This is a genomic window from Haloterrigena alkaliphila (assembly GCF_017352155.2).
GTDB lineage: Archaea > Halobacteriota > Halobacteria > Halobacteriales > Natrialbaceae > Haloterrigena > Haloterrigena alkaliphila.
This window is the reverse complement of record NZ_CP084319.1, coordinates 115,344-285,490: the sequence shown is the minus strand read 5'-3', so window position 1 is coordinate 285,490 and position 170,147 is coordinate 115,344. Positions and strand designations below refer to the sequence as shown.

The following is a 170,147-nucleotide window of genomic DNA, read 5'->3' as shown; positions in this document are numbered from 1 at the left end:
CCGAGGGAAAACTGGGATGGGATGAGAGTCGGACGAGACCCCCACACCCCGTGTGCGAAATGAATTCGCAGAGAGTGGAATAGGGTTCGCCAATCGGAAGAAAGATTGATTCTGGCTGGAGACGGCTGAGAGGGGGAAGATTAGGCGGAGAAGCCTATTCAACTGCCAATATCCGATCAAAACTCATGAAGGATAGCTAACTATCCTTCTATAGCAATCAAGGTCCAGTACGGTTCCGTTTTCTAGCCTAACCAAATAAACCTTTCCTAGTCTAGAGCTAAACGCTTGCATAGGCTCTAGAGGTTCTCCTTCAACTCAAATCCCAGTATGAGACAAAACAAGGCCTGACACGCTTCTCCCCCTCCCTCTCCTCGAGACCAATTTCATCTTGCACACGGGGGGAGGGGGTTGGTGGCAATCCAGTACTTTACTCTCTCACCGTTTACCCGTCTTCCTTGTGCTATCACTCCTATATCCAGTTTCACCACATCTCTTCTCTATCCACATTGGTCATTCGCATTCGTCCCTAGCTTCGATCGCGAAAAGACAAGATGGAGATTACATATCGCACACGGGGTGTCTTACAGTCTTTTGACTTTGCCCACGGTAGTGGCATATTCCTTTTCACCCCGCCGCTGAATCTCTGTATCTCCATTATTCGGATAATTTGACCTCGCACACGGTACCCCATATTTATTTATAGAGTGGGCTCAACACCCGTATTATGGCTGATGGCAACGACCAACAGTCTCTCTCACAGTCTATCAAAGGTCGTCTCCAGGAGGGGGCACAAAACTCGGTCTTTCGCGATAAAGCGCTGCTCGACCCCGATACCGTTATCGACGAGGACAGAATCGTCGGTCGGGATCAACAGTTAGACGACATCATCACGTATCTACGGCCGATACTGCAAGGGAATCGTCCGCCCAATATGCTTCTGTACGGCCCCTCGGGAACTGGCAAGTCGTTGATCATCAATGCGGTCTGCGAACAGGTCTCAGATCTCGCGACAGCTCAGGATATCCGATTCGGAGTCATCCAGATCAATTGCCAAACGATCAAATCACACGACCGCGCCGTCTACCGACTCGTCGAAAACGCAGCCGCCGAGGCCGGCGTCGTTGCTGGAATTCCCGAGAGCGGGATCTCTACGGACCAGAAGCTGCGCCGTTTCTACGAACTCTTGAGCGAGTACTTCGATTCGGTCATCATCATCCTTGACGAAGTCGATCTCCTCGCCGGCCGACAGCGAGATCCGAACGACGAACCGGCCTATTCGAAGCTTCTCTACCAACTCTCTCGAGCTTCTCAACTCGGTCGGATCGAGGGCGATATCTCGGTCGCTGCGCTGACGAACGATCCCCGATTCATGGAGAACCTCGACGGCCGGGCGGAGAGTTCGTTTAACCCCCAAGACGTCGTGTTCCCGGACTACGATGCGAATCAGTTGCAATCGATTCTAGATCGGCGTCGTGATGCGTATCGAGATAACGTCCTCGTAGACGGGATCATTCCGCTCAGTTCCGCGTTCGCTGCACAGGATCACGGGGACGCACGGAAAGCGATCGATCTCTTCCGGAAGGCGGGCGAACTTGCGGACCGCGAGGGTGAGGAGACGGTTCGGGAGGAACACGTTCGCGACGCCCAGAAGGAGGCCGAACGTGACCGTACGCTCACACAGATGCAGGGTCTTTCGACGCAAAAGAAGCTCTCACTCTACGCGACTGCCATCGTTCCCGTTTACTCACATCAGAATCTGAGTGCGGTACCCAGTACTGTGGCGTTTCGGGTCTACCAGTATATCGCAGATCTCTTGGACGCGGATCAGAAATCGCGCGATTCGTACCTCCGGTACATGACCGAAGCGGAGACGTACAACTTCGTCACCTCCGATAAACGAGGTCGAGGGTACGGCAGCGGCGTCCACAAGGAGTACTCCTTCGTCGACGACCCGGAAGTCGTCGCCGAAACGCTACGAGAAGATATTCGGCTCGGAGAAATCGAGGACAATCACGACCTGATTGAGTCTGTCGTTAACGCACAAATTGACGACTTCTTCGAGGGGAAGTAGACGCTGGCACCGTACCATTGGATACAGAGTCGTCAACTAATTTCATTTCGCACACGGGGTCTATCCATCTCATAGGGCCAACAATCAACTTATCGAGACTGTCTTTTGCTCTTCCGTGGAAATTCATTTCGCACACGGGGTGTGCGGTCGGTCTCTCCGGAAATTCATCTTGCACACGGGGTCCGTGCTCGTAACGGGGCCGCAATTTCATTTCGCACACGGGGTATCGACCTTATCGAACTCACACGATTCACTTTGCACACGGGGTGTCCCCGAGGTTTACCTATAATCTTCATTCGTAATCACGAGACGCGAAGCGTCTCAAACTACCGAACCCCAAAGCGATCCACCTATCGGTCGCGGAGAGGGTGTGAGTTCCGACTCGAGACTCATTGCCAGTGAATACTGTCGATACTACGGCGGTAGACGTACTTTTCCGATCACTCTCACAAGATGAACTCTGGATCGAGATCGTACGGTGGTTGTTCTCCTTGGTCTCGCATGTGGGATGTACTCGGACGGGTAGTCGAGAGCAACTGAAGTGCAGCTCTGCATGGGACGTAGCAGGAGCGAAGAATCATTGTGTTTCCTGAATCGAGTAACCGGTTGCGTGAAGCCGGACTGCGAACACACTGACGAGCGTTGCCGTCCATCCACGCTCTCATCATTCATCAAATTCTGCCGCGTAGCACTCGCTGAGCAGGTCTGCGTACATCATTCCAAACTATCTTCACGACCTACTCACTTCTCAAACCGCACTAACTAGACCAGGCCGCAGATTTGGTAATGTTACCCATGATTTACGGTAGTGGAGGCCATTTTAGCGATCAATGAGTTCGCTTGAAGTCGATCCCCTAAACCCACAAGTTCTCGAGCGCAACTACGATTATGCGCAAAAGAACATACGACTGCTCGCAATGTGGTACGAGTGTGATATCGAGCGAATGCTCAAGTTACTAGCTAAACACGATATCGAGCTATCGCGGAACGACAAACTACAGTTCGGGGAGAAGTATACAGTAACACGGCAGAATCTACACGGTTGAATCGAATCCTCTTCTAGCGACGGCTTCTCGAGTATGATATAAATATAATAATATTGATGGGTTTTGCCTAGTCGAGATCAACGTACTGGTTCTCCCAGTCACGGCGCGCTTCGATTTCTCGAGTACCACGGCGAGTGACCGAGTAGACGTTCGTTCGGCGATCTTTTTCACCTTTCTCGACGAGGCCTTTGTCGACGAGCGTATCCAGATTCGGATAGAGCCGTCCGTGATGAATCTCCTTTTCGTAGTAGTTCTCGAGTTCTTCTTTAATTGCAAGTCCGTGGGGTTCGTCTTGTCCGGCGATCACGTACAATAGGTCGCGTTGAAACCCCGTGAGATCGTACATACCTACGAATTCGATGAATAGACATACAAAATTCCCTCCATATTCACAAGGTCATCTTTGAGCTTGCAGACGGATAGTTCAATCAGCTACATCCAAACAAACTATGGATGAACCGAGTACCTCGAACGATGAACTCGCTGGCAATGAGCACCCGCTTACTGTCACGCCACTCGGTGGTGCCAGAGAAGTCGGTCGATCGTGCTATCACGTTCAGACGCCAGAGGTAGACCTTCTCATCGACTGTGGTCTGAATCAGGGCTCTGGAGGACAGTTCCCACAACTCAGAGAACTCGAGAAGAGACAGATCGACGCGGTATTTCTCACCCACGCTCACATCGACCATTCGGGTGGGCTTCCGGTCTTAGAACATCGAAAACTCCTCGCAGAGGATGCTCCGCTCATCACGACCCGTCCGACAACGGCACTGACTCATACGCTGTTACACGATTCGGTCAATATCCACGAAGAGGAGGCTCGCAAACAGGGTCGTGAACAAAAGTTCACCCGTGACGATGTCCACGATGTTCTCGAACGCTTCTCCCCACATGGATACGGTACACACAAACTCTCACGCCACTGTCTAGTTCTGTACCTCCTCTATCGGCGTCTTTCCATCGAGAGCCTGATGCGGTCTCTGATAGTTGTAGTAGTGCATAAACTGTTCAAGCCACTCGCGGACGCTCGACCGACTGCCCACCCACGAGTTATGGAAGCGGTCGATACGCATCTTGAGGGTGTGAAACCACTTTTCGATGAGGTTTCGGTCGGTATAGTTGACCCGACCGCTCAATCCTAATCGAGAGAGGGCAGTCCGGTAGCCGAATTGGTCAACGAGAAACTCAGCATCCGAGAGATCGTGTTTCTCGGTGAGTCGATGGAGAAACGCAGCCGCCGGATCGGTGCCATGCCGCCCAAATAACGCAACGTCGAGAATCAGCTTTGTCTCGATATCTATTGCAGCGTACAACCAAGACCATTCGCCGTTAATCTTGACAGCGGTTTCGTCAACGGCGACCCGCTTCGGCTGCGCCTCAGCCGGGTCGCGTCCGCTGTCAGCTAGCCGATGAACCCAGTTCCAAACCGCTCCGTGAGAGCGTTGAACGCCTAATTCCGCTAAGATCGTTGTTGTCTCCCGAAGTGAACAACCAGTCTGATGGAGGCGGACGGCGAACGCCCTGACGGGCGTCGCCGTCCGCTCATTCTCCCAAGATTCTTCAAAATCCGGTTCATAGCTCTCACTGAGCAGGTCTGCGAGCATCTAACCAATTCACTCAACGACCTGCTCACTTCTCAAATTGACTCAACTAGACAGTGCGCCTCTTCTATACCCATATCTGTTCTTCAGAGTGATATCCTATCAAATCTGTGTCCTCAACGGTGTAGTCGCACAGATTGCGACCATACTGCTGAGGGTAATCGGGATGGGAAGCAATTCGAGTGCGGAATCCCGACTGCGGAAGAACGCCACCCCACTGCTGACCTCGATGGTGCGGTACGAGTGTTCCTCGAACCGCGGTCACAGATTGAGGACAAGATAGTCGACGGACGGCCCGTCGTTCCGATTCAGGAGACGGTGGCGTTCGCAAACGAGCACTACGCGCATTTCCAGTCGGCACTCGACATGCTTGGCTGTATGTACGACAGTATTGATATTGACGCGACCTACCACATCGACTGACGGAACATTCGGGCATGGCTGTCGAAGCTTTAGTGGGTGAAGGATCGAATAATTGACTCCGCGTATTAGGGGCCGAAATATTATAGCCCAGGCTATTATAGTCTGGTTCCTAACTCCGGAGCACATATGTATCTCCAACAACGACTGGAGGTATGGACCAGTTCGTTAATCGTATCGATGAACTCGATCGGTTGCAGACCCTCTATGAGAGTGACGCTGCAGAACTCGCAATTATCTATGGACGCCGCCAGATCGGCAAGAGCGAACTCGTCCGCCAATCGATTGCCGACCGCGACGATGCCGTGTACTATCAGGCAGTCCAAGGAACAGCGACGACACAGCTCCGGCGGTTCGTCGAGGCCGCAGCGACAACCTATCCAGACATCACGGCCGTCAAAGAGGAGTGGGAGCCACTCTTAGCGTACCTCGCCGACAGAGACGCCATCATCGTCATCGACGAATTCCCGTACCTGATCGAATCGAACGAGGGGCTCCCGTCGGTCATTCAACACCTGTGGGATACAGCTGTCGACGAGAGCCAGGCAACGCTCGTACTCACAGGCTCTGCAATCGGCATGATTCATACCCACGTCCTCGATGGCGGTGCGCCACTCTACGGCCGGGTGTCCCAGACACCGAATGGCCGCCTCGAACTCACCCAGCTGCCGTTTCGTTCTATCCAAGAGTTTGTGCCGACATACGATCCCGAAGAACGGGTGTTCGTCTATGGCGTCTTCGGCGGCACCCCCCGATATCTCACCCCTCTCGATCCATCACAGAGCCACGGAGAGAACATCACGCGGCTGCTGTGCGATCCGGATGGCCCACTCCACGACGAGCCCGAAACCGTCCTCCAGATGGAACTCAACGAGGTGAACACGTATTTTTCGGTTCTCGAGTCGATGGCCAGCGGGAACCGCAGTCGAAACGAGATCGCCCAAGGAGCCGGTATCGAGAGCACCAACACGTCGTACTACTTCGACCGACTGGAAACGCTCCAGATCATCGAGAAACACCATCCGGCACTCGCTGACCCGGCGCGCAGCAAGCGGACTCGGTACCAGATTCGAGATCCCGTATTCCGGTTTTACTTCCGCTATCTCTACGGCCGCGAGGGCCAGTACGAACTCTACGGCGAGAACGCCTACGCGGATCTCATCGAACCGGAATTGCCCGACTTCGTCAGCGAAACGTTCGAATCGCTCTGTCACCAGGCGGTGCCGGCACTCTATGCAGACTACCAGCTCACACAGGTGCCAAGCCAGTGGTGGTACAAGGGCCGGGAGGTGGATGTCGTTGCACCAACTGACGAGTCGACGCTGATCGCTGGCGAAGCGAAATTTACCAACACTCCCCTCGGCTATGACGTGCTCGCGGATCTCGAAGACGACGTCCCCCACATCGACTGGACACCCACTGGAGGTGGTGAGCCGACGTATGAATTCGCCTTGTTCAGCCGCTCTGGGTTCAAACGCTCCGTCGAGGAAGCTGCAGACGAGCGTGATGACCTCCGCCTATTCGATCTCTCCGATATCGTTGCCGTTCTCGAGAGTGGAACCGCCCAGTAACGCTGGAGAGCTACCAGCTTGGGCGGTTTTTCGACCCCCGAATGGGTTTCCGCCAAGTGCAATCAATCCAATCGCCTCCCCGGGCCGAATGAGTTGTCTCCGTACCATCTACCGAAATGGAAATAGGAGTCATCAGCCGTGTCGGCGGTTGGGGAAGGCGGACTCCATCGCCCGGGTGTTTCACTACTGTCTCTGGTGAACGAAAATTCAACCGTAGGGTTTAGTTGCTTATGAAAGGACAATAGTCGAGGGTCGTAGAAGCGAATCCTGAGCTCTTCTTACGACAGTTCGATGGTGCCATCCGAAGAGATTGTTACGTCATATCCTCGGTACCGGAACGAAACGTGTCCGCCTCGGACCGAGGCGTTAGTAGCGGTCGGCTCAAACAATCGGTCCAGCGCAGCAGGATCCACAACGTCGTTGAGCGGCGGCTCGAGGGCAGTCGGGGAGACACCTTCCGCGCCGGCAATCGCTTCGAGAACGCGCAGGCTCGGCTTTGAGCGCGTGGACTCGGTGTCGGTCATGGCTCAGACGAGGAGCTGGATGTCGGATTCAGCCATGTGCTGCAACGCGGTGGCCGCGCCGACGCCGGTGGTGACGCCGTCGTAGAAGTCGTCCTCGTCGTAGTCCATCAGCTCGATCGTCATCTGACAGGCCTGCAGATCGACGCCGCTCTCGAGCGAGAGGTCGATCAACTCCTCGATGGTGGCGGTCCCGTTGTCGTCGATCTTCTTCTGCATCATTTTCGTGGCCATCGTGTCCATGCCGGGGAGTGCGGCGACGGCGTTCGGGACGGGCATGTTGGGATTGCCGACGGCGCTCAATTTGAGATCCTTCGACTTCTCCTCGTGGAGAATGTCGAGCCCCCAGAACGTGTGGAAGACGACGACCTCCCAGCCGAACGCGGCCGCGGTGCTCGCGAGGATCAGCGGCGGATACGCCATGTCGAAGCTGCCCTGCGTCGCCACGATCGTCATCTTCTTCTGGTCGTCGCCCAGGTCCGCCTCTGCGAGCGACTCCTCTAACTCCTCGACGCGCTCGCGTAGAGCCTGCAACTCGGCGGCGTCGATCTCGGCGTTGGATTCGGATTCGACGTCCGCCTCGCCGTCTTCGATCGGTGTCGTTTGATTGTCCGTGCTCATTATTCCGTCTTCTTCACGTAGTGGGTGTAGATGTCGTTCCCTTCGACTTGCTCGAGGAGTTCGACGCCGTCGGTGCCGTCGGCCCACCCCTGAATGTCGCTCATGCTGCCCGAGTCAGTCGCGACGACCTCCAGGACGTCGCCGGCCTCGAGGTCGTCGATCGCTTGCTTGGTCTTCACGATGGGCATCGGGCAGGACTGTCCTTTCACGTCAAGCGTCTCCGTGGTCTGGTATTCCGAACTCATGATTTCGTTCTATGCTCCGTATTGGAGCTATTGCACAATATTGGGTGCACCCATATAAGGCCTCCGGTTATTGTGCAATACACGAATACCCCTGGTCCAGAGGAAGGCAGTAACTAGTTAGTATCGCCCGTATACAGGCATTTGATCTAAATGAGCGTGTATCTGGCTAGACTGTATTGTAGATAATAGGAAATACTATACAAACCCTTAAGTGCCAGTAGCCGATACTGGAAACTGTACAACATGGACGATATGGATCTTCCAATGCCGGACGTCGAGATCGAATCGGTCAGTCCAGACGAATTAAAGGACCAAATCGACGCGGACGAGGACGTCACGCTCCTCGATACCCGCATGGAATCGGAGTACAACGAGTGGAAGATCGACGGAGAGACCGTCGAATCGATCAACATCCCGTACTTCGAGTTCCTGGACGACGAAATTGACGACGATGTCCTTGCACAGATTCCCGATGACCGCGAAATTACGGTTCTCTGTGCGAAGGGGGGCTCGAGCGAGTACGTCGCCGCGACGCTGAAAGAGCGCGGCTACGACGTCGATCACCTCGAGGACGGGATGAACGGCTGGGCGCGCATCTACGAGCGCGTGGAAGTCGAACGCTACGACGGTGCGGGGACGCTCTACCAGTACCAGCGTCCCTCGAGCGGCTGTCTCGGCTACCTCGTCGTCGACGGCGACGAGGCGGCCGTGATCGATCCGCTGCGCGCGTTCACGGATCGGTACCTCGAGGACGTCGACGACCTCGGCGCCGACCTGCAGTACGCGATCGACACGCACATCCACGCGGACCACATCTCGGGCGTCCGTAATCTCGACGCAGAAGGCGTCGAGGGCGTCATCCCCGAGGCGGCGGTCGACCGCGGTGTCACCTACGCCGACGAGATGACTCTCGCGGCGGACGGCGACGAGTTCGAAGTCGGTGAGGCCACCATCGAGACCGTCTACACGCCCGGACACACCTCCGGGATGACCTCGTATCTGATCGACGACTCGCTGCTTGCGACCGGCGACGGTCTGTTCGTCGAGAGTGTCGCCCGCCCCGATTTAGAGGAGGGCGACGAGGGCGCAGAAGACGCCGCGCGACAGCTCTACGAGACGCTGCAAGAGCGCGTGCTGACCCTGCCCGACGACACGCTGATCGGCGGCGCGCACTTCAGCGACTCCGCCGAACCCGCCGACGATGGCACCTACACGGCACCGATCGGCCAACTCGAGGTGGAGATGGACGCCTTGACGATGGACGAGGACGAATTCGTCGAGCTGATCCTCTCGGACATGCCGCCCCGGCCGGCCAACTACGAGGATATCATCCCCACGAACCTCGGCCAGCAGGAGGCCGACGACGAGGAAGCGTTCGAACTCGAGCTCGGCCCGAACAACTGCGCGGCCAGTCAGGAATCGCTAGCGGGTGACTAACGCCCAATGGTAACTGACCCAGTCCCACTCCAACTGGCCGCCGAGCTGTTTCCCAACGGGATCAGCCGCTACGCCGTCGGCGGGTTGCTCGTCGGTTTCGGCGCGGTCGTGATCTACGTCGGGACCGGCATCCCGGCCGGGGCGAGCACGTTCCTCGAGTCGACGCTGTCGTACGTCTCCGGGCAGTCGCGGTTCCAGCAGTACGTTTCGTCCCGAGATTGGCGCGTCGTGTTCACGCTCGGCATCATCCTGGGTGGGCTGGCGTTCGCGGCGACGGTCCAGTCCGGGGTGATCACGACTTCGCTCTACGAGGCCGGAACGACCGGCGAACTGTACGAGGTCGGCGGCGTGACGCTCTGGTCGACCTCCGTCCAGCCGTGGCGGCTGTTCCTGGGCGGCCTCCTGGTCGGGATCGGCACCCGAATCGGCAAGGGATGTACGTCCGGCCACGGCGTCTGCGGCGTCGGTTCGGCGTCGAAGACGTCGATCGTCGGCGTGGCGACGTTCCTGACCGTCGCCATCGGGACCGCGCAGATCGTCGCCGCGATGGGGGTGTCGCCATGAGCGAGGATCGCCACCCGCTGTTCATGCCGCTGATCTTCGTCGGCGGCCTGATCTTCGGGTTCGGGCTCGGGTTCAGCCAGATGGCGCGTCCGGAGGTCGTGCTGAACTTCCTGCAGTTCGAGGACTTCGGACTGCTGTTCGTCATGTTCGGCGCGGCGATCGTCTCCGGGATCGCCTTCTCCGTGATGCCCCGGATCCGAGACAGCGCGCCGCTGACGGGCGATCGGTACGAACGCCGGCTGAAGCCGTTCGACCGGAACGTCCTGGTCGGCGGCGCGATCTTCGGCGTCGGTTGGGGCCTCTCGGGCATCTGTCCCGGCGCCGCCTACGCCAGCCTCGGGGTCGGCAACATCACCATCCTGTGGGCGCTCGCTGGCATGTTCGCCGGCGCCTACCTGCAGGGAGTCTGGCGAAGCAAGCGCGCCGCGGCCGACGCCGCCCCGGCGGGTGCCGACTAACGTCGGTCAAATTTCGATAACTAAATCGCAGCTTTCTATACACTGATGGAACCCGCAACGATACTGCTGTTCGCCACCGCGGCCGTCGCGAGCCTGTTCATGGCCTGGGTAATTGGCGCCGGCTCGAGCGGGGCGACCCCGTTCGCACCGGCCGTCGGTGCGAACGCTATTTCCACAATGCGTGCGGCGTTTTTCGTCGGTATCCTCGGCTTCGCTGGTGCAGTAATCCAGGGTGGAAGTGTCTCCAAAGCCGTCGGGAAGGGGCTCGTCGAGGGGGTCAGCCTCCCGGTCAGCGGTGTCATCGTCGTCTTGCTGATCGGCGCCGGACTGATGGCGATCGGTATCTATACCGGCTATCCGATCGCGACCGCATTTACCGTGACCGGGTCGGTCATCGGCGTCGGCTTCGCGCTCGGCGGCGATCCGGCCTGGGGGAAGTACGCCGAAATCGGCGCGGTGTGGGTCCTCACGCCGTTCGTCGGCGGGGGCATCGCCTACGGTCTCGCCAGTATCCTCCCGCGACCCGACGTCCCCGAGGACGTCAGCGTCCCGATCCTTGCCGGGATCGTCGGCGTCGTGGTCGCGAATCTCGAGTTCTCGTTTTGCTCGTCGGTCGGGGGAACGCTCGCCGCCGCCGGAAGTACGCTCATTCCCGCCGACGGCGCCGCCGCCACGGTCGCGATCTCGCTCGGCATTGGCGCCGCCGCCACAGCCGTCGTTCGCTGGGACGTCGGCCGCGATCAGGCCGGCGGCCTGCGCCGATTCCTGCTCTCGCTCGGCGCACTCGTGGCGTTCTCGGCGGGCGCGAGTCAGGTCGGGTTGGCCGTCGGCCCGCTGTTCCCGCTGCTCGAGGACTTGTCGATGGTATCACCGATCGTCGTGTTGCTCGGCGGCGGCGTCGGGATCCTCGTCGGCTCCTGGACGAGCGCACCGCGGATGATCAAGTCGATCTCACAGGAGTACGCGTCGCTGGGGCCGCGCCGATCGATTTCGACGCTCGTCCCCTCGTTTCTCATCGCACAGACCGCGGTCCTGTTGGGTGTTCCGGTCTCGTTCAACGAGATCATCGTGAGCGCCATCGTCGGCAGCGGGCTCGCGGTCGCCGGCGGGGACGGTGTCAGTCCCCGAAAGCTGGGACTCACCGTCGCCGCCTGGATCGGGTCGTTCGCGCTCGCGTTCGGACTCGGCTACGGATCGATGCTTCTTCTGGAACTCTGAGGCAGCAGGTGACGCGTTCGGCTCTCTCGAGCCGCGTCAGTTTCGATCGGATCCCTTCGGAGTAGCGGTTGCCCACGCGTTCTCGAGGAGCTACGGAAGTAGCTGGCCGATCAACGGTCGGTTCGACGCGACGACGCGGTATACGAACTCGCGGACGGGTGCATATCCCGGAACGCGACGAAACAGCGGAAAAAACTGTGACGGCAAAAGACCAGTCTGATCATAGGCGCGTTCCATCGCTGCGCCATAGGAGTCGGTCGTCTCGCCGATAACGAAGTACGCACACCTCTCGTAGTCAGGCGGCAAGCGCGCTCGCAGATCGTCTGTGAGTTCCGAAAAGCCAGCGATGTCGAGCGTCGCGCGGTGGTCTATCAACCCGCTGTGCGCGCACAGACGCCCCAGTAGACGAGCGTCGGTGGTACCATTCTCGAACTGAAGGCGTGGATACTGATGAGGCCCTCGAACCACTCAACCCCAACGACTACCCGTCCACTTCCCGTTTGGGTTTCCATGTCATCGGAGTCGGACGACGTTCGCGTGTGGCTCGTCGAGCGCGATTACGACAATCGCGACCTCATCATCCTCACCTATGCGACTCCCGACGGAACGCGAACCTTCCGAAAGGAACTCGCAGCGCAGGCGGTCGACTTGGATACGGTCACTGCCGCGAAGGACGTCTCTCCCAGCGATCTCGCGACCGTCGACGACCCAGGCGTCCGCGACCGGTACGCCGATGAAGCAGCACGGATGTCGGACAAGCACGATCCGGCGGAGACGATATAACTCGAGGGACGAACCGTCCGTCTCGTGCTAGCCGCGGGGAGCTCAGTGGTACGCCTTTTCGCCGGCCTCGATCGGCACCTCGAGCCAGTTTGCCGTCGGCGGGAGCGGGCACTCGTACCGGTCAGAGTACGCGCACGTCGGGTTGTACGCCTCGTTAAAGTCGAGGATCCAGTTTCCGTCGTCCGCTCGGTGGTCGTCGTTCTCGAGGTCGAGGTACCGGCCGGCGCCGTAGGTCTCGTCGCCGCTAGTCGCATCCCGGAACGGGACCCAGAGCCGTTTATCGTCCGGATCCGCCTTGTAGGCCTGCAGCGCGACGTCCTCCCCGTCGACGGTGAACCGGAACTCGCCCCAGCGCAGGTACTCCCGCTCGCCGTCGGTACTCGTTCCGACGGTGACAGGTTCGGGGTCGTCGTACTCGTGCAGCGGTAGTTCGAACCGGTAGTCCTCGTCGATCGGGTAGTACTCGAGGCCGTCGAACGACTCGCGCTCGTCCGGCGGAATCGGCGAATGCGGATCGCCGTCGAAGTACCGGTCTTTCTCCTCGCGTTGCGTTTCGATCGCGCGTCTCCAGTCAGTGGACATAATTGAATTGAAAGCGGTCGCGGTGTGGTCACGGCACGGTCGTGCCGTCGATCCGTCGCGGAGCGACCGGTCGCGGACGAGTCCCCGCCGCTCGGCGTAAGTACGGAACTCGAGGCGTTACGCGTGTTGCTCGATCAGGCTCTGCAGCGTCCCGCGGTCCTGGGCGCCGACCGCGCGTTCGACCGGCTGGCCGTCGGCGTAGAGGACGACCGTGGGGACGCCGCGGGCGCCCAGTTGCTGGGCGATCCGCTGGTGAGCGTCGACGTCGACCTTCGCGACTGCGGCGTCGGTCTCCGCGGCCAGCGCTTCGATCGTCGGTTCCATCATCTGACAGGGACCACACCAGTCGGCGTAGCAGTCCACGAGGACGAGGTCGTGCTCCGCGACGACCTCATCGAGGTGACTCTGGCCCGTGATCGCGATCGGTTCGTCGGGCGCATCGCTCGCCTCGGCGGCGTCGGCCGCGTCGAGGCTCCCGCCGTTCTCGAGGCGTTCCTGCAACTCTCGTTTCTTCCGCTCGCGGATCCGTTCTCGTTCGTCGTCGATGGACTCGCTCATCGATCGACGATACGGTCTCCACAATCATAATGATTTTGTGTCTTAAGAGCAATATTGGGTCGGCGGAACGGCCGAGATTCTCCCGCCGCGGGCGACGTGACCGACCGATCGCTGCTCGCAGCGGTCGTACCGGGTAGCCCCGAACGGAAGGAGATACTATTCCTCCCAACGCGGCTGTTGTTGGGGATGAGGTGCCCTATTCTATCGGTCGGTGAGGATCCATTACGGGTCGATTTGGAGTGCGGTAAACCTCCCGAGAGCGATCGTCGCCTATAACTCTATCGCCGATTCCTGAATAGGAGAGGTTCCCGGTAGTAGCATTACTATACAATACTATTCTTCGAGTGTGATCGAACGATGACAGACCCACACGAAACGATCGGACGGTATGCGAGCCGAGCGACGGCCTTCGCCGCCGTCCTCCTCGTCGCCGCGACCGCGACGGCGTCCGCGCAGCCCCACGGCGGCGGTGCCGGCGGAGGGATGGGCGGCTGGGGAGCGTTCGGCGGCTGGATGTTCCTCTGGCCGATCGTCCTGCTCGGCCTGCTGGCCCTACTGATCGTCTGGGCCGGTAGTCGGCGCCGGGGTGACCGAATCGATCGTACCGACCGCGCTGACCGACCCGACCGCGCGCTCGAGGAACTCCGCGAGCGCTACGCACGCGGTGAGATCTCGGAAGACGAGTTCGAACGACGACGACGCAATCTGCAACCCTATACCAATGACTGACGCACGCAATCCGGACGTGACGATCGACTCGCGAGACGCATCGTGTCCAGGCCCGCTGATGGACCTGATCGGGAAAGTAAAAGGCCTCGACGCCGGCACCGTGGTCGAGCTTCAGACCACCGAACGGAACTCGACGACCGACGTTCCGGAGTGGCTCGAGGAAGCCGGCCACGACCTGGTCGACATCGAGGAGCGCGACGAGTACTGGAGCATCTACCTGGAGGTCAACTGAGATGCATCGAATCGCCATCGTCGGCGGCGGAACGGGCGGGACGGTCCTCGCGAATCGGCTCGCGAGCGAACTACGGACCGAGATCGAGGCCGGCGAGGTCGAGGTCCGGCTGATCACGGCCGGTCCGTACCACGTCTACAGGCTGAGCAGGCCGAGTGCCTCGGGGCTTGACCCCGAGGCGGTTCACAAGCCGACGTTCCTGTACGTGCCCTTCGGGAAGAAGACGGTCGACGACGCGAAACGGCCGATCGAGGAACTGATCGACCGTCGCGTCACCCTGACGATCGAGGAGGTAACTGGCGTCGATACGGAGCGGAATCGCCTGTCCTTCGCCGATCGGACGACCTCGCTGCACTACGATCAACTCGTGCTGGCGACCGGGGCGAACCTCGAGCCCGAGGCCGTACCCGGACTCGCCGAGGGCGGCCACCACTTCTACGGCCCCGACGGCGCCGAGCGGCTCCGGGACGAACTCGCCGACTTCACCGAGGGCCACCTCGTCCTGAGCGTCGTCGGCGTCCCGCACATGTGTCCGGCGGCGCCCGTCGAGTTCCCGTTGATGGTCGACGACTGGCTCCGCGAGCGGGGCCGGCGCGAGGACGTCGAGATCACCTACACGTACCCGATCAACCGCGCCCACGGCCTCGAGTCGGTCGCCGATTGGGCGACCGATCTGTTCGATGAGCGCGACGTCAGCCTCGAGACGTTCTTCAACGTCGGCGAGGTCGACCCGGATGCGGAACTCATCGAGACCGTCGAAGGCAACGAACTCGAGTACGACCTGCTCGTGGCGACCCCGCCCCACCGGGGCAGCGACCTCGTGACCGACGCGGGGCTGGGCGAGGACGGCTGGGCCGACGTCGACAGGCACACGCTCGAGGCGACGGCGGCCGAGGACGTCTACGCGATCGGTGACGTCGCGGACGTCCCGACGAGCAAGGCCGGCAGCGTCGCCCACTACGAGGCCGGCGTCGTCGCCGATCGGATCGCCAGCCGTGCCCGCGGGGAGACGCCGACGGCGACCTACGACGGGAAGACCGCCTGCTTCCTCGAGGCCGGGATGGACGAGGCCACGTTCATCGAGTTCACCTACGGCGAGGAGCCCTACGTCCGCGAGCCGTCGAAACCGCTCCACTGGGCGAAGCTCGGGTACAACGAGTCCTACTGGCTCACTGCACGGGGGGTGCTCTAGATGTCCGAAACGGAAACCACAGCAGAACCGACCGAGGACGCGGCGGCGCTCGAGGACCTCGTCGCCGACAACCCCGACGATGTCGCTCGATTCCTCGAGCGCCTCGGGGCCGTCAACGAACTGCTCGATACGGCGGACCTCGCGACCGTCGCGATGGACGACCGGATGATCGAGGATGTGGCCGGGACGGCGACGAACCTCGGCGCTGCAGCCGACGGACTGGCGACACCCCAGGTAGCGCGGCTCGGCGAGGCGACCGGCGAGAACGCCGACGACCTGGCCGACGCGATCGAGACGCTCGCCCGCCTGCAGCGGTCGGGCACGCTCGACGACCTGCTGGCGATGGCGGACCTGCTCGCGCTCGCGTCGAATGCGATGGACGTCGAGATGGTGATCGACCTCGCGGCGATCGGGACGCGCCTTGGCGAGGTCGCCGACACCGCGACCGACGACGACGTGGCCCGGACGCTCGAGGGCCTGCTCGAGGCGGTCGGCGAGGCCGGTTCCGAGCCGGCGGAACCCGCCGGTCCGATCGATGTCGCGAAAGCGCTGCGCGATCCGGACGTCAAGGCAGGACTGGGCTTTCTTCTGTCGCTCGCGAAGGCGATGGGACGGACGACGCGATAACCGGCCGGTCGTTCGTGAATTCCCAGGCCGGGGGTTCACTGAACGACACGATCATACTGGCCGCGAACTGGATACGCCCGATTCCGCGTTTCGTTCGAAATCAGTCATTTGAGTCAGGAGCTGACCGTTTATCATCCGTCGGCTCAGGCTGTAACTGGCGGACGAGGTTCAAATGCATCAAGTGAAGATGCATTCCGATTCCGTACAGGATGGTACCCAGTCCGACAAACGTGAGCGGCATCAGTATCGACTCGATTGCCTGTGCTGGACTACCGATATTTGCGGGAAGGACGACAACAACGGCTAACAGAAACGCAGTTAGTATGATGAACAATCCGATATGGACTACGCGGGAGTACCTACCGACCTGTTGAATGCGTTCTTCGATCTCCTCTCGGGTGGGTGGCGCTGTCTCACGAGCCATGGCGTATGATTTCTAGCATCGGACAGGGGTATCTAAAGATGATGCCGACAATACGCTAGTAGCGAAAACGGAAGGGGTTGTGGACGGACAGGATTGGTCGCAGGTTCTACAGGCTGAGCAGGCCGAGGGCCTCGGGGCTTGACCCCGAGGCGGTTCACGCCGATACCATCTCCCGACAGGACTCGGCACACTCCCGAAGCACGTTAGCACAGACCTGACAGTGTTCCTCGTCATGTTGTTCGCACTCCTCCGCACACTCTTCGCATGCACCGGCACAGGCTTCCGCAAGTTGCGGACTGTAGTTCGAGTTCCGCGCCATGAAGCGTGCGTGCATCGTCGTGAGGTCGGCGACATCCCGACAGAGACGAAGACACTTGGCCATCCCTTCGCCTTCACCAGCACATTCATCAGCACACCATTCACACGCTTGAGCGGCTTCGAAACAGTTGTCGATGCACTCTGCCATCTGGTCGTTCTCGCCGACGTGGTCGATTCGAGTTAACGCCATCACTCATTGTTCCAGTAACCTACGGCGTAAAGCACGGGCTGGAATTGGCAACCGTTCCCTGAGCACCCTGTACTGACCGGTAGCTCCGGTCGAACCGGAAGGCACAGGAAGAAGAAGAAGATACCTCGAGCGCGAGTAGCCGTGATCCACGGGCAACGAGTATTTTGACATCCTCTAGGCAGTCGAGGTAACAATGAGTACTCGAGCGGGCGCTGCCGACGGACTATTCTGGGGGGACGTCGACGACGACGTTGCCTTGCGCCGATATCGGACGCTCGTCAATACCATCGACGACGTGATCGTCGAGACGACGGGTATTCTCGTGATGAACTCGGCGGCGAACACATCTCACTCGTTCTCGCCGACGACGATATCCACGCCGTGACCCGCCACTATCGCTCTCGACGCAAGCGTTCGCGGCGCTCCTCGAACTCCTCGTCCGTTAGGTCACCGCGGGCATAGGCGGTCCTCAACTCCTCGATAGCGGGATCCGTCCGTCGGCTACTAGACCGCCGAATCGCGCTGTACAGGAGGTATCCGAGGCCGAGAACTACCAGCAACGGAATAATCGACATGAGCAGCCACAGCCACACGGGGCCGGCGCCGCCCCACATCCCGCCGTCCCACATGTGGCCGCCGCCCCAGACGCCCATCATGGGCATCGCGAGCGCCATCATGAGCACCGGAAGGAGCAGGATCGCGGCGATGACGATTAACAGCGTCCGAATCAGTGACTCGTCGGTTGCCATACGTTGGTATTCGATCGCCGGAGTATTGAACGATATGGTGGATACCGATTACCGGGAACGATCCACCAATCCGTCCGCGTCAGGAGACTCTGTCGATTCTCCGAGACGGTCGTCCTCGAGCCTCGGATTCGACGAGTCCGGACCGCGGATCGATAGATCGAGGTCTTCCACATCGCTCTCGAGGCGAGGTACTACGACGGTCCCCGCGAGGCGACGTTTCGAGTCGTCGATCAGGCCGTTCTGTCCGGCGGGATCAGCATGACGTTCCCGTCCGCCCGTGCGACGACGTCTTCGGAGACGCTCCCGAGCAACAGTCGGCGGAGTCGGCTGTGCCCGCGCGAGCCGACGAGGATCGTCGTCGGTTCGTACTCGTCTTCCGCGGCGAGGATCTCGTCCGCCGGATCGCCCTGCCGAACTGCTGTTTGCGTCTCGATCTCCCAGTCCTCGAACTTGGTCGCCAACTCCGCCAGTCGCGCTTCGGGGTCGGGGCCCTCTGGAAGTGCCGGATCCTTCGGCGTTTCAACGTGGACCAGCGTCGCCTCCTGCGTCGCGTGACGGAGGTACGAGAACGCCTCGAAGGCTCGTTCAGCGTTCTCCGAGAAGTCCGTCGCGAACAGCATCCGCCGAAACAGGTGTTCGCGGACGACGGCCGGCTCGTCCGCCCCGCGTTCGATCCGGTTGACCAGCAGTGGGACGACCGTCGTCCGCGCGAGGTTGCGTGCAGTCGATCCGATAACGCGGTTCTCGAGCGGACTCTTCCCACGCGAGCCGACGACCGTGAGGCTGGCACCGACCGCCTCGGCGACGCCGTTGATTCGTCGGTGGGGCGTGCCGCGGACGACGTGCGCCTCGACGACGAAGCCCGCGTCTTCGATGACGCGGCGGTAGCGCCCGAGCGCCCGCTCGCGTCGTCCCTCGAAGTCTATCCCGGGCATGCCCGCGTGGACGTTCGACGGAATCACGGTCACGAGGTGGATCTCCTCGACGCCGATTCGTCCGAGACACTCGAGGCAGGTCTCGCTCTCGATCGTCGCCTCGCTGGCGGCGGATAGGTCAGTCGCACAGATCGCTTTCATACTACTCGTAGGGCCGACGGTATGATATTGTTTCCGGCTATCAATATCGGTGTCGACCGATCGGTCGCTGACGAGGCGGTCGGCGACCCCGTTCTCGGCGTCCGTCAGCCAGTATGACGTCACAGATGTGATCGATCGAACTGCACGACGCCGTCGCTTCGACCGCGCGCGAACTGTGAAGGCGGCTCGCCGCCCAAACCGTATATCCTCATAAGTTATCCGAATATCTCCGTAGGATAGCCGTGAGATAGACTACAGTAATATTGTGCAAAAATCCCAAAAGCGTTATAGCTGTCCTCCGGGTAGACGGTACTGAGTAGAAACCCATGAGATGCACACGACCGAACGGTGGTGGTCGATCCCGATGATCGACCTCGCCGCGTCTTCGTCAGCGGTACAGTCAGGCGCCCTCGTCGGCGCCGTCCTCCTCGAGGCGTTCGTCCTCTACGTCGGGTACGGCGCACTCGAGCGAGTCGCAACGCCAATCGTCGAGAAGATCAAACACGCATAATGGAACCGTTTGGAATCGCATTGACAACGCTCGCACTGTTCGTGAGCTTCGGCTTCATGGTCGGCGTGTTGTTCGGCTTCTTCGGTATGGGCGGCTCGTTCCTCGTCACGCCGGCGTTACTCGTGATGGGGTATCCCGCCAGAGTCGCCGTCGGGAGCGGCATGGCCTTCGTGTTCGGGACGGCCACGATCGCGACGTTGAAACACCGCGACCTCGGCCAGGTCGACTACAAACTCGGCGGGTTGATGATCGTCGGGACGACGAGCGGCATCGAGGTGGGTAGTCGAGTAGTGTACTACCTCGAAGAACTGGGACTCGCCAGCGGTGCCATCGGCGTCACGTACGTCGTCCTGTTGGGTGCGGTCGGGCTGTTCGTCACCCGAAATGCGCTCGTAAACGACGGCGGAGACGATTCGGGTGGCAGCCACCACGAGTCCGACGAGGAAATCGATCCGGACGCGATTCCGGACATCGCGAAGCGGATTCAGTCCTATCGTCTCCCGCCGATGATGACGGTTGCCGGCGGGATTCAGGTCTCGCTCTGGTTGATTCTGGCCGTCGCGTTCGCCACGGGCCTGCTGTCGGGCTTCTTGGGTGTCGGCGGCGGTTTCATCAAGATGCCCGCGATGGTCTACCTCATCGGCGTCCCGGTTCCCGTCGCGGTCGGGACCGACCTCTTCGAGATCGTCTTCTCGGGCGGATTCGGCGCGTTCACCTACGGGCTCAACGGCGGCGTCGACCTCTCGATCGTCGCGCCGCTGCTCGCGGGGAGTGCACTGGGCGCCCGGATCGGCTCGGCCGCGACCGGCATCGTCGACGAGGACGACATCAAGATTTACTTCGGGCTGATGCTGGTCGGCGGGTCGATCGCCGTCGCGTTCCGCCAGGCCGGCGACTACCTCGGGATGGAGGTCCTGAGTACGGTCAGTTTCGCACTGATCCTGCTCTCGGCGTTCATGGTCAGCGGGGCCGTGATCGTCAGCACAATCACGACGATGCGCGCGCAGGCGAACGCGTCCGCACCGTCAGCGGACTGAGACCGCCCCCACGCCGCCCGCTGAGCCTCCGTAGCGGCTCATCGAGATTGCACAATATTCGCACAACCCTTATATCCTCGCGGTTCCTACCACGTGATAGTAAAATGGCTAACTCAATGGCAGAGCAATTACAGCAGGACATGGAGTGCGAAGGGCTGCTGGAGTGTATCCACGGGCTCAAGCAACTCGACAAGGACTGTTTCCGCGTGATGGTCGAGAGCGAGGAAGCGCTGACGATCGACGAGGTCGCCGACCAGGTCGACCGCGAGCGCTCGACCGCGTACCGATCGATCCAGCGACTGCTCCAGAGCGGCTTCATCCAGAAAGAGCAGATCAACTACGAGCAGGGCGGCTACTACCACGTCTACTACCCGACGGATCCGACCCAGATCGCGAACGATATGCAGCGGATGCTCAACGACTGGTACGCGAAGATGGGCCAACTCATCCAGGAGTTCGAGGACAAGTACGAACACGCCGACGCCGGCACCGAAGTCCCCGCCCAGTAACGGGATCGGTTGTCGGAACCCTCGAGCGACTCTCGAGTCTCCGCTACGGGGTGCCGTTCGACGGCGCTCCCGCCTCATCGTTTCTTCTTTCGTCCAGCCCTCAGTTCCGACGGAGACATCGACCGACGCACAGCCCGGCAACGGACTTAAGGGTCAGTATCGTGTATGATTGGGTGAGATGGGCAATACTAACTTCGATCCGGCGGAGGTCGCACGACGCATCGACGAGGACGGGGAGGACCTCTTCATCCTCGACGTCAGGAACGAAGACGACTACGACGAGTGGCGGATCGACGGGAGCACGAACGTCCCGATCTACGACGAACTGCTGGAGTACGACTACTCCACGCTCGAGGATCACCTCGACGAACTCCCGAAAGACGCGGAAATCGCGGTCGTCTGCGTCGCCGGCATCACGTCGGCACGGGCCGCGGAGTTCCTCCGCGAACACGGATTCGACGCGAGATCCATCGACGGCGGCATGAACGGCTGGGGTCGCGTCCACCGCCAGTACGATCTCGAGGACGCAGACGGCGTCGAGGGGGTCGTACAGGTCGTCCGACCCGGCACGGGTTGCGTCTCGTACCTCGTCCACGACGGCGACGAGGCCGTCGTCGTCGACCCGAGTCAGTACGTCGATCGCTACCTGAACGCGGCCGACGAGCGCGGTCTCGAGATCGTCGGCGTCGCGGACAGCCACGCCCACGCGGATCACGTCTCGGGCGCCCGCCGACTCGCCGGCGAACTCGACGTCCCCTACTACCTCCACGGGGACGACGCCGGCGAGCTCGAGAATATCACGGAACTCGCAGACGGCGAGACGATTCCCGTCGGCGACCGGGACCTCGAGGTGCGCCACACGCCCGGACACACCCCCGGCAGCGTCTCGTTCCGGTTCGGCGACGCGCTCCTCTCCGGCGATACGTTGTTCCTCCGCAGCGTCGGCCGCCCCGACCTCGAGGACGGCTCGGAGGAGGCCGTTCGGACCGCTGCGAGCCAGCTGTTCGACAGCCTCGAGCGGCTGACTGAACTCGAGAGCGATACCGTCGTGCTGCCCGGTCACTTCAGCGACGAATCGATTCGCCCGCTCGCGACCGAACTCGGCGACCTCCGGGCGGAGACGACCAACGAACTCCTGAGTTACGTCGAGGACGACGACGAGGAGGCGTTCGTCGAGACGATCGTCGAGAGCCTCGCGGACGAACCGGCCAACTACAACGAGATCAAGCAGATCAACTGGGGGAAAGAGCAGCCCGGCGGCGACGTCGAGGCGCTCGAACTCGGGCCGAACAACTGCGCCGCGAACTAACGTCGGCAGTCGTCGAAACGGTCATGACGCCGCCAAGGCTCTGGACGGCCGTCGTGACAGAAAAGCTCGGGTCAGCTAACGGGAACTGGAAGACGAACGCGCGGCCCATTGGTTCCAGCCCCGACTGAACAGTTTTCCTGTTTACGAACCGGTATCCAGTTCGATCTGCTATCCCTATTTCTGCTGTCGTAGAAGCTTCGACGGGAAACGCGAATACGCCTCGAGCGATACGTCGCCGAACGACTCGCCGACGGCGACCTCGTCGGCTGGTTTCAGGGGCGCATGGAGATGGGGCCGCGGGCGCTCGGAGCCAGGAGCATCCTCGCCGATCCCCGGACTGCCGCGTCCCGCGACCGGGTCAACCGGTTCGTTAAACACCGCGAGGAGTGGCGCCCGTTCGCGCCCTCGATGCTCGAGTCGGCAGCCGAGGAGTACCTGATAGACGGCGGCCCGGCGCCGTTCATGATCGAAGCCTACGACGTCGACCCCGCGAAGACCGACGACCTCGAGGCCGTCCTGCACCCGGCCGACGACTCGACGCGGCCCCAGACGGTCCGCGAGGACCAGCACCCGCGCTACCACCGACTCGTCTCCGAGTTCGCCGACCTCACCGGCGTTCCCGTCGTGCTGAACACCTCGTTCAACGATCACGCCGAACCGATCGTCCGGACGCCGACGCAGGCGATCAAGGACTTCTACGGGATGGGACTCGACGTGCTCGTCCTCGAGGACCTCGTGCTCGAAAAGGGAGCGACGAAGACCGATCGCGATTCGGAACTGGCGTTCGAAGAGCGCGACGTAGCGATTTCGGGACCGGAATAGCACGGGGTCCACTACGGGTCGGATCGCGAGACGCGAACTCAGCGCGCCGCGTGCGTCTCGAGCGCGTCCACGAGCGTTTCGGCGGACTGGAAGCCGTCATCGAAGCGGGCGACCTCCTCGCCGTCTCTTAGGACGACGTGTGTCGGGACGCTCCGGACGTCGAACTCGGCGGCGAGGTCAGGGACGAGACCGGCGTTCACCGTCGCCACGGCGCCGGGCGCGCTGCGCGCGACGCCGCCGAGTACCGGCTCCATCGACCCGCAGATGCCACAGCCGGACGTGACGAACTCGAGCAGGACGAGATCGTGTGTCGCGAGCAGTTCGTCGTAGTCGGCACTGTCGTTCAACTGAACGGGTTTTTGGGTCGTATGGCCGTCGTCGGTCGGCTCCGAGGGTGTCGTTTCGGTCATCACTGTCGGTAGGGTCTGAAGGCATTTCATTGTTTTGCATAATCCACACAATACCACACCCACTCTCGGTAGATCGATCCACAGCTGGAGGGCGATCAACGGTTACGTACCGCCGATTTGTGGAGGTAGCAGTAAATATCACTTCTATCTATGACGTGGGAGTTTTTCCGAAAGAACCCCGCGAACGCTCCTGAGCAGGCTCGATGCGCTACGTTACTGGGCTACCGTCAACTCGAACCGCGATAAATCTCGCCGTATCGAACAGTAGAATACGTTCGGCCCGACGATCTCCTGAAAACGACGGCTTCGTGCCGTCTCTATCTGCCTTCGAACTACCATGAGTGCCCCCGAATCCAGAGTCGACGTCGAACAGTTCCTCACCAACCTCCTCGAGTTCCGATACCGAGAAGTGACGATGGTCGGCGCGACGGTGGCCGTCCTCGCCGCCTCGATCGTCTTCTTCCCCGGGTTCGAGAACGTCGGGGACGGCGTCCAGTCCGATCTCTCGGGCGGGTTGCTCGCCGGAATCGTCCTGATCGCGGTCGTCGCCGGCGCCGTCAAGGGAATGACCGGCTTCGGCTACTCGCTCATCATGACGCCGATCGTCGCGTCGGTGATCGATCCGACCGTCGCCGTCGTCGTCCTGGCGATCCCGCCGTGGATGCTCAACATGTTCCAGATCGCCGAAACCGGGACGGGACGGGCGTTCGTTCGCGAGGAGTGGTCGCTCCTGTTGCTCGCCGTCGTCGGGACCGTCATCGGCGTCGCCGCGCTGGCGTCGTTCAGCGCCGGCCCGATCGTCGCGTTCGTGATCGGCCTCGTCCTCCTCGGCTACGTGGCCTTCCAGACCGTACAGAACTTCGTCACGGTCGAGGAAGCACACCACCCGTTCGCCCTCGGCGCCGCCGGGTTATCCCAGGGCTTCCTGCTCGCCTTCGCGAACCTCGGGCCGCTGCTCCCGGCATACTTCCACACCTTCGAACGGGACACCGAGCGATACATCGGCGGCCTGTCGATGGTTCTCGGGACGATCTTCACGGTTCGAATCGTGCAGATGGCGCTGTTCACCGACCTGCTGACGACCTACCGACTCTGGCTCGGCTCGGTCATCGCGGTGGTCACGATCGTCGGCCTGCTGCTGGGCACGTACCTCCGACGTCTCGAGTTCGACGAGCGGACGTTCAACTGGTTCGTCGTCGGACTCCTGTTCGTCATCTCGCTCAACATCTTCCGGAACACCGTCCCGGCGCTGTTCTTCTAGCCGCTTCAGGTGCCCGCTACCACCGTTTCGAAGTCTTCGACCAGCCGCGCCGTCGCGACGGTCGCTCCGTCGGGGTAGACGCGTTCGACTAGCCCGCGCTCGTTGACGAGGAAGATGTAGCCGTAATGGGGAAACACGTACTCGAGGTCCTCGTGCTCGTTGGCGTCGCGTTTCTTGAGGGGCAGTCCGAACTGCTCGGTGACGATCTCCTCGGCCGTCTCGTATCGCTCCGGTCGCAGGAAGTGCCAGTTTCCAGCGTCGTGATCGACGCCCCGTTCGCCGGCGTACGTTCGCAACGCGTCCTCGGTGTCTCGCTCGGGATCGAACGTCATCGCGAGGAACGCGGCGTCGTCGCCGTACCCTCCTTCGGCCGCGACCGCCTGCACTCGTCGCAACCGCAGCAACAGCGCGGGGCAGACGCCGTCGGGACACGACGTGTAGAAGAAGGTCATCAGAACGGTCCGCTCACCTTCGAACTGGTCGGTCGAGACGGTCTCGCCGTTCAGCGGATCGGGAAGTTCGACCGCCGGGAAGTCGTCGCCGTAACTCGGATGGGACGCCTCGCTCAGATCCCGTTTCGGCGGCTCGAGGACCGCGCCGTCGGCGCGGTCCCGTTCGGTACCGCTGCCTCGATCCGTCCGGTGATCGTTCCCGCTCGATAGCGAATTCAGACATCCCGCGGCGGCGACGACGCTCGACGCGGCGATCGATCGGAGATAGAGACGCCGATTCATAGGTCGACCTTTCGGTGGGGATCGTAAACCCTGTACGGCGATTCCCCGAGTCGGAAAAAGTGATAGTGGCGAGGGAGAACGTCGACTGTGGTGACTACCGCGAGCGCGCTGGGATCACTTCGTCAGCGAAATGAGGACGAGCACCATTCCGCTCGAGACGATGGCCGCCTGCACGAGCGCGGCGGACGCGATGGTCGTTCCGAACACGTGGTAGATGAGTCCCTCGCAGATCGCGCCGGCGCCGATGAAGACGAACCCGCCCGAGACGTACAGCATCGGCGTCTGTCCGCTCCGTCGATAGCCGTGGTACGCCAGATACGCGACGACGAGACTCAGAACGAGCGTGATCAGTTTGGCGAGCAGGAAGGACACTTCCATCACTCGTCACCCCGGAGCCCGCTCCAGAGCGCCGTGAAGTTGTCCGCGAGTTCGTCGCGGGTCTCCATCGTCAGCGAGAGTTGTCCGTCGGTGACGTCGACGTGAAGCTCCTCGAGCGCCGTCTGGAACTCGCTCCGGTGGGAGCCGTCCGAGTCGACGGTTCGGCGTTCCTCGATGAGACCGTGTTCCTGCAGCGTCGAAACGCGGCGATAGATCGTCGTGAGCGAGGCGTCACACTCCTCGCTGAGGGTTTTCGCGGTCTTTGGCCCGTCTCGATCCGCGGCGAGAAGGATCTTCCGCGCGTACTCGTCGGCGAGGATCTGGAAGATTTCCGCCGAGTTCGAGGAGCCTCCGTGTTGCACACAATGAACCCCGTCGTTGGGCGACAAATAGGCCACGATTTGCCAGTCTAGCAAACCACCGTTACTGTCTTGTCCCCCTCTCGTGGGCCATCCATATTAGTGGCGTTCGCCGTTCCGTTCGTCTCTCGGCGGTAGCCAGACGACGTCGAACCAGAATTCCCCGAGCGTGCGGACGACGTCGACGAACCCGTCCCGGTCGGCCGGCTTCCGAACGTACGCGTTCGCGTGATTCGCGTACGATTGGGCGATGGATTTCCGCTGGTCTACTGCAGTGAAGACGACGACGGGGACGCCCGTCCACTCGGGGTCGGCATCGAACGTCTCGAGAAGCGTTCGCCAGTCCATCTTCGGGAGGTCGATATCGAGCACCACGAGGTTCGGACGGGACCGGTCGGGATCCGAGGTACGCTGCCGAACGATCTCGAGGGCTTCGGCGCCGCTGGAAGCGGTCGAAACGGCGTTTGCGCTCGTCACGTCCTCGAGCGTCTCGAGAAAAAGCTGAACGTCCTCGCCGTTCGGATCGATGACGAGCACTTCGATAGGTGGTCGGTTGATCATTGGCTTGCTACGGTGGATCGCAAGAGTATTGTGGTGATATGGATAAACCCCGCAATAGATTTATCGTTTCGATAGGAACCTAAAGTGGGACCCGTCATGGTGCGCACGTCGGGCACGAGCGGCTATGGCGAACGTAGATCAGTCCCGCCAGAATCAGCACGGAGAGCGCACCGAGGGCCGGTCGTAACGGATCGAAGTACGTCATGAGCGCGGACGAGCCGAACAGTGCGAGCAGGGCGACGTTACAGACCGGGCAGCCGACCGCCAGGAATCCGCCGACGAGACCGCCGATCATCCAGCGGTCCTCGCCCCCCGAGACGTCGATACCGCTCCCGTCGGCGTCTTCGAAGTCGGAATCGACTACTTCGGTCGCCAGCCGCTGGGCGACGTAGACGCCCGCCAGCAGCGCGGTCAGCGCCAGGAACAGGTAGTCGACGGGAGTCCGCGGGACCATCCGGACGTAGAGCGGGTTCGGGACGAGCCCGGTGACGAGTCCGAACAGCAGGAACACGCCGCTTCCGGCGGCCGCTCCCAACAGCATCGCTCGGCGGTCCGAACGGATCGACCGGACGAAGCCGTGATCCGTCATTTCGTCACCCCCGACGTGACTGCACACCGTTCGGGGTGGCCCGCCCGTCCGAGGAAGAACAGCAACAGCAGGAGACCGCCGACGCGAAGCGACGCGCCGTCGTACGGAAGCGCCGCGAGCCCGCCGGCGAATCCCAGGAAGCCGAGGAGACCGGCACCGCAGCTCGCACAGCCCGACGCGAGGAGACCGGGAACGACGCCGGAGAGGTCGGTGAGACTCGAGAGGCCAACGAGTCGTAGCTGCGCGGCGACGTTGACGACGGCGATACCGGAGAGGAAAGCGTAGAGGACGACGACCGCGAGTCCGGTCCAGCCGTCGGTGCGGTACACCGTCTCCGTGAGCGAGACGACGACGTACTCGAACCAGTGGAGCCCGTCTCCGAGCATCTGGAGCGAGAACTCCGGCATCGTACTCAGGATCATGAGGACGTAGGTGGCGAACGCCACGAGGACCAGTGCGATCGTCCCCCGCCACGTCTCGAACGGATACGATACCGCCGCGGAGAGATTCGCGAGGTGGGCCCCGACCGCGTCGCGTCGAGTCATTTACGCGATCGGACGGCGGACGGACGGAAAGCTCCGACTCCGATTTGCTGGGTCAGCAAATCGGCGATTCCGTTACGGACGCGGGTCGGAAACGTTCGAAGAGACACCCGATGTCGATCGATCAGTCATCCCGTCGCGCCTTCCTCGCCGGCTCAGTCGTAACGGTCGGCGCCGGCGGCGCGTACCTTCTCACGCGATCCGACGAGACCGCACACGACATCTCCCCCTCGCTTCACTCGAGCGACGAGACGACCGCGTTCGGCGTCGACCTCGCCGGAAAGCCGATCGTGGGTTCGCCCGAAGCGCCGCTCGAGATCTACTACTGGACGGACTTCCAGTGCCCGTTCTGCGAGCGGTTCGAACGGGAGACGTTCCCCGATCTGGTCCGAAACTACGTCGAACCGGGCGACGTTCGCGTCGTATTGATCACGCTGCCGTACTTCGGCGCGGACTCGATGACCGCCGCGGTGGCGAGCAAGTGCGTCTGGGAGCAGGTCCGCGACGACGACTCGTCCGCCTACTGGGACTGGCACACCGCGGTGTTCGACGAACAGGGCGAGAAGAATTCGGGCTGGGCGTCGGCCGAGAACCTCCTCGAGTACACCCGTTCGGTCGACGCCGTCGACGCGGACGCCCTCGAGTCGTGTCTCGAGGACCGACGGCCGGAACTCGAGGATGCGGTCGAGACCGACGCGGACCGGGCGACCGAGAACGGCGTGTCGGGCACGCCGACGTTCGTCGTCTTCAATCGGGACTCCGAGGCCGCCGGATCGCTCGTCGGCGCACAGCCGATCGAGCGGTTCGACGAGGCGATCGACCGGATCGAGGACGCGTGATCGGGTGACTGTGTTACCGAGCGCGGTGGTGCCGCCGCTCAGTCGTACTCGAACACGCGAGCCATCCCCCGCTCGAGGTGATAGACGTTGTGACAGTGGAACAGCCAGTCGCCGGGGTTGTCCGCGCGGAAGTCGAACGTCACCTGATCGCCGTGAGGCGCGACGAGGACGGTGTCCTTGACCGCGTCGCCGACCTGAAAGAAGTGGCCGTGGAGGTGCATCGGATGGATCGCCGGACTGCGGTTCACCATCCGCACGCGGACGTGGTCGCCCTCGCTGATCTCGAACGGGTCGGCGTCCGGGTACACCTCGCCGTCGATGGTCCACGCGTCAGCGTCGGCGCCGCCCATCATCCCGCCCGACAGGGTGAGGTCGAACGTCCGGTCCGGCTCCCCGTCGAGTTCCAGCGGCTCGAGCGCCTCGAGGTCGCCGTACTCGAGTTCCCGCCCGTCGAACCCCGGCCCTTCAGCGGATCCGTTCTCGGACGCGTCACCGTACCGGAGTCTCGCCTCCGCGGGGTCCTCCTCGCCGACGACGGGTTCGGCGACGACGGCCCACTCGCCGGGCGAGTCGGCCTCGAGGATCGCGTCGTAGCGCTCGCCCATACTCATCACGAACGAGTCCACTTCGACGGGTTCGACCGGTCGGCCGTCGGCGTGCGTGACGGTCAACGAGTGGCCGCCGACGCCGACGCGATAGGTCGTTGCGCTGCTCGGATTAATAAATCGCAGTCGGACGCGCTCGCCTTCTTCGACCTCAAAGACAGGCGGATCCGAGGGGAGGCGACCGTTAACGAGCAGTCCCTCGTACGGCGGTCGCTGACCCATCATCTGACTACCCGGGCCCATGCCGTCGCCGTCTCCGCCAGGTCCGCCATCGGGTCCCATTCCATTGCCGTCTCCGCCAGGTCCGCCACCGGGACCCATGCCGTCGCCATCTCTCTCCGGTCCGCCGCCAGGCCCCATTCCGTCACCGCCGCCCGGCGGGGCTTCGATCGAGTCCAGCGCCGGCGCCTCCGCGAGGTAATCGTCGAACTGTAGCGTGTACTCGCGGTCGTACTCGACGTGCGGTGACTCCTCCTCGACGATCAACGGCCCGTAGAGGCCCCTGTCGAGTTGCAGCCCGACGTGGCTGTGGTAGACGTACGTGCCCGCCGGTGACGCCTCGTACTCGTACTCGAACGTCCCGTCCGACGAGACGGGGTCCTGCGTGACGTCCGGAACGCCGTCCATCGGGTTCGGAACGGGAACGCCATGCCAGTGAATCGTCGTCCCCTCGGGCAATCCGTTCTCGAGCGAAACGCGGAGCGTCTCTCCCTCGCTCACGCGGAGTTCCGGTCCGGGAAACTGCTCCTCGTACAGCCACGTCTCGGTGCTCTCGTCCGCTCCGACGTCGACTTCTCCGCTCGAGGCGACCAGCGTTTCTTCGAGTCCGCCGCCGTCGTCTCTGGCCTCGTCGTCCTCGTTTTCCTGTGCGGTCCGCTCGAGTGCGGCCGATCCAATTCCGCTCGTGAGTCCCGCGGTCCCGAACAGCGTCACGCCGCCGATACGCAACGCCTGCCGTCGTGGAACGGTTCGATCGTTGTCGTCCATCACAGAACCGTCCACGACCGCGATGAAAAATGAGGGGCATGCCAGCGCATATCGGTCTCGGTCCGCGTCTGCCAAACGTGACCTCGGGACCGTCCGGGAGCCGCTCCCAAGCGGATCGCTTGCGTTCTCACTCGAGCGTCGCGATCAGCAGAAAGGTCTCCGGGCGGACCGCCTCGTGTTCGATCGCGAACCCGGCGTCGCGGAGGGCATCCGCCGCCTCGTCAGCGCCGTATCGCTCGTCGACCGGCGGACCGTTCTCGCCGGTTCCGGTGGCCGCCCAGTCGACGATCACGAGCCGGCCGTCCGGAGCGAGGACCCGCCGGATCTCGGCGATCGCCTCGTCGCTCGCGAACTCGTGGTAGGTCATCGTCGAGAACGCGGCGTCGACGTCGCCGTCGTCGAACGGCAGGTCACTCACGTCGCTGGTCACGAGGTCGACGTTCTCCGGGACGCCCTTCTTCCGGTAGTACTCGTGCATCTCCTCCTGCACGTCGACTGCGTATACCTCGCCGGCGTGGGGCGCGACGTCGTCGGTGAAGAAGCCGGTCCCGCTACCGAGGTCGGCGACGGTGTCGTCCGGTGAGGGTGACAATCCCCACAGCAGCTCCTCGGCCGAGACGAACCGGTATCGCCACTCGGCCTCCTCTAACTTGTCCGCTCGCTCGGCGTCGAACGTGTGGTATCCCATGTTACAGCTCCTCGAAGGCGGTATCGACGAGTTCGCCCGTCTCGGCGACGATCTCCGCCATCTCGTCGTCGTCGGGTGCCATTCCGACGAGTCGCGCGATGCGCATGATCGAAACGTGGTAGACACGCTGCTGGCCGGGTTCCTCCTCCCAGATGACGACGTTGCACGGGAACAGCGCGCCGAGTTTCCCGTCGCTAACCTCGAGCGCGCGGTCGGCCACCGCGGGGTTACACGCCCCGAGGACGTAGTAGGGATCGCGGTCGGCGTCGACCTTCTCGTTGAGCAGTTCCGACGGCGAGAATTCGACGGGGACGCCGAACCCCGCGTCGGTGAACACCTCGCGGACGTGCTCGATCGCCTCTTCGTGGTCCATCTCGAGGGTCGTCTGTTTCGCACCGATCTCGTCGGGATCGATCTGGGCGGGGTCGATAGGTAGCGACATCGTGTATAGTATTGGGCCCACCACGAAAAGTGCTTCCGGATTTTGGTGCCGACACCTCGCGGTGGTGGGGCACGGGTCATTGACGAGTCGCAGCGATGGATCGCTCGAAACCGGCCGGACGCGCGGGAGCCGCTCGACAGGAGGAATCGTCGTTCTGGTGTGTGCGACCGGTCTCCGAAGCACCGATCGCTCCGCTCGATACCAGTGCGCCCGTTTCCGTAAGATATTGTTTTTCACTCACAATTATAAGCACAACTGTGATGACAAAGATCGCTTCGCAGGCAACCGAAAGCGAACCGCGGTGGCCGAATACGACCGAGATTCGAAGCCGAAACCGACGCTCGACAGAGAGCTTCCGAAAGCGCCCGTGAGCCGCTCGTGAACGTCGACTGGAAACGGGGTTGAGCGGGGCGACCGGCCGTTCTGTCACGGTCGGTCGCCGGCGGCCGAGTCGCCGAACGGATTGCGGCCGTTCAGCGCAGGAACCCGAACAGTTCGTAGTCGTGATCGGGTTTGTACCGGCGGAACAGCAGGCTGTTCGACAGCACGGAGACGCTCGAGAACGCCATCGCCGCGGCGGCCAACACCGGTTGGAGCAGCCCGAGCGAGGCCAGCGGGATGAGCGTCGTGTTGTAGCCGAGCGCCCAGACGAGGTTCTGCTTGATCTTCTGGAGCGTGGCGTCGGAGATGCGGATCGCCTTCACGACGTCGACCGGGTCGTCGCGCATCAGCGTCACGTCGGCCGCCTCGATGGCGACGTCGGTTCCGCTGCCGATCGCCGTGCCGACGTGCGCGACGGCCAGCGCGGGCGCGTCGTTGACGCCGTCGCCGACCATCATCGCCTCGCGACCCTCGGCCTGAATCGCCTCGACTGCCGCTGACTTATCCTCGGGGAGGACCTCGGCGCGAACGTTTTCCGGATCGATGCCGACTCGTTCGGCGACGGCGCGGGCCGTCCGCTCGTTGTCGCCGGTGATCATCATCACGTCGAGGTCCCGCTCGCGGAGCGCGGTGATCGCCTCCTCGGCGCTCTCCTTGATGGTGTCGGCGTCCGCGATGACGCCGAGGAGGTCGCCGTCGTCCGTGCCGGCGGGCACGCGAGCGACGAGCATCGCCGTCTTCCCCTCGTTCTCGAGGCGCTCCATCGTCTCCGCGGCGGGCGCGGGGTCGATTCCGTTGTCCCGCAGCAGTTTGCGGTTCCCGACGAGCACCTCGTCGCCGTCGACGGTGGCGCGGACCCCGTGTCCCGGCACGTTCTCGAAGTCGTCCGGATCGTCGACGTCGAGGCCGCGTTCCTCGGCGCCCTCGACGACGGCTCGAGCGAGCGGGTGTTCGCTACCGCTCTCTGCCGCTGCAGCGAGTCGGAGCACGTCGTCCTCGGTGAGCCGGTCGCGTGTGGCGGGGGAGTCGCTGTCGGCCGCTGCCGCTCCGCCGTCGGGGACCGGCCGGTCGTCCGCGTCGACGGCGACGACGTCGGTCAGCTCCATCTCGCCCTCGGTGAGCGTCCCGGTCTTGTCGAAGACGACCGTGTCGACGTCCTTCGCGCGCTCTAGGACGTCACCGCCCTTGAACAAGACGCCGTTCTGCGCTCCGATGGCCGTTCCGACCATCGTCGCCGCGGGCGTCGCCAGTCCGAGCGCGCAGGGACAGGCGATCAGCACCGCCGACGCGAACACGACGATCGCGAACTCGAAGACCGAGACGGAGCCGCCTGCCGGAGCCGGCCCGCCGGCGACCTGTCCCCACAACGGGAGCCAGTCGACGAAGCCGGCCAGCGCCTCGGGGAAGAGGAACCAGACGGTGCCCCAGAACAGGGCGTTGGCGATGACCGCGGGGACGAAGTACGCCGAGATCCGGTCGGCGAGGTTCTGAATCTCCGGCTGACGGGACTGGGCCTCCTTGACCGTCTGGACGATCTGCTGAAGCGCCGTGTTCGAGCCGACCTTCGTCGCCTCGACGGTCAACACGCCGTTCTCGTTGATCGTCGAGCCGACCACCTCGTCACCGGACTCCTTCTCGACGGGGACGGACTCGCCGGTGACCATCGACTCGTCGACGGCCGACTGGCCGTCCACGACGACCGCGTCGGTCGGGATCTTCTCGCCGGGTCGAACCTTCATCCGGTCGCCGACGTCGACGTCCTCGAGCGGGACCTCCCGTTCGGTCCCGTCCTCGTCGACGACGGTAGCCGTCTCGGCCTCCATCTCGAGGAGCTTTCGGAGGGCGTCGCCGGCCTGCCCCTTCGACCGGGCCTCGAGGTAGTTCCCGAGCGTGATGAACACGAGGATCAGCGCCGCGGTGTCGAAGTACGTCTGTCCGGCGACCAGCCCGAGCAGGACGGCGAGGCTGTAGACGTACGCCGTCGACGAGCCCAGTGCGATGAGCACGTCCATGTTCGCCCGGCCGTTCTTCGCGATCGCCTTGTAGGAGTTCTCGTAGAACGGTTTGCCGAGGACGAGCTGGACCGGCGTCGCGAGCAGGAAGCCGACCCACTCGAACTCGAGGCCGAAGACGGTATCGGGAAAGACGGTCCCCCCCAGCAGGAACCGATCGGCCAGGAAGAACAGGAACGGTGCCGACAGCGCCGCTCCGAAGAGGGTCAGGCGGAGCTGTTTGCCGATCTCCTCCTGGCGGGCTGCGTCGCGCCGTTCCTGGTCCGACTCCGCGGCGCCGTCATCGTCGCGGATCGGCGTGTAGCCGGCCTCCTCGACCGTGTCGTAGAGTTCCGACCGCGAGACGTCAGCGGGGTTGAACTCGACCTGGGCCTCGTCGGTCGCGTAGTTCGCCTCCGCGTCGATGACGCCTGGCACCAGCTCGAGGGCCTCCTCGTTGGTGTCGGCGCAGTTCGCACACGTCATGTCCGCGATGCCGATCGACGCGGTGGCGGACTCGGCGTGGTAGCCGGCCTCGTCGATCGCGTCGTATATCTCCCGGAGTGATACTTCCCCCGGATCGTACTCGACGGAGCCCTCGTCGGTGGCGAAGTTGACGTTGGCCTCCGAGACCCCGTCGAGCGCCTCCAGGGCGTCGGTGATCGACTGCGAACAGTTCGCGCAGCTCATCCCCTGGATCTCGAGGCGAGTGGTTCGCTGACTCATTATCGTTTCATAGGGGATCGTCCTTTACCACGGTTTTCAGTAGATATTCAAGGTGAGCCACCTCTCCACCTTTGGAAAGATAAGTGGGTTCGACGTCCAGTTCTGTAGCGATCGATATACCCCTCGAACTTCGACCGGTTCGACGGCGAAGCGGAGGACCGCCCGCTCAGTTCCGGACGGTCGCGTAGAGACGCCGGAGACGCCGTCGGTGGTAGAGGATCGAAATCGCGACGAGGAACAGAACCGTCGCGATTTCGTATCCCCACCGTCCCGCTACCAAGACCACCGAGGAACTGCTGGCGCCGCCCGCGAGCAGCGGGGCGAACATCGGTCCGACACAGGCGGGACACGCGGCGAGCCCGATGACGCCCCCGATCGCCGACCGCGCAAGTTCGAGGAGCGCATCGTAGACGAGATAGGCTAACGCGACCAGCCCGAGCGTCTGGTACGGAACGAGCGTCAACGCGATCCAGTCACCGGCGTACACCAGCACTGGGCTCCATCCCAGCGATCGCCCCCACGTAACGCCGATCGCGTTCGAGCTGATCAACTGCCCGATGAGCGGGGAACTCGACTGGAGTAAGCCCGAGAGATAGAACAGCGCCAGCAGATACGCCACAGCGACGGCAGCAGCGAGAATCCGGACGCGAGGCCGCGGCGAATCGGGCCGGGTGTGCCAGACGACCCAGACGGAGGCGGTACTCCAGATAAACGGGATGAGAAAGTGAGTAATCCGTTGTCCCGCCTCACCGGTAGCGTACGCGAACGCGAGTCCGGCGATCACCTGAATCGCGAACAGCAGGTTCAACTGCGTGCTCGCCGCCACGAACCACTCGAGATCGTCGCTATCGATCGTCGATTTCGCCGCGGATTTCGGCTCTGTCGATCGCACGATTGCGTGTGAGACACAGAACCGCAAAAAGAAACCGATCCGAACGCCGCCCGCGGGGGTGCCGGTATTCCGGCCGACGAACTATGTGCCCTCCTCGAGGCGGTCGTAGCGGTCCTCGAATCGGGTCCGACACGACGGACAGCAGAAGTGATACAGCTGGGCGTCGATGTTCGTCGACTCTCCCTCGGTATCGACGGTGTTGCCGCATTCGGCGCAGATGAGCGCGAACTCGGTTCCGTCGAGCGAGGGTCGCCACTCGACGTCGTCGATCAACGTCACCGAGTAGTCGACCCCGTCGACGCCCGCGAACAGTCCGTCGAGCCACCGACGAACGTTCCGGACCCGTGCGCGGGCGGAAAACCAGATCTCGCCGTCCGCGGTCACGAACACGTGTTCGACCGCCTCGGCGTCGCCGATCCGGTCACTGAGATCGTCGACGGCGTCGATCACTCCCCATACCTGAACGAACACCGGAACGCCGGCCCGGAGTTGCGAGCGATCCACGTCGACGGTAAAGCGATCGATGACGCCCGCCTCCTGCAATCGCTCGACGCGGTCCGAGACGGCCGGCCCGGAGAGACCGACCTGCTCGGCGATGTCGCTGAACGGTCGTCTGGCGTCCTCACCCAGCAGTCGCAAGATCTCCATATCGGTCTCGTCGAGGTCTCGCATGGGTGGCGTACGTTTTGACTCGGGATAGATCTCCGGTTTCGGTTTAGAATCCAAAGTGAGATCGGAGAATAGCTACTAGTGGATAGTGGCACGGAACTGAGTCAGGCGATTCGACACCTATAGATGCGAACCGAACTTTTGCGCTGCGGGCGCGCCGGAGGCGCGCCCTCGGCAAAACTTCGATGAAAAGCACTCCTCCCTCCCCTACGGGTCGGTCGTCGGCCCGCTCGCTCACTCCGTTCGCTCGCGGTGAGCGCACACTTCTCCGCCTGTACTGATCGTGACTTTCACCCTCGTTGTCGAATAATGCCCGTTCCGAAAGCGAGGTTCGCCGGACTACCGCGACCGGTCCCGTTTCGTCGCGTCGAGTTCCGGCGTGTCGGTCGCGAGGACGAACGCTCGAGGGTGTCTCGAGACCAATCGCTGACCCGGAAAATCGTCCGAATACATATCCGTCTCGCTGTCGGACTGTCGGCCATGAGTTCGGACGACCCCTCTCGCCGATCGTTGCTCGGGCTGGCAGGGCTCGCGAGCCTCTGTTGTATCGGCCCCGGGACCGCCGCCGTGACCGGCGGAACGACCGTCGGGCTGACGGCCGGGATCGCACAGGGCGTAGTGATTTTCGCGGTGCTCGGCGTCGTCGGACTCCTGTTCCGGCTTCGGTCGGATTGTTCGTGTTCCTCCCCCGATGCGAATCGGGAGACGCGGCGGTCTCCGAACGCGGACCTCGAGTGACCCGTCGACTCGACGAAGGACGACGCGCCGAACCACCTGCCCAGAAATTGTATAGTATTGGGGGTTCCTAAGAATACTTTAGTCGTCGCCGTTCCAATCCTCTCGTATGACCGAGACGTTCGTCGTCGGCGGCGGTGACGCAGCGGGGATGAGCGCCGGGAGCAAGGCGAAACGCGACGATCTCGAACGAGAGGTAATCGTCTTCGAGAAGGGCGAGTGGGTATCGTATGCCGCCTGCGGGGTGCCCTACTACGTGAAGGGAGAGATCGACGAACTGGACGACCTCGGGGCCGCCCGGACAGGGATCGTCGACGAAGATCAGGCCCGCGAGGCTGGATCCGATCCCGTTTCCGTGACGATTGCGGCGTCGACCCGCGCTCACTACTCCCCCGACGGCGCGGAACTCACCGTCACGCTGGTCGCCGACCGCGAGAGCGGCAGGCTGCTCGGCGGCACCGTCGTCGGCCGCGAGGGTGCGAAGCGCATCGACACGGTCGCGACGGCGCTGACGAGCGGAATGGCCCTCTCCGAACTGCAGAACGCGGACCTGGCGTACGCGCCGCCCTTCAGCCCCGTCTGGGATCCGATCCTCACGGCGGCGAAGGTTCTCAACGGGAAACTCGAGTGACGAGCCGATGACGACGATGACCGACGACTCCGGCGAGTTCGAAGCCTACGTCGCCGACCACCGCGCGGACTTGATCGACCTCGCGCTCGATCTGCTGGCAGTCGACACGACGAATCCGCCCGGCGACACGCGCGAGATCATCTCGCTGCTCGAGGAGTACCTGTCGCCGCTGCCGGTCGACGTCGAGCGGTTCGCGGTCGATCCGGCGAAGCCGAACCTGCTCGTGACGCTGCCGGGCACGAGCAATCGAACGCTACTGTACAACGGTCACCTCGATACGGTACCCTTCGACGCCGACGCATGGTCGTACGATCCGCTCGGCGAGCGCGTCGACGACCGAGTCTACGGGCGCGGCGCGACAGACATGAAAGGTGCGATCGCCGCGATGCTGTTCGCAATCCGCGCGTTCGCCGAGACCGACACCGAACCGCCCGTCGACCTCGCGTTCGCGTTCGTCAGCGACGAGGAGGTCGGCGGCGACGCAGGGCTCCCCGCGTTGCTCGAGGCCGACCAGCTCGACGCCGACGCCTGCGTCATCGGCGAGCCGACCTGCGAGAGCGACCGCCACTCCGTAACGGTCGCCGATCGGGGCAGCATCTGGCTGACGCTCGAGGCGACCGGCGAGGGTGCACACGGCTCGCGGCCGGTACTGGGCGAAAACGCGATCGACCGGCTCTACGACGCGGTCGCGACGCTACGGGAACGGTTCGGTACGCGGCGGCTCGAACTCGAACCGACACTCGAGCCGATCGTCGACGAATCGATCGCGTTCTACGAGCCGATGATGGGCGCCGAGACCGCCCGCGAACTGTTCGAGACGCCGACGATCAACCTCGGCATCCTCGAGGGCGGGGACGCGATCAATAGCGTTCCGCGGGCGGCCCGCGCGGAGATCGACATCCGACTGACCGCGGGCGTGCGGACACCTGATCTCCTCTCGGAGATTCGGGAGTGCGTCGCCGACTGCGAGGGAATCACGGTCGCCGACGTCTCCTGGAGTGTCGGTACCGCCGAACCGATCGACAGTCCGCTCGTCGAGACCGTCGTCTCGAGCGCCGAAGCAATAACCGGCGAGCGTGTGTACCGCCGGAGCGCGACCGGCGGTGGCGACGCCAAGAGACTTCGCAACGCCGGCGTTCCGACGGTGGAGTTCGCGCTCGGGACGGATACCGTCCACGCGGTCGACGAGTACACGACCGTCGACGCGCTCGTCGGGAACGCGACGGTGTACGCGCGCCTACCCGAAGTGTGGGCGTCCGCAGTCGACGGGACGGACCCGTCCGATCCCCGCGACTCAACGTGGGATTCGGGAAACGCTTAACTCACGGTCGTTCTTATTTGTGGGTATGAAGCACAATATTGGGTGGACAGATCGGATCGTCCGCGCGGTCGGTGGTGCGGGACTGGCTGCCGTCGGCATCGCAGCGCTCAGCGACGCGCTCGAGTTCGAGACGACGGCGAGTACCGCCGCGCTGTTGATCGGGGGCATCCTCCTCGGGACGGCGCTGACTCGAACCTGCCTCCTGTACCGAATTCTGGGAGTCGATACTGCCGCATAACCAACATGGATGCAGAACGATTCCAGAACACGGGACAACCCGATTGGGACTGGTGGGGAAGACTGTGGCCGACACCGGCGGCGACGCTCCGCCGCCTGGGGGTCACCCCCGGTCGGACGGTCGCGGAGGTCGCCTGCGGGAACGGCTACTTCGCGCTCCCCGCGGCCCGGATCACGGATCCCAACCCGGTCTACGCGCTCGACCTCGAGGAATCCCTACTCGAGGAGTGTACGCGCCTCGCCGAGCGACAAGAGATCGAGAACGTCGTCCCCATTCACGGCGACGCGCGACGGCTGTCTCAATTGCTCCCGGAACGAGTCGACGTCGTCTTGGTCGCGAATACGTTCCACGGCGTCGATGACAAACGGGCGTTCGTCGAGGAGGCAGCAGAATCACTCCGACCGGGCGGGCGGTTCGTCGTCGTTAACTGGCACGATCGGCCGCGCGAGACGACCACCGTCGCGGGCGAGCCGCGGGGGCCGCCGACCGACCTGCGGTTGTCGCCCGACGACGCAGCGGCCGCCGTGCTAGAGTGCGAGACGTTTTCCCTCGAGGAGCGGATCGAACTTCCGCCCTATCATTACGGGCTGCTGTTCGAACGGACGACGAGTGAATCGACGGCCGGCGACCGGTGACTGTTATCCGTCGCCCGAGGGAGAAATGCGAGTTCGGGCGTTCGGTCAGTATTTCATAGTACACCCAAGATTATTACCGTCTGGTTCCGTAGGGAGAGGTATGCAGCCGAGCACGACGATGACGCCAACCGAACTCAGGGCGGATATCCCCGCCCTGCAGGAGGGAACCTATCTCAACTTCGGCGCTCACGGTCCAAGTCCGAAATACGTCGTCGATGCCGCCGACGAGTTCGTCCGCGAGCACGAGTACGAGTCGCCGGTCGGCGACCACCCCTACGAGACGGCGTTTCGAGCCTTCGACCGCACTCGAGAGCGAGTCGCGTCGTTCGTCGGCTCCGACACGGACGAGATAGCGCTCACCGAAAGCACGACGGCCGGGATCAACGCCGTCGCCAACGCGATCGACTGGCAGCCCGGCGACGTCGTGGTCCGGACGGACATCGAGCACCCCGCCGGAATCCTCCCGTGGCAACGCCTCGAGCGAGAAGGTGTCGAGGTCCGAGTCGTCGAGACCGAAGCTGGTCGCGTCGATCTCGAGCGCTTCGCCGAGGCCGTCGCGGATGCCAGAGTCGCCTGCTTCAGCGCGGTCACGTGGACCCACGGGACGCGGCTGCCGGTGGCGGAACTGGTCGATATCGCCCACGACGCCGGCGCGCTCGCGCTCGTCGACGCCGTCCAGGTCCCTGGACAGCTGCCGATGGACGTCCGGGAGTGGAGCGCCGACGCGGTCGCCGCCGCGGGGCACAAGTGGCTGCTGGGGTTATGGGGCGGCGGCTTTCTCTACGTCGACCGCGACGTCGCCGAAGGCCTCGAGCCGCGGACGGTCGGCTATCGAAGCGTCGAGACGCCGTCCGCCGATCCCTACGAGTACGCGGCCGGCGCACGTCGGTTCGAAGTCGGGTCAGCGAACCCGGCACCCCACGTTGCGCTTCGGGAAGCAATCGACGTGATCGACGAAGTTGGGATCGACCGGATCGAAGACCGTGTCCACCGTCTCGCTGGCCGGCTGGCCGACGGCGTCCCCGACGACCGGCTACTCAGTCCGTCGCCACCGGAATCGGGACTCGTGACGATCGACGTCGACGATCCGGAGGCGACGGTCGAACGGCTGACCGCCGACGGGATCGTCGTCCGGGCCCTGCCGTCGCCGAACGCGATTCGGGCGTCCGTCCACGCGGTCAACACTCCCGGGGACGTCGACCGACTGCTCGGGGGACTGGAGCGCGAGTGGTAGCACGAAAGCGGCCGAGCGGAACTCACTCGATTCGAACGTCGAATCGCGTCGGACATTCCCCGATACGGTTCGTATCCGGTGAGTACTCGATAACGCCGAGTGCGTCGATCATCGGGCGGTGGACGTGGTGAAGCGAACACGCCACGCACGCGACGGTCTCGTCGTCGACTGCGTCCGCGCCGTTTTCGCGGGCAACGATTCCGGCCGCCAGCTCGGCAGTTCGATCGGCGACGCCTGTCCCGCGAGGACGTCGAGAGTCATTCGACGCCGGTCGCTCCCGAGCAGTCACTGTGACGGTGACGACCAGAATGGTCGCGAGACGGGCGGCGACGAGACGACCGGTCACTCCGAAATTCATGTGTATCACTACGACAGACGTGTCGCTACGGGACATACTCGAGTCCTCGTTCTTCCCGACTGAGAATCGGGATCCGCGCGAGCGGAACCCGTACTCGACCCGAAAACCGCGCAGCCGACGGATCGCCAGACGACCAGTTTGTGGCGGAAGGAAGACCGCGAGCGGATGGGAACGGTCAGTTGGACCGAACCACGCGGCGGAATTCGCCTCGTTTTTCGTCGTCGCTCGAGAACAATCGACAACGATGGACAGAGAGTCGACGAAAGACGTCGATCCGAACGACGCAGAACACCGCGAGATAGGCGCGGGCCTCCTGGACGAAGATATGGGACCGAGTTCTGCCATGGCCCACCTCTACCGCGGCGAGATTCACCGGATGAAGTTCTGGCGAGAACGGCTCGACCAGACGACGTACTGGGCGATCGTCGTGATGAGCGCAATCCTCACGTGGTCGTTCTCGAGTCGGAACAATCCCCACTACGTCGTGTTGTTGGGTGCAGCGGCGGTGACCGCGTTCCTGATCATCGAGGCCCGTCGTTACCGCGGGTACGACATCTGGCGCGGGCGCGTCCGAACGCTCCAGAAGAACGTCTTCGCATACGGGCTCGACCCCTCCGCCGGCCTCGAAGACCCGTCGTGGCGCGAGAAATTGAGCCAGGACTACCGACGGCCCGCGATCAAGATTTCCGCCGGAGAGGCGATCGCCCATCGCCTGCGGCGGATCTACCTGCTCCTGTATACGATAATTCTGGGCGCGTGGGTCGTCCGCATCACGGCGTTCGCCAGCCAATCCTGGCCCGAAAGCGCCGCCATCGGCGAGATTCCGGGTCTCCTCGTCTCTGCGACGGTCGCCGCGTGCTACCTCCTCGCGGTGTTCGTCACGGTTCGACCGCGAACGTGGAAAGCCGAGGACGAACTCCACGAGGCGGAAATCGGCCGACATCGTTGAAACGGTGTCGACGACGAAGGAGCCGGAGTTCGTTCGGGGCGACGGCACGGCCAGCCCACCGGGGAGTGGTCATTCCGCACCCACTGCCGTCGGAACTGGTCTTGCGTTCGTATTCTGGACCTCGCTCGTTGCTACTCTCGCTCACCGCGATCTCGATCATGTCGACTATCGACTCGGCGTTCTGTTGATCGTTGGGACGACGATCGGTATTGAACTCGGTAAACGAACACTACTCGTACTCGCTGATTTCGGACTTGCGAATCTCGGTGTGAGCAGACTCCCTGTCGTCCTTGCTGTCGAAGCTCAGTACAGTCGAACAGGGAGAGACAGTCGGGAACGGAGCGCTCGCGACCGTGCGCTGGTACGATGGCGAGCCGGTCGGCGACGGCCACCTGCAGGGACAGTTCACGGCCCTCAAAGACGTCGTCGGCGACATGATCGACAAAGGCGTATTCACGCTATCGACGGCGAGGCAGTATCTGAAACGAAAGCTGGCCGAGCGGATCGGAGACCGACAGGAGCTACTTATCCCAACTGGCGAATCACCCCTCGAGAAAGCGAGCCTGAACCACTCCTAGGTCGGTCTGCTTCGTGGCAACTGCTGTTTTTTCAGGGGCAGGAATGGGTGAGCCCCTACGTGGGCTCGTGATTCCATGACCGAGCAACCAGCCGACGATCCGTTCCACGACTGCGAGTTGAGCCCCGAGGCAATCTTGGGAACGCACACCTTCGAAGACGTCCTATTCACCGACGAAACGGAGACACCGGTGAACGTGCTGACGGGCCAAACGCCAGCGCACTCGCAAGCGACCGTCGACGAAGCACGTGAGTTCGCAGCCAGTATTGACACCGACACACCACAGATCGCACTCCCAGCCTCGGTGGAGACCCAGATCGAGACCGCCAGCAAGCCCTACACCGCAGCCGCATTCTTCCATTTCAAGGCAATCGGCTCGCTCGAACTGCATCGAACCTACCACGCGGCGTACGAGTCGGATGGGTTCTCGGTCGCATTCGAGGCCAACTACGAATCTGGGGATCTGACCATCACCGTCGAGCGTGCGGACGACCCCTGAGAGAGGAAAGTGCCGAGAGTGGTTTTTCTGCGCCGGCGATGGGTGCCGGCGCAGTACGGGGTGAGCGAACGACGGGTCCCGGTGCGTCGGCGCTTCGAGGTGTTCGAGATGCATATGGTAATTTACGCGCTGGTAGAGGCATCGACAGAAAACGAAGCGCTATCCACCGGAAAGGCGGTGTTCGAGCGATTGGTCGGCGCCAATCCACACGCCTGCGCTGTGTTTGACTACTTCGTCACCTTCGACGACGAGGACACAACCGTTGCAGGCAAAGCGCGGTGGGGCGACCTCCCGATTGCGGCGGTCGTCGATTCCGAGAAAGGGCAAGAACTGCTCGAGCGTGGATGGGAAGCAACGAAAGCGGAGTTCGAGCGTAATCTCGACCAAGTGAGAGAGGCACTTGACGAGCTCTCCAGCGAGGATATCATGCGCGATGAGAGCCTTGCTCGGCACGCGTTCCACCAGGTCGGCGCGTACGACGGACCGACGATCTTCCTCTACAACGAATACGCGAACGGCATCCGGCATCGCGAGCAGTTGGATCGATTCCTTGAGGAAAGTGAGGATCTCTGGATTGTGCCCGCGGACGTCCACTTCTGATCGACTATGCCCCGAATCACTAACTGGCGACGGGAGAGCCGGACGACCACACTCAAGTACCGGAACGCTGAGACCGGAGCGATAGCGGTTCTACAGGCTGAGCAGGCCGAGTGCCTCGGGGCTTGACCCCGAGGCGGTTCACTGGAGAGACGTCAGTGGATGCTGCTAATACTGATACAGATACTACTTTGACTCCCGAGGGAGCTATTGCAGAACCGGGCTCTGAAGGGATTGATCGAGTATATCTCGAGGAAAAGAACGATCTTCTCGAGGCCCGTATCGACGAGTTGGAGCAGATCATTGCTAACCAACGTGACCAGATCGAACAACTCACAGCAGAGCGCCAGCAGTTGCGATCGATCGTTGAACAGCAAGAGAGCGACCTCAAGGATACCACTGAGCCACCCTCCGAGAAAGATAAAGGGTCGTCATCACTGCGAACACGGATGCAGCGATTGTGGCGGCGAAGATGATCTTCCAGATAGTTACCCCACAAGTGAAATCACCTGTCGATGCGTGGGGTAACTCCCGAGGAGAACAATTACTCGAGCAATTTCGCTGCTTACCAGGACGTTTTCTCATCCCCGAAGGGGTGAGGGGAATCATAGACTCCCCTCACTGACTATGAGTTCTGAACCACCAACACCGAAACCGGGAGTCGGCTACAAGACGCCTCGAGAGATAACGGCCACGTCACGGGAGACTCGTCGACACCTCTCTGTTCCAAACGACCGTAGCAGAGTCTCGATCGTCTCGTACGTGGAGTGGGTTCTGATCGAACTCACACATGAAGGCCTCGCTGCCGAGTACCGGTCGTCACATCTCTGGGGCACCAAACGCACACAGTATACCGCAGAGAATCCTCGAGGAGAGGTCTTCTTAAAGTATCACTACGATGCTCGAGTTGGTTGGCATACCGAGACACTCGGTCGGGAGGAACTTCGAACAGAGTTCGTGAACAGGTTGGCACGATCTCGGCCAGAGACATCAGATCCGGATTTCGATGCAACGTGTCGACGTGACTGTTTCGTGCTCAAACCGATCAGACAACTTCCTTAGCGAGAGATACGAAATAATTCGGAAGCATGCCAAACTATTAGTCCAAGGCAACTCTACAGGGACCAATGAGCGATCAATCACGTGCATGGCCAGCGGAGATGGACGCTGCTGACCGCGTCAGGCATGTTGCGTTGACTCGAACGACGCCACAAAATGCTGGCTGGATTGCCGAAGAGGCGGATGTCTCGAGGGATACGGCTGCCAAATATCTCGATCGCATGGCCGATCAGGGCGACCTCGAGGTCGTCGAAACAGCTGACGGTATGTGCTACAAGCCAGACGACATCACGCAATTCCTGCGCGAAGTCCGCACCCTCGCTGAAGAACAGTCTGTAGACGAACTCACCAATGAATTGCGTGCAATCGGTGACGAAATCGACTCGTGGAAAGCAGCGTACGACGTCGAGTCACTCGAAGAACTTCGCCGGAGTATTGGACGTGAGGATCTGTCGTCCAGCGATCGACGTGAGCGCCTCGAGACTATCGAGGAATGGGAGTACAACATCCAGGTACGGGAAGCGCTTCAGCTTGCCATCAGCCTGCAGAGTTCACTGACGAAGCTTGACGCAGATCCGCGTATCGGGGAGATTGGCACAGGGACGCTCCCGCAAGAAGGCTAACAAACAGATGGTACTGTTTCTTGCTGGCGGCCGAGGATTCACTCGGCGCGAAGGACTTCGTCGGATCAAAGAACGCCTCGAGAAAGAACCTGGTTTTTCCAACGTCCAGTATCGACCATCACGACTCCGTCCTCGATCTGTTGTTGCCGACGTTGATACTGAGATGTTCTTAGGGAAAGAATTTCCACGAAAACAGACTACTTTTGAGGTTGCCTGGCGTCCCCGTGCTGGTACTGATGTCCAGCGTGTGCAGTGGGCCGACGATGCAGTCAGTCTGGGATGGCACAAAGATGACGACCACGAAGACCTTGGGACAACTCACTTCCAGATCGAGACTGATGAGGAACTAATCCACGAACCTGGACACCTCGAGGCGGAAGCGCCCCTGAGTTTTCTGGAAACCTGCCTGCAGCGACTCCCTGCAAGGGTTGAGGGAACAATTACGGACTGAATTTGTTACTCTCGATCCGATAACCTCGTCGAGAGACGATCGAGGTGCTCCTGTGCAGACTCCTTGCGAGACTGTGTGACTTCAGGAAGGTATTCGGCTTCGCAGAGTTCGCTTGCTTCGACAGAAATCTTGAGAACTGCCCCTTCGTGCTGAGCCTCCGGTGGCAACGTCGTTACGGCGACGTCGAGTTGGTCGACGGTCTCGTCGTCCTCTTCGAGCAAGAGCACCGCTGTCTGTCCGTCGACGATCCGATCGAGCGTCGCGGTGTACGTCTCACTCATTAGCCGACTAGTGGTGCTGTAGGCACGTCAATCGGGTGGGTGAGCGAGGCCTGTGTGTCGTCATCATCTGGTTTCGCCTCGGGGAGAGCTGCAGCATCAGTCGAGAACTCGTGTTCCGTCTCGAGTTCGACATCGCTCCCGTCAGTCGTGAGGACGACGTCGCCGTGAACGGCGGTCCAGTACGTTTCGATTCCTTGATCAGCGAAGTCCTCGAGAACCTCATCGTGTGGATGGCCGTACTGGGAGTCATACGCACTCGAGATGATCGCCACGTCCGGTGTCACCTGGTCCATGAACGGTGTTGTCGAGGACGTCGTCGAACCGTGGTGGCCCGCCTGATACGCGTCTGCCTCGAGTTGGTCTCCATGTTCGTCAACCATTCGTTGCTCCGCAGCGGTTTCCGCATCGCCGGTGGTGAGATAAGAGAACTCACCGAACTCGATGGAGAGTGCTACACTATTATCGTGAAGGTCGGAACCCGAGTCTCCTTCGGGCGGGTTGAGCACGTCGACGTTCGCGTTGCCGAACTCGAAGTGATTGCCGTCTTCGACGACCAGAAGTTCGATGTCGTGGTCTTCGATGGTGTCGAGATATCGCTCGTAGGTCTGGCTCGTGTGTGCAACGCCAGAGTCGTAGGCTGTGCCGATGCCATCACGTTCGGTTTCGTAGTGTTCGATGATCGCATCGTGGCCGCCGATGTGGTCGGCATGCCCGTGTGTTGCGACGAGCTGGTCTCCCTGACCCGAATGGATATTGAAGGGTTCAAAGTCATTGATGAGTTGGACGTTTCCATTCCTGACCGGGCCACCATCATTCACGGACGAAACTCGAAAGGGAAGAGCAGCTTCATTGAGGCCACCCGGTTCAACCTATTCGGCAGAGACAATGACGATCCATTGATCACGAGACCGATCAACCGGAACTACAAGAAGCTAAAAACCGACGGGTACTGGCGGAAGGGCCGCCGCAACTACCTAGTCCACCGGGAGATGGAGCGGAATCAGAGCTATGAAGGCTACAATAAGCCCAACGTCATCGAAAATCCGGAGGACAGTGAACACAGCGAGGCGGAGCAGCGCACCCAGTCAGAAGTCGACGACTTAATCGGCATCACACCGCTGTATGAGCAGGGTTTCGACCGGTTCAACCTATTCTCCTTGTTCAGCATTATCTCCGGTGACCTCCGCAGCTTCTATGGTTGGGACGAGGCCACAGATCTGATCGATCTCCTGTTCGGTATCAAGCTCACCAAGGTGGATAGGGCGATACGCAGTGAACTTGAGGAGTGCAAGTTGGAGGACGAAGAACAGGAAGCGAAGACTCGGTTGCTGGAGTACAAGCAGCGGGCTAAACGGATCAATGACGAAATCCAGGAGCTGCGGCAGGAGCAGGAACAGGTAGAGGACCAGCTTTCTGAGAAGGTAGAAAGACGGGAGGAACTTGACCGGCTTCTCGATAAGAGCGAGACAGACTCAGCTCTCTCCGAGAAAATCGATTTGAAGGATGAGATATCGGATACTCAGTCTCGTCTCCAAGAGAAGGAGGACCAGCTTTCTGAGAAGGTAGAAAGACGGGAGGAACTTGACCGGCTTCTCGATAAGAGCGAGACAGACTCAGCTCTCTCCGAGAAAATCGATTTGAAGGATGAGATATCGGATACTCAGTCTCGTCTCCAAGAGAAGGAGGACGAGTTCCGGAGTGTGAAGCAGGAAATCTCTAAGTTGAAGGATGAAACTGCAACCGACGAGATTGCACCCGCTTTACAGGAAATCCAACAGCTGATCTCACTGCCGAACCGGTGTCCGGTCTGCACCCGCGATGTTGACCCGGAGCAGCAGCAACGTTTCAACGACCACGGCGACTGTCCACTCTGCGGGAAGGATGCTCCGGATGACCGTTACGAAACGGTGTCTGAGGTTGACGAGGAAGGCGAGGTAGTTGAGCGGGAGAAAAGGCAGGAAGAACTGGAAGAATTGGAGAGCCGGCAGAGGACACTGGAGGGCGAGATCGAGTTCTTGGAAGAGGAGCTGGAGGAGAAGAGAGACCAGCTTGAAACCCTAAAATTGCGGGAGGAGCAGTCTGGCTTTGCAGAGTACAAGCGTGAGAAGGAGAAGGTAGAGCAGGAAATCGAAAATTTGCGGGACAAGAACACTTCTCTTGAGCTCAGTATTGACGCAAAGAAGGGCACGTTGCATGGTGTTGCCCGGCAGGTATGGGAGTGGAGCCAAATTGACGAGGAAGGACAGAGGAAGGAGCAGCGGATGGATGCGTTGGAGTCCTATCAAAGCATTATATCCGAGGAGCGGAAGAAAGCCCGTCGACGGTTGAAGAACAGACTGGAAGAACGGATGGAATCCCTCTTGGACGTCTTCACACGCGGCACCTTTGCCAATGCCACCGGTGTCCGCTTCGACAGAGGCGATTCGTACAGCTACACGATCCACCGGACAGACAACACACAGAGATCGCCAGGACTGTTGGGACAGACTGATGCAGAGCTCCTTCTGCATATGCTGCTTTTCCACACTACGGTTTTGGCAGAGTTAGAGGAGGAGCGCGAGACGGTTCCGCTCAAACTGCTGCTGATTGACTCGCCGTACGGGAATGGTCCGGACGATGAGAACGCAGCAGACGTTACGGACTTCTTGTTGGAGCTTCCTGAAATCCTGGAAAGCTACCAACTGATTGTGGCGATGGCGGATTCAAACCTGACCGGCCGGGACAAGCTGGAGGAGTTCTACGCCTTGGAGCCGGTTGAGCAACATATCTGAAAAGTTGATTCCCGTATGGGCATGCATAGGAGAAACGGCCTCGGCGCTCATAGTGCCCTTCATTACGTTTTCGAGGACTACGACACCGTAATTCAATCCCGCCAAATCCCTCAGTAGATTCGGCAGTCCTGCACAGAGTTTTTCGTCCCCTCAATGGGTGAGGGGCTCACCGTACTGGTGGGTTCCCCGAAACACGATGAGAACAATGGCAACCAGAGACATCTACGAAACGGGCTTCGACGAGGACGTCCAGACAAACTCCAGCACGAACCTATGTCCGGAGTGCGATGGCCAGGTCACTACCAACTCGGTCGAAACCATCTGTGAGGACTGTGGACTCGTTATTGACGAACAACGAATCGACCAGGGTCCTGAATGGAGAACTCACGATCAGGACCAGCGAAAGCGGACGGGTGCTCCACTTACAGCGGCACGTCATGACCGAGGACTTTCAACCGAGATCGGTCGCTGGAAAGATGCGAACGGGAACAAACTCTCCGGGAGAAAGCGCCAGCAGCTATCCCGGATGCGGCGTGAACAGACTCGTGGTCGCTTCCAGTCGAAAGCCGAGCGAAACCTCGCACACGGCTTGGGTGAAGTTCGAAGAATCGCGAGCGTCCTCGAGCTCTCAGGTTCGGTTCGGGATCAGGCGTGTCAACTGTTCCGGAGCGCTCAAAGCGAAGACCTGCTTCGAGGCCGATCAATCGAGGCGATAGCTGCAGCAAGCGTCTATGGAGTCTGTCGCTGTAACGGCCACTCGCGGTTACTCGACGACGTCGTCGACGCAGCACGCGTTGAACAATCGAGAGTCACGAATGCGTACAAGACACTGAATACAGAACTCGGGCTGCCGACCCAGCCTGTTCGCCCTAGCGAATTCATCCCCCGACTTGCGTCAGAACTCGATGTTCCAGCGTACATCCGACAGCGAGCCCGAAGGTTGGCTGAACAGTCTGAATCGACAGGAGTGGCGTCGGGTGTCAAACCATCAGGATTCGCAGCCGCCTGTCTGTATAAGGTGGGTCGTGAAGAGGGACGATGGCTGACGCAGGCGGAAGTCGTTGCGGCGGCGAGCGTCACTGCAACGACCATCCGGTCGCATCAAGACACGTTAGAAGAGCAGATGACATCCTCTCCGGCGTGAACGCCGGGGTTTCCTCACGCTGGGGGTATCGCTTACCGGCCCACGGAGGCAACTTTCGGGTTCGTGCGCTCCTCGTTGGAACAAGAGTGTGGTGACTCTGACCATTCGTGGTCGTTCCACTTGAGGCGCACAGGCCGTGCCATCGGCCGTGTTACCGTCGTCTGCCGTCTCAGGAACGTCTCGCTTGCCGTAAGGTCCGCGTGCCCCTCAAAGCCGCACGGACACGTCAGCGTGTCGCGGTGGCGCGTCGTCCGCTCGGTTGAACCGCACTGTGGGCACTCTTGGCTTGTCCACGCTTCCGACCGAGTTTCGACCGTCATACCATACTCCTCGGCAGTACACGCGAGTCGGTCGATGAACTGCCGGAACGCCCAGAAGTTGTGCGTCTTGGCGTTCGCTTCGACCGACCAATGCGTATCGAGTACGTCCGTTAACGCGCCGACATACACCGTGGAGACACCTTCACTGTGCAACCGTTCGATGAGGTGGCGTACGAGCGCGTCTTGGGCATGGTCGCGTCGTCGTGTCCGCCGTCGGTATAGCGACCGTATCCGGTGGCTGCTGTACCGGCCGTCGTCCAAGAGCGACTGCAACCGCGCGATTTCTCGCGTCGTCTCGCGAAACCGCTCGAACAAGTCGTGCCCTTCGTACAGCAGTTGCGTGCCGGTCGTGGTCGTACAGGCGACGAGATTGTTCGCACCAATGTCCAGAGCGGCGGTTTCGCCCGCCAGTGGTTGTGCCAGCCGAGAAGTGCCGATTGTGACTGGCTGAAAGGCCCTGAATGTTTGTGCGTTCTCGTCCCAGAACAACTCCAACCGGCCCTGCTTGTCGTACTCTTCCCAGTTGGGGTTGCCCCGGACTTCGAGCCGGAGACGTTCGCGGTGTCCCAGACCGTACTCGTCTTTCAGGTCTTGGCCGACGAGAATTTCGAGTCGGGAGTATTCGCCCCACTCGACGGAGTACGACGTGTTGCGGATGTACGTTCGGAGTTCGCGTCCTTCGCGTTCGTTGCCCCAGTATCCGGGCTTCCCGTTGGCTTCGCCCTTCTTCTTGAGCGCGAAGAACGACCGCCACGCTTCGCGGTTCTTCCGTTCGATTTGCTGAACGGTCGAAGCTCCGAGCGTGTCTCCGTACCGCCCGCGATACTCGCTTATGTCCCATACGTCGGCGTTTGGGTCGGCGTAGTGTTCGCGGCGCTCGTAGTTGATTTCGTTCCAGAGAGCGGCAGAAGCGTCCAACAGGCGTTGAAGCAACTCCTCGTCCTTCTCGGACTGAGGAATCACATCGAACGTGTTGGTCCGCTTCATTAACTTCTCCTTGTACCCGAAGGCTAATGTATGTTTAGTTTTTGTATGTTTGTATGGTGAAAAACATCCACGTGGTGGTTGACGACGACGTGCATGAGCGGTTAGACCGAATTAAGAAGGAACACGGCCTAACGTGGGAAGGAATGTTGCTCCACGCGGCGAAAGACTTGGATACTCTAGACTGAGCAGTGTCGGCGGCAGTTCGACAGTTGTCAAATTCACGCCCGCCGTGAACAGCAGGACTCTCTCCTTGAATCAGGTAGCCTGACGATGCTCCTATACAAGCACCGTCGAAAGGAATAATTTTCTTAGGAAATTATTTGTTCATAGAGTGCGTAGCACCCAGTATGACCGAGACGTGGGATGACATCAACGAACAGGTCAAAGCGGACTGGAAAGAGGATACCACGCCATTCGAGCGGGTGTACGAAATCGTTGAGCAAACCCACGGTGGGCAGTCGGCAGCCGAGATCGCTGACCGCGCCCTCGTGAGCGAACCGACGGCACGTCGACACTGCAAGGCGCTCGTGAACACGGGCTTCGCCGAGACGGAGCAGGACGGCCAAACAACGCTGTACAAGCGAAACAGCGACCGGGTGTTGATGTCGCGGATCCGCGAGCTTCGTGAGGAAGTCAATCGGCCGGAGTTGCTCGACAGCATCAAGGAAATGAAGGCCGAGATCCGACGCTATGAGGACCGCTACGACGTGGTGTCACCCGAAGAGCTCAGCCAGCAACTCGACGCCGACGAGACGGAGGGCTGGGACGACCTCACCGCGTGGCGAACGACGCGGCAGAATCTCGCCGTCGCCCAAGCAGCACTTGCCTACGACGAGGCCAGCCACCAGCTTGCTGTATGAGCGAGGACGACCGAGCCGGCGAGTTCGGACCGATCTATCTCCCGGCGCTTCAGCAGATTCGTGACCTCTGGCTCGAGCTTGAGCCGTTAGTCGACGCAACCTCGTACGATGACGTCGTCGCACCCACGGAACTGCAGATCAGTCTCAGCGACGGCCTTGGAGACGCCGACGCTGCGCGACTCGATATCCAGTGGAGCGAACTGGGGATGTATTCGTTTCATTACGTCGATAGCGAAGACATTAACTGGCGATTCGATCGGCACCCGAATACACACTCACCCGAAATCCATTTCCATCCTCCTCCCGAGGCCACCACGACGGCAGCCGAACCGTCCTGTATCGACGTGACCGAGGTGTCACTCGTCACTCGTGCAGTCCATACGATGTGGCGAGCAGCGTACGAGCACGATGACCTGGATCGGCTGAATAGTGCGTCAAATCCACCGTAAGGATGACTACCGCGAAAGTCTAGAAGGGATCTCACCATTGAGACACGGCCGTAGCGGTATCCCGTCGCGCCCGTAGTGGTGTTGATGCGGCACTGCAACAGTATCGCGACTTCTCTCAGAGTGAGAACGTTCCGATCTGGAGCGAAAGCGAGATCGACGTATCGGTTTTTCCCGCTCGCGCTGGAACACCGTCCACGCACATGGACGTAACCGAAAACATGGTTCGGGATGTCTGCACGGACGCGGTCTTCGAGCGCGGCGAACGATACCTTGCTGAGGGCCGTGTCCATGAAATTCACCGCGTCGACGCCACCGTAACCGCCGTCGTGAGCGGCAGCCGTCAGTATGATGTCCGTGTTGACCTCGCCGCCGACGGGTTTGCCCCGTGGTGCGACTGTCCGTACGACGGGCCGGGAACGTGCAAGCACGTCGTCGCCGTGTTGCTTCGGTGTGTTGACGACCGCCCCCCAGACGAAGGCGATCGACTCGACGCTGCACTCAACGGTGCCGACGCCGACGAGCTCCGCGCGTTCCTGCGTGAAGAACTCGTGACCGATGCGGACCTCCGCGATCGGTTTCACGCCCATGCCGGTGGGTCAACGAGGCGGTCGGTCAACGAACTTCGCACCTCGATCGATCGGCGGTTTGAGGAGACGAACCCTGAGTACGACATCGTTTTCGAGCCGATCGACTTCACGCAGTGGTTCGATCTCGCGAACGAGTACCGCAAGCAGGGGCAGTACAGATCAGCGATGATCGTCTACCGGGGACTTATCGAGTCGCTTGACGACAACATGGAGCGCGTCGACGGCGCATACGACCACTTCTCGAGTGCGTTCAGACGGGCACTCGACGGGTACGTCGACTGTGTCGTGGCCACGGAACGCGACGCCGACACGGTCACAGACGCCGTCGCATTCCTCGATGAGCGAGCGACGTCGGGAACGCCATTCCTCGCGGAGCACTTCGAGCGGGCAGCGGCCGAGCTCCGAGAAAAGGTAGGCGAACAGTCCTGCGAGTAGCTCACGCGGCGTCGACGACGTTCGGAGCGCGTCATGACTGGTCCGCGACGAGCGATACTTGGACTCGCCGATATTGAGGGGCACCGCGTCAGTGAGGGCGGCGACATCAATGGTCGTAGCGCATCATACACCTAGTGATGTATTGGAGAGCGTTACGAGGTGTCTTCGCGTAATTCAAGAAGAAGTCGCGAGCACGGTCACCCTGACGTTGAAATACCATCCCGGCAGAACCTACGAGCCAATCGATGTACAACCGAGATTCTGACTTTGAGGAGCTGCGGCCGACCGGCGAGGCGACCCACATGCCAGACGATAAGCTGAGCGGATGTGGGGATTGGGAGGCCCGCCGGCAGCGTGTTGCATCAACCAGTACAGGATATCCTGACCAGCAGACCGAGTCTGAAAACAAGTGTCGATCCTGTGGGGCATCGATTCCGACCTCTCAGACGAAGTGCCGGTTCTGCCTCACGAACCATCTTGATGGAACCAGCGACGAGAGTCCCACACCAGATACTGAGTGGATACTACTCCATATCGTCCATCTGCTCGTCGAGGCGTCGACGTTCTATACCGCCGTCGCGAAGGGTGCTGCTGCGGCCACGCTACTCACGAAGGCTGACAGGGACCCAGCGGTCGACAACTGCCAACTGATCTACGACCTCGATGTGAACCGCCTCGGGGTCAAGCCCCGAGGCTTCCCGTGGTTTAGTCGGACACTCCCACGATACCATCGGTCTGATAACCTCGAACGGTGTCGTGGGTCACGGTCGGGGCGTCCACGGCCCCCGATGCCTGCCGTCGCACCTTCCGAACAACGGGAAGTCTGTTGAGAGCAGGCACATTCCAGACCTGATGCTTCTTGATGCCTTTCACGGCGATATTGACGCTTGCACCACGGTCGCTGTGGTCTTGGTGGGAACACGACCGACACTTGAACCGCTTCTTGTTGCGGTTCGCTCGCTCGGCATGCCCGTACATCGGACACCGTTGACTCGTCTTGTACGGGTCAATCCATCCAGTCGGAATCCCCTCGAACGCCGCCTTGTACGACGTATAGAACTGTAGGGCGCGGAAGGGGAGGTGGTGCAAGCGTCGGTTCATCCGCGTGCCGTAGTCGATACTGTCGCGCATCTCTTTGAGGTCTTCAAAGACGATGCACGGCCTCTCGAACTGCTGGCTCCACTCTACGATGTGCCGAGACACGTTGTGGAGTCGGTCACGGACAAACCGTTCCTCACGCCCTTCGAGCGTGTCGTGTATGCTGTCTTTTCCCGCGTTCTGGACGCGCTTCCGCATCGTGAAATAGCGGTGGCGCTCGAACTTGATTTCGGGGAAGTCGATGACCAACGAGTCCTCAACGTCATCCTCAGAGAGTGCGGTGAGGGCCACGTTGTCCTCGTTCACGTCCACGCCGACAACCGTCCGTGAGTGCTGCTTGTCTCGAACAGATTGCTCGGTGTTGGTGACGTTGACGTGCAACTCGGCGTTCTCGTCGTGGAACAGGGCTTCCGCCGTCCCAATCTTCCACTCGTCGCTCGTGAGCGCAGTCTTGAGAATGTCGAGGTGGGCGTCACTCCCGTCGAGGACGCCCTTGGCGTGCTTGTAGGGTTTCGCGCTGATACGGAACGCCACGTTACCGTCGTCGGTGAGCGACAGGTTGTAGCCCTCCTCGTAGTTGGCTCGGAGCGGGTACGCACCGTCCTTGGTGTGACTCGGCTGACCAAAGTCGTCGTACTCGTAGTAGTTCTCCATCGCGCCGAGAGCCTTGGCGACGACGCGCTGAGTCGTGTTCTTCACGAGGTTGGCGTCGTCGGCCACGCGGTCGGGAATCGCGTCCCAGTCCACGCCTTGCTTGGCGAGTCGAATGGTTTCGTTGTACACCGAGCGGGCTTCGAGCGTGGCGTCGTACAGTAGGCTCTCGTTGTCACTCTGGATGTCGAGTTGGAAGTCCAGCGTCTTGACGAGAGCCTGTGCGTCGGTCATTCTTCGTCTTGTTCGGTGGGTTCTGAGGTTCGGACGACCTTCACGTCCGCACCACGCCAGCGTTTGGGGACGGTAACGTGGGCACTGTTCCCGAACGGTTTGACCTCACCGTCGAGAACTTCCTCGCCGTCGATTTCAAAGCGATTCACCATACCTGTGTATATCCTTCGGATATACTTAACTGTGTTGGTGGAGTGGGTTCGATATGGGCGAGAAGCGGTCGAACCACACGGTGTACAACGTCAACTACCACTTCGTGTGGTGTCCGAAGTACCGCCACGCCATCCTCGAACCAATCAAGACTCGCTAGAAGCGAGTTTCCGCGATGTATGCAACGAGTACGGCTACGAGATACTGTCGCTCCACATTTCGCCCGACCACGTACACCTGTTCCTATCAGCCCACCCGAAGTACGCGCCGAGCGAGATTGTGCGGACAGTCAAGAGTATCACAGCGCGGGAGATGTGGGAACAGCATGAACCGTTCTTGGAGGAGTATCTGTGGGGTGGTGGATTCTGGGAGGAATCGTACTACGTTGGGACGGCAGGCGACGTTTCGACAGACACGATTGAGCAGTATATCGAGCGCACGGAACACGTTTAGCGGAGCGTACGGCCTTCACCCTCGGGGTCAAGCCCCGAGGCACTCGGCCTGCTCAGCCTGTAGAGCCCGCTGCACAGCTGGCCGACAAGTGGCCCTCGCTGCCCGAAGCAGTTCGAGCTACCTCCGAAAGCGGTGAACAGCTACTCACCGCCGCTCGTGAGCGGACGGGACAGACAGATTCGACGCATTTGCGGAATGAAGGGGCGCACACGACGTTCCTCTACGACGAGGGTGGGTACGACATTTGCGTCGAAGGTCGGCTTACAGCCCTACTGGAGAGCGCGGAGAACGACGTCTGGTTGGTGCCAGCAATTGCACTTCAGCGATCCGTCGATGACGAGCACTTAGAGGATCGTCAACCCAGTGCTCCCTCGAAAACACGTCTTGAATGTCGCAAGTGTGGTCGAATGACTGAGCATCAGTTCCAAGAGCTCGAGACTGTCCCAAATGACGAGTGGTCGGGCCAGCCGATGTGGAATTGCCAAGTATGTCAGTCTCCTTGTCACGGACCAGATCCCGAGTAGGATAATCGGCTGAGTAGTATCTTAACCAACGCAGAATGTAAATTCCCAAGACTGTTGGTTAAGACTTGTCGCGTACGAACGTACCGGTGGCTAGTACACGCTCCACTACATTCACTGGGGCGTAGCGAACCTGAAGCTCAAACACCACATCACAGCTGAAACGCCGTTCGATGGCGAAGGCACCGACTCCAAGTGGGCGAAACAGCTGCTGGCGGAACTGGCCGATGGCCTCGAGGCAGATGCCGTCGAGCCGAAACCCCGCGCCACCGGCCTCACGCTCGACGAGATCGTCGCTGACCACCTCGACTATCTCCATCACGAGGCGTTTTTCGTGGTGTCGACGACGTTCGAGGTGACCGCGTATCGGACGCTGTGGTTCGGCCTGCAGTACGACTCGGAGACGTGGCTGCACGAGACGGACGACCCCCTACCCGATGGACCGATCGTCCCGTGCCCGTCCTCTCTGGACGCCACTCGAGCCCGTTCTCGAACAGAAGCGGCCGTTAGCCGGCAATGATATTGTGTTGTATTGGAATTCAGGTACGGTCCTTATTTCGCTCAACCGTGTTAGGTTCCCCAGTGCCAGTATCCAGTTTCACCGAGTTCGACAGGAACCATCGCTCGCAACACGTCGATATCCGTTCGCTCGGAATCACCTCGAACGCGCGCATCGTCAATCGAGTTACGCTTTCGGGAGGGAGTGGGCCGTGATCGTGATATCGCCCGCAATAATGTCCGCTCTCTCGATAGCGGTCAACCTGTTCCCCCGGGGAATCGATCACTACCTAATCGGTGGTCTGTTCGTCGGCCTCGGCATTAGCGTCATCTACCTAGGGACGGGGATTCTCGCCGGGAACAGCACGTTTCTCGAGACGACGCTGTCGTACGCCTCCGACCTCCCGCGGTTCCAGCGCGAGAAGTACGTCACGTCACGCGACTGGCGGGTCGTCTTCGCGGTCAGTATCGTCGCCGGCGCGGCCGTCTACGAGTTCGCGTTCACCGCCGGCGCCTTCGTCACCGACGTGCAGTGGTGGCGGTTGCTCGGCGGGGGGATCCTCGTCGGGATCGGCACCCGAATCGGGAAGGGCTGTACGTCCGGCCACGGTGTCTCCGGCATCGCGTCGCTGTCCCGAACGTCGATCGTGAACGTGGCGCTGTTCATCGGCGTCGCCGTCGCGACGGCACTCGTCGTCGCCTCGCTAGGGGTGACTCCCTGATGAGTGACGACGACCACGGGCCGCTATTCATGGCCCTCGTCGTCGCCGGCGGACTCTCGCACGGGTTCGGGTTGGCGTACAGTCGGATGGCCCGCCCCGACATCGTGCTGGACTTCCTCCAGCTCGAGGACTTCGGACTGCTCTTCGTGATGGGCGGTGCGGCCCTCGTCACGGGCCTCGCGATCCAGTTGGGAACGCGAGTCCTCGAGACGGCGCCGCTGACGGGGACGCGCTACGCCGGCCGTGAGAAGGGGTTCGATAGGAACGTCGTCGTCGGTGGCGTCGTCTTCGGTGCTGGTTGGGGGCTTTCGGGCGTCTGTCCCGGTACTGGCTACGCGAGTCTGGGAATCGGCAATTACCCGATCCTCTGGGCCGTCGTCGGGATGTTCGTCGGTGCCTATGTCCAGGGGCTCTGGCGTGCACACCGACAGTCGGCGAGTCGCGAGACGGCGACTACTGGGGATTGAAGACGGTCCCGGGGTAAGATGCACCTCCTCAGTAGAAAACCATCGTCGGGTTATAACGAGGCCGTCGGTACCGCCCCGAACAGGGTCAGCCGAAGCCGTTTCCGGACTTCCTCCTTGCTGGTGTCATCACTCGACGACCGACGACGAGGAGACGGAACTCGTCCGAACTCCGATGACGGCAGGGGAGTACTGCGAATCGCAGCTAACTCCAACCGAAACCGTCTGCCCTCAGATTGCTCGGTACTCGTATCGGGGGTCGTAGGCGCTTATGCAGGGACGAGAACTATCCGTGGCCTCGCGCCAGATAGTATTGTAGGGTGAATTCAATGGTAAACCAGATTTCCCCTGAGCGACTCGCGGAGATGATCGATTCGAACGAGGCGTTCACGCTCGTTGATACACGGCCCGAGGACAGTTACGAGGGATGGCGGATTCACGGCGCCGAAAACGTTCCGTTCGGCCCAGATGACGAGATCACAGACGCAGACCTCGAGCATGTCGAAGAGGCGAAAGACGGCGATTCGATCGTCGCGATCTGTGGAAAGGGACTCACCTCGACGCCGTTCAGTTTCGCACTCGAGCAACACGACTACGACGACGTGTCCGTGGTAAAGGGCGGCATGGAGGACTGGAGCAAGGTCTACGAGGTCGTCCCCGTCGAGACCGAAAACGGCGACCTCGTTATCATCCAACTGCAGCGGCGGGCGAAGGGCTGTCTCGGCTATATTGTCGGCTCGAAATCCGCCGAATCGGCAGTCGTCGTCGATGCGACCCGTCAGACGGACCAGTTCAAGATCGTCGCCGAGGAGGCCGGGCTGACGATCGAGCGCGTCCTCGATACCCACGTCCACGCCGACCACATCTCGGGTGGACCGAAGCTCGCGGACGAACTCGACGTACCGTACCACCTCGGAGAACACGCGAGCGAGCGGGGCGTCGAGTACGACTACGAACCCCTCGCCGACGGTGAGACGATCGAACTCGGCGAGATCGAGATCGAAGTGCTCCACACGCCGGGGCACACGTCCGAGATGGTCAACTACCTGATCGACGGCGAGGCGTTGCTGACTGGCGACACGCTGTTCGTCGAGTCGGTGGGGCGAACGGAACTGCAGTTCGGTGACGAAGATGCGGCACGAGGAGCCGAACTGCTCTACGAGTCGCTCCACGAGACCATCCTCGAGTTACCGGATGAGACGCGGATCCTTCCGGGCCACGTTTCGGTCACGGAGGACAACCGATACGAGGTCGGCTCGCCCGGCGAACTGATCGGCGCTCGACTGGGTGACCTCCGCGACAGCCTCGGCCTGCTGGGACTGGACGAGGACGAGTTCGTGGACCGATTGGTCGACAACGCGCCCGACAAGCCACCGAACTACGAGCGCGTAATCGAGATCAACACGGGTTCGGAGCCACCCGAGGACGAGTCCGAGGCGACGGAACTCGAGTTAGGGCCGAACAACTGCGCGGCCTAGTTCGCGCAGCGAGCTCGAATTGATCCCCTGCAGTCGATTATCGATTCCGTGGCTCGTCTTCTGTATTGGAATCCTTCCAGCCGCCTCCTGCCCCGTTCTCTTTGCGAAAGTCTCCCTTCGCTCGGCGCTCTCGCGGCCACAGTGCGATCGCGAGCGGGTTCTCCTGAAGAATCCGAACGCGCGACCGAAAGCCATCGTAGTCGCGGTACCGTCGCGCCTCGATGCCGAGGAAGACCGTGACGATCACGATGCCGATCAGCAGGATGTAGTGGGGATTGTCGGGACTCGAGAACGCCCACGTCAGGATCGCCGCCATCACGGTTACCGCCCACGTCGTCTGGTCGAGGCGCTGTCGCTACATGTCTACCCGGCCGAGTTCGCCCCGGTACGCGTGGGCCATCACGGAGCCGAGGCCCGTACTCTCGTTGACCATTTCGCGGCCGATCTCCCGCTGTTCGGGCGCCGTCGGGTCGAACTCGTCGTCGTTCGAATCTACCATGCACGACGGACACCTCCCCGTCCCATAAGCGAACGCGGCGTCGGGATGAACCGTAGACGGGACGAGACCGACCCTCGAACGGCCGCTCTTGGACCCGACTACAGCGACTCGAGAACCCGTTCGAAGCGCTCGGACGCGTCGTCGCCGATCGGGTCGAGGTCCTCGTTCTCGGCGACGGCGATCAGACGCTGCGGATCGACCGCGCTGACGACGACGCCGTCGTCATCGTCGTAGACGACGACGTTGCACGGGAGCAACGTCCCGAGTTCGAGATCGTCCTCGAGTCCCTGATGGGCCAACTGCGGATTGCACGCCCCCAGGATTCTGTACTGTCGGAAGTCCTCGTCGAGTTTCTTTTTCAGCGTTTCCCGGACGTCGATATCGCAGAGCACGCCGAACCCCTCGTCCTCGAGGGCGTCGATCGTTTTCTCGACGACGTCGTCGAACTCGCCGTCGGCCCGCGTGCGAAGCGTGTAGGACATACTGCACGATCGAGTTCGAGGAGGGTCGTGGTTGGGGTAGCAACGGCAAGCCCGCTACGCCCGCGTCGGTTCGGGGAAGACTGTAGTCCGTCCGCAGCGAAGGTATCCCCATGGTTTCTCGTCGGACGTCGCGAGCGATCGCCGCCCTGCTCGGATTCGCGCTGCTCGCCGGACTCGGATACGCCCTCCGGTGGCGATCGAACCCGTCGCCGTGCCCGTACGCTCAGCGCCACGCGATCGACCTCCCGCGTCCGGTCATTACTCGCTCCCAGCTGCGCGACGTGCTCGAGCCCCGGCCCGGTGAACGTCTTCTCGAGGTCGGACCGGGAACCGGCTACTACACCGGGATGGTCGCACGGGCGATCGAACCGTCGGGGACACTGCACGCCGCGGACGTCCAATCGGAGATGGTCGAACACCTCCGAATCCGAATGCGACAGGAGGGAACCCAGAACGTCGAACCGATCCGCGGTGACGCACGGTCGCTTCCGTACCCGGACGACACGTTCGACGCCGCGTATCTGGTCTTAGTCCTCGGCGAGATTCCCGACCAGGAGCGAGCGCTCGACGAACTCGATCGGGTTCTGAAACCCGACGGCCGACTCGTCGTCGGCGAGTCGCTCCCCGACCCGCACTTCGTCGGATTCGAAGGGTTGCGACACCGTATCGAACGGCGGGGTCTGGCGTTCGACGCGCGCGTCGGAACGCGAGTCGGGTATTTCGCCCGCTTCGACGCGGGTGTCTCGGCACGGTCGGGCGACTCTGTCGAATGATCGGTTGTTAGGTATACGTGCAAAACTAAGTAGCTGATTCGTTCGGAGGAGGATCCGCTCCGCCTCTCCCGCAGTCTCAAACCAGTGTATTCGCCTTCCCCGAACACATTCGTTTCCGGAGTATGCTCGTCCCAGAATCGGTCTTGGAATTGAGAATTACTGTATTGTGCAATACACACAAAACCTTTAAACGGCGTCGGTTCGTACGTAGTGGTGATGGCAACAGATGCACGCGACGACGTTTCGGCGCAATCGCTCGACGAACCGATCTACATCGACGGAAGAAGTCACCTCGAGGACGTCACGACGGCACACGACGTCGTCCTCGTGGACTTCTACGCCGACTGGTGTGGCCCCTGTCAGATGCTCGAGCCCGTCCTCGAACAGTTGGCGGGCACGACCGAGGCCGTGATCGCGAAGGTCGACGTCGACGAACACCAGCAACTCGCGGGTTCGTTCGGCGTTCGCGGCGTCCCGACGCTCGTTCTCTTCGCGGACGGCGAGCAGGTCGAACAGCAGTCCGGCGCGCTGCCGGAAGACCGACTCCGCGACTTGATCGAGGGATACACCGAATGAACGAGGAAACGGACACGACCGCGGACGTTCGCGACGTGGTGATCGTCGGTTCCGGCGTCGCCGGCCTCTCCGCGGCCGTCTACGCCGCGCGAGCCGACCTCGAGCCGCTGGTACTCGAGGGGCCCGAACCGGGCGGCCAGCTGACGCTGACGACCGACGTCGAGAACTACCTCGGCTTCCCCGAGGGCGTCGGCGGGATGGAGCTGATCCAAAACGGCAAGAGCCAGGCGGAGCGCTTCGGCGCTGAATTCACTCACGGCACCGTCGAAAACGCGACGCTCGAGGAGCGGCTGTTCGAGCTCGAACTCTCGAACGGCGATACCCTGCGAACGCGTGCGCTGGTCGTCGCGAGCGGCGCGAGCGCTCGCTGGGTCGGCGCCGAGAACGAAGACGAACTGATGGGCTACGGGCTCTCGACGTGTGCGACCTGCGACGGCGCGTTTCACCGCGGGGACGACGTCCTCGTGATCGGCGGCGGCGATTCGGCGATGGAAGAAGCGCTCTTCCTCGCGAAGTTCGCCGACAGCGTGACGGTCGTCCACCGCCGCGAGGAACTACGCGCCTCCGAGATCATGGCCGACCGCGCTCGCGACAACGAGACCATCAAGTTCCGATGGAATACGGAACTCGAGGCGCTCCACGGCTCGCAGGAGGAGGGCGTCACCGGCGCGACGCTCGTCTCCCATCCCGACGGCTACCCCAGCGAGAAAGCCACAAACGGCGTGGACGTGGACCGGGAGACCGTCGACGTCGGCGGCGTGTTCTACGCCATCGGCCACACGCCGAACACCGAGTTCCTCGAGGGGACCGCCGTCGGTCGCGACGAAAGTGGCTACCTCTACACTCGAACCGACGACGCCGGCCGCGCGACGACCGAGACGGCGGTCGAGGGCGTCTTCGCCGCCGGCGACGTCGCCGATCCGCACTATCAACAGGCGATCACTGCCGCTGGAACCGGTAGCATGGCAGCGCTCGACGCCGAAGCGTACCTCGAAACGCTCGAGCGGATGAAAGAAACTGCGCTCGAGGTTTCTCCGTAGTCGCACCCATCGCTGGGCGCTGTTTCGGTAAGCGTGAAAAGTGAGGCGGTACGATTTTGTGGTGCTCTATGCCAAAAATCCACTGCTTCAGTGGGTGTAACGATTGGATCGATTTGAGTTTTGTGGAGCGAGAGCGGACACCGCGTCAGCTGATGGAGCTTGGTATTCGACTCCATCTTGCTGGTCTATCGCTTTCGAATACAGTTCGAGAATTAGAGAAGTTCGGTGTCAAACGCAGTCGTAAAGCAGTCCACGATTGGGTTCACAAGTGCGATCTACAGCCGGCAGTTGATGAGAGTCCGAATCACGTTGCGCTCGACGAGACGGTGATTCAACTTGACGAACATCGTTATTGGCTGTACACTGCCGTCGATCCGGATACAAACAATATCCTCCATACACGGCTGTATTCGACGACTACGACCGCATTGACAGAACGGTTTCTCCACGAACTTACTGAGAAATATGACCTCGACGATGCCGTGTTTCTCGTCGATGGAGCAAAACATCTCCAGGCTGCACTCCGTCGATCTGGGCTCCGATTTCGATACGAAAAACATGGAAATCGGAACGCTGCAGAACGTGTCTTTCGCGAGATAAAACGTCGCACCTCTTCGTTCTCAAACTGCTTTAGCCACGCAAAACCGTCGACAGCCGAATCGTGGCTCCAAGCCTTCGCCGTCTGGCACAATGCTACAAACTAAACACGACCAGTTAAACTCACCCAACTCTTAACCCTGTACCCTAGTTAAGGCACTTTATGGATGGGCCAAAAGACATTGGAAATGTGCTTTTAGTGGAGGACAATCCCGGCGATATCCGCCTCACAGAAGAGTTATTCAACGAGGCAGGCGGCCACAGCACCATCCATGCCGTGACCGATGGCGGTGAGGCACTGGATTTTATCCAACAGCGAAATGGGCATGAGGATGCGCCCCATCCCGATCTGATTCTTATCGACTGGCATCTTCCCAAGATGAGTGGGGGAGAGATCTTGGACGAGGCGCGGGAAGCTGCTGACCTATCAGATGTTCCCTTGGTTGTATTAACCGGCTCCGGTGCAGGGGTTGAAAGAATCAGAAAAGAGGTGGAGGCAGCAGATAAGGTTCTTACAAAACCAATTGACCCTGACGAGTTTCCCAGTACTATTGAGTCTCTGTAGCCGGCAGTACTACTCCCCTGAACTCCCACACTCAGCCAGCGAACCTATCTCAACAACAGGCTCCCGAGAAGGACCCCAGTGACTACAATCAAGATATTATATAATTCCAAACATATTGTGGGTTCGTACGATCGATTGTACACCGCCGTTCAATCGCTGCTGTAGCATTCCTCGCCCTCCGCTCGCTACATCGGTCTAATTCATTCCGTGATAACAGGCCCTCTTTGACAGGTTTCGAGAAGTACCGGGGTTTATATACATAACAGACGTTTTTTTAGGGACTAATGGCGGACCCAAAGGACTCCATCAACATCGAAAACGTGGTGGCGTCGACCAGTATCGGGCAGGAACTCGACCTTCAGAGCGTCGCGATGGACCTCGAGGGGGCCGACTACGATCCCGAGCAGTTCCCTGGGCTCGTCTACCGCACCAAGAATCCCAAGTCTGCCGCGTTGATCTTCCGGTCGGGGAAGATCGTCTGTACCGGCGCCAAGAGCATTGACGCCGTCCACGAGAGCCTGGAGATCGTCTTCGACAAACTCCGTAACCTCCAGATTCAGGTCGAGGACGATCCAGAAATCGTCGTCCAGAACATCGTCAGCAGCGCCGACCTGGGGCGGAACCTCAACCTGAACGCGATTGCGATCGGTCTCGGTCTCGAGAACATCGAGTACGAACCCGAGCAGTTTCCCGGGCTCGTTTACCGCCTCGATGACCCCGAGGTCGTCGCCCTTCTCTTTGGCTCCGGGAAGCTGGTCGTGACCGGCGGAAAGCAGGTCGAAGACGCCGAGGAAGCCGTCGACGTAATCGTTGACCGCCTCGAGGATCTCGGGTTGCTCGAGTAACTCGAGCCTTGCTCTATCGTTATACTGCGTCGCTGACTCTGCTAGATCCCAGACTGCTCAGAATAGAATCGCCAACGCTCTTGTGTAGCACTTTGTTGATTTCACAGCGTAGCTTTGACAGCATGTTTGAGGGCTTCTCTCCCTGGTTTCCGCAGTAGCTTGCGTCGAAGTTGAAACGCTCGGAGATACTGTGTAAGCTTATCTTTTGAGATGCCTCGATGAGGCGAGAGCCACGGTCGCAGCAGCGATCCGTGGCTCTCGCAGGTGTTGACGTGTACGTTTTCGTCAGCGTATTCGCCGTCGCCGTGGACGACGTATTCGCGGTCGAATGCGTCGTCCTCGGCAAGTGGATCGTAGGCGCGAAATCCGTCAGTGTAGACGGTCAGTGGCTCCTTCTCGCGGTTTGCGAGAAGGAGCCGAATCGTCGATTCATCGGCTGATTTCGCTGGGATCACGTATCGATCGCCGGTGCCACGATCGACGATCGTGAACACCGGCGGTTTGTCCTGATCGTACGATCCTCGTCCACGTGTGGACAGGCCACGCGAGCGCGACTCTTGGTCGCGCTCGCGGCCTTTTAGCCCTGCAGAAACGTAGACTTCGTCGATTTCGACCGGACCAACGAGGTCGAGCGAAGGCGCGTCGAGCGCCTTCGTAAAGCGCTCGACGCGCTGGTAGATCGTTTTGTACTGGACGTCGATCTCTAGCTGAAGTTGGCGAAGACTCGTGTTAAACCGAAGAAACGCATAAATCGAGAACAGCCACTTTCTGAGTGCGACTTTCGAGTGGGCGAAGATTGTGCCGGTCTTATCGTTGAACGTGCGGTCGCAATTCTTACAGAGATAGCGCTGAAAGTGCCCATAGCTGCCGTTCTTGACCGCCAGGTCAGAACGGCAGCGAGGGCAAGTAACACCGTTACGCCAGCGAACCTGCGCCAACAGGTCCGCTGCGACCGATTCCGACCCAAACACATCTAGCGGAATCATGCTTAACGGACACCGCTGACGCGGTGTCCTTGCTCTCTTCGATTCCACAGCGATAGCTGAGCAGTATCAACAATCTCCTACAGAAGAGCGATCGCCAAATGGTATCCCTGGCGACGGGCAGAGATTCTCTATCTGCGAAACCGGAATTTCACACAATAACGAGTGACTGGGTCCTTTTCGGATCACTTGCGCGTGGCGTTTACGAACGCTCCACTCGACGACAGTGCGTTCATTCCGGAACCGGATGAATTCCGGTTCGACTTGTCGTAGTCGGCCGGTTCTCTCGAGAAACGAATACAGATCCTCGTAGAGTTCTAGTCGATGAGGAGAGTCTCACACAACTCGACGTCAACGTTCCCGGCCCAGCGGGACCGGAAGGGTATTCGCCACACTCGCTCCTGGACGACAGCATCTTCGAGGATGTTTCGGGTGGAAGAGGGAGGGATTTGGCTCACAGGTTCACGTGACCGACGATATCGTCGAGATCATCGACCTCAAAACGGATCTCAGTCAGCATGCTGAATCCGAGTATCGAATCCAGCTCAGCGTCTACTACCACGTCCTCGAAGAATGGGTCAGTGATCGTACCGTCACTACATCGATCTTCTATACGGCTGAGGACACTCGAGTAGAGATCGATCCGGTGTCGAAAGCAGAACTCGTAGCCATAGCTGAAAAACAGTCGTAACAGACCCGCTGGATCTTACTACTAACAATTCGGCCATACCCCGTCTTTCCGTCGTAAACGTAGGGTGGGTGTCTTTCCATCTCTCACTTGTCAACTGGTCCTCTGTAGTCCCAGTTGAGTTTCTCTCCCTTCCGCCGAACGATGTATTTGTACGGACCATGCAACTGTCCGCGTTGACACTTACAGTTCTCTTTCCCGCAACTCACCTTCTTGATCACGACCGTGCCATCACTTGACTCTTCAACAGTTTCAATCGATTCGTTACCTTCTACTGTGATTTCTTCAGCAGCAACGCCCTGCCGATACGCAAGTAGCTCGTCAATCCAGTCCCGAAGCGCATGGAGAGTCGCGTCGTTTTGCTTTGGGGTTCCTTCCGCGATATATTTCGGAAGTTCGGTTGGTGGCTTTGGTGGCGATGCCATTTGTCTTACCAAACAAGCTAGCGTACAGGAACATAGCTGTTTGGTAAGAACTCCTGCCCTCCGAGGAGTCCTCGAAGATCACGGGTCCGATCGCTCTCGGTCGTCCCGTGACTCACTGAACTCGATGAGCGTCTAATAGTACCTTCACCGCCACCTAGACCCCAGGCTCCAGACAGTGGACACAGGGACATAACCCCCATTCGAGGGCCGCCTCGATGTACCTCCTCTCTTCCTTATTCAGCACCTCATCGAAGGACTTCGCTCGAGCAGTTTAGGAATAATCTTCAACACCAGTGATCTCGAATCGTGTCCTACCGGTCCGCCCTTCTGTCACCTGAATAGTCCAGTCATGCGCATCAACAATATTCTTAACAATACTCAAACCGAACCCGGTTCCATCGGTCGACGTCGAGTATCCGGACTGAAATACCGTGTCACGTTTGTCTGGTGGAATACCTGATCCATCATCTTCAACGTAGAACCCATCTTCATGAGTCAGCTCACCGATCGTCAGAGTCACATCCTCTCCGCCGTGTTCAACTGCGTTTCTGATGAGATTTTCGAGCAACTGCTGGACACGGCTGGCATCAGCATAGATCGTTCTATCTGTGTCAATACTGAGGGCGGCGTCTCTCGTCTCAACGTTCTTCCAACTCGTTCTCGCTATCTCTGCTAAATTCACTGACCACATCTCTTCCAGTGTCTGACCTTCCTGTGCTAGTGTGAGGAGGTCATCAATTAGGAGTTGCATGCGATCAAGCGCCGCTGCGATTTCGTCAAGTGCCCCACTCTCATACTCGTCCCGTACGAGTGCAAGGTTCCCATGAGCGACGTTCAACGGGTTTCGCAGGTCGTGGGAGACAACGCTGGCAAATTCGTTCAATCGCTCGTTTTGCTGCTGGAGTTGCTGTTCACGCTGTTTCCGCTCAGCAATGTTTCGTCCAACACCAACGAGACCGACCAACTCCCCCTCTCGATCAGTAAGTCGAGCGCCAGTGAACTCGTGCGGAATCTCTTCCCCATCTGCAGTGCGGATGGTTCCTTCAACGATTTGCTCCCCCTCACTGAACGTCGCTTCAATCGCATCAACAATACGATCACGCTCATCTTCCGGGAAGAACTGCTCTGCAGTCATCGTAGCGACTTCCTCATCAGCGTATCCGGTCACCTCTGTCAGGCGATTATTCCACTGAATAAATTTTCCGTCTGTGTCGATGACGTAGAAGAGATCGTCAAGGGTGTTGATGGCCTGTTCAATGAACACTCGTTCATTACGGAGGGCATTTCCGCGCTCAAGACGGTCGAGTGCGATCTGAGTATGAGCGGCAAGTGTCTGTGCCAGCGACAGATCCCCGTCGTCGAACGCGTTAACCGTCGTTGAACCGATCGTTAGTACGCCATGGTCTCCAAGAGGGAGGATGATTTCACTTCGGATGGCGGTATCCTGGTTGAGGCGACCAGCCACTGTTGAAACGTCGTTGTAGTGGCGAGCCTCACCGCTCTCGAACGCCTCCCATGCAAGTCCGTCACCGAGAGAAATCGACGAGTGATCACCGATGAGCTCGGTTGCCTGTTCAGTCCACGTGACTGGTCGCAAGATCTCGCCTTCCTCATCAGCGAACCACACCCCGCTGAGTGGCATATCGAGGATATCACGTAACGCTTCGGTCGTGATGTCTGCGACGTCCTCAGCGGTGTCTGCCTGGAGAATCTTCTGACTCCCATTGTGGAGTTCGTGTATTGCTCGCTCCCGCTCTTTTTGCTCGTCAATATCTCGAACCGTACAGACAAGCTCTCCTGATTTAGTCGTCGAGAGAATATGATCTTCAGTAAATGTCGTCCCGTCAGCGCGAAGCCCAGTCGTTGTTCCGTGCCAGTACCCGTACTCGTCCACGGTTGCCATCACTTCTTCCTCAATTGCTGGGATGTCGTCGTCCGGATAGAGTGTTTCCCAGTGTTCACCAATCAGTTCGGCAGGTGCGTACTGATAGAAATCCGCATAGGCTTGATTTACGTAGATATACTTTCCATCCGCATCGAGAATACTGATACCTTCTTGTGCTGTTTCGATTGCGTCGAGCTGCCGTTGTTGTTTCCTTTCTGCATGACGCCGCTCAACAGCGTTAAGGATACGATTTGCGAGAATCGTGTACTGCTCGTTTCCTCTACTCTTCTGCAGGTAGTCCGTGACTCCTACCGAAATCGCCTCGCTAGCGACGTCTTCCGATCCCTTTCCCGTGAAGAGGATAAATGGGAGGTCAGAATACTCTTCACGGACGGCTCTCAGGAATTCGATCCCGCTTTGTCCGGGCATCTCATAGTCAGAAATGACACAGTCAACGGCAGTTTCGGCGAGATAGTCCAACCCTTCAGTGACAGTCGTTGCCGTCTCAACGCTAAATCGGTTATCCTCCCGCTCCAGGAAGCGTGCGGTCATATCCGCAAACCCTGGTTCATCATCAACATGGAGGATGTGAACGGTACTGGTCATTACCTCCTAGCGGTCTTATTCCGGGATAACCCTTCTGGCGCTTCTACATAGACAACAGGCAGAGTGCCCCGAGCCATCGCGCCCGCGGTACTTCCACAGGTCCTTGGACTTGGATATCACCGAGAGACTGGTCCGTCTAGAATCCCGCATAGCGGGTAGGATTCGCCTTGCTCCGCTGCAATTCTTGTGTCAGACTGAACGTGGGGAACAGCGATCAAAGTGAACTACCCCAGCCTACTCGCTCACCGCTGACGCGGTTCGCTCCTTGAGGGTGGGGCTTCCTGTTTCCACGACGCGCTTTGCAGACACAACGGTGTCTACAGGGAGCGCAGTCTCCACAGGCGTTGATTCGGAGTGACCCACTCCTACATCTTCAAGACCGCGAGAAAGAATATTCCACGCCGCATTCGCATCCCTATCCACCTCGAACCCACACGAGGGACACGCGTGTTCACGAACCCACAGCGGTTTGTCCGTCTTGACACCACAGGACGCGCACTCCTTCGTCGTATCTTTCGGATCAACCGAGACGAAGTGCGTTCCCTCACGCTCGCACTTGTATTCGAGCATCCGAAGGAATGTCCCCCACGCCGCGCCTGCTCGATTCCGTGAGTTACCGGGGAGTTCGACCAGCCCCTTCGCATCCAAGTCCTCAACAGCCACCAAGTCGTACTCGGTGGCGTAGTAGTTCGACAACTTGTGGAGGAAGTCTCGTCGCTTTCGCTTGAGATTGGCGTGTCGTTCGGCCACGACCTGCCGTTGTTTCTCCCAATTCGCAGAGCCGTGTTCCTTCCGCGAGAGGTCGCGTTGTGCGCGTTCGAGTCGTTCGCGCTCGTCACTGAAGTCGGGACTTTCGATGGCGTACCCATCGGTGTCGTGGGCGTACTTGAGAATCCCCACGTCGATACCAACGATCTTCTCGGGCGTCTCTGGTTTTTCAGGTGTGGCTTCCTCCACGTCGATCCCAAACGTGGCGTACCATTCACCCGTGGGTTCTCGTTTGACCGCGACCTGTTTGATGGTCGCATTCTCGGGAATGTCTCGGTGGAGGTGAATCGGTATCTCACCGATTTTGCTCAACCACAAGACAGGCCGACCACTCGTATTCTTGAGTTCGAAGCCGGACTGGTTGTAGGTGAGCGACCGATACTCCCGAGGCGGTTTCCACTTGAGCATTCCCACGGCGCGTCCGTTCTCCTTCTGTGCTTTGAGCGTGGAGAGGTTGTCGTAGACACGCTTGACGACCATCTGGAGGACTTTCGAGTGTACGTCGGTCAGGTCGTCCCACCATGTTTTGAGGTCGGGGAGTCGTCCCTGCACCTCGTAGCGGGCGGGAATGTCGTCTGTCTCGCTGAGCAGGTAGAGGACGTGATTGTACAGTTGCCTACAAGTATCGACGTGGTGCAGAAGCGTTTTAGTGAGGGCTTTTGGCGGGTTGAGTCGATACTTGTAGTTGTACTGCATAGTCTACTCGTGTGAATCGGGTTCGGAGACGCGGACGACTTTCACGTCGGATCCGCGCCAGCGTTTGGGAACGATGACGTGGGCACTATTCCCCGAAGGTTTTGCCGTTCCATCGAGGACTTCCTCACCTTCGATTTCAAATCTATCCATCACCGATGTATAGACTTTGGATAGACATGAAGGTAGCGGTGGCCTATGGGCCGAGTGTCGCGGGTGTATGAGAACCGTGCGGCGCTGTATCCCCTCCCTACTGCGCTACTCGGTCGCTTCGCTCCCTGCGTTGCTTCTTGAGGAAGGGGACTTAGCGCCTAATTCCAGTTAAACCCATGTCAACTGGCCATCTGTTCATTCCACTATTATTTATAGTGAGGGATGTGAACATATGGTGCATGCCAATCGACTACAGTAATCGTGAGAAGTCGTTCGAACTGTATCGGAAGGGGAAGCGAGAAGGGACGTGGGATCCCGACGACTACGATTTCACGGCGGATAAAGAAGATTGGGAGCAGTTCACCGAAGCAGAGCAAAACCGGTTCCTCATGACGTGTGCGGGGTTTTACGACGGCGAAGAGGACGTAACACGGACGCTCGCGCCGTATATGATGGCCCTCGACGCCTTGGACAACGAGGAGATGCCGTTCGACACGGTCCAAGAGGAGATGTATCTGGCCCAGCAGGTCTACGAGGAAGCCAAACACACCGACCTCTTCAGTCGGTACTTCGAGGAGGTGTTCGAGACCCAGGATACCGAACCGTATCGCGAAGGTGGATATCAAGAACAGGGGTACAGTACGGACAATCTGTACGACACGGCAGATGAGTTGCTCGCGGCGATCAACGCAGGCGAGCAGCGCGAATTAGTGTACGCACTCGGTGAGGCCTACTTGAACTACATGGGACTCATCGAGGCCCAGCTCGCCCGTAGCGGCTACCTCTCGTTCGACCAGATGATCGAACTGAAAGCCGAGGAGATGGGGCGAGATATCGTCCTCGAGTCGTTCCAGAACGCCATTGGAAACGTTCGTCAGGACGAAACTCGCCACATTGAGAACGGCCGTTGGGTGATGAAACAACTGGCCGAAGCCGAACCTGGTATCGTTCAAGACGTCTACGAACCCCGGATCGAGGAATACATCGAGAATCGCCTGTTGACAGACACCCAGATGGAAATGCCGTTTGAGGGGTACGATCAAAAGAAGATCGGCAGACAGACGATGCAGTACTTGCAGGACACGATCGACTACATCGGTGCCGATCGGTTCGACGAATACAGTAACGTGAAGCAAGTCGTCCGTAGTCAGCGCGCTGCTGACTGACAGTCGTCATTTACTCTCATCCTCGTCGATGACTTCCCCTGTTCTCTGGCCATAACCTGCGTGAATACCAGAGTCGATCACCAGTCGGCTGAGCGCTGTTGTTGGTGTCAAACTCCCAAAGATATTTTACCCATAGTATGGTGGGTCATGACATGGCAATCGGACAGTATCGAGACGATCCGGCGGAGATGGACGACCTCGAACGTGAGGTCGCCGCGGCGCAATACCCGGAGGGTGGACTGGTGGTCGGCCTTGGTTTAGGAATCGTCCTCCCGCTGCTGACGAGTCCGGCACTGCTTGTTATCGGACCCGTCCTCGGTGGCGTCGTCGGGTTCGGCCTCGGCCGACGGATTCGCGACGCCGCGATCCGACGCCGTCGGGCCGATCGTTCGACGGCAGAATGAGCGAGGCTCCCGATAGCGATACGGAGACGCTCTCTTCGAGTATTGGCATCGTCGGCGTTCTGGCGTTGCTGGTCGGGAACGCGATTTCGGTGCCGATATTCGTTCTGCCAGGGCCGCTGGCGGGGACCGCGGGACCGGCGCTCATTCTGGCCATCATATTGGCGGCCGTACCAGCGTCGTTTGTCGTCCTCTATAACGCCGTGCTCGGCTCGGCGATGCCCGTCGCAGGCGGGTTGTACGTCTATATCTCTCGACTCACGGCCCCCTACTGGGGGTTCTTGGTTCCCTTTACGATTCCGCTGGTCGCGTGGGCATCCCTGTTGATTACGGCGACTGGCTTCGCCGAGTACACCCAAATCTTCTTCGACGCGCCGTCGACGCTGCTCGTCTACATCCTGCTCACGTTCGTACTGATCGTCAATCTGATCGGACTCAGATTGGTCGCCCAGGTACAGCTGGTCTTCTTCGCCGGGCTCGTAATCGCGCTCCTGACGTTCATTGTTCCCGGCGCGAGCGCAGTCGACACCGCCAATTACGCGCCGTTCTTTCCGGACTACGGCGCGTTCGGCCTTGCGGTGGTCGCCCTGTTTTATCCGTTTCTGGGGTTCGGGTTACTGGTCGAACTCGGCGAGGAGATCGACAACCCTGGGCGAACGATTCCACTGGTCCTGGGTCTCGGGATCGGTATCGTTGCGCTGTTTTATGTGGCGCTAATCGCCGTTCTGGTCGGTGTCGTCCCGTATACACAACTCGGGAGCGAGGCCGATCTCGCGCTGGCCGCCTCGCGGTTCCTCCCCTGGTGGGGCGAGTACATTGTCGCAGCTGGTGCCGTCTTCGCGGTCGTTACGACGGTGAATACGACGCTGCTCGTCTTCTCACGAACGCTCATGCGCGCAAGCCGTGATGGCATCCTCCCAGCATCGCTATCACGTATCCACCCACGATTCGATACCCCCTATTACGCCGTGGCAGTACTCGGCGTCCCGCCGTTTCTGCTCGTCCCGATCGCGGGCGAAATCGTCGGCCTTTCGGTGTTCATCGGATTGGCCAGCCTCACTGCGTATTTCTTCTGTGCGATCGGTCTCTGGAACCTGCCCCGCGAATTCCCCAACCACTACGCCAACGCGCCATTTCGACTCCGACGATACCGCGGTCTCCTCGCTGCCGTCGTCGGCGGAGCGTTCGCGACTGGCACGTTCTGGATCGTCACACTCCTTCAGCAGCCTATCGTCGGCGTCGTCCTCATCGGTTGGTTCGTCGTCGCGTACGGCTACTACCGCTATCGGCTCAGTAAGACGGATCTAGTCGAAACCTATCGGACGATGACCACCCTCGACCGACACGAGCAAGTCGACGAGGACGCAAGTGAGAGCGACGATTGACCGCACAGACCACCGACACTATCTATCGAGAGCATCGCTATGGCTCTGTAGAAGTGCACGATAAGATAGAGTAGTTTGCCCGCGCTACTGCCGCGTCATGTATCGTTGTGTCACGTGCTGATTTAGCTGAAGCTTCCGTATTCGACCGGAGAGACGTATCCTCAACCGTATTTTAGATACGCGAGGGTGGGGGTGAAAGCAGAGAGAATCCACCTGAACAATAATCACCCAATGCTATTACCGAATGGGAAACATTGACTAACACTGGTGCGCCTATTACATACGACAGGGGCCGTGGAGTCCCTGTCAGATGGGTCGTGAAGACACAGCCGCCGGGGAGCGTTCCCATGACTCTCGAACACTCCCGGCGGACCCCAACTCCAATGCATCTTGTGGGGCACCAGTTCTGCGCACCCGTCCGCAGAACCACTTTTTGGCTCCGTGGCTTGCAGACGGTTCGGTTCTTGACTATCTCACCAAACACGGGAGATAGACCACGGGCGATTGTTTGATAAGAGTCGGCCGGATCGAGAGAACCGCGTTCCTCGAGATCATCCAAATTTAGATGGAGGAGGACTTATCTCTGTCACACGTTCACACCCAACTGGCCTGTCCCCCTGTGAGGCAGGTCATGCGAAGAACCGCGCCACTGTCCCACCAGAGAGACATGAGCTAACCACCCGACTCCCCCACACCCACAAAGGCTGTAGTTGGCCGAGAATACCCTTTTGGCGCGTTCAAGCAGATAGACTCGAGTTCCTCAAGTGCTGTAGTATCAGCTAGGAGGGTTGAGTTATTATTTGTACCCGTAGTCATACACATCACTGAATAGGACAAAATTTCGAATAGATCCTCATTATATTTATTGGTCAGAGTGTGTTCGGAATCGAGGCAGTATGAACAGATCAACGACTTAGTCATCTTTCTAGGCTTTTGAAACTGGTTAGATGCCTAGAGACACAGCCCACCCAACCATATTTGGCCGCAATTTCATCTAGCTGATTGTGTTAGGTCTACTCACACTCGCGGGAAGGCATCAGAATGGGATGAGCTCCTGTGACGACCCGCGAGTGTTTTCTCACCCCCACTCCTCAAAAATCCCACCACAGTCTCCACTACCGGACCTACTTTGCTGATGCCGGCGGAATCCAGAACCATCACGATCCGATGATGACCCACCTCGTTTCGATCCTGCTCGCCCAGGAGTGCCGGATCGCCGACCTTGAAGAACGACTGGGATCTGACGGCCAGTAGGCTTAATCGCCGGTACTCGAATAGTCTACTCGGCGGGGAGAGGAACGTCGTTGTCAACGGGTTCCGTTCGAACTGAGACATTCGTAAACGCCCCGCTCCCGATCGAGATCGTTCCAACGTCGATAGCTACCGATTGATCTCCGATCGGCTAATCCGATTGACACACCTTTCGGATGGGGAGCTCTGACGTCGGTTCACCACCGACGTCTTCTCAACAGGAACGATACGAACAGCTGTTACTCAACGGTGATCAGTAGAAAAGCTCTGTTGGAACCCTCAGTAGCTGATATCTAGTGCTTGCTGAATACAGAGGATGGATTCAGTACCACGACATCGATTATTTCGCGGCACCACCGGTGAACCAACTGCTCACTACGTCTGCGAACTGAGCAGACTGGCAGTCAAAACAGAATAAGGTGTAATTGATGCTCCTGATGAGAGTGAGTTGACTTAGTCGTCATCGTCATCATCGCCGGTATCATCGATCTCGTCATCATCGGTGGTGATTTCTTTTGGACACGGGTCAAAATCTTCATACGTCAACCCGAACGAGAGCCCCTTCACATCCACACCGCACTCCTCATACAGTCGGCGGATCGAAATTCCAATAAAATCGAAATACCAGTCATCAGCTCTACATCGGTGTCCTCATCGTCGATTTGAGTTTCCACTGCTACAATTATTCCCTATCTGTTTCATCAAGCAAGATCAGCGTCTTCTCATTGCCCTCTTCGATACAATATGCAATTCCGTCTCCGTTATCCTTGCGCGAAACGTCTTGTAACTCCGCATTCATGATCCGCACTGGCATATCGAGCTGCTCACCAGTGGCAGTATACACCGTAGTACATTCCCCAATATCACCCCCCAACTTACCAGACATACAGAATCAGCCATCAGATCCTCCGTTAAAGATAATCCCAAACTACAACGATTGAGTATTTCGTGAGCAGTCTTCCACCTCTATTGAGCGGGTCTTATTAAGAGATCAAAGGCTGCTGGGGACTCAAAGCAACTTTGCTCACCAGAGACGCGAACAGAGGGCGATCACGATATCCGAGGACGATATTGAACGCTGTTTGCATACAACAACAAAATCAGTGGGATGCTATCCGATAAGCCAGCGGCGAGGCTAAAGAAGGTAGCACAGGCGGCAGCGAGACACGAACGGCGGTTCATAGTAATCTGTTTCCAAACGCCCGCGGCGAACACGAGTGCATCTGCCGGGACCCGCTTGGTCCATTGGGTCGTCGGTTCGTTCCCTCTTGAGACAACGACATGCTTGCCGCCCTCTCGGTTAACATGATCCAACTCATTAATCGGATTCAGTTATCTGTATTATGAGATGACCTTCTTCGATGCTCAAGCGGGTTATATCGGTGAGTTCGATTTCTTCTCGAGTACAGGGACTATCCATCCACCATTGATATCGGGGCAGATTTTCCGTGATTACGACGTGGTTATCTGCATCGGGACGATGCAGCCGAGAGTTAACGAGATCCGTCATAATCCCGAACTGGTCGGAATAGGACGCTACAGGGTCAGAGTGCGTGATATTGTAGACTCGATAAGAAACCGGAGACAAAGCTGATTCCTCTTTTAATCGGCTTAGTCCATAGATGGATGCTGATCGCAGTTCGGACACCACTCAGAACCATCCTCCCGTGAAAACTTTCTCTCGCCGCATTCAGGGCATCTCCCGTCAGGGTTCCGAACCATATCTAATTGATAGGATAGTTGTATTATAGGACTTAGGGCAATTCGTCAGAAGCTAGAGTGGATTTCGCGTCTTGCAGATTGACAAGAGCTTAAGATGTCCCGCATAGCCATAACCAACAGAGGGGAGCAGGGTTTGGACAGGACTGAATCCGAAGACGACCAGCGGGATGTCGATATCGTTTTTGAGTGGCTGAAAATGTGCCACGCGTGCGGAAAGTGGAAGCGGTTCGATCGACTGATCTGCGACGACTGTCGCGAACGTCACAACGTGTAGGACTGTTTAACAGGGCCGAATGGCCCTGTGGGAATCGGGCTCAGTGACTTTGGCCCTTATCGCATCGCATAGCCGCTTTTACAAGTGGCTGTGTGACTAGTCAACACGCCTCGTAATTAACGTGTCGCCTAGAGGGGATGCCAACAGAAAGGATGGCGCGAGGTGGCTCGATCAGCAGACAGTGCCGTTTTGAAGAACCCTCTGACCGGCGAATTCTGGTGCGTGATAGATAGACTTGAAGTGGGGAGTCAGTCTTGTAAATTTACAAATATCCAACAAAATTGAAGTGGCGATACATGGTAGCAGTCACATGATTCTACTCGCTACAAAGTTAGCAGAGCCAGTGAACAAACCAATTATTGACGGACTTCAGGTAGTGGAGACGAGATAATACCATGGTTCCGTTCGAGAATACGCTCTCAGATCCCATACTAACGGATGAACATCGGATGCTCCGAGACGAGACCCAGGAGTTCGTCACAAACGAGGTTCTCCCCGAAGCGCGGGAACGCGATCCGAAAAGCGAACGAATGTCAGATGATCTCATCCAAAAGATGGCCGAAATGGGCTTCTTCGGGATTCTTATCGACGAAGAATATGACGGCCTCGGTCTGGATCTGAAAACGTACGCGATCATCGCTGAGGAACTCTCTCGAGGATGGCTCAGCGTCGGTAGCATCATTGCTCGAGGGCAGAGTCTCGCCGGAGCGACCGAGGAACAGAAAGAGTACTATCTTCCAAAGATGGCTCGCGGTGAACTGTTGAAGAGTATCGCTATCTCCGAGGCCGAGGCCGGGTCTGACGTGGCGAACATGCAGACTCGTGCCGAAAAGGAAGGTGACGAATACGTCTTAAACGGACAGAAGATGTGGACGACATTTGCGAAAGGGTCTGACTTCATCCTCACGTATGCGGTTACTGATCCTGACGCCGAGCCCGCACATAACGGGATTTCGGGATTCATCGTCGAGAAACCCGCCGGCACCTTCGACCGCGACGGACTGAGCGGACAGCCGGTAAATAAGATCGGCTACCACGGCTGGGATACATGGATGGTACAGTTCGACGACGTGCGAGTGAGCGAGGACAAGCTCGTCGGCCACGAAGAGGGCCAAGGCTTCTATCAGATAATGGAGTTCTTCGAGGAGGGACGAGTTCACACCGCAGCAAGAGCCGTTGGCCTCTCTCGAGCCGCTCTCGAAGACTCCCTCGAATACGTTCGAGACCGCGAGCAGTTCGACCAACCCCTCGCTGAGTTCCAGGCGATTCGATTCAAACTCGCGGACATGGCGACGAAGATCGAGGCCGCTCGAGCATTGACACTCCTCGTCGCAGAAGCTGTCGACGAAGGTGATCGGGCTGATGCGCAAGCTGCGATGGCAAAGCTGTTCGCCACCGAAATCGCCGAAGACGTAACCAGTGAAGGAATACAGATTCACGGCGGCTACGGGTATACGACCGAATTCGACGTTGAACGCCACTGGCGAGATGCACGACTCACGAGGATTTTCGAGGGAACGAACGAAATTCAGAAGCGCATCATCGCTGATCGATTGCTTTGAGGATCAGGCTGACTGACGGACTCCGTGCCGAAATCGTAACCAGCCAAGCGACTCACCAGCCACTCTCGGGATACCGTCGTTAATAACACATCCAGGGAGTACCCCGTGAAGATGGGTTTGAGAATGGCGACGCGATCCAACCCCGTCACCCCATCATCTTCACGGCGAGGACAGCGTCAACCCCACTGGTAGTCTCTACGCTGCATCCTCGTTCGCCGAGTACTCGTTCTGGATGGCCTTCCATCACATCATCACTCTCAGTCCCAGTGTCGGTAACAGCAACTCCCCACACTTCATCCGGGTCGCCAAGATTCAGTTCTTCGGCAGTCGTGCCCGCCGATCGTCCCTGTTCGAACTTCTCGAGGGGGAAATCGTACGCCTGCGTGCGGTACTGGTTATACCACGTCGTCCGGCGGGCAATCCCCAACGCGTCCATTACGGTTTCTCGGTCACAGCCACGCGCCAAGGCCCGGCGGACACGCTCATCGTACGCTCGTTGCACCACCTTTCGCGAATCATCCGGGATTCGGCCACATTTCGAGTTCCCGATCTGATCGAACAGCCCCATTCACCGGTGATAGCATCCTGATCGGCCAGTGGAAGGTCACGTAACGCCACCTCGTAGTCGAACCCCATCAACCGGTAGACTGTCCTCCAATCATAACTGATATTCTATCTATTTCACAGTTGGGCTGGCAAGTCGAGTGTTGATGAGGATAGAGTGCAGAAATAGTCCTATGCGAACTGGTACCTGTGATTTCTGCTTGGAGACGGTGCCACTCACTAGATATTGTGTAGAATGCGGGGGTACTATTCAGGAATTTGAGGTCCCGTCATATGAAATGTCCGATAACACCGATTGGAAAGCGGATCTTGAAGCCAAATGTGAGAACGCCAGCCACCCCAGTGTTTCACGCGCTGTGCTGAACTCTACTCATGGGAAATATAGCCAGTGGCTGAGTACGTATTTATTCCCTGATGAGCAACCAGTAGCGATTTTTGATTCTGGTGCAACCTTGATTACTGCGCCAAATACCGATTCGTGGGAGATCGATCCCGGATTCAGAAAAACTGGCCATCTCATACTAACCGACCGACGGATCCTCACTGTCACATCAACGAACTCCCGGGATCAGCTCGTCTCCATCGACCACGAAGAGATCGCCACTATTGATGGTGAATCAAAGTGGCGAAAAGATGCAATCACGCTCCGAACCGTGGACGGAGGCACGTATCGGATCGAACTAGTGAACGCGGACTTTTCGAATGTTGTCGACTTAATCCACGAGTCGATGGGGTCACCTGGTTCTGCAGAACCGCAGGCTACTGAATTCAAACAGGAGATTGATGATGTGGTCGCTGAGGCCGAGGATGCCGAGACGGTGTTGCAGGAACTCTCGGACTTGATTGTCGACTCCGATCACCGGACAGGATTTGACCGTGCTGTCAGTGATGCCAGCTCACTGGATGAATTAGTCGCCCTGATTTCGGTCGATCAAGAACATAGCCCATCTGATGCCAGCCACCCTGTTCTTGGTGGCAAGAAAAGCCAATTACCAATACAGCGATCGCAGATATCTGACTTCCGAGAAAAAGTAGCGTATACGGCGAAGAATGCGGACCCTGCGGAAGTCGGGAAGTATACTCTCGGTGCAGGGCTTGCTCTCGGGACGGCCGCTGTTTCAGCGCCATTCTCTACTGCGCTTGGTCTCGGAGCGATCGCCGCCAGTGGAGCAGCCACAGGTGCCTATGCGAGTGCCCACCCTGACTCGCTCGCAGCACGTATTGATCCGATCGAGCTCAGTCTCAATGCGAAGTCGAGAGGCCGTGCCTGGCAGTCGAGTTCTGCGCCGGGCGGTTCTGGTGTCGGTGCTACGTTAGGTGCGGTCGAGTATCTCGGCGATGAAGCGGTCCCGCCTGCATATTCTCATTGGTTCACAATGGCCGATATTGAGATGATCAGAAAAGGTGCAGCACTAGGTGCTCAAAAAGGAGCGACCTCTCCTGGTATCGGTAACTCACGACAAGCAGCTGCCATCGGTGGTGGATTAGGTCTCGCGTATGGATATGCCAAACGCGGCGATCAGATGGATGATCTTGAGTCACTCCTTGACGGTGATCTCTATGCGGAACTCACCGACGTAGACAGCGGCGAAAATACCGACGATGAGATCGATGTTTAGGAAACGTTTCTAACAGTAGTTCGTAGCGCGATTTCTTTATTCACAAACGAGATTAGAAATGCGTCAGCGATTTCGGAAACTGCGTATGCGAACTGACCGTAGAGTCTCCTCTTCGCTGCAGGTAATCTCTGTTATGCTTCTTCGTCGTCAAGCCGGAACGTAGCACGAACCGATTCTGGGAGGGGTGGTCGGGGGGCCGTTTCATGCCGCTCAATCTTCTCGGGCTTTCGCGTTTTCTGGTGAACCGCTCGCGCCATTGGGACGCCCTTGAGGTAGTTGAAGTCCCCGAGGATACCGACTCCATACTCGGTGAAGCCGTAGAATTTCCACGGCAAGCCGCGCTTTTTCTTGTTTGGGGGATACTCGTAGATCTCAAGGATTCCCGCTTCGACGAGTACATCGAGTTGCTCTTCGACGGTCTTTTTCGATTTACTCGGGATGGCGTGGTTAATTTCAGCCGCTGACGCGAGGTGGTCTGGATGTCCCAGAAGCGTCTGAATGATACTGTGGCGGGTTTCCTGTGACAGCAACTCCATCAACTCTCGCTGTCGCTCTAAGGGGTTTTCCTCGCGGTCAGTTTTGGAGTGCGCGGAGATGTCGGCCATGTTACCTGGACATACGATGTCGGATTACATAAGCACGCGGGATTGACTTCCCTAAGTTATACCAGTATGGTTATTAGCCAATGTATCCACATTGGTTAGTATGGAGAAGATACCGGAGAATACGGAAGAACTCACGGACTTCATCTTAGACGATATCCTCTACGGGGTAGAACTCGATCCAGTCGATAGCGAACGACTGCTTTCGTATATGCGAGCGCGACACGAACATCTCTTTGGCCCGCATTCGACGTATTTCGTGCTGGGAAGCTATGAGTCACCGTTCAAGTATCGTCTCGATGAGGCGCTCGATGTGCTGAATCATCGGCACGATGCCTATGCATACTTGCTTGCCACGCAACCCGACCTCGATGTGTCGGATGACGTCCCGGACCTCAAAGTGAAGTTCTTTCTCCATGCCCTCTACGCGGATGCGATCCCGCTGATTCTTGAACACGACACTGGCGGGGCAGTCGCTGAGTTTGGACGCATTGAACGCCCAACGCTGCTTGATCGCACGTATCTCTTCCCTCGAGCACAGGAGGTGCACTACGATGACGAGTCTCTACTCACAACAGAAGACACGGTATTTGCTCGGGCCATTGAACTGGCATATCATGCTGATGACCTCGACGATGAACTTGCTGCGCTCGCTGAACACGCGCGTGACCATGGACTAGACATCTCGACGCAAGATCTCGAATCGTATCTGGAAACCGAACTCGGCGGTCGCACGCCGTCGTATAGCGGCGTGATCACCGATTCCCTCGTCCACCTCGAATCACTGGACCAGTGCTTTTCGTGGACGACGACTGAAGACCTCGAAGAACAACTGTCGAACGTCCCTTGATTCACAGCCAGGTGCCAGAGCACGCGTACACGCTCGTCGTATGCTTGCCGCAGTACTATCCATGGGTCGTCTAGGATTCAGCCGCGCTCCAAGGTGATCTGATCGAACAGCCCCACTTGCGAAGGAGGCTCTCCTCCCTGCGACGATCCTCAGAGAGCCTCGTCAACGGCCTGTACGGCCTCAATCGCCTGCTCGAGATTGGCTTTCAGTGCTGGCCTCGTCGACTTGTTGTTCGGACTCTCACTCGCATCGGCCACGCTCTTATCCGACGATACAGTAATCGCCGACCATTCCCGCGAGCCCGTGATCGAGGACGTCCAATAACAGTTCTTCGACTGGATCGAAGGAAAACTGGACGGCTACGACGAGTGTACACAGACAGTCCGTCCAGGGAATCGGCCGTCAAGAGGATGCCGAGGATGACGGTACGACCCGACTACGTCGCCGCCATCATTTCTGCATCACAGTCAGCATCGGCCCCTACTTCTACACCTACGCCGGATCCCTGGTACAGATAGCTCGTCACGGATCACTGCCACCACATCGTCATACTCTGCCCCACTGTCGTGGGCAGCAGTTCCCCATACTTATCCGGTTCGCTGAGCGTCAGGTCCTCACCAGTTGTCTCCGCCGATCGTCCACACTCGAACTTCTCACGTGAGAAATTTATTTGGCCCATATCGAACCGTATTGGACGCGAGGCTGTCCATCTGGAGACGATTATCCTCGGCACGACAATCCGGTCTCGGCTCCGCCTACGAGGTCACCCGTATATTCCGTGCTCGCGGCCCACGGTCGGCCGACGTCACGTCAAACTCGACACGGGATCCCTCTTCGACCGGGCCGTGTTCAACGTCAGCACGGTGGAGGAACACGTCTTGCCCGTAGCCATCGCGCTCGATAAAGCCGTAGGTCTCCCGATCGCTGAGGAATCGCACGCGTCCACGAGCCATTACGACGGTCATGTGCGCCGGCCGTCTTGAAGCTATTCCTGCCGGATTCAATGATACCTTTTTGTAATAGTTCCTGTGGGGGAGCAGAATGGGAGGCAGATGTACGTTCTTCGAGTCGGAAACCTGGGACGAACGGCTCGAAACCTACGTTGGACGGGTCTGGGATCTCGAGACCACGCTCCGGAAGGTGGGAGACAGCGATCCGCAGCATCGCATCGAGGAGATCGCTACGATGCTGGATGCCGATCCAGCGTCGATTGCTGTGACCTCGATCGGCGACGTGCTGGCAATGGACGAAGCTACCGTTCTCGACGTGTCGCTGTCTGGAGCGGCCACCGTCTGGCGCGACGACCAGCCGTGGCTTCCCCAGGAGTGCCCGCATGAGCCGATCGAGGGGACGGATCGATGCGTGTTTCATCTCGCGCCAACTCGCTACGATGAGGTCGGAGTGACGCACTCCGAGGTGTCCGAGCAACTTCTCCACGCACTCGATCCAGCCGGTGGACAGCAGACGTGCTTCGTCGGTGCTCATCTCAAGATACTCGACCTTTCTGGGGTGCATATTGCCCGGACTGACAGTAACCCGATTGATTTTCGTCTGGCGACGATCGACTCGACTGTCGACTGCAGTGACGCTGTCTTTGGGCCGCCGCTAACCATGGTCGGGGCTGACCTCTGTCGAGACGGGCAGTCGGAGGAGACGACGACTGGGACGGCTGCGAACCGATACATCAGCGTCAACGGTGACATTGATTTCTCGGGGGTCGCCTTCAGAGCGAGTGCTGACTTCAAGCACGCCCGATTTCGAGCGGCCGCGACGTTCAACGGTGCCACGTTCGATGATGTAGCGATGTTCAACTACGCTTTCTTTGCGGACCAGGTCGAACTGTGGGCAACCGTCTCCGGAAAGGCAGATTTCAGCAAGGCAACTATCAGGGGCGGTGCGCAGCTTCGGGGCACCTTCGAGACGGCGGTGATCTTCAACTACACCACGTTCGAGGGTGATGTCGTCCTCTGGAACAGCACGATCGACGGGAAGGCCGAGTTTCTTGCGACAGAGTTCGAAGGGGCAGTCGACTGTGGCCACGTGGCGTTCAAAGGATTAACCCGATTCTGCGAGACGACGTTTCGGGATGCTGTCAATCTGCAGAACGCGCAGTTCACTGATACAGTGCGATTACGGCGCGTTCGTGCGCCAAACGCGGTGATCGATCTGCAGAACGCGGAGTTGGCCGCTGGACGTCTTGAACTCGGCGACGATGCTCACTTTGACCTCGCCGGTGCGACGCTTGGTCGCGTGTCGATTGACGTGACGGAGGGTGTGTCACTCCCGGCCGACCCGGTCGCCTATCTCCGAATTCAACGGACAGATTTCAATAGCTTTGATTTCAGCGCCCACGCTAGCTCGTTCAAACCGGACTGGCGGCTCGATGCGCTGGCGCCTAGTTGGCCGGTATCGTATCGAGAGTCCGACGAGGATGCGTTAGCACAGTATGAGATGCTTGAGGATACCTATTTACGGGCGAAAAGCGGAGCGACCGAGGCAGGGCACAATAAGGCTGCCTCGGAGTTCTTTGTCCACGAGATGCGCTATCGCCGCAAGCAGCACGCAACGCTGGCCCGTCGGCGAGTGCGTCAGTCATTACGCGATAGCCCCTCATCGGTCCCGCAGTATGCCGCGGCACCAGTTATTGGTCTTGGCCGGTCACTAACGGATCTCACGAGAGCTCTCGTCCCGGGGATCGATCGTGGGGCGACGAAGCGTGCAGATACACCCGGGTGGCTAGCGGGCTATCGATGGCTGAGTAACGGGACACTCGGGCTCATCGCAGGGTATGGCGAACGGCCGCAACGCCCGATCATGGCATCTCTGGCCACGATTTGGGTGTTTGCCGTGGCCTATTGGCTCTTGGAGGTGGTACCACCTTCGGATGCGCCGTTCGGGCTTGGATATCTGTTGCTGAGCCTTCAGTCGTTTATTACATTTATACTCGGTTCTAGCCCCGTCAGTGCCGGATTCGGGCCGCAGGTGCTCAGCGCAATCGAGGGGTTCATCGGCGCGTTTCTGATCGCAGTGTTCGTCTTCTCGTTGACGCGATCGATCCATCGATAAGGTCTGGTGCTGAGTGGAATACACCGCGGACGCTTTCAAAGACAGTAATCAGGGGCCTTCTGACTTCTTCAGTTTCAGAGAGCAGATCAGAACGTTCGACCAGTTCATTTCTCTTCGCAGCCGGCGACGGCCAGGTCTCGTCGGATTCACGACGACGCCATCCAGCTGACGGATGCTGTCACCAATCGCGTCATACTGTGCGTCTCGCAGAACATCCTGAATAAATCAGTACTCCCATCCATGAGTATGCAGCCGCCCAGGGAAGAGCGGTTAATCACCTGGCTGCAGGTAGTTCTGTGAGTCAGACTGTGTCTTGTAGACATCACCTTGGATGCAGACTTCATCACGTTCAAGCACTCGGTCACTTCCGGCTATGGTTCGAGTAGACTGGACAAGCTGCCAGAGCGGCCGGATATTGCAAAGCACGAATCCGACAACGATGAGCGCGAATCCGGTGACGGTCGCTATGGTAATTTGCTCACCAAGAAGGACTGCACCGAAAACCGTCGCCACAACGGGTGATGCGTAGTTGATGAGGCTGATATTCGTTGCACCGATTCTGTTCAGCAAAGTGAAATACAGGAGGAACCCGCCAGCTGTTGCGAAAATCCCAAGATATGCGAGCGCGACGGCCGCTGACGGCGTCCACGTTACATTTCGGAACGTTGCTCCTGAATAGGCGTACGCTGTCGCGTGAAGGAATACCGCCCCGGTAACCATCGACCACGCGTAGAGTGCCATCGTCGGGAGGCCCGCTGACCAGCGTTCTGTCAGTACGGAGCCGAGCGCGAAGACGACTGCGGACGCCAAGAGAAGCCCAATGCCGAGGAATTGTCCGTCGAAGGATCCGCCAGCAATTGCAATAGCGATCACGCCAGCGAGCCCAGTACCTAGTCCAATGATATCCGTGATGTAGATCCGTTCTGTTGAGAGGACACGGATAGCGATGACCGGCGTAATGATCGGCGTGAAACTGAGGATGACCGCAGCGACACCACTCGTGACGTAACTCTGGCCGATGAACGAGAACGCAAAGTGCGCTCCAATGACGAGGATGCCGTTCGAGAGGATGAGAGCGAGGTCTGCTTTCGTCTGGGGGAGCCACCGGAGCCGGCTGAGTAGCACCGCTCCGATAAAAATGACCGCGGCAATATCTAACCGAGCCGCTGCGAAGAGGAGCGGTGGCAGTGTTTCTAGCCCGATTTCGATCGCTGTAAAGGCTGTTCCCCAGACAAGTGCGAGCGCACCAAACAACAACACGTCTTCTATATTTGTCATGTTATCATTGCGTAGTATGTGATTGCTTCAAAGTCGATGTAGTCCCTATAAGCGGCTCAACTAAACGATTTGCGGGGACCATGATAACACAACTCAACGTCTATAGGGCTGTGTTAGTCATTCACCAGACAGGCTTCTTTGCTCATGACGGTGACGGTCGTTCCGTCATCTGCGTCACCCATACGGACTGGGGTGTGGTCAGTACTATCCTCTTGCAACGCAGCTCAACGCCCCTATTTATCACGTTCACAAAACTGAATCAAGAGATCGGTCTCCTACCGTTTGTTCCCACCACACTCAGAAATCACGACACAGCCACGTCTAGGGAACCGTCCGTCAGGATGGGTCCAAGGCTGAGGGCGCGATCCGATTACGTCGCCATCAGGGAGACTGCAAACCGTACTATCCCAGTGCTCGGGATTCCTCGGCCTGAAGGCGGAGGATGATGTCAACTTGCGGAACAGAGATCGAAGCAGGTGTCAATTACGTTTTTGCTGTCATCTGTCGGTGCTGAACAGTAGTTCCGTCATGACCGTGCAAGAGGTGCTCGCTCGAGTGGGCCCCCAGTGGGCTTAGTCCGCGTCGATCCGGACGAGCTGTTTCCCAATGTTCGTCCCGTCGAACAGCCCCAGGAACGCATCGGCAGCGTTCTCGATGTCGTCGGTGACCGTCTCTCGATACTGAAGCCGGTCCTCCTCGACCCACCGCCGGAGCCGCGCATTGATGTGGTCGAACCGATCGGCGTGATCGCTGACGATAAACCCCTCAACGCGAGTGCGGGTCCGCTGGTGGAGGCGCCGCGGACCACGTAGTCGGTCGTCGCCTTCTTCCGCGTTGTAGAGAGCAATCTTCCCGCAGACGGCCACGCGAGAGTGGTCGACGAGGTGGTCCATGACGGCGTCGGTCACCTCCCCACCAACGTTCTCGAAGTAGAGGTCGACGCCGCGCGGGCAAGCGTCGGCGACCGCCGCCGAGAGGTCGTCGGTCGTGCGGTAATTGATCGCCGCGTCGAAGCCGAGGTCGTTGGTGAGCCAGTCGGCCTTCTCGTCCCGGCCCGTGATCCCGACCACGCGGCAGCCGGCAATCCGAGCAATCTGGCCGGCGACGGAACCGACCGCGCCGGCCGCGGCGGAGACGACGACCGTATCGCCTGGTTCGACCTCGCCAACATCGACGGTGCCGACGTAGGCGGTCCGGCCGGGCATCCCGAGGACGTGTAGTGCCGTCGAGACCGGTGCCGTCCCCGTATTGACTGTCTCGAGGGCGGTGCCGTCGACGACCGCGTACTCGGCCCAGTACAGATTGCCCAAGACGGTGTCACCGGCCTCGAACGCGGCGTGGTTCGATTCGACGACCGTGCCGACGGCCCGTGCTCGCATCGGTTCGCCGACGGGCCACGGGTCAGCGTAGGACTCGCTGTCGCGCATCCGCCCGCGCATGTACGGATCGACGGAGAGGTACTCGGACCGGACGAGCACCTCCTTTGGGCCCGGCTCTGGGATCGGGTCCTCAGTCAGTTCGAAATTGTCGGCCGTCGGTTCGCCGGTCGGTAGCTCTGCGAGCCGCCATTGTCGATTGTGCGCTGCTCCCATGGCTCTCGGCTACTTCGGCGGCCTCGGTCATGACGGTGTGGATAGGAGCAACTGGGGATGTAACGCCACGACGTTCGTCCAGACAGAGCGGGAGGCAGGCTCGGTGTGCAGGAACTAGCACTTGGTGAGAGTGGCAATATCCCGGTGGGCATACTCTTCGTTTGGGACTGCGGAATCAGCCGCCGGTCATGGACCCGCACCCGTCATCATTGCGTTTGAGGTGCCGACGGCCGATCACGATCGGACTTAGAACTACTTCCCGAGCATCACACGCCTTCCCTCGAGAAGACGAGATGACCTTATTTGCTGCCTGAAAGGGACATATCGATTCGTTCGGGTTTTTCTCGAGTTCTGGGACTATCCCTTTTCGCAGACTATTCGGACTGATTCCGGGGACTGCGACGACCTCATCTTCATTTGTCCTCTGCTCTCTCGAATCACGATCTCGACATGATCTCGTACTACTTGTCAGAACCCGTTACAGGACCAGAGCGTATGATATCCTCTGCTCGATACAATATGCAATTCTAGAGTCGATGTTCGAGTACGGGACGGGATGACCGACAGGTTCGATTGTCCTTATCGTTTCCTGTATCCTACAATCGTGGTGTGTTGCTAGCGGGAGTCGAAGCCGCCTCCGTGACGGTTTCGATCGGGCAACTCCGGAGAGCGTGGACTCGACGAGTCACAGATGCGACGGCCTCACGGGCTTCCGATCGGGAGTCCGTAGCCAGTGAGGTATCCCAAGCATCTGCCGACCCGACCAATCCCTGTTGGCACCGGATGCAAGTGATTCGCGGCCGTCGTAGCACCTGTCGCGTTGCCCACGGACGCGACACTCCTCGACCTCACCCTAGTACACCGCGAGTGAGCGTTTTCTCTCCCCCCGCGTCGCTCGCGGCGTTTCCACATCGTGTTTCCAGCGAACGAGTCACATGGCTACGAAGTACTTCTCCCGTAATCGCGTAGTAGACGTTGTCGCGCTAGCTACACGTGACGATCACAATCACCAGCTGGCGTCAGCCGTTGTCACTGACTCCTTTGGGTTAGAATGGGGTTCCTGAACGGCCTGTGGATCGTTGATCGTCGACTCGCTCGACATGGGTTTCGACACACGACAGTACTACCGTATTGTGCTCGCGTGTCGTGATCTTCGGGATGCGATGCGTGATGAACTCCCGGACGCGTCGATGCTCGACGTCCACACGTTGATCCGCCTGTATCAAGACTTCCAGAACGATTGAGGATTGTTGGGGAAAGTCGCTACGGCACTTCGTTTACTAGTCGCATTCGATAGGACGCTCGTAGATCGAGTCGCGGTTGAGTTCGAAGCTTCGCAGGTCGAGTTGAACTTCGCGCTCGCGGCGTTCGCAACGGTATCTGGTCAGTTTTTGGAATGGTCGTGTGATCTCTAAGACTACTTTTCATCGGCGGGAAATATCGGAACTTCCACTGCACAAAAAAGTGTTACGCGGTTAGCGAGAGTTCGGGTTCATCTTCGAGCGCCCAATTATCGAGTGCGAATTCGACGATTTCGCACTCACGTGTCTCAAGTGTTGCCCCGGTGAACTCGTCGTAATCCGCGAGCGCCTGCTGAGCCCGAAGATTTGAGTTTCCGTACGCGACTTCGCGGTGTGAATCGGCCTCTTTTTTCGCCTCGAACGGCAAGTTTCCATACTCGGTGTTCCAGTACTGATTGGCTATCGTTAGGTTCCCGAGTCGATTCACATACTCGGTGAAGTCGTCGATGTCTTTCGGTATTGCGTCGTCTGGTAATTTCCGCGAGAGTATGTGCTCTACATGGAAATTCTGCCCGAGAATTTCTTCTAGTGGTGGCTGTGTCTCTTCTGAGCGATCCACTTCGAGGTGCTGACCATAGTGGTACAAGAGATATCGGATATCTCGGCTGGGGACGTTTTTGTAGAACACCCGGTTCGTCAGTGCTTGCTCGAATCGCTCGTCGTCTGCGTACGTTCGCGTGATCTCGGCGAGTCGGTCCAAAGTATCGTCGAGTCCATGTGACGGGTCGGAGTGAATCGCATTTGCAAGGTCGATGAGCTTGCTCCGGCCGGTGTTTGATCGTCGTCGGTCGATCGAATACACTCGGAAGACGAGCGTCTCACACTGATCGATGATCGCCCGCATTTGCTGGGGCCGGTCGTCACCGTACCTGAGGAACGCAGCCATGAGGATAGGAACGACGTTCGTGAGGCGACCCAGTTCTAGCAATTTGAACAGTGGTTCCCGTATCGTAGGCGAGTGGTGTTCCGGTCGAAAAAGTGTCTCGAACGCGCCAGCGGCTTCACGGAGTCGAAGCGAGTATCGTTCGATCTCCTCACAAACGCCTTCGTAGTCTTCGCTTCGGTACCGTTGATACAGACGGCGTTTGAGCGTCTCGAAGCTATTGAAGAATTCGTTGGACTCGTACCCGTCGTACGTCCCCCAATGAAACCGCTGAAACGCGTCCTCATCGAAGTCACGAGATCGATGATGGCCATCCGAAAGCACGAACAGTTTCCGATAGATTTCGCCGAACCGCCTGTCGATGTTCTCGTTGAATTCCCCATCTCGGTTCGCCCGCCCGTCCATGCTGACGAGCAAACTCTTGGTCTTCTCGAGCGACGACAATGGCTTCCCCCGGTCGTTGAGCCCTTCGAAAATGAACGCGGCTTCCGATTCACCCTCGGTTTCGACGATGTTGATCTTGAAGTTGTGGCGGAGGCGATCGGCCATCTCCCGTACTGGAATCCCGTCTTCGTCCGCTATCCGTGTGAGCTCCTCGTGAAAGTATTGATATGTCTGTTGCAATCGTTCCTGAGACGGCGTCTCGGGCGCGTAGTTTGCGTCGCCGAGGAGGTTGTCTTCGAAGAACTGCCGATCTTGGTCCTGAGGGAGTAGGCGCGGTCGATCTTCTGGGATGAACAGCGAGTTCGATAATTCAAGTTGCTCACGCACTTGTTCGTCAAGTTCGGACGCCACACGGAGAAACAGGATGACTGTCGTCAGACGCTGCTGGCCGTCAACAACGTCGTAGGCTTTTGTTCGGATTCCTGATTCGGACACGTACAGGTCGGGTTGTTCGTCGAGAATGATATTGCCGAAAAAGTGGTTGTTCTCTACTGGGAGATAGCGGATGTCTTGGAGGAATTCCCGTCGTTGCTCCTCCCCCCACGAGAAACTGCGTTGGTAAGCCGGGATGTCGAACACCCCCTCCTTGAGGGCATCCTCCATCGTCTTGGTATGTGCTTTCATGGCACGACTTGGTCACCTCCCACGGCGCTGTATTTGAAACCTAGGGGTATGGCGATCCGCCCGAGACTACTGAACACGATCCCGAATCGTGCGACGAAGAGTTCAAGATGCAACTAGATCCGAGTCAGGTGGCCAGGATCCAAAGAATATCCGGTACAGCGGCCCAGGAAGGATTTTCGCAAGTAATCCGGTCGGTTTGCTTTCCAGCAGGTCTTCGAGAGCATCATATGTCTCGCAGTTAGAGTCGATATCGGTAGACATCAGCTATCGGATATTATATTCGACTGGTAATCTTTGTTCTGTCAAATTTCTGTTAATCTGACCCACCCCATTTGCTAGCGTGGAGGGCTATATAGCGGAGGTCATCTACAATGATTGATATACAAACTTATTGTTTGGTGAACCAACATGGTATGCATCGTGTCACTCAAGCAGTCGAAATCGATCGATCGACTGTATCACGAGGTCGCCGACTACGACCTCGTGATCGTTCCCGACTCACCGCTCGCGGACGCCCTCAACCGGCGCCTCGAACGCCCTCATTTCGGTCCCTTTGCGATCACACCCCGACGGCTCGCAACACGCCGCCGAGAGACTGCAGAGGACCGGACCGCGTTCCTCGAGGTGATCGACGAGACTGATCTGGGCTGGAAGGAAATTGCCTACACCGTCGGGAACGTCCTCCAGTGCTGGGAGTACCGGGGACGTGCCGACTCAATTCTCGAATAAGAGGCGTTCGACACGCCGGCGACGAGAACCGTCGTCGATATCGTCAGCTCGTTGCAGACGTCCTCACGACTGCTCGCAGACTACGAGATCGATGTCAGCACAGACGAGTCGGTCGCGGTCGTCGGTGAGTCCCAATTGACGAACCTCGAGCGGTCGATTCTTCCCGACGAGTACGATTCGATCGATCGGTTTACCGAAGACTCATTCGAGCTCCCAGCGTTTCGAATCTTCGAGTCACCGGCAGCGATCGTAGACGCAATTCTCAACACCGTTACTCGCGACAACGCGGACGAGATCGGCATCGTCCTCGACGCGAGCAGCGAATATTCGCCGCTCATCGAATCGGCGCTCGAGACAGCCGATATTCCATACTACGGCGGCCCTGGCTTCATGGACGACCGGGACCACCGCGCGTTCGTGCAGTTGCTGCGCTGTTCGACGGCTGGCTCCGATACCCGCGTTCGCTCCGTGAAGCCACTGCTTTCGTGTCTCAATGCGACAGTACCAGTCGAGCACGACGAAAAGCGACTCGTCGACGTCGATGACCCCGAGATCGAGTGGCTTCGTGAGTTCACCGATCGATCGGACGCGCTCACCTTCGAAGCGGCGCTGGACGCGTACGAGGAGCGGACAGGACGCTCGCTTGAGGCGTTCCGCGATGAACTCGAGCGACTCAGCTTACTCGCGGAACCGATCACGACGAGCGCAATCGATCGGCTCGCCTTCTACCTCGAGACCTACGAGGTGCCGATCGATCGGGACAACGAGGGAGTCCTGCTGGCAGATGCGAAGTCGGCCTCGTTCGTCGACCGGACGGTCATCTTCTATTTGGGACTCGACGAGGACTGGACCCACGACTCGCCAAACCGGCCGTGGGTCGACCGCGACGAGGAGTACGAGCGAAACATCGACGGCTTCCAGTCGCTCCTCCAGAGCGGTGTCAAACAGCACTATCTCGTCCAGGATGCGGCCGGTGGCTCGCCCGTCACGCCGTGTCTGTACTTCGACGAGTTGCTCGAGACCGAATTCGAACGGTTCAGCGATCTCGAGTCGATTCGTCACGCTCGAACGAACCGAACGACCAGTGACGGCTTCGCCCGGGAGCCGCTGGCAACAGACGTCGAACCTGAACATGTTGAGACGGTCAGCCAGTCGAGTCTGAACACCTACGCGAACTCGCCGCGAGACTACTGCTTCGGCCGGCTCACGGAGACGCCAGACAGGCACTACTTCGTCGAAGGGAACCGCTTTCACGACTTCGCCGAGTTCGTCGTCAACCATCCCGGGTTCATCGACGATGCGCGTCTCGAGGATGTCGTCGACGTTATGATCGAGGAAACGCGTGCCTTTCATCGGACGATAGACCGCGAGATACAGCGGACGCGATATCGGATCGGCCTCGAGACGATTTGCGACTACCTCGAGGAATACGCGCCGGACAGCACGGCATTCCTGACGCCGGCGAGCGGCAGGGATACGAACGTCTTCGCAGACTACTTCGATCGACCCGTTGATTCACCGGTAACCGAACGGTGGTTCGAAGACGAGGCGCTTCGGCTGAAGGGGAAGATCGACCTCGTCCAGTCGCCGACGCAGCTGGTCGATTTCAAGAGCGGGAACCGAAAGTCCGCGTCAGAGGTTACGAAACACGCTTCGATCGACGAGCCGAGTGACAAGCCGAACTTCCAGGCGCTGTGCTACCTCACGTACTGGCGACGACAACGGCCCGACGAACACCTCGAGTTCACGTTCTGCCACTTCCTCGAAACGCTCGACGACATCGTCACCGGCGGCGGCTCTCTCGAGGATTGCATGACGACGGTGACGTACCATCCGGTCACGTTCGACGAGTTCGTCCAGTCCCGAACGGTCTTCGACGAACTCCGAGACGATGCCGCGAACAAGTGCAATAAAACGTTCTCGAAAACCGACTACGAGACGTATCTGTCCGTCTTCGATACCCACGACGTTCCGAGAACGCGAGACGCGGACGAGATGGCTGACTCCCCCTTCGGCGAGGCGCTTCTCGAACGCCTGATCGACGACGTCGGAGACTACAAGTACGTCAGGACGGGCTGTATGCAAGCGTTCAGACATCTCTGCAGCTATCGGAAAGAGGGGTACTTCGTCGAAGATCTCGACGCGTTCGAGCGCTTCGTCGACGCACAACTCGAGGAATTGAACCGCTATCGCCGCGGCGAGGACCGCTTTCCAGTCGACGGCCGCGCCGGCGAACCGAACTACCGCTACGTAGACAACCGCGATATGCTGCTTACCGAACCCCGATCCGCTCGACCCGACGCACGGAATCCGGCTGCGACCGACAATCAGGACGCGGAGGTGCGGCGATGACGACGCCGACAGAAGAGCGGTCAGCAGACGAGCCGCCGTCGCCGAACGATCGGCAGCGGGAACTCATCGAGAGCACGGACGGACTGTATCTCGTCGATGCCGGCGCCGGGACCGGCAAGACGTTCACAGTGACCCGGCGCTACGCGAATATCGTCGCCCAGCCCGACGTCGAGCCCGACGATATCCTCCTGATCACGTTCACGCGCAACGCGGCGACGGAGATGAAAGACCGAATCGTCGCGGAGTGTGACTACGATATGCGGGCGCTCAACGACGCGCCGATTCAGACGTTCCACAGTCTGTGTAACGACATCCTCGATCAGCACGGCTTCCACGCGCCGTCCTATCTCGGGATCGACGACGCGATCACCGGCTCGACGCGGATCCTCGAGAACGAGACCATCGAAGGGGAGTACTTCCAAGAGTTCGTCGATCGATTCAGCGACGACCACGACGAGTACGCCGACCTCCTCCGGTGTCTCTCCGATCCGACGGAACTGCTCGACCTGCTCAACAACCTCGCGTCGAAAGGGATCTTTCCGACCGACGACGGCTGGTATCGTGACGGCAGAGACGCCCTCGAGGGCGACTTCGAGGCGTTCAAGGAGACGTTCGACGAGGTGAATCGGCCGCGAAACGGCGGCAGCAAGCAGTCGACGCTCCGCGAGCGGCTCGGTGGCTACGGCAGAAACAAGTGCTACCTGCCGGATGCTCCCGATCGAAGCGAACTCCGCGGTGAGTACGGCTCGAAGGCTGTCCCAGCGGAGATCGCAAAACGGGTCTTCACCGAAGACCGCAACCACCTTATCGAGTTCGTCCACGACATCTACTTCGAGTATCTCGAGTTCGCACTCGGACGGAACTACCTGAACTTCTCGTTCCTCCAGCTGTTCGCGTTCGTCCTGTGCTGTGAGGACGGCGATCTCCGCGGGGACCTCGCGTTCGAGTACGTGATGATCGACGAGTTCCAGGACTCGAGCGAGATCCAGTTCAAACTCGCATTGCTTCTGGCTGGGATTGACAACGTCTGCGTCGTCGGCGACTGGAAACAGAGCATCTACTCGTTCCAGTACGCAGCGATCGAGAACATCACCGAGTTCGAGTCCCGGCTGAAGCGGTTCGCCGGCGAACTGAACGACGACGCCGATCGGATCTCGTTCCCGCTCGAGCCCGTGACGACGATCGAACTCGACCGGAATTATCGCTCGACGCAATCGATCCTGGACTTCTCCGAGCACGCGCTCGTGACACCGGGCAGCAGCAACGAGTCGGTCGATCGAGAGTCGGTCCTCGAAGACGTCGTGTCGCTAACCGCACACACTGACCGCGATCACTCGCGGATCGAGGCCGTTCAGCACGCCGACGAGCACGAGGCGATCCTCACGAAGATCCAGGAGATCGTCGGCAACGACGAGTACGCGGTTGAAGACGACGGTGAGTTGCGGCCACCGACGTACGGCGATATCGCTGTCCTCACCCGAACCCGTGATTTCGGCCGCGAGTTGCTCTCCACTGCCGAGGCATACGAGTTCCCGATGGCCTACGAAGGCGGGATCGAACTCTTTCGAACCGATCAGGCGAAGCTGTTGCTGGCGTGGCTGCGCATCCTCGAGGACGATGCGGATGCCGACCGGGGCTGGGCAGTCGTGCTCGAACGGGCCGGCTATACGCTCGACGAGATCGAGTACGTCCTCGATCACGACGCCTATCCTGACGAGATGGACGCGTTTCGCACCGAACTGTCGACGCTCGAGACCCACACGGCGGTCACTCGCCGCGTGTTCGATCGGTACGGCTACGACGGGACGACGGCGGACGTCGTCCTCACGACGATCCAGTCGATCCACGAGTCGACGACGATGACGCGTGGCGACCTGGTTCGGATCATCGAACGGGGTGTCGAGAATGGCTACACTGAAGAGGTGCAGGCCGCCGCAGGTGCTGATTCAGTTATCGTCCAGACGATTCACTCGGTCAAAGGACTCGAGTATCCGATCGTGATCCTCGGGAACATGAACAGCGGCAAGTTCCCGCCCGGTGGCGGCTCCGCGGGCACGATCACGTACTCCGAAACGACGGGGCTTCGCCAGCGGAAGTGCTACGCCGACGCCCACGGTGACCCCCACGTCTACGACAACTGGCGAGCCGACGTCCTCCGCAAGTGCCGGCCGACCGAGCACGACGAGGAACGGCGCCTGCTCTACGTCGCGATGACGCGGGCGGAAAACCACCTCCTGTTCGCAGGAGGCGACGAACCGAATACCTTCCTCGAGGAGTTGCCGGTCGATGTCGAATTACTCGAGCCGGCCATTTCGGCAGTCGATATCGATGAGGAAAGTCATACGCAACTCAATGTCAACGTTCCCGATCCAGCGGGACCGGACGGGTACTCGCCACACTCGCTGATGGACGACAGTATCTTCGAGGATGTTTCGGACGGAAGAGGGAAGGATTTCGGCTCACAGGTCCACGAGTTCGCCGAGGACTACGCGCTCGGCAAGGACGTGACTCCTGGGAGTGACGACGAAGAACACATCGAAGCGTTCCTCGACAGTCTGCCGGGAGAGCTGCGCGTCGAAGAGCGAGCGTACCTCCCGCTTGAGGTCGACGGTGAACGGATCACGCTCTCCGGGATTATCGACCTGGTTCACGTGACCGACGAAGTGGTCGAGATCGTCGACTTCAAAACGGATCTCAGTCGGCATGCCGAGTCCCAGTTTCGAATCCAGCTCAGCGTCTACTATCACGTCCTCGAAGAATGGTTCAGTGATCGTCCCGTCACTGTATCGATCTTCTATACGGCCGAAGACGATCGAGTCGAGATCAGTCCCTTGTCGAAAGCAGAGCTCGTAGCGGTGGCTAACAAACGGTCATAGTAGACCACGGATCCCTCATTTGGTTAGGACTAGTTGAGAAGAGCTTCGAAGAGTTCAATAGAAAGGCTCTCATCGAGGTTCTGATTTGCGTTTCCACAATGCGGTGAGTGAATGGATCCGGATCTGCTCCCTTTATCTACTTCACACAGGAAAGCGGTTGAGAAATAAGCGACCACGAGACCCCGAAACGCCTAACTGACATCCAATGAATTATCAACAACGCTCTTCTGTAGGAGATTGTTGATACTGCTCAGCTATCGCTGTGGAATCGAAGAGAGCAAGGACACCGCGTCAGCGGTGTCCGTTAAGCATGATTCCGCTAGATGTGTTTGGGTCGGAATCGGTCGCAGCGGACCTGTTGGCGCAGGTTCGCTGGCGTAACGGTGTTACTTGCCCTCGCTGCCGTTCTGACCTGGCGGTCAAGAACGGCAGCTATGGGCACTTTCAGCGCTATCTCTGTAAGAATTGCGACCGCACGTTCAACGATAAGACCGGCACAATCTTCGCCCACTCGAAAGTCGCACTCAGAAAGTGGCTGTTCTCGATTTATGCGTTTCTTCGGTTTAACACGAGTCTTCGCCAACTTCAGCTAGAGATCGACGTCCAGTACAAAACGATCTACCAGCGCGTCGAGCGCTTTACGAAGGCGCTCGACGCGCCTTCGCTCGACCTCGTTGGTCCGGTCGAAATCGACGAAGTCTACGTTTCTGCAGGGCTAAAAGGCCGCGAGCGCGACCAAGAGTCGCGCTCGCGTGGCCTGTCCACACGTGGACGAGGATCGTACGATCAGGACAAAACGCCGGTGTTCACGATCGTCGATCGTGGCACCGGCGATCGATACGTGATCCCAGCGAAATCAGCCGATGAATCGACGATTCGGCTCCTTCTCGCAAACCGCGAGAAGGAGCCACTGACCGTCTACACTGACGGATTTCGCGCCTACGATCCACTTGCCGAGGACGACGCATTCGACCGCGAATACGTCGTCCACGGCGACGGCGAATACGCTGACGAAAACGTACACGTCAACACCTGCGAGAGCCACGGATCGCTGCTGCGACCGTGGCTCTCGCCTCATCGAGGCATCTCAAAAGATAAGCTTACACAGTATCTCCGAGCGTTTCAACTTCGACGCAAGCTACTGCGGAAACCAGGGAGAGAAGCCCTCAAACATGCTGTCAAAGCTACGCTGTGAAATCAACAAAGTGCTACACAAGAGCGTATCAACAAAAAGTCCTACGAACCAGATGATCTGAATTCGAAGGAGGAAGTCATCGAAGAGATTTACGAGGAACTCACAGAGCTTGGATTCTACGCCACTCACGACCAGATCGAAACTTGGACCCAAGACATCAGAGAAAATGCCGGTGATATAGAGTGAACAGAGCAGAGGAAGCAGAGTGGCTGCAGAAACTGATCCTGCTCGGAATCGGCCTCATAATCGGGAACACAGAGAATACCCTTGGACTCCCATACGACTCCCAGCTCAAGCACGCAATTGACCCAGTGAGCCTGCAGTATCAGGAATCTGCTCCCCTCGTACTTCTCATCCTGGTAGCGTTCTACGTTGGCTTTGAAGCACTGACCGAGAATATCCACATCGAGACAGTGTTCTTCTTTGAGCCAGAGCCTCACGATCTTGAGGCCTGACCTACCACTTATTATCCATAAACCACACTCTAACAAGAATTAACAGCGAAAAAACAATTGGTGCTTTGGCTATGGGTAACAAGCAACACCAATCAGATGGTGTGGCTCACATGACAGAGAAAGGAGACCCACTAAACAGGCGTACAGTATTGAAATTCCTCGGAATCGCTGCTACCGGAGCAGTTGGTGGTCCAGTTGCTCTTGATCAGATTACGACACCAGTTCGTGCAGCACCCTCGGTCAGCAGCGAGAAATACACCAAAGACAAAGACGTCGGTATTAAATCGTTCGATGGGATAAAAATTAAAGCCTCTCTCTACAAACCTACAGAAGAAGGTCCTCACCCAGCGATTCTAATGACCCATGGGTGGGGAGGATCTCGAAAAGGGGACGGGGAGCAGGAGCTTGCCGAGTACTACGCTGCGAACGGGTACGTGGTGCTAGTCTACGATTCCCGTGGCTTCGGTGACTCCGAAGGAAAAGTAGCCTCCACAAGTGAGCGGCATCAGAAAGATGCAAGTCAACTAATCACGTGGCTTGCAGGCCACGATCAGGTGATCACAGATAGTGAGGACAATCCTCGGATCGGGATGGATGGCGGTTCGTACGGCGGCGGTATTCAGTTCCGAACGGCTGCCTTCGACAACCGACTTGATGCAATAATTCCACGCATCACCTGGCATAATCTGGCTTATTCGCTTGCTCCAAATGGTGTGCTGAAGTGGGGTTGGTATTACCCACTCGTACTGGCAGTCCAAGGCCGAGAGATCCATCCTGAACATCAGGAAATATCCAACAGTATACAGAATACTATGGAAATGAACGAGGAGGCACGGAAGTACTATCGCACCCGGTCTCCGATTTCTTACTTGGATCAGGTATCTACACCAACACTCATTGTCCATGGATGGTATGATCGACTGTTCTTCCCGAACGAAGCGGTAGCAAATTTCCAAGGTCTCTCGGACGAAGTTGAGGATGGTCTTATAATCGATAATCATAGTGGCCATTTCCTTGGAGAAATCGACGAGACTGATGACCAGGCAGAGACTCAGAACAGGTTTGTTTCAGAAGCCGTTCTCAACTGGCTGGATGCACATCTGAAGGGTGACGGTGACCATGGATTAGCTAAGGTCAATCTGTACAATGAAGAAGAGGATACGTTCGAACAAGCCGATCAGTTCCCACCCAGTGACGTGACTGAGGAGACGTACCAGCTGTCAAGTGATAGGCCGCAGGGCTGGAAGGTTCAACTCCGCAATGAACCGGATCCTGACCGTGAGGTAGTCCGTATTGATGTGCCGGTGGAGGACGTATCGGAAATCCTTGGGACACCGAAACTGTCGATGCGAGTTGTACCAACAGGGAAAACAACACGGCTCGTTGCCGGGCTTGAAAAAGTATCAGATGGGTCTACATCGCTCATCAAAGAGCAGATCACTGCTGTAGAAGTGGATAAACCGACTCGTCTTGAACTCGAATTGCCAACGGTCCATGAAGTCCTCGACAATGGTGACTCACTACAGTTAGCGATCACTACCAGGGATTCACATCTCACAGTAGCCCCTTACACGCCTGAGACTGGCTTTTACGTTGATGGAGAACACCCATCTGGAGCAGTTCTCCAGAACAACCGAGGCCATCTAGCTGAGCTAACCCTCCCGATCCGGTAGGTACTCGTCATACTCATCTCTATGGCTCTAAATGACGAGATCGCCCCGCAGACGACAGAACCGCATTTCACTGAGCCAGTGAAGCGAGAACAAACCACGTACACTATCGACAGATACACTCATCGCGTTCCTGTCGATTGGTTCCTCGTTGCCGCCGGTGAAATTGACGCGTGGACCTACGAATAATACATGGCGAACGAACAGCAGTTCAATGAGAAGACCGTGAACCACGCTGTCGAAGCTGTGGATTTCGACTATGAGAGGAGCCGAAAGACGAACTGGCATTCCCGAACACACTACCTGCTTCGACTACTCAACTACGACGAGGACACCTACGAAGTGGTTGCTGTGACCCCAACTGATGAACGGAGCGATGTACTCGTCACCATCCAAGAGCGCTTACCGCATCTATCCACAGAATAGGCCCTGTTGATTTTCTTCCCCCACAACCTATCGCTTGGTATGTCTGTACATCACGTGGGATCTGAATGGACAGTCGAGTGGGCGACACCTACGCCAGGTGGTGATGGGTATCTGGATAACTTGGTGTTGAACCGTGACCAGGCACGTGACTATGGTGACGAGCTCGTGATGTCTTTACGCGTGGATGGAGAGATATTGCAAGAGCGGGGGATAGATCCTACCGAGCCGTTTGCGTGGCGGATTGAAGACGGGGAGTTGCTGATAGAGCAGATTTCGCGCAAATCGTTCGAAGCTGTTGCAGAGAGCGATCGGGACGATGCCGGGTATGCCAGTCAAGTACTGGACTACCGAGCAAGACGACGGATAAGCGACACACAGGAGCCGCCGGTCGGAAGCGAGACATTAGCCGTCCTTGAAGTCACCACGGCAATAGTGGGCTGTTTCTGCTGTCACTGAATTATATCTGAAGACAATCTCCAGTTAGTCTATTCTCAATTAGCCTATTCTGTGTTAGTCTATTCGAGAGTTTTATCTGGCTGGGCGGCAGTCAAAGGATATGGAGCGATTCGTGGACCGGGAGAATGAACTCAGTCGGCTTCGAGACTGCTACGAGTCAGACGACGCTGATATGGTCGTGATTTTCGGGCGTCGCCGTCTCGGGAAAACCGAACTCGTCCGCGAGTCACTAACAAACCGTGATGACGCCGTTCTGTACCAAGCGACTGAGACGACTCGGCAGATCCAACTGGACGCGTTCGTAGACGTAGCGGCTGAGTCGTTTCCGGGTATCGACCGGATTGAGAGCGAGTGGGAATCCCTACTCGGGTATCTCGCCGACCAAGATGCAGTCATCGTGCTGGACGAGTTCCCGTACCTGATTGACGCCGACGAGAGTCTTCCGTCGGTTATCCAGCGACTCTGGGATCAGGAGTTGCGTGACACGGGCGTGACGCTCGTGCTCGTGGGATCCTCGATCAGTATGATGGAGGAGGCAACACTCCTCGGAAACAGTCCGTTGTATGGCCGATTCACCGAGAAGATCGATCTCCGCCAACTCGACTTTGCTGCCGTGCGGACGTTCTTTCCCGAGAGCTATAGCCCCGAACAGTTGCTGTTCGCGTGGGGCGTGTTTGGCGGGACACCGTACTATTTGGACGGCATCGACCTGGGTAGTGACCTCGGAACAGTCATCCAGCAGTCGTTGCTGTCACGGCAGGGATTCTTGCATGACGAACCGGAATACGTGCTCCGTACTGAGCTGACGGAGCCGAATCGATACTTCGCCATCCTGAAAGCGATTGCCGCCGGGAATACCACGTCGAACGAGATCGCACAAACAGTCGGGATCGATGGCAAACAGATTTCGACGTACACGCAGAAACTGGAGCGGCTGCGACTGGTCGAACGTGAGGTTCCGGTGACAGAGGACAAGACAAAGTCACGCCGAGGGCGGTACCGGATTCTCGATCCGTTGTTCAGGTTTTGGTTCCGGTTCGTCTACGGGAACGAAGACCGCTACGAGCGATTGGGTGCCGACGCCTACGAGACGGTTATCGAACCGGAACTGGCGGATTTCGTGAGTCAGGAGTTTGAAAACCGCTGTCAGGACATCCTCCCGGATCTCTACCCTGAGCTGATGTTCACCGATATCGGCCGCTGGTGGTACAACGAGTACGAAGTGGATGTAGTTGGGTTTGATGCAGACGGGACGATGGTAACGGGTGAGTGCAAGTTCACGTCCGCGCCACTTGATTACGGTGCGCTTGCCTCGCTTGAAGACCACACAGAGGAGATCCGATGGTCGCCCGATGATGAGGTAGAACACCAGTATGCCCTGTTCGCGCGAAACGGGTTCACACAATCTGTTCGTGATGAAGCGTCGGACCGTGACGACCTGCAGTTGTTCACTCTCAAACGAATCGTTGACCCAGGTGAGTCAAAGTAGAACTACCGGTTGGGATTAGCAAAAGAGCCCATACATTCGAACTGAACGGGGTGATGGAGGAACCGCATCTTTGATATTGAAAACCGAGCAGACTGGTGGCCTATTCTTCAGAGTTGCCTGTTGTGATCTCGTCTTGAAAGGTGGATTCGTCGATGCTACTTTCGAAGGAGATCTCGAACTTGCGGGTGCTACTTTCACCGAAAGCATGACGTTTGAAAATACCAGAGTTGACGGAGTCTGTTATGCAGCAAATCTGCAGGCCGACGGAGAGGGTTCCAGGCATGTGCGCCGTACCAACTTCGATATACGGACCAGGCTTGTTCCGGCTCTACATGGAACCTTCCTTCGGTGACAGATATCCTCGAACGTTCTTCGAAAGCGAGAGACCATCAAGATGGAGTCGAATACAGAGCTCCATCAGTTGACGCGGTGTCGGCTCTCTCTCCACAAAACTCAAATCGATCCAGTCGCTCTACCCGCTGAGACGGTCGGTTTTCGGGAGTAGAACCGCAAAATCTTACCACCTCACTTTTCACGCTTAACGAAACAGCACTGACGCTGCCACCAGTGTTTTTAAGCCACTGATAACCATGAGTACTGATATGTATGATCTGACCGGGTTTCAGCGCGACCTGTTGTATGTTGTAGCAGGTCTTGAGGAACCGCACGGATTAGCGATCAAGGACGAACTCGAGAACTACTACGAGAAAGAGATCCACCACGGCCGACTTTACCCGAACTTAGACACGCTCGTCGACAAGGGACTAGTTGAGAAAGGAGAGGCTGATCGCCGTACCAACGTCTACTCAGTCACACGCCGCGGCACCCGTGAGATTGAAGCGCGACGCGACTGGGAGGACCAGTACGTAGACGACCTCGTCTCTGAATAGCGACGTGAGAGATTCAAGGTAGAGACTGCTCCCCGAGCAGCCGCAGATCCAAATACGGGTGTCGTGGAGCGGCTAAATTCCTGTGCGATACGGGAATCAGGTAGGAATAGCGACAGAGACGCGTTTCCCAGTCTCTACCTCAGGTTTTCGGGTGGTCGTATCGATCAAACTGATACTTGCCTGTCCGCATCACCCAGTACCGGCTATCAAACACGAGAAGATCCTCGTTGGTGACTACCTCCGAAAGGAGGTTCGGGACATCCGTATTGGAGATGCCGTGATCAGATACCAGGTCCGTGATTTCCTCGACGGTGGCTCCCGGGTTCTCCGCCACAACGTCCAGAATCTGGTCGGATTCCTCTGCCATCGGTCAGGGGATCCGGTGTTGGACGATCGTGTCTGCGCCGCAGGCAGGACAGATCTCAGTATCTTTGTCGACGGTGGTTCCGCAGCGTCGGCACTCGTATACGATCTCTGCTTGGGTTGTCCGGGACAGCAGCCTGTCTATACCTTCGAATATCATGGATATGAGGATCACTTCGGATTCACGACGTCACGGCACTCCGGGCACTCAGCATATACTGCCGGTCCGGTCTCGGTTTCGTACTCGAGAATCACATCGGATGTTGTGATCTCGGCATGGCAGAACGGACACGTACCGAGAGACGGTGGGTTTGCCGTGGACATGAGTTGAGGGAGATGATGTCTGATGAGGGGAGGGAGCGCGTGTGACTGTATCAGGGTGACGTGAGCGTCTCCCTCTCCACTCAGTATCGTACACGGATCGGTATATAGGCGATCCAACCGGGGTGAAACTGGAACGAGCGGAAGCAGGAGGTTATAGGTCAGGTTTGGAGGGAGATCGGGTTATCCACTACTGGCGACCTCGTCACGTGTCCGGAAGAACATGATGATGGCGGCTGCTGCGAGTCCCATCGTCACCAGTGCAGAGAGCACCTGTAGGTTGTAGGCCCTGACTTAGATAGTGATCCAGAGCTTGATCCCGGTCGCAACCGAACTACAGTATCAGAACGACACGCAGCAGAGCGCTGCCAGCAAAGCTCGCATTCCCGTCGCCGATCTCACGGAAGGCATCGAGACGATGGTTGCCTATCTCGCTGCTCACGACCACATCGACTACCGAATCACAGGTGCCTTTCCTCAAATCCGAGGAGGTCCGAAAGATCGTCGAGTAGTTCGGGTCTGACCGACGGCGTAGTCGCCCGAATCAGCCGTCATACTCGCGCGATGCTGGCATTCCCCGAGTTCCTACTTTCTGACTCGGTATTCTCTCGTAGCACTTGTTCGGTTTCCGAAACCCATCAGTGATCGTCCTGATCAGTCGGGAGCCAGAGACGGCCCTCAACCTCTGGCGCGTCGATATCAGGCAATGCCCGTAGCCCAGGTGCGACGATGTCACCCCACCACCAGTCCCGAAAGCCAGTAGTGAATCCCTTGGCGCTCGCGGCGACGCCGTTATGGCCGAGCGGGTAGTTTTCCTCGGGAACGAGATCGCTCATGATTTCGTCCTTCGTCGCGCCGTCGTGTTCGTGGATATACTCACGTGCAGCGGCGATCGCGTCGAAGCAGCCGTCTCGAGGCGCGTCCGACGGAAATTCTACACTGTCCAGCACATCCGAACTATCGGTCATATCGTATTTATTGGTCGTTGGCCACCAATACGTGTTGTTGCCGGCGGAGTCTTCGGCGAGTGAATTCAATCCGGCGACCTAGAAGCGAGTGAGTCGACACCAGCGATATATGTCTCCTCTTCGAAAGCGCGATCGACAACTTTGGTCGTGGGTTGTTCGCCACTAGATATTTGGTTATCAATTCTAAGACCGTATCTCTGCTAGTGGCTCTCAGATCACGAAGCAATGATAGTCGGTCTCCAATCTAAGATGTAGCGGTAGACGTGCCATCCTCAAGTGCGATCCAGAGAGGCCCTGACAAGAATCGATTGCTAGCTGCTCAGATCGCAGAGCAGTTCACCTGATGGGAGAGACGTGTAGAAAGCGCCGATCGATTCCAAACTGACCACTTCGTAGCGGTCCAGTTCCGTCCCATTCTTGATGTCTCTGTTCCTCTCTTCGTTCGTCTAATCCGAAAAGTGGTCTAAAAGATGAATAGGTAAGAAATATTGGTCTGTGGTACCATATTACATGACGAGTGAGTCTCGATGGTGTCACCAGACCACAGGAAAGCAGAACCCGCACTTGAAACCACTTTTGGGGAGCGGTTCGTACTCCGAGATACTGCTGCGGATACGGACGGGGAACTGTTACGGATAGATACGTATCTCGACCCTGGTGTACGACGACCGCTTCACAGCCATCCAAAGCAGAACGAACGATTCGTCGTTCACGAGGGAACACTCGGTGTCGCCCTCGAGGACTCCGAGGTCTTGTTGGAACCGGGAGACGAAAAATCGGTATCCGCCGGAACGCCGCACACGTTTTGGAACGCCGGAGATGACAAAGTCCATATGACGACTGAACATCGGCCGGCACTCCGGTTCGAAGAGTTCCTCCAGGCAATGGTGGAACTCGATCGGGAGGACGGTCTCGATTCTGACGGGATGCCCGCCAACCCGCTGGTCGGAGCGGTGCTGCTCGATGAATTCCACAATGAGATGCGACCGGCTGATATACCGGTCTCGATTCAACGAATATTATTCCCCGCTCTTGCCACGGTCGGTCGGAAGGTCGGATATGGTGTCCCCAACTATTCGAAGACAGATGAGAGGCAAGAACAAGTATAGATAAAGCAACTTACGGGTGTCGACACCAAGGGATAATCATTACTTCTTACATATTTTTGTAACGACAACCCGAGACAGCCCAATATTTGAAACAGCGTTAGTTGGGTCCACCACCGGTCCTCAAATACGCTGACCTTCCTCGGCGCACCTACTGATGCGCACGCCTACAGCCATCAGCGAGTTCGACGAGCAAACACCGAAGGACCAACGACGTTTCGAGTATATCCAGACCACAATAGTTAGCAACCAAATGTGTGAGTATCACGTATGGCGAACGACTGTCGATCACGGGCACAGGGAATCTTGCTGGGGCTGGCATGTGGCGATGCACTCGGACGCCCAGTCGAATTTCAGGGTCCAGACCGAATCAAGGAAACACACGGGCGGGTAACCGATATGCTCGCTCACGGGACCTACGGGCAGCCTGCGGGAACGGTCACCGACGACACAGAAATGGCACTCTCTATTACTCGCAGCCTCGCGGAACACGGAACATTCGAGCCTGAAGACATCGCTGCCCGATTCGTCGACTGGAAGCAGTCTGGTCCGTTCGACATTGGGATCCCGCCCTCAAGCGCACTCCAGAGAATCGATAACAGCGAATCGTGGGACGAGGCTGGCCACCGTGAGTGGGAGGCGCGAGCATGGAAGGCAACAACGCTGGCAACGATAGCCTGATGCGGTGTGCGCCGTACGCGATCGCGTATCGAGATGCTCACACGAACAGGTCATCGATGTGCGTCTCTACAAGGAACTTCCGGAGATCATCGAGAGGTAGTGAACAGCCAGCGATACTCAACTTACGAATGTAGTATCCCCAACTTTGATCCACCTAAATAGTAAAACGTTCCACAGAGGATGCTCTCAGAGTGTCCGAATTGTGACGGAGGGTTGGGAGAGAAAGTTACAAAATACGTCTCGGACGGCAAGGCGATAGCGGATTTCGTCTGTCAAAATTGCGATCACGAATGGTCGATATCGCTCTGACCAATCGAACCTCCGTCTTTCTTTTAAGCGAGACGCTCCATAAGCAACTGTAGTTGCCGCTCAGTACAGGGGGTGCCCATAACATGAATCCTTAGCAGTAGTTGGTATTACGGTTCTTTACTCAGTTTTTCAGTCGAAAAGATGGTATCAATTATATTATCTGGAGATAGATTTATTGCGCCGCCTCTATTACGGGGAGCCATGACCGACCAGAGCCCGGGTGTTGAAGCCTGGAAAGAACACACAACAGCGTTCGACCGGGTTCGATCAATTGCGACTACAGTCTCTAAACCGCGCCCGGTAGCGTATATCGCGGATGAGGCCCACGTCGCAGAGAATACAGCACGCGACCACCTTGAACGACTTGTCGCCCTGAACGTACTGCTGAAGACAGAACGCGACGATGGCGCGTTCTATTCCCCTGACCCGCTTCACACACGGATACAAACACTTCGGGACCTTCTCGAAGAGCATGACCGCGACGGGCTGATCGATTTGAAGATTGAGTTACAGTCCAAAATCGAAGACTGGGAAACTGACTATAACGCGGGCTCTCCCGACGAACTCCGTACCCGTGCTGCAGAGACGGATACCGCTTCGCAGACGCGAAATCTCAAGAAAACCGCAAGTGACTGGGAACTCGCACTCTATCGTCTCTCAATTCTTGAGGACGCGATCGAAAACTACGCAATGTACACCACCGACTTTCGCACATCCGCGTAGCGCCGGCAAATGGCTGACTCATACAATTCATCTGAAGCGTCTCATCGAGCACTTCGTGCAATCCAGCAAGAGCTTGAACGGCATCCAATAGTTACTGCCGTACAGGGGTTCGCAGAACTACGGGCAGACCTAGCGGTAGAGCGATGGGAGATCGAACGTGAGAATGCAACACTGACTGTTCACTGGTTTGCGGGAGAGACACCGGACGCACGCCCTGAGTTCGAGTTTCATTACAGCGATGAGGAGACCGATTTCGGATGGCACCACCATGAACAAGAGCATGTCGATGGGTGGAGGAATTTTCAGGAACGCGCTGGTGACGCCGGATATACATACGAACCACATACGTTCCAAGCACAAAACCCAGCGCAGTTCTCATGGGAAATCATGTCGCTGGTTTCTCCCAAATTAACCCCTGAATAAAGGAGCCGTGTTATCAACTATTGTTATTGACCTCGAATTCGGTGAGCGCATCGTCAAGATGAATAGATGCATCGTTGCTCATACGCACATAGCAAATCGTTTCTCGCGTTCACCAGAGAGAATCTCACCTACCACGCAGTATGAATGACCACAAAACCGATTCTACCCACTATTGATTCGCCAAATAGGACGGTGGACAGCGGTAGGGGTACTCGAGGTTTCTGTCTACCAATTTATCATCGGCGTAGAGACGCATATAGCCGCTACTCAAATTGTTCGGTAGAGAGGATGAATCCAACACCGGTCTGCACGCGAGCGAAGCGAGTACGGTTCTCGGACGACGATGATGATTGACTAATACGCCTACTCTTTGCTCTATTCGGGGTGTAGTTAGACCAAGAGAACCATTATGGAATCACCCGGTTTATACACAAATAATTTAACCGTTATAGATAGTTTCTTGTCATGAATAGAAGGTCGTTTATCTCGTGTGTTTCTGTAGGCGCTATTTGTTCGGTAGCTGGCTGTACTAGTAGTAGTGGCTGTAGCGGTATACATTTGGATTTTCACGCTGTCGATGCAGCGGAGATTGCCTCAGAGGTTGCCGAGTTATTTTTTAGAAGGGACTATCACATGCTATCTCTCTTCAAGTTGCCAAATTGCATCATTTTGTGTCCGCCCGCCGCCTACGGTTCACCGTGCCCCTTCAGGTGGTTATTCTCCTTGATGGCGCTCGTCAAGAGCTTTGACTGGGCCTTCCGGAGATGTTCGAGCGCCGTCGTTCGGTTGATTCCCAACTCGTCGGCGAGTTCTTCGCTACTAATCCCCCGCGGCCACTCGAAATACCCCTCCTCGAGCGCACAGGTAACGACCTCGAGCTGACGGTCGGTGAGCATCGATTTCGACTCTTCGAATTCGGTGAGCTTGCCGAGCGTGACGGTGCCGATCTGATTGAAATCGTCAATCATGGCCCGAAGATCCTCACGGCGGAAGAAGAGAACGGTATAAACGCGACGGTCCGCGAAGACATGGCTCTGCCGTCGAAGGACGCCGTGGTTTCGGTCGACGGCGGAGTACGCCCCACATGACGTCTTCGTGATCAGGTAGTTTGCTTCGTCGAGCCGTTCGATGTGGTCGACCTGTTCGGCGTCCTCGAAGAACTCGATGTACTCCTCGCAAGGCTCCTCCATCCGAATGGTAAAGGTTACGCGGTGGTCGTGAAGTTCCTCGATGTCGACGTCGAACGACGTGTCGAAGTACTCCGCGAAGTCGCTGAGTACGCAGGACTTCTCCTGTTGAAGGTGAATCTCAGCTTGGAACATCTACCTGATCGTACCGTGTGGTACTTGCTCCCATCGCATAATACTTGCCTAAGTACCACCCACCAATGGAGGCTCGAGTCGAGGATCGATCGGACTCAATCACCGAACTCTCGGCTCGCGAGAGCGAGGGCCTCGTCTAGTTCCAGTGGGCCGCGTTCGGCCAGCGTCGCTTTGAACGACGATACCATCTCGTCGTCGGGTTCGAGACCGGCGCGTTTGAGGAGTTTGCGCGCGCCGTCGTTCCCGGTCGGTTTTCCGAACACGAGCCGTCGTTCACCACCGAACGCCGCGGGGTCGAACGGCTCGAGTGTCGCGGGATCGCTCAGCATCGCTGCGGTGTGGATTCCCGATTCGTGTTCCGAGATCGCCTCGCCGAGGATTGCCTTCCGGTCGCCATACTCCTCGTTTAACGTGTCGAGTAAGTCTCGGCAGGCGGGGACGAGTTCGTCCGTCTCGATGCCGAGGTCGTCCCCGAGATCGACGGCGCTGGCGACGACGACCTCCTCAAGTGAACTGTTCCCCGCTCGTTCGCCCAAAGAGGCGACGCTCACGTCGGCCTTTGCGACGCCGGCGTGATACGCCGCCAGAACGTTTGCCGTCCCACAGCCCATGTCGTCGTGGAAGTGAACGCCGACACGGGAGAGGGCCACGTCATCGGCGAGTCGATCGAGCGACGATCTAACGGTCGCCGGCGTCCGGGCGCCGACGGAGTCCGCGAGGGTGACGAACGGGACTTTGGGGATCGTTTCGAATACCTCGACAAGGTCCTCGTGATCCGTCCGGAAGGCGTCTGCGAGCGTGACGTGGGGCGTGGCACCCCGTTCGTCGATGTAATCGACCGCTTCGGTCAGCATCGTTAGCATCTCCTCCCGGGAGGCGCTGAGGAGATGTTCGAGGTGTCTGTCGGAAACCGAGACGAACGTCTCGACGACATCAGCGCCTGCGTCGACCGCCGCATCGATATCCCGCTCGAGGGCGCGGGCCAGTGCCACGATCTTCGCGTCGGTCGTCCCGCTCAGTTCAGAGACGACAGTCTGATCCTTCTCGCCCGTCGCGGGGAAGGCGGGTTGGATGAACGGTACGCCGAGGTCGTCGAGCGCCCGGACGCTGTCGATCTTCTGATCGGCGGTGTACTCACGTCCCGGCATCTGATCGCCCTCTCGGAGTGTCACGTCAGTAAGCTGCATCTATATGATCCCCTCCTCCTCCAGTTCCGCGTACTCTTCGTCGGTCATTCCGAGTTCGCCCTGATAGACGTCCGCGTTGTGTTCGCCGTGTCCGGGTCCGAGGAACTCCACCTCGCCGGGCGTTCGAGAGAACTTCGGGATGGGTGCGAAGGTCTTGATCGATCCGATATCCGGATCCTCGACCTCGATGATGCTATCACGCGCTTGGAACTGCTCGTCCGCGAAGATATCGGCCATATCGTAGACCGGGCCGACAATGGCGTCGTGGGCCTCGAGGATTTCGGTTGCCTCTTCGGTCGTCCGCTGTTTCGTCCACTCCTCGATCGCCGCGTTGAGGGGTTCGTTGTTGTCGACGCGGGATTCGTTGTCCTCGAAGCGAGGGTCTTCGATGAGTTCGGGCTTGTCGATGGCTTCGGCGACGCGTTCGAAGATCTTCTGATTCGACGCGGACATCGTCATGTAGCCGTCGGCGGTCTCGTAGATGTTCCGCGGGGCGGTACTCGGGTGCTGGTTGCCGGTCCGTTCGCGGACGTGTCCCATCCGATCATAGGCCTCGACTTCGCCGAAGAACAGCCGCCAGAGCGGTTCGATGAGAGAGACGTCGATCACCTGTCCCTCGCCGCTCCCGCCGCGGCCGACGTCACGCTCGAAGATTGCCATCATGGTGGCCTGCATCGCGAACTGGGCTGCCGTCAAGTCCGCGAGGCTGATCGGGGGCAATAACGGTTCGCTGTCGGGGAAGCCGTTCGCGTGAGCCCACCCGGAGATGCCTTCCGCGATGGTTCCGAATCCAGGTTTCTGGGACTTCGGGCCCGTCTGGCCGTAGCCCGAGAGCCGGACCATGATCGCCTCCTCGTTGACCGCGTGGACGTCGTCGGGACCGAGTCCCCACCGCTCCATCGTTCCCGGACGGAAGTTCTCGAAGACGACGTCGGCGTCCTCGATCAACAGGAGGGCGATCTCGCGTCCGCGTTCGGAACCGAGATCGAGCGTGATACACCGCTTGTTGCGGCCCAGTGACTTCCAGGCCAGCGATTCGCCCTCCTCGGTCTTCTGGGGCCACTCGCGGATCGGGTCACCGGTCTCGGGATGTTCGACCATGACGACGTCGGCGCCGAAATCGCCCATCATCGTCGTCGCGAAGGCGCCGCTTATCATCCCGGACATGTCGATGACCCGGAGCCCGTCGAGGGGACCGGTTCGTTCTCGTGCCGTCATTTCCCTGACCCACAGCCCCGCGACGAAAGACAGTTGTTCCACCCAGTGTTGGCTGTTTATATACTCCATCGGTAGTAGTCGACTCGAGCCAGCCGAATGCGGACTCGAGTCCGCACGCATACGTGTTCGTGAGACCCCGCCGCTAAAACGCGTTAGAGTATATTTCGATTCGTTCGAGCGCTTGACCAGCGCAACGAGACCGTCGTTTAGAGAAACCGAGGTCGACGGCGACGGAACGAGTCACCGATGGGGTCTGACCGAACTGCGAGCGACCGGTATATAAATGACCACCACTGGTTGGGAGAACGCTTACTCGAACTGCTCCGGTCATGGTACCCGTACGATACCATATGCCACACAACCTAGGAGTGGACGTGGGTGGGACGTTCACCGACGTCATCGTCTTCGACGAGGACACCCACGAACTCACGACCGACAAGGTACTCTCGACACCGTCGAACCCGTCGGAGGGGGTCATCGACGGGGTCGAAGAGGCCGTCGAAAAGGCCGGAACGACCGTCAGCGACCTGAACCTGCTGTTCCACGGAACGACAGTAGTGACGAACATGTTGCTCGAGGAGACGGGGTCCCGAGTGGGACTGATCACCAGCGAGGGTCACGAGGACATCTTACACTTGGCACGTGCGTGGACGCCGGGTCCGCTCTACGGCTGGATGGACATGGAGAAGCCGGCGCCGCTGGCGGACCTCGTAGACACGCGGAGCGTCAGCGGCCGGATCGGTTCGCCGGAGGGGGCCGAACAGGAGCCGATCGACGAGGCCGAGGTCCGAGCGGCGGTCCGGGAACTCGCCGATTCGGGCGTCGAGTCGCTGACCGTCGCTCTCCTGAACTCGTATCTGAACCCGACTCACGAGCGAGAGGTCCGGGACATCATTCAGGACGAGTGTCCAGACCTTCCGGTATCGATCTCCGCAGAGATCGTTCCGGAGTACGGCGAGTACGAGCGGACGCTGACGACGGTCATTAACGACTACGCCCGGCCGCAGGTCATCGACTACCTCGAGGATCTCGACGACTCGCTCGAGGACGCCGGCTCGACCGCGAAAATGAACGTCGTACGCTCGGACGGCGGACTGATGAGTTCCGACGCCGCGAAACACCGGCCGGTGGAACTCGCCCTATCGGGGCCGTCCGGCGGCGTCGTCGGCGCGGCGACCATCGCCGAAAAGAAGGGCGTTCCCGACGTGCTCACCCTGGACATGGGCGGCACCTCGACGGACGTCTCGCTGGTCGAGGACGGCAAGCCCGAGACGACGCGGCAGACGAAAGTCGGTTATCGGGAGTTCAAGTCCCGAGCTGTCGACGTGAACACGGTCGGTGCTGGCGGTGGCTCCATCGCTCGCGTCCAGTTGTCGGGATCGCTTCAGGTCGGACCCGAGAGCGCCGGTGCGGATCCGGGACCGGCCTGTTACGGGCAGGGTGGTGAGGAGCCTACCGTAACCGACGCGAACGTCGTTCTCGGGCGGATTCCGTCGAACGTCCAGCTCGGCGGGACGATGGACCTCGACCGCGACGCGGCTCGAGACGCGATTCAAACGGTCGCGGACGAGCGCGACAGTTCCGTCGAGGAGGCCGCACAGGCGATCCTCGATATCGTCAACGAGAACATGTACGGTGCGCTTCGGGTCGTCTCCGTCGAGCGCGGCTACGACCCGCGGGACTTCGGACTCGTCGCCTTCGGCGGTGCCGGTCCGATGCACGCCAACGCGCTGGCGGACGTGATGGACGCCTACCCGCTGATCGTCCCACCGGGACCGGGAGTCATGAGCGCCTTCGGCTTCCTGACTAGCGACGTCCAAAACGAGTTCTCCGAGACGTACCTGAAGACGGACCAGGACGTCGACGGGGCAGCGGTGTACGACGCGTATCAGGAACTGAAGCAGGAGGCGACCGACTGGCTCGTCTCCGAGGGCGTGGGCGAGGAGAACCACGCCTTCGAGTACTACGCCGACTGCCGGTACTACCGTCAGGACGTCCAGATGTCGATCCCGATCGATGTTTCGAACCTCCGGACCGACGAGGGAATTGCGGAGATCAAAGACGACTTCGAGGCGCGCCACGAGCAGCGCTTCGGCTTCTCGCTCGACGCCCCGCTGGAGATCGCGAACCTCCGCGTCATCGGTAAGGGCACGATCCAGGGCGTCACGCTCGAGGAGCGCGAGGTCGGCGGAGAGGATCCGAGCGAGGCCGAGGTCGGCACGCAGGAGGTCTTCTTCGACGACAGCTACCACGAGACGCCGATCTACGACCGAACGCTGTTGCGTCCAGGCAACGCCATCGCCGGCCCGGCGATCGTCACCGACGACGACTCGACGGTCGTCGTCCAGCCCGATCACACGGCCACGGTCGATCGGTACGCGAACCTCGAGATAACGCGAGGCGATTCACAATGAGCCAGCACACAGCCGACGCTACCCCCGATTTCGTCGGGGATCACGACATCGACGCGACGACCCTCGACATCATCGAGAACACGCTCTCGAACACGCGCCACGAAATGGACCGCGTCCTCGAGACGACGGCGATCAGCCCGGTCATCAGGGAACAGTCCGATCAGTTCCCGCTGATCGCCGACCCGCAGGGACGGATGGTCATGGGCCAGTTCGGCAGCGCCATCGACACGATCATCGAGAACGCTCCCTTCGGCTGGGACGAACTGAACGAGGGCGACGTCATCGCGACCAACGATCCCTACATGTGTGCCGGCGCGGTCTCGCACACGCCGGACATGCTGTTGCTTCGGCCGATCTTCTACGAGGGCGACCTCGTCGGCTTCGGCAGCCAGTGGGGCAACCTGATGGACGTCGGGGGGAAGACCCCCGGCAGCATGCCCGTCCAGGCGGCGACCATCTTCGAAGAGGGGATGCGACTCCCGCCGGTCAAACTCTACAAGGGCGGCGAGTTCGACAGCGAACTCCTCGAGACGTTCGCGCACAACACGCGGCTCCCCGAACACGCCGAGGCGGACATCAAGGCGCTCGCAGCCGGCACGGCCGTCGCCGAATCCCGCGTCCAGGAACTCTGTGAGCGGTTCGGGAAGGAGACCTACCTCGAGGGCTGTGACGCCATTCTCGACCGCACTCGCGACGGGATGATCGACCTCATCCGCGAGTTCGTTCCCGAGGGCGAACGCTACACCTTCGAGGACTACGTCGACGACGACGGGATGGGCAACGGCCCCATCAAGCTCCACCTCGAGATCTACCGCGAGGGCGACACCGTCCACCTCGACTGGGAGGGGACCGACGATCAGGTCCCCGGCACGGTGAACTTCCTCCTGAACGAGAAGATGTTCAAGATGTTCACCGGGGTCTTCCTCATCATGGCCTTCGACCCGCTGCTGACGTTCAACGACGGGTACTACGACCTCTTCGAGGTCAACCTGCCCGAAGGGACCGTCGTTCAGCCGGAGTTCCCGGCCGCCCTGGGTAACCGGCTGCCCCTGATGGCCCGACAGTTCGACGTTCTGCAGGCGACGTTCTCGAAGCTCATCGACGACTTCAGCGTCGCCGGCAGCTACGGCACCTCGCCAAACTTGGTCTACGCCGGTACTGACTCCGAGGGCAACGACTTCCAGATGCTCGAGATCCTCTACGGCGGCATCCCCGCCCGACCGGGCGGTGACGGCCTCGACGGCCACTCCTGGTGGCCGCTGTTCCGGACTGTCCCTGCCGAGTATCAGGAGGCCTACTATCCGCTTACCATCGACGAGTACAGTACGCGAACCGATACTGGCGGCGCCGGACAATTCCGCGGCGGCCACGGAATCACGAAGGTCTACACCTTCGAGGAAGACGGCGCGATCACGTTTCAGGACGACCGGGCACACACCTACCCGTGGGGCGTCGACGGCGGGAAACACGCCCAGACCAGCGAGAAGAAGCTCATCCGTACGGACGGCACCGAGGAGGAACTCCCTTCCAAGGTCGAGAACGTCGCCGTCTCGGCCGGCGACAAGCTCGTCTTCCGGACCGCCGGCGGCGGCGGACTGGGCGACCCCCTCGAACGCGACCCGGAACTCGTCGCTGAAGAGGTCCGGCAGGGGCTCATCTCGGCCGATGCCGCCCGCGAGGAGTACGGCGTCGTCCTCGAAGACGGCACCGTCGACGAGGCCGCGACCGAAGAAATTCGTGAGAACCGCCGCGAGACCCGTGGTGAGCCCGCGGAGTTCGATTACGGGCCGCTCCCGGACGACGAGGAACTCGCTGACCAGATTGCCGACGAGCGCCGCGAGTTCGAGGATCGCCACGACTGACGATCGATCGTCTACCGCACCTATCATGCTATGAATTGGATCGACGACACGGAGGACCGCTACGACGACCTGGAGTTCGGCGAGAGCGTCGGTATGGGGGAACGACCGGCGCTGCTCGTTATAGACCTCATCAACGCCTTCACCGACCCGAGTTCGAACCTCGGGGCCGACGTCGACGACGTCCTCGAGCAGACGGAGCGGCTTCTCGAGGCGTTCCGAGAACACAACCTGCCCCGATACTTCACCACCGTCGCGTTCGAGGATTCGTACGGCGACGCGGGGATGTTCGTGGAAAAAGTGCCTGCGCTCAAGGAACTCCGACTCGGTACTGACCGCGTTGAAGTGGACGAGCGCATCGAACCGATCGCCGACGAACGGGTCATCCTGAAGAAGTACGCCAGCGCCTTCTTCGGGACCGACCTCCAGTCAGAGCTGACAACTAATCGCGTCGATACCCTCGTACTCGTCGGTGTTACTACCAGCGGCTGCGTCCGTGCGACGGCAGTTGACAGCCTCCAGCACGGCTATCGAACGATCGTTCCGGCCGACGCCGTGGGCGACAGAGCGGAAGGCCCGCATAGGGCGAATCTCTTCGATATCGACGCGAAATACGGCGACGTCGTACTGACCGATACCGTCCTCGAGGAGATTACGACCTCGTCCGAGGAGTAACGAGTGGATGTATGTGCGAGGCGGTTCGAACGCGTCAAGCAAGCGTACGAATAGCAGTTGGCAGCGGACGGTATTGACATCCTCCACGGCGTGAACACCGTGGAATCCCACCTCTCCGTTGAGGCTGCGTTGGGAGTTTACGGTTCATGGGTGCTCGAAATTCGCTCGAACATCCCCGCTCCACTCAACCCGAACCTCGTCGGCGGCGATAGTGTCGCCGGGAGTCACCACCTCCGATAGAATTTCTCGTGGCGGCCGTCCTCCAACTGGTCGAGGTACGGCACACTTGTCAGAGATCTCTACGTCTGCGGGGCGTCAACGTGGCTCGGTGCCGGAAACAATGCGACCTCGGGTCGCCTCTGTACTCAACGTGTTCTGACGTCGCTGCTCAATGAGCACGTGATCGAGACAGCTGAGGAGTGTGTCTGCGACGCTGCGGCGGCGGTTCGGCGACATCTGTCGTAGCGCTTTGCCCGTGGTTGCTTTGAACCGGGCAAGCCTGAAGGCCCGCTCCAGTTCTGTGACCGCTATAGCCCGAGCCAGTCACCCACTGGACGCAACCTCGAGGAACACATCGTCGTGGCGCCAGCGGAGTGACCCAAACACTCTTTACTGTTTCACTGTAAAATGTAATTAGGAACGAACCGTGTCCCGCACCTCAAACCGCGCCGACGGCGACATCGTCCGTGACTTCCTCTCGGTCGCGGACCTGCTGGAGGAGCCTCAGCTGGCCCGGCTGTACGCGTATCTCGCTCGTGAGCCCGGCGCCACCGTCCAGGAACTGATGGACGAACTCGAGCTCGCCCAGGGCACAGCCTACAGCTACGTCAATCGGCTTGTCGACGCTGGCGTCCTCGAGGTCACTCACGACGAGCAGCCCCGGCGATACGCCGCCCGCGAGATCGACCTGACTGTGACGACGGCCGCAGGCAACCGGGAGTACACGATCACGCCGGCGCTGATCGACGCAGTCGGGCGTCGCGAGACGAACGGCGACATCGACACCTACATCGACCGCCACGGCGTCGCGGGCCTCGCGACGGCACTTACCTACGCTGTCGCTCGTGAACGTGGCGAGGTGACTCACCGCCTGATGGCCGAGGATCTAGATATCTCACCACTGGCTGCAGAGATGATCCTTCAGGCGCTCCGCCCCGTCGTCCATGAGCACTACGACATCGACGAATCAGGGGCGTCGCTCGACGAGTTGGACATCGACGGCGCTGCTGACGACGCGTGAGCGCGTTCCACATCGCTGACACCGGCCTGTTCGTCGCAATAGGACAGCCATCGAACAACCGGTACCAGGCAGTTCGTCGATTCGCCCGCCGGAACGACATCACATTCGTCCTGCCAGAGCGGGTATACGAGGAGTTAACCGTCGACGACCCCGACGTCGAGCCACCGCCCGTCGACGCCGCGATCGACGAAGGGTGGGTGACGGTCGCAGCGCCGCTCGAGTTTTCAGAGCCCATCGTCTCGCGGGCGATGGATGGCGTCCAGCGGTACATCGCAAACGCCGACGACCGCCCTGCGGACGAGGTCGAGCGAGCCGACGCCGCGCTCGCAGCGCTAGCTGCCCAGCACCTCAGTACGGGTACGGCGACCGAGGTGTACATCTACACGACGGATACCGCGGCCGGCGAGGGGGCTGAAACCGTTCTGGCCAGTGAAGGGTACGATGACTCGGTGACGTTCGTGAACGGCTTCCGGCTCATCGAGGATCTTCGCTCGAACGATCGCTAACGGAATACTGAGTTGCGATAGAACGGCGTGGCCAGAGCGGGCGTCAGTCCGCCACCACAACGGATTCCGACGCCGTGTCAGCACCAGTATCGATTACGACAGGGAACTCCTCCCGACCGCCTGTGGGCTGTCCAGCTTGGAACGTGAGTGTGAGCGAGGCAGATTCATCGGGATCAAGCGTCAACATCGTACTGTCCTCGATGGATGGGGAGTGCCCGACAACGAGTTCGATATCAGTGCGGCCGGTTTCGTCGCCAACGTTTTGGATCGTTGTGTTCACCTGTAGCGTGCCACCGGGGCCGACGGGGGAGTTTGTCGACATCCCCATGACGTTAAACGTAGCCGGGCGTGGTTCATCATTTTCAACGACAACCGTTCGCGTTGCCGTGTCCGCCCCAGTATCGATGACGACGGGGAACTCTTCGCGCCCACCCGCGGGCTGTCCGGCTTGGAATGTTAATGTCGGGGTCGCTGATTCTCCCGGGTCGAGGGTCAACATCGTGCTGTCCTCGGTGGATGGAGAGTGGCCGACAACGAGTTCAATGTCCGTGCGACCGGTTTCGTCACCGATGTTTTGGATTGTGGGAGTGACTTCGAGTGTTTCGCCGCCACCCACGGGAGAGTTCGTCTGCAGGCCCATGACACGGAATTCAGCGGGGTCCGACCCGCCGCTACTGTCGTCGACGACGATCTGGAATTCGGCGGTGTCATCGGCTGTTTCGATTCGGCCCGGGAATTCTTCACGACCGCCCGCAGGCTGTCCGGCTTCGAATTCGAGTTGGACGGCGGTCGATTCGCCCGCGTAGAGGTCGACCGATGTCGTATCGGCGCGTTCCGGATCGTGTCCGACGATGAGGTCGACGTTGGTCGTCCCGGTCACGCCGCCCTCGTTTTGGATTGTGGCGGTCACATCTAGTGTTGCCCCGCCGGGGATCGGAGAGTTGGTGTCCACGTTCGAGACGGTAAACGACGCGTCCTGTCGAACGGGTTCGAATTCCCAGATCGGGCCGTCGGCGATCGCACCGTTTTCGGTAACGACCAGTGCGGTCACGCCTTCTTGGACGATATCTTCGGTGCTGGGCGAAATACTGGCGGTTGCGTGGGTGCCGCTGATCGAGGTGACCTCCATCACATAGTCCACCGCGCGGGCCCACCAAATGACGCGGTCGAGGTTGCCATCGGGATCGTGGACGTCAAGTGTACACTCGAAGGTCTGGCCATCCTCGAGTCGACGTCTATTTTCAGGGGAGGGCCGGGCATCAGTGACGGCGGGTGGGGCGATTCCATCCGAACTTGTCGCAATGTTCCATGACGTTGTGCGGCGGTTCCCTCCTTCGGGGTCGACAACGGCCGTCACTTCGCAGTCCGATTCGATTTCATGCTGCCAGACTTGTACGTTCTGATGTTCGAGATAGGCACTATACCATGGCCCCATCGATAGCCCTGTGGATTCCCCATCGACGAACCATTCTGGATACTGATAGCGGTCGCCCGTGGACACTGGAGTCACCTCGAATATTAGAGACGTGCCGGGCTGAACGGTTAGCGACGGGTCTGGCGGGCGAACCCGACTGTGTTCCGCCGATTGTTGGCCACCCGCAGTGCCGATGGCGCTGATCGCGGCAACGACCCCTGCGACCCCTTTGAGAAGGGGTCGTCTGTTGAGTCGAGTTGGAAACATAGCTCATTCATTGGTTGACAGATAGTGAAAGCAGGACATGGTTACAGCATAAATCGAGTATTGGTTCGAGGAGGACATCTCTCAATCTGGAATAGGCTAGACCCACATCGAGTCGTAAACGTATATTTGTGTAGTAGTGGAGCGACTATTCGGCTATCGGACAGACTCCCACATTCTGAGAGTTGGTTCTCATAATGTCACAGGGCAGTATACAGCCTGCTAAGGTTTGGATAGCGATATCGGTTGCCTGTGTTGTTACTGGTCTATAATTGGGTTTTGTCACATAGTAAGTTCTCTCGCCGATTGCACAGATAGTTCGTGAAATTCAACCATATTACGACCAAGGAACGTATACCTACAGATCCGCTCTCTCTGATACTGATCCTCGTGAGTAAGACCAACCACCCCGCCGCAGGCGACGTCCTAAGCCTCGATAGCCCCCTTCAGGCCCTCCAGTCGAGTCCGCACTTCTGCGGGCCCGTCGAACCGATGGACGGGGACTTCTGCAATGATCACTTCGCGCTGATCTACGAGTCGCAGGCGGACCAGTTCGCAGCCGTTGTCCCGTTTATCCGTCAAGGACTCGAGCGCGGTGAGCGGGCGACAGCAATCAACTACAACAGCTCGTTCAGAACCTCTTGAGCAACGCAATCAAGTACTCGGGGGACACACCCCCGCGAATTCAGGTAACGGCAGAGCGAGACAGGGATATGTGGGTGATCTCAGTACAGGACAACGGAATTGGAATCGACAACGACGAGCGAGAGCGGATCTTTGACATCTTCGACCGACTGCACAGTCGCGAAGAGTACGAAGGAACCGGCATCGGACTCGTACTCTGTGAGCGGATCATCGAACGCCATGGCGGCGAGATCTGGGTGGATTCCGAGCCTGGAGAGGGGTTGGCGTTCTCGTTCACACTTCCCGACGTAGATACGTAGGAACGATATATAGTTGGATCGACGAGCGGACTCTCTCAATAGTCGATCTGCAATCAGACGGCTACGGTTGATCCTCCCACTCCGTGGCACGTTCGTACGCTCCGGCTAGCGCCAGAAGCGTCGTCTCGTCGAACCGAGAGCCGACGAGCATCGCACCCACCGGGAGTCCGTCCGGCTTCGCACACGGCACCGACACGGCTGGATGGCCGGTGAGGTTGAAGGGACAGGTGTTGACGATCGTCTGTATCTCCCGCTCGAGTGCGTCGACTCGATCGAAGGCCGCCGGCCCTTCGAAGGCACGCGTTGCCGTCGTCGGCAGGAGGAGAGCATCGTGCTCCGCCAGGATCTCGTCATACATCTGTCGCGCAGCCATTGCGACGTTGCGCCCTTTCGCGTACGGTTCGACACCGTACGTATCCGCCAGAAACTCGCCTGCGAGGAGCGACCGTTTGACCGTCGGTGGCAGTTCGTCTGTCCGAGCGTCGAGCGCCGACTTGAGCGCTCTGGCAAGACGAGTCCACGTCCAGCCGGTGTGGTTGGTTCCGACGCCGCCCTCTCGGAGGAGACGCCGTCCACCCTGTGAGGCGATGGCCGCCCATGCGCTCACTCCTCGTCGATGGATCGGCACCGAAACTGTCTCACAGGAGACACCGAGGTCCTCGAACGTCGCTGCGGTATCCCGAACAGCGTCGTCGACTTCGGATTCAGAGAATTCCCAGCCGAATCCCTCCTCGAGGACCGCAATTGAGAGGGATTCGATGTTGTCGTCGACGGAGTCAGCGTACGAGTCAGTCTCGAGGGATCGTGGCTGGCGCTGGTCTAACTGGATCCCGTCAACGACGTCGACGCCGGCGATCGCATCGAGCGCAGTGGCGACGAGATCGACGGTCGGGGCCATCGGGCCGATGTGATCGAGACTCACTTCGAGCGGTAGCGTACCCGTATAGGGAACGAGTCCGTGAGTGGGTTTCAGTCCGACGAGTCCACACCAGGAGCTCGGAATGCGGACCGAGCCGGCCTGATCGGTTCCGAGTGCGACGTCACACTCGTCGTTTGCGGGAGCCGCGGCCGATCCACTGGACGAGCCTCCGGGAAGCCGGTTCTCCCCATGCGGGTTCTCTACCGGGCCGAAATCAGAGATATCACCGCGACCCGACCAGGCGAAACTCTCCATGTTAAGCTTGCCAGCGATCGTCGCACCGTCTTCGAGGAGGCGGGAGACCACGGACGCGTCGATCCGGGGAACGAACCCCTCGAGCACTCTGGATCCGGCCGTCATCTCGTACCCGGCGACGGCGATCGAGTCCTTGACGCCGACGGTGACGTCCGACAGCGGTCCGTCCGTCTCGCCGCGGACCTCACCTTTCGTGATCCAGGCGTTCAGCGGATCCTCGTCCACAGTCGGCCGGTATCCCCGCTCCCTGCCGTCGAGAGTCACCGGTTCGAGGCCCGGATCGAACGACGGTCCCTGTTCAATCCCGGCCAAGCCGTCGATCGCACCGGAGACTAGGGTCTCATAGTCGTCGCGTTCGTTAGGCGTTAGAGAGAGTCCAATGTCCGCCGCGAGCGACTCGAGCGTCTCTCCATCTGGTCGGCGAAAGACGTGTTTGTCACTTCTTGGCATTGCAGTGTCCGTCTATCGGCCGTTCGAACGTAGTTGTATGGATCTCACGTGACCGTCACTGTGAGACTGATGACAACGCCGCATACGATACATAGTTGACGGGAAACGATGGCAATAGCGAATCTACTCAGCGATAATAGGCTCTTCGACCAATCACTAGCGAGCGGTCTAATCAATAGGTTGTGGAAAGGGCGACATGCCACACCCCCTGTGCGAAATGAACTATCTGGTCGTCGAAAAGCAGAGACGACAGCTATACTGACCATCAACAGATGGTTTTTGAGATGTGCTCCTACCTCCGACTCGCGGATAGAATTGTGGGATAGATACAAATTAGGCCTATTTCACCTATTGGCTCTATTTCACCTATTGTACTTATTGTACCTATTCGTAAAACGGGAGTCACACTTCAGCCCTGTTCTAGAGGCACCCATCAATCGGCTCCGCTGGGCAACTATGAGGAATGATAGCGGAATTTAACCAACCTCTCACCTTCTAATATAGTTCGGGAATTAGAGAGGTCCGGTATCGAACGGAGTCGAAAGGCCGTCCACGATTGGATTCACAAGTGCAATCTACAGCCAACGGATGACGAGAAGCCGAATCACGTCGCGCTCGACGAGACAGTGATTCAACTCAACGAATATCGTTATTGGCTGTACACTGCTGTCGATCCAGAAACGAACAATATTCTCCATATGAGGCTGTAGTCAACGACTACGACCGCGTTGACAGAACGGTTCCTGCAGGAACTCACTGAGAAACATGATCTCGATGATGCCGTGTTTCTCGTCGATGGAGCAAAATATCTCTAAACTGTACTCCGTCAATCGAGGCTCCGATTTCGATATGAAAAATAGGAACGCTGCTGAACGTGTCTTCAGTGAGATAAAACGACGTACTTCTTCGTTCTCAAACTGTTTCAGTCACGCACAACCGTCAACAGCTGAATCGTGGCTCCAAGCCTTCGCCGTCTGGCACAATGCTACAAACTCAACACGACCATTTCAGCACACCCTGAATTTATCATATCTCTCGTAATATGGAGAGATGCTATGGGCGACGCATATGCTTCGATAGAGACCAGACCGTGGACCGAGATCAAACGGCTGCACGAGGACCTCCTCGCGGAACAAATCGAGTACCTCGCGACGGAGTCAGGCTTCTATCGGGATCGGTTCAACGAGTGGGAGATCGATCCGGCGGATATCGACTCCCTCGAGGCGTTACGAGACGTTCCGTTCACGACGAAGGACGACGAGCGCGCGTGTCAAGAGGACACCGATGCCGAGCGGCCGCTCGGAGACCATCAGGCAGCGCCGACTGAGGCTCTCAACCGGACCATTTCTTCCTCCGGAACGACTGGTAAGCCGACGTACTTCGGGCTGACGGACGCCGACCGGCGGAAGTGGAACGAGGTGCTTCAGCGCTGTTTCTACACCGCCGGTATACGTCCGGAAGATACCGTGATCTTCGGCGTTGGACAGACAATGGTTCCAGGTGGAACGCCGTATTTCGAGGGACTCACTGAACTGGGTTGCAACGTCGTCCCTGCAGGCGGCGGCACCACTGATCGACTCCTCTCCGCGATCACGGACCTCTCGGGCGACGTGCTCTTTACTACGACCTCTCACCTCCGATATCTCTCGGAGAACGCACCGGAACTGCTCGGTCACGACGTTGACGAACTCCCGCTCACGAAACTCATCGGCGGCGGCGGACCCGGAATCGCGAATCCGGAGATCCGCCGAGAACTCGCCGAAGAGTGGAACGCGACGACGGTTCGAGAGATCATGGGACTGGGAGACGTCATCGCCTGTCTCTGGGCCGAATGTGATCAAGAAGATGGAATGCACTATCACGGACAGGGACACGTGCACGTCGAACTGATCGATCCCGAGACGGGGAAAGTTACTCCGTTTGAAGAGGGTACTGAAGGCGAACTCGTCTACACGCCCTTGCAGCGGGAGGCGACGCCGCTATTGCGATTCCGATCTGGTGACGTCGTCCGCGTGACTGGGACAGAATGTCCCTGCGGGCGGACCTCCCCAAAGATCCAGTGCATCGGACGGACGGATGATATGCTCATCTACAAGGGGATGAACGTCTTCCCGTCGGCGCTTCGTGACGTCGTCTCCGATGTCGATGGGCTTCTGCCCCATGCACAGGTCGTCGTTCCCGATGCCGACAAAGTGCACTTCGAGGAACCAATTCCGCTTCGCGTCGTCGTTGATCCGGACAGTAATCGCGATACGGACAAAATCGTCGACGATGCGATCTCGATGGTCCGCTCTCGATTGAAGGTGCGAATCGATCCACGCCCGGCCGACCTCGAGTCGATCGAACTTTCGGAGTACAAGGCGGATCTAGTAGTTAAAGACGACTGAATCCACGATTCATACGTTCTCATGAAGAGTGCGTACTTATCGGACCGGTCTCCGATGCGATAGTCGAAGAAATGAGTCGCGTGCGCCCGATCTGACGGGAGCGAGCTACTGTCGCATCACTGGTTCCGTCTTCTCTCCATCTGGCCAGCTGCCGTAGTTCTCGAGGATCTCGTCGTCGGGTCGCTTTTCTTCCCACTCGTCGATGAATCCGCCGAACGACTGGGCTTCCTCGAGTCGCTGCTGGCGGAATTCCTCTCGACGGCGTTCGGTCGCTTCCTCGTCGACGGTGAGCGTCTCCTCGTCGTACTCGATCTGGTAGATCTCCTTCGCGGACCGATGGGTCACGCGGTCGTTTTCGATGTCCTCCATGACAGCGTCGGGATCGCGCTCAAGCGCGTCACCGTATCCGCAGCCGCCACCGGAGTGACCGACGAAGAGGTCGCCGTTCTCGTAGGGCTTCGACTCGCGGACGTGGCTAGTGATATTGTAGTCGGCGTCCAGCGTTCGGTCCTGCAGTAGTTCGATGAGGTCGTCGGGGACGTACTCCCCGTTTGCCATCCGTTCCTTGAGATCCGAATCAGTGATTGTGATCCCAGGGATCGTTCGTGGCGCGTAGCCGCCGAACAGGCCCTGTCCGGTCACGAGCTTCGAGTTGTGACAGATCGACAGCCACTCGACGACGGGAACGTGGTGCATCATGTATGCGATCTGCATCCCGATTCCGCCGCGGTGCTTGCCATGGCCACAGGAGTCGGTCCCGTGGCGGAAGTACTGATGCGTGAAGGGGTATTCGTTCTCGACGAACTCCATGTTCGAGGCATGGCCAAACGGACACCATGGGAAGATTGCCTCGTCCTCGCCGTCGCGCCGGGCCTGCCCACCAGTACCGTCGGTGTTGAGCGCGTGAGACATGAGGTCAGCGACCGGCTCACCGTGCTGGTTCTCGGCGCCGAAGGCGTACCCGGGTGCGGTATTAGCCATCGGTGCGGTGACGTGCTCGTTCTCGCTGTCCTCGTCGTACATCGACCGCGAAAACAGTGTCGTCGTCGAGTCCATGATCACCTGGTTGACCATCACCGCTTGGACCGTCGACGCCTCCGGATCGGGGTAGAGGATCGATCCCTTCGGGATGTCGAAGTCGATGAGGTCGTAGGTCCCGTTGCTCTTGGGCAGGTCGTGGAATGGGACGCTGAACATGTAGTTCGCGGTGTGAGCGATAGCGGCGACCGGTTGAGTGTTGAACGAACCATCGTTCTCCGGCGAGGTGCCACTGTAGTCGATGTGTATCTCGGGACCGTCCTTCTCCATCTCCGCCTTCAGCCGCCAGAGGCCGTCCTCGTAGCCGACCGTGTCCGCAAAGTGGACCGTCTGGAAGGTGCCGTCGTTCCACTCATCGATGCGCCTCTTGGCACCCTCTTGGGACTCCTTGATGTTTCGGCGAATGAGTCCCTTGAAGAAGTCCGGCCCCTTCTTATCGATGATGAGTTCCTTGATGCGTCGACGGACCCGATCGCAGGTCGTGACGCGAGCCCTGAGGTCAATCTCGTGCATCCGGGGGGCGCGGGAGATGAAGTTCTTCTGCATCTCCACCATGTCGCTTTTGAGCTTGTAGTCCTCGCCGATCTTGATCGGCGAGAGCTTCATCCCCTCGTCGTGGCGAGTCCGAGCGGAAATCGGCATGCCGCCGGGTTCGATGGCGCCAGTCTCGGTCGTGTGAGCGGCGGCGGAGACCCACGCCATGATCTCCCCGTCGTGGAAGACGGGCATGAACGCGATCTGGTCGGGGTTGTGGATGCCGCCGTAGAGCGCGTCGTTCGCGTAGAATACGTCACCGGGCTCGACGCCGACGGTCTCGTCGTCGGCGAAGTTGTTGATGACGTACTTCAGCGGTGGGACGCCCGTGACGACGTGCAGGTACGCGCCGGCCGCGGAGTCGACGAGGTCGCCCTCCGGCGTGTAGATGGCGACCGCGAGGTCGCGAGCGGCGATGAACTGCGAGACGCCCGAGCGGACGAACACGTCCATCCCCTCGTCGAGGATGAGCCGCAGGCGCTCGGAGTAGATCTCATAGTCGCCGTGTTCTAGGTCGTCCATGCAAGCCAGTTCGTCTGAGGACGGTTCTTCGAGGTCGAGCCAGTCGATCAGTTGGTCGCGGTCGACAGTCATTGGTTGTCTCCGTCAGTTTCGAGAATTCCGTTGCGGTATTCGTCCAGGCGGTAACTCCAATCGTCGGGGACGGCCGTCGTCGTGTAATCGGCGTCGACGACCGCGGGCCCTTCGATCTCCATCCCAGCGCGCAGATCCTCGTACTCGAACACCGGGGTCGAGACGTACTCCTCGCGCCCTGTCCACATAATGTCACGGCTGCCGGTCCGTGCCGGCGAGGGGTCAGTATCGTTCAGCGACGCAGTGGGTAGTTCAACGTCGGGGCTGGCGACTCGTGACTTCAGCGCGAAGTTCTCCACGGTGATTCCATGGTCAGGCGTGACCGAGTACGAGGAGAACCGCTCCTTATACTGGTCCATGAAATGCTCGCAGAGGGCCTCGACGTCTGCCGCCTCGCCCAGTTCAATCCGGGGTGACTGCACCCGGACGACGTGGATCTGACCGCCGAAGCGCATGTCCAGTTCGAGTTCGTACTCGATGTCGTCCGGGTCGTAGCCCTCACTTCGGATATCGCGGCGCCCCTTCGCCTTCAGGCCCTCAACGACCTCGTTGAATGCCTCGTAGTCGGTCGTGTACTCCGCTCGTTCGCCGGACTCGCGGAGGTACATCGAGTGCGACTGCTCGTAGATGTGCAGCGTGTCCATCGTCGCCGATCCCATCGCGCAGAACACCGGTGAGTACGGCGTCGTGACGACGGTGTCGATGTCGAGATACGATGAGTACGATGCGGCGTGCAGCGGCCCTGCACCGCCGAAGCTGTAGAGCATGAACTCCCGTGGGTCATGCCCGCGGAGCATCGTCTCCTTCCGGACGGTGTTGCCCATGTTCCCGTCGGCGATCCGCCGGATGTTCGCGGCCGCCTCCTCGACGTCCATCCCCGCGGGATCAGCGACGTGGGTCTCGATCGTTTCCTCGGCGCGCTCAACCGCCAGCCGCTGGTTCCCCGCGTAGAACTTCTCCGGGTCGATAAATCCGAGGACGACGTCGGCGTCAGTCACTGTCGGCTTCGTGCCACCACGGTTATAGCAGGCTGGCCCGGGGTCGGCACCGGCGCTCTCTGGACCGACCTCGATCCGCCCGCCGAGGTCGTCGTTGACTGACGCGATCGATCCGCCTCCGGCGCCGATCGACTTCGATTCGATCATCGTCCCGGAGACGCGCCAGCGGTCGATCACCGGCTCGAACTCGTAGGACTCGACGCCGCCTTGGGTGAGGATGCCGATGTCGAAGCTCGTACCACCCATGTCGGTCACGACGGCCTTCTCGTAGCCGAGCACGTCGCAGAGGTACTCGCCGCCCTTCAGGCCGGCGACCGGGCCGCCGTTGAACGTCTCGACGGCGGTCGTCTTGTATGACTCAGCCATTCCCCCGGTGTTGTGGAGCATCTGAATGTCGCCCTCGTAGCCGTGGACCTCTAAGCGGTCCTTGATGTCAGCGATGTGCTCCTGCATCAGCTCCGAGAGGTACGCGTCCAGCAGCGTAGTGTTGGTCCGCTCGTACTCCTGCTTGGTCGGCATGACCTCCGAGGAGAGGAACACGGGGATGCTGCCGAGGTACGAGGGCGGGTACTCTTCCCGAACGAGTTCGCGGAGACGCTTTTCGTGCTCCGGATACTCGTACGACCACAGGAGGTTCACTACGATGGCCCGAGCGCCCTTATCGACGAGATTGCGGATCTGCTCGCGGGCGTGCTCCTCGTCGAGCGGTCGTAGGACGTTCCCCTCACTGTCGACGCGCTCGCGGATGCCGTTGGTTCGGGAGTCCGGGACGAGGTACTCCGGTTTCTTCGCGTCCGAGATGTTGCGCTGCTCGCTGTCGGTCAGACCGTCGGCCCACCGCGGCCCGCGACCGATCTGGGGATAGTCTTGGACGCCTGCGGTGGTGAGCAGTCCGAGCTTGGGACCCTTCCGCTCGATGAGCCGATTCATCGCTGTCGTCGTCGAGTAGCGGATCGAGTCCACCTCACCGATGAGGTCCTCGAGACCGAGACCGAGTTGCGAGGCGCACTTCTCGATACCACGGAAGAAACATTCCGACATGTCGTGCTCCGTCGTCGGCGTCTTCGCCGAGACCACCTCGCCGTCGTGGACCGTGAAGCAGTCGGTGAACGTTCCGCCCGCGTCGATGTTGATCTGGGTGGTCATCCGTCGTGTTCCTCCTTCAGTTTCTCGAGGTCCAGTTGCGTGTCGTTCGTGATCGGATGGCCCGGCGGGAGGTACTCGTTCTCGATCATGGTCCCGCAGCCGGGACAGTAGAACTCGACGATCCGAACCCAATCGGGGTCCGGTGCGAACGAGTACTCCTCGTCCTCGAGGATCGGCGGATGAACCTCGCGCGGGTTGCGCTCGTTCACCAGACAACCGCGCTTGTAGTTCTCGTTCGCCGGCCCCAGCGTCTCCGTACACCGGGCGCACTGCCACTGTTCGTTCGTGAGATCGACCTCCAGGTATTCCGCGACCCGTTTCGTTCGGTTCGTGGTAGTATCAGTTTCTCCCATGTTCCGTGATCGGTATTGGTTTTATGTCGTCGGTCATTGTGCTATCCATCGGTCTCCGGCCGTCCGTCGCTCACTGCCTGTAGCTCCGTCGGATGGATGTCCGGCGGGACTTCGCGACCGCTGGCGAGGAATCCCGAGTTCGGGAGGTCGGCACACCGTTCCTCGACCCGCGTCCGGATCTCGTCCGGCTCCGCTTCCAGTAGTTCATCCGTGATTCCGCCGCCGACGCGAACGTCCGGGTAACGCTCGGCGCTCGCTGCCGGGTCGTCGGTATCGAGCAACACGCCCGCAGGTTGAGCGCGCTCGAGGACCGCCTCGATCGTCGCGTCCGCGTAGCCGTTCGGGGCGACGACGAGCGGCGTGTTGTAGAAACCGGTTATATTGTCGAGCATCTCCAGCGTCTCGACGGTCACGTCCGCAGCGTCCCCGCTACCCTCGTCGAGCCGATCGACGTCCTCGTAGACGAGGATAGCATCGACGTTCGCCTTCCCGAACGCGCGGCCGAGTTCGCCGATGGCCGTCCGGATCGGTTTAGTGCGATCGGTCTCGAGAGCGGCGTCCGCGCCGAACGTCGCCTCCAGGGTCGTCAGTGGACCGGGAACGACGCCGACGACCGCGGGCTCGTCGAGGTTGGTCGCGAGCCGCTCGCCGACGTCGGTCACCGTCGGAAGCCGACCGCGGTCCTGTACCGTCGACGGATCTGTCACTTCGTCGGGTGACGCGATGGGGTCGACTACGTCGAACGAGTCCGTCGACTCGTTCCATTCGACCGCCGCGCCCAGCGCCTCCGCGACGAGCGTCGTATCGATCGCGGTACAGACCGCATCGGGCTCGAACAGTCGATACGCACTCTGAATCCCGTTGGTCTGCTGCGTGGCGTTCGAGAGGAATATCTCCGGGGGGACCTGGTTGATCGATGCGGCGAGCCGCCCGATCAGCGGAAACCAGGGTCGGGGATCGTCCTGGCGACCGCGGAAGTACTCGACGGCCGATTGACTGCGCCCGCTCATCGTTCGATGATTCCGTGTTCGTACTCGTCGATCTCGAAGGTCCAGGCGTCGGGGATCACGTACGTCGTGTCCGTCGCCTCGATGATCGCGCGGCCGTTGACGACGTTCCCCGGCTCAAGGTCTTCACGCTGGTAGACGTCGGTCTCGACCCAGCCGTCGTCCGGCCAGTAGGCCGTCCGCGTGGACTTGTAGGCGTGTTCGGGGTCGCTCCCCTGGAGCTCTCGTTCGGTGAATCCCTCGGTCGCGACCGGGCCGATCGCCGTGAGGACCAGCGTGTCGAGACCGATCGACTCTTCGGGATCGGAGCCGAGCCCCTCAAGCGCCTCTGCGAGGTCGTCCGGGCTGTCGATTCGGATCGGCACGGACCGTTCCTCGACATCGCCGTCCGATCGGACGAGCATCGTAAGGTCGAACATGATCTCGTCGGCGTCGAACCCTTCGCCGCGCATGTCCTTCGTCGCCTCCGTCTCGAGTTCTTCGACGGTCTCGTTGTAGGCATCAACGGAGACCGACGGCTCGGCGATCGTCGATCGGCTACCGAACGCTGCCGTGTATCGGTGTTCGACGTCGAGCGTTGCCCCGCCGAAGGCGCTGAACTCCGCGGCTGCCGGTGCCGTGATGATCCGTTCGATCCCCGCCTTTTCAGCGAACGTACAGCAGTGCATCGGTCCCGCACCCCCGTACGCGATGACCGTCGTCTCGGCCGGATCGGCTCCCTCGTCAAGCTGGTCCGTGATCGATGCCGCGATGTTCTCGTCGACGCGCTCCCGAACGCGCAGCGCCGCCTCCGCGACGGAAACGTCAAGCGGGTCCGCGACCGATCGTTCGATCGCATCTCGAGCGCGGTCAGCGTTGAGTTGCTTGTCACCGCCGAGGAAGTAATCGGGATCGATGTATCCGAGGACGACGTCGGCGTCGGTAGTCGTCGGTTCGAACCCGCCGAGATCGTAACAGGCCGGACCGGGCTCGGCGCCGGCGCTCTCCGGGCCGACGGTGAACTCGCCGTCGTCAACCGAGGCAATGCTTCCGCCGCCGGCGCCGGCCGTTCGAACGTTGATCATCGGCACGTGTACTGGCAGCCCGGAGACGGTCGGTTCGAGTTCCCGATCGACGCCGTCATCGGTGATCGTTCCGATGTCGATGCTTGTACCGCCCATGTCCGTGCTGATAACCGACTCGAGGTCGTACAGTTCGCGAAACGCCTTCGCACCCAGGACCCCGGCGACCGGACCGGAGTTGTACGTGTGAAGCGCAACCGTCTTGGAGACGCCGGCGACGCCACCGGTTGACTGGCCGACGAGTAACGGGTTCCCGTAGCCGCTCTCGCGAACATCGTCCTCGGCCTTGTACAGCGATCGGGCCATCGGCCGGTGAATGTACGCGTTAATGAGCGCCGTTGACGAGCGCGCGAGGTAGCCCGGTCGACTGGTGACTTCGTTGGCGGTCAGTACCTGATTTGGTCCCAAATAATGGGGCGGATACTCAGTTTCGATGATCCGCCGGGCCCGTTCCTCGTTCTTCTCGTTGTAGAACGAGTTGTCGAGGCTGATGACGAGAAGCTTCGCCCCTCGGTTCATCAGAGTCTTTGCCGCTTCGAGGACGTCCTCACGCTCGACCGGATCGACGACTTCGCCGTCCGAGTCGACCCGTTCGGGGATTCCCGTGACGAGGTTTTCGTCGGTCAGGTCGGAGACGCCCTCATCGTCATCGGTCTCCACTTGGAACAGTTCCTCCTTCCGGTCGTCGGTGACGATCAGGCCGATCTGCGGACCGGATCGCTCAATGATCGTGTTCGTCCCGATCGTTGTCGAGAACCGGATGACGTTGGTATCGATGAGCAACTCTTCCGTTGATCGCTCGAGTTTCTCTGCTGCCTTATCGATACAGTTCCGGAAGCAGACCGTCAGGTCGTGATCTGTCGTCGGGACCTTAACCGTAGTAGACCCCTCCGGATACGAGACGTACCCGTCGGTGAACGTCCCACCAGTATCGATACTGACGTAGTGTGTGTCTTGTCTTGGCATCGCACACCCTATGCCGATGTCAGTATCGAATTTAAATGTTTCCCCTATATAAGGGCATCATGCATTGTCAACGAATGGCCGGTTTTCATCGACCGGTTACTGACGGCTTCCCGGACAGAGAGCGACGACTCGAGTGAAATCCCCCTCGGTGGCTTCGGACAATAGCGGAAGCACATTCTTGGTTCTGTATCAAAGCGAAGCAACTCAAAGCACTACTGACCGACAACTTGTGTCTACCGCCCGTTGGGATCGGACTGAAGGTTGATCTCGATGTTGTTCGCCGATCGAGTCACGAGTTCTGGGAGTTCGTCGCGGAAGTACGACCCCCGCCAGTTGCTCGCGGCACCGGAGACGCTTATCGCGCCGATTATACCACCACTGCTGTCGATCACCGGCGCTCCAACAGCGCGGATACCACGCATCTGTTCCTGATCGTTCAGCGCATAGCCGCGCTCGCGGATTTCGCCTAGTTCGTCCAGGAGTTCGGAAAGATCCGTGATCGTGTTTTCAGTGAATTCCGGGAGTCCGAACTCCGCCACAATCGTTCTGACGCGCCGTTCAGGTAACCGGGAGAGAATCGCTTTTCCCCCAGCAGTGCAGTGGATGTGCTCTCGCGGTCGATCTCGCTTCCGAGCGTGAAAGTCCCGGCCAACGGCGTTCTCGCCGAAAACCTCGTAGAGTACGATCAGTTGCCCGTCATACTCCGTGAGTAAGTGGGCGACGCCATCGCTCGCGTAAGCGAGCCGATCCACCTCTCCCCTCGCTGCTTGATACAGCGAGCGCTGCATGCGGACGTGTTCACCCAGTGGCAGGAGTTCAAGCCCGAGCGCGTACTCGTCACCGTTCTGTTCGACGAATCCCACCTCACAGAGCGTCGCAAGGTACGCGTGAACGGTTCCAGGTGAGAGATCAAACTCATCCGCGAGTTCCGTTACCGTCGTCGGACCGACTTCTCGGAGATGTATCAAGAGTAAACAGGCTCGTCTAACTGACTTGATCCGCCGTGATGGGGTGTCAGATGTCATATTGGTGCGTTCGGAATGCAACACTTAATCACTTCTGCGCCTCAATGGTCCACGACAGTTATTTCAACCCTGAATATCACACCATAATAATGTCAGTCGGCGATAGAGATCTGATTTTCATTTATCATTCCGACCTGTAACCGCCTACAATAACTGATAACGGAAATCGGTAATTTTGCTGCTAAACACAGTCAATAGCGATCACAGGTCTCGGGAAATGAGCCTTAGCGTTTAGAGACCACTCGTTCGCATATATCGAAGGGAGGAGCAACCAGGTTTCCGAGCGGTCAAATCGAAACGATAGTAGTCTTTTACAACTGTACTTTTGTATATTGGGGTGGAGAAACATGCCCGATATAAACCATGGCTATGAAAGCGGGCATTCGATAATAACGAAACCGAGATCCCATATGAAACCATCAATAAATTGCCAAGTTGAATAGATGCTGAGTCACAGTTGGAGACGTTCACAGAACAGTATCAAAATACGAAGCGTTCCGAAGACGGCGCAGTCGTCGCGGATCGCGGTTGATAAGATCACTATCAAGATCAACGGCGACTGGTCTTGGGTATATGATGCAATCAACATAGACTCACGTTGATTCGTGATGGTGTAATCTTCGGATGACGAGGGACCGATCCAGCCGCTGCATTTCTGCATTAGTCGACGGGAAACACGATCTCTCCAAGTAGGTATTTCTCGTCGATAGATACAGATATCTGGTTCCCCTTCCTCATTACGGATTATTTATTATATTGATTATATTTATAATAGTCTGACCAAATGGCAGTTTCATGTCATCAAGATATATGTTGATCGCTTCTACAATTCGTGGGTGGTCAGTCGGGCGAGTGTTAGAGAAAGAATTGAATAGTTTGTACACTACTACAACACACATCGGCCGTACCGATAAATTAATAGATATGTAAAGAATTCGCTAAACTAGACAGTGCCGGAAAGGCAGACTTCTCCAGTAACCGAAGTGGGGAAGCCCTCAAGAAAGATCTATGGGCGCGGCCGCTTCACGAATCGTGTTCGGTAAACGCGTCACCGGCATCTTTGGCCATCTCTTTAGCTTCGATATGAGAATAGGACGTTCGGACGACCTCTTCGCTGTTATCCAGGAGTCGAGCGGCAGCGGTGAACCCTCGTTGTCGAACCATTACCTCGCCCGCACCACGACGTCCGCCGTGCGGGGCGAGATAGTCGTGTTTTCCCTCGAGTTCCAGATCGGCTTCCGAACAGAGCCGGCGCATGATCCGGCGCGCGCCATCGGTGTTGATCGATGGCGGCGTCAACTCGTAATCACGCAGCGCTTCGAAAACGTCGGTCTGCCCGGTGAGGTCGTCGACGAATCCCTCGATTTCGTCGTCCGACCAATCGTATTCCGCCCGGAGCCCAGTCCGGAGCGTTTCGTAGAGCGACGGGAGATGGAAGGTCGGGAAGACCGGCCACTCGTCGGTCGCCGGCTCGAGGAGTTCGTGATATCGTTCCATCGGTCCAACTGCTTGTTTCGTCAGCGAGCGGTCGGACCAGTCCTGTTTCTTCGCGAGAACGGTCATCGTACGGTCCTCGAGCGACACGTCATCCCATCGTAGGCCGTTCCGCCGCGTGTCCTTCGGATCCGCGAAGATCTCCCCGCCGCGAACCCCGGAGTAACAGAGGACGTAGACGAGCGCGCGATCGCGGAACTCCCGGATCGCGTCGAACCCCTTCTCGTCGGCCGCCTCGTGGGCTCGTCGATCGACGTATCGCGTGATCAGTCGCCGATGTTCGTCGGTCCAGGCCTGCTGATCGCCCGATCGCCGACCGTCGTTCTCCGGGAGCGGCTCCTTCGCGACGTTTCGCTGGGCATAGTTCGCTTCGAGGAGCCCCTCGCGAACGCACCAGCCGATGTAGGCGCTGACGTGCGCGTAGTACGTCCGAATCGTCCCCTGAGCGAGGTCGCGACCGGACAGTTCGCGGGCGTATCGCCGGAACGTGCGTTCGTCGAGGTCGCCGAACGTCCCGTTTGATCGGGCATCGTCCGCGAGCCACTCGAGAAAATCCTCGACGCAGCGTTCGAGATTCCGTCGGTAGTTTCCGCTATCGTCACCGCCCTTCGATTTCGAGCGAAGGAACTCCTCTAGCGGTTCCGCAACCGATGTCGACTCGGAATTCACGCTCGCTCACCCTCGAGGGACAATTTCCGACTTCGTTCCATCGTTCGTGATTCGTAGAGGGGGCACTCTCCCATAAAACTACGCTTGATTACTAGCTATTCCTGCGTCACTCATAGAAATACAATCAGACTTGACTCCGATCGGAGCGAAACGAGTCCAATACTTTAGCTTTCCGTAAATCGTTCCGGCGAGAACGATTCGATGGCGACCGGCTATTTACGACCCCTGACCAGTTCCGAAACGACCAGGCCGGTACACGGACCGAGATGTAATCCCGTCGAGCCGTGACCGGTGGCGATAAACGCCCCAGTTACTCCGGGAACGTTGCCGATGATCGGCCGACCGTCGCTCGAGACAGGCCGCAGCCCAACGCGAACCTCGAGGAACTCTGCGTCGGAGGCGCCCGGCAGGAGTCTCGTAGCCCCGGACAGTATCGTCTCGACGCCCTCGACGGTGGGATATGCGTCGAAGCCGCTGTCTTGCTCGCGTGTCGCACCGATCGCGATACGGCCGTCGGGCCAGGAGACGGCGTATAGTTCGCCGAAGGCGTTCACGATCGGCCACTCGTTCGTCTGATCGTCGAACGCATCGGTACGGAGGTGAACGATCTGCCCTCGCTCCGGCGTAATCGGAAGTTCGATCCCCAACTGGTCGCCGAATCGGCCCGACCACGCGCCGCCAGCGATCACCACGTTCGGTGCTTCGTAGCTGCCACTTTCCGCATCGACGCTCGTGATTTGGAGAGGGGACGGACTCTTGCAAAATAGCACTTGACGATATGCTAATCAAGTGTATTAAGCGCGACCATCTATTCTGGTTATTTCGGCAGTTAAAGCCATATCTGGGGCAGATACTACTGTAATAAAGTTTATACCGGTATGTAGACTCGAATAGTTCGAGTTTCAGAGATTGATCGTCTAGATTTCCACCCACCAGCTAGCGGTACCACACACCGCTCTCAGCCGTAAACCATGACGTTCTGCGACACCATCGAGTTAGCAGAGTGTAAATAACGAGTCTCTCTCTTCGTATAACGTCCAATACCTACTGCTTTGGCTACCCGTAGAGATAGCAGGCTGGAAACGAGGATTGAACGTTATTCGAGGGAATTTGCCCGGTTCTGCATTACCCTATTACACTTTGGACAATTACCAGGGTGAGACGTTGAACGTGTGATTTCACCGCACTGTAAACATTCATACTCCGATTCATTTTCGGAATTATCTTGGCCGTCAAACATCACCACGTTCTGTGATACGCACGGATATAATATTTATTGTGCCCTAGTATATTATCTCCTAATATACAACTGGATGGGACGGAGTAGTAGGATTCAGGTTGTGACTCCCCACATAATGCGATCCCACGTCCGCTCGTAGATATAGTACGTTCCGGTCTTCACGAGGTTAGCGACGAGTCCGATATTTAACGCGGCATTCACGTCACCGACCACTGACCACGCAACAGTTACTGTAATCAGAAGCATGACCAGTCGATAACAAATCGTTTTGACGATCGCCCGCTTTTGAGCCTGAATCGCAGATCGTGAGGTGATAGGCCGTACCATAGTGGCTCTTCGAGATGGTCCGTTATAAGTAACCAGTGTTGGTAACATACTTACCGAGGTATAATCGGAATTGGTTTCATCAGAGGTCCTCTCGGGACGTGTTACGGTTCGCGGTCAGTATTTGGACAAACCATACGAGTAACAGATCGTGTCTCCCTTCGACGTTTGGCACACGGTGTCACACACACACATTACTCACAGATCGCATACTCGTGGTTGATCCTTCCGTTTAGCGCAACCGCCGTTCGAGGGGCGGACGGATCACCCCATAGTGAAACTGCCCAGTCTGCCACGATAGTCGCCCTCCTAGTCCTTTTTGACGACAGCGACAGAGTTAGGTTATGGGACTCCATAACAGGGATGTCCGCCAGGATGTCCGCGAGCTCGGCACGTTTCTCGGTGATATTCTCGAGGACCAGACCTCTCGCAAAGCGTTCGAAGCGGTCGAATCGTCTCGTCGGTCCTCGATCGAATACCGATCCGGGGACCGGAAGTCCCGGAAACCGCTGATCGCGGAGCTCGAAAACCTGTCGTCTCATCACCAGAAGATCGTCGCTCGCGGGTTTACAACCTATTTCGAACTTATCAACCTCGCCGAAGAGGGCGAGCGGGTTCGGACGATCCGAACCGAATCTCACGAAGGAACCCTCGACGATAGTCTCGAGACGGCGGCCGAAGAACTCGGCGAAGCTGATATCGAACCCGTCAGACAGATTCTCAACGATGTGCTGATCGAACCGACGTTCACCGCTCACCCGACCGAAGCCCGTCGTAAGACGGTCAAATCCAAACTTCGCGAGATTGCAACGTGTCTCGAGACGCTGGACGAACAGCTGCTGACCGACAAGGAAGAGAGGCAGGTCTGGCGCGAAATCGACGCAGAGATCACGAGTCTCTGGCAGACCTCGCAGGTCCGCAACCGCCAGCCCGCGCCCGAAGACGAGGCGCGTAACGTCCAGTGGTACCTCGAGAACACGCTGTTCGACGTCGTCGGCGAGGTCTACGACGAGTTCGACGAAGCGATCGATGCTGAAGTCCCCGGAACCCTCGACATTCCGAAGTTCTTCGAGTTCCGCTCGTGGGCGGGTAGCGACCGCGACGGCAACCCCTACGTCACCCCCGAGGTGACCGCTAACACCTCGAGCGCCAGCGCAAGATCATCAGGGAACGCTACCGCGACCAGCTCAAACGCCTCTCGGGCGTCCTGAGTCAGGACGGGAGCCGGATCGACGCCGGATCGGCGTTTCAGGCCTCCCTGGAGCGCGATCGTGAACGGCTGCCAGGTAGCGCACGTATGGCCGAGGAGCGCTACCCCGGCGAGCCGTATCGCCAGAAACTCCAACTCATGCGCGAGCGACTCCGCCGCGTCGGTGACGTCCGGCCGGGCGGCTACGCCGAGGTCGACGACCTCCTCGAGGACCTCGAGGTCATCGCGACGAGTCTGCGCAAGAATGAGGCCGAGAGCATCGTCGAGTCCCACGTCGATCCGATCCGCCGACAGGTCGCGACCTTCGGCTTCTCGCTCGCAAGTCTCGATCTGCGGGACCACCAGCAGAAACACACCGGCGCCATCGCCGAGGCCCTCGAAGCGAAGGGGATCGACTACCACGGTCTGTCGGAGGACGAGCGCGTCGAGTTCCTGACCGACGCCGTGTTGCAGGACGAACTTGTGATCGATCTCTGGGATATCGAACCGCTCTCGGAAGACTCGGCGAGGGTCCTCGAGTTGTTCGACAGCCTCGCCGACTGGCAGACCGAGTACGGTGTCGAGGCGATCGACACCTACTGTATCTCGATGACCGAAGAGCCCAGCCACGTCCTCGAGGTGCTGTTCCTGGCCGACCAAGCCGGCGTCGTATCCCTTCCAGAGCATTCGGGGATCGATATCGTGCCGCTCCTCGAGACCGAGCACGCGCTGTCGGGGGCTCGCCGGATCATGGGGACGCTGTTCGAGAACGAGGCTTACGCACAGGCGCTGGAGGCCCGGGGACGGACCCAGGAGATCATGCTGGGCTACTCGGACTCGAACAAGGAGAACGGCTTCCTCGCCGCGAACTGGTCGCTGTACAAGAACCAGCGCCGACTGGGGGAGATCCGTGACGATCACGACGTGACGATGCGGCTGTTCCACGGCCGCGGCGGCTCGATCTCCCGCGGTGGCGGCCCGATGAACGAGGCGCTGCTGGCCCTACCGAACTCGACGGTGACGGGCCAGGTAAAGTTCACCGAGCAGGGTGAAGCCATCGCCGAGAAGTACGGCAATCCGCGCATCGCTGAGCGCAACATCGAACAGATGCTCAACGCCCAGCTCCGAGCACGCAAACAGGCGATCGAACGGCCCGAGGAGGAGATCCAGGAGGAGTGGCTCGAGGCCATGGAGACGATGGCCGACGCCGCCCGGCGGGAGTACCGCGATCTGCTCGAGAGCGACGGCTTCGTGCAGTACTTCGAACAGGCGACGCCGATCACGGTCATCGAAGATCTCGATCTGGGCTCGCGGCCAGCCTCACGCAGCGGCGAGCGCACCGTCGAGGACCTGCGGGCGATTCCGTGGGTGTTCTCGTGGACCCAGTCGCGGTGTATCCTACCGGGCTGGTACGCGGTCGCGACGGGCATCGAGGCCTATCTCGAGGACGAGGAGCAACGCTCCTCGGGAGAGTCGAGCGGCGAGGGGACGCGAGACGACGGCGGCTCGATGGAGACGCTCCGGGCGATGTACGACGAGTGGCCGTTCTTCCGGACGACGCTCGACAACGCCGCGCTCTCGCTGTCGCGAACCGAACTCGAGATCGCCGAGCGCTACGCGGAGTTGGCCGACGCGGAGCTTCGCGAGCGGTTCTTCCCACGCGTGACCGACGAGTACGAGCGGGCGACCGACCTGCTGACCGGGATCGGACGGCGCGACCGTCTGCACCCCCGCGATTGGCTCAGTGAGAACTTGGAACTCCGGAATCCGTACGTCGACCCGCTGAATATACTACAGGTGTCCCTACTCGACCAGACCGATCGGACGGGCATCGAAGAGCGGACGTTACGGCTGACGGTCAAAGGAATCGCTGCTGGGATGAAGAATACGGGATAGGATATCGAGCACCCGTCTGTGAGACGAACGGCCAGAAAACGAGTCACGTTCAGCGAAACGGGTTACCGTCTTTACGGTTCATCCTCTACGAGGTACAGACTCCGGTTGATAATGAGGTTGGCGATCGTATTACTGTCCATGATTTCAGTTCTGGCCTCGTTCGGATCCGTCCCCTCGGGATACCGCTTTACTTCGAACGAATCGAGAGCGTTCCGGTTTTCCGTGACCGGTTCGATAACCTCGATCAGTTCACCATCGACTTTGTTATGGAGCGTATCTCCGGCTTCGAAACCGACGACTGGAACGTCGTCAGGCCAGTCCCACTGGAAGTTCCGAACATATTGATCGAACTGCCAGACCAACTGTTCGATCGCACTCTCCTCAGTGACGGTATTTTCGGTCGACTGTTCGAGATGGCGGTCCCAATAGTCGATAGTGCACTCCTTCAGATCAGCCTGAAGGTTGTCTTCGACGAGTTTCTCTTCGATCGGATAGCCGATCTCGATCGCGATGATCGCATGCTGGTCGAGGTGATTGAGACATCGTTGGCATTCCATCTCGAAGATAGAGATATCTACCGGGTTTTCCAGGGTAAGGTGGACGAGTTCCTTCCCGCAGTTCGGGCACCAGAGGAAAAGAACGTCGTTGTCCGCGCGGTACATCTCACTGAGGACCGTGAGTTCGTCGAAGGCTTTGTCTTCGGGCGACTGCTGATCTGCGTTCGATGTGCTCTCTTCGGTCACGATGTCCTTCCCCGCAAATTTAGCTAGTTCTCGGTCCTTCAACAGCGCTTTGATCACCGAATCGTGTGAAGAGTGAGACTCCTTCTCGAGAATCTCTTCAATCTGTTTTTTCGTCCAATCTCGTACCCTGATTGTTGCCATTGTGTGTGAACTCCTCACCCATCCAAATAACGCTTCCCGTCTATTCTCCCAGATCACCATGTAAAATAAATAGGTGAAACGAGACAGCGCTAGCAGCAAAGAGAAGACGAATTACTAGCCACCTACACGGCTACATCCGTACAGAATACGCTACGAACGGCTGTTGGGCCCGCGGAACGTCCGTCGGGCACTGCGGAGTTACTGCGGAGTATCCTGGTCGTTCGGAGCGATTCGTCGCCGTACCTCTCTCGGAGAGACTCTAATCTGCTCGGCACCGAGGCGCTGTGTGACGAGGTCTATCAGCGCAGTTTCTTTGAGGAGTCGCCGGGCGAGATCCTGGTTAACACCCAATTTGGTTTTGACCTCGTAGACGGTGCTCGACTCGTTGACGATCATTGTGAGTTCACCGACGGTCAACCCCTTGGGAATACCGTGTCCATCGGCGATGAGCGAGTCGTCACTGCCTTCACTGTTCGTCTCGTCGAGGAGTTCGGCCACGGACGTATCGTCTTTCTCCGATGAGGCCTCATCGTCGATGCCGCCTTCGGGAGCATCGTCACGGCTGCTTTCGCCAGTGCCATGCTCGTTAGTACCGGTCGTAGCGTCCGAGTTATCGGTTCCAATAGATGCTGGCCGTTTCTTCGTCGCGGTTACTGGAACGCCGTCCTCAACCGATCCCGCTGACTGATCTTCGCCGAACGATGCGGTAGTCTCACCCCCAACCGTCTCGGAGAGAGCCGCATTCGGCTTCTCAGATTCGCCTTCCTCTGCGAAGTCTTCGCTCGAGGGGTCGGGGGTATTCTGATCGGGGGCAGTATGGTTTCGCACCTGTTTAGTGTCGCTTGGGTCGTGGATATCGTATTCGACCATGTATCGTCGCACCGTCTCCGAGGTGACATCGACACCCAGCGCCTCGGTCATCTCGGGGAAGGTATCGTACCGTTCGTATACGTCCCGTAACGCATCTGGATCTTTGTATGCTGGAACAGCGTTGGAGCTAGCCCGTTTCGAGGATATGCCGACGCCGGTTGGTGAAGAGCCGTAGCCTCTCTGTGACTCCTCGACCGATAGCGTCACCGAGAGATCGATATTCGCGTATCTGTCCTCGAGGTCGACGTTGTCTCCTCGGATCGAAACTCCATCGTGGAACTCGTCATCGGCGAGGACCGGTACCCCGACAGTTAGGTTCGCAGTTATTTCATCGCGTTCCTGGATCACCTGCTCGCCGATTTCGACGTTCCTGACCTCGGCGTCGGTCGTCTCCAGGTATTCGAGTACCGCAGTTAGTTCCCCAAATGCGTCACTAACTCCCATGTGACAAGGTTCGACACGGCCACATTATTTGGTTTACATACCGGAGATTGTTGCTGGTAAGTTCTCAAACTCACGGTACAGGGAGGAGTGAGCGGGAAGAGGGCAGTGTGGCGAAGTATAGAGCGGTGGTTCACGACGGCGAATTCACCGTCGAGGTCAGTCGGGCGAGGTGGTCGTTCGATCTAATGGTGTTTCGAACCGGTTCCGTCACCCACGGTCGATCGAGGCGTTGTGGCCCGCGAATCTCTCGCTCTTCGTCGAGATACCGTTCGTAGACCGGAAGTCGTTCAACGACGCGCCTCTCCGCAGTATCCGCCAGTTCTTCGAGTCGCCGCAGTTCCGGCCACGCGTAATTCGGATTGATATGGTCCTGCGTGATCGGAGATACACCGCCGAAATCACCGATACCGCAGTCGAGGAGTTCATCGACCGGGAAGAGGTTCGGTGGCACTTGGAGTTCGATCGCATCCGGCAGCCCGTACCTCGCCATCGCTGTCACACGGCGCATGGTTTCGACCGACGGCGACTCGAACTCGGACCGCTCGTTCGGGACCACGTTCTGTACGATCACCTCCTGAATGTGACCGTACCGCTCGTGGAGCGCTTTGATCGTGAGAATACTCTCTGCACGATCGCGCCACGTCTCACCGAGTCCGACGAGAATCCCCGTGGTGAACGGGACGGCGAGTTCACCAGCGGCCTGAATAGTCCGGAGACGCTGTTCCGGGGTTTTCCGTCGTTTACCCGCGTGAGCGTCGACAGGAGCGGTCGTCTCTAACATAACACCCATGCTCGCATTGACCGATGAAAGATACCCCATCTCATCGTGGGTGAGATCACCGGGATTGCTGTGTGGGAGGATGCCCTCCTCCAACGCGACTTCGCAAGCCCGGTGGAGGTACTCGTGGATGGATCCGTATCCCCATTCGTCGAGTTGGTGGTGGATCTCGGTGTACCGATCGTCCGGTTTATCGCCGAACGTAAACAGGGCTTCCGTGCAGTCGGCCCGGACGCCCTGACGAAGCACTGTTCGGATCTCGTCCATAGACATTATCGATGCTTCGCCCGGGGGATCGAAAAACGTGCAGTACGTACAGGTGTACCGACATGCCGTCGTCAGCGGCAGAAAGACGTTTTTCGCGACGGACAACGTCTCTGGCGAGGAGACGTCGTCCGGGGAAACGGAGAGGAGTTCCTCGATCTCGTTTTCCCGGATCCGGATTTCGTCTTCGCCGAACTGAAGCCTCGACCCCGGGGAATCGTTCGCAGTGTCCATCATCTCCCGCGTCACTGCGCCCGGATAAAACAGTTATGACGGAACGAACCGCAAAGATGGGAGAAGGAACGGTTACTCAGTCAGTGCCTGCCTGTTCGTCGCGACGGTCCAATTACCGGGGTCGATCTCCCGGCCCTCGAACGCCGTGTACTCCGGATATGCGGTGAACACGAGGTATTCCGTCCGTTCGTGAAGATACTCGACTAGAGTGTGCAGGTTGTCGTCCGCTAGCCCGCCGAGACCGTCGACGAGCAGAAGCGGCACCGCCTCGTCGACGTCGAACGATTCGTAGCCTGCAAGCGCTGCGACGAAGCCGATAAGTTCGAGTTCTCCCTCACTGAGTGCATCGAGACTTGCTTCTCGACCGTCACGTGCGACGACGAGATCGAAGTCGGCGGTGAGACGAGCGGTCTCGAACCCCGTTCCAAACCGGGAAAGGATTTCATCCATCGCTTCGTCGAACGCCTCTCGAGCGCGGTGTTTGATCCTGTCTTTGCGATTCCGGAGTTCTTCGATCTCGGTCCGTATCTCCGCGCTCTCGGCTTCGAGCATCTCGACTTGTTCGGCCCGAGTTTCGAGCTGGGATAGCTCGTCCTCGACATCATTCAGTTCGGCTTCCCGATACTTTATTTTGCTCTCGACGTCGGAGATCGCTTCGACGGTCTCGTCGACGGCATCTGAGAGTTTTTCGGCCCGTTCCTGTGCATCTCGGTATCGTTCCTCCGCTTCGTCGAGACTCCGACGTCGATCGGCGAGCGTGTCCTCCAGTTCCGTTATTTCACTTTCCAGATCGCGCTTTCGACGCTTCGCCTGATCGATCTCTTCGCGTCGGGCTTCGAGTTCTTGGACTCTATCGTGATACCGCTCTTTCTGTGCCCGCAGATCCGTGATTTTGTCACCGAGGTGGTCGAGTCGTTCCTCCAGTTCCTCGCGCTTGGCCTCGTTTCCGCATGTCCAACAAACCACGTTGTCTTCGGTTAATTCGCGCTCGACCTCCGTCAAGAGGTCGAGTCGGTTCTCCTTTAGAACCATCTCGTTCGCCGAGTATACCGACTGCAGCACTTCGGAGTCCCGTTCGATTTGTTGCAGTTGGTCCCGGGCGGCCGCAAGTTTATCCTCGATATCGTCGTCCGCTGGGATTTCGAGCGACTCGAGTTCGGATCTTCGCTGCTGGAGACGTTCTTCGGTCCGTTCGATGGTCCGTTCTAATCTGTCGATCTGATTTTCAGCTTGACTCCGTTCCGTCTGTACGTTACTCAACCGTTGCTGGGGTGACGCGTCATCGGTCTCGTCTCCGCCAGTTGCTTCGTCAGAGTCGCTGACGGCTATTTCGTCGCGCTTTTCGCGTAACTCCTCGATCTCTTTCTCGAGTTGGGTGACCTGTTCCTGGACACCGGGCAGGCGTTTTTTCGCCTCTCTCGCCTGTGAGAGTTCCGTCCGTATCTGCTCGCGCTCGCGTTTCAGATCGGAGATCTGCTCGTCGATATTTTGAAAATCGAGCGGGCGCATGAGTACGTCCTCCAAGTTCTCGCCCTGGCGAACGGCACTGCGGACCTCGTTCCGCTCGTCGAGACAGGCGAACAGTTCCGTCCGAATAACGTCGTACTCGTTTTCGAGATACGGAGTACCGCTCCGCCGGACGGTCCCGTTCTCGCGGGCGAGCGTAACCGTGATATCGCGGTCGGGTGTCTGTAGGTTCACCCGCCCGCTGTCCTTGTTTTCGGTGAGTTCCGTCGACGTTCCGAGTGCGGTCTTGATAGCTTCGATGAAACTCGATTTCCCCTGCCAGTTCGAACCTCTAACGGCGTTCAATCCCGGCTCGATCGTCGTCCGTCCGTCGAGTATTCCAGCGATGTTTTCGATTTCGATATTCCAGGTCATGATCGGTGTGAGGTGGCGGGTGCTTGGTTGTGCTTCTCACAGACGTAGCCCTGCTCGACCGCTACTTCGAGCGGGATCCGAGTCGGACAGGACTCGCAACGCAGTTGGATCTGGACCTCGATCGACGATGATTCGACGCCATCGATCTGCCCTTTCGTCTCCAGAGACGACAGTGCTCGTTCGGCTTTCTCTCTGGCGACCTCACGAGCTACCTCGATGCTCTCGCGTTCCCACTCGGTCTCGGCAGTTTGTGGTTCTTTGTCCCCCTCGAGACACTCCTGAAGGTGATTTCTCATCGTCCCGTACGATACCATATCCTCGAGAACCCGTTCGGCGTCGATTCCGTCCGCCGATAGGCTCTCGACCATCTCCTCTCGGATGAGTTCGTCGTCGCTGCGTAGCGCCTCGTAATCGCTATCGACACGAGCGCCCAGCGAATCACGGCCGTACTCGTCGTACACCTGTTTGAGGAGGCGTTTGTTGAACCACTCCGTGAGCGGTCGGTACCCCATTGGTGTCCGGTCATCTAACCCCCTCCACCGGGCGAGGAGTCCCTCATCGATCGATTCGTACATCGGATCGGCGGATTCCAAACCGTACCGTTTGACGGCTGCATCCACTTTGCAACCGGGATCAGTTGGCATTACCCATTCTTACTCGGGCATCAGTGATAAATCTTGACGAAGCGTGTACGTGTCGTACCTCCTCTTCGCTTGGATGCTTGATTGGTGCGAGCTATAGTTAACAGGCTTAGCCTGTTAAAGGATACTGACGGAGAGAATTCGATTGGGTGGTTAACAAGCTAAGTCTGTTAACTATAATTGAGGAGCTGTCTTTTTACCGACAGTGAAAAAGTACACCACTGGCCGACAGTCAGGACCGTCTGTTCAGAGTCGGTCCCAGAGTTCGGCACTCGCCTCACCGACGGCCTCCAGTTCCACCTCGTCGACACCACTAACACCCTGATCCGGACTGTACGCGATTTTCCCGTCGATGACGGTCCGCGTCACGTCGGCCCTGCTTGCGGCACTGACGACGTAGTAGGGCGCGCTCTCGGGGAGCACGGGGTTCGGACCGAGGTCGAGTGTGACGAAGTCGCCGCGTTTCCCGACTTCGATGCTACCGATCCGGTCTTCCATTCCGAGGACATCCGCGCTACCGATAGTCGCCCATTCGAGCGCTTTCGCCATGTCGAAACCGCTCGGATCGTTCTTTTTCAACTTGTGGATGCCGACGGCCGACCGCATCGTTTCGAACATATCTGGGTCCCAGCCGTCGTCGCCGATGCCGATCGTCATGTCGAGTTCTTCCATCGTCTCGACGTCGGCGATACCGACCGCGTTGTTGATATTCGAGTACGGGTTGTGCGCGACCTTCACGTCGTTTTCGGCGAGGATCTCGAGTTCACGTTCCGTGGAGTGGACGCAGTGGGCGGCGATGACGTCTGCCTCGAAGAGCCCCATCGAGTCGAGCGCGGGAACGGGCCGTTCCCCGTACTCCTTGATCGACTCGTGGACGTCGACCAGCCCCTCCTCCAGATGGATCTGGATCGGCCGGTCGTCCTGGACCGCACGCTCGACACACCCGTCGACGACGTCCTCCGTGTTCGTAAACAGGGTGTGGAGGCAGTAGTGGCCGGAGATATCGTCGTATTCGTCCTCTGCCTCCCGGATGTACCGCTGGTTCTCTTCGATCCCCTCGAGGGCCTCCGCTTCGGAGTTGCGTGCGGTCGTTTCGAACGAAATCATGCCCCGAATCGGCGTCTGGGAGACGCCGTCGGCGACGGCGTCCAGCGCACCGGGAAGCGTGTTCGGCCCGGAATAGTTGTCACAGAACGCCGTGACGCCGCTCTCCACCATCTCGGCGGCCGATCCGAGGGCGGAGTACCGGGCGTCACGCTCCGTGAACGCTTCGTCGACTTCCCACCAGATGTCGACGAGCGCTTCGTAGAAACTCTCCGGGGACGCGGTCAGCGGCGCGCCGCGAATCGGAAGCGCGTACATGTGCGTGTGGCAATTCACGAGGCCGGGAATAACGACCTCGTCGCGAGCGTCGATCGTCTCCCCGGCGGATTCGTATCCGTCGGCGATGTCGACGATTTCACCGTCCTCGACGACGACGTGGACCTCCTCTCTGACCTCGCGCTCATCGTTCATCGTGATGAGCGTGCCTGCGTTCAGTATCACACCATGGGAGATACTGTCGTTCTACAAAAAGGTACCTCTGGTCGACTTCGTCGACGGTTCCCCACGTGGCGACACATCGCTGCCACAAACGTGTTCTCGGCGTGGCCGCGGAAGCTGAGGCGCCACACGCCGGAAAGTGACAAGGTATCGATTGCATCGCCAACTGTTTTGGTCGTTCGCGATACGCTTTCGTTCATGACTGATCGTCTCATCGAAGACGCGCGTATCGTGAGTGCGACCGGCGTTCGAGCGGGATCTATCGCCATCGACGACGGCCAGATACGGGCGGTCGGCCCGAACGTAGCAAGCGAATACGGCGACGCGACGGACGTGATCGACGCTGCGGGAAAGATCGCTCTTCCGGGTATCGTGGATATTCACAATCATATGCACGATCAGAACCTCTTTCCGGACGGTATCGACTTCGCGTCGCAGACGGCGAGTGCCGCGGCCGGCGGCGTGACGACCGTCGTCGAACTCCCGACGCAGAGTCCGATCACGTCGCCGGACGCGTTCCGGAAGAAGAGGGACGAATGTGCCGAGCTCGCACACATCGACTTCGGACTGGTCGCGGGGAACGTCGAAGAGGCGGACATCGACGTCGAGGCGATCATGGCGGAGGGGACGCGCGATTTCAAGACGTTCACGGCCGAGCCGTACCTCGCCTCCGACGAGACGATCGTGTCCCTGATGGAAGCCGTCGGAAACGCCGGCGGGAAAGTCCGCGTTCACTGCGAAACGCAAGGAATCCTCGACCACGCTCGAGCGTCGATAGACGAAACGACGCCGGACGTGTACATGGAGTCCCGCCCGCTCGAAGCGGAACTCGACGCCATCAATCGAATGGGGTGGTTCGCCGAGTACGCTGGGTGTCCCCTGCACGTCGTCCACGTCTCTAGCGGGAGCGGGGCGCGCGAAGGCGGCCGGTTCAAATCACGGTCGAACGTTCCGGTGACCCTCGAGACCTGTCCGCATTACCTCGCGTTCTCGACGGAAGACGTCGAGGAGAAGGGACCGTTCCTGAAGGTCAATCCGAGCCTCAAATCGCCCGCAGAGGTCGATCGACTCTGGGACGCCGTCCGCGACGGGACGATCGATCTCATCGCCAGCGAACACTTCCCGACCTACCGGGAAGACCGAGAGCGCGGCTGGGAGAATATCTGGGAACCGTACGCCGGACTGCCCAGCATCGAAACGATGCTCGAATTCCTCGTCAGTGCCGGCGTTCACGAGGACCGACTCTCCTGGACACGGCTTCACGAACTCGTTTGTTCGCGGCCAGCACGCGAGGCCGGTATCTACCCGCGGAAGGGATCGCTCCAGGAGGGGACCGACGCGGACATCGTTCTCGTTCGCGAAGACCAGTTTACGGTTTCGGCTGACGACCTTCAGTACGTCGGCGGCTGGACGCCGTACGAAGGTCGCGAGTGGAGCGCACGCGTCGACACGGTCATTGCGAACGGCGACGTTATCGCCAGCGACCACGAGGTCCGGTCTTCGCCCGGCCGGGGTGAGTTCCTCTCGCGGCCGTAGCGCACCACTGAAACGGGCGTAGATTCCGACTGAGTGTCGAAAAACCGAAACGAGAAAGGGATGGCAGCAGCGCAGCCAGAGAGAACGTGACGCGGTACGTCAGTCCGCGCTGCTCTGTTTCGGAGCTTGCAGTTCCTGTTCGTCGTCGAGATGGCGGAGCAGATCCTCGTGGACCGGTCCGTTCGATCCGACGAGTTCGTTTCGCGTCTCGTGTGCCGCGATCGGGTCGTACTGCTCGCCGTCCGCGTTCGTGAGCGTGGCGCCGGCCTCGCGGGCGATAACTACCCCAGCAGCGACGTCCCACGGATACGTATCGAACTCCCACACCGCGTCGGCGCTTCCGGCCGCCAGGAAGCAAAGGTTCAGCGCGGCGGAACCGATACTTCGAACACCGCGAGTTTCCTGATAGCAGTGCGAGAGGAACGTTCCGTTCGGATCGTAACCGGAGAGGAGCATACACTCGTCCAGCGACGTTCGATCGGTCGTCGAAATCGGAAGGCCGTCCAGCATCGCTCCTTCACCTTCGATCGCAGTGAACATTTCGTCCGTCTCCGGCGCGTAGACGACGCCCATTACGGGTTCCTCGTCCTCGAGAAGCCCGATGGAGATCGAGTAATTCGGGTTTCCGTGTGCGAAGTTCCCCGTACCGTCGAGCGGATCGATCAGCCAGGTGTACTCGCTCGTCCCGACTTTCTCGTCGCTCTCCTCCGACCGGATCCCGTGGGTGGGAAACTCGTTCTCGATGACGGTCGTAATGATGTTGTCCGCCTTGTAGTCGGCCTCGGTGACGATGTCCGATTTATCGGACTTGTACTCGACGGACTCCGTCTGGCCGTGGAGTTCTCTGAGCGCCTCACCGGCCGCCTTCGAAGCGTCCTCCGCGACCTGCTTGGCCCGGCGGACGACGTCTTCCGCCTCGGTGGTCTCGACTGCCCTGACGGTATCACCTTGATCGTGTCTGTCTTCACGGACGCTCCAGCCGAGTTTCTCGGAGATGGACGTGAAGAAGTCGTCGTCGTAACTCGTGTTGACGACGAGTGCCGACGTGTCGGCACCTTTGATAGTGATCGTATCGCCCTCCTCGAGACGGGTCTGTGCGCGTCCACCGTCCACGAGGAGGTTTGCAGGCCCCTCTGAGACGACTTCGATGGTGGTGTTAGCATCGACGATGAGCGGACGGATGCCCATCCGATGGGTGTGCAGCGGCACGATCTGTAACGACGAGTTGTTCATCGGATAGTGGACGGGGCCGCCAGCCGACAGTGAAACGCCGGTCGAACCGGTCGGCGTCGATACTGCGAGTCCGCTCCCTTCGTACTCACCGACGAACTCGCCGTCCGCGAATACCTCCAGCTCGGTGATCTTCCTGTCGACGGGGTTCTCCGGCGGCTCGTGTTCGATCATGACGTCGTTGATACCGGTACAGTCGACTCCGTTGCCCTCGACGTGTAACTGCTGGCGGTGGTCGACCGTCGCACCACCTCGAAGGGTTTCGTCGAGGGCGTCCGTGAGGTCGTCCGGAGAGATACTCGCGAGGAACGCGAGGGTCCCGGCGTTGATCCCGAGGATCGGAACCTGCCTCGGGCTGAACTGCCGGACGCCTTCGAGGTACGTCCCGTCACCGCCGAGAGTGACACCCAAGTACTCGCGTTCCGGGGTGTACACCTCGTCGATGTCGTCACCAACCTCGACCGTGTGGACGGGTATCTCGTGATCGTCCGCCCACGTTTCGAGCGTCGATAGTTCTTCCTCACTATCCGGGCTGACGAGCGCGATGATCTCCTCTATTGTCGCTAAGCGTCTTCCGTACATGGTTGTAACTCACCGCTAGCTCTCCGTGCGCTATCATCGGCGATCGGGCCGACGGTAGTGGACTATGCTAGCGTCCAGCGTACCATCGGTCGATTACCGTATAAAAGCACTGACGCCACGACGAGTGTGGCATGAGTGTGCTGCCAGTGTGGCTCGTCCGTTCGATGTGTGGCGGACGACGCAGTAGCCGTATGATACGAAGCTCGCGACGAGGAGTTACTCGACGAGCGGCGTTCCGTCGGCGGCAGGTCCGAGACGGGGGCCGATTCGATCCGACTCGACGTCGATGCGACGGCGCTGTTCGTAGTCCGACGAGCGTTCGACCGGCGGCCGTCCGATCGCTGAAAGCATGTCACAGTACTCTTCGAACGAACGGAACTGGCCGTAACTGCCACCGGCGCGCTTGGTGATCTCTTCGGAAAGAATCGTCCCCATGAAATCGTTCGCTCCGCAGTTGAGCATCTTCAACCCCTGGGCGTCGCCGTATTTCACCCACGACGATTGGACGTTCTCGATGTTGTCGAGAAACAGGCGCGAGACGGCGATCATGAGTTCGTCTTCGTCGGTGCTGGCACCCGACTCGACGACGCCGTGTTCGGCAAGTGGAGTCTGTTCGTGCACGAACGACAACGGAACGAATTCGGTGATGTTCTCCGTCCTGTCCTGCAGGTCTCGAATGACGTCGAGATGCTGGACGCGATGCATCTCGTTTTCGACGTGGCCGTACATGATCGTGGCCGTCATCGGCAGACCGACGGCGGCAGCTGCTTCCATCGCGGCGACCCACTCGTCGGTTCCGATCTTCCCGGGGCAAATGACCTCACGGACTTCGTCCACGAGGATCTCCGCGGCCGTTCCGGGAACGGAATCCAGGCCGGCGTCACGGAGACGACGATACACCTCCTCGTACTCCCAGTTGGTGCCGCGCCGGGCGTGATAGACCTCCTCCGGAGTCATCGAATGGACGTGGACGCCGTCGACGCTCATCGCCTCCATCTGGTCGCAGTACGTCCCGGGATCGACGGTGTACGCGGCAGGAGACTTGTAATTGAGGTCGTTACGATCGCATGCTTCCAGTCGTTCCCGGTGTTCATCGTCGAGCGCGAACGCCGGATGAAGCCCACTCACGGAACAGACTTCGTAGATACCTCGCTCGACGGCGTCTCGCACTATCCCGCGAGATTCTTCCGGCGTCTTCGTGAAGCCCCCGTGATCTTCGGAGTATTCCGTTTCGAATTTGCTGGCGGTATCCTTGAAGTTACAGAATTGGCAACCCGTGTTACACGCCGTCGTCACGTTATTATTGAGATTGGCGACGAACGTCACCTCCTCACCGACCATCTCCGCGCGTCGGTAGTCGGCGATCCGGAGCACTTCCTCCTTGCGGCTCTGGTCAATTTCAGGACTTTCCGTCCCCGTGGTGAGCAGTTCGACACCGTCGTCGACGGTTAATCGCTCCCCGTTACGGGCCTTTTCGAGCGCGTTCTCGAACGATTGCGTCGTGTCTGGACGGTGGCTGTATTCCATTCGACCGGCGGGTCCAGTGACCCCCGCTCGAAACGCGTCGGACATGAAACGAAGACGTACAGCCGCGACGATAAATGTGTCCCTCACCGAGTTCTGAACGACTCTCCGGGACATTTGTGACGGGTTTGGATGTCATGTGCCAGCCGGTGACAGAAATTGCTCTGCGGTATCTCGAAAATGCGGCTCACTGTCGGCGCCAGCCGTTTTGAATGGTGTGCGGTGTCTTTTAGTAGGTGCCTCGCTTGATATCTCGTATGGCAATGGACCATGTGACTACGTTAGAGTGTACGATTTGTGAGAGGGAGTACGACCCGGATCAAATTATTTACACCTGTCCGGAACACGAGGGCGTCAAAGGCATTCTCGAGGTCAAGTACGATTACGACGTCATCGACGACAACTTCGACGCCGACCTCGACGGAAACATTCGGAGCCAGTGGAAGTACGAAGCGTTCCTCCCGGTCAACGACGATGCAGCGGTCGTGACCCTCAACGAGGGCGGGACGGACCTGTTCGACGCCCCGAATCTGAGCGAGGAGCTCGGTGTCGAGACGCTCGTCAAGGACGACGGGCGCAATCCGACCGGCTGTTTCAAGGACCGCGCCAGTTCCATCGCGGTGACGAAGGCCAAACACGCTGGCCGTAATATCATCACGTGTGCGTCGACGGGGAACGCGGCGGCTTCGCTGTCCGGATACGCGGCGCGTGGTGGTCTGGACTGTCGCATCTTCGTTCCCGGAGCCGCGCCCGCCGGCAAGCTCGCTCAGCCGCTCGTGTACGGTGCCGACGTCCTCGCCGTCAACGGGTCGTACGACGAAGCGTACGATCTGAGCGTCGAGGTCACGGACGAGTACGGCTGGTACAACCGCAATGCGGCGATCAATCCCTTCCAGGTGGAAGGGAAACGAACCGTCGGTCACGAGCTCGCGGAACAGTCGGTGGTCCGCGGGGAGGTTCCCGACTGGGTGGTGTTCTCGATGGGTGACGGCTGTACGATCGCCGGCGCCTGGAAGGGATTCAAGGAGTTCTACGACCTCGGCTACGTCGACGACTACCCGAAGATGCTCGGCGTCCAGGCGGAAGGCGCCTCGGCGATCCACGATGCGTTCCAAGGCCACGAGGATATCGACGATATCGCAGACACCATCGCCGACAGCATCGCCGTCGGCCGGCCGCGCAACACGATCAAGGCCTGCCGCGCTCCCCAGGAGAGCGGCGGAGACACCGTGTTGGTCTCCGACGAGGAGATCCTCGAGGCCGAGAAGCTCCTCGGAAGCACGGAGGGGATTTACGCCGAACCTGCAGGAGCAACGCCGGTCGCCGGCGTTCAGGAGGCGCTGGAGCAAGGTATCATCGAGCGGGACGAAACCGTCGTCGTCGTCTCGACGGGCTTCGGCCTGAAGGATACCGAGAGCGCGAAGAAAGCGACGGGCGACGTTAACCGAATCGAACCCGAACTCTCCGAAGTGGAAGCGCTGTTCGGGGACGCCCAGGCCGCCGCTGCCGACGACTGATCGTCGTCGGAGCGCCGCTGAACGTCCGTCTCGATCCGGGATGCTACTCTCGAACGGAAAATACAAACACGCCGAACGGAAGAGGCGGTGCCATCGCTCGTCCGAAACGTGAACGAGTACGTGCCGTATCGCTACAGGTAGCCGTCAGCGAACTCGTCGATCATCAGCTCGCGGTCGTCCCCGAGCGGATAGAGAATCGGGCACTGACAGCCGCTCTCAGCGTATTCGCGGACTTTTTCGCGACACTGTTCGGGAGTCCCACTGGCCGTAAGCTTGTGGACGACGTCATCCGGAATGAGTTCCATTCCCTGCTGGATGTCTTCCTTGTCCGCCGGCCAGCCGCCGATCGCCTCACCAACCTCGTCGATGAGGTCCTGACTGACGCCGCTCGCCTTCATGATGTGGGGCTGCTGGCCCAGGTACTGCGTAATGAGTTCGCGCGCGTTGTCGAGGGCTTTGTCGACGTCGTGGTCCATCGAACAGACGATCAGTTGCGGTCGGTCGATATCCTCGAGCGACCGGCCACCGCGCTCCGCGCCGGTCGCGAGCGCGTCGAGTGCCTTGTCGTTGTACTCGGGGCTAACGAGATAGTTCATCACAGCGCCGTCGGCGAAGTGACCCGTGAGCTCGAGCATTTTGAATCCGGTACCGCCGACGTACACTGGCACCGTCCGCGGTCCGGAGTCGCCGTGGACGACGTCGAGTTCCACGTCGCGCATCTGAACGAACTTGCCGTCGTAGGTGACGTTCTCCATGTCCAGGAGGTCCTGCGTGACCTCGACGCACTCCCGCATCGCGCGGAGAGCACCGCTTCGGTCGATACCGACTTTCTCCGCCAGCGGGTCCCACCAGGCGCCGATTCCACACTGGATGCGGTTCGGACCGGCGAGTTCCTCCAATGTGCTCATCGTCTGGGCGATGAGTGCGGTGTTGCGCGTCCAGTTGTTGATGACGCCGGTCCCGAGTTTGATCTGATCCGTGACGGCCGCGTACGCCCCGAGCGGCGTGATGCCGTCGCGTGCGAGTCGAGACTCCGCCTGCCAAATCTCGTCGATCCCCTGCTCTTCCGCGTACTGGACGAGTTCGAGATTCTCCTGTAACGAATGTTTGTCCTGCAGGTAGACACCAACACGGTCACCTCTATCGAACACCTGTTTGCTACTGCTCATTGGAATCCGTTGAGAAGTAACCCGACGGCTACTAAATAAGTATGGGTGATAAACTCAGGCAATGGCGAACAAACGGCTGCAAATCTGCACGGACCTATTGCGCGAGTTCTGTACGGACCGATTGCGGGAGTGTCCAGAATCGGTGCGTCCGTGTGTCGATCATGTGCCACAGCACAGATCGTGTGTCACGACTCGTTGGACGACCTGTCGATCACCGGCCGTTCGGGCCCGTCCCACTCGTCGGTCGAGCGGAGAACCTCACCGTTACGAGCGCCCGTCGTCGTCCCGTCATCGACGGCCAGCGCCCCGCTGACGAGAATATACTCGAAGCCGTCGGTGAGCTGGAACGGGTCCTCGTAGGTGGCGTTCTCCGACACGGCGTCGAGGTCGAAGACGACGAGGTCCGCGACGTATCCCTCCTTCACGTACCCCCGGTCGTCGAGTCCGAGGATGTCGGCGGGGTGGCCGGCCGCCTTGCGCGCCACGAGCGGTAGAGACAGTACATCGCGCTCGCGCACGTATCGCTCGAGGATGCGACCGAACGTCCCGATGGCCCTCGGATGGGGTTTCCCGCCGAAGATCCCGTCCGTACAGAACGTTCCTCGGTCGTCCGCGAGGAACCGCTCGATGTCTTCTTCCGACATGACGAAGTCCGCCATCGTCACGTCCAGGTGCTCCTCGACGAGGAGTTCACATATCGCATCGACCGGGTCGAGGTTTCGCTCGGTCGCAATTTCCTCGATCGTGTCTCCCTGGTAGTCGCCGCTCGCGGTCCGGGTGATGAGGATGTTGTCCCAACTGCCGGCCGCGCGAGCCAGATTTTCCCACTCCCCGGGAGACGAGATGTCCTCGGCGATTCGCTCTCTGACGTCCGCCCGTCGCAGCCGGTCGAGGATGTCCGCCGTTTCGCCCCGTCGCACCCACGGCGGCAACAACGCGGTGAGCATCGTCGAGCCCGCCGTGTACGGGTACTGGTCGAACGAGACCCGCTGTCCCGCGTCGATCGCGTCGTCGAACAGATCGAGGATATCCGTGGAGTTCCCCCAGTTCTGTTGGCCGCCCACTTTCAGGTGTGAGACGTGTGCGTGACAGCCGCCGCGCCGACAGAGTTCGAGATAGCGGTCGATCGATTCGACGACCCGGTCGGTCTCGTTCCACACGTGAGAGATCATAAACGAGTCCCGGGTCGCGAGCGTCTCGGCGAGCGCCTCGAGTTCCGGGTCGCGCCCGTAGGAACTCGGCGGGTAGATCATTCCCGTGGACAGTCCGAACGCGCCGCCGTCGATCGCCTGCTCGAGCCTGTCCTGTAGCTCAGCCACTTCTCCTGTCGCGAGTTCGCGGTCCTCGAAGCCGGCGATGTGCGATCGGAGGTTCCCGTGCGGGGCGTAGTGGGCAGCGTTGACGGCCGGCGCCGCCTCGTCGAGCTCGTCGAGGTACTCGGAGACGGAACTCCAGGGCCATCTCCTGTCGAGCGTGCCGTCTAACGACTGGATGCGGTTCTCCCATTCCGTCTTCATGTCTTCCGGAACGGGGGCGACGCTGACTCCGTCCTGTCCGAGGACTTCGGTCGTAATCCCCTGTGTGAGTTTCTCCTCGGCGGTGGGATTGGTGATCAGCCGCAGCTCCGAGTGGGCGTGCATGTCCACGAACCCGGGGGCGAGATACGATCCGTCGAGGTCGATGCGCCGGTCAGCACCAGCCGGATCGTCGCTGATTCGTTTGATTCGACCGTCATCGACCAGGACGTGTGCGGTAAAGACCGGCCCACCGGTGCCATCGAGAACGCGTGCGTTCCGGAACTCTACGGACCCCGTGCTAACAGACGACATGTATCGACTCTCGAGGATGGGCCGTTTGATTCTTTCGGTGGGTTGCGCCGCGTCTGGTAGCGCTCGGCCGCCCACCGCGGTGGACCTCTCCGGAATGGTGAACTACCCCACCCTACTCGCTCACGACTAACGCCGGTCGTTCCTTGAGGGTGGGGCTTCCCGTGTCAACGACGGCACTTGCAGGAACCACGTCTCCAGACGAGCTAGAGCGCGACCCCGCAGAGGTACCAGTCTCAGCAGGCGTTGATTCGGCCAGTTCCTGACCTAATCCTGACTCATTCTCAACCACTCCCAGTTCGAGCAATCCAAGACGCTGTACTTCCAACGCAGCGTTCTGGTCACGATCAGTCGTGAACCCACACGACGGGCATGAGTGCTCGCGCACCCACAACGGTTTCTCCGACTCGACACCACACTGAACGCACCGCTTCGTCGTCCCCTCAGGCGGGACGAGTACAACGTGACAGCCGTTCTTCTTCCCGAAGCGTTGGAACGTTTGCAGTGTCTCGTACCACGACATCGACGCGATGGTCCGACTATTACCGTTCTGTTGCATCATGCTACCAACGTTCAGGTCTTCGAGGAACACGGCATCGTATTGCTTTGTATACGAGTTGGCAAGAGCTTCCCGATACGCTTTGCGCTTGTTCGATAACCGCTCGTATGCTCGCGCTAAGCGTTGGCGCGCCTTGTTCCAGTTGTTCGACTCGTGTTCCTTGCGAGAAACAGATTGGTGGCGTTTGTCGATACGTTCGCGCTCATCCTCTTCGTCTAACGGGGCGAACGCTCGCCCGTCCGAGTCGTGAATGAACTTCGTGATACCGAGGTCGATCCCAACGGTATCCTCAACGTCGATGTCTGCGACAGCAGGTTTCTCTGGATAGTCAGCATCGTATTCAACCATGATGCTGACCGTCCAGTCACCAGTTTTCTGCTTTTTCAGGATGACCTCTTTGATATCTGCGTCGTCTGGGAGGGGTCGGTGAAAATTCACGTGGAACGTACCGATTTTAGAGAGTTCGACCGTAGCGTGGTCAATCTGACCCGTGTTACTATCCACGTCGAAGCCAGACTGGTTGTACGTGATGCTACGGTAGCCCCGCGGTGCTTTCCACCTGAGTTTACCTACGTCGAATCCACGTTCTTTCAGTTTGCCGAGGATGGTCCCCGAATGCTTGATGCGCCTCACTGCCATTTGAAGGCATTTCGAGTACACGTTGCCCCATTCAGACCACTCACGCTTCCACTCGGGAAGCTTGTTCTGCATTGCCGTGTACGATGGCTTGTCGTAATCAGGAGCAGGTTTGTACTCTTGGGTGAGTGCGTGGTTGTACACTTCGCGACAGGTTTGAATCGCTTTCCACGCACTCTCGGCAGTGGTCGCGTCCTCGGGCTCGGCAGCGTATTTGAACGCTTCTTCGACCACTGTTTGCTGGTTAGTCGTATCAATATTTTAATGTTTTGGTTGCAACGAGCGTACGCTGTATCCCCGCCCTATTGCGCTACTCGGTCGCTCCGCTCACTGCGTTGCTCCTTGAGGACGAGGACTTAGCTTGCAAAAGTTAAAGTTCGCCCCGCTGGTGCGTTCTCGCATGGCCAAAGTGAGTATCGACGAGCAGCGATTCCGCCGACGGTTCGACGAGTTCAACGAAATCGGGGCGACCGAAAACGGCGGGGTGAACCGCCCGAGTTTGTCCGACGAGAACAAGGAGGCCCGAGACACCATCGTCGACTGGTTTCGAGAGGCCGGTCTGACGGTCCGTATCGACGAGATGGGGAACATCTTCGGACGGCGACCCGGGGCGGAGCAGGACGCAGACCCGGTCATGTTCGGCTCCCACATCGATAGCCAGTACAACGGTGGTCGATACGACGGTGTGATCGGCGTCCTCGGCGGTCTCGAAGCCGTCGAAGCCCTCAACGACGCCGACGAGACGACGACGCGCCCGCTCGAGGTCGTCGCGTGGAGTAACGAAGAGGGCGTCCGGTTCCAGCCGGACATGCTCGGCAGCGGCGTCTTCTGTGACATTTTCGACCTCGACTACGCGTACGAGCGCGAGGACAAGGACGGGAAGACGTTCGGTGACGAACTCGAACGGATCGGCTACAAGGGCGACGAGCCCTGCGAACCTCACGACATCCACTGCTATTTCGAGATGCACGTCGAACAAGGGCCGTTCCTCGAGCAGGCCGACCTGCCCGTCGCGGCCGTCGAAGGCGTGTTCGGCTTCTCCTGGATGAACGTCACGTTCGAGGGGCAGGCGAACCACGCCGGCCCGACGCCGATGGACATGCGCCACGACGCCTTCGTCGCGACGGCCGACGTGACCGACAGCGTCCGGCGGATCACCGCGACCGAAGGCACCGACCTCGTCGGCACCGTCGGCAGCGTCGACGTCTGGCCGAACGCGATCAACGTGATTCCCGAGAAAGTCGAGTTCACGATCGACTTCCGGTCGTACGACGACGAGGTCGTCGACGCGGCGGTCGAACAGATCCAGCGTGAGATCGCCCACGCGGCCGAACGAGAGGGCCTCGAGTACGAGTTCGAAGAGATCATGCGCGTCGACGCCGACCCCTTCGACCAGAGCTGTATCGAGACGGTCGTCGACGCCGCCGAAACGGTCGGCTGTGACTACACTCGCCTCGTCAGCGGCGCCGGCCACGATGCCAACTACCTCAACAAGATCACGCCGACGAGCATGATCTTCGTCCCGAGCGTCGACGGCATTAGCCACCGCGAGAGCGAGTACACGGAGTGGGACGACGTCGTGACCGGAACCGAAGTGCTCCTCGAGGCCGTCCGGTCGAAGGCGTCGGCGTAGGCGACGTCCGGGACGGCCTCGTGTCAGTTCCGTTCGGCGTCGTTGCGACCGCCGGCTGCTGCGTTCACACCATCCGGGCGCGAAGTCGCGATGCGAGCGCGTCGGACATCACCACGAGCGCGAACACCGCGACGATCGCGGTGACGAGTTTCTGATACTGTAACCGCTGAATCGAGATGACGAGGTAGTAACCGATCCCGCCGGCGCCGACGAAGCCGAGTATCGTCGCCGAGCGGATGGTACACTCCCACCTATAGAGCGTGTACGACGCCACCGTCGCCGATATCTGCGGGACCATCCCGTGACAGACGGCCTGGAACCGCGTCGCCCCGCTCGACGCGACCGCTTCGGTCGTCATCGGATCCGTATCCTCGAGGAAGTCCGCGTACAGTTTACCGAGCACGCCCGTGTTGTGAACGCCGAGCGCGAGCGCGCCGGCGAACGGTCCCAGTCCCACGGCGGTGACGAAGAGAAATCCCCAGACGAGACCGGGGACCGATCGGAGAAAACTCAACAGGAGTCTAGCACCGCGTTGGAGTGCGTATCCGAGGACGATTCGCGAGGAGGACGCACCAGCATACAGCGGTCCCTGATGTGTAACGGTCGATGCGCTCGCGAGCGCGAGCGGGATCGCGAAGACGACGGCGAAGGAGGTGCCGACGATACTGATCGCGAACGTTTCGACGATCGCCCACAGCAATCCTCCTCGGAGCGTTCTGCCGAGCAGAAAATCGCGGCTGACGTCCGGCGGGTATCCTTCGATGACGAGCGACCACATCTGGCCGCGAGCGTCCGACGACAGCAGGAGGAACGGATCAACGCCGACGATCCACCCGACTACTGCGAGAACTACCGTCACCGCGAACACGTACGATAGTGATCGTTTCGAGAGAAGCGTACGACTACCGTGTAGATCGGCCCCGGCGTGCCGTTGGGTATCTTCGGTCATGGCTATCGCCTCTGACGATCGGTGATCCCGGGATCGCGGATGGAACGGGGTAACAGATACCACCTCGCGGGGATCGGTGATGATTTCGTCTCCGTTGTCACTCGTACGTGAGAATGTATCAATGTTACCCCGACGCCGAAACGGCCCCGATGTCGGATTTACTGATAGTGTATTGCTCCGACGATGGAATGAGGCCTCGAGACCGAGTTCGTGCTACTGGTATCCCTGTCGCGGTTCGTCGGGCAGAAAGGCCGATGGCGATACACGAAACTCGCCGTCGGCGGTCCGTCGATGGATCGCAGCCGACTGTTCGACCGAGTGATCGATACCGACCGCGACGGGGATCGTCCTCGCTCGTTACTCGAACCGAACGCCGATGTCGTGCATGCCGTCGTTGTTCATCGCGAGGTTGATCAGAAGCGGCGTCACGCTCTCGACGACGCCGGTGTTCGCGAGCGGGCCGCCGTCGAGCGCCCGGAGGCCATCGATATCCTCGGCCAGCGCCGTGACCGTCTCCTTCGCCTCGCTATCGTCACCGGTAACGACGACGTCGGCCTCGAGATCGTTCTCGAGGTCACTGAGTGCGCCCGCAGCGAGGTTCTGGAACGCACTCACGACCGGTACGCTGTCGGGAGCCACGTGGTCGATCGCTTCGGCGACGGACCCGATTTCGGGCGGATCGTAGTGGAAGCCGCTCGCGTCACGCGACATCTGGACCGCCGGACTGACGAGTACGTCGTCCTCGCCGAGGACGGGCGCGACCGTATCGACCGTCTGCGGCGCGTATTCGGGCGGGACGCTGACGACGACGACTTCGGCGGAATCGGCGGCCGTTTCGTTACTATAGCCGGCGATGTCGGGAGTGACGCCGGTATCTTTCAGTGACGAGTAGTACTCGTTCGCCTTCCGCTCGGCCTTGTCGGCGTCCCGCGATCCGATGATGACCGAGTGATCGGTGTCGCGCGCCCAGCGCAGTGCGAGTCCTTGACCGATATCACCAGTTCCTCCGAGGAGTGCAATCTCCATACAGCGACAATGCAGAGTGGCCTTCAAAACTGTATTCGTCACACAGCGATCGAACAAATCGGAGACACAGCCCTCACTGCCACATCGCTGTGCCAACGGACGATTCGACGGTTGCCGAACCGGACCTCGAACGCCGTGGGACGCCGCATCTGTCCGACGAGCCTGGGCAGTCGGTTCGCTGGTTCTGGGCCGTCTCGGGCCGGCGTTGAGGCAGTCACCCATAGATATATGTGTTGTTGTCTCGCATCCTACACCACGACGTGCGTGTGCGTGAGGCACACCTGCACTAATGGAGGGATTTCCGTGGAAATCGAACTAACGATCAACGACGAATCGACGACTGTGGCGGTCGAATCGGACGACGACCTGGCGACGGTACTGCGACGGAACGGCTACACGGGCGTGAAGTGTGGCTGCGATAGTGGCGTCTGTGGCGCATCGAAAGTGTTCGTCGACGGCGACGTGAAGATGGCCTGCGGCGTGGACGCTCAGAACGTCGACGGTGCAGAGGTCGAAACGATCGAGGCGCTCGGGACGCAAGACGACCTCCATCCGATTCAGGAGGCGTTCGTCGATCACTTCGCCGTCCAATGTGGCTTCTGTATTCCCGGCATGATAATCGAGGCCAAATCGCTACTCGCGACCAATCCCGATCCGACCGAAGCCGAGGTACGCCAGGCCATCGACGATAACCTCTGCCGGTGTACCGGCTATCAGAAACCCGTCGAAGCGATCCTCGACGCCGCCGACCGAATGCGCGGCGATCGATCGGTCGCGGCCGACGGCGGCTCACGGATTGACTCACACCGACCCGACGACACTGCTTACGACGGTGATTCCAATGAGTGACGACCCGAACGATCCGCAGACCGACGGCGGTACCGCGTCGAAGCCGACCTCGGAAGAGCCACAGGAGTACGAAGACCACCCACTCGAGTGGGACGAACCGGCGAACAACAACAAGGCTCCAGGGGAGCGAAAGAGCGTTTCCCAGACGGCCGAAAAGTTCGACGACCGAAAGCTCGTCACCGGCCAGGCCAAGTACACCGCGGACTACGAGGAACGGTTCCCGGATCTCGCTCACGCCGCGGTCGTCCGCAGCGAGGTTCCACACGGCCGCGTGACGGCCATCGACACGGCCGAGGCCGAGGAACTGGACGGCGTCTACGCCGTTCTCACCCCGTGGTCCGACGACGTGCCGGACGCGAAGTACACGAGCGCCGGCCAGTCGTACCCCGAACCGAGCCCGTGGGACATGAACGTGCTCAACGAGCACGTCCGCTACGTCGGCGATCCGCTCGCGGCGGTCGCGGCCGAGGACGCGACTACGGCTGCGGCCGCGGTCGACGCCATCGAGGTCGAGTACGAGGAGTACGACCACGTCGTCGACCCGGAGGAAGCGTTCGACGAGGACGCGCCGCAACTGTTCGGCGACGACGAGGTCGAGAACAAGATCGTCGGCCACGACTACGACCGCAACCGGATGTCCAACATCGAGGGCGAGATCGGGGACGTCGACGCCGCGCTCGAGCGCGAGGACGCGCACGTCCACGAGACCGAGTGGGAAACCATCCGGCAGTCCCACGCACAGATCGAGAAACACACGTCGCTCGCCTACACCGACGAAGACGACCGAAAAGTGCTCATCACGAGTACGCAGGTCCCGAACCACACTCGCCGCCAACTGGCACACCTGTTCGATATTCCGATTCGGGACATCAGAGTGAAGAAACCTCGCGTTGGTGGTGGTTTCGGCGGCAAACAGGCGATGGTCGTCGAACCGATTCCGCTCGCGCTGTCGCTCGCGGCGGATCGTCCCGTCATGTACGAAGCCTCCCGCGACGAAGAGTTCTACGCGATGCGCTCGCGTCACCCGATGAAGGTTCGTGCGCGGACGGCAGTCACCGACGACGGGACGATCGAAGCGATCGACCTCTACGCGCTCTCGAACACCGGCGCGTACGGAAGCCACGGGATGACCGTCGCCGGGAACGTCGGCAGCAAGCCGATGCCGCTGTACTCGAAGGTACCGAACGCTCGCTTCGAGGCCGACATCGTCCACACGAACACGCCACAGACCGGTGCGATGCGGGGGTACGGCGCCCCTCAGGGGACGCTCGCTCTCGAAGGTCACCTGGACGAGGTCGCGCGGGATCTCGACCTCGATCCGATCGAATTCCGCCGGCGACACTACATGGAGGTCGGCGATCTGGACGAGATCGCCGGCATGATGGGCGGCGAGGGCGCGGAGCGTCGTATCCGTTCCTGCGGTCTCGACGAGTGCATCGAGCGCGGCAAGGAAGCCATCGGCTGGGACGACCTCGAGCAACCTTCGGAGCCACACCGCCACCGCGGCATCGGCATGGCCCTGTCGGCCCAGGGGACCGGCGTCGCCGGCGACGAACTCGGCGCCGCACAGATCATGATGAACGAGGACGGCTCGTTCCACCTCCAGGTCGGCGGCGTCGACATCGGCACGGGCGCGGATACGGCGTTCATCCAGATCGCCGCCGAGGTGCTCGGCTGTGACGAGGATGATATCATCGTCAAATCCTCCGACACCGATAACACGCCGTTCGACTACGGCGCGTACGCCTCCTCGACGACCTACATCAGCGGGATGGCGGTGAAGAAGGCCGCCGAGGACGCCAAAGAGCGCATCCTCGAGTGGGCGTCGCGGATGCTCGACGAATCCGCGGAAAACCTGGAGACGCGCGACGGCGAGGTGTACAGCGAGGAGACCGGTGAGACGGTGACGCTCGAAGACGTCGGCTACGAGTCGGTGTACGGTCACGACGATCGAGAGCACATCCTCGGCAAGGGAACGCACTCCACGGAGGAGAGTCCGCCGCCGTTCGCCGCGCAGTTCGTGGACGTGACCGTCGACGAGCAGACGGGCGAGTTCGAGGTCAATCAACTCGTCGTCGCCGTCGACTGCGGGGTCGCGATCAACCCCGGAATGGCGGAGGGGCAGGTCGAGGGCGCCAATCACATGAGCTTCGAGATGGCCGTCAGTGAGGGTATCACCGTCGACGAGCGGGGCCGCGCGGAAGTCTCGGACTTCGACGAGTACGGGCTTCCGTCGGCGACGGAGACGCCGCCGATCGAGAGCATTCTCGTCGAGACCCACGAGCCGACGGGGCCGTTCGGCGCGAAATCCGTCGCGGAGGTGCCGACCAACACGGTGCCGCCGGCGCTCAGTAACGCGATTCGAGAGGCCGTCGGCGTGCGCATCAACGAGATGCCCGTTACCGCCGAGAAGATCAAGACGGCGCTCGACGAGAAGTAGAGCGTCTGCTTTCGACTTCGATCTTATCCGCTAACCAGTCGTCGTGGCCGCCGGGTGTCTGTGCGACACGCCTACCGAGACACCGTACTACACGCCGCGACCCTGCAGTTTCTCTTCGTCGGAGAGCGAAGCGTTCGCGTCGCCGCGCATCCCGTTCCCGATATCTTTGCTGATTTCGGCGAGCCGGTCGGGGGCGTCCCAGTTGTTCGTCGCTCGGACGATGGCATCGGCCATCGACGCCGGTTCCTCGGCGCCGAAGATGCCGCTGCCGACGAAGATACCGTCACAGCCGTGATGCATCATCAGCGCGGCGTCGGCGGGCGTCGCGATGCCGCCGGCGGCGAAGTTGACGACCGGCAGCCGTCCCAGGTCGGCCGTTTCGTGGACCAGCTCTGCGGGTGCGTCGTTCTCGCGGGCCCACCGTTCGCGCTCTTCGTGGGCCATTCCCTCCAATTTGCGGATCGAGCCCTTGATGGTGCGCTGGTGGTGAACCGCCTGGTTTACGTCGCCGGTCCCGGCCTCGCCCTTCGTGCGGATCATGGCCGCGCCTTCGTCGATTCTGCGCAGCGCCTCGCCGAGGTTGCGCGCCCCGCAAACGAAGGGGGCGGAGAACTCCCGTTTGTCGATGTGGTAGGCGTCGTCGGCGGGCGTCAGCACTTCGCTTTCGTCGATCATGTCGACGCCAACTGCCTCCAGAATCCGTGCCTCCATCGTGTGGCCGATCCGCGCTTTGCCCATCACCGGGATCGACACCTCGTCGAGGATGGCCTCGATGTCGGCGGGGTCGGGCATCCGGGCGACGCCACCGCGTTTACGAATGTCCGCCGGGACGGCCTCCAGCGCCATCACTGCGACGGCGCCGGCGTCTTCCGCAATGCGGGCCTGCTCGCGATTGACGACGTCCATGATGACGCCGCCTTTCTGCATGCGAGCGAACCCCTGTTTGACGAGTTCAGTGCCTCGCTCGAGCTCCGTCAGGTCGGTTCGATCGTCGCTCGTCATACCGTCTCGAGTTTTCGACGGCTCGGGATTAACGTACTGGTGTGTCCCGTTCGCGTGGAAAATGTGGCGGCGTTTGCCCGCTGTGGGAGGATCGGTCCCCGTTCCACGCGACGTTGTCTCGGCCGCGTTCGCTTGGCAGTTCGGCACTGTCGACGAGTACGCCCGCTCGGACGACCGATTCACTCGCAAATGGCCGCTGATTCGCGATATCGTCCGTTCGCCGGCGATTCTCTCTTTCGCTTCCGACCGCTATCGTCACACTTCGGAGTAGCTATTTAGGTTCTCGAGACCGATACTCGGAGGAAGGGAGGGTCTCTCTCCCACGATGAGACTCATGCAACTCGAACTAGAGCTAAACGGCCAACGACGGACGTTCGAAGCGGAGAAATCGGACGTCTTGCTGGACGTACTGCGGCGAAACGGCTACACCGGCCCGAAACGCGGCTGTGATACGGGCGCGTGCGGGATGTGCACGGTCCAAATCGACGGCGAACCGGCGATGTCCTGTGTCACGCCGGCCGCGAAAGTCGCCGGATCGACGGTGGAAACGATCGAAGGACTGGGGTCGCAGAGCGATCTCCACCCGCTTCAGCAGGCGTTCGTTGACAACTCGGCGCTCCAATGTGGCTTCTGTATCCCGGGCATGATCATGCGTTCGAAGGCGCTACTGGAGACGAACCCGGATCCGACCGAGACGGAGGTGCGGGAAGCGCTGGCGGACAACCTCTGCCGGTGTACCGGCTACAAGAAGATCGTCGAAGCGGTTCTCGACGCCGCGGACCGGATGGACGGTGAGCAGACCGTGGCGGCAGACGGCGGGGAAAGCCGCTGCGAGGAGTTCCCCTCGACTTGCCCCCGTGAGGAGGGCCGATCGAAATGAGCAATCTGGAAGAGACACCGGGACGGAACGAGAGACCCGACGGCGATCGGGCGGAGGAGGAGGCCACGGAAGCGGACGCGTTTCCGGGGGAGAGTGAGGTGGCTGCGGACGACCGGAAATCCCGGGACGAGCGCGAACATCTGACCGAGGACGTCGAGAAAGACGACGCTCGAAAGATCGTCACCGGGGAGGCCCGTTACACGGCCGATTACCGCGATCGATTCCCGGAGCTCGCCGAAGGGAAAGTGATCCGAAGCGAAATCGCACACGGCTACGTCCGTGACCTCGATACGAGCGAGGCCGAAGCGATGGACGGCGTGCACGCTGTGATCACGCCGTGGGACGACGTCGTGCCCGACAAAGCGTACTCGAGTTCGGGCCAGTCCTACCCCGAACCGAGTCCGTGGGATCTGCGCGTGCTCAGGGAACACGTTCGATACGTCGGCGATCCCATCGCAGCGATCGCCGCAACGGACGCGGAGACGGCCGACCGCGCCGCGCGGACGATCGACGTCGAATACGAGGAACTGGAACCCGTCCTCGACCCCGAGACGGCGACGGATCCGGACGCGCCACAGTTATTC

157 protein-coding genes, 19 pseudogenes and 1 riboswitch (1 of these 177 only partly in view) are annotated in these 170,147 nt (G+C 59.4%); of the genes and pseudogenes, 97 read left to right on the top strand and 79 right to left on the bottom strand.

Annotated elements, in window-relative coordinates; translation table 11 throughout:
- Positions 1-724 precede the first annotated feature (724 nt).
- On the top strand, positions 725-2,071 hold the full coding sequence (locus tag J0X25_RS38990) for an orc1/cdc6 family replication initiation protein (protein WP_226777154.1): 1,347 nt from the start codon (positions 725-727) through the stop codon (positions 2,069-2,071).
- Between the two features lie 580 nt (positions 2,072-2,651).
- On the opposite strand, the pseudogene J0X25_RS38985 reads toward J0X25_RS38990, so the two are convergent.
- Positions 2,652-2,789, bottom strand: a pseudogene (locus J0X25_RS38985) (IS6 family transposase); the annotation flags it as partial.
- A 112-nt stretch (positions 2,790-2,901) separates the two neighbouring features.
- Between J0X25_RS38985 and J0X25_RS38980 the strand changes: the two are divergent.
- Positions 2,902-3,117, top strand: a complete 216-nt coding sequence (locus tag J0X25_RS38980; protein ID WP_226777153.1) for a hypothetical protein — start codon at positions 2,902-2,904, stop codon at positions 3,115-3,117.
- Positions 3,118-3,184: 67 nt separating this feature from the next.
- On the opposite strand, the gene J0X25_RS38975 is transcribed toward J0X25_RS38980, so the two are convergent.
- Positions 3,185-3,463, bottom strand: a complete 279-nt coding sequence (locus J0X25_RS38975) for a PadR family transcriptional regulator (protein ID WP_226777152.1) — start codon at positions 3,461-3,463, stop codon at positions 3,185-3,187.
- Between the two features lie 103 nt (positions 3,464-3,566).
- Between J0X25_RS38975 and J0X25_RS38970 the strand changes: the two are divergent.
- Positions 3,567-3,995, top strand: a pseudogene (locus tag J0X25_RS38970) (MBL fold metallo-hydrolase); the annotation flags it as partial.
- Between the two features lie 48 nt (positions 3,996-4,043).
- Here J0X25_RS38970 and J0X25_RS38965 read toward each other — a convergent pair.
- Positions 4,044-4,721, bottom strand: a complete 678-nt coding sequence (locus tag J0X25_RS38965) for an IS6 family transposase (protein ID WP_226777151.1) — start codon at positions 4,719-4,721, stop codon at positions 4,044-4,046.
- A gap of 240 nt (positions 4,722-4,961) precedes the next feature.
- Between J0X25_RS38965 and J0X25_RS38960 the strand changes: the two genes are divergently transcribed.
- Positions 4,962-5,141 carry a hypothetical protein gene (locus tag J0X25_RS38960; protein ID WP_226777149.1) on the top strand — a complete coding sequence of 60 codons (180 nt, stop codon included), beginning with the start codon at positions 4,962-4,964 and terminating at the stop codon, positions 5,139-5,141.
- Between the two features lie 152 nt (positions 5,142-5,293).
- Positions 5,294-6,709, top strand: a complete 1,416-nt coding sequence (locus J0X25_RS38955; RefSeq protein ID WP_226777147.1) for an ATP-binding protein — start codon at positions 5,294-5,296, stop codon at positions 6,707-6,709.
- 116 nt (positions 6,710-6,825) lie between these two features.
- Positions 6,826-6,890, bottom strand: a riboswitch (Fluoride riboswitch).
- A 97-nt stretch (positions 6,891-6,987) separates the two neighbouring features.
- Here the strand turns inward: J0X25_RS38955 and ddfA are convergent.
- Genes ddfA through J0X25_RS38940 form a run of 3 tightly spaced genes read right to left on the bottom strand, consistent with a single transcriptional unit; the run spans position 6,988 to position 8,096 of the window.
- Positions 6,988-7,233: a DdfA family disk-determining factor gene (gene ddfA / locus J0X25_RS38950; RefSeq protein ID WP_226777146.1), complete on the bottom strand. Its 246-nt coding sequence runs from the start codon at positions 7,231-7,233 to the stop codon at positions 6,988-6,990.
- A gap of 3 nt (positions 7,234-7,236) precedes the next feature.
- The gene (locus J0X25_RS38945) at positions 7,237-7,851 is read right to left on the bottom strand and encodes a DsrE/DsrF/DrsH-like family protein (protein WP_226777144.1); all 615 of its coding nucleotides are present in this window, start codon (positions 7,849-7,851) and stop codon (positions 7,237-7,239) included.
- On the bottom strand, positions 7,851-8,096 hold the full coding sequence (locus J0X25_RS38940) for a sulfurtransferase TusA family protein (protein WP_226777142.1): 246 nt from the start codon (positions 8,094-8,096) through the stop codon (positions 7,851-7,853). The genes J0X25_RS38945 and J0X25_RS38940 overlap by 1 nt, the downstream gene beginning before the upstream one ends.
- 243 nt (positions 8,097-8,339) lie before the next feature.
- Between J0X25_RS38940 and J0X25_RS38935 the strand changes: the two genes are divergently transcribed.
- The 5 genes from J0X25_RS38935 to J0X25_RS38915 all read left to right on the top strand — a co-directional run bounded on the left by J0X25_RS38935 (position 8,340) and on the right by J0X25_RS38915 (position 12,556).
- The gene (locus tag J0X25_RS38935; RefSeq protein WP_226777140.1) at positions 8,340-9,533 is read left to right on the top strand and encodes an MBL fold metallo-hydrolase; all 1,194 of its coding nucleotides are present in this window, start codon (positions 8,340-8,342) and stop codon (positions 9,531-9,533) included.
- 6 nt (positions 9,534-9,539) lie between these two features.
- Entirely contained in the window at positions 9,540-10,097 is a 558-nt protein-coding gene (locus J0X25_RS38930; RefSeq protein WP_226777139.1) for a YeeE/YedE family protein, read from the top strand.
- Positions 10,094-10,555 carry a YeeE/YedE family protein gene (locus J0X25_RS38925; protein WP_226777137.1) on the top strand — a complete coding sequence of 154 codons (462 nt, stop codon included), beginning with the start codon at positions 10,094-10,096 and terminating at the stop codon, positions 10,553-10,555. Before J0X25_RS38930 ends, J0X25_RS38925 begins: the two co-directional genes overlap by 4 nt.
- A 45-nt stretch (positions 10,556-10,600) precedes the next feature.
- The gene (locus J0X25_RS38920) at positions 10,601-11,773 is read left to right on the top strand and encodes an inorganic phosphate transporter (RefSeq protein ID WP_226777135.1); all 1,173 of its coding nucleotides are present in this window, start codon (positions 10,601-10,603) and stop codon (positions 11,771-11,773) included.
- A gap of 510 nt (positions 11,774-12,283) precedes the next feature.
- The gene (locus J0X25_RS38915; protein WP_226777134.1) at positions 12,284-12,556 is read left to right on the top strand and encodes a DUF7967 family protein; all 273 of its coding nucleotides are present in this window, start codon (positions 12,284-12,286) and stop codon (positions 12,554-12,556) included.
- A 42-nt stretch (positions 12,557-12,598) separates the two neighbouring features.
- Here the strand turns inward: J0X25_RS38915 and J0X25_RS38910 are convergent, their stop codons facing one another.
- Both J0X25_RS38910 and trxA (J0X25_RS38905) read right to left on the bottom strand, forming a co-directional pair.
- On the bottom strand, positions 12,599-13,138 hold the full coding sequence (locus J0X25_RS38910; RefSeq protein ID WP_226777132.1) for a DUF1684 domain-containing protein: 540 nt from the start codon (positions 13,136-13,138) through the stop codon (positions 12,599-12,601).
- 117 nt (positions 13,139-13,255) lie between these two features.
- The gene (gene trxA, locus J0X25_RS38905) at positions 13,256-13,696 is read right to left on the bottom strand and encodes a thioredoxin (protein WP_226777131.1); all 441 of its coding nucleotides are present in this window, start codon (positions 13,694-13,696) and stop codon (positions 13,256-13,258) included.
- Between the two features lie 357 nt (positions 13,697-14,053).
- On the opposite strand from trxA (J0X25_RS38905), the gene J0X25_RS38900 reads away from it, so the two are divergent.
- The 4 genes from J0X25_RS38900 to J0X25_RS38885 are packed head-to-tail and all read left to right on the top strand — an operon-like array spanning position 14,054 to position 16,476.
- Positions 14,054-14,425, top strand: a complete 372-nt coding sequence (locus J0X25_RS38900; protein ID WP_226777130.1) for an SHOCT domain-containing protein — start codon at positions 14,054-14,056, stop codon at positions 14,423-14,425.
- Positions 14,418-14,657 carry a sulfurtransferase TusA family protein gene (locus tag J0X25_RS38895; RefSeq protein WP_226777128.1) on the top strand — a complete coding sequence of 80 codons (240 nt, stop codon included), beginning with the start codon at positions 14,418-14,420 and terminating at the stop codon, positions 14,655-14,657. The genes J0X25_RS38900 and J0X25_RS38895 overlap by 8 nt, the downstream gene beginning before the upstream one ends.
- Before the next feature lies 1 nt (position 14,658).
- On the top strand, positions 14,659-15,849 hold the full coding sequence (locus J0X25_RS38890) for an NAD(P)/FAD-dependent oxidoreductase (protein WP_226777126.1): 1,191 nt from the start codon (positions 14,659-14,661) through the stop codon (positions 15,847-15,849).
- On the top strand, positions 15,850-16,476 hold the full coding sequence (locus tag J0X25_RS38885; RefSeq protein WP_226777125.1) for a helical membrane plugin domain-containing protein: 627 nt from the start codon (positions 15,850-15,852) through the stop codon (positions 16,474-16,476).
- Between the two features lie 100 nt (positions 16,477-16,576).
- On the opposite strand, the gene J0X25_RS39950 is transcribed toward J0X25_RS38885, so the two are convergent.
- On the bottom strand, positions 16,577-16,900 hold the full coding sequence (locus tag J0X25_RS39950; RefSeq protein ID WP_345778483.1) for a hypothetical protein: 324 nt from the start codon (positions 16,898-16,900) through the stop codon (positions 16,577-16,579).
- 154 nt (positions 16,901-17,054) lie between these two features.
- Positions 17,055-17,408 carry a four-helix bundle copper-binding protein gene (locus tag J0X25_RS38880; protein ID WP_226777124.1) on the bottom strand — a complete coding sequence of 118 codons (354 nt, stop codon included), beginning with the start codon at positions 17,406-17,408 and terminating at the stop codon, positions 17,055-17,057.
- Between the two features lie 193 nt (positions 17,409-17,601).
- On the opposite strand from J0X25_RS38880, the pseudogene J0X25_RS38875 reads away from it, so the two are divergent.
- Positions 17,602-17,813 (top strand): annotated as a pseudogene (locus J0X25_RS38875) (PAS domain-containing protein); the annotation flags it as partial.
- On the opposite strand, the gene J0X25_RS38870 reads toward J0X25_RS38875, so the two are convergent.
- Both J0X25_RS38870 and J0X25_RS38865 read right to left on the bottom strand, forming a co-directional pair.
- On the bottom strand, positions 17,801-18,157 hold the full coding sequence (locus J0X25_RS38870; protein ID WP_226777122.1) for an SHOCT domain-containing protein: 357 nt from the start codon (positions 18,155-18,157) through the stop codon (positions 17,801-17,803). The pseudogene J0X25_RS38875 and the gene J0X25_RS38870 sit on opposite strands and share 13 nt — an antisense overlap.
- Before the next feature lie 230 nt (positions 18,158-18,387).
- Positions 18,388-19,233, bottom strand: coding sequence for a universal stress protein (locus tag J0X25_RS38865; RefSeq protein WP_226777120.1), 846 nt, complete (start codon positions 19,231-19,233; stop codon positions 18,388-18,390).
- A gap of 364 nt (positions 19,234-19,597) precedes the next feature.
- On the opposite strand from J0X25_RS38865, the gene J0X25_RS38860 reads away from it, so the two are divergent.
- The 5 genes and pseudogenes from J0X25_RS38860 to J0X25_RS38840 form a co-directional block, all read left to right on the top strand.
- Positions 19,598-19,744, top strand: coding sequence for a DUF7512 family protein (locus J0X25_RS38860; RefSeq protein ID WP_425600942.1), 147 nt, complete (start codon positions 19,598-19,600; stop codon positions 19,742-19,744).
- A complete protein-coding gene (locus J0X25_RS38855) occupies positions 19,744-20,781 on the top strand; it encodes a sulfite exporter TauE/SafE family protein (protein ID WP_226777119.1) in 1,038 nt (345 codons plus the stop codon). The genes J0X25_RS38860 and J0X25_RS38855 overlap by 1 nt, the downstream gene beginning before the upstream one ends.
- A gap of 104 nt (positions 20,782-20,885) precedes the next feature.
- Positions 20,886-21,290 carry a helix-turn-helix domain-containing protein gene (locus tag J0X25_RS38850; RefSeq protein WP_226777118.1) on the top strand — a complete coding sequence of 135 codons (405 nt, stop codon included), beginning with the start codon at positions 20,886-20,888 and terminating at the stop codon, positions 21,288-21,290.
- 178 nt (positions 21,291-21,468) lie between these two features.
- Complete coding sequence (locus tag J0X25_RS38845) at positions 21,469-22,599, top strand: MBL fold metallo-hydrolase (RefSeq protein WP_226777116.1); 1,131 nt, start codon at positions 21,469-21,471, stop codon at positions 22,597-22,599.
- 219 nt (positions 22,600-22,818) lie between these two features.
- Positions 22,819-23,421, top strand: a pseudogene (locus tag J0X25_RS38840) (carbamoyltransferase C-terminal domain-containing protein); the annotation flags it as partial.
- Positions 23,422-23,459: 38 nt separating this feature from the next.
- Here the strand turns inward: J0X25_RS38840 and J0X25_RS38835 are convergent.
- Positions 23,460-23,831 carry a thioredoxin family protein gene (locus J0X25_RS38835; RefSeq protein ID WP_226777115.1) on the bottom strand — a complete coding sequence of 124 codons (372 nt, stop codon included), beginning with the start codon at positions 23,829-23,831 and terminating at the stop codon, positions 23,460-23,462.
- 337 nt (positions 23,832-24,168) lie between these two features.
- Here J0X25_RS38835 and J0X25_RS38830 point away from each other — a divergent pair, with 337 nt between their 5' ends.
- Entirely contained in the window at positions 24,169-25,092 is a 924-nt protein-coding gene (locus J0X25_RS38830; RefSeq protein WP_226777113.1) for a sulfite exporter TauE/SafE family protein, read from the top strand.
- A gap of 5 nt (positions 25,093-25,097) precedes the next feature.
- On the opposite strand, the gene J0X25_RS38825 is transcribed toward J0X25_RS38830, so the two are convergent.
- The 6 genes from J0X25_RS38825 to J0X25_RS38800 all read right to left on the bottom strand — a co-directional run bounded on the left by J0X25_RS38825 (position 25,098) and on the right by J0X25_RS38800 (position 28,258).
- Positions 25,098-25,826, bottom strand: coding sequence for an SCO family protein (locus J0X25_RS38825; protein WP_226777111.1), 729 nt, complete (start codon positions 25,824-25,826; stop codon positions 25,098-25,100).
- Between the two features lie 114 nt (positions 25,827-25,940).
- Positions 25,941-26,204, bottom strand: a complete 264-nt coding sequence (locus tag J0X25_RS38820; protein ID WP_226777109.1) for a DUF7521 family protein — start codon at positions 26,202-26,204, stop codon at positions 25,941-25,943.
- Positions 26,204-26,566 (bottom strand): winged helix-turn-helix domain-containing protein, encoded by a 363-nt coding sequence (locus J0X25_RS38815; protein ID WP_226777107.1) that lies wholly within the window; start codon positions 26,564-26,566, stop codon positions 26,204-26,206. Before J0X25_RS38815 ends, J0X25_RS38820 begins: the two co-directional genes overlap by 1 nt.
- Positions 26,567-26,662: 96 nt before the next feature.
- Positions 26,663-27,124, bottom strand: a complete 462-nt coding sequence (locus J0X25_RS38810; RefSeq protein ID WP_226777105.1) for a response regulator — start codon at positions 27,122-27,124, stop codon at positions 26,663-26,665.
- Between the two features lie 94 nt (positions 27,125-27,218).
- Positions 27,219-27,713 (bottom strand): hypothetical protein, encoded by a 495-nt coding sequence (locus J0X25_RS38805; protein WP_226777103.1) that lies wholly within the window; start codon positions 27,711-27,713, stop codon positions 27,219-27,221.
- A complete protein-coding gene (locus J0X25_RS38800; RefSeq protein WP_226777101.1) occupies positions 27,710-28,258 on the bottom strand; it encodes a hypothetical protein in 549 nt (182 codons plus the stop codon). The genes J0X25_RS38805 and J0X25_RS38800 overlap by 4 nt, the downstream gene beginning before the upstream one ends.
- A gap of 110 nt (positions 28,259-28,368) precedes the next feature.
- Here J0X25_RS38800 and J0X25_RS38795 point away from each other — a divergent pair, with 110 nt between their 5' ends.
- Positions 28,369-29,094 carry a DsbA family protein gene (locus J0X25_RS38795; protein ID WP_226777100.1) on the top strand — a complete coding sequence of 242 codons (726 nt, stop codon included), beginning with the start codon at positions 28,369-28,371 and terminating at the stop codon, positions 29,092-29,094.
- 38 nt (positions 29,095-29,132) lie between these two features.
- Here the strand turns inward: J0X25_RS38795 and J0X25_RS38790 are convergent, their stop codons facing one another.
- The 6 genes from J0X25_RS38790 to J0X25_RS38765 all read right to left on the bottom strand — a co-directional run bounded on the left by J0X25_RS38790 (position 29,133) and on the right by J0X25_RS38765 (position 36,478).
- Entirely contained in the window at positions 29,133-30,686 is a 1,554-nt protein-coding gene (locus tag J0X25_RS38790; RefSeq protein WP_226777098.1) for a multicopper oxidase family protein, read from the bottom strand.
- Between the two features lie 127 nt (positions 30,687-30,813).
- Positions 30,814-31,374 carry a class I SAM-dependent methyltransferase gene (locus tag J0X25_RS38785; RefSeq protein WP_226777096.1) on the bottom strand — a complete coding sequence of 187 codons (561 nt, stop codon included), beginning with the start codon at positions 31,372-31,374 and terminating at the stop codon, positions 30,814-30,816.
- Between the two features lies 1 nt (position 31,375).
- Positions 31,376-31,816: a DUF302 domain-containing protein gene (locus J0X25_RS38780; protein ID WP_226777095.1), complete on the bottom strand. Its 441-nt coding sequence runs from the start codon at positions 31,814-31,816 to the stop codon at positions 31,376-31,378.
- Positions 31,817-32,289: 473 nt separating this feature from the next.
- Complete coding sequence (locus J0X25_RS38775; RefSeq protein WP_226777093.1) at positions 32,290-34,914, bottom strand: heavy metal translocating P-type ATPase; 2,625 nt, start codon at positions 34,912-34,914, stop codon at positions 32,290-32,292.
- Positions 34,915-35,080: 166 nt separating this feature from the next.
- The gene (locus J0X25_RS38770) at positions 35,081-35,806 is read right to left on the bottom strand and encodes a DUF7546 family protein (RefSeq protein ID WP_226777091.1); all 726 of its coding nucleotides are present in this window, start codon (positions 35,804-35,806) and stop codon (positions 35,081-35,083) included.
- Positions 35,807-35,887: 81 nt separating this feature from the next.
- A complete protein-coding gene (locus J0X25_RS38765; protein ID WP_226777089.1) occupies positions 35,888-36,478 on the bottom strand; it encodes an AsnC family transcriptional regulator in 591 nt (196 codons plus the stop codon).
- Positions 36,479-36,955: 477 nt separating this feature from the next.
- Here J0X25_RS38765 and J0X25_RS38760 point away from each other — a divergent pair, with 477 nt between their 5' ends.
- The 6 genes and pseudogenes from J0X25_RS38760 to J0X25_RS38735 all read left to right on the top strand — a co-directional run bounded on the left by J0X25_RS38760 (position 36,956) and on the right by J0X25_RS38735 (position 41,269).
- Complete coding sequence (locus J0X25_RS38760; protein WP_226777087.1) at positions 36,956-37,213, top strand: hypothetical protein; 258 nt, start codon at positions 36,956-36,958, stop codon at positions 37,211-37,213.
- Between the two features lie 280 nt (positions 37,214-37,493).
- Positions 37,494-37,841: pseudogene (locus J0X25_RS38755) on the top strand (FAD-dependent oxidoreductase); the annotation flags it as partial.
- Between the two features lie 16 nt (positions 37,842-37,857).
- On the top strand, positions 37,858-39,162 hold the full coding sequence (locus J0X25_RS38750) for a M20 family metallopeptidase (RefSeq protein WP_226777310.1): 1,305 nt from the start codon (positions 37,858-37,860) through the stop codon (positions 39,160-39,162).
- Between the two features lie 25 nt (positions 39,163-39,187).
- Positions 39,188-39,400 carry a YgaP family membrane protein gene (locus J0X25_RS38745; RefSeq protein ID WP_226777085.1) on the top strand — a complete coding sequence of 71 codons (213 nt, stop codon included), beginning with the start codon at positions 39,188-39,190 and terminating at the stop codon, positions 39,398-39,400.
- 5 nt (positions 39,401-39,405) lie between these two features.
- Positions 39,406-40,035: a class I SAM-dependent methyltransferase gene (locus tag J0X25_RS38740; protein WP_226777083.1), complete on the top strand. Its 630-nt coding sequence runs from the start codon at positions 39,406-39,408 to the stop codon at positions 40,033-40,035.
- Positions 40,036-40,135: 100 nt separating this feature from the next.
- Positions 40,136-41,269 (top strand): aminotransferase class V-fold PLP-dependent enzyme, encoded by a 1,134-nt coding sequence (locus J0X25_RS38735; RefSeq protein ID WP_226777082.1) that lies wholly within the window; start codon positions 40,136-40,138, stop codon positions 41,267-41,269.
- A gap of 22 nt (positions 41,270-41,291) precedes the next feature.
- Here the strand turns inward: J0X25_RS38735 and J0X25_RS38730 are convergent, their stop codons facing one another.
- Positions 41,292-41,972 carry a DUF7344 domain-containing protein gene (locus tag J0X25_RS38730; protein ID WP_226777312.1) on the bottom strand — a complete coding sequence of 227 codons (681 nt, stop codon included), beginning with the start codon at positions 41,970-41,972 and terminating at the stop codon, positions 41,292-41,294.
- On the opposite strand from J0X25_RS38730, the gene J0X25_RS38725 reads away from it, so the two are divergent.
- From J0X25_RS38725 to J0X25_RS38695, 10 genes and pseudogenes are all read left to right on the top strand, one after another.
- Complete coding sequence (locus tag J0X25_RS38725) at positions 41,872-42,576, top strand: DUF2270 domain-containing protein (protein ID WP_226777081.1); 705 nt, start codon at positions 41,872-41,874, stop codon at positions 42,574-42,576. The genes J0X25_RS38730 and J0X25_RS38725 overlap by 101 nt on opposite strands.
- A gap of 4 nt (positions 42,577-42,580) precedes the next feature.
- Positions 42,581-42,835 (top strand): annotated as a pseudogene (locus J0X25_RS39945) (TSUP family transporter); the annotation flags it as partial.
- 49 nt (positions 42,836-42,884) lie between these two features.
- Positions 42,885-43,154, top strand: a pseudogene (locus tag J0X25_RS38720) (DUF6735 family protein); the annotation flags it as partial.
- A gap of 75 nt (positions 43,155-43,229) precedes the next feature.
- Positions 43,230-43,652 (top strand): DUF8025 family protein, encoded by a 423-nt coding sequence (locus tag J0X25_RS38715; RefSeq protein ID WP_226777080.1) that lies wholly within the window; start codon positions 43,230-43,232, stop codon positions 43,650-43,652.
- A gap of 108 nt (positions 43,653-43,760) precedes the next feature.
- Positions 43,761-44,252 carry a DUF7995 family protein gene (locus J0X25_RS38710; protein ID WP_226777308.1) on the top strand — a complete coding sequence of 164 codons (492 nt, stop codon included), beginning with the start codon at positions 43,761-43,763 and terminating at the stop codon, positions 44,250-44,252.
- Positions 44,253-44,258: 6 nt separating this feature from the next.
- A pseudogene (locus J0X25_RS40035) lies at positions 44,259-44,345 on the top strand (DUF7568 family protein); the annotation flags it as partial.
- A gap of 62 nt (positions 44,346-44,407) precedes the next feature.
- Positions 44,408-44,725: a SlyX family protein gene (locus J0X25_RS38705; RefSeq protein WP_226777079.1), complete on the top strand. Its 318-nt coding sequence runs from the start codon at positions 44,408-44,410 to the stop codon at positions 44,723-44,725.
- 151 nt (positions 44,726-44,876) lie between these two features.
- On the top strand, positions 44,877-45,311 hold the full coding sequence (locus J0X25_RS40065; RefSeq protein ID WP_486606267.1) for a DUF8030 family protein: 435 nt from the start codon (positions 44,877-44,879) through the stop codon (positions 45,309-45,311).
- A gap of 65 nt (positions 45,312-45,376) precedes the next feature.
- The gene (locus J0X25_RS38700; protein ID WP_226777078.1) at positions 45,377-45,931 is read left to right on the top strand and encodes a DUF4208 domain-containing protein; all 555 of its coding nucleotides are present in this window, start codon (positions 45,377-45,379) and stop codon (positions 45,929-45,931) included.
- 7 nt (positions 45,932-45,938) lie between these two features.
- A complete protein-coding gene (locus tag J0X25_RS38695; RefSeq protein WP_226777077.1) occupies positions 45,939-46,382 on the top strand; it encodes a hypothetical protein in 444 nt (147 codons plus the stop codon).
- A gap of 5 nt (positions 46,383-46,387) precedes the next feature.
- On the opposite strand, the gene J0X25_RS38690 is transcribed toward J0X25_RS38695, so the two are convergent.
- On the bottom strand, positions 46,388-46,663 hold the full coding sequence (locus J0X25_RS38690) for a DUF3006 domain-containing protein (protein WP_226777076.1): 276 nt from the start codon (positions 46,661-46,663) through the stop codon (positions 46,388-46,390).
- Positions 46,663-47,397 (bottom strand): annotated as a pseudogene (locus J0X25_RS38685) (ComEC/Rec2 family competence protein); the annotation flags it as partial. The gene J0X25_RS38690 and the pseudogene J0X25_RS38685, both read right to left, overlap by 1 nt.
- 45 nt (positions 47,398-47,442) lie before the next feature.
- Between J0X25_RS38685 and J0X25_RS39770 the strand changes: the two are divergent.
- On the top strand, positions 47,443-49,434 hold the full coding sequence (locus tag J0X25_RS39770; protein ID WP_486606266.1) for an AAA family ATPase: 1,992 nt from the start codon (positions 47,443-47,445) through the stop codon (positions 49,432-49,434).
- A 205-nt stretch (positions 49,435-49,639) separates the two neighbouring features.
- Positions 49,640-50,578 (top strand): transcription initiation factor IIB, encoded by a 939-nt coding sequence (locus tag J0X25_RS38670; RefSeq protein WP_226777075.1) that lies wholly within the window; start codon positions 49,640-49,642, stop codon positions 50,576-50,578.
- Between the two features lie 32 nt (positions 50,579-50,610).
- On the opposite strand, the gene J0X25_RS38665 is transcribed toward J0X25_RS38670, so the two are convergent.
- Positions 50,611-51,885: an RNA-guided endonuclease InsQ/TnpB family protein gene (locus tag J0X25_RS38665; RefSeq protein WP_226777074.1), complete on the bottom strand. Its 1,275-nt coding sequence runs from the start codon at positions 51,883-51,885 to the stop codon at positions 50,611-50,613.
- A gap of 53 nt (positions 51,886-51,938) precedes the next feature.
- On the opposite strand from J0X25_RS38665, the gene J0X25_RS39880 reads away from it, so the two are divergent.
- The 5 genes and pseudogenes from J0X25_RS39880 to J0X25_RS38645 form a co-directional block, all read left to right on the top strand.
- Positions 51,939-52,070 carry a hypothetical protein gene (locus J0X25_RS39880; protein ID WP_279387678.1) on the top strand — a complete coding sequence of 44 codons (132 nt, stop codon included), beginning with the start codon at positions 51,939-51,941 and terminating at the stop codon, positions 52,068-52,070.
- Positions 52,071-52,232: 162 nt separating this feature from the next.
- The gene (locus J0X25_RS38660) at positions 52,233-52,745 is read left to right on the top strand and encodes a winged helix-turn-helix domain-containing protein (protein WP_226777073.1); all 513 of its coding nucleotides are present in this window, start codon (positions 52,233-52,235) and stop codon (positions 52,743-52,745) included.
- Positions 52,742-53,194 (top strand): toxin-antitoxin system TumE family protein, encoded by a 453-nt coding sequence (locus tag J0X25_RS38655; RefSeq protein WP_226777072.1) that lies wholly within the window; start codon positions 52,742-52,744, stop codon positions 53,192-53,194. Before J0X25_RS38660 ends, J0X25_RS38655 begins: the two co-directional genes overlap by 4 nt.
- Positions 53,195-53,394: 200 nt before the next feature.
- The gene (locus tag J0X25_RS38650) at positions 53,395-54,216 is read left to right on the top strand and encodes an SWIM zinc finger family protein (RefSeq protein ID WP_226777071.1); all 822 of its coding nucleotides are present in this window, start codon (positions 53,395-53,397) and stop codon (positions 54,214-54,216) included.
- Positions 54,217-54,461: 245 nt separating this feature from the next.
- Positions 54,462-54,881, top strand: a pseudogene (locus J0X25_RS38645) (biosurfactant protein 1); the annotation flags it as partial.
- 40 nt (positions 54,882-54,921) lie between these two features.
- On the opposite strand, the gene J0X25_RS38640 reads toward J0X25_RS38645, so the two are convergent.
- The gene (locus J0X25_RS38640; RefSeq protein ID WP_226777070.1) at positions 54,922-56,199 is read right to left on the bottom strand and encodes a transposase; all 1,278 of its coding nucleotides are present in this window, start codon (positions 56,197-56,199) and stop codon (positions 54,922-54,924) included.
- Entirely contained in the window at positions 56,196-56,351 is a 156-nt protein-coding gene (locus tag J0X25_RS38635; protein ID WP_006067108.1) for a DUF2080 family transposase-associated protein, read from the bottom strand. Before J0X25_RS38635 ends, J0X25_RS38640 begins: the two co-directional genes overlap by 4 nt.
- A gap of 53 nt (positions 56,352-56,404) precedes the next feature.
- Here J0X25_RS38635 and tnpA point away from each other — a divergent pair.
- From tnpA to J0X25_RS38605, 6 genes and pseudogenes are all read left to right on the top strand, one after another.
- Positions 56,405-56,802: pseudogene (gene tnpA / locus J0X25_RS38630) on the top strand (IS200/IS605 family transposase).
- A 62-nt stretch (positions 56,803-56,864) separates the two neighbouring features.
- A pseudogene (locus J0X25_RS38625) lies at positions 56,865-57,326 on the top strand (biosurfactant protein 1); the annotation flags it as partial.
- A gap of 109 nt (positions 57,327-57,435) precedes the next feature.
- Positions 57,436-57,729: pseudogene (locus J0X25_RS38620) on the top strand (DUF6735 family protein); the annotation flags it as partial.
- A 328-nt stretch (positions 57,730-58,057) separates the two neighbouring features.
- The gene (locus tag J0X25_RS38615; protein ID WP_226777069.1) at positions 58,058-58,543 is read left to right on the top strand and encodes a YeeE/YedE family protein; all 486 of its coding nucleotides are present in this window, start codon (positions 58,058-58,060) and stop codon (positions 58,541-58,543) included.
- Positions 58,543-59,010, top strand: coding sequence for a DUF6691 family protein (locus tag J0X25_RS38610; RefSeq protein ID WP_226777068.1), 468 nt, complete (start codon positions 58,543-58,545; stop codon positions 59,008-59,010). Before J0X25_RS38615 ends, J0X25_RS38610 begins: the two co-directional genes overlap by 1 nt.
- Before the next feature lie 326 nt (positions 59,011-59,336).
- Positions 59,337-60,485, top strand: a complete 1,149-nt coding sequence (locus J0X25_RS38605) for an MBL fold metallo-hydrolase (RefSeq protein WP_226777067.1) — start codon at positions 59,337-59,339, stop codon at positions 60,483-60,485.
- 97 nt (positions 60,486-60,582) lie between these two features.
- On the opposite strand, the pseudogene J0X25_RS38600 reads toward J0X25_RS38605, so the two are convergent.
- A pseudogene (locus J0X25_RS38600) lies at positions 60,583-60,984 on the bottom strand (DUF2270 domain-containing protein); the annotation flags it as partial.
- 98 nt (positions 60,985-61,082) lie between these two features.
- The gene (locus tag J0X25_RS38595; RefSeq protein WP_226777066.1) at positions 61,083-61,466 is read right to left on the bottom strand and encodes a DUF302 domain-containing protein; all 384 of its coding nucleotides are present in this window, start codon (positions 61,464-61,466) and stop codon (positions 61,083-61,085) included.
- Between the two features lie 110 nt (positions 61,467-61,576).
- On the opposite strand from J0X25_RS38595, the gene J0X25_RS38590 reads away from it, so the two are divergent.
- The 6 genes from J0X25_RS38590 (at position 61,577) to J0X25_RS38565 (ending at position 65,862) form a co-directional block, all read left to right on the top strand.
- A complete protein-coding gene (locus J0X25_RS38590; RefSeq protein WP_226777065.1) occupies positions 61,577-62,239 on the top strand; it encodes a class I SAM-dependent methyltransferase in 663 nt (220 codons plus the stop codon).
- 216 nt (positions 62,240-62,455) lie between these two features.
- A complete protein-coding gene (gene trxA / locus J0X25_RS38585; protein WP_226777064.1) occupies positions 62,456-62,815 on the top strand; it encodes a thioredoxin in 360 nt (119 codons plus the stop codon).
- Complete coding sequence (locus J0X25_RS38580) at positions 62,812-63,855, top strand: NAD(P)/FAD-dependent oxidoreductase (protein ID WP_226777063.1); 1,044 nt, start codon at positions 62,812-62,814, stop codon at positions 63,853-63,855. The genes trxA (J0X25_RS38585) and J0X25_RS38580 overlap by 4 nt, the downstream gene beginning before the upstream one ends.
- A 68-nt stretch (positions 63,856-63,923) precedes the next feature.
- Entirely contained in the window at positions 63,924-64,559 is a 636-nt protein-coding gene (locus tag J0X25_RS38575; protein ID WP_226777062.1) for an IS6 family transposase, read from the top strand.
- A 56-nt stretch (positions 64,560-64,615) separates the two neighbouring features.
- A complete protein-coding gene (locus J0X25_RS38570; protein WP_226777061.1) occupies positions 64,616-65,017 on the top strand; it encodes a response regulator in 402 nt (133 codons plus the stop codon).
- A gap of 284 nt (positions 65,018-65,301) precedes the next feature.
- Positions 65,302-65,862, top strand: coding sequence for a TATA-box-binding protein (locus tag J0X25_RS38565; RefSeq protein WP_226777060.1), 561 nt, complete (start codon positions 65,302-65,304; stop codon positions 65,860-65,862).
- A 101-nt stretch (positions 65,863-65,963) separates the two neighbouring features.
- On the opposite strand, the gene J0X25_RS38560 is transcribed toward J0X25_RS38565, so the two are convergent.
- Positions 65,964-66,848, bottom strand: a complete 885-nt coding sequence (locus J0X25_RS38560; protein WP_207287482.1) for an IS1595 family transposase — start codon at positions 66,846-66,848, stop codon at positions 65,964-65,966.
- Positions 66,849-67,311: 463 nt separating this feature from the next.
- On the opposite strand from J0X25_RS38560, the gene J0X25_RS39935 reads away from it, so the two are divergent.
- Positions 67,312-67,536 (top strand): hypothetical protein, encoded by a 225-nt coding sequence (locus J0X25_RS39935; protein WP_345778482.1) that lies wholly within the window; start codon positions 67,312-67,314, stop codon positions 67,534-67,536.
- An 83-nt stretch (positions 67,537-67,619) separates the two neighbouring features.
- On the opposite strand, the gene J0X25_RS38550 is transcribed toward J0X25_RS39935, so the two are convergent.
- From J0X25_RS38550 to J0X25_RS38535, 4 genes are all read right to left on the bottom strand, one after another.
- Positions 67,620-67,958: a DUF6788 family protein gene (locus J0X25_RS38550; RefSeq protein WP_226777059.1), complete on the bottom strand. Its 339-nt coding sequence runs from the start codon at positions 67,956-67,958 to the stop codon at positions 67,620-67,622.
- Positions 67,959-68,229: 271 nt separating this feature from the next.
- Complete coding sequence (locus J0X25_RS38545) at positions 68,230-70,449, bottom strand: hybrid sensor histidine kinase/response regulator (RefSeq protein ID WP_226777058.1); 2,220 nt, start codon at positions 70,447-70,449, stop codon at positions 68,230-68,232.
- Between the two features lie 234 nt (positions 70,450-70,683).
- The gene (locus J0X25_RS38540) at positions 70,684-71,913 is read right to left on the bottom strand and encodes an RNA-guided endonuclease InsQ/TnpB family protein (RefSeq protein WP_226777057.1); all 1,230 of its coding nucleotides are present in this window, start codon (positions 71,911-71,913) and stop codon (positions 70,684-70,686) included.
- Between the two features lie 3 nt (positions 71,914-71,916).
- A complete protein-coding gene (locus J0X25_RS38535) occupies positions 71,917-72,063 on the bottom strand; it encodes a DUF2080 family transposase-associated protein (protein WP_425600937.1) in 147 nt (48 codons plus the stop codon).
- Positions 72,064-72,302: 239 nt separating this feature from the next.
- Between J0X25_RS38535 and J0X25_RS38530 the strand changes: the two genes are divergently transcribed.
- From J0X25_RS38530 to J0X25_RS38515, 4 genes are all read left to right on the top strand, one after another.
- A complete protein-coding gene (locus J0X25_RS38530) occupies positions 72,303-73,229 on the top strand; it encodes a ferritin family protein (protein ID WP_226777055.1) in 927 nt (308 codons plus the stop codon).
- 152 nt (positions 73,230-73,381) lie between these two features.
- The gene (locus J0X25_RS38525) at positions 73,382-73,633 is read left to right on the top strand and encodes a hypothetical protein (protein ID WP_226777054.1); all 252 of its coding nucleotides are present in this window, start codon (positions 73,382-73,384) and stop codon (positions 73,631-73,633) included.
- Complete coding sequence (locus tag J0X25_RS38520) at positions 73,630-75,015, top strand: APC family permease (RefSeq protein WP_226777053.1); 1,386 nt, start codon at positions 73,630-73,632, stop codon at positions 75,013-75,015. The genes J0X25_RS38525 and J0X25_RS38520 overlap by 4 nt, the downstream gene beginning before the upstream one ends.
- A 1,056-nt stretch (positions 75,016-76,071) precedes the next feature.
- Entirely contained in the window at positions 76,072-76,269 is a 198-nt protein-coding gene (locus tag J0X25_RS38515; protein WP_226777052.1) for a DUF8156 family protein, read from the top strand.
- 679 nt (positions 76,270-76,948) lie between these two features.
- Here the strand turns inward: J0X25_RS38515 and J0X25_RS38510 are convergent.
- The gene (locus J0X25_RS38510) at positions 76,949-77,152 is read right to left on the bottom strand and encodes a hypothetical protein (protein ID WP_226777051.1); all 204 of its coding nucleotides are present in this window, start codon (positions 77,150-77,152) and stop codon (positions 76,949-76,951) included.
- Between the two features lie 462 nt (positions 77,153-77,614).
- Between J0X25_RS38510 and J0X25_RS38505 the strand changes: the two genes are divergently transcribed.
- Positions 77,615-77,860, top strand: a complete 246-nt coding sequence (locus J0X25_RS38505; RefSeq protein WP_226777050.1) for a hypothetical protein — start codon at positions 77,615-77,617, stop codon at positions 77,858-77,860.
- A 797-nt stretch (positions 77,861-78,657) separates the two neighbouring features.
- Entirely contained in the window at positions 78,658-79,824 is a 1,167-nt protein-coding gene (locus J0X25_RS38500) for an acyl-CoA dehydrogenase family protein (protein ID WP_226777049.1), read from the top strand.
- A 145-nt stretch (positions 79,825-79,969) separates the two neighbouring features.
- Here the strand turns inward: J0X25_RS38500 and J0X25_RS38495 are convergent, their stop codons facing one another.
- Positions 79,970-80,260, bottom strand: coding sequence for a hypothetical protein (locus tag J0X25_RS38495; protein ID WP_226777048.1), 291 nt, complete (start codon positions 80,258-80,260; stop codon positions 79,970-79,972).
- Positions 80,261-80,666: 406 nt separating this feature from the next.
- Here J0X25_RS38495 and J0X25_RS38490 point away from each other — a divergent pair, with 406 nt between their 5' ends.
- Positions 80,667-82,007, top strand: coding sequence for a TrbL/VirB6 family protein (locus J0X25_RS38490; protein WP_226777047.1), 1,341 nt, complete (start codon positions 80,667-80,669; stop codon positions 82,005-82,007).
- Positions 82,008-82,138: 131 nt separating this feature from the next.
- Here J0X25_RS38490 and J0X25_RS38485 read toward each other — a convergent pair whose 3' ends face one another.
- Positions 82,139-82,612: a helix-turn-helix domain-containing protein gene (locus J0X25_RS38485; RefSeq protein WP_226777046.1), complete on the bottom strand. Its 474-nt coding sequence runs from the start codon at positions 82,610-82,612 to the stop codon at positions 82,139-82,141.
- 100 nt (positions 82,613-82,712) lie between these two features.
- Between J0X25_RS38485 and J0X25_RS38480 the strand changes: the two genes are divergently transcribed.
- On the top strand, positions 82,713-83,459 hold the full coding sequence (locus J0X25_RS38480; RefSeq protein ID WP_226777045.1) for a DUF8170 family protein: 747 nt from the start codon (positions 82,713-82,715) through the stop codon (positions 83,457-83,459).
- Between the two features lie 755 nt (positions 83,460-84,214).
- Here J0X25_RS38480 and J0X25_RS38475 read toward each other — a convergent pair.
- On the bottom strand, positions 84,215-84,412 hold the full coding sequence (locus J0X25_RS38475; RefSeq protein WP_226777044.1) for a cold-shock protein: 198 nt from the start codon (positions 84,410-84,412) through the stop codon (positions 84,215-84,217).
- Positions 84,413-84,500: 88 nt separating this feature from the next.
- On the opposite strand from J0X25_RS38475, the gene J0X25_RS38470 reads away from it, so the two are divergent.
- Positions 84,501-86,525: a pentapeptide repeat-containing protein gene (locus tag J0X25_RS38470; RefSeq protein WP_226777043.1), complete on the top strand. Its 2,025-nt coding sequence runs from the start codon at positions 84,501-84,503 to the stop codon at positions 86,523-86,525.
- A gap of 270 nt (positions 86,526-86,795) precedes the next feature.
- On the opposite strand, the gene J0X25_RS38465 is transcribed toward J0X25_RS38470, so the two are convergent.
- The 4 genes from J0X25_RS38465 to J0X25_RS38450 form a co-directional block, all read right to left on the bottom strand.
- Positions 86,796-87,803 (bottom strand): DMT family transporter, encoded by a 1,008-nt coding sequence (locus J0X25_RS38465; RefSeq protein ID WP_226777042.1) that lies wholly within the window; start codon positions 87,801-87,803, stop codon positions 86,796-86,798.
- 572 nt (positions 87,804-88,375) lie between these two features.
- Positions 88,376-89,395 carry an NADP-dependent oxidoreductase gene (locus J0X25_RS38460; protein ID WP_226777041.1) on the bottom strand — a complete coding sequence of 340 codons (1,020 nt, stop codon included), beginning with the start codon at positions 89,393-89,395 and terminating at the stop codon, positions 88,376-88,378.
- A 1,467-nt stretch (positions 89,396-90,862) separates the two neighbouring features.
- The gene (locus J0X25_RS38455) at positions 90,863-92,647 is read right to left on the bottom strand and encodes a DUF262 domain-containing protein (RefSeq protein ID WP_226777040.1); all 1,785 of its coding nucleotides are present in this window, start codon (positions 92,645-92,647) and stop codon (positions 90,863-90,865) included.
- Between the two features lie 102 nt (positions 92,648-92,749).
- Entirely contained in the window at positions 92,750-92,908 is a 159-nt protein-coding gene (locus J0X25_RS38450) for a hypothetical protein (protein WP_226777039.1), read from the bottom strand.
- Positions 92,909-93,067: 159 nt separating this feature from the next.
- Here J0X25_RS38450 and J0X25_RS38445 point away from each other — a divergent pair.
- The 8 genes and pseudogenes from J0X25_RS38445 (at position 93,068) to J0X25_RS38410 (ending at position 104,295) form a co-directional block, all read left to right on the top strand.
- Positions 93,068-95,728: pseudogene (locus J0X25_RS38445) on the top strand (PD-(D/E)XK nuclease family protein).
- Positions 95,725-98,604 carry a UvrD-helicase domain-containing protein gene (locus J0X25_RS38440; RefSeq protein WP_226777038.1) on the top strand — a complete coding sequence of 960 codons (2,880 nt, stop codon included), beginning with the start codon at positions 95,725-95,727 and terminating at the stop codon, positions 98,602-98,604. Before J0X25_RS38445 ends, J0X25_RS38440 begins: the two are co-directional and overlap by 4 nt.
- Before the next feature lie 310 nt (positions 98,605-98,914).
- Positions 98,915-99,799, top strand: a complete 885-nt coding sequence (locus J0X25_RS38435; protein ID WP_226777037.1) for an IS1595 family transposase — start codon at positions 98,915-98,917, stop codon at positions 99,797-99,799.
- A gap of 182 nt (positions 99,800-99,981) precedes the next feature.
- Positions 99,982-100,254 (top strand): hypothetical protein, encoded by a 273-nt coding sequence (locus tag J0X25_RS38430; RefSeq protein ID WP_226777036.1) that lies wholly within the window; start codon positions 99,982-99,984, stop codon positions 100,252-100,254.
- 71 nt (positions 100,255-100,325) lie between these two features.
- A complete protein-coding gene (locus tag J0X25_RS38425; protein WP_226777035.1) occupies positions 100,326-101,927 on the top strand; it encodes a CocE/NonD family hydrolase in 1,602 nt (533 codons plus the stop codon).
- Positions 101,928-102,116: 189 nt separating this feature from the next.
- Positions 102,117-102,350: a hypothetical protein gene (locus tag J0X25_RS38420; protein ID WP_226777034.1), complete on the top strand. Its 234-nt coding sequence runs from the start codon at positions 102,117-102,119 to the stop codon at positions 102,348-102,350.
- Positions 102,351-102,389: 39 nt separating this feature from the next.
- Positions 102,390-102,806 carry a hypothetical protein gene (locus tag J0X25_RS38415; protein ID WP_226777033.1) on the top strand — a complete coding sequence of 139 codons (417 nt, stop codon included), beginning with the start codon at positions 102,390-102,392 and terminating at the stop codon, positions 102,804-102,806.
- 100 nt (positions 102,807-102,906) lie between these two features.
- On the top strand, positions 102,907-104,295 hold the full coding sequence (locus tag J0X25_RS38410; protein ID WP_226777032.1) for an ATP-binding protein: 1,389 nt from the start codon (positions 102,907-102,909) through the stop codon (positions 104,293-104,295).
- A 361-nt stretch (positions 104,296-104,656) separates the two neighbouring features.
- Here the strand turns inward: J0X25_RS38410 and J0X25_RS38405 are convergent.
- Positions 104,657-104,758, bottom strand: a pseudogene (locus J0X25_RS38405) (IS6 family transposase); the annotation flags it as partial.
- A 139-nt stretch (positions 104,759-104,897) separates the two neighbouring features.
- Between J0X25_RS38405 and J0X25_RS38400 the strand changes: the two are divergent.
- Positions 104,898-105,185: a PadR family transcriptional regulator gene (locus tag J0X25_RS38400; protein WP_226777031.1), complete on the top strand. Its 288-nt coding sequence runs from the start codon at positions 104,898-104,900 to the stop codon at positions 105,183-105,185.
- Between the two features lie 139 nt (positions 105,186-105,324).
- Here J0X25_RS38400 and J0X25_RS38395 read toward each other — a convergent pair whose 3' ends face one another.
- The 3 genes from J0X25_RS38395 to J0X25_RS38390 form a co-directional block, all read right to left on the bottom strand.
- Positions 105,325-105,552, bottom strand: coding sequence for a hypothetical protein (locus J0X25_RS38395; protein ID WP_226777030.1), 228 nt, complete (start codon positions 105,550-105,552; stop codon positions 105,325-105,327).
- Positions 105,553-105,719: 167 nt separating this feature from the next.
- On the bottom strand, positions 105,720-105,872 hold the full coding sequence (locus J0X25_RS40060) for a DUF7837 family putative zinc-binding protein (protein WP_486606265.1): 153 nt from the start codon (positions 105,870-105,872) through the stop codon (positions 105,720-105,722).
- A gap of 635 nt (positions 105,873-106,507) precedes the next feature.
- Positions 106,508-106,837 carry a hypothetical protein gene (locus J0X25_RS38390; protein WP_226777029.1) on the bottom strand — a complete coding sequence of 110 codons (330 nt, stop codon included), beginning with the start codon at positions 106,835-106,837 and terminating at the stop codon, positions 106,508-106,510.
- Between the two features lie 527 nt (positions 106,838-107,364).
- On the opposite strand from J0X25_RS38390, the gene J0X25_RS38385 reads away from it, so the two are divergent.
- From J0X25_RS38385 to J0X25_RS38370, 4 genes are all read left to right on the top strand, one after another.
- Positions 107,365-107,946 carry a cupin domain-containing protein gene (locus J0X25_RS38385; protein WP_226777028.1) on the top strand — a complete coding sequence of 194 codons (582 nt, stop codon included), beginning with the start codon at positions 107,365-107,367 and terminating at the stop codon, positions 107,944-107,946.
- 267 nt (positions 107,947-108,213) lie between these two features.
- Positions 108,214-108,624, top strand: coding sequence for an ADP-ribosylglycohydrolase family protein (locus J0X25_RS38380; RefSeq protein WP_345778481.1), 411 nt, complete (start codon positions 108,214-108,216; stop codon positions 108,622-108,624).
- Positions 108,625-109,134: 510 nt separating this feature from the next.
- Positions 109,135-109,656: a DUF7342 family protein gene (locus J0X25_RS38375; protein WP_226777027.1), complete on the top strand. Its 522-nt coding sequence runs from the start codon at positions 109,135-109,137 to the stop codon at positions 109,654-109,656.
- Positions 109,657-109,665: 9 nt separating this feature from the next.
- On the top strand, positions 109,666-110,079 hold the full coding sequence (locus J0X25_RS38370) for a hypothetical protein (RefSeq protein WP_226777026.1): 414 nt from the start codon (positions 109,666-109,668) through the stop codon (positions 110,077-110,079).
- 686 nt (positions 110,080-110,765) lie between these two features.
- On the opposite strand, the gene J0X25_RS38365 is transcribed toward J0X25_RS38370, so the two are convergent.
- The 3 genes from J0X25_RS38365 to J0X25_RS38355 form a co-directional block, all read right to left on the bottom strand.
- Positions 110,766-111,401 (bottom strand): helix-turn-helix domain-containing protein, encoded by a 636-nt coding sequence (locus J0X25_RS38365; protein WP_226777025.1) that lies wholly within the window; start codon positions 111,399-111,401, stop codon positions 110,766-110,768.
- 95 nt (positions 111,402-111,496) lie between these two features.
- Positions 111,497-112,588: a LeuA family protein gene (locus tag J0X25_RS38360; protein ID WP_226777024.1), complete on the bottom strand. Its 1,092-nt coding sequence runs from the start codon at positions 112,586-112,588 to the stop codon at positions 111,497-111,499.
- A complete protein-coding gene (locus J0X25_RS38355) occupies positions 112,589-113,806 on the bottom strand; it encodes a CaiB/BaiF CoA transferase family protein (RefSeq protein ID WP_226777023.1) in 1,218 nt (405 codons plus the stop codon). It abuts the gene before it with no gap.
- A gap of 350 nt (positions 113,807-114,156) precedes the next feature.
- On the opposite strand from J0X25_RS38355, the gene J0X25_RS38350 reads away from it, so the two are divergent.
- From J0X25_RS38350 to J0X25_RS38330, 5 genes are all read left to right on the top strand, one after another.
- Complete coding sequence (locus J0X25_RS38350) at positions 114,157-116,220, top strand: hydantoinase/oxoprolinase family protein (RefSeq protein WP_226777022.1); 2,064 nt, start codon at positions 114,157-114,159, stop codon at positions 116,218-116,220.
- Entirely contained in the window at positions 116,217-118,082 is a 1,866-nt protein-coding gene (locus J0X25_RS38345; protein ID WP_226777021.1) for a hydantoinase B/oxoprolinase family protein, read from the top strand. Before J0X25_RS38350 ends, J0X25_RS38345 begins: the two co-directional genes overlap by 4 nt.
- Before the next feature lie 30 nt (positions 118,083-118,112).
- The gene (locus tag J0X25_RS38340; protein ID WP_226777020.1) at positions 118,113-118,754 is read left to right on the top strand and encodes an isochorismatase family protein; all 642 of its coding nucleotides are present in this window, start codon (positions 118,113-118,115) and stop codon (positions 118,752-118,754) included.
- A gap of 646 nt (positions 118,755-119,400) precedes the next feature.
- On the top strand, positions 119,401-119,994 hold the full coding sequence (locus tag J0X25_RS38335; protein ID WP_226777019.1) for a DUF7437 domain-containing protein: 594 nt from the start codon (positions 119,401-119,403) through the stop codon (positions 119,992-119,994).
- Positions 119,991-120,500 (top strand): PIN domain-containing protein, encoded by a 510-nt coding sequence (locus J0X25_RS38330; RefSeq protein ID WP_226777018.1) that lies wholly within the window; start codon positions 119,991-119,993, stop codon positions 120,498-120,500. The genes J0X25_RS38335 and J0X25_RS38330 overlap by 4 nt, the downstream gene beginning before the upstream one ends.
- Before the next feature lie 43 nt (positions 120,501-120,543).
- On the opposite strand, the gene J0X25_RS38325 is transcribed toward J0X25_RS38330, so the two are convergent.
- Complete coding sequence (locus J0X25_RS38325; RefSeq protein WP_226777017.1) at positions 120,544-122,001, bottom strand: COG1361 family protein; 1,458 nt, start codon at positions 121,999-122,001, stop codon at positions 120,544-120,546.
- Positions 122,002-122,670: 669 nt separating this feature from the next.
- On the opposite strand from J0X25_RS38325, the gene J0X25_RS39930 reads away from it, so the two are divergent.
- On the top strand, positions 122,671-122,823 hold the full coding sequence (locus J0X25_RS39930; protein ID WP_226777304.1) for an MEDS domain-containing protein: 153 nt from the start codon (positions 122,671-122,673) through the stop codon (positions 122,821-122,823).
- Positions 122,781-123,122, top strand: a pseudogene (locus J0X25_RS38315) (sensor histidine kinase); the annotation flags it as partial. The gene J0X25_RS39930 and the pseudogene J0X25_RS38315, both read left to right, overlap by 43 nt.
- Positions 123,123-123,183: 61 nt before the next feature.
- Here J0X25_RS38315 and J0X25_RS38310 read toward each other — a convergent pair.
- Positions 123,184-124,746 carry an amidase gene (locus J0X25_RS38310; RefSeq protein WP_226777016.1) on the bottom strand — a complete coding sequence of 521 codons (1,563 nt, stop codon included), beginning with the start codon at positions 124,744-124,746 and terminating at the stop codon, positions 123,184-123,186.
- Positions 124,747-125,219: 473 nt separating this feature from the next.
- Between J0X25_RS38310 and J0X25_RS38305 the strand changes: the two are divergent.
- Positions 125,220-125,787, top strand: a pseudogene (locus tag J0X25_RS38305) (IS6 family transposase); the annotation flags it as partial.
- A gap of 14 nt (positions 125,788-125,801) precedes the next feature.
- Positions 125,802-127,133 carry a phenylacetate--CoA ligase family protein gene (locus tag J0X25_RS38300; RefSeq protein ID WP_226777015.1) on the top strand — a complete coding sequence of 444 codons (1,332 nt, stop codon included), beginning with the start codon at positions 125,802-125,804 and terminating at the stop codon, positions 127,131-127,133.
- 105 nt (positions 127,134-127,238) lie between these two features.
- On the opposite strand, the gene J0X25_RS38295 is transcribed toward J0X25_RS38300, so the two are convergent.
- The 10 genes from J0X25_RS38295 to J0X25_RS38250 form a co-directional block, all read right to left on the bottom strand.
- On the bottom strand, positions 127,239-129,299 hold the full coding sequence (locus tag J0X25_RS38295) for a hydantoinase B/oxoprolinase family protein (protein WP_226777014.1): 2,061 nt from the start codon (positions 129,297-129,299) through the stop codon (positions 127,239-127,241).
- Positions 129,296-131,443: a hydantoinase/oxoprolinase family protein gene (locus tag J0X25_RS38290; RefSeq protein WP_226777013.1), complete on the bottom strand. Its 2,148-nt coding sequence runs from the start codon at positions 131,441-131,443 to the stop codon at positions 129,296-129,298. Before J0X25_RS38290 ends, J0X25_RS38295 begins: the two co-directional genes overlap by 4 nt.
- Positions 131,440-131,796, bottom strand: coding sequence for an acetone carboxylase subunit gamma (locus tag J0X25_RS38285; protein ID WP_226777012.1), 357 nt, complete (start codon positions 131,794-131,796; stop codon positions 131,440-131,442). Before J0X25_RS38285 ends, J0X25_RS38290 begins: the two co-directional genes overlap by 4 nt.
- A 41-nt stretch (positions 131,797-131,837) precedes the next feature.
- On the bottom strand, positions 131,838-132,806 hold the full coding sequence (locus J0X25_RS38280) for a uroporphyrinogen decarboxylase family protein (protein ID WP_226777011.1): 969 nt from the start codon (positions 132,804-132,806) through the stop codon (positions 131,838-131,840).
- Entirely contained in the window at positions 132,803-134,830 is a 2,028-nt protein-coding gene (locus J0X25_RS38275) for a hydantoinase/oxoprolinase family protein (protein WP_226777010.1), read from the bottom strand. The genes J0X25_RS38280 and J0X25_RS38275 overlap by 4 nt, the downstream gene beginning before the upstream one ends.
- Positions 134,831-135,063: 233 nt before the next feature.
- Positions 135,064-135,855, bottom strand: a complete 792-nt coding sequence (locus J0X25_RS38270; RefSeq protein WP_226777009.1) for an IclR family transcriptional regulator — start codon at positions 135,853-135,855, stop codon at positions 135,064-135,066.
- A gap of 1,023 nt (positions 135,856-136,878) precedes the next feature.
- Positions 136,879-138,018, bottom strand: a complete 1,140-nt coding sequence (locus tag J0X25_RS38265; protein ID WP_226777008.1) for a tyrosine-type recombinase/integrase — start codon at positions 138,016-138,018, stop codon at positions 136,879-136,881.
- A 212-nt stretch (positions 138,019-138,230) separates the two neighbouring features.
- Positions 138,231-138,788: an NAD(P)/FAD-dependent oxidoreductase gene (locus tag J0X25_RS38260; protein ID WP_226777007.1), complete on the bottom strand. Its 558-nt coding sequence runs from the start codon at positions 138,786-138,788 to the stop codon at positions 138,231-138,233.
- 326 nt (positions 138,789-139,114) lie between these two features.
- Positions 139,115-139,258, bottom strand: coding sequence for a rubrerythrin-like domain-containing protein (locus J0X25_RS38255; protein WP_226777006.1), 144 nt, complete (start codon positions 139,256-139,258; stop codon positions 139,115-139,117).
- A gap of 93 nt (positions 139,259-139,351) precedes the next feature.
- Positions 139,352-139,585 carry a DUF2061 domain-containing protein gene (locus J0X25_RS38250; RefSeq protein ID WP_226777005.1) on the bottom strand — a complete coding sequence of 78 codons (234 nt, stop codon included), beginning with the start codon at positions 139,583-139,585 and terminating at the stop codon, positions 139,352-139,354.
- Between the two features lie 341 nt (positions 139,586-139,926).
- Here J0X25_RS38250 and ppc point away from each other — a divergent pair.
- Positions 139,927-142,667: pseudogene (gene ppc, locus J0X25_RS38245) on the top strand (phosphoenolpyruvate carboxylase).
- 71 nt (positions 142,668-142,738) lie between these two features.
- Here the strand turns inward: ppc and J0X25_RS38240 are convergent.
- The 6 genes from J0X25_RS38240 to J0X25_RS38215 form a co-directional block, all read right to left on the bottom strand.
- A complete protein-coding gene (locus J0X25_RS38240) occupies positions 142,739-143,551 on the bottom strand; it encodes a hypothetical protein (RefSeq protein ID WP_226777300.1) in 813 nt (270 codons plus the stop codon).
- Between the two features lie 198 nt (positions 143,552-143,749).
- On the bottom strand, positions 143,750-144,865 hold the full coding sequence (locus tag J0X25_RS38235; RefSeq protein WP_226777299.1) for a DUF8073 domain-containing protein: 1,116 nt from the start codon (positions 144,863-144,865) through the stop codon (positions 143,750-143,752).
- A 130-nt stretch (positions 144,866-144,995) separates the two neighbouring features.
- Complete coding sequence (gene cofG, locus J0X25_RS38230) at positions 144,996-146,141, bottom strand: 7,8-didemethyl-8-hydroxy-5-deazariboflavin synthase subunit CofG (RefSeq protein ID WP_226777298.1); 1,146 nt, start codon at positions 146,139-146,141, stop codon at positions 144,996-144,998.
- A gap of 72 nt (positions 146,142-146,213) precedes the next feature.
- Positions 146,214-148,022, bottom strand: coding sequence for an archaea-specific SMC-related protein (locus tag J0X25_RS38225; protein ID WP_226777297.1), 1,809 nt, complete (start codon positions 148,020-148,022; stop codon positions 146,214-146,216).
- The gene (gene rdfA / locus J0X25_RS38220) at positions 148,019-148,666 is read right to left on the bottom strand and encodes a rod-determining factor RdfA (protein ID WP_226777295.1); all 648 of its coding nucleotides are present in this window, start codon (positions 148,664-148,666) and stop codon (positions 148,019-148,021) included. The genes J0X25_RS38225 and rdfA overlap by 4 nt, the downstream gene beginning before the upstream one ends.
- Before the next feature lie 243 nt (positions 148,667-148,909).
- On the bottom strand, positions 148,910-150,208 hold the full coding sequence (locus J0X25_RS38215) for an amidohydrolase family protein (RefSeq protein WP_226777294.1): 1,299 nt from the start codon (positions 150,206-150,208) through the stop codon (positions 148,910-148,912).
- Between the two features lie 195 nt (positions 150,209-150,403).
- Here J0X25_RS38215 and J0X25_RS38210 point away from each other — a divergent pair, with 195 nt between their 5' ends.
- Positions 150,404-151,741, top strand: coding sequence for a dihydroorotase (locus J0X25_RS38210; protein WP_226777293.1), 1,338 nt, complete (start codon positions 150,404-150,406; stop codon positions 151,739-151,741).
- 99 nt (positions 151,742-151,840) lie between these two features.
- Here J0X25_RS38210 and J0X25_RS38205 read toward each other — a convergent pair whose 3' ends face one another.
- A complete protein-coding gene (locus tag J0X25_RS38205; protein ID WP_226777291.1) occupies positions 151,841-153,553 on the bottom strand; it encodes an NAD(+)/NADH kinase in 1,713 nt (570 codons plus the stop codon).
- 216 nt (positions 153,554-153,769) lie between these two features.
- Positions 153,770-155,125 (bottom strand): 7,8-didemethyl-8-hydroxy-5-deazariboflavin synthase subunit CofH, encoded by a 1,356-nt coding sequence (gene cofH / locus J0X25_RS38200; RefSeq protein ID WP_226777289.1) that lies wholly within the window; start codon positions 155,123-155,125, stop codon positions 153,770-153,772.
- A gap of 209 nt (positions 155,126-155,334) precedes the next feature.
- On the opposite strand from cofH, the gene thrC reads away from it, so the two are divergent.
- Positions 155,335-156,594, top strand: coding sequence for a threonine synthase (thrC, locus tag J0X25_RS38195; protein ID WP_226777288.1), 1,260 nt, complete (start codon positions 155,335-155,337; stop codon positions 156,592-156,594).
- 131 nt (positions 156,595-156,725) lie between these two features.
- On the opposite strand, the gene J0X25_RS38190 is transcribed toward thrC, so the two are convergent.
- The 3 genes from J0X25_RS38190 to J0X25_RS38180 form a co-directional block, all read right to left on the bottom strand.
- The gene (locus J0X25_RS38190; RefSeq protein ID WP_226777287.1) at positions 156,726-157,763 is read right to left on the bottom strand and encodes an LLM class flavin-dependent oxidoreductase; all 1,038 of its coding nucleotides are present in this window, start codon (positions 157,761-157,763) and stop codon (positions 156,726-156,728) included.
- A gap of 185 nt (positions 157,764-157,948) precedes the next feature.
- Complete coding sequence (locus J0X25_RS38185) at positions 157,949-159,592, bottom strand: N-acyl-D-amino-acid deacylase family protein (RefSeq protein WP_226777285.1); 1,644 nt, start codon at positions 159,590-159,592, stop codon at positions 157,949-157,951.
- Between the two features lie 112 nt (positions 159,593-159,704).
- Positions 159,705-161,018, bottom strand: a complete 1,314-nt coding sequence (locus J0X25_RS38180; RefSeq protein ID WP_226777283.1) for an RNA-guided endonuclease InsQ/TnpB family protein — start codon at positions 161,016-161,018, stop codon at positions 159,705-159,707.
- 166 nt (positions 161,019-161,184) lie between these two features.
- On the opposite strand from J0X25_RS38180, the gene J0X25_RS38175 reads away from it, so the two are divergent.
- Positions 161,185-162,417: a Zn-dependent hydrolase gene (locus J0X25_RS38175; protein WP_226777281.1), complete on the top strand. Its 1,233-nt coding sequence runs from the start codon at positions 161,185-161,187 to the stop codon at positions 162,415-162,417.
- Between the two features lie 64 nt (positions 162,418-162,481).
- Here J0X25_RS38175 and J0X25_RS38170 read toward each other — a convergent pair whose 3' ends face one another.
- The gene (locus J0X25_RS38170; protein ID WP_226777279.1) at positions 162,482-163,276 is read right to left on the bottom strand and encodes a PhnE/PtxC family ABC transporter permease; all 795 of its coding nucleotides are present in this window, start codon (positions 163,274-163,276) and stop codon (positions 162,482-162,484) included.
- A gap of 447 nt (positions 163,277-163,723) precedes the next feature.
- Positions 163,724-164,392, bottom strand: coding sequence for an NADPH-dependent F420 reductase (gene npdG, locus J0X25_RS38165; protein WP_226777278.1), 669 nt, complete (start codon positions 164,390-164,392; stop codon positions 163,724-163,726).
- Between the two features lie 303 nt (positions 164,393-164,695).
- Between npdG and J0X25_RS38160 the strand changes: the two genes are divergently transcribed.
- Both J0X25_RS38160 and J0X25_RS38155 read left to right on the top strand, forming a co-directional pair.
- Entirely contained in the window at positions 164,696-165,241 is a 546-nt protein-coding gene (locus J0X25_RS38160) for a (2Fe-2S)-binding protein (protein WP_226777277.1), read from the top strand.
- The gene (locus J0X25_RS38155; protein WP_226777276.1) at positions 165,234-167,681 is read left to right on the top strand and encodes a xanthine dehydrogenase family protein molybdopterin-binding subunit; all 2,448 of its coding nucleotides are present in this window, start codon (positions 165,234-165,236) and stop codon (positions 167,679-167,681) included. The genes J0X25_RS38160 and J0X25_RS38155 overlap by 8 nt, the downstream gene beginning before the upstream one ends.
- A gap of 87 nt (positions 167,682-167,768) precedes the next feature.
- On the opposite strand, the gene pdxS is transcribed toward J0X25_RS38155, so the two are convergent.
- A complete protein-coding gene (gene pdxS, locus J0X25_RS38150; protein WP_226777275.1) occupies positions 167,769-168,683 on the bottom strand; it encodes a pyridoxal 5'-phosphate synthase lyase subunit PdxS in 915 nt (304 codons plus the stop codon).
- Positions 168,684-169,017: 334 nt separating this feature from the next.
- On the opposite strand from pdxS, the gene J0X25_RS38145 reads away from it, so the two are divergent.
- Together J0X25_RS38145 and J0X25_RS38140 are read left to right on the top strand one after the other, a co-directional pair.
- Positions 169,018-169,563, top strand: a complete 546-nt coding sequence (locus J0X25_RS38145; protein WP_226777274.1) for a (2Fe-2S)-binding protein — start codon at positions 169,018-169,020, stop codon at positions 169,561-169,563.
- Positions 169,560-170,147, top strand: the 5' portion of a protein-coding gene (locus J0X25_RS38140) for a xanthine dehydrogenase family protein molybdopterin-binding subunit (protein ID WP_226777272.1). It continues 1,872 nt past the right edge of the window; only the first 588 of its 2,460 coding nucleotides appear in the window; its start codon is at positions 169,560-169,562; the stop codon falls past the right edge of the window. The genes J0X25_RS38145 and J0X25_RS38140 overlap by 4 nt, the downstream gene beginning before the upstream one ends.

What these genes read in the sequence shown, in the direction of transcription:
- J0X25_RS38990 (WP_226777154.1), top strand. Translation starts at nt 725, where the DNA reads ATGGCTGATGGCAACGACCAACAGTCTCTCTCACAGTCTATCAAAGGT.
- J0X25_RS38980 (WP_226777153.1), top strand. Translation starts at nt 2,902, where the DNA reads ATGAGTTCGCTTGAAGTCGATCCCCTAAACCCACAAGTTCTCGAGCGC.
- J0X25_RS38975 (WP_226777152.1), bottom strand. Translation starts at nt 3,463, where the DNA reads ATGTACGATCTCACGGGGTTTCAACGCGACCTATTGTACGTGATCGCC.
- J0X25_RS38965 (WP_226777151.1), bottom strand. Translation starts at nt 4,721, where the DNA reads ATGCTCGCAGACCTGCTCAGTGAGAGCTATGAACCGGATTTTGAAGAA.
- J0X25_RS38955 (WP_226777147.1), top strand. Translation starts at nt 5,294, where the DNA reads ATGGACCAGTTCGTTAATCGTATCGATGAACTCGATCGGTTGCAGACC.
- ddfA (WP_226777146.1), bottom strand. Translation starts at nt 7,233, where the DNA reads ATGACCGACACCGAGTCCACGCGCTCAAAGCCGAGCCTGCGCGTTCTC.
- J0X25_RS38945 (WP_226777144.1), bottom strand. Translation starts at nt 7,851, where the DNA reads ATGAGCACGGACAATCAAACGACACCGATCGAAGACGGCGAGGCGGAC.
- J0X25_RS38940 (WP_226777142.1), bottom strand. Translation starts at nt 8,096, where the DNA reads ATGAGTTCGGAATACCAGACCACGGAGACGCTTGACGTGAAAGGACAG.
- J0X25_RS38935 (WP_226777140.1), top strand. Translation starts at nt 8,340, where the DNA reads ATGGACGATATGGATCTTCCAATGCCGGACGTCGAGATCGAATCGGTC.
- J0X25_RS38930 (WP_226777139.1), top strand. Translation starts at nt 9,540, where the DNA reads ATGGTAACTGACCCAGTCCCACTCCAACTGGCCGCCGAGCTGTTTCCC.
- J0X25_RS38925 (WP_226777137.1), top strand. Translation starts at nt 10,094, where the DNA reads ATGAGCGAGGATCGCCACCCGCTGTTCATGCCGCTGATCTTCGTCGGC.
- J0X25_RS38920 (WP_226777135.1), top strand. Translation starts at nt 10,601, where the DNA reads ATGGAACCCGCAACGATACTGCTGTTCGCCACCGCGGCCGTCGCGAGC.
- J0X25_RS38915 (WP_226777134.1), top strand. Translation starts at nt 12,284, where the DNA reads ATGTCATCGGAGTCGGACGACGTTCGCGTGTGGCTCGTCGAGCGCGAT.
- J0X25_RS38910 (WP_226777132.1), bottom strand. Translation starts at nt 13,138, where the DNA reads ATGTCCACTGACTGGAGACGCGCGATCGAAACGCAACGCGAGGAGAAA.
- trxA (WP_226777131.1), bottom strand. Translation starts at nt 13,696, where the DNA reads ATGAGCGAGTCCATCGACGACGAACGAGAACGGATCCGCGAGCGGAAG.
- J0X25_RS38900 (WP_226777130.1), top strand. Translation starts at nt 14,054, where the DNA reads ATGACAGACCCACACGAAACGATCGGACGGTATGCGAGCCGAGCGACG.
- J0X25_RS38895 (WP_226777128.1), top strand. Translation starts at nt 14,418, where the DNA reads ATGACTGACGCACGCAATCCGGACGTGACGATCGACTCGCGAGACGCA.
- J0X25_RS38890 (WP_226777126.1), top strand. Translation starts at nt 14,659, where the DNA reads ATGCATCGAATCGCCATCGTCGGCGGCGGAACGGGCGGGACGGTCCTC.
- J0X25_RS38885 (WP_226777125.1), top strand. Translation starts at nt 15,850, where the DNA reads ATGTCCGAAACGGAAACCACAGCAGAACCGACCGAGGACGCGGCGGCG.
- J0X25_RS39950 (WP_345778483.1), bottom strand. Translation starts at nt 16,900, where the DNA reads ATGGCTCGTGAGACAGCGCCACCCACCCGAGAGGAGATCGAAGAACGC.
- J0X25_RS38880 (WP_226777124.1), bottom strand. Translation starts at nt 17,408, where the DNA reads ATGGCGTTAACTCGAATCGACCACGTCGGCGAGAACGACCAGATGGCA.
- J0X25_RS38870 (WP_226777122.1), bottom strand. Translation starts at nt 18,157, where the DNA reads ATGGCAACCGACGAGTCACTGATTCGGACGCTGTTAATCGTCATCGCC.
- J0X25_RS38865 (WP_226777120.1), bottom strand. Translation starts at nt 19,233, where the DNA reads ATGAAAGCGATCTGTGCGACTGACCTATCCGCCGCCAGCGAGGCGACG.
- J0X25_RS38860 (WP_425600942.1), top strand. Translation starts at nt 19,598, where the DNA reads ATGATCGACCTCGCCGCGTCTTCGTCAGCGGTACAGTCAGGCGCCCTC.
- J0X25_RS38855 (WP_226777119.1), top strand. Translation starts at nt 19,744, where the DNA reads ATGGAACCGTTTGGAATCGCATTGACAACGCTCGCACTGTTCGTGAGC.
- J0X25_RS38850 (WP_226777118.1), top strand. Translation starts at nt 20,886, where the DNA reads ATGGCTAACTCAATGGCAGAGCAATTACAGCAGGACATGGAGTGCGAA.
- J0X25_RS38845 (WP_226777116.1), top strand. Translation starts at nt 21,469, where the DNA reads ATGGGCAATACTAACTTCGATCCGGCGGAGGTCGCACGACGCATCGAC.
- J0X25_RS38835 (WP_226777115.1), bottom strand. Translation starts at nt 23,831, where the DNA reads ATGACCGAAACGACACCCTCGGAGCCGACCGACGACGGCCATACGACC.
- J0X25_RS38830 (WP_226777113.1), top strand. Translation starts at nt 24,169, where the DNA reads ATGAGTGCCCCCGAATCCAGAGTCGACGTCGAACAGTTCCTCACCAAC.
- J0X25_RS38825 (WP_226777111.1), bottom strand. Translation starts at nt 25,826, where the DNA reads ATGAATCGGCGTCTCTATCTCCGATCGATCGCCGCGTCGAGCGTCGTC.
- J0X25_RS38820 (WP_226777109.1), bottom strand. Translation starts at nt 26,204, where the DNA reads ATGGAAGTGTCCTTCCTGCTCGCCAAACTGATCACGCTCGTTCTGAGT.
- J0X25_RS38810 (WP_226777105.1), bottom strand. Translation starts at nt 27,124, where the DNA reads ATGATCAACCGACCACCTATCGAAGTGCTCGTCATCGATCCGAACGGC.
- J0X25_RS38805 (WP_226777103.1), bottom strand. Translation starts at nt 27,713, where the DNA reads ATGACGGATCACGGCTTCGTCCGGTCGATCCGTTCGGACCGCCGAGCG.
- J0X25_RS38800 (WP_226777101.1), bottom strand. Translation starts at nt 28,258, where the DNA reads ATGACTCGACGCGACGCGGTCGGGGCCCACCTCGCGAATCTCTCCGCG.
- J0X25_RS38795 (WP_226777100.1), top strand. Translation starts at nt 28,369, where the DNA reads ATGTCGATCGATCAGTCATCCCGTCGCGCCTTCCTCGCCGGCTCAGTC.
- J0X25_RS38790 (WP_226777098.1), bottom strand. Translation starts at nt 30,686, where the DNA reads ATGGACGACAACGATCGAACCGTTCCACGACGGCAGGCGTTGCGTATC.
- J0X25_RS38785 (WP_226777096.1), bottom strand. Translation starts at nt 31,374, where the DNA reads ATGGGATACCACACGTTCGACGCCGAGCGAGCGGACAAGTTAGAGGAG.
- J0X25_RS38780 (WP_226777095.1), bottom strand. Translation starts at nt 31,816, where the DNA reads ATGTCGCTACCTATCGACCCCGCCCAGATCGATCCCGACGAGATCGGT.
- J0X25_RS38775 (WP_226777093.1), bottom strand. Translation starts at nt 34,914, where the DNA reads ATGAGTCAGCGAACCACTCGCCTCGAGATCCAGGGGATGAGCTGCGCG.
- J0X25_RS38765 (WP_226777089.1), bottom strand. Translation starts at nt 36,478, where the DNA reads ATGCGAGACCTCGACGAGACCGATATGGAGATCTTGCGACTGCTGGGT.
- J0X25_RS38760 (WP_226777087.1), top strand. Translation starts at nt 36,956, where the DNA reads ATGAGTTCGGACGACCCCTCTCGCCGATCGTTGCTCGGGCTGGCAGGG.
- J0X25_RS38750 (WP_226777310.1), top strand. Translation starts at nt 37,858, where the DNA reads ATGACCGACGACTCCGGCGAGTTCGAAGCCTACGTCGCCGACCACCGC.
- J0X25_RS38745 (WP_226777085.1), top strand. Translation starts at nt 39,188, where the DNA reads ATGAAGCACAATATTGGGTGGACAGATCGGATCGTCCGCGCGGTCGGT.
- J0X25_RS38740 (WP_226777083.1), top strand. Translation starts at nt 39,406, where the DNA reads ATGGATGCAGAACGATTCCAGAACACGGGACAACCCGATTGGGACTGG.
- J0X25_RS38735 (WP_226777082.1), top strand. Translation starts at nt 40,136, where the DNA reads ATGCAGCCGAGCACGACGATGACGCCAACCGAACTCAGGGCGGATATC.
- J0X25_RS38725 (WP_226777081.1), top strand. Translation starts at nt 41,872, where the DNA reads ATGGACAGAGAGTCGACGAAAGACGTCGATCCGAACGACGCAGAACAC.
- J0X25_RS38730 (WP_226777312.1), bottom strand. Translation starts at nt 41,972, where the DNA reads ATGGCAGAACTCGGTCCCATATCTTCGTCCAGGAGGCCCGCGCCTATC.
- J0X25_RS38715 (WP_226777080.1), top strand. Translation starts at nt 43,230, where the DNA reads ATGACCGAGCAACCAGCCGACGATCCGTTCCACGACTGCGAGTTGAGC.
- J0X25_RS38710 (WP_226777308.1), top strand. Translation starts at nt 43,761, where the DNA reads ATGCATATGGTAATTTACGCGCTGGTAGAGGCATCGACAGAAAACGAA.
- J0X25_RS40065 (WP_486606267.1), top strand. Translation starts at nt 44,877, where the DNA reads ATGAGTTCTGAACCACCAACACCGAAACCGGGAGTCGGCTACAAGACG.
- J0X25_RS38700 (WP_226777078.1), top strand. Translation starts at nt 45,377, where the DNA reads ATGAGCGATCAATCACGTGCATGGCCAGCGGAGATGGACGCTGCTGAC.
- J0X25_RS38695 (WP_226777077.1), top strand. Translation starts at nt 45,939, where the DNA reads ATGGTACTGTTTCTTGCTGGCGGCCGAGGATTCACTCGGCGCGAAGGA.
- J0X25_RS38690 (WP_226777076.1), bottom strand. Translation starts at nt 46,663, where the DNA reads ATGAGTGAGACGTACACCGCGACGCTCGATCGGATCGTCGACGGACAG.
- J0X25_RS38670 (WP_226777075.1), top strand. Translation starts at nt 49,640, where the DNA reads ATGGCAACCAGAGACATCTACGAAACGGGCTTCGACGAGGACGTCCAG.
- J0X25_RS38665 (WP_226777074.1), bottom strand. Translation starts at nt 51,885, where the DNA reads ATGAAGCGGACCAACACGTTCGATGTGATTCCTCAGTCCGAGAAGGAC.
- J0X25_RS39880 (WP_279387678.1), top strand. Translation starts at nt 51,939, where the DNA reads ATGGTGAAAAACATCCACGTGGTGGTTGACGACGACGTGCATGAGCGG.
- J0X25_RS38660 (WP_226777073.1), top strand. Translation starts at nt 52,233, where the DNA reads ATGACCGAGACGTGGGATGACATCAACGAACAGGTCAAAGCGGACTGG.
- J0X25_RS38655 (WP_226777072.1), top strand. Translation starts at nt 52,742, where the DNA reads ATGAGCGAGGACGACCGAGCCGGCGAGTTCGGACCGATCTATCTCCCG.
- J0X25_RS38650 (WP_226777071.1), top strand. Translation starts at nt 53,395, where the DNA reads ATGGACGTAACCGAAAACATGGTTCGGGATGTCTGCACGGACGCGGTC.
- J0X25_RS38640 (WP_226777070.1), bottom strand. Translation starts at nt 56,199, where the DNA reads ATGACCGACGCACAGGCTCTCGTCAAGACGCTGGACTTCCAACTCGAC.
- J0X25_RS38635 (WP_006067108.1), bottom strand. Translation starts at nt 56,351, where the DNA reads ATGGTGAATCGCTTTGAAATCGACGGCGAGGAAGTTCTCGACGGTGAG.
- J0X25_RS38615 (WP_226777069.1), top strand. Translation starts at nt 58,058, where the DNA reads ATGTCCGCTCTCTCGATAGCGGTCAACCTGTTCCCCCGGGGAATCGAT.
- J0X25_RS38610 (WP_226777068.1), top strand. Translation starts at nt 58,543, where the DNA reads ATGAGTGACGACGACCACGGGCCGCTATTCATGGCCCTCGTCGTCGCC.
- J0X25_RS38605 (WP_226777067.1), top strand. Translation starts at nt 59,337, where the DNA reads ATGGTAAACCAGATTTCCCCTGAGCGACTCGCGGAGATGATCGATTCG.
- J0X25_RS38595 (WP_226777066.1), bottom strand. Translation starts at nt 61,466, where the DNA reads ATGTCCTACACGCTTCGCACGCGGGCCGACGGCGAGTTCGACGACGTC.
- J0X25_RS38590 (WP_226777065.1), top strand. Translation starts at nt 61,577, where the DNA reads ATGGTTTCTCGTCGGACGTCGCGAGCGATCGCCGCCCTGCTCGGATTC.
- trxA (WP_226777064.1), top strand. Translation starts at nt 62,456, where the DNA reads ATGGCAACAGATGCACGCGACGACGTTTCGGCGCAATCGCTCGACGAA.
- J0X25_RS38580 (WP_226777063.1), top strand. Translation starts at nt 62,812, where the DNA reads ATGAACGAGGAAACGGACACGACCGCGGACGTTCGCGACGTGGTGATC.
- J0X25_RS38575 (WP_226777062.1), top strand. Translation starts at nt 63,924, where the DNA reads ATGCCAAAAATCCACTGCTTCAGTGGGTGTAACGATTGGATCGATTTG.
- J0X25_RS38570 (WP_226777061.1), top strand. Translation starts at nt 64,616, where the DNA reads ATGGATGGGCCAAAAGACATTGGAAATGTGCTTTTAGTGGAGGACAAT.
- J0X25_RS38565 (WP_226777060.1), top strand. Translation starts at nt 65,302, where the DNA reads ATGGCGGACCCAAAGGACTCCATCAACATCGAAAACGTGGTGGCGTCG.
- J0X25_RS38560 (WP_207287482.1), bottom strand. Translation starts at nt 66,848, where the DNA reads ATGATTCCGCTAGATGTGTTTGGGTCGGAATCGGTCGCAGCGGACCTG.
- J0X25_RS38550 (WP_226777059.1), bottom strand. Translation starts at nt 67,958, where the DNA reads ATGGCATCGCCACCAAAGCCACCAACCGAACTTCCGAAATATATCGCG.
- J0X25_RS38545 (WP_226777058.1), bottom strand. Translation starts at nt 70,449, where the DNA reads ATGACCAGTACCGTTCACATCCTCCATGTTGATGATGAACCAGGGTTT.
- J0X25_RS38540 (WP_226777057.1), bottom strand. Translation starts at nt 71,913, where the DNA reads ATGCAGTACAACTACAAGTATCGACTCAACCCGCCAAAAGCCCTCACT.
- J0X25_RS38535 (WP_425600937.1), bottom strand. Translation starts at nt 72,063, where the DNA reads ATGGATAGATTTGAAATCGAAGGTGAGGAAGTCCTCGATGGAACGGCA.
- J0X25_RS38530 (WP_226777055.1), top strand. Translation starts at nt 72,303, where the DNA reads ATGCCAATCGACTACAGTAATCGTGAGAAGTCGTTCGAACTGTATCGG.
- J0X25_RS38525 (WP_226777054.1), top strand. Translation starts at nt 73,382, where the DNA reads ATGGCAATCGGACAGTATCGAGACGATCCGGCGGAGATGGACGACCTC.
- J0X25_RS38520 (WP_226777053.1), top strand. Translation starts at nt 73,630, where the DNA reads ATGAGCGAGGCTCCCGATAGCGATACGGAGACGCTCTCTTCGAGTATT.
- J0X25_RS38510 (WP_226777051.1), bottom strand. Translation starts at nt 77,152, where the DNA reads ATGTCTGGTAAGTTGGGGGGTGATATTGGGGAATGTACTACGGTGTAT.
- J0X25_RS38505 (WP_226777050.1), top strand. Translation starts at nt 77,615, where the DNA reads ATGACCTTCTTCGATGCTCAAGCGGGTTATATCGGTGAGTTCGATTTC.
- J0X25_RS38500 (WP_226777049.1), top strand. Translation starts at nt 78,658, where the DNA reads ATGGTTCCGTTCGAGAATACGCTCTCAGATCCCATACTAACGGATGAA.
- J0X25_RS38495 (WP_226777048.1), bottom strand. Translation starts at nt 80,260, where the DNA reads ATGGACGCGTTGGGGATTGCCCGCCGGACGACGTGGTATAACCAGTAC.
- J0X25_RS38490 (WP_226777047.1), top strand. Translation starts at nt 80,667, where the DNA reads ATGTCCGATAACACCGATTGGAAAGCGGATCTTGAAGCCAAATGTGAG.
- J0X25_RS38485 (WP_226777046.1), bottom strand. Translation starts at nt 82,612, where the DNA reads ATGGCCGACATCTCCGCGCACTCCAAAACTGACCGCGAGGAAAACCCC.
- J0X25_RS38480 (WP_226777045.1), top strand. Translation starts at nt 82,713, where the DNA reads ATGGAGAAGATACCGGAGAATACGGAAGAACTCACGGACTTCATCTTA.
- J0X25_RS38475 (WP_226777044.1), bottom strand. Translation starts at nt 84,412, where the DNA reads ATGGCTCGTGGACGCGTGCGATTCCTCAGCGATCGGGAGACCTACGGC.
- J0X25_RS38470 (WP_226777043.1), top strand. Translation starts at nt 84,501, where the DNA reads ATGGGAGGCAGATGTACGTTCTTCGAGTCGGAAACCTGGGACGAACGG.
- J0X25_RS38465 (WP_226777042.1), bottom strand. Translation starts at nt 87,803, where the DNA reads ATGACAAATATAGAAGACGTGTTGTTGTTTGGTGCGCTCGCACTTGTC.
- J0X25_RS38460 (WP_226777041.1), bottom strand. Translation starts at nt 89,395, where the DNA reads ATGGGAGCAGCGCACAATCGACAATGGCGGCTCGCAGAGCTACCGACC.
- J0X25_RS38455 (WP_226777040.1), bottom strand. Translation starts at nt 92,647, where the DNA reads ATGAAAGCACATACCAAGACGATGGAGGATGCCCTCAAGGAGGGGGTG.
- J0X25_RS38450 (WP_226777039.1), bottom strand. Translation starts at nt 92,908, where the DNA reads ATGTCTACCGATATCGACTCTAACTGCGAGACATATGATGCTCTCGAA.
- J0X25_RS38440 (WP_226777038.1), top strand. Translation starts at nt 95,725, where the DNA reads ATGACGACGCCGACAGAAGAGCGGTCAGCAGACGAGCCGCCGTCGCCG.
- J0X25_RS38435 (WP_226777037.1), top strand. Translation starts at nt 98,915, where the DNA reads ATGATTCCGCTAGATGTGTTTGGGTCGGAATCGGTCGCAGCGGACCTG.
- J0X25_RS38425 (WP_226777035.1), top strand. Translation starts at nt 100,326, where the DNA reads ATGGGTAACAAGCAACACCAATCAGATGGTGTGGCTCACATGACAGAG.
- J0X25_RS38420 (WP_226777034.1), top strand. Translation starts at nt 102,117, where the DNA reads ATGGCGAACGAACAGCAGTTCAATGAGAAGACCGTGAACCACGCTGTC.
- J0X25_RS38415 (WP_226777033.1), top strand. Translation starts at nt 102,390, where the DNA reads ATGTCTGTACATCACGTGGGATCTGAATGGACAGTCGAGTGGGCGACA.
- J0X25_RS38410 (WP_226777032.1), top strand. Translation starts at nt 102,907, where the DNA reads ATGGAGCGATTCGTGGACCGGGAGAATGAACTCAGTCGGCTTCGAGAC.
- J0X25_RS38400 (WP_226777031.1), top strand. Translation starts at nt 104,898, where the DNA reads ATGTATGATCTGACCGGGTTTCAGCGCGACCTGTTGTATGTTGTAGCA.
- J0X25_RS38395 (WP_226777030.1), bottom strand. Translation starts at nt 105,552, where the DNA reads ATGGCAGAGGAATCCGACCAGATTCTGGACGTTGTGGCGGAGAACCCG.
- J0X25_RS40060 (WP_486606265.1), bottom strand. Translation starts at nt 105,872, where the DNA reads ATGTCCACGGCAAACCCACCGTCTCTCGGTACGTGTCCGTTCTGCCAT.
- J0X25_RS38390 (WP_226777029.1), bottom strand. Translation starts at nt 106,837, where the DNA reads ATGACCGATAGTTCGGATGTGCTGGACAGTGTAGAATTTCCGTCGGAC.
- J0X25_RS38385 (WP_226777028.1), top strand. Translation starts at nt 107,365, where the DNA reads ATGGTGTCACCAGACCACAGGAAAGCAGAACCCGCACTTGAAACCACT.
- J0X25_RS38380 (WP_345778481.1), top strand. Translation starts at nt 108,214, where the DNA reads ATGGCGAACGACTGTCGATCACGGGCACAGGGAATCTTGCTGGGGCTG.
- J0X25_RS38375 (WP_226777027.1), top strand. Translation starts at nt 109,135, where the DNA reads ATGACCGACCAGAGCCCGGGTGTTGAAGCCTGGAAAGAACACACAACA.
- J0X25_RS38370 (WP_226777026.1), top strand. Translation starts at nt 109,666, where the DNA reads ATGGCTGACTCATACAATTCATCTGAAGCGTCTCATCGAGCACTTCGT.
- J0X25_RS38365 (WP_226777025.1), bottom strand. Translation starts at nt 111,401, where the DNA reads ATGTTCCAAGCTGAGATTCACCTTCAACAGGAGAAGTCCTGCGTACTC.
- J0X25_RS38360 (WP_226777024.1), bottom strand. Translation starts at nt 112,588, where the DNA reads ATGCAGCTTACTGACGTGACACTCCGAGAGGGCGATCAGATGCCGGGA.
- J0X25_RS38355 (WP_226777023.1), bottom strand. Translation starts at nt 113,806, where the DNA reads ATGACGGCACGAGAACGAACCGGTCCCCTCGACGGGCTCCGGGTCATC.
- J0X25_RS38350 (WP_226777022.1), top strand. Translation starts at nt 114,157, where the DNA reads ATGCCACACAACCTAGGAGTGGACGTGGGTGGGACGTTCACCGACGTC.
- J0X25_RS38345 (WP_226777021.1), top strand. Translation starts at nt 116,217, where the DNA reads ATGAGCCAGCACACAGCCGACGCTACCCCCGATTTCGTCGGGGATCAC.
- J0X25_RS38340 (WP_226777020.1), top strand. Translation starts at nt 118,113, where the DNA reads ATGAATTGGATCGACGACACGGAGGACCGCTACGACGACCTGGAGTTC.
- J0X25_RS39930 (WP_226777304.1), top strand. Translation starts at nt 122,671, where the DNA reads ATGGACGGGGACTTCTGCAATGATCACTTCGCGCTGATCTACGAGTCG.
- J0X25_RS38310 (WP_226777016.1), bottom strand. Translation starts at nt 124,746, where the DNA reads ATGCCAAGAAGTGACAAACACGTCTTTCGCCGACCAGATGGAGAGACG.
- J0X25_RS38300 (WP_226777015.1), top strand. Translation starts at nt 125,802, where the DNA reads ATGGGCGACGCATATGCTTCGATAGAGACCAGACCGTGGACCGAGATC.
- J0X25_RS38295 (WP_226777014.1), bottom strand. Translation starts at nt 129,299, where the DNA reads ATGACTGTCGACCGCGACCAACTGATCGACTGGCTCGACCTCGAAGAA.
- J0X25_RS38290 (WP_226777013.1), bottom strand. Translation starts at nt 131,443, where the DNA reads ATGACCACCCAGATCAACATCGACGCGGGCGGAACGTTCACCGACTGC.
- J0X25_RS38285 (WP_226777012.1), bottom strand. Translation starts at nt 131,796, where the DNA reads ATGGGAGAAACTGATACTACCACGAACCGAACGAAACGGGTCGCGGAA.
- J0X25_RS38280 (WP_226777011.1), bottom strand. Translation starts at nt 132,806, where the DNA reads ATGAGCGGGCGCAGTCAATCGGCCGTCGAGTACTTCCGCGGTCGCCAG.
- J0X25_RS38275 (WP_226777010.1), bottom strand. Translation starts at nt 134,830, where the DNA reads ATGCCAAGACAAGACACACACTACGTCAGTATCGATACTGGTGGGACG.
- J0X25_RS38270 (WP_226777009.1), bottom strand. Translation starts at nt 135,855, where the DNA reads ATGACATCTGACACCCCATCACGGCGGATCAAGTCAGTTAGACGAGCC.
- J0X25_RS38255 (WP_226777006.1), bottom strand. Translation starts at nt 139,258, where the DNA reads ATGTTTGACGGCCAAGATAATTCCGAAAATGAATCGGAGTATGAATGT.
- J0X25_RS38250 (WP_226777005.1), bottom strand. Translation starts at nt 139,585, where the DNA reads ATGGTACGGCCTATCACCTCACGATCTGCGATTCAGGCTCAAAAGCGG.
- J0X25_RS38240 (WP_226777300.1), bottom strand. Translation starts at nt 143,551, where the DNA reads ATGGCAACAATCAGGGTACGAGATTGGACGAAAAAACAGATTGAAGAG.
- J0X25_RS38235 (WP_226777299.1), bottom strand. Translation starts at nt 144,865, where the DNA reads ATGGGAGTTAGTGACGCATTTGGGGAACTAACTGCGGTACTCGAATAC.
- cofG (WP_226777298.1), bottom strand. Translation starts at nt 146,141, where the DNA reads ATGGACACTGCGAACGATTCCCCGGGGTCGAGGCTTCAGTTCGGCGAA.
- J0X25_RS38225 (WP_226777297.1), bottom strand. Translation starts at nt 148,022, where the DNA reads ATGACCTGGAATATCGAAATCGAAAACATCGCTGGAATACTCGACGGA.
- rdfA (WP_226777295.1), bottom strand. Translation starts at nt 148,666, where the DNA reads ATGCCAACTGATCCCGGTTGCAAAGTGGATGCAGCCGTCAAACGGTAC.
- J0X25_RS38210 (WP_226777293.1), top strand. Translation starts at nt 150,404, where the DNA reads ATGACTGATCGTCTCATCGAAGACGCGCGTATCGTGAGTGCGACCGGC.
- J0X25_RS38205 (WP_226777291.1), bottom strand. Translation starts at nt 153,553, where the DNA reads ATGTACGGAAGACGCTTAGCGACAATAGAGGAGATCATCGCGCTCGTC.
- cofH (WP_226777289.1), bottom strand. Translation starts at nt 155,125, where the DNA reads ATGTCCGACGCGTTTCGAGCGGGGGTCACTGGACCCGCCGGTCGAATG.
- thrC (WP_226777288.1), top strand. Translation starts at nt 155,335, where the DNA reads ATGGCAATGGACCATGTGACTACGTTAGAGTGTACGATTTGTGAGAGG.
- J0X25_RS38190 (WP_226777287.1), bottom strand. Translation starts at nt 157,763, where the DNA reads ATGAGCAGTAGCAAACAGGTGTTCGATAGAGGTGACCGTGTTGGTGTC.
- J0X25_RS38185 (WP_226777285.1), bottom strand. Translation starts at nt 159,592, where the DNA reads ATGTCGTCTGTTAGCACGGGGTCCGTAGAGTTCCGGAACGCACGCGTT.
- J0X25_RS38175 (WP_226777281.1), top strand. Translation starts at nt 161,185, where the DNA reads ATGGCCAAAGTGAGTATCGACGAGCAGCGATTCCGCCGACGGTTCGAC.
- npdG (WP_226777278.1), bottom strand. Translation starts at nt 164,392, where the DNA reads ATGGAGATTGCACTCCTCGGAGGAACTGGTGATATCGGTCAAGGACTC.
- J0X25_RS38155 (WP_226777276.1), top strand. Translation starts at nt 165,234, where the DNA reads ATGAGTGACGACCCGAACGATCCGCAGACCGACGGCGGTACCGCGTCG.
- pdxS (WP_226777275.1), bottom strand. Translation starts at nt 168,683, where the DNA reads ATGACGAGCGACGATCGAACCGACCTGACGGAGCTCGAGCGAGGCACT.
- J0X25_RS38145 (WP_226777274.1), top strand. Translation starts at nt 169,018, where the DNA reads ATGCAACTCGAACTAGAGCTAAACGGCCAACGACGGACGTTCGAAGCG.